We start from the raw sequence: 174,913 nt of genomic DNA, 5'->3' as shown, positions 1-174,913 counted from the left end.
TCCGCTCCAACGGAGGCCGGTTGGAGCGCACCTGGGCGCGATGCTTTTCGTGGGAAGTGGTCGCGACGCCGATCGCGGCCAGGTCCGCTCCAACGGAGGCCGGTTGGAGCGCACCTGGGCGCGATGCTTTTCGTGGGAAGTGGTCGCGACGCCGATCGCGGCCAGGTCCGCTCCAACGGAGGCCGGTTGGAGCGCACCTGGGCGCGATGCTTTTCGTGGGAAGTGGTCGCGACGCCGAATCGCGGCCAGGTCCGCTCCAACGGAGGCCGGTTGGAGCGCACCTGGGCGCGATGCTTTTCGTGGGAAGTGGTCGCGACGCCGATCGCGGCCAGGTCCGCTCCAACGGAGGCCGGTTGGAGCGCACCTGGGCGCGATGCTTTTCGTGGGAAGTGGTCGCGACGCCGATCGCGGCCAGGTCCGCTCCAACGAAGGCGGGTTGGAGCGCACCCGGGCGCGATCGCAGGATGGGGCAGCGATCACAGCCACACGGCGTTCCAGTACGGATAGTCGTTCACGGACGAGACCAGGCCCGCGCGCAGTGGATTGGCGACGATGTATCTCGCCGCCTTGATCACCGAGTCCTCCGATCGAAGCGCTTTCTCGTGGAACCCGCGCTGCCAGATGGGTCCTCGCCCGACGGCACGCGCTGACGACGCCTTGAACCGGCTCATCAGCGTCGAAAGCGACTGATCCTGGAGTCGCACGAGCCCATGCCAGTGGTCAGGCATCAGGACCCACGCGAGGCACTCCGCGTCGCCCCACGTCGCCGCGTCATGACAGACGCGACTCGCCGCCCGTGCGGATGCGATGCAAGCGAATAGCGGATATCGCCGGTTGACGGCGGTCGTAAGCAGGTAGACCTGGCCAGGTAGCGAGGTCCTGCCGAGGCGAAGTCGCGCGGTTCCTGATCGATGGGGCATATCGAACGATGTGCCAATGCGTGTACGGAGTTAAACGGAGGCTTGCCGTCGCTCGCTGAAGGCGCGGCCCGCGTCGTCCAGGTGGTCGTAGCGCCCAATCGCGGCCAGGTCCGCTCCAACGAAGGCGGGTTGGAGCGCAACTGGGCGCGATGCTTTTCGTGGGAGGTGGTCGCGACGCCGAATCGCGGCCAGGTCCGCTCCAACGAAGGCGGGTTGGGGCGCACCTGGGCGCGAAGCTTTCCGTGGAAGGTGGTCGCGACGCCGAATCGCGGCCAGGTCCGCTCCAACGAAGGCGGGTTGGAGCGCACCTGGGCGCGATGCTTTTCGTGGGAGGTGGTCGCGACGCCGAATCGCGGCCAGGTCCGCTCCAACGAAGGCGGGTTGGAGCGCACCTGGGCGCGATGCTTTTCGCGGGAGGTGGTCGCGACGCCGATCGCGGCCAGGTCCGCTCCAACGGGTTGCCGCGAGGGCCGAGTCGGTGGGCGTGCCTGCGAAATGCCACAGTCGGAGCAGGGAATACGCCTTCGCCGCCGCGATGATGGTCCGATCGCCAGGGGGTTACACGCCATGCCACGCACGCCAGGACTCGACACGCTGCGCGCGATCGCCATCGTCTGGGTGATGCTGTTCCACAGCTACCTGGTCGGCGGACTAGGCGATGGTTTGGGGTTCCTGGAGCGTTCCGGGTGGATGGGCGTCGACCTGTTCTTCGCGTTGAGCGGCTATCTGATCGGCTCGCAGGTGCTCGCGGCGCTGCGCGTTCGGGGGACGATCGACCTGTCCGCGTTCTACATGCGTCGGGCGACGCGTATTCTTCCGGCGTTCGTCGTCGTGCTGGCGCTCTACGCATGCTGGCCCGCCTGGCGTGAGACGCCGGGCATGCAGCCGTTGTGGCAGTTCCCGACCTTCACCTTCAACCTGCTCTTCGACAACGGCGACAACTACGCCTTCTCGCATGTCTGGTCGCTTTGCGTGGAGGAGCACTTCTACCTCCTGTTCCCTTTTCTCGCCATCCTTGGCAGCCGCGGATCGTCACCTGCGCGTTTCGTCGTCATGTGCACGGTGGTGATCGTGGGCGGCATGTGCCTGCGGGCATGGCTATGGCAGCACGAGATCGCGCCGCTGCGCGCGACCGGCGCGAACGTCGGCCTGGCGTACCTGCGCTACCTCTACTATCCGACCTGGTCGCGCCTCGACGGCCTGCTCGCGGGCGTGGTGCTGGCGGCGTGCCGCGTCTATCGGCCGGCGACCATGGCCTTTCTGCACGCACGGGCGGGCACCGTGCTGCTCGCCGCGGTGACACTCCTGGCGCTGGCACTCGTCCTCTTCGATGGTGCGCGGACGGACTTCTGGCCCTGCGTCGTGGGCTATCCGCTGCTTGCGCTCGCCATGGCGCTGTTCGTCGCGGCGGCCAGTGGCGACACCTGGCTGGCGCGCTTGCGGGTGCCTGGCACGGCGTGGCTCGCGGCGGCATCGTATAGCCTCTACCTGAGCCACAAGGGCGTCTTCACGCTCGTCGCGTCCGCTCTGGACGGCCATCTGGACGGCCATCGCTTCGCGCGTTTCGTCCTCTATGCCGTCGCGACGCTCGCCGGCGGCGCGGTGCTGCACTACGCGGTGGAACGCCCCGTGCTGCGCTGGCGTGACCGCCGTCGTCACGCTTCCGCTACAATGCCGCCTCCCAAGGTGATCCACGGCGCCAGCGCCACGGATTGAAACGGGAATCCGGTGACGCGCGTGGCCTTGAGGCCTCGCGCCATTCCGGAGCTGCCCCCGCAACGGTAGGCGAGCAACGAGGTCGGCATCGAAGCCACTGTGTCCGTGAGACATGGGAAGGCGCCGTCCGGCAGGGTTCCATCCCTGCGCTCGCGAGCCCGGAGACCGGCCATGGGTTCACCGGACAGGCGGAGGGCCATGTCGTGGGTGGCTGGCCGTCGGCCGGCAGTCCCGCGTCTTCCTGCGTCCGTCCCTCGCCATTCATGCCGCACGGGTCGGTGCGGTTCGCAGGGAGTCACCCAGTGTCGTTTCGTTCTTCCACCCTCGCGGTCGCCATCGCGTCGGGTCTCGTCGTTCCCGTCGCGGCGTTCGCCGCCGACGCCTCCTCCGACCTCGACGGTGTCGTGGTCACGGCCAGCCGCACCGAGCAGACCCAGAACCAGGTACTCGCCGCGTCCACCGTGATCGATCGCTCGGAGATCGAACGCCTGCAGCCGCGTTCCCTCGCCGACCTCCTCCGCGCCACGCCGGGCGTCTCCATCGCGAACAACGGCGGGCCCGGAAAGTCGACGTCCGTGTTCCTCCGCGGCACGGAATCGGATCACGTGCTCGTGCTCGTCGACGGCGTGAAGATCGGCTCCGCGACCTCCGGCACCGCGGCGTTCCAAGACATTCCCGTCGACCAGATCGAGCGCATCGAGATCGTGCGCGGTCCCTATTCGAGCCTGTACGGCTCGGACGCGCTCGGCGGCGTCATCCAGATCTTCACCCGCCATCCGCAGGGCGCTTTCGTACCCAATGTTTCCGTCGGCGTCGGCAGCTACGACACGCTGCGTGGCGCGGTGGGCTTCGCCGGCCGCGGCACGCAGGGCTGGTATTCGGTGGAGGCGAGCCATGAAAAGACCGACGGCATCAACGCGTGCCGCGGCAAGCCCAGTCCGCGCGGCGCGGGTTGCTACACGTACGAACCGGATCGCGACGGCTACCGCAACAACGCGCTGTCGCTGAAGGGCGGCTGGCGCTTCGACGAACAGTGGGACGCCGACGCGACCGCGACGCGCACCGAGGGTCGCAACCACTACGACGGCACCAGCAGCAACTTCGCGGAGTCGGCGACGCAGGTGCTTGGCGGTCGCGTGAGGTACAAGCCCGCGAAGGACGTGCTCGTGACGGCCAACGTCGGTCGCAGCGAAGACCTGTCCACCGACTACCTGTATGGCGACTATGCCGACACGTTCAACACGCACCGCGACCTCGCCTCGTTGCAGGCCGACATCGGCCGTGTGGGTGGCGCGGCCGGCCTCACGACCCTCGGCTTCGACTGGCAGCGCGACCGCGTCGTGGGCAGCACCGATTACTTCGTGGACGCCCGGCGCAACCACGCCCTGTTCGCGCAGTGGCAGCAGGAGTTCGGCGACAACTCGCTGCAGGCGAGCCTGCGCCGGGACGAGAACAGCCAGTTCGGCGGAAAGACGACGGGCAGCCTGCAATACGGCTACGCGCTCACGAAGTCGCTGCGCGTTACCGGCAGCTACGGCACGGCGTTCAAGGCGCCCACGTTCAACGACCTGTACTACCCGGATTACGGCAATCCGGACCTGCAGCCGGAAACCTCGCGGAACTGGGAGCTGGGGCTGCGTGGCACGCCGGGCTGGGGCAACTGGTCGTTCAGCGCGTTCCAGAACCGCATTGATCACCTCATCGTGTTCGACTCGAGCCTGACCGGCCCGCTGTTCCCGTTCGGCGGCGCCAACAACATCGACAAGTCGCGCATCCGCGGTGTCGAGCTGTCCGGCGACACCACCCTCGGCGACTGGCGTCTCGCCGGCAACGCCACGTGGCTGCAGCCGGAAGATCGCGGCGACGACGCCTGGCGCGGCAACCTCCTGCCGCGTCGCGCGCGCCGTACCGCGAACATCGACGTCGATCGCAGCTTCGGCGCCCTCAGCGTCGGCGCCAGCGTGTTCGGCTCCGGGTATCGCTACGACGACACGGCCAACCTGCATCGCCTGGGCGGCTATGCGTTGACCGACCTGCGCATGGCCTACGCGATCGACGCCGCGTGGAAGGTCGAGCTGGCCGCGAAGAACGTGTTCGACCGGCACTACGAGACCGCGCGCTGGTTCAACCAGCCCGGCCGCAACTGGATGCTCACGCTGCGTTACCAGTCGCGTTCGTAAACCACCTACCGAGGTCATGCGATGAAACCGTTGTCACGCCCGCTGTTCGCCGCCGTCGCCGCGCTGTTCGCGCTGCTCATGATCGGCACGCGCTTCCACCATTTCGGCGATGTCCTGCACCTGCCCGACGCGTCGATGGCGCTGTTCTTCCTCGGCGGCATCTACCTGCGCAAGCACCTGGCCTTCGTCGGCTTCGTCGTCCTGTCGGTGCTCGTCGACTGGTACTCGGTGAGTTACGCGGGCGTGAGCGACTTCTGCATCACCGTCGCGTACTCGTTCATGCCGCTGGCTTACGCCATGCTCTGGTACGCCGGCCGCCTGCTCGCGCCGCGCTACGACGGCTCGCTGAAGTCGCACCTGATCGTCTTCGGCGGGCTGCTCGTCAGCGCGACGCTGTCGTACGCCATCTCCAACGGCGCGTTCTACTGGCTCGGCGGGCGTTACACGGAGCCCAACGCGACGCAGTACGTCCAGCGCTTCCTGCAGTGGGCGCCGCTCTTCGTGCGCGCGGCGGCCGCGTACGTCCTCGCGGCGCAGGTCGTGCAGGCGCTGCTGTTCCGCTTCGCCCCGGGTGCGCGCGACGGCAGGGCCGCCCGCGCATGAACGATGCGACGCCATGGCGCGACATGGATGACGAGGCGCGTCACCGCGACCGCATGCGGCGGAAGAAGGAACTGGTCGATCGTCGCATCGCGAAAGCGACGATCGACCGCGGCGTGCTGGTGGTGAACACCGGCAACGGCAAGGGGAAGAGCTCGTCGGGCTTCGGTATGCTGGCGCGGTCGCTTGGCCACGGGTTCCGCTGTGGCGTCGTGCAGTTCATCAAGGGAAGTTTTTCCACCGGCGAAGAGGCGTTCTTCCGCATGTTCGAGGACGGTCCGCTCGACTACCACGTGATGGGCGAGGGATATACGTGGGAGACACAGGACAAGGCGCGTGACGTCGCCGCGGCGATGACCGCGTGGGAGGTCGCGGAGCGCATGCTTGGCGATCCGTCCTACGATTTCGTGTTGCTGGACGAACTCAACATCGCGCTGGTCAAGCACTACATCCCGCTGGAACGCGTGCTCGATGCCCTGAAGGCGAGACCGGCCTCGCAACACGTGGTCGTTACGGGGCGCGGCGCGCCGGACGCCCTGGTGGAGGCCGCGGACACCGTCACCGAGATGCGGGTGGTCAAGCACGCCTACCAGGCGGGCATCCGCGCGCAGAAAGGTATCGAGCTTTGACACGCCATTGCCCCGCGTTGCTGGTGTCCGCGCCCGCGTCGGGACAGGGCAAGACGAGCGTCACGGCGGCGATGGCGCGTGCGCATGCGCGCCTCGGTCGCCGCGTGCGGGTCTTCAAGACGGGGCCCGACTTCCTCGATCCGATGATCCTCGAGCGCGCGAGCGGCGCGCCGGTGTATCAGCTGGACGCCTGGATGGGCGGCGAGCAGGACGTCCGTCGTCGCCTGCACGACGCGGCTGGCGAGGCCGACCTCATTCTCGTCGAAGGCGTGATGGGACTGTTCGACGGTTCGCCATCGAGCGCCGACCTCGCCGTCTTGTTCGGCCTTCCGGTGCTCGCGGTGATCGACGGCAGCGCGATGGCGCAGACGTTCGGCGCGCTGGCCCATGGCCTGGCCACTTACCGCGACGACCTCGTCCTGCGTGGCGTGCTGGCCAATCGCGTCGGCAGCGCGTACCACGCGCAGCTGCTTCGCGAGAGCCTGCGTCCCGCCATCGACTGGTACGGCACGCTGCCACGCGACGCCGCGATGACCCTGCCCGAGCGCCATCTCGGGCTCGTCTCGGCGGAGGAGCTCACCGATCTGGACGCGCGTCTCGATGCGCTCGCCGACGCGTGGCTGGCGCAGGGCCCTGCCGACCTGCCTCCGTCCGTGCCGTTCGCGCCACCCGCACCGATCCAGACATCGGTGCGGCTCGACGGCGTGCGCATCGCGATCGCGCGCGACGCGGCGTTCGCCTTTCTCTATCCCGCCAACCTGGACGTGCTGCGAGCCGCGGGTGCGACACTGACGTTCTTCTCGCCCGTCGCGGGCGAGACGCTGCCGCCTTGCGACGCCGTGTGGCTGCCCGGCGGTTACCCCGAGCTGCATCTGGACGCGCTCGCCCGCAACGACGCCCTGCGCCAGGCCCTGCACGCGCATGTCGACGCGGGGCGCCCGTTGCTGGCCGAATGCGGCGGCCTGCTCTATGCGCTGGACCGCCTCGCCGATCGCGAGGGCCATGCCGCGCCCATGGCTGGCCTTCTCGCCGGCGACGCCGCGCTGCAGCCGCGACTCGCGGCGCTGGGCATGCAGGCTACGGCGTTGCCGGAGGGCACGCTGCGCGGGCACTCGTTCCACTACGCGCGCGCGTCGATCGACGCGACGCCGATCGCCGATGCGATCAACCCGAACGGCGGCCCGACGACGGAGAAGGTCTACCGCCGCGTGCGCATGACGGCGAGCTTCGTGCACTTCTACTTCCCGTCGAACGCCGACGCCGCGGCGCGACTGTTCCTGCCGTGAACATGGCGGTGGCGATGACGCTGGCACTGGCACTGGATGCGCTGCTGGGTGAAGCCAGGCGTTTCCATCCACTGGTCGGCTTCGGCCGGATCGCGACCGATGTGGAGCGGCGTCTGTACCGCGACGGCCGTGGCGCGGGCGTCGTCGCCTGGAGCGTCACTGTGGCGATACCTTTCGTGGCGTTGTACACGCTTCGCGCGAACGTCGGCGCGCCGCTCGCGTTCGCGATCGACGTGCTGGTCCTGTATCTCGCCATCGGCCGGCGAAGCCTGGGCGATCACGCGCGACCCATCGCGGAGGCGCTGCGCGCGAACGATCTCGCGGCGGCGCGCGTGGCCGTCGGGCGCATGGTGAGTCGCGATGTCGACGCGCTGGATGCCACGCGCGTCGCGGCGGCCGGCACGGAGTCCGTGCTCGAGAACGGCCACGACGCCGTGTTCGGCGCGCTCTTCTGGTTCGTCCTGCTGGGCGCGCCGGGGGCATTGCTCTTCCGGCTCGCGAACACCCTCGACGCGATGTGGGGATACCGCACGCCGCGTTACGAACGCTTCGGCTGGGCGGCCGCGCGTATCGACGACGTCCTCGGATTCGTCCCGGCGCGTCTCACTGCGCTGACGTACGCCGCCACGGGCGATACATCCGCCGCGCTGCGCTGCTGGCGCACCCAGGCCCCGGCGTGGGACAGCCCGAACGCCGGTCCCGTCATGGCGGCGGGCGCGGGCGCGCTGCGCGTTCGTCTTGGTGGCGCCGCGCCCTACCACGGCCGCTGGGAACCGCGGCCCGAGCTCGGCGAAGGGTCGCCGCCCGACGCGACGACGATCGTCCGCGCGCTGCGGCTCGTCGACCGCGGCGTCGTCGCGTGGCTTGTCGCGGCGTTGGTGGTGGGAGTCGCCTCGCATGCTTGAGCACGGTGGTCGTCTCGCCCGTGCGGCCCGTCGCTATGGCGTGCCCGTGGAGGCCTGGCTCGATCTCTCGACCGGCATCAGCCCGTTCGCCTGGCCCGTCACGTCGATGCCGGCGGCGGCGTGGCATCGCCTGCCTGAAGAGGATGACGGTCTCGCCGATGCCGCGCGCGCGTACTACGGCACCGCGCACCTGCTGCCCGTCGCCGGTTCGCAGGCCGCGATCGCCGCGCTGCCGCGACTGCGCGCACCGTCGCGCGTGGCGGTGATCGCGCCGGGCTATGCCGAACATGCGCACGCGTGGCGGCAGGCGGGGCACCCGGTGACGACGTTGCCATGGGCCGACCTGCGCGAACGCGCGGGCGAGTTCGACGTCGTCGTCCTGATCCGCCCGAACAATCCGACCGGCGAGTGGCTCGGCACCAGCGACATCCTCGCATTCCATGACGCTGTTGGAGCGCACCCGGGCGCGACGGGTGCTCGCGCCACGCCTGCGAGGGAACAGGAAATCCCCTGGCTCATCGTCGACGAAGCCTTCATCGACACGCGGCCCGACGACAGCGTCACGCCCCATGCCCGCGATGGGCTGATCGTGCTCCGCTCCGTGGGCAAGTTCTTCGGTCTCGCCGGCGCCCGCGCGGGCTTCGTCGCCGCGGCGCCGCCGATCCTCGATGCGCTCGTGGAGATGCTCGGTCCGTGGACGCTGAGCGGACCGACGCGCCACGTCGTGACGCGCGCGCTCAACGACCGGGTGTGGCAAGCTTCCGCGCGCGAGTGCCTGCGCCACGCGGCGACCCGGCTCGCGACGCTGCTCGGTAGGCACGGACTGACGCCGGATGGCGGCAGCGATTTCTTCCAGTACGTGCGGCGCCACGATGCCGCGGTGATCGCCGACCGCCTCGCACGCCATGCGATTCTCGTGCGCGCGTTCGACGACCCGTCCGCGCTGCGCTTCGGTCTTCCCGGCGACGACGCGGCGTTCGCTCGACTGGATCGCGCGCTGGCCGAGGTGACGCGATGAGCGCGCGCGTGCTGATGGTGCAGGGCTGTACGTCCGACGCGGGCAAGAGCACGGTGGTCGCCGCGCTCTGTCGCTGGCTGAGACGACGCGGCGTGGCGGTCGCGCCGTTCAAGCCGCAGAACATGGCGCTCAACTCGGCGGTCACCATCGACGGCGGCGAGATCGGCCGCGCGCAGGCCGTGCAGGCGCAAGCCGCCGGCGTCGCGCCGCATACCGATTTCAATCCCGTGCTGCTCAAGCCCAACAGCGACACCGGGGCCCAGGTCATCGTCCATGGCCACCCGGTCGGCAACATGGACGCCGTCGGCTACCACGCGTACAAGCGCGTGGCGATGCAGGCGGTGCTCGCCTCGCACGGGCGGCTGGTGGCGGCGTATGACGCCGTGGTGGTCGAGGGGGCGGGAAGTCCCGCGGAGATCAACCTGCGCGAGCGCGACATCGCGAACATGGGTTACGCCGAGGCGGTCGATTGCCCGGTGATCCTCGTCGCGGACATCGACCGGGGCGGCGTCTTCGCGCATCTCGTCGGCACGCTCGCGCTGCTGAGTCCGGGCGAGCGCGCGCGTGTCGAGGGGTTCGTGATCAACCGGTTCCGTGGCGACATGGCGCTGCTGAAACCGGGAGTGGACTGGCTCGAGCGTGAGACCGGCAAGCCCGTCCTCGGCGTGCTGCCCTACCTGCATGGACTCGTGCTGGAGGCCGAGGACGCGCTGCCGCGGGAGCGCGTGTCGCGATCCGCCGCACGCCTCCGCGTCGCCGTGCCCGCGCTGCCACGCATCAGCAACCACACCGACCTCGATGCGCTGCGCCTTCATCCCGAGGTCGACTGCGTGTTCGTCGGGCCGGGGGAGGCGTTCCCCGCGTGCGATCTCGTCGTGCTGCCTGGCTCGAAGTCGACGCGGGCCGATCTCGCATGGCTGCGCGCGCAGGGCTGGGACACGGCCATCCTTCGCCACGTCCGTTATGGCGGTCGCGTGATCGGCATCTGCGGCGGCCTGCAGATGCTCGGCCGTGCGGTCCACGATCCACGCGGCGTCGAAGGATCGCCGGGATCGACCGACGGCCTCGGTCTGCTCGACCTGGAAACGGTGCTGGCGCCGGAGAAGCAGCTGCGCAACGTGCGCGGCACGCTGGCCCTCGGTGGCGCCGCGGTGAGCGGCTACGAGATTCATTGCGGCATCAGCGAAGGCCCGGGGATGGCGCGCCACGCCGTGTCGCTGGACGATGGGCGCAAGGACGGCGCGCGGTCCGACGACGGGCGCGTCATGGGCTCGTACCTGCACGGCCTGTTCGATCATCCCGACGCGCTCGCGTTCCTGCTCGGCGATACCGGGTCGAGCCCACCCGCGTTCGACATCCGGGCCTTGCGCGAGGCGACGCTCGATCGTCTGGCCGACACCGTCGACGCGCACATGGACGTCGCGGCACTGACTCGACTTCTGGGAGGTACACCGTGCTGACGCTGATCCTCGGGGGCGCGCGCTCGGGCAAGAGCGCCCTGGCCGAACGCGTCGCATCGGACAGCGCGCAGGAAGTCGTGTACGTCGCGACGGCGCAGGCGTTCGACGAGGAGATGGCCTCGCGGATCGTACATCATCGGGCGCGACGACCGGCGTCCTGGCGATCGATCGAAGAACCCCTCGCACTCGCGGCGACCCTGCGCGCGCATGCCGCGACGGATCGTCTGCTGCTTGTGGACTGCCTCACGCTCTGGCTCTCCAACCTCCTCGGCGCCGACGACACCGGCGAGCGCCTCGTCGCGGAGCTCGCCGCGCTGTTCGACGTGCTTCCGGGCATACCGGGCGACGTCGTATTCGTCAGCAACGAGGTCGGCCTCGGCATCACGCCGCTCGGTGAGCTCACGCGACGCTTCGTCGACGAAGCCGGCCGCCTGCACCAGGCGCTGGCGGCGCGATGCGATCGCGTGATTTTCGTGGCCGCCGGCCTGCCCATGACATTGAAAGGAACACCGCCATGAACGACTGGCTCGCGGCACCCTGCCGCGTTCCCGACGAGGACGCCGCCGCCGCCGCGACACGACGCCAGGCGCGGCTGACCAAGCCCGCCGGTTCCCTCGGGCGGATGGAAGACCTCGCCGTCCAGCTGGCCGGCCTGCAGGGGCGCGAACGTCCCACCGCCGGGCGTGTGTGGATCGCCATCTTCGCGGCCGACCACGGCGTCGCGGCCGAGGGGGTGTCGGCGTACCCGCAGGCCGTGACGGGCGAGATGCTGCGCAACTTCGCTAGCGGCGGCGCCGCGATCGCCGTGCTCGCGCGCGAACTCGACGCGACGCTCGACGTGGTGAACCTCGGCACGGTGAACGATCCCGGCGACGTGCCCGGCGTGTACCGCCGGGTGATCGCGCCGTCCACGGCCAACATCGTCACGCACGACGCCATGACCCTGGAGCAGCTCGACGCCGCGCTCGCCGAGGGGAAGGCGAGCGTGCGGCGGTCGCTCGCCGCGGGTACCGACATCTTCATCGGCGGCGACATGGGCATCGGCAACACGACGTCGGCGAGCGCGCTGGCATGCGCGCTGCTGGGCGCCGCGCCGGACACGCTGGCGGGCGCCGGCACTGGACTCGACGCCGCCGGCATCGCGCGCAAGACCGACGTGATCGCTCGCGCGCTGCATCGCCATTCCGGCGCCGACACGCCCCTCGAATGGCTGCGCCGCCTCGGCGGTTTCGAGGTCGCGGCGCTGACCGGGGCATTCGTCGCCGCCGCGCAGCACGGCGTGCCGGTGCTCGTGGATGGTCATATCGCGAGCGTGGCGGCACTGGCGGCCGTCGCGTTGCGTCCCGACGCGCGGCCATGGCTCGTCTTCGCGCACCGGTCGCGCGAGCGCGGTCACGCGCGCGTGCTCGCGGCGCTGGACGCCGAGCCGCTGCTCGACCTGAGCCTGCGCCTCGGCGAGGCGAGCGGCGCGGCGATCGCGGTGCCGCTGCTCCGCCTCGCCTGCGCGCTACACGGCTCGATGGCCACCTTCGCCGAAGCCGGGGTGTCGGAAGCATGAGCATCGATCTCCTCCGTCATGGCGACACCGCTCAGCGCAGCTACCGCGGCCAGCTCGACGATCCGCTTTCGGCCCTGGGCTGGACGCAGCTGCGCGGCGCGGTACGCGGCCGGCGATGGGATCGGATCGTGTCGTCCTCACTGGCGCGCTGTGCGCGCTTCGCCGAGGAACTCGCCGCGGCCACGGACACGCCGCTGCGCATCGATCCGCGCCTCATGGAATACCACTTCGGCGAGTGGCAGGGCGTGCCCATCGAAACGCTCGCGGAACGCGACGCCGACGCGCTCGGCCGCTTCTGGTCCGATCCCGTGGCGCACCCGCCGCCCGGCGCCGAGACGTTCGAGGCCTTTCGCGAGCGGCTCTCGCTCGCGCTGGACGCCGTCGCCGTCGAAGCGGCGACGGCGAACGTGCTCGTCGTGACGCATGGCGGGGCGATCCGGCTCCTGCGTTGCGTCGCCGAGGCGCGGTCCTTCGGCGACATGGCCGGCATCGACGTCCCTCACGCGTCGCTGCATCCGCTGGCGTGGTCGCGCTGATGCGCGGTCTCGCGCTCGCGTTCGGATTCCTCACGCGCTTGCCCGTGCGCATCGCGCATGTCGACCGGTCCGCGCAGGCCGCGTCGCTGAAATGGTATCCACTCGTGGGCGCCGTGCTCGGCGTCCTCCTCGTCGGCGCGGCGGCGTTGCTGCATGGCATGCCCGCGTTGCCCGCCGCCGCGCTGCTCCTCGTCGCGTGGGTCGCGCTGACCGGCGCGTTGCACCTCGACGGCCTCGCCGACAGTGCCGACGCATGGATCGGCGGCATGGGCGACCGCGAGCGCACGTTGTCGATCATGAAGGACCCACGCAGCGGCCCCGCGGGTGTCGTCGCGCTCGTACTCGTGCTGCTGCTGAAGTTCGCTGCGCTCGCGACGCTGCCGAACGTCTGGTGGCTCCTGCTGCCACCCCTGCTGGGCCGCGCCGCCATCGTCGCATGGTTCCTCACCACGCCCTACGTGCGCGCGGCGGGCCTCGGCGATCCACTGCGGGGCGCGCCGGTGAGGGGCTGCCGCACCGCGCTCGGCATCGCCGTGGCGGCCTGCATCGCGTTCGGCCACGCAGGCGTCGTCGCGCTGGCCACCGCCGCGGCCGTGGCGTGGCTATGGCGTCGCGCCGTGGTGCGGAGGCTGGACGGTTTCACCGGTGACACGGCGGGCGCGCTTGTCGAACTGGTCGAGGCTGCGACGTCGATCGCACTGGTCGCCATGGCCTGAAACGAAGAACGGCGCCCGAAGGCGCCGTTCGCGTGTCGCCAGGAGACAGGCTTACTCGCCGATCTCGCGGATCCAGGCCTGCATGCCGCCGTCGACGCTGTAGACCTGCGTGAATCCGTGCGCGGCGAGGCGCTTGGCCGAGTCGACGCTGGAGACGCCGGAGTTGCAGATGAAGGCGATCGGCGTGTCCTTCGGCAGCTGGGCGAGGGCTTCGTAGCCTTCGTTCTCCAGGATGCGGGCCGAGGCGATCGGCGCGATCTGCGCACGGTAGACCGCGGGGCGGTTGTCGACGAGGACGATGTCGCCGGCGTCGACGCGCGCCTTCAGTTCCTGCACGGACATCGAGGCGATCTCGACGGCGCCCGGGAACTTGAGGCTCAGGCCTTCGCCCTGCACGGTCGACACCCAGTCGATCACGATGCCCTTCGCGCGCGCGGCGCTGCCCGGATCGAAGTGCACCTCGATGCCGTTCGCGACGACGACGATGTCGTGGTCGCCGGCGGGAGCGAGCTGGAAGCCGGCGCTGTGGTCGGGACCGATTTCCAGGTGCAGCGCCTGGCCCTGCGCGTTGGCCATGCCGCCGCGGATGGCCTCGGCGGCCTTGTCGGTGATCGTGATTTCCGGCGGCGTGCGATCGGGCGGGGTGGCACCGAACAGCGTGTGCAGCTCGCCGCTGGTGTACAGCTGGCGGATGATGTCCGAGCCGCCGACGAGCTCGCCCTTCACGTAGAGCTGCGGAATCGTGGGCCACTGGCCGAATTCCTTGATGCCCTCGCGGATCTCCGGATCTTCCAGCACGTTGACCGTGTGGTAGGCCGGGATCACGTCGTTGAGGGTGTTGATCGCCGCGGCGGAGAATCCGCACATCGGCTGCTGGCGCGTCCCCTTCATGAACAGCACGACGTCGTGCTGGCCGAGCAGGGATTCGATGCGCTCGCGCGTGGGTGTATCGAGGGCCATGGGGTCACCGCGGGAAGGAAAGGGGCCATTTTACCGGCATCCATCGCACATGGGCCCGATCCGGTCCGTTTCAACCCGCTATCGACACCCCGCGGAGGGCGGAAAGGTCCGCCCGGCAGTCTGCCAGGGGCGCGAACCCGCGCACCGCCTCGGGCGAGGGGAGCACCGTCTCACGGCTGGCGCGACCCAGGGGCGTCACCCGCTCGGTCCAGTGGATCAGTTCCATCGCGCCCGTGAAGTCCTCGATCAGGGCGGTGCAGTGCTCCACCCAATCGCCGTCGTTCAGGTAGAGCACGCCGTCCATGGGGCGTACGTGGCCGAAGTGGATGTGACCGCAGATGTGGCCGTCGAGGCCACGCTCGCGGGCGTCGTCGGCGACGCGCTTCTCGTAGCCGCGGATGTACTCGAGCGCCGCGCCCACGTGCGACTTCAGGATGATCGAAAGCGGCAGGTAGGGCAGCTCGAGGCGCAGGCGCACGGCATGCACGCGCCGGTTCGCCCAGCAGATGAAGCGGTGCAGGGTGTCGCCGAGCGCGTTGATCCAGCGGCGCCCCACGTGTTCCGGGTCGAACTCGTCGCCGTGGCTGACGCGGTAGCGGCGACCGTCGGCACCTTCGTGGATGGCGTCGAGTTCCACCCGGATGCCCGCGAGGGTGCTGCCGGCGAGCCCGCGCATCTGGAAGTCGTGGTTGCCCGGTATGTAGATCACCTCGACCCCGCGCGCGGCGAGCGCGACGAGTTCGGCGATCACGGCCGTGTGGTCGGAATGCCACCAGTGGCGCTTGCCGAGCGCCTCCAGGTCGACGATGTCGCCGACGAGGTAGAGCCGCTCGCAATCGACCTGGCGGAGGAAATCGAGGAGGTACGCCGCCTTGCAGTCGGGCGTGCCGAGGTGCACGTCGGAGATGAAGGCGCTGCGGCAGGTGAGCTTCGCCATGGCATCGGTTCCCGGGGTTGTCCCGGGTGCCCAGTCTCGGGCCGCGAGGTAACCGCGGCATGGCGGCCGTGTTTCAGCGCCGTGGCAGCTCGCGCAGCGCGGCGCTCGCCTCGGGGAGGATCGCGTCCACCCAGAGCGCGTACTGCGCGGCCGAAGGATGCAGCCCGTCGGCCACCAGCATGTCCGGCGCCGCCCCGGCCTTGCGCGAGGCGGGCGTCACGTCCACCCAGCGCGCGTGCAGGCGCAGCGTTTCGTCGCGGGCGATGGCGTTGAAGGTGTCGATGTCGCGCGCGATCGCCGCGCGGTCGCGGCCTTCCGCGAAGGCCGTCACGCCCCAATCGGGAATCGACACCACGACGACGCGGCGCGCGTCGCCGGCGAACGCCGCCGCGCGCTCCAGCAGCAGGCGGAACTGCTCGCGGTATTCGCTCGCGGCACGGCCGCGGTACTGGTTGTTCACGCCGATCAGCAGCGTCACGAGGCCCCAGCGCCCCTGCGGCGCGGCGGCATCGATCGCTGCGGAAAGTTCGTCCGTGGTCCAACCGGTCGTGGCGATGATGCGCGGCGGGTCGACGTCGATCCCGTCCGCGCGCAGCCGGACGGCGAGCTGCTCCGGCCAGCGTCCGGCCGCCGGCACGCCCTCGCCGATGGTGTACGAGTCGCCGAGGGCGAGGAACGTCGGCCGCGCCATCAGGCGACGGCGCTCGCCGAGGGGATCGCTTCGTCGGCCATGCGGGTCAGCACGCGGTCGACGCGCGTGAACACCTCGGCCAGCTGCGCGGGCTCCGGCAGAAGCGTCAGGCGCAGATGCCGGCTGGCGGAGAGATTGAAGCTGGTGCCCGGCACCACGAGCACGCTCTCCTCTTCGAGCAGGCGCAGCGCGAAGGCCGTGTCGTCGAAGTGGGGCATCGCGTCGGCGCGGATCTGCGGGAACGCATAGATCGCGCCGCCCGGCGCCACGACGTCGAGGAACGGGCTGGCGGCCACGTGCTCCAGAACGACGCGGCGCGCCTCGTGCAGGCGTCCGCCGGCGGCGGTGAGCGCGCCGATGGTCGGCTTGTCGAGCAGCGCGGGACGCACCGCCCACTGCGCGGTGACGTTCGCGCACAGACGCAGCGCGGCGAGCAGCTGCAGCGCGTCGCGATACTCGGCGGTTCGCGCCGGTGCGCCGGAAAGACTCATCCAGCCCACGCGATAGCCGCAGGCGCGGTGCACCTTCGACAGGCCGCCGAAGCTCACGCAGGGATGGTCCCCGGCGACGGCCGCGAGCGGCTGGAAAGGCGTGCCGTCGTAGAGGATCTCGTCGTAGATCTCGTCGCAGAGCAGCAGCAGGCCGTGCCGGCGGGCCACCTCGACGATGCGCTCGAGCAGCGCCTTCGGGTAGACCGCGCCCGTGGGGTTGTTCGGGTTGATCAGCACGAGCGCGCGCGTGCGCGGTCCGACCAGCGCGTCGATTTCGTCGGGGTCGGGCAGGTGGCCGTTCTCGGCGAGGCAGCGGTAATACCGCGGGCTGCCGTCGTTGAGGATCGTCGCGGCGCTCCACAGCGGGTAGTCGGGACTCGGCAGCAGCACCTCGTCGCCCGGCTGGAGCAGCGCGCGCAGCGAGATGTCGATGAGTTCGCTCACGCCGTTGCCGATGAACACGCGCTCGATGTCGACACCCGTGGCGCCACGGGCGCGCTGCTGGCCGACGATGGCTTCGCGGGCCTCTTCCAGGCCCTGCTCATGGCCGTAGGCTTCGCTGTCGACGAGGTGGGCGCCGATGGCTTCGCGCAGGTGAGGCGGGGTGGTGAACCCGTAGCGGCCGGGGTTGCCGATGTTCAGCTTGATGATCGGCTGGCCGGCCGCTTCCATGTCGCGGGCGCGCCGGGTGAGGGCGCCGCGGATTTCGTAGCGCACTTCCGCCAGGTGCGCGCTGGGCTTGATCGAGGACACGTCGGGCCTTCCATAACTCGCCGCCGGGCCCTTTCCCGGCGGTCGTCATCCGATCGTAACAGCGTCCCGATGGGCCCGCGAGGCGGAAAACGGCCGCGGAGCGGGCATAATCGCGCCCATGACCGACACCCCGGACCTGGCGCGCCTGCGCCGTATCGGCTGGCGCGACCCCGCGCTGCCGGACGATCCACGCCGCCTCGCGCGCGTGGTGGCGCAGCATCGTGCCGGTTACGAGGTGCACGACGGCTCGGTCGCGTTCAACGCGCAGCCCGCCGGCGTCTTCCTCAAGCGCGGCCTCGATCCTTCGCTACGGCCGGCCGTGGGCGACTTCGTGCTGCTCGACCACGCGAACCATCCGGTCATCGAGGCGATCCTGCCGCGCCGCTCCGTGCTCACCCGCGCGGCGGCCGGCGAGCGCTACGAGCGGCAGATCATCGCCACGAACATCGACCACGTACTGGTGCTCACCGGCCTGGACGGCGATTTCAACCCGTCGCGCATCGAGCGCTACCTCACGCTGGTGGAAGGCTCCGGCGCCCGTCCCGTCGTGCTGCTCGGCAAGGCCGATACCGGCGTCGACGTGCAGGCGGCGCTCGACGCGCTGGTGGCGCGCCTGCCCGCCGACGCCGCGGTGCACGCGATCAACGCGAAGGATCCGTCCACCGTCGCGCTGCTCGCGCCTTACCTCGGCCCGGGCATGAGCGCCGTGCTGGTGGGTTCGTCCGGCGCGGGCAAGTCCACGCTCACGAACACCCTGCTCGGCGAAGAACGCATGGCGACCGGCGCCGTCCGTTCCCACGACAGCCGGGGCCGGCACACCACGACGCACCGCGCGCTGCTCAGTCTGCCGACCGGTGGCTGCCTGATCGACACGCCCGGCATGCGCGAGCTGAAGCTCACGGGCGAGGAGAACCTCGACCTCTTCGCGGACATCGAAGCGCTCGCCGCGCAATGCCGGTTCGCGGACTGCAGCCACGGCAACGAGCCGGGCTGCGCGATCCAAGCCGCGCTCTCGTCGGGCGAGCTGTCGCCGCAGCGCTGGCGCAATTACCTGAAGCTGCACGACGAACGCGAGGAACAGGCGGCCACGCTCGAAGCGCGGCTCAAGCGCAAGGCGGGACCGAAGCATGGCGCGAAGCCGCGCCGTGGCGACTGGTCGCGCGATCCCGACTGACGCGAGCGCCACCTACGCGCATCGCGCCGGTGGCCGACATACGCCACGACGTCCCACGACTAACGTGCTCCGCCTCTATCGCGAAGCAGGGAGTCGTTCATGGCCATTCGTTCGCGCGGACGCAACGTACTCGCGCTCGCCATCCTGTGCGGCATTGCGCCGCCCGGGCACGCGGCGCAGTTCACGCGCGGCGTCGTGGTCGAACGCGGGCACGCGGAGCAGTTCCTGCCCGGCGACGTGATCGCGGTCGCCGATCCGGGGAGCATCGCGTTGCGCATCGGCGCACGCGCCACCGTCGACGGCGAGGGTCTTTCCATCCGCCACGGCGGGGCCGGTGACGCGACGCGTCGCTCCCACGGCATCGTCGCCGTCGACGGTGCCGAGCTCGCGCTGAGCACGAGCAGCGTCTCGATGCGGGCGCCACGGTCGACCGGCCTGCAGGTGCAACGCGATGCGAGCGCGTGGCTCGACACGGTGCGCATCGATATCGGCGCGGATCACGGCACCGCGCTCGCGCTCAGCGGTGGATCCGCGCGCCTGGACCGTAGCGTGCTCGATGCCGGGCGCGGCCACGCGATCGACACCCGGTTCTCGAACGGTGGCACCGCCACCGTGACGATGCGCGACAGCGCCGCGCACGGACACATCGAGACCGGCGACGTGGGATTCGTGCTTCGCGCCGTCGACAGCACGCTGGCCGGCGACATGATCCGGAGCGGAGCGGGCATGCTCGACGTGTCGCTGAGCGGAAGCACGTGGCGCGGCGCGGCGCACGGCCCCACCTCGTTCGCGCTCGAGCGGGGCACATGGACGATGACCGCGGACAGCGGCATCGACACGGTTCGCGTGGGCCCCGAGGGGCGGGTCGCGCTCGCTCGCCCGGGTGCCTTCGGCACGCTGCGCGCGGGCACCTGGCATGCGGACCCCGGCGCCGCGCTCGTCCTGCGTACACGCCTCGATGCCGGCGGCACGCTGGCACGCCAGGGCAGCGACCGCCTGCTCGTCACGGGCGACGTGGATGGCACGACCGCGGTCGAGATCGTGCACACGGGTGGCGCTGGCGCGAACACGGCCAGGCCACGGGGGCCGAACGGCGCGAGTGACGGCATCAGCATCGTGCAGGTCGGCGGGCATGCCACGGCCGACGCGTTCCGGCTCGCGGGCGACCACGTCGCCGTCGGCCCGTGGCGATACCAGCTGGACGCATACGCTCCCGACGTATCCGATCCATCGCAACGCCTCGTGGCCGGCGAAGGCGGGTTCTGGGATTTCCGTCTGCAAAGCACCCGCGTCGATCGCCACGGGAGGATGCCGGGACAGGACGCATTGCGCGGCGGCGTTCCCGATCGCGCGGCTCTGATGGCCCAGGTGCCGGCCTACCTCGTGCACGATCATGCGCTGATGGGATTCGGCCGCGCGGCGATCGACGCGTTGCAGGCGGAAGACACGGACGAGGCGCGCGAGCCGGCGCTGCGCGCCAGGGCGTTCGGCGGCGACAGCCGCTACCGGAGCAGCCTCGGATTCGTCGACTACGGCGTCGACTACGCACGAACCGATCGTGGATTGCAGCTTCTGATGGACACGCCGGTCGCTGGCACGGACGGCAATGTCCTACGAATGGGCGGCGGACTCCTCGCCGGAAAGTCCTTCGCGCGGACGGCCGCCGCCGAAGGGCGCGCCTCGGCATCCACCTCGGTCGCGGGACTCGCTCTTTTCACGCGCCTCTCGACCGACGGCGGCTGGCGCCTGGCCGGCGGACTCATGGCGACGCGATACGTCACGGCGGTGTCGGCGCCGGGCAGGGGCGAAACGCTGCCTGCGCGACGCGCGCACGGGCTGGACACCTCGCTGTCGCTCGCCTGGCGCTGGCAGCTGGGGACGCACGCGGTGCTGGAACCGGGTGCCGCATGGCTTTCGCAGTGGCTTTCGACGCACGGCGCCACCGATCGCGACGGCATCGTCGTCGCGCCGACCTCCGCGCGCCGCGCGGTGTCGCGCATCGGCGCACGCGCATCGATGCCGTTCGCCCCCGAAGGGCGGACGCTCTACGCATGGGAAACGTATCTCGACGTGCGCTACGAGGCAGCGTCCGATCGGGGCGCGAGTGCGACGCTCTCCGGTGAGCGCTTCGCCACGGGCCGCGCGGGCGCTGCCACCGTGGCGTCGCTCGGCCTGCGCGCCGAGCTGTGGTCGCGCACGAGCGTGTGGCTGGAGGCATCCCGTCGCACGCGATCCGGCCGTGCCGGCGAGGCGGGACTGCGCGCGGCCGCCGGTGTCTCGGTGGTGTTCTGACACCTCGACGGTCAGTACGTCACCGTGACGGTGACCGTATCGCTGTAGCCGCCCGCCGCGGCGGCCGGCTGCACGGGGACGCGGCCGTAGACGGTGAGGGTCTGCTCCGACCCCGAGCCGGTACCTGTCGCGGTGTCGCTGTTGATCGTGTTGCCCCAGCGCTGCGTGCGCTGGCTGTCGCGATACAGCTCGTAGGCGACGAAGCTCGATCCGGAGGCCATGCGTCGCGTCGAACCCGAAGCATTCTGGCCGTTGTCGAGTCCGACCTGGAACGGTGAGCGGTTCGTGCAGGTCATCCTCAGCAACGACGTCTGATCGGATGGCGTGCGAAGGAAACCCGGCACGTTGCCGAAGTCGAGTGCCGTGGCGGTCGTGATGGTGCATGCCTTCGCCACGGAGGACGTCACGGTCGACGATGGCCCCGCGGCCGTGCCACCGCCGCCGCCGCCGGTCTGGCACCCGGCGGGAAACGTGCCGAGGCTGAGCAGCGCCTCGTTGTACCGCCACGCGATACCGTTGGCCGCGGCGCCCCCCGCCAGCGTGGCGCTGTAGTTCCCCGGCGAGAGCGACGGCTGCGGTGTCAGGATTCGCCCGTATACGGTCGCCGAACCGGTCTGCGTCTGCGGATTCGACAGGATGGTGAACTGCAACTGGAAGGGCAGCGGTGCATAGGTCGCGTTACCGACGGGGCCGAGCACGCTGGTTCGCTGCGAGTCCTTGTAGATGTCGTAGCGCATGCGGTCGTTGCTGGCGTTGATCATCGTTCTCGGCGACACGGCGCCCTGGTCGTCCGGTGCCATGCCGAGACATCCGGTGAGGTACACGCCGTAGAGGCCGCCGAGCAACCCACCGGTATACGTGCAGCTGTAGTTGATCGTCGCTACCGTGTCGACGGCGGAGCCTGTCGGCTGCACGGCCGGGAAGGCGAGCGTGGTGATGCTCGTGACGCTGCATGTGGTGACCGCCTGCGCACGCCCCGCCACGAACAGGGAGGCGATGCCGATCAGCACGATCGCGAGCCACTTCATGGCTCGCTCCGACAGGTGAGCGGGCCGATCTCGGGCAGGTCGCGCGCGCCCTTCGGATACGTCAGCTGCGCCCGGCAACGCGTATGGTCGGGCAACTCGGCCTCGAGCGATGTGTCTCCCGGCAGGTCGTCGAGGTAGACGAGGCCGTCGTAGCCCACGAACGCCTCCTCGCCGGCTGATGTGACGACACGCGCGCCGACGGGGAGCGGCTGCCCGCGACCGTCGACGAGGATGACCGACGCGGCGCGCACGCGCCGGATCGGGAAACGCACGACGACGCCCGAGCGATCGGCGGGCGCGACGATGGTTTCCACGCGCGAGACGCGGTCGTCGGCGGGCAGGTCCAGCGGGTCGATGCCGAGGCGATTGTCCTGGTAGGCGTTGAGGCGCGACACGAGCAACAGGCCACGCGCATCCGTGACGCCGGTCCGGCGGTTTTCCAGCAGCACCGGAATGTCGGCGGCACCCTCCGTGGTGACCAGCGCGAACGCGTCGTCGATGCGGCGGGCGGCGAACGCATGCCCACCCATCAGCACGACCGCGCCGTTCGCGTCCGCGTAGCCGTAGGTCGACGCACCCATCGTGCTCGCGCCGATCGTGAGCTGCCCGCGATTGCCCAGCCAGCCCACTTCGCCGAGCCCGCCACCGTCGGCGCCGCCGCGGCCCTGCACGTGCCAGCCGAAGCCGCCGTCGCCGTCGATGGGGCGGCTGGCGTCGACGATCCCCGCCGTGTGCCCGCGGTCGCGCTGCACGGACGTGCTCCACGTCGTGCGCTGGTCGAGTGCCACGGTGACGCCGACGAAGATGCTGCGGTCCGCCGCGTCGTCGAGGTTCTGGTTGTAACTCGCGTTGAACGAGATGCCGCCGCCGAGCGTGCGCAGCAGGAAGAGGCCCGCGTAACGCGACGCCTCCTGGCCGGCGTAACGCAGGCGCACGAGGTTGGCACCGAAGCTCGTGTCGCGGACGTTGAAACCGATCAACGCGCGATCGCTCACCAGTGGCGGCGGCGATCCGTACCCGGCCGCCACGTCGCGATAGCGTGCGTCGCCGCGCACGGTGTCGAACGACGCGTTCACGTAGCGGCCGTTCCAGGCGTAGCCCAGTCCGTACTGCGCGCCGCCACCGCGCGAGACGGCGTACGACCCATTGACCAGGTGCGCGCCGCCGGGATTCCAGATCGCGCCAGCGCCGGCGGTGCCCCGCCCGTCGCCGGCCTCGACGTGCGATTCGAGTGTCAGGCGGTCGTCGACGCCACGGCGCCATGTGCCGCTGACGACGGGCGCGCTGGCGTAATCGAACGAGTCGATGCCGTAGCCCTGGCGAACCTTGCCGAGTTCCACCGACCAGTCGTTCAGCCCCGCCCGCAGCAGCTGGCGCGCCGAATAGAACGGAAAGGTCACCGTGCTGCTGCGCCCGAGCGCGTCGGTGAGGACGACCTGCGCCTGGCCCGCCTGGTCGACCCCGGGCACGGCGGTGAGCTGGAAGGGGCCCGCGGGCACCCGGCCGCTGTATTGCCGCACGCCGTCGACGTACAGCTCCACGGCAGACGGCGCCGTCGCCTGTCCGAAGAATTGCGGCAGCGGTGTCGTGACCGTGTAGGGCTGCAGGGCGAAATCGCTGCCGTACGCGATGCCGCCGATGCGCGTCGCGCGTGTCCAGGAAAGATAGCCGGTGAACGTGTCGCCGACCGTCAACGCCTGCGCGCGGTCGGGGAACGCGAGGCGCCACTGCGTGTCCAGGCGCACGGTACCGCCACGCCATCCGTCCTCGCGCGTTTGATAGCGACGGGTCAGCGACGTGTTGCTGAGCACGCCGAGGCCGTCGCTGAAGCCGCGCAGTTCGGCATAGCCGCTCACGTTGCCGAGGCCGTCGCCGTGCGCGGCGTACACGTCGTAGTTGAGCAGCAGGCCGGTGCCGCTGACCGCCTTCATGGCGCTGCGCTCCGGGCGGTTCAGCACGGTGGTGGGCAGCGACAGCCTCTCGGGCGGCACGTCGATCGTCACCTGCTGCCGTGCCACGTCGTAGCTGTAACGGAGGTCCGGGATCGACGCGAGGCACTGCTCGCGCTCGTCGGCGCCGCTGGCGAAGCCCAGGCCGCGCAGGTCCGCCGGCGTCGCGCAGAGCGTGCCGTCGCGGCGGACGAAATGGACGAGCCTGCCGGTGGCGCTGCCGTTGAGCACGACCTCCAGGTACAGGTCCTCGCCGACCGTGCGCACGCGCGGATCCACCGTCGGGGGCGGCGGCACGGCGAGTGCCTCGGTCGTCGTGGCGTGCGCGGCGCCCGCTTCGAACGCCAGCACGCTAGCGGCTGCCCGGGTCCACGACCAGGGTCGACTCCGCCGTCTCACCGTTGATCCTCGCGCGCAGGGCACCGCCGCCCGGTGGCGTCGCACCCGGCACGCGCCACTCCATCGTGGCGCCTGGCAGCGCGTAGCCGACGAGACCCGGCAGCAGCGACATCCGGTCCCCCTTCACATCCTGCCGCACCACGTCCGCGATCTGCGCGTGGCCGGTGCCGGTGTTGCGCACGCGCAGTACCGAACCGCCGGGCGTGGCATCCCAGCTCGCCTGCAGCGTCGCCTTGACGGTCGGATCGCCGCGTGGCGCGAGGAATACCGGCACCGAATACCGCAGCACGAACTTCAGTCCCTCCGTGTCCTTTCCGTCGACCGGCAATTCGTCGACCAGCACGCGATAGGCCCCTTCGTTCCCATCGCCCGGAGGATCGATCTGACGGATGACGCGCACCATCTGCCGATCGCCGGGAGCGATCGTCACCATGGGCGGGCTGACGACCAGATCGCGCGACGCTTCCAGGTAATCCTTGCCGTCCGCCTGCGTCCAGCGGAACACGCGCACCTGCGCGTGGATCGCGTCGTTGCCCGTGTTCGTCAGCCACAGCGCGTCGGCGCGGGTGACGGCGGCGAAGCGCATGCCGATCGGCGACACCTGGAGGCCGCTCGCACGGGTGGCGGGCGGCGACCCCGCGGCGGTGGCCATCGCGAGGGCCACCGCGATGGCTCTCGCAACGGGGAGCGAGCATCGACGCACCGTCAGTACGTGATGGTGGCGGTGATGACGTCGGTGTACGCGCCGGCCGGGAAGTTCGTGCTCGGCACGCGTCCGTAGACGGGAATGTTCTGCACGGTCCCCGTGCCGCTGCCGGCGAACACGTTGCCGCCGGTGCCCGTCGTGCTGCCCCAGATGTCCGCCGCGCCGCGCGACGGATTGCGGTAGAGCTGGTAGGGCACGAGCGCGGTCCCGTTGGTCATCGCGCGCGTCGTCGCGCTCGTCCCGTTCTGGCCGTTGTCGAGCGCGATCGTGTACGGCGCGCTGGGGGTGCAGTTCACGTTGAGCGCGCCCTGGTTGTCGACGTTCGTCGCCGTGGAGGGCTGGGTGCCGAAGTTCACGTCGGTCGGTGCGGTCGTGCTGATGTCGCACGCCGCCGTGATCGTGATCCGCACGTTGAACGTGGTCGTGGCGGTGGCGGCCCGCAGCTGTGGCGTGGCCACGGCGGCCGAGCCGAGCGCGGCGAAGACGAGGGGACGAACGAGGTGGCGCATGGCGATCTCCGAAGGTGGCGCACGCCGGAACACCGGCGTTGCGGGACGTGGTTCCTTCGGCTGCAAGAATCGGTGCGCGCGCGGTCGCCGCATGTGAAATTCCGGCCACGCTGCCGGATCGGCCTAGCGATGCCGAAAGTGCACAACGCCATGTCAAGGCTGCTTGACACGCCCCGCGAGAGCGCGCAGGATGATGTCAAGCGTGCTTGACACGTCTGACACCAGGGGCGGGACGATGCGAGCGGTGCACAAGCGGTACATGCGGGAGTTCGTCCCGGCGATGCTGGGTTACACGGTGCTGATCCTCGCTTCGACGATGTGGCTGAAGACCCTCGAGGGCACACTCCCGCGCGCCGTGGTGACGCTGCTTCCGGTCGTTCCCGTCGGCTTCCTCATCCGGGCGATGGTGCGCGTCATTCGTGACCAGGACGAGTTCGAACGACGGGTCGATCTCGTGTCCATCGCCATCGGCGGGAGCGTCGGCACCTTCGGCTTCTTCACCTACGGCATGCTGCTCAGCGCGGGAGTGCTTCCGTCACCGGCGGCCGAGACCGTCGCCATCTGGGTACTGCCGACGCTGCTGTTCTGCTTTGGCGTGGCGAAGTGCGCCGTCCTGCGGCACTACCGCGACCAATGATCAACCGCGTCCGCGAACTCCGCGGCGAGCTCGGCTGGTCGCAGGCGGACCTCGCCGAGCACCTCGACGTGTCGCGGCAGACCGTCAACGCGATCGAGACCGGCAAGTACGATCCGAGCCTGCCGCTGGCGTTCCGCATCGCGCGGCTGTTCGGCCTTTCCATCGAATCGATCTTCACTCCCGGGGAATGACCGTCATGAAGCGACCACCACGGATCGCCATCGTCGTCGCCATCGTGGCGGCCGTCCTCTCGGGACGCCAGTGGACGAAAGCGCACGGCGAGCCGTCCGCGAGCCCGTCGCCGCCCGCCGTCACGCGGCCGGCGCCACCGCGCGTGTGGCGCGTCGGGTCGGTCGAGCTGAAGCCGTGCGAATTGCCGCAGGCGCATTCGGGGCTGTCGACCGCCGCGTGGTGCGCACCCTTCGACGTGCCCGAGGACCGTGCGAATCCCAAGGGACGCCACATCGCCTTGCAGCTCGCGCTCGTGCGCAGCAGCGCGCAGGTGCCGGCGAGCGACATCGTGGCATTCATCGCGGGCGGACCCGGGCAGTCGGCCGCGGAAAGCTATCCCGCGATCGCCACCGCGATGGGGCCCGTGCTGCAGCATCGCAACGTGCTGCTGCTCGACCAGCGCGGCACCGGCGGCTCGCATCCCCTGAGCTGCCGGGACGCCGGGCCGGGCGCGCCGGCCGGGGCGGACGAGGCGCATGGCTTCGACGCGGAAGCGGTGCGGAAGGAAACGCGGGCCTGCCTCGGCCAGCTGTCGAAGGACGCCGACGTGCGCTTCTACACGACGACCGACGCCGTCGCCGATCTTGAAGACGTGCGCCGCGCGCTGGGCTCGCCGAAGCTGGATCTGCTCGGGGTTTCGTACGGGACGCGCGTGGCGCAGCAATACGCGATGCGTCACCCCGACGGGCTGCGCACGCTGATCCTCGACGGCGTCGCGCCGAACGGTCTGGTGCTGGGCGAGGATTTCGCGGTGAACCTCGACGCGGCGCTGAAGGCGCAGTTCGCGCGCTGCCACGCCGATGAAGCCTGCCGCAAGCGCTTCAACGATCCTTACCAGACGCTCTACCAGCTACGCGACGCGCTGCGCGCGAACCCGCACAAGGTGACGTTCCGCGATCCGCAGGACTATTCCTCGGTGCAGCGCGTGCTCAGCGAGTTCTCGCTCGCGACGGTGGTGCGCATGTTCGCCTATTCGCCCGAAACCGCCGCGCTGCTCCCGTTGTCGATCGACGCGGCGGCACACGGCGACGTCGGCCCGCTGCTCGGGCAGGCGAAGCTGCTCACCGGCGATCTCGGCGACACGATGGACGGCGGCATGCAGTACTCGGTCATCTGCACGGAGGACGCCGACCTTCTCCAGCCGCGGCCGCAGGACAGGGACACGATTCTTGGCGACACGCTCATCGAGGCCTTCCGCGCGGCCTGCTCGGTATGGCCGCACGGCGAGCGCCCGGAGAACTTCCACGCGCCGCTGAAGAGCGACGTGCCGGCCCTGCTGATGTCCGGCGAGTTCGATCCGGTGACCCCGCCCCGCTACGGCGACGACGTGGTGAAGGGACTGCCGAACGGCCGCCACCTCGTGCTGAAAGGGCAGGGCCACAACGTCGTGGCGCGAGGCTGCATGCCGCGCGTGCTCGAGCGCTTCATCGACAAGGCCGACGCGAAGGGGCTGGACGTGAGCTGTCTGGACCGCCTGAGGCCCTTGCCCGTATTCGTCGGATTCAACGGAGCCACGCCATGATCGAGGTGAGGGATCTGCACAAGTCGTTCGGCGAGGTGCGCGCGGTCAACGGTGTGAGTTTCGTCGCCCGCGACGGAGAGATCACCGGCCTGCTCGGTCCCAACGGCGCAGGCAAGACCACGACGCTGCGCATGCTCTACACGCTGATGAAGCCGGACGCCGGCCAGGTGCTCGTCGACGGCGTGGACGCGGCGGTGGATCCGGATGCCGTGCGCCGCCAGCTGGGCGTCCTTCCCGACGCGCGCGGCCTGTACAAGCGCCTGACGGCTTCGGAGAACATCGATTACTTCGGCCGGCTCCACGGGCTGCCGCCGGCCCTGCTGCGCGACCGTCGCGAGGCGCTGATCGACGCGCTGGAGATGCGCGACATCGCGACGCGCCGGACGGAGGGCTTCTCGCAGGGGCAGCGCGTGAAGACCGCCATCGCACGCGCGCTCGTCCACGATCCGCGCAACGTGCTGCTGGACGAGCCGACCAACGGGCTGGACGTCATGGCGACGCGCGCGATGCGCCGCTTCATGCGGCAACTGAAGGACGAGGGGCGCTGCGTGCTCTTCTCCAGCCACATCATGCAGGAGGTCGCGGCGCTCTGCGATCGCATCGTCGTGATCGCGCACGGGCGCGTCGTCGCCGACGAGGCGCCAGCGATGCTGCTCGAACAGACGGGCGAGGCGACGCTCGAGGACGCCTTCGTGAAGATCATCGGCACGGACGAGGGGCTCGCGGCATGACGGCTTTCTCCACGGTCTACTGGAAGGAAGTGCGGGAGAACCTGCGCGATCGCCGCACGTTGATCAGTGCGCTCGTCACCGGTCCGTTGCTCGGCCCCGTGATGTTCATCATGCTGATGAACGTGATGGTCACTCGCGAACTGGCGAAGACGGACCGGCCTCTGACCGTGCCGGTCATCGGCGCCGAACTCGCGCCCAACCTCGTCGCCGCGCTCAAGAGCGCGAGCATCGACGCCGGCCCGGCGATTCCCGACCCCGAGAACGCGGTACGCGAGCAGCGCACCGACGTCGTGGTCCGGATCTCGCCGCGTTATCCCGAGGCCTGGGCGAAGGGACAGCCCGTGCAGGTGGAGCTGATCTACGACTCGTCGCGACGCGACGCGTCCGCGCCCATCGTGCGCGTGCGCGGCCTCGTCGAAAGCTACGGCCGGCGCGAAGGCGCGATGCGGCTGATCGCACGCGGCATGTCGCCGAACACGGCGTGGCCCGTGCAGGTCGCGGACCGCGACCAGGCGACGTCCCAGTCGCGTTCCGCGCTCATGTTCTCCTTCCTGCCGTACTTCTTCGTGCTCACCGTGTTCCTGGGCGGCATGTACCTAGCGATCGACCTAACCGCCGGCGAACGCGAACGGCAGTCGCTCGAGCCGCTGTTCGTCAATCCGGTGCCACGCTGGCAGATCCTGGCCGGGAAGCTCGGCGCGATCTGCACGTTCGCCCTGGTCAGCCTGTTGCTCAGCGTCGCGGCCTTCGCGACCGCGCCCTGGTTCATCCCGACGGAGAAGATCGGCATCGCGCTGGATCTGGGCTGGCGCTTCGGCTCGCAGGTCGTGTTGCTCATGCTTCCCATGATCCTGCTGCTCGCCGCGTTGCAGTCGCTGGTCTCCGCGTTCGCCAGAAGCTACCGCGAAGCGCAGACCTACCTCTCGGTGCTGATGATCATCCCCGTGCTGCCGAGCCTGCTGCTGTCGGTCGTCGCCATCCGCGCCGAGCCCTGGATGTACGCGGTGCCGCTGCTCGGACAGAACCTCGGCATCGTGCAGCTCCTTCGCGGCGACGGCATGACGGCGTGGGAGATCGGCCTGTGCATGGCCGGTGGCTTCACCGCGGCGATCCTCGCCATCTGGGCCACGGCGACGATGTACCGCTCCGAACGCCTCGCGATCTCGGGATAGGAGGCCCCGAAAGCGTGGCTACCGGAGGGTGGGAGCCGATCGTATCGGCGATGGCGTCGCGACGGCGTCCCTTATCGCCAGCGCACGTCCACGCCCACCAGCAGCGTCCGCCCCGGTGCCGGCTCGTAGTAACGCCCGTTGCCGTCGTTGACGATCACGGAACCGACGACATGCCGGTCCGCGACGTTGTCCACGCGCGCGAACGTGTTCACGCGCCACGGTCCGTCGTCGAAGACGTAGCCACCCGACACGCCGAATAGCGCGTAGCCTGGCGCCGACTCCGTACCGAGGTCGTTGACGGACGTCGAACCCATCGCGCTCATGTCGACGCCGGCCTGCCAGCCGCGATCGGCGCCGTACTTCAGCGCGGCGTAGCCGCTCGAGCGCGGCACGCCGGGAATGCGCGTACCGGCGGCGACCGGCGTGTCGGGCGCGGCGCAGCCGGCCGACACGCAGGTGAGGAACGGCGAGCGGAAGCTGGCCTGGATCCGCGTATAGGCCGCGACCAGGTGCAGGTCGCGCGCGAGCTCGCCATCGAACGAGAGCTCCACGCCCTGCCGGCGCGAGCTGGCGATGTTCTGGTAAGTCGTGCGGCCGCCCAGGTTGGTCGCGACGGCGAGTTCGTCGTCGCTGTCCGCGCGGTAGACCGCGAGGCCCGCCTGGACGCGGTCGGTGGGTCGCAGCTTGATGCCGATCTCCTCGTTCCGCGAATGCGAGGGTTTCAGGTCGAACGCCAGGCCCGCGCCACGATCCGCGCGGTAGCCGAGTTCCGAGAACGTCGGCGTCTCGAAGCCGCGTCCCCAGTTCGCGTAGGCGTGCAGCCAGGGCGCCGCTCGCCAGAGCACGCCGAAGACCGGCGTGGTCGCCGAGTACGTCACGCTGCCGCTGTCGTCCGGGTTGCCGGCGGCGATGTAGCGGTCCGTCGAACGGAAGCGGACCTCGCTGTGGCGCGCGCCACCCATCAGCGTCCAGTCGTCGGCGACCCGCCAGGTGGCCTGGGCGTACTGGTCGAAGTCGAACACGCGGTCGATCTCGTCGCGCCGCTTCGCGCCACGCACGCCGAGCGAGCGGCCCACGAAATTCTCGTAACCCTGCCGATGCTGCGTCTGGTTGTCGTAGGCCACACCGGCGGCGATCTCGAACGGCCGGCCGGCGAGCGTGTCGCGCCACGTCCAGCGCGCGTCGCCGCCGCCGTATTCGTTGCCCAGATCCACCACGCCGCCCGAATTGCCCGGCTGCGATGACTGCGTCGCCACCGGGATCGACAGGTACTGCAACACGCTGCGCCTGCCGTAATAGCCCATCACGCGAAGGCTGTTCGCGTCGTCGAGGCGCTGATCGTAGATGAGGCCGGCCTGTTGCTGGTCCACCGACTTGCGCGTGTCGAACGTGTTCGCCACGGCGGCCACCTGGCGGGGATCGGCCTCGTACTGCGCGCGCGTCAGGCCCAGCGGATCCTGCGCGTCCGGCACGTCGAGGGCGTTGAGGACGAGGGTGAGCTTCGCGTCCTCGTCGATCTTCCAGCCGATCTTCGCGTTGCCCGATTCGCGTCGCGCGGCGCTGTGGTCGCGATAGCCGCTGGTGCGGAAGTGGGTGACGTCGACGTTGTAGTCGACCGGACCTTCGACGCCCCGCGCATTGACCGACGAACGGAAGTTCCCGTTGCTCCCGCCCGCGACGCCGAAGCGCAGCTCCGGCGGCTGCGTGCCGTCGGCGGTGAACAGCTGCACCACGCCGCCCGACGCGTTGCCGTAGAGCGCCGAGAACGGCCCGCGCAACACTTCGACGCGGTCGGCGGAGTCGAGGTTGAAATGCGACACCTGCCCCTGGCCGTCGGGCATCGTGGCAGGGATGCCGTCCGTGTAGAGCCGCACGCCCCGGATGCCGAAGGTCGAGCGCGCGCCGAAGCCGCGGATCGACACCTGGGCATCCTGCGCGTAGTTCTGCCGGTCGCGCGCCACGATGCCGGGGATCGCCTGGACGCGTTCCGAGAGGTTCACGTCGAGCGAGCCATCGGGCGGCGTCGCCGCGACATCGATGGCGGCCGGGATGTCGTAAGGCGACTGCTCGCTGCGGGTCGCCGTGACCACGACGGGAGCGAGACGAGCCTCCTGCGCGGCCGCGGCCGTGCAGAGCGCGAGCAGGATGCCGCCGGCGAGGGGACGAAGATGGGGCCGCATGGGGAGTCCTTCGGGGGAACGCGCATCATCCACGATCCCGCGTCGCGATTCCGTGGGAATGCACGCACGAACCGCGAATACCCTCTTTCGTGGGAGCGGACCTGGCCGCGACAGCTTTTCGCGACACGCTCAGGCCGTGTTCCGCCCGGCACGTAGCCGTCGCGGCCAGGTCCGCTCCTACCACCGCGGGGGGCATGCTAGCCTTCCCGCCCACCATCCCAACGCATCGGTACGCGCCATGAAGAAGTTCGTCATCGCCAGTGTGATCGGTCTCGCCGTGTCGGTCGGCGCGCAGGCCTTCCAGGCCGACCAGCCCGCCGCGCCCACGGCCCCGGCCAGCGCGGGCACGGCCAGCGCCGCCCTGATCGACAAGGCCGTCGCCGGCACCTGGCGCACGCCCGCGTTCGTGGCGCGCGACAAGTACCGCCATCCGGCGGAGACCCTGAAGTTCTTCGGCGTCCGTCCGGACATGACGGTGATCGAGATCTATCCGTCGGGCGGCTGGTACACCGAGATCCTCGCGCCGTACCTCAACCCCAACGGCCATTACGTCGCCGCCATCGAGAAGGGCTCGAAGGGCGTGACGGCGATGAAGAACAAGTTCGCGGACAAGCCGGCCCAGTACAAGCTGGCCGAGATCCGCGAGTTCGATCACAAGGCGCCGGACCTCGGCAAGCCCGGCTCGGCGGACATGGTGCTGACCTTCCGCAACGTGCACAACTGGGCCGCGGACGGCACGGCCGAGGCGATGTTCAAGGCGTTCTTCGCGGTGCTCAAGCCCGGCGGCGTCCTCGGTGTCGAAGACCATCGCGCCGACAAGGGCAAGAAGGTCGACGACGTGGTGAACTCGGGTTACCTGCCGACCGATTACGTGATCAAGCTCGCGACCGACGCCGGCTTCCGGCTGGACGGCCAGAGCGAGGTCAACGCCAATCCGAAGGACAACCACGATCATCCGAAGGGCGTGTGGACGCTTCCGCCGGTGCTCGAACTGGGCGAGACGGACAAGGCGAAGTACCAGGCGATCGGCGAGTCGGACCGCATGACCCTGCGCTTCGTGAAGCCTGCTTCCGCGAAATAAGTGCTGCTCGCGTTGAACAAGCCCTTCGGGGTGCTCTGCCAGTTCACCGACGAAGGCGGCCGGCGCACGCTGGCCGACTTCGTGACGCAGAAGGGCGTGTACGCCGCCGGACGGCTGGACCACGACAGCGAAGGCCTGCTGCTGCTGACCGACGACGGCAAGCTGCAGCACCGGCTGGCGGACCCGAAGCACAAGCAACCGAAGACGTATGTGGTGCAGGTCGAGGGGACGCCGACGGAGGAAGCACTCGAACGCCTCCGTCGCGGCGTCACCCTCAACGACGGGCCGACGCTCCCCGCGGGTGTCGAGGCCATCGACGAACCCGACTGGCTATGGCCCCGCGATCCGCCCGTGCGTTTCCGCAAGACGGTGCCGGATGCGTGGCTGCGCATCGTGCTGCGCGAGGGGCGCAACCGGCAGGTGCGGCGCATGACGGCGGCGGTGGGATTGCCGACGTTGCGGCTGATCCGTGAATCGATCGGAGAGTATCGGCTGGACGGGCTGGGCCTGGGCGAGACCCGGCTCATTCGCTAGCGTGGATCGCCGATCGCATCGGCGATTCCGGTTGGACGAACGGTTCACCACTCCGCGACCGACCCATCCGGGTGCCGCCACAGCGGATTGCGCCAGTCGGCGACGTCGCGGTTGCGTTCGATCACCAATGCCTCGTCGACCTCGATACCGAGGCCGGGTGCCGTGAACGGATGCGCGTAGCCGCCCTCGTCGAGCTTCAGGGCGTCCTTGTTCACGACGTAGTCGAGCACTTCGCCGCCGCGGTTGTAGTGGATGCCGATGCTCTGCTCCTGCAGCGTGGCGTTCCAGGCGACGAAGTCGACGTGGAGGCACGACGCGAGCGCGATGGGGCCGAGCGGGCAATGCGGCGCGAAGGCCACGTCGTAGGCTTCGGCCATCGCGGCGAGCTTCACGCATTCGGTGATGCCGCCGGCGTGCGAGAGGTCGGGCTGGATGATGGAGATGCCGCCACGCTCGAGCACGTGCTTGAACTCGAAGCGCGAATACATGCGCTCGCCGGCGGCGATCGGAATCGACGTCTGCGCGGCGATGCGCGGGTAGTACTCGGCCTGTTCCGCGAGCACCGGTTCTTCGATGAAGAGCGGGCGGAAGGGCTCCAGTTCCTTGACCAGCACCTTGGCCATGGGCGCGGACACGCGGCCATGGAAGTCCAGGCCGAACTCGATGGTGTTGCCGAAGGCTTCCCGGATTTCCGCGACGCGGCCCACCGCCGCGTCCACGGCCTTGCTCGATCCGATGATGCCCATCTCCTCGCAGCCGTTCATCTTGAACGTGTCGAAGCCGTGCGCGAGGCGTTCGCGGATCTGCGCGATGACGTCGGCGGGCCGGTCGCCGCCCACCCAGCAGTACGTCTTCATGCGATCGCGCACGCGGCCGCCGAGCAGTTCGTAGACGGGTGCGCCGAGCGCCTTGCCCTTGATGTCCCACAGCGCCTGGTCGATGCCGGCCATCGCGCTCATGAAGACCGCGCCGCCGCGATAGAAACCGCCGCGGTACATCGTCTGCCAGATGTCGTTGATGCGCGCCGGATCCTTGCCGATCACGAACTCGGAGAGCTCCTGGACGGCGGCCTCGACGGTGCGCGCCCGGCCTTCGACCACCGGCTCGCCCCAGCCGACGATGCCTTCGTCGGTCTCCATCTTGAGGAACATCCAGCGGGGAGGAACGCGGTACGTGGTGATCCGGGTGACTTTCATGTTCAGACCGAGCGGTAGGCTTTGACGAAGGCGGCGGCGCGCTCGCGCGTGCGCGAGACCGGCTGTCCGGGTTTGTACAGATCGCTGCCGAGTCCCGCGCCGATGCAGCCGGCGTCCAGGTACTGGCCCAGATTGTCGGGCGTGACGCCGCCGACCGCCAGCAGGGGCACGTCCGGCGGCAGCACCGCGCGGATCGAGCGGATGTACCCCGGGCCCAGGTTGGACGCCGGGAACAGCTTCAGCGACTGGGCTCCCGCGGCCAGGGCCACGAAGGCCTCGCTGGGCGTCGCGAAGCCGATGGACGCGTACATGCCGCGCTTGATGCCCTGGCGTACGACCGCCGCGTCCGTGTTCGGGGTCACCAGCAGATGGCCGCCCAGGTCGGCGACCTCGTCGACGAGTTCCGGGGTGAGCACCGTGCCCGCGCCTACCAGCGCGCGGTCACCCGCTGCCTGCACGGCCAGCGGGATGCTGCGCCGCCAGTCGGGCGAGTTCAGGGGGATCTCGATGGCGTCGAAGCCCTCGGCGATCAGCGCCTCGACGTGGTCGACGGCTTCGTCGGGCGTGATGCCGCGCAGGATCGCGACGAGAGGGAGGGCGGTGGGCCAGGCCATGGGGATCACTCGTGATAGAGCTGGGAACGGCCACCGTCGATGCGGATGTCGGCGGCATTGATGTAACGGGCTTCGTCGGAGGCGAGGAAGAGCGCGGTGTACGCGATTTCTTCCGGTGTCCCGATGCGCTTGTTGGGCAGGATCTCGGTCTGCTTGCGGCGCTCGGCCTCCGGGTCCGGCGCCGCGGCGAAGCCGGCCTCGGCGATGGCGGTGAGCACGAGCCCCGGCGAGATCGAATTCACCCGGATGCCGCGCGCGGCGTATTCGATGCCCAGCGCCTTGGTCAGGCCGATCAGGCCGTGCTTCGCCACGGGGTAGGGGAAGCAGTGCGGAATGATCTTGTGGCCGTGCACCGAGGCGATGTTGACGATGCTGCCGCGACCGAGGCCGAGCATGCCCGGCAGCACGGCCTTCGCGCAGTTCCAGGCGCCCTTGAGGTCGACCTCGAAGCAGCGCGTCCATTCCTCGTCGCTCAGGGACAGGGGATCGTTGAAGACGTTGATGCCCGCGTTGTTCACCAGCACGTCGGGCGCGCCGAAACGCTCGGTCGCGGCGTCGACCATCCGCTGGATGGCGTCGGGGTGCGTGACGTCGGCCTCGAAGAGCATGGCCTTGTCGGTGTTCAGTCCCGCGAGCGTCTCGCGTGACTGCGCGTTGTCCTCGAGCACGTTCAGGACGACCGACGCCCCATGCGCGGCGAAGAGCTTCGCGGTGGCGGCGCCGATGCCCTGCGTGGCACCGGTGACGATGGCGACCTTGCCGGCGAGGCGGGGCAGGGGCGTCGTGCGCGGATCGGGCTGCATGCCGGCGCTCATGCGCGCACCTCGTGGCCGTAGCGGGCTTCGGGAAGGCCGCGGCCACGCGGCGGCGTGCCGATGAAGATGGCGCCGTCGAACGGCTCCACTTCGGCGAGGTATTTGTTGGCTGACGTGATGACCATGCGGTCGAGATCCTTTCCTGCGAAGCTGACGCAGCTGGGCTGCCGCGCCGGAAGATCGATGGTGGCGTCGATGCGGCCGTCCGGCGCATAGCGCACGACGCGCGACGCGCCCCATTCCGCGTTCCAGACGTAGCCCTCGGCGTCGACGGTCGAGCCATCCGGCTCCATCCCCGCGCGCAGCCCGGCGAACACGCGGATGTTGGCGACGTCACCCGTGGCGGCATCGTAGTCGCACGCCATGATCTGCGCGGTGGGCGAATCGGTGAAGTACATCGTGCCGCCGTCGGGGCTGAAGCAGATGCTGTTGGTGATGGCGGCCTTGGGCAGCGCGAGGCGGTGGAGCCGGCCGTCGTGCGTGAAACGCCAGAACGAGGCGATCTTCGCGGGGCTTCCGTCGTCGTTGCGCGGGCCGGATTCGTTGAGCGTGCCGAAGACGAAGTTGCCGGCGCGGTCGCAGCGCCCGTCGTTGGCGCGCATGCCGGCCAGGTCGGGCTCGATGTCCGCCAGCACCTGCAGCCTGCCGTCCTGCGTATAGAAGCGCGCCACCTGCTTCTCCATGGCCAGCAGCAGCACGCCCGGCTCGTGCGTGAGCGCGAAGCAGCAGACACGTGCGGGTAGCGTGTGCTCGTCGATGTGACCCGTTTCCGGGTCGTAGGCGTACAGCGTCGACGTGGCGATGTCGGTCCAGCGGACGCGTTGGGTGAGGTCGTCCCAGATCACGCCTTCGGCATGGGCCTGGCGGTGGCCGGACAGCGGTTTGAAGGTATCGGTCATCAGCGGGCCTGTCTGCGGTTCTTGAGCTGGTCCACCAGCACCGCGATCAGCAGGATCGTGCCACGGACGAGGTACTGGTAGAAGGCGTCGATGTTCATGAGGCTCATCGCATTCTGCACGGTGCCCATGATGAGAACGCCAACGATCACGCCGCTGATGCTCGCCCGGCCGCCCATGAGCGACACGCCGCCCAGCACGCAGGCGGAGATCACGTTGAGTTCGAAGCCTTCGCCCGCGTTGGGCTGGCCGCTGGTCATGCGCGAGGCGAGGATGATGCCCGCGAGCGCGGCGATCACGCCCTGGATGAGGAAGATGGCGATGCGCACGCGGTCGACCGCGACGCCGGCGAGGCGCGAGGCATCCGGGTTGCCGCCGATCGCCAGCGTATTGCGGCCGTAGATGGTCTTGTTGAGCAGCACGCCGAAGACGACGAAGCAGGCCAGCGTGACCCAGACCGGCACCGGCAGGCCGAGCACCGAGGCGCTGCCGAGCGTGAAGAAGGCTTCGTTGCTGACGCCCACGGCCTGGCCGTGCGAGCTGATGAAGGCGAGGCCGCGCACGATTTCCATCGTCGCCAGCGTGGTGATCAGGGCGTTGATCTTGAGCTTGGCGATCACCGCGCCGTTGACGAATCCGACCAGCGCGCCCGCGGCGAGGCTCGCCGCGACGCCGATCGCGACGCTGCCGGTGGCATTGGCGACGATGGCGCAGAACACGCCCGCGAACGCGACGGTCGAGCCGACCGAGAGGTCGAAGTCGCGCGACGCGAGGCAGAACATCATGGTGCACGACACCATGCCGATCTGCGACACGGACAGCAGCAGGCCGACCATGTTGTCCCACGAGAAGAAGTACTGCACCGAGGCGCTGAGCACCGCGAACAGCGCGATGAAGATCAGGATCAGGCTGTAGTCGTCGACGACCTGCCAGAACAGGGCGCGGCGGCGCGTGGCCGGGGTGTCGCGGGTGGCGCCGATGGCGGCGGCGGAGGACTCGGTCATGGGCTGTCTTACCTGGCAGGCGTGGGGGTGGCGCTGGCGCCTTCGGGGAGGGCGGCGGCGAGGACGTTGGCCTCGTTCGCCTCGTCTCGGCTGAACTGGGCGACGATGCGTCCGCGGCACATGGCGATCACGCGATCGGACACGCCGAGCACTTCCGGCAGTTCGCTCGAGATCATCACCACCGCCACGCCGCGCCCGGCCAGCTCGTAGAGCACGTTGTAGATTTCGTTCTTGGCGCCGACGTCGATGCCGCGCGTGGGTTCGTCGACGATCAGCACGCGCAGGTCGCGCTCCGCCAGCCAGCGCGAGAGCACGGCCTTCTGCTGGTTGCCGCCGGAGAGCAGGCGGATTTCCTGCCGGCGGTGCGGCGTGCGGATGCGCAGGCGGTCGATGTAACCGTCGGCGGTCTTCGCCTCTACGCGGTCGTTGACGAAGAGTCCGGCGACGAGATGGTTGCGCCGCGCGCTGATGTTGATGTTCTCGGAGACGGAGCGGACGCCGATGATGCCGTCCTCCTTGCGATCCTCCGGGCACAGCACCAGGCCGTGGCGGATGGCGTCTCGGATCTGCGACGGCTTCACTGGCTGGCCGTCGACGGCGACGTCGCCGGTGAGGCGGCGGTCGGCGCCGTAGATGACGCGCATGATCTCCGAACGGCCCGCGCCGACGAGGCCGAAGAAGCCGACGATCTCGCCCGCCTTCACCTCGAAGCTCACCGGCTGCTGCACGGCGCGGCCCGAGACGTTCTTCACGGAGAGGCGGATGTCGCCATGCTCGCGGGACCGGTAGCCCCAGATGTCGCCGATGTCGCGGCCGACCATGCGCTGCACGAGGGTGTCGCGCGTGACGCCGTCGAGCGTGTCGAAGTCGGCCACCTTGCGGCCGTCGCGGAAGATCGTCGCGGCGTCGCACAGTTCGAAGATCTCGTCGAGGCGGTGCGAGATGTAGATCATCGCCTTGCCCTGCGCGCGGAGGTCGCGCACGAGGCGGAACAGCACCTCGGTCTCGCGATGCGACAGCGAGCTGGTGGGTTCGTCGAGCGCGAGGATCTTCGCGTCGCGGAGGATCGCCTTCACGATCTCGACCATCTGCCGCTGGCCGATCGAGAGCGCCTTGAGCTTCGCGCGCGGATCGAGGTCGACGCCGAGCGCGTCCAGGCGTTCGCGCGTCCACGCCAGCGCGCGGCGCCGGTCGACGAGGCCGAAGCGCGTCGGCAGGCGGCCGAGCAACAGGTTCTCCATCACCGAAAGTTCGGGTACGTACTGGAGTTCCTGGTGGATGACCGCGACGCCCGCGTCGATCGCGTCGGCGGCCTTGCGGAAGTCCATCGCGCGACCGTCGATCGCCACCTCGCCCTCGTCGGGGATGTATTCCCCGCCGAGGATCTTCATCATCGTCGACTTGCCCGCGCCGTTCTCGCCGAGCAGGCCGTGCACGCTGCCGGCGCGCACGCTGAAGCCGACGTCGGAGAGCGCGCGCACGCCCGGGAAGCTCTTCCCGATGTGGCGGAACTCGAGGCGCGGAGCATCCGTCATCGTCAGAGCCCCATTTCCTTGCGCACCTCGGCCGAGTTGGCCTTGGTGATCAGCTGGCCGGTGGTCAGCGTCAGCTGCGGCGGCGCCTTGTCGTTCTTGATCCACTCGTACATGTTCACCGAGGTCTCATAGCCGTGGCGCTTCGGGCTGATCAGCACGCTGCCGAAGAAGCCGGTCGGCTCGCCCTTGGCGAACTCGTTGAGCGCCGAGTTGCTGCCGCCGATGCCCACGCCGATCATGTTGTCGGCACGGAAACCGCGACCCTCGGCGGCACGCACGGCACCCAGCACGGCCTCGTCGTTGAGACCGAACGCGACCCAGTGCTTGTACTTCGGATTCTGCGTGATGGCGATGTTCGCGGCGTTGAACGCGTTCTCCGTGTCCGTCTTGGCTTCCGGGGCGTTGACGATGTTGGCGGTCGGGAAGCCCGCGGCGGTCAGCGCGGCGATCGCGCCGTCGGTACGCTCCTTCGCGGTCGGCAGCTGGTCGTAGGAGATGCGCAGGGCGCCGGTCTCTTCCGGATTCCAGCCGCGTTTCTTCATTTCGTCCGCGATCGCCTGGCCGACCTGCTCGCCGATCTTCGAGGCCGAGATGCCCATGTGCGGGACCGTGTCGATCGCGTTGCCCGAACCGTCGACGAGGCGGTCGTCGACCGTCATGAGCTTCAGGCCATCCGCCTTCGCCTTGGCGACGATGGAGGGGCCCAGCTTCACGTCGGGCGTGCAGATGATGAAGCCCTGCGCATGCTGCGACTTGAGATTGTCGATGGCGGTAAGCACCTGGCCGCCGTCCGGCGCGCCGATCTTAACCAGCGTGAAGCCTTTTTCCTTCGCCGCCTGTTCGGCGTACTTCCATTCGTCCTGGAACCACGGTTCCTCGGGCTGCTTCACGACGAAGCCGATCTTGACCTGGTCGTTGCCGCCCGACGAGCAGGCGGAAAGCGTCAGGGCCAGTGCGAGCACTTTGAGGCCAGTGGCGATCTTGTTCTTCATGCGGTCCCTCCTCTTGGATTCAGTCAGTCGACCAGGCCGCGTTCGCGCGCGACGGCGATGGCGCCGTAGCCCGCGAGGTCGCGTTGGTCGTCGTCGTCCAGCACCGTGACGGTGCCGGAGAAGAAGTCGTCGCCTTCGACCAGGCGGGCGATGGCTTCGCGCAGGATCGGCTTGCCGCTGATGACGAAGCGGGTGCCCGGGCTCATGCGGATGGCGCTGGAATTCTTCAGCGTCAGCAGATCGGAGCCGAGGACGGCACCGAGCAGGAAATTGGCGCGCGCGTTGGCGTCGTACACGGCGAACTGGTCGAGGATGCGCACGCTGAAGCAGGCGCGGCCGAGACCGATCTTCTTCGCCGAGTTCGCGCCCGCCAGCAGCATGTCCGTGTCGACCTGCTTCGCGAAACCTTCCTTCAGCGACCCCGCGAGGATCGTGTCGTGCGAGATCACGTGCAGCAGTTCGCCGGCGAGCGTGGTGACGCAGCCCTCGATGCGCCGCTTGCCGTCGATGCTGACGAACTTGGAATGCGAACCCGGCAGCACGATGACGGTGGGTTCGTCGATGCCGAGGCGCTCCACCAGCGCGAAGGATTCGACCTCCTCGCCGCGCATCATGTCCATCGCCTCGCAGTTGTGCAGGCCGATGTGATCGACGGCGTTGCGCACGCCGGGAACGAACCAGATCGGATCGCGCCACACGTTGGGCACGAGGCTTTCGCGCATCGCGCCGGCGAGGTCGCCGATGCCGGCGGCGGCGGGTACGTGCGGAATCTCGCAGAGACCCACGTTCGATGTGATCATGCCCGAGGCGATCACGCGGCCGATGTCGGCTTCGCCGAGCGACGCCGTCGCCAGCGCCTCGCCGATCGTCTCGCGCACGCCTTCTTCGAGCTTCGTCTTGCTGCCGGTGATCGCGGTGTCGCGCACGCCGACCTGGCGGGCGGCCTGACCGGCGACGTCGCCGTCCTTCCAGACGGTGACCCGCGTGTTGGTGGTGCCGGTGTCGATCGTGAGGATGTTCATCGATGGTCCGCTCGAAATCGCCCCGGATTCTTGGCGTTGCCTGACAAGGCAGGCAAACTAGAATTTCTTCGGGGTTTCCCCAAGTTTTTTTGAATGAGTCCGCAATGAAGCGCTCGCTACCCCTCCATGCCGTGCGCGTGTTCGAGCTTGCAGCGCAGCATATGAGCTTCACGAAGGCCGGCGAGGAACTCTCGCTGACGGCCGCGGCGGTCAGTGCGCAAGTCAAATTGCTGGAGTCGTACCTCGGCACGCCGCTGTTTGTGCGGAGCAACAATCGGCTCTCGCTGACGGCGGCCGGCGAGAACTATTTTCCCCGTATTCGCGACGCGTTTCGTGCGCTGCAACATGCCACGGATCAGCTGATGGGGCAGCGCGACGCCTCGTTGCGGGTCGCCGTTCCCCCGACGTTCGGTACGAAGTGGCTCGTGCCACGGCTCTTTCGGTTCTTCGCGCGGCACCCGGCGATCGCCGTCGAGGTCGTGACCGACGGTGGCGACGAGGGCACGTGGGACCTCTCCGTCGACGATCGCGTCGTCGAAGGTGTGGAGCAGTCCATCCTCGTGGTGAGCGGCTACACGCCGGTGTGCGCGCCATCGCTCGCGGGCGCGCTGCGCGGACCCGAGGATCTCGCCGCGCAGATGCTCCTCCACGAACGCCCGGGGCGTCGCGCGGCCGCGGCGGTCAGCTGGGACCAGTGGTTCGAGCGGGCTGGCGTGGAGCCGGGGCCGGTATCGCGGGAGATGGGGTTCGGCGACGGCACGATGATGCTGCAGGCCGCCATCGAGGGGCAGGGCGTGGCGCTGGCGCAGGAACTGCTGGTGGCCTACGACCTCGCGGCCGGACGCCTGGTGGAGCCGTTCCGCCTTCCGCTACCGCTCCAGCACACGTATTACCTTGCGGTGTCACGCGACGCGGCCGATCGCGAGGAGCTGGCGACGTTCCGCGCATGGCTCACCTCGGAGCTCGCGCCCGCGGCGTGACGATCGCCTACCGAAGGGTGGGGGTGGCGCTTCAGCCGCAGTCGCGGGCCGCGCGCTTGCGCCGCCACCAGATCACGCCGAGGGCCAGCAGCGCGCCGGCGATGGCCAGCCATACGCCCGTCTGGCCGCGGTGGATCCACATCGCCAGCCACTCGTGGTTGTGCGCGCCGAAATACCCGAGGTACACCCAGATCGGCACGCTGATGGCGGCCGCCAGTCCATCGAGGAGGAGGAAGCGGAAGAAGCCGACACGATGCGTGGCGCCGGCGGTGATGAATACCGCGGTGCGCATGCCGGGCAGGAACCGCGCGACGAACATCATGCGATTGCCGTAGCGCTCGAACTTCTCCTGCACCTTGGCATAGCGCTCGGGCGTCAGCAGTCGCGCCACGAACCGCCAGCTCATGATCCGGCCGCCAAAATGACGACCGAGCAGGAACATCGTGGAATCGCCCACCAGCACGCCCGCCATGCCGACGCCGACCATGGTGTGGACGTCGCCGTAGCCCAGGCCCGTGATGATGCCGCCGGCCACGAGCGTGATGTCCTCGGGCAGCGGCAGGCCCGCCCCGCAGAGCATCAGCGCGAAGAAGACGGCGAGGTAGCCGTTCCTTCCGAAGAAATCGACGAGGTCGTTGAGCAGGTCCATCAGTGGTGCGCGAAGCCGGCTGGGGCCGGTCCCCTGGAGGTACGAAGTCGGGATGATCCCACGGATCGCGTTACGGCTGCGGTGCGATGCATCATTCGCCATCCATGGGTGCGGGGGTCGCGCGGGCCGCCAGGAGCACGCGAAGTTCGGCTTTTTCGGTGTCGTCGAGCACGCCTTCGCGCGCGCGGGCGATCAGGTACTCGCGACGTTGCGTCGTGGCCTGGCGCTGCATCTGGGCCAGCGCGTCGAGGAATTCGACGCGCTGCATGTCCGCCTCGCCGATCACCTCGGCGGCCATGAGCTTCTGCAGCGACGCGTACTCGGGCCGATCCATGAAGTGCTCGACGAGCACGGCCGGGTTGATGCCGGGGCGCGCACGGGCCACGTCGACGAGTTCGGCGAGCAGGCCGACCCCCGGTCGGTCCAGGCGCAGGAAGGCGTAGGGCGGCTCGACCTCCTCGGCCAGCGCCGGCTGCGCGAGCAGCAGCGTGATGGCGCTGCGGACGAGGCTGCGCTGCACGTTAGCCGGACGGGCCTGGGCAAGACGGGCATTCGCCTCCGGCTCGGCCTCGAGCACGGCGCGGGCGCCGGTGCGCCGCTGCAGTTCCTGGCCCATCAGGTCGCGGAACGCGCCGTCCGGCAGGCGCGCGATAAGCGGTCGCGCCCGTTCGGCCAGGCGGGCCCGGCCATCGATCTTCGAGGTATCCACATCGCGGGCCAGTTCCTCGAAGAAGTACTCCGACATCGGCATCGCGTCGGTCATGCGCTTCTCGAAGCCCTCCTTGCCTTCCTTGCGGACCAGTGTGTCCGGATCCTCGCCATCGGGCAGGAAGAGGAAGTGCGCCTGGCGGCCGTCGCGCATGCGCGGGAGGATCGACTCCAGCGCACGCCACGCGGCCTGCCGGCCGGCGCGGTCGCCGTCGAAGCAGAAGTAGACGTCGGGAGCGGCGCGGAAGAGGACTTCGGCATGCTCCGGTGTGGTCGCGGTGCCGAGGGTGGCCACGGCGATGGGCAGGCCGGCCTGGTGCAGGGCGATGACGTCCATGTAGCCCTCGACCACCATGATCCGGGTGAGGGTCTGGTTCGCCTGCTTCACCTGCCACAGGGCGAACAGCTCGCGACCCTTGTGGAAAAGCGGGGTTTCCGGCGAATTGAGGTACTTCGGGCTCTGCTCGGACGACAGCACGCGGCCGCCGAAGGCGATCACGCGGCCACGGCGATCGAGGATCGGGAACATGACGCGCTCGCGGAAGCGGTCGTAGCGGTTGCCGCGCTCGTTGCTGGCCACCATGCCGGCCTCGTTGAGCAGCTGGCGCCGCCGGTCGGTGCTGCCGAGAGCCTTGAGCACGCCGTCGAAACCCGCCGGCGCCCAGCCGATGCGGAAGCGCTTCACGATCTCGTCGTCGAGTCCGCGCCGGTCGATGTACGACCGTGCCTCGGCGCTGTTGCCGAGCTCGCGTTGGTAGAAGCTGGCCGCCTCGTCGAGCAGCGTGTAGAGGTCGCTGCGGTCCTCGCGCGGCTTGTCGTCGCGAGCGCCCTCGTAGGGCACCTTCAGGCCGACCGACTGGGCGAGTTCCTCGATGGCGTCGGGGAATTCGAGGCGGTCGTAGTCCATGATGAACTTGATCGCGCTGCCGTGGGCGCCGCAGCCGAAGCAATGGAAGAACTGCTTCTGGGGGCTGACATAGAACGAGGGCGAGCGCTCGTTGTGGAACGGGCAGCAGGCCGTCCATTCGCGCCCCGCCTTCTTCAGCGGGACGCGCCGTTCGATCACGTCGACGATGTCGACGCGGGTCAGGAGCTCATCGATGAAATTGTCGGGGATACGGCCACGCATGAGCCCCCTAGGATGCCACGCATCCGCTTCCGTATGGAGTCTGGCGGACTCGTCAGAACGCCATGTGGAACACGCCGATGACGGCGAGGATCGCGAGCACGAAGAGGATCAGGAAGATGGCGAAGCAGACCTTGGCGATCGTCGCGGCGATCCCCGAGACCCGGCTGAAGCCGAGCGCGCCGGTGACCAGGGCGATGAGGCCGAAGATGATGGCGTACTTGAGCATGGGAGACCTCCGTCAGGCGCCGGAGGAACACCCGCCAGTCGCGTGGGGGAGGATGCGGACGTGAACGTGGGGGTGTCGTGAAAGGGGCAGGTTGCCCCCACCACGGCGAGCCGTCGGTAGGAGCGCGCCCTGCGCGCGACGGCTTTTCGCCGCTGCGCCGATGCTGGCGCGCCAGCTCGCGGGCACGGCTCCAAAACATGTCGCGCGCAGGGCGCGCTCCTACGGGCGGATCAGGCCAGCTTCGCCTTCACCTTGCCCGCCACGGCGGCCATGTCGGCGCGGCCGGCGGCCTTTTCCTTGATCAGGGCCACGACCTTGCCCATGTCGCGGGCCGAGGTGGCGCCCGATTCGGCAATGGCGGCGGCGATGATGGCGTCGAGCTCCGCCTCCGACAGCTTGGCGGGGAGGTAGCCGTCGATGATGCCCATCTCGTAGCGTTCGATCGATGCCAGGTCGTCGCGGCCGGCCTTGTCGTACTGCTCGATCGAGTCGCGGCGCTGTTTCTGCATCTTTTCGAGCACGGCGAGCACCTGGGTGTCGTCCAGTTCGATCCGTTCGTCGACTTCACGCTGCTTGATCTGGGCCTGGACCAGGCGGATCACGGCCAGGCGATCCTTTTCCCCGCCCTTCATGGCGGCCTTCATGTCTTCGGTGATCTTTGCCTTGAGGCTCATTTCTTTTCTCCAGGACGACGAAAAGCCGGCTTCACCTTTCGGCAAAGCCGGCTCGGGATTTCCGCCTGAACGCGGCAGCGGCATAAACGCGCCAACCGCGACACCAGCCCGGCCACGGGGGCCGGCGGGTGCATCAGTACATGCGGGTCCGGCGCGTCGTGTCGCGGGACAGACGGCGCAGGTGGCGCTTCACAGCAGCAGCGCGCTTGCGCTTACGCTCCTGGGTCGGCTTTTCGTAAAATTCGCGCTTGCGCGTTTCGGCCAGCACGCCAGCCTTCTCGCACGTACGCTTGAAGCGGCGAAGGGCAAGCTCAAACGGCTCGTTCTCGCGGACTTTAACGCTCGGCATGGAAACTCCACTTGTTTAAACTGACCCGTGAGACCGGGTGAGCCGTGGATTATAACGTGATCGAAATGAAAAATTCAAAGCCCGTGCTAGGGGTGGAAACGTCCTGTGACGAGACGGGCGTCGCGCTGCTGCGCTGGGACCCCGAAAACCCGGGCCGCGGGCTGCTCTCCCATGCCCTTTTCAGCCAGATCGCCCTCCATGCCGAATACGGCGGCGTCGTGCCGGAACTGGCCAGCCGCGACCACGTCCGCAAGCTGCTCCCGCTGGTCCGCGAGGCCCTTAAGAGCGCCGGGCTCACCCCCGCCGACCTTGGCGGCGTGGCCTACACGGCCGGTCCGGGTCTGGTCGGCGCCCTGCTGGTCGGGGCCTCCGCCGCCCGCGCCATGGCCTGGGCCCTCGGCGTGCCGGCGATAGGCGTCCACCACATGGAAGGACACCTGCTGGCCCCGCTGCTCGAGGACGATCCCCCGGAACCGCCGTTCGTGGCGCTCCTGGTCAGCGGCGGTCATTCGATGCTGGTCGAGGTCAAGGCCATCGGCGAATACCGGATCCTCGGCGACACCCTGGACGACGCCGCGGGCGAGGCGTTCGACAAGACGGCCAAGCTCATGGGCCTGCCGTACCCGGGCGGTCCCGCGCTGGCGAAGCTGGCGGAGCAGGGCACGCCGGGCAAGTTTCGCTTCTCCCGGCCCATGGTCGATCGCCCGGGGCTGGATTTCAGCTTCTCGGGCCTGAAGACCCAGGTGCTGCTGGCCTGGCAGGCCTCGGACAAGAGCGAGCAAACCCGGGCCGACATCGCGCGCGGCTTCGAGGAGGCCATCGTCGATACGCTGGCCATCAAGTGCCGCCGGGCGCTGGAGGCCACGGGCGCGAAGCGCCTCGTGATCGCCGGTGGCGTGGGTGCGAACAAGCGGCTGCGCGAGCAGCTGGCGCAGGCCGGGCAGGCGGACGGGTTCCGCGTGTACTTCCCGCGTCTCGCGTTCTGCACCGACAACGGCGCGATGATCGCGCTCGCCGGCGCCATCCGCCTCGCGTCGGGTCAGCATCAGGACGAAACCATCCAGGTTCATCCGCGCTGGAATCTCGAGAGCCTGCCGGCGGCGTGATCGCGCCGGGGCCGCGGCCATGCGGCTCCTCGCGAAAAGCGGTCGCGCCCGGGTGCGCTCCCACGACATCTGGGGTGTGGGAGCGGGCCAGGCCGACTTGCGAAATCGCCGCACCTCGCCGACCCTGTACGACCCCCTCCACGCCCTGATTCCATGGACATCGTCTTCATCGAGGACCTGCGCATCGACGCGGTCATCGGCATCTACGACTGGGAGCGCCGGATCCGGCAGACGCTGTCGTTCGATCTCGAGATGGCCTTCGACAACCGTCGTCCGGCCGCGAGCGACGACATCGAGCACACGCTGAACTACAAGGCGGTGTCGAAGCGGCTGCAGGCGTACGTGGAATCGACGAGCTTCGGCCTCGTCGAGACGCTCGCCGAGCGCTGCGCGGAGATCGTCCGCGAGGAGTTCGGCGTGAGCTGGGTGCGCCTGAAGCTTTCCAAGCCCGGCGCCGTGCGCGGCGCGCGCGCGGTGGGTGTGCGGATCGAGCGCGGCACGCGTCCGGCATGATCGACCTCGGCGCCATGCTGGGCATGCTCGAAGAGACGATCGCCTCGCCCGAACTGCGCCGCGTGGTCCTCGTGGGCGGCCTGTTCGTCGCGGCGTGGCTCGTGGGTCTGCTCGGCCGGTTGTTCCTGCATCGCGTCGTGCGCGCCGCGACCCGGCACACGGCCTGGCGCTGGGACGACGCCCTCTACGAGTTCGGCGCGTTCCGCTGGATGGCGCGCATGCTGCCGGCCATCGTCGTCTACTACGGCATCGGGGTGCTCCTGCATCGCGAAGACGACGGCATCGCCACCTTCGTGCGCAACCTCGCCGTCTGCTGGATCATCGTGTGCGTGATCGCCGCGATGGGCCGCGCGCTGCTGGCGTTCGAATCGCTGTACAGCGCGACGCCGGCCGGAAAACGCTCGATCAAGGGCGTGGTGCAGCTGCTCCAGCTGGCGCTGTGGATCGTCGCGCTGGTGCTCGTGATCACCAAGCTCACGCACCAGAGCATCGGCCTGCTGCTTTCCGGCATCGGCGCGATGTCGGCCGTGCTCCTACTCGTGTTCAAGGACACCATCCTCGGCTTCGTCGCCGGCATCCAGCTGAGCACGAACGACATGCTGCGCGTGGGCGACTGGATCACGATGGCCTCGGCGGGCGTCGACGGCGACGTCATCGACATCACGCTGCATACGGTGAAGGTGCGCAATTTCGATCGCACCATCGTCACCGTGCCCACCTGGAAACTGATCTCCGAATCGTTCCAGAACTGGCGTGGCATGTCCGAGTCGGGCGGCCGGCGCATCAAGCGCGAGCTCTACATCGACGCCGCCTGCATCCGTTTCCTCGAAGACGACGAGATCGAGGCCTTCGGCAACGTACACCTGCTCAAGGCCTATCTCGCACGCAAGCGCGACGACATCCGTCGCTGGAACGAGGCGCTCGGCGAGGCGGGCAAACTGCCCGTCAATCGTCGGCGGCAGACGAACATCGGCGCGTTCCGGGCCTATGCCGAGGCGTACCTCGCCGCGCACCCCGATGTGCACGACGCGATGACCCGCATGGTGCGCATGCGCGACCCGGGTCCCCAGGGCGTGCCGCTGGAGATCTACTGCTTCACCAACACCGTCGTGTGGCTCGAATACGAGCGCATCCAGGCCGACATCTTCGATCACCTCATCGCGATCCTGCCGGCTTTCGGGCTGCGACCGTTCCAGCAGCCGTCGGGCGGCGACGTCCGCGACGGCGTCGGCGCGTTGCGACAGTCGATCGCGGAGGTGGCCTGACATGGGTCGCGCCTGGCTCAGCCTCGGTTCCAACGTCGATGCCGAGCACTGGCTGGCCGTGGCGGTCGCGGAACTGCGCGAGCGGTTCGGCGCGCTCGACGTGTCCCCGGTCTACCGGAGCAAGGCGGTGGGCTTCGACGGTCCGGATTTCCTGAACCTCGCGGTCGGCCTCGACAGCGACCTCGGTCCGGAAGACCTCAACGACTGGCTGCACGCGCTGGAGGACCGCCACGGCCGCGTCCGCAGCGGCGACCGTTACGCCAGCCGCACGCTGGACGTCGACATCGTGCTGTACGACGACCTCGTGCTCAGCGGGGAAGGGCACCTCGAACTGCCCCGCGGCGAGCTCCGCCACGCGTTCGTCCTCAAGCCGATGGCCGACATCGCGCCCGATGTCCGCCACCCCGTCGACGGACGCAGCATGGCCGAGCTGTGGGCGGCCTTCCCCTGGGAAAGCGAGCCGCTCTCGCCGGTGGCCAACTTCTTCCCCTAGCGACGCCCCCACCAAGATGCTACAACGCGGTCCACATCGGACCGCCAGGGGAGCAGGGGAATGGGCAAGTTCACACGCAGTTGGGCGCTCATGAAAGCCAGCGCCAACATCCTTCGCCAGGACAAGGAGCTCATGCTCTTCCCGCTGCTCGCGGGCGTGGCGTCGCTCATCGTCATCGCGAGCTTCGCATGGCCGATCTTCTCGCTGGCCTCGCACGGCCAGGCGGGATTCGAGGGGCAGCGGCAGAGTCCTTCCACGTTGTTCCTGCTTGTCAGCTTCGCGTTCTACGTCGTGCAGTACGGCGTCGTGATCTTCTTCAACGTCGCCCTCGCCGCGGCGGCGCTGATCCGTCTCGGCGGCGGCAACCCCACGCTGGGGGACGGCATGCGCGCCGCCACGAGCAAGCTGCCGAACATCATTGGCTACGCGCTGATCGCCGCGACGGTCGGCATGATCCTGCGCGCGTTGCAGGAGCGTTTCGGCCTCATCGGCCGCATCGTCGTCGGCATGCTGGGCTTCGGCTGGACGGTCGCGACCTTCCTCGTGGTTCCGGTGCTCGCGGCGCAGGACATCGGCCCGGTCGACGCGGTGAAGCGCAGCGCCTCGCTGCTCAAGCGTACGTGGGGTGAGAACCTCATCGGCAACGCGGGCATCGGCCTCGCCGGCGGCATCCTCACCTTCTGCCTGATCTTCGTCAGCGCGATCCTGTTCTTCCTCGCCGCGAGCACGCAGTCGTTCGCACTGATGATCGCCGTGGGCGTCGCCGCCGTGATCGGCCTCGTCGCACTCAGCCTGTTCCAGACGGCGATGCACGGCGTGTATTCCGCCGCGCTCTATCGCTACACGGAAGAAGGCGATCCGGGCCGGGGCTTCGACGTCGCGCTGATCGAATCGGCGTTCCGCCCGAAGAACTGATCAGATGTTCAGGGCGCGTCCGCCGTCGACGCGGACGACCTGACCCGTCGTGTAGTGCGCGTCGAGCAGCAGCCAGCGCACGGCTTCCGCGACATCCGCTGGCTCGCCCTTGCGAGCCAGCGGCGTTTTCGCGATGAGCGCTTCGGCGGCTTCTTCGGGTTTACCGGACGCCGGCCATAGGATCGCTCCGGGTGCGACGGCGTTCACGCGGACCTCGGGCGCGAGATCCTTCGCCAGCGAGAGCGTGAGCATTCCCAGCGCGGCTTTCGCCATCGAGTAGATGGGGTGTTGCGCGAGGGGGCGTTCGGCGTAGATGTCGACGATGTTGACGATGCTTCCGCCGCTGGCGCGTAGCGCCGGGGCAGCTGCCTGCGAAAGGAAGAACGGCGCGCGCGCGTTGGCGGCGAAGAGATCGTCCCACTGCGCCGGCGTCGCGCTGCCGATGGGCGTGGGATAGAACGACGATGCGTTGTTGACGAGGCCATCGAGACGGCCGAATCGCGCCGTCACGTCGGCGACCAGCCGGGCAGGGACGTCCGCCTCGCCCAGGGCGCCGGCGAACGTCGCGGCGCTGCCCGCGCGAATGCCGTCGAGCTCGTCCGCGAGCGCGCGCGCCTCGTCGGCCGAGCGGTGATAGTGGATGGCGACGTCGCAGCCTGCTTCATGCAGGCGACGCACGATGACCGCACCGACACGGCGCGCGGCGCCGGTGACGAGAACGACCGGTGGTTTGCTCATCGTGACTTCCCTCGCTTTCCGTGGCGCGGGTAGCGTGCCGCAATCGCCTGGCCGTGGGAAGCGCGCTGTCGCGGAAGGTCCCGTTGGAGCGCACCTGGGCGCGATGGGTGCTCGCGCCAGACAGCGCCTTCGCGGCGGTTTCTAGCGGGTCGCCGACTTCGAACGGGACGCGGTCTTCTTCGGAGCTTTCGCCGTGTTCGCCGCCGCGACCTTCTTCGTCGTCGCGCGCTTGCGCACGGCAGCCTTCTTTACCGCCTTTACGGCAGGAGCCTTCGTTGTCCGCTGCGAGGCGGGCTTGGCGGCCGCTCCGTCGACCGAGCCCTTCGAGCGCGAGCGCACGCGCGTCTTCGTCGGGGGTGCCGAGTCGCGCGCGGCGCGTGCTCCACCGGTTTCCTTCGTATCCTCTGCGCCGGCAAGATCGGTGATGCTCTCGTCCCGATGATCCACGGTCGCCACCTTGCGCTTCGTCGCCTTGCCGCCCGGCGGCTCGTCGTCGATGTGCACCTCCCCGCTGAACAGATCGATGGCCGTTTTCGCGACCTGGCCGGTGTCGTAGTACGCGTATGCGCCGACACCCAGCGCACCGACGATCGGCAGCCAGCGGGAGATGCCCTTGCCGACGGCGCGTTTCGAGACGCTGACGCCGATGCGACTCGCCACGCGCTGGAGCACGCTCGTGGCGGCGGTGCGGAACACGAGTCGATCGCCGACGCGAATCGCGACATCGCGAAACGCCTGCGCGGCGGTATGGCGGAACAGGCACCAGAGCATCTGCTCGCGGCCAAGCTTCGCCGTCTTGCCGTAGGCGGCCGCGATGTCGCTGACCAGCTGGCCCTGGATGCGCCAGATCGCGACCAGCTCGGGCAGCACGGTCAACCAGCCGAGCGGCCCGGGCGGCAACGCCAGCGAGCCGGCGGTAAGGGCGGCCTTGTTCGCGGCCGCGCTCGCCAGCCGGCGGCACTCCTCTTCCGCCGTGCCCTTGCTGGCGCGGGGCACTTCGCTGTCGGGGATGCGGCTGACGAATTCGAGGATGGCCCGGGCGACGGGGCTGTCACCGCGGTCGGCGCCCGAGGCGGGCACGATTTCTTTCGATGTCGATGAAGGCTCACGGCTCGCCATCGTCGTCTCCACGTATGCGATGGCGCATCGTCGCGTCGGCGGCGTAAACGAACCGTGTCTGCAGGAGCGGACCCGGCCGCGACAGCATTTCGCCGCGGTCCCCAAGGTGGCGCGCCAGCAGGTCCCACAGACAGGGCCTCCGGCCGTTGTGGGAGCGGACCTGGCCGCGACGGCTCTTCGCCCCGGTCCCCAAGGTGGCGCGCCAGCGTCGGGGTCACGGCCTCAAAGATGTCCCACAGGTGCGGGCTCCTAGGCCGTTGGAGCGGACCTGGCCGCGACGGCTCTTCGCCCCGATCCCCAAGGTGGCGCGCCAGCTTCGGGGCGCGGCCTCAAAAGATGTCGCGCCCAGGTGCGCTCCCACAGGTGCGGGCTCCGAGGCTGTTGGAGCGGACCTGGCCGCGACGGCTCTTCGCCCCGGTCCCCAAGGTGGCGCGCCAGCGCGGGGTCACGGCCTCAAAGATGTCCCACAGGTGCGGGCTCCGAGGCTGTTGGAGCGGACCTGGCCGCGACGGCTCTTCGCCCCGGTTTCCAAGGTGGCGCGCCAGCGTCGGGGCACGGCCTCAAAAGATGTCGCGCCCAGGTCCGCTCCCACGACGGTGGCCGGCTTCCGAGGAAAGTGACCGGAAAGGTCCGGGGTACACACTGTGTTGAAACAATATAACGTTCCCCGGACACGCCCCCCATGACGCCTGCACGCCTCGCTTTCAGCATCGCCCTCGCCCTGTCCGTCGCCCCCGCCTTCGCGGACGACGCGGCACCTCAGAAAGCCACCACGCTCGGCGAGGTGGACGTGTCTGCCCGCCTCGACGAGGCCCGAAACAGCCTCTCGCCCGATACCGGCAGCAGTCAGTACGTGATCGATCGGCAGACCATCCAGGCCCTGCCGCTAGGCGACTCGACGCCGCTGAACCAGGTGCTGCTGCAGGCGCCGGGCGTCGTGCAGGATTCGTACGGGCAGCTGCATGTCCGTGGCGACCACGCCAACCTGCAGTACCGGGTGGACGGCGTGATCATCCCCGAAAGCATCGGCGGCTTCGGGCAGACGCTCGACGCCCGCACCATCCAGAGCGTGAAGCTGCTCACCGGTGCGTTGCCCGCCCAGTACGGCGACCGCACCGCCGCGGTGGTCGACATCACGACGCGCACGGCGGCGAAGGATAGTGTCGGCGGCAGCGTCGGCATCACGGGCGGCCAGTTCGGCACCGTGAATCCGAACGCCTCGCTGTTCGGGCGCAGCGGCCGGTGGAGCTGGTTCCTTACCGCGAACTATCTCGAGAACGATGTCGGTATCGAGAATCCCACCTCCAGCCGGAAGCCGGTCCACGACCACACGAACCAGGTGAAGGCCTTCGGCGACGTGTCGTACCTGATCGACAACGACACGCGCCTGAGCTTTCTCTTCGGCGCCACCAACAACCGTTTCGAGATTCCGAACAACCCGGGTCAGACGCCGCAGTTCGGTTACCTCGACGTGACCAACTTCGACTCGGCGCGGCTCGACGAGCGCCAGCGCGAGACGACGCGGTTCGGCGTGCTCAGCCTGCAGGGCAAGCTCGGCACGACGGCTTACCAGGTCTCCGCCGGCCAGCGTTACAGCGGCCTCGATTTCACGCCCGACGACATCGGCGACCTCATGTTCAACGGCGTCGCGTCCGACGTGCGTCGCGCCAACCGCGCGAGCACCCTTCAGGCCGACTTCTCCACGCCGCTGGGCGACGACCACACGCTGCGCTACGGCATGTACGCGTCGTTCGAGCGCGCCACGTCCACGAACGACGCGCTCGTGTTTCCCGCGGACGCCGCCGGTAACCAGACCTCCACGACACCGCTGAACATCGTGGACGCCAGCCGCGTCATCGCCCGGACCTACGCCCTGTACCTGCAGGACGAATGGAGCATCGGCGAAAAGTGGACGGTGAACTACGGCGTGCGAGCCGACCGCTACGACGCGTTCCGCCCCGAGAGCCAGCTCAGCCCGCGCGTGGGCCTCGTCTACCAGCCGACCGACAGCACGACGATCCACGCGGGGTATTCGCGTTACTTCACGCCGCCCGCCTCGGAGTCGATCAGCCCGACGTCGATCGCGAAGTTCGCGGGAACGACCAACGCCCTGCCAGGCGACGGCAACGACACGCCGCTCGCCGAGCGCTCGAGCTACTACGACGTCGGCATCTCGCAGAAGTTCGGCGACGCCTGGACGGTCGGCCTCGACAGCTACTACCGGCGCGTGTCGCGCCTGCAGGACGAAGGCCAGTTCGGCGCGGCGCTGGTGTATTCGACGTTCAACTACGACCAGGGCAAGGTCAAGGGCGACGAACTGACCGTGAACTACGACGGCGGCGCGCTCACCGCGTATTTCAACTTCGCGTACAACCGCGCCGTGGGCAAGCGCATCATCACGGGCCAGTACAACTTCGATCCGGACGACCTCGCCTACATCGCCGACCACTTCATCCATCTCGACCACGACCAGAAATACACCTCGTCGGGCGGTATCAGCTATGCCTTCGCGGACACCACGCGCATCGGCGCCGATTACCTGTTCGGCTCCGGCCTGCGTCGCGACGGCATCGTTCCGAACGGCGCGACGCTGCCGTCGTACTTCCAGCTGAACCTCAGTGTCGCGCACGACTTCAACCTCACGTCGGCGGGCACGACCCATGCGCAGCTGGCGCTGGTGAACGCACTGGATCGCACGTACGAGATCCGCGACGGTTCGGGCATCGGCGTCGGCGCGCCGCAATTCGGTCCGCGCCGCGGCGTCTTCCTGTCGATCCAGCAGGATTTCTGAGGTGTCCGGGGCGTCCCCATCCGCTATCCTGTCGGTTCGCTTCACGAACTGCCCGACGCATGACTTCCAGACTGCCCGAACCCGGCGCCGACGAGCGCGCGCACTCCGATCACCTTGCCGATCTCCTGCGTGAGGAGATCGCCTCGCACGGGCCCATGCCGTTCTCGCGGTTCATGGAGCGCTGCCTGTACACGCCGGGCCTGGGCTACTACAGCGCGGGCAAGGCGAAGTTCGGCGAAGAGGGCGATTTCATCACCGCGCCCGAGCTCGGCAGCCTGTTCGCTCGGTGCGTCGTCCGCGCGTTCGTGCCGGTCCTGGCGTCGCTGGGGCCCGAGGCCGATTTCATGGAGATCGGCGGCGGCAGCGGTGCGTTCGCGGAGGCCGCCCTGCTGGCGCTGGACGCCGCCGGCCAGGTGCCTCGCCGTTTCATGATCCTCGAGCCGAGCGCCGATCTGCGCGAGCGCCAGCGCGAGCGCCTGCATGCCAATCTTCCCGCGGCGCTCTTCGCGCGCGCGGTCTGGCTCGATGGCCCGCCGGAAGAGGACTGGGACGGCGTGCTCTTCGCGAACGAGGTGATCGACGCGCTGCCGACGACCCGCTTCGCGATGCGCGACGGCGAGGTCTACGAGGAGCACGTCGTGCTCGACGGCGACCGCCGCTTCGTGCGCAGCGACCGCCCCGCCGACGCGCTCGTGGGTGGCGCCGTGCGTCACGTCGAACGCGACCTCGGTCGCGATTTCGCGACCGGCTACCGCAGCGAGATCCTTCCGCAGCTTCCGTACTGGATCCAGGCGGTCGCCGGCAGCCTGCGCAGCGGCGCGATGCTTTTCGCCGACTACGGATACACCCGCGGCGAGTTCTACCTGCCCGAACGCGACGACGGCACATTGCGCGCGTTCTATCGCCATCGCGCGCATGGCGACGCGTTCCATCTTCCGGGCCTGCAGGACCTCACGGCCTCGGTCGATTTCACCGCGCTCGCGGAGGCCGGCAACAGCGCCGGCTTCGGTGTCGCCGCGTACATGCCGCAGGCGCAGTTCCTCATCGCCAGCGGGTTGCAGGAACTCTTCGAGGACGATTACCTCGCGCTCACCGACGAGGCGGCGCGGTATCGCCTGTCGCAGGAGGTGAAGAAGCTCACGCTGCCCGACCAGATGGGCGAGCGCTTCCAGGTGATGCTGTTCGCCAAGGGTATCGACGCCGCGGCGCTGCCGGAGGGCGTGATGGCGGCGGACCAGGGATCGCGGCTCTAGGCCGACTTCACGACGGCGGCGATGGCCTGCGCCTGCGCCTTCTTCATCGCCTCGCCGATCGCGGGGCCCTGCAGACCTTTCTCCACGAATGGCTGCGACGTGACCGCGGCGGCCGCGTCGCGGCACGCGCGCAGGTAATCCGCCTGCGGATACGCGGCATCTTCGCTGCCGAGGCGGCCTCGCTTGTCGGCCTCGCACGCGAGCAGGAACGTCTCGAGGCGCTGCGGACGGCGTAGCGCGCCAAGCGCTTCCAGCAGGCGCAGGATCGTCGTCGGCTTCAGCTCCAGCGCCATGTGCGCGTTTAGGTGGTGTCTGCACACCATCTCCGCCATGAACGCGTACTCGACCGGCACCTTCAGCCGCGCCGACATCGCGCGAACCGGCTCGATGCCGCGCTGCTCGTGCATGATGTGGCGTGGCAGGACATCCGCCGGCGTCAGCGCCTTGCCGAGATCGTGCGTGAGCGCGCACCAGCCGACCAGCGCGTCGCCCGGGGCGAGCCTCGCCGCGGCGTCGAGCACCATCTCCACGTGCACGCCGGTGTCGACCTCGGGATGGTATTCCGGCCGTTGCGGCACGCCGTAGAGCGCGTCGACTTCCGGGAACAGCACGCGCAGCGCGCCGCTTTCGCGAAGCACGCGCAGGAACGCCGACGGCATCGGTTCCGCGAGGGCCTTGCGGGTTTCCGCCCAGACGCGTTCGGGCACGAGATGGTCGACCTCGCCGTCTTCCACCATGCGCCGCATCAGCGCCATCGTTTCCTCGGCCACGCGGAAACCCAAGGGCGCGTAGCGCGCGGCGAAGCGCGCCACGCGAAGCAGGCGTACCGGATCTTCGGCGAAGGCATCGGAGACGTGCCGCAGGACACGAGCCTTGATGTCGCCCACGCCCCCGAAGGGATCGACCAGCGTGCCGTCGTCGCGCTCCGCGATCGCATTGATGGTGAGGTCGCGCCGCTCGAGGTCCTGTTCGACCGTGACGGACGGATCGGCATGGAACGCGAAGCCGTGATAACCGCGGCCGGTCTTACGCTCCGTACGCGCCAGCGCGTATTCCTCCTTCGTGTCGCCGTGGAGGAACACTGGAAAATCCTTGCCGACGGCGCGGTAGCCCGCGGCGAGCATCTCGTCCGGCGTGGCCCCGACCACGACCCAGTCGCGATCGACGACGGTGCGTCCGAGCAGTTTGTCGCGGACGGCGCCGCCGACGAGGTAGATGTCCATGGGTCCGTTCAGCGACGGTGGCGACCGCGCGCCTCGTCGAGGCGACGCTGGCGCGCGGACGGCCCGATCAGGCGGGGCAGCCATGCGCTCAGGCGTTGCGGGTGGATGCCGAGCTGCGCGAAACCGTCGGTCTGGCCGACCGAATCCGTGAGCAACGAGCGGAAATTGTCGGGCGTGAACGGCTTGCCCGGCGCGAACTGCGCGAGCTGCGCCTGCAGCCGGCCGAGGGCGTCCGGCAGTGGCAGCACCAGGCGCCGCCGTCCGCGTGCGTCGCGAATGGCCCTGACGAGGTCGAGCAGCGTCCACACTTCGGGACCGTAGAGTTCGTAGGTGCGCAGCACCGAGGTGTCGTCGGCGACGCAGCGCGCCACGGCCTCGGCGACGTCTCCCGCGTACGCGGGCGCCATCTTCGCTTCCGGTCGTGGCAGCGGCACCACCGGCGCGATGCGCAGGAGGCCGTCGAAACGTGTGACGAGGCCATCGCCGGGGCCGAACAGCGTGCTGGGTTCGTAGATCGTCCAGTCGAGCGTGGAGGCCTTCACCAGCGCTTCCGCTTCGCCGCGCGAGCGCAGGTACCCGGACGACCCGCGTCCCGCGTTGAGCGAACTCATCATGTGCAGGCGATGCACGCCCACGTCGCGGCACGCGTCGACCACCAGGCGCATCAGGCCGACGTGCACGCGTTCGAACGTCTGGCGTCCGCTTTCGTTGAGGATGCCCACCATCTGGATCACGGCGTCCGCGCCGGCGATGTGCCGGCGCAGGATGGCCGGGTCGTAGACATCGGCGCTGACCACGGTAACGCCGCGGCCCACCGCGCGTTGGCGATGGGCTTGCCGGTTGCGGGACAGCAGGAGCAGTTCGTGCCCGTCGGCGGCCAGTCGCGGCACGACATGGCCGCCCAGGAACCCGGTACCACCGAGGATGACGATGCGCTGGCGTTTCATGGCGAGCTCCCGGAAGGCGACGACCCGGGCAGCGTAGGCCGCTGGCGTACCGCCGCCAACCGGTTCACTGCTGCGGATCCTGTGGGGTCGGCGCCGACGTGGCGCTGGCGGGCGCGGGCTCCATGGCGGCGGGCGTCGACGCCGGCGCCGGCGTGGCGACCGCCGGTGCGGGGCAGCTCACCGGCTTCCGCACCGCGCCGCTGGTCGGCAGCGTGTACGTGCTGCCGAATGGGGTCATGCGCGTGGCGATCGGCAGGGCGTTGCCATTGAGGCGCCAGTCGTAGATCACGGCGAAGGCCATCACGCGCGCCACGTACTCGCGCGTCTCCTTATAGGGAATGCTGACCACGAAGAGGTCGGGCTCGAGGTTCCCGCGCGCCGCGACCCACTGGTCGACCTTGTTCGGGCCCGCGTTGTACGCCGCGCTGGCCAGCCACGGCGCACCGTTGAAGCGGGCGGCCATCTGCGCGAGGTAGCGCGTGCCGAGCACGATGTTGGTGGTGGGCTCGTAGAGGCTTTCGCCTCCGGCCCACGACAGGCCGTTGCGTTGTGCGACGAGCGCGGCCGTCGACGGCAGCAGCTGCATGAGGCCGCGCGCGTCCGCGCCGGAGCGCGCGTCGCTCATCCATGCGCTTTCCGCGCGAATGATCGCGTAGGCCCACGGCGCTTCGATGCCCGCCTGGCTCGACTGCTCCACGACGCCGTCCTGCCGCGCGAGCGGGAAGCGCTGCTCGTACAGCCGCAGCGCGTCGCCCGACGAGAGCCCGAAGACCGCGCGGTCGTACCAGCCCTTGCGGAAGGCGAGATCGGCGGCCAGGCGCTGCGTGTCGGCGTCGCGACCGGCCAGCGCGGCGGTCCATTCGCGCCGTGCCAGCTTCTGCAGCCCCACGGCATAGAGTTCGAAGGCCCGATCCAGCCCGGGATCGCCGAGCAGGGCGGCCTCGCGGGTTTCGTCCGTCGCCATGCGGGCGGGGCAGATCGCGTACGCGGCATCCACGCGATCGGCGGCGAGGAACCCGAAATAGGTCGCCTCCTGCGCGACGGACTGGTAGATCGCCTTCGCTTCGCCCTGGCGGCCGAGCTTCGCCAGCACGAACGCACGGAAATAACGCCACTCGCCATCGTCCTTCTGCGACGCGCCGAGCGCGTCGAGCGCGCTCAGCGCCGCGGGCCAGTCCTGGCGTGCGAGCGCGACGCGGACGCGCCATTCGCGCGTGGCATCGGTCTGCGCGCCGGCGGGCAGCGCGGCCAGCCGGTCGAGCGCGGAGGCGTCGAAGTCGGTGGCGTGGAACAGCGCGAGCGCATTCTCGATCGCGCCGGTCTGCTGCTCGCTCAGGGTGAAACGCGGGCGCAGCGTCGTCCAGGCGGTATCGGCCGCGGCCGACTGCTTGCGCGCCATGCGCTGCAGCGCGAGGGTGACCGCCTGTCGATGGCGTGGCGTGTCCGGCCAGTTCGCCGCGCCGGACAGCGCGGTGGCGGGATCGTTGAGCGCCTGGGCGATGCGTTGGGCTGCGATCGCGTCCTCGGGCGGCAGCCACGGCGCGAGCGACGCGACGGTGCCGCCCTTGCCCGCGTCGGCCGCGATCTGGATCCGGGACCAGAGGCGCTCCGGCGTCAGCAAGCCCTGGTCGTGCGCCGCCGCGATGACGGGATCGCAGGCGTTCGGCAGGCTCGCCTTCTTCCACAGGTCGGCGAGGTCGCGCTCGAAGACCAGGGGCTCGCCGCGCGACAGGCGCGCCTGCAATGCGAAACAACTCAGGCCGTCGCCGAGGCCGGGCTGGTACATCGCGGTGAAGGTCGCCCAGTCCTTGCGTCGCGCCAGTTCACCCAGGAAGTCGCGGCGGAGGTCGGCGGCGGGAATCATCCCCGGATAGCGCGACAGATAGGCGTCGACGCGCGCACGGTCGAGCGTGCGCAGGTCGTGGCTCAGCGCCGCCGCCTCCAGATAGGGGAACAGCACGTAGTTCTCGAGTCCGGCCGCCTGCGCGCGCCATGCATCGCCACCCTGCTGCGCGCTGGCATAGGCTTGGCGGAAGCGGAGCCGCTCTGCGGCCGACCCTTCGGCCTGCGCGGCGACGACCGTGCCGACGCCCATGGCGACGAGCGCGAGGCGGGCCAGGATGCGCAAGGGGCGGGCGGCACGGCGCGCGGCCGGGGCGTTCGTCATCATCGGGTTCCTTCACGAGTGCATACCGACCGGATTGTAAGGTAACCGTGCGCGCAGGCCGGATGAACGGACGCGATGGCGAACATCGCCCTTATCGACGCGGCCCGCTAAGCTTGTACCGTTCACCCCTGGACACGACTCGGAACGGCATGTCGCCCCCATCCTCCCTCGCGCGGCTTGCGCGACCGCTCGCATGGATCGTCCTCGTCATCGCCGCCGTGTTCGGCGTGGCGTACTGGTGGCTGCTGGGTCGCCCCGTCGATCTGCCGGATTCGCCCACGGCGAAGATCGCCTGCGTCTCCTATGCGCCCTATCGCCTCGACGGCGAAACCCCCTTCGATCCGAATGCCTTCATCTCACCCGAACGCATCGATGCCGACCTGAAGGCGCTGTCGACGCGATTCGATTGCGTCCGCACGTATTCGATGGGACAGGGCCTGGGCGCGGTGCCCGACATCGCCGGTCGCTACGGCATGAAGGTGCTGATGGGCATCTGGCTCGGGCGCGACACGATCGCCAACGAGCGCGAGATCAAGCTCGGCCTCGAGGCGGCGAAGCGCGACCACGCGAGCCTGCGCGGCATCGTCGTGGGCAACGAGGTGCTGCTGCGCGGCGAGCTTTCCGAGAAGGCGCTGGCGGCGTACATCGAGCGCGTCAACGCGGCCACCGACGTCCCGGTGACCTATGCCGACGTCTGGGAGTTCTGGCAGAAACATCCTGGTCTGGCCAAAGCGGTCGACTACGTGACGATCCACATCCTGCCCTACTGGGAGGACGAACCCGTCGCGCCGGAGAAGGCCGTGCGCCACGTGGCGGACGTCTACCAGCGCATGAAGGCGGAATTCGCCGGACGCCAGGTCATGATCGGCGAGACGGGCTGGCCGAGTCAGGGGCGCACGCGGCGCGAGGCGAGCGCCAGCCTCGTCAACGAGGCGCGCTACGTGCGCGAGTTCCTCAACTACGCCGCGACCGTCGACATGCCGTACAACGTCATCGAGGCGTTCGACCAGCCGTGGAAGCGCGATCTCGAAGGCACGGTCGGCGGCTTCTGGGGCATCTTCGACGTCCATGCCGAGCCGAAGTTCGCGATGGTGGGACCCGTGGTGGAGGAGCCGCGCTGGACGTGGGCCATCGCCGCGGGTGGTCTCGGCGCGCTGGTTTTCATCGTCGGCGGCGCGGTGCGCCGGCGTTGGCGGGGTGCGGCGGGCTGGAGCGCGCTCGCGCTCGCCGGCTTCGCTTCGGGCACGGCGCTCGCGGCGCATGCGCGCCTGCTCCTGTTCGCCTGCCGCGACACGACCGAATGGATCGTCGGCGCCGTCATCGGCGTGGCCGGTGGCGTCACCGCCTTCCTGCTGGCACGGGCCATCGCCGCACGCCTCGCCGCGCCGGTGAGCCCGGCGGCCGTCGCGCCGCGTCCCGCCGAGCGTCGTCGCTGGGGCATCCAGTGGGCGGACACGTTCACGCCGCAGCGCTTCTTCTGGATGTTCGTGCTGACGCTGTACGGCATCCTGATGGTGTTCAACGGTCGCTACCGCGACTTCCCCGTCGGTCTGTTCGCGCTGCCCTGCGTGGGCTTCTTCGTGCTGGCGCTGCTGCGCACGCGCGATGCGATCGCGAAGCCGCTGGTCGAAGAACGCCTGCTCGCGGTCTGGCTCGTGATCCTCGGTGCCGCTGTCGTGGTGCAGGAGCGGGGCATCAACGCCGTGTCGTGGGGCTGGCTGCTGCTCAACCTGCTGCTCGCCGTGCCGGTGCTGGTCGAGTGGCGCCGGGCGGCCGCCCGGGCGCCGTAGCAACCCGGCGGAGTCTGGGAGCCGACCGTATCGGCGATCGATGCGTCAGGCGACCGCGGGACGTGCGCGGTCGACCTGCACGCGCACCAGCCGAAGCGCGCCGATCAGCAGCGCGAACGCGCCGGCTTCGTAGCAATACAGCTGCAGGGCGACGACGCCCAGCGATGTGGCGACGACCGCGGCCACCGTGCTGCGCAGGAAAAGCGACACCAACGCGGCGACGGCGGCGGCATAGCCGTAACCGTAGCTCAGGAAGCCCAGGACGATCAGGTTGCGCGTGCCGCACCACCAGGGGCCGTGGCCGGCTTCGCATGCGTAAGCGATGTGCGGCGGCTCGATGAAACCGTAACGTACCCACGTGGCGACGATCGCCGCGATGACGATGACGACCCAGGGCAGGGCGGCGCGAAGACGGGAAGGCATGCGTGGGTTCAGTCCGATGTGGCCGCGCCCGCGGCCTGCGCGAGAGCGATGGGCAGGCGGATTTCGGCGGCGATGGGCAGATGATCGGAGAACGCGCGGGGCAATGTCCACGTCCGCTCGAGTGCGATGTCGGTGGACGTGAGGATATGGTCGAGCGCGCGCCGCGGTTTCCAGCTCGGGAACGTGGGCGTCGGCGTCGCGGGCGGCTGGAGTGCCGTCTTCGCGAAGAGGTGGCGCATCTCCGCGCTGGTCGGCTCGGTGTTGAGGTCGCCCATCAGCACGGCGTGCGGATACGGCGCGAGCAGTTCGGCGATGAAGGCGAGCTGTCCCATCCGGGCCGCCGCGCCGAGCGACAGGTGGGCGATGACCACCACCAGCGCGTCGTCGCCCTGGCCGAAGCGCACGAAAAGGGCACCGCGGCCCTTGATCCGGCCCGGCAGCGGGTAATCGATGACTTCCGAGGGTTCCAGACGGCTGAGCAGGCCGTTGGCCGAATGCGCCACGCGTGCCATCGGCCGGTTCGGCTGATGGCTCCAGTACGGCATGCCGGCGGCTTCGGCGATGTAGCGGGTCTGGTTGAGGAAGCCGGAGCGCAGGCTTCCCGCGTCGGCCTCCTGCAGGCCGACCACGTCGAACTCGTGAAGCAGCTCGGCGAGCGAATCGAGGTTGGCGAGTTTGGCCCGGCCGGGCAGCACCGCGTTGACGCTCCGCGTGACGTAGTCGCTGTAACGCTGCACGCTCGCACCGGCGAGGATGTTGCAGCTCAGCAGCCGCAACGTGCACTGCGGCGAGGCGGGCTGGAGTTTCGGCGAGGCGCGGGTCATGGGTGTCGCATCGTTCTCGACTGGCCTTGAGGGCCAGAGGATGCCCTCCGCCGTGTGAACGGAGGGCATCGGTGGGCGAGGGCTTACTTGCCGCCCTTCAGTTCCTTGTCGACCAGGTACTTCGCGACGCCGTTGAGTTCGTCGAAGCTCTTGATCGAGTTGCTGCGGTACTTGCCGTCGACGACGATCGTGGGCGTGCCGTCGATGCCCCAGCCCTGGATGAGTTTTCCGTCGGCGAGGATGCGCTTGCGGATGCCGTCGTCCTGGGTCGCGAGCTGGATGAATTTCTGCGTGTCCACGCCGTAGTTCTGCTTGTACCAGCCAGCCAGCTCCTCGATCGTGCGCAGCGGGTAGTGGTCCATGTGGATGGCCTTGAACAGCGCCGCGTGCGCCGCCGGAGGCACCTTCAGTGCCTGCGCGGCGTAGTACGCCTGCGCGTACGGCAGCCAGGCGTCGTTGAACGCGGCCGGCACGGCATGGAACACCACGCCCTTCGGCAATTCCTTCTGCAGCTTCTCGGCGTACTCCTCGTAGTGCGCGCAATGCACGCAGCCATACGAGAACACTTCCACGACCTCGACCTTGCCGTCCTTCGGATCGAGGCGGCCCGGCGTGGTCGTGGCGACGTATTCCGTGCCTTCGGTGTACGCCGGCTTGGCGGCGGCGTCTTCGGCGGGGCGGGCGCTGCACGCGGCGGTCAGCGCGAGGCCGACGAAGAGGATGGAAAGACGCTTGAACATCGGGATCTCCTGTAGGGGTCGAAGCGCGGTCACTTGCCCGCGGCTTCCTTGCTGACGAGCCACTGGACCAGCTCGACGGACTGCGGATAACCACCGGCGCTGCCCGGCGTGAGACGGTACTTGCCGTTCACGACGATCGTCGGCGTGCTATCGACCTCGTACGCACGGATCAGTTCATCGGCCCGCTTCATCTTGGTGTTGATGGTGAACGAGTTGGCCGTGGCCACGAAGTCTTCCGCCTTGATGCCGGACTTCGCGTAGAACTTCGCCACGTCGTCGATCGTCGGCCAGCCCGACGGCGCCTTCGGCTTGCCCGTCTTCTGGTCCATGATGCCGAGCTCGCCGCTCTTGAACACGGCGTCGAACATCGCGTCGTGCGTCTGCTTGTCGACGCCCAGCGCCTGCGCGGTGAGGTAGGCGCGCTGGAGCAGGGGCCAGTTCTCGTCCGGGCGGAACGAGGCCGGCGTATAGGTCATCACCGTGCCCTTCGGCAGGCTCTTCGCCAGCTCGTCCACCACGCCGTGGTACTGGAAGCAGGCGGGGCAGCCGTACGAGAACACCTCGGTGACTTCGATCTTGCCCGGGGTGCTGGTCGGCTGCGCCGGGTCGATGCGGAAGTAGTTCTTCCCCTCCACCCACTTGCCATCGTCGACGAACGGCTTCGGGTCCGGGCGCTTCGCGTCGTCGGCGTCGGTGGATGCCGCGGGCGTCGGCGCGGCCGCGGCCGTGCCCGTCGCCGCCGGAGCGGCGGTCGTGGCGGGTGCCGGCGTCGTCGCGGGGGCGGCGGGCGCCGCGGCCGCGGTCTGGGCCGGCGCGGGGGTGGAGCCGGCCGCTGGCGCGGCGGTGTCGCCGTTGCCGGAACCGCAGGCCGCGAGGCCGATCAGGGCCGCGCAGAGGAGGGGAAGGCGCATACGCATGGGGGGTCCTTTTCTTACCTTCTGAAACGAGAACGGGCCCGAGGGCCCGTTCGATCTTCACACTTTAACGCCATCAGGGCGTCGCGGGTGCGGCGGACGAGCCCGGCTCGTTCGTGTGCAGCCCCTCGATGAAGCTGGCGACGGCCGCCATGTCCTTGTCGCTGAGCTTCTGCGCGATCGTGATCATGATCTTCGCGTGGGGACCCGCCGCCGCTTCGTCGGCGTCGTGGAACGCCTTCAGCCGCGCCTCGACGTACGCGGCATGCTGGCTCGCGACCTGCGGGTAATGCGCGCCCGGGTTGCCGCGTCCATCGGGCCCGTGGCAGGCCATGCACGCGGGCACGCCGCGTGCCGCGTCGCCCATGCGGTAGAGGCTCTCGCCCTGCTTGACCAGCGCCTGGTCGGCGACGCCCGGCAGCGACGTCTTGCTCGCGAAATACGCGCCGATGTCGTGCATGTCCTGTTCGGACAGCGGGGCGGCGAACCCCGCCATGATCGGATTGCTGCGCTTGCCCGATTTGAAATCGGCGAGCTGCGCGGCGATGTACTGCTCGCTCTGGCCGGCGAGGCGCGGATACTGGGCGTCGGTCGAATTGCCATCCGGCCCGTGGCAGGCGCCGCAAGCCGCGGCCTTGCCCTGGCCGGCCGTGGCGTCGCCCGGCTTCAGCGCGGCGGTGGCGCCACCCGGTGCGGGCGTCGTGGCGGCATCGGCCGTCGGCATGCCCGGTGTGGCGGGATCGGTCGCGGGATTCGCGCCCGGTTTCGCGGCGGTGGCGGCCGGCGCCGGCGCGGTGGCCGGTTTGGCGGGAGCGGCGGTCTGGGCCGCGGCTGCATGCATGACGAGCAACGCGGTGATGGCAGCGACGGCGTGCCGAAACTTCATGAGTCTCTCCAAAAGGGGAACCTTCCAAGACCGGGCGCGCTCCCTGCCGCGCCGCATCCAATCGATTATGGGGGGCGTTGGAGAGCCCGGTCAAACCGTGCCGGTGCCCGGGCGGGCGGCCGAATCGCATACACTGCCGGGCCTTACGTTTCCGCTGCGCCGACGGCCTTTCCCATGTCTTCGAATCCCCTGAACGGTGCCCGCTTCGTGCTGGCCGCGAACGAAATCACACAGCTCCCGTACGACCAGGGCGCCGAGGTGGCCTTCGCCGGCCGTTCCAACGCGGGCAAGTCGAGCGCGCTCAATGCGCTGACGGGGCACAACGGGCTCGCGCGCACGTCGAAGACGCCGGGGCGCACCCAGCTGATGGTGGTGTTCGACCTGCCGCCGCTGAAGATCGAGGGCGCGGCGCCCATCGACACGCGCCTGGTCGACCTCCCGGGATACGGTTACGCGAAAGTGCCCGAGGCCATGCGCAAGCACTGGCGCGGCGAGATCGACGCGTACCTGAAGATGCGCCGCAGCCTGCGCGGCATCGTGCTCATCGTGGACATCCGCCATGAGCTGAAGGACTTCGACCGCACGATGCTGGAGTTCTGCGCGGCCACCGAGCTCCCCTGCCACGTGCTGATGACCAAGGCCGACAAGGTCTCGCGTGGGCAGGCCTCGGCGGCGCTGGAGGCCCTGCGTAAGGATTTCCGCAAGAACGGCGTGCCCGGCACCGCGCAGATCTTTTCCTCGCCCTCGAAGACCGGTGTGGAGGAGGCGAGGGCTCGCATCGTCGAGCTGCTGCAGACGCCGCGCCCGCACGAGCTCTGAGGCGGCGTGAATCGCCGATACGATCGGCTCCCACCCTTCGGTAGGTGGCTACCGGAGGGGTGGGAGCCGATCGTATCGGCGATGGCGCGCGCGCGTCGTCAGGCTTCCAGCGTGCGCATGAACACGGCGCAGAGCGCCTCCATGCCCTTGCGGTCCTCGTCGTCGAAGCGCGCGACCGACGGGCTGTCGACATCCCACACGCCGTACAGCGTGCCGTCGGCCTTGACCAGCGGCACCACGATCTCCGAGTTCGAGGCGGCGTCGCAGGCGATGTGTCCGGCGAATTCGTGGACGTCGCGCACGAGCTGCGTCTGCCGCGTCTGTGCCGCCGTACCGCACACGCCGCGGCCGATGGCGATGCGGATGCAGGCCGGCTTGCCCTGGAAGGGGCCGACGACGAGCTCGGTGCCGTCGAACAGGTAGAAGCCCGCCCAATTGAGATCCGGCACGACGTCGTAGACGAGCGCGGCGAAATTCGCCGCGTTGGCGATCGCGTTCGTCTCGCCGTGCATCAGGCCCTCGGCCTGCTGGACGAGGTCCGCGTAGAGGGCGGCCTTGTCGTCGGTGGCGATGGCCCTGGCTTCGTACATGACGGTTCCGGTGTTTCGATGGGGATGGGCCGTGTATGGTGCCACGTCCCCGTTCCCGCAAGGCCGCTCCCCGATGTCGCGACACCTCTTCGTCGCCGGTACCGATACCGGCATCGGCAAGACCCACGGCGCGCAGGCGCTGATCCACGCCCTGCGCCGGTCCGGCGCGCGCGTCGCGGGCATGAAGCCCGTCGCCAGCGGCTCCGCGCGTACCCCGGGCGGGCTGCGCAACGAGGACGCGCTCGCCCTGCAGGCCGCCAGTTCGCCCGTTCCTGCCTACGCGCTGGTGAATCCCATCGCGCTGGAGGAAGCCGTCGCCCCGCACCTCGCCGCGCTCCGCGAGGGCGTGGCGATCGGCTGGCCGCCGCTCGACGACGCCTTCCGCCGGCTCGGGCGGGACTACGACCGCGTCGTCGTCGAGGGGGTGGGTGGATGGCTGGTGCCGCTGGCGGAGGGGATGTCCGCGGAGGACCTGCCCCGGCGCTGGGACCTGCCCGTGGTCCTGGTCGTCGGCATCCGCCTCGGCTGCATCAGCCATGCGCGACTCACCGCCCGCGCGATCGAGGCGGACGGCTGTCGGCTCGTCGGCTGGATCGCCAACCGCGTCGATCGCGACATGTCGCTGGCCGATGAGAACATCGCGACGCTCCGCGAATGCCTGCCCGCGCCATGCCTCGGCGTCCTGCCGCATGGGCTCGCTCCGGCCGACGCCGCGCGTCTGCTGAACATCGAGGCGCTGGCCTGACGGCCCCTTCACGCCCGCGCGAATAACTAGGAAACCATGACGACCTACTTCCTTTCCGTAAAAGACATGGCGAAGGCCAAGGGCCCGGACCCGGACCTCTCGTTCGAAGGCATCGGTCCCGAAAAGCTCGCGTCGGACATCGCCGAGGCGATGCGAAGCGACGGCCTGTTCCAGCGCTGGCGCGCCAAACAGCCCGACCCCGACGAGGTCGATCCGAGCCTCGGCGTCACGGATCCCGGCGCCGCCGCGAAGGGTGAGCTGTCGAACGACCGGAACGACGTGCAGCTGACGACCAGCCTGCCGATGCGGATCGTGAAGCATCGCCTCAACCTGCTCATCGGCAGCAGCTGGGAACTGCGCGACACCAAATAAAACGCTAGAGTCGGGGCCTTTCACCCAGGGAACGCCCCCTCCATGCCGAAGGTCCGCACGCTCGTGATCGCCACTTCGATCGCCCTCACCGCCGCCTGCTCGTCCTCGAACGACGCCGAGAAGACCGCCCCGGCCGCCGCCGGCACCGCGCCTGCCGCCGCCGCGACGGCCGCGTCCGCACCGGTCGCGCACGAGAACCCGTTGCTGACGGCGAGCACGCTGCCCTTCCAGGCGCCGCCGTTCGACAAGATCACCGACGGCGACTACCAGCCGGCGATCGAAGAGGGGATGAAGCAGGAGATGGCGGAGATCGACGCCATCGCCAATTCGTCCGAAGAGCCGACGTTCGAGAACACGATCGTGGCGATGGAGAAGTCGGGCGCCCTGCTCAGGCGCGCACGCGCCGCGTTCGACACCCTCTCCGGGGCGTATACGAACGACACGCTGCAGAAGGTCGAGGAGGCGGTTTCGCCGCAGCTCGCCGCCCACAGCGATGCGATTTACCTCAACGACAAGCTCTTCAAGCGCGTCGAGGCGATCCACGACAAGCGCGATTCCCTCAACCTCGATCCGGAATCGGCTCGCCTCCTGCAGGTGACCTACGACAACTTCGTCCATGCCGGCGCCAGGCTCTCGGAGGCCGACAAGGCGAAGCTGAAGGACCTCAACAAGGAGGAGTCGACGCTCAGCACGAAGTTCACGCAGCAGCTGCTCGCCGCGACCAAGGCCGGCGCGCTCGTCGTGGACGATCGCAAGGCGCTCGATGGCCTCCCGGAGAGCGATATCGAGGCCGCGAGCGCGGCGGCCAAGGAGCGCAGCCTCGACGGCAAGTTCGTCATCCCGCTGCAGAACACCACGCAGCAGCCGTCGCTGCAGTCGATGAACGACCGCGCCACGCGCGAGAAGCTGTTCAAGGCGTCGTGGGAGCGCGCGGAGCATGGCGACGCCAACGACACCCGCGAACTCGTGTCGCGCATCGCCCAGCTGCGTGCCGACCGCGCCAAGTTGCTCGGCTTCGCGAACTACGCGGCCTGGAAACTCGACGACCAGATGGCGAAGACGCCGGAGGCGGCCGAGAAGTTCATGGAGCGCCTCGTGCCCGCCGCCGTCGCGCGCGCGAAAGCCGAGTCGGCCGATATCCAGAAGGTGATCGACCAGGAGAAGGGCGGCTTCGAAGTACAGGCGTGGGACTGGGACCACTACGCCGAAAAGGTCCGCAAGGCGAAGTACGATCTCGACGAGGCGCAGGTGCGTCCGTACTTCGAGCTCGACAACGTGCTGCAGAACGGCGTGTTCTACGCGGCCAACCAGCTGTACGGCATCACGTTCAAGGAGCGCAAGGACATCCCGGTCTGGCAGCCCGACGTGCGCGTCTTCGAGGTCTTCGACAAGGACGGCAGCTCGATGGCGCTGTTCTACGCCGACTTCTTCAAGCGCGACAACAAGAACGGCGGCGCATGGATGAGCAACCTCGTCGACCAGTCGAAGCTGCTCGGCAACAAGCCCGTGGTCTACAACGTCACGAACTTCACGAAGCCCGCGTCCGGACAGCCGGCACTGCTCTCGTTCGACGACGTGACCACCATGTTCCACGAGTTCGGCCATGCGCTGCACGGCATGTTCGCGAACAGCCAGTACCCCTCGCTGTCGGGCGCGAACACGGCGCGCGACTTCGTCGAGTTCCCGTCGCAGTTCAACGAGCAGTGGGCGTCCGACCCGAAGGTGTTCGCCAACTACGCCAAGCACTACCAGACGGGCGCGGCGATGCCTGCGGAGCTGGTGGCGAAGATCAAGAAGGCCGGTACGTTCAATCAGGGCTACGCGATGAGCGAGCTCATCTCGGCCGCGTTGCTCGACATGCGCTGGCACATGCTCCCCGCGGGCGGTGCGAAGCAGGATGTCGACGCGTTCGAGGCCACCGCGCTCAAGGATGCCGGCTTCACGCTCGCGCAGGTGCCACCCCGTTACCGTTCGAGCTATTTCCAGCACATCTGGGGTAACGGCTACGCCGCTGGCTACTACGCGTACCTGTGGACGCAGATGCTCGACTCGGACGCCTTCCAGTGGTTCAAGGAACACGGCGGCCTGACGCGCGAGAACGGTCAGATCTTCCGCGACAAGATCCTCTCGCGCGGCAACACGGAAGACCTCGGCAAGCTCTATCGCGACTTCCGCGGCAAGGATCCGAGCATCGAGCCGATGCTCAAGGATCGCGGCCTGAAGTGATCCGCCGGTGCGGTGTGGAGCGCAACGCTCCACACCGCCTGCCCGCTTAGCGGGTCTCGCAGATGCCCGTCGGCTGCGATCGCAGTTCGATCCTGCCGAACTTGAGATTGCCGCCCGTCCAACGCAGACCCTGAAGTTCGGGGCCCGTGACGCGGAAGCAGGCGCGGGTGTCGCCCTTCTTCACCTGCGTCGTGTGAACGGGCTCCATGACGCTGTTCTTCGTCTGCAGGAACGTCAGTGTGGCGTCGCTTTCGGCGGGCGCCGCGAGCGTGACCTCGACAGTGTCGCGTCGGCACCTGAAGACGAAGTGCGCGTCGTTGCCGTCGGCCTGGTCGCCGGTCAGCATCTGGAAACCGGTGGTCGGTTCGATGCCGACGAGCAGATGGCTGCTCGGTGCGATGATCGTGTCGCCGATGTCGCCACGGCCAGCCATGGAACCGAGAGGCAGCTGCGCGGGATCGACGATGGCGCACGCGTCGCCCTCGTCCGCCGTCTGTATCGACACGTTGTCGACATAGGCGCCGTCCCTGAGGTTCAGCAGAATGTCGTCGACCGTGCCGTGGCCGTTGCCATGCAGGCGCATGCGCACGCGCTGCTCGGTCGCGCGATGCTCCACACCGACGACGTCCCGTCGCGTCGCATCCCGCTCCAGGACGCTCGCCAGTGCGACGTCCGTCGGTGCGCCAGGCGGCAGCACCAGGGTGAAGGAAACCATCGGCTGCGGTCGCGCGAAGTGCAGGTTCAACGAGACCGACGAGCCATCGTCTGCCGCGCCGACCGCGAGTCCGGAGGCGTATTCGTCGGGGTTCGGCACCGCTTTGATGGCGCCCGTGGTGCCGTCGCGAGTGGACAGCGTGATGCCGGTGACGTTGACCACGTCGCCCGGAAGGACATGGCCCGGCCGGGCGTCGTCGAAAGTCTGGGTCGCGGCTGCCGCGAGGCTGTGAAGGGGAAAGAGTGCGAGCGCTGCGCACGGCAGGATCGCGAGGGGGCGGGGATGTCGCATGGGGTCATTCCTCCCTGGAATGGTAGTTCGGCCTCAATGGCCGCGCGCATGATATCAGCGCGGTCTGCCATTCCCGGGAGGTGTTGCGCGAATCGCGTCCGATTCCAACGCAGAAGCGGCGTTGGCGTCAGGTCACGGGATCAACGAGATCTTCGATATCTGCAGCATGCCGCCCCGCCAGGCGATGCCCTGCAATTCGTAGAGCGGCTCCGCTTGGAATTCGAACGTGGTGCACAGGCTTCCCGACGCGTCGTTGCGGCTCGAGCGCGGGCGCTGGATGTTGAAGGTCTGCATTTCCTGCAGCAGGCAGTTGAGGAACGCGAGATGCACGTCGGTCGCATCGCAGAGCGTTCGCACCGTGCAGCGGATCGTGGCGTACGCATGCCGGAAGATCAGCCGGCAGTCGTTTTCGCTGCGGTAGCAACCCGTGAGCACGTTGCCCTCGTCGGTCTGCTCGATGATGGCGTCACGCTCGCCCGTCGCGATGACGAGGTGTTCGAGCGGATGGATGGTCCGCGCGGGGATGATGCCGAGCTGGTCGTCGCCGAACAGCTGCTCGACCGGTTCGGGGCCGAGATCACGGCGACCGTGCAGCAGTTCGCGGATTTCCGGATGTTCCCAGCCGCGGCTCCGTCGCTGCATGTCCCGCGTCGTCGCGCGCCGCTGGCGCGGCAGGATCGGCGGCACCTTCGCTGGCACACGCGTCACCGGTAGTGGCGTCCTCACTGGTCATCCCTCCGTGGTGATGGGCGCCATGTCCGTCGGCGCCGCCACAGCAAACCAACGCATGCCGTGCCACGCAATAGGCCTTAAGTTGTAGGCGTGGGGCGAGCGCCTAGCGCATCTCGATGTTGTCGATCTGGGCGCCATCGCGGAGGAGGATCACCATTTTCTCGATCGGCGCGCCGTCGGGGGTGCTCAGTCCGATGCGCTGGCGCATGTCGTTGGCACCGTGCCGCAGGCCGACCGTCCACGCGTGCTCGTTGCCCCGTCCATACGCCATGACGACGGTTTCGGCGGACGACGATGCGGAACCAGGAAGGACGATGCCAAGATCGACGCGCTTCCACGTTTGCGGGTAGTGGAAATAGATGGCGACGGCGGCGACCGGTGCGTCTTCGGGCATGCCGATCGCCATGCCCGACGCGATGTCGTCGCCATCAGCGACGGCGACGATGGCGGCCGGCTTGCCGCCCAGCGGCGTTTCGATGCGGAAGTCCGGCAGCGTGATCTGTTCGCCGACGGCGATGGTCTGCGCGGTGAGGCTGTCGAAGCCTTCGATGGCCGCGGGCGAGACGCTGGGCGGGATGCCGGCGAAGGTCGCGGCGGCAAGAATGATGGGGTACATGGCGGTTCCTCCCTGGAAGCCGTGGGCATGGGGCGCCGGGCCGGCACCCGCCGAAGCGGGAACCGGCCCGGCCGACGGCGTTACTCGCCGATGGTCAGCAGCGACGCGTTGCCGCCCGCCGCGGTGGTGTTGATCGTGAGCGTGCGCTCGCCGGCGAAGCGAAGCAGGTAGTGCGGACCGCCGGCCTTCGGGCCGGTGCCCGAGAGGCCTTCGCCGCCGAAGGGCTGCACGCCGACGACCGCGCCGATCTGGTTGCGGTTGACGTAGCAGTTGCCGACGCGCGCGCGGCTCTGAATGAACTCGATCGTGTCGTCGATGCGGCTGTGGATGCCGAGCGTCAGGCCGAAGCCGGTGCCGTTGATCTGATCGACGACCTTCTCCAGCTCCGAACCCTTCCAGCGGATCACGTGCAGCACGGGGCCGAAGATCTCGCGCGTCAGCGTCTCGAGCGACGGGATCTCGTAGGCGCGCGGCGCGAAGAACGTCCCGTGCGCGGCGGCTTCCGGCACCGACACTTCGGCGATCTTCTTCGCCTCGCGGTCCATGCGCGCGACGTGGTCGACGAGAATCTTGCGGGCGTCTTCGTCGATCACCGGGCCCACGTCGGTCGAGAGCAGGCCGGGATCGCCGACCTTCAGTTCGGCCATGGCGCCGGCGAGCATCGAGATCACCTTGTCGGCGATGTCTTCCTGCACGAACAGGACGCGCGCGGCGGAGCAGCGCTGGCCGGCCGACTGGAACGCCGAGGCGATGACGTCCTTGACGATCTGCTCGGGCAGGGCCGAGGAGTCGGCGATCATCGCGTTCTGGCCGCCGGTTTCGGCCACCAGCGCCGCGATCGGCGCGTTACGCGCCGCGAGCGCGCGGTTGATCGCCCAGGCGGTCTCGGTCGAGCCGGTGAAGGCCACGCCCGCGACGCGCGGATCGCGCGTCAGCGCGGCGCCGACGGTGGCGCCGTCACCCGGCAGGTACTGGAGCACGTCCACCGGCACGCCGGCGGCGTGCAGCAGCTTCACCGCGACGTAGCCGACCAGCGAGGTCTGCTCGGCGGGCTTGGCGATCACCGAGTTGCCCGCGGCGAGCGCGGCGGCGACCTGGCCGAGGAAGATCGCGAGCGGGAAGTTCCACGGGCTGATGCAGACGAAGACGCCGCGGCCGTTTAGGAACAGCTGGTTGCTCTCGCCGGTGGGACCGGGCAGCTGTTCCGGCTGGCCGAACAGGCGGCGCGCCATGGTCGCGTAGTAGCGGAGGAAGTCGGCCGCCTCGCGGATCTCGGCGATGGCATCCGGCAGGCTCTTGCCCGCTTCGCGCACGCACAGCGCGATGAACTCGGCGCGGTTGTGCTCGAGCTGCTCGGCGGCGTGCTCGAGGATCGCGGCGCGGCTGGCGGCCGGCAGGCGGTCCCAGCCCGGCTGCGCCTTCACGGCGGCGGCCAGCGCGGTCTCGACGAGCGCCTGGTCGGCGTTCTGCACGGTGCCGATGATGCGGCGGCGATCGGCCGGATCGGTGACCTCGGTCTTGCCGCCGGTGGCGGTGGCGCCCGCGACGAGCGGCACGGCGTTCCACGGACCGCTGTGGCGGTTGACGGCGTCGGCGAGCTCGTTGAGCTCGTTGTCGTTAGCGAAGTTCATGCCCATGGAGTTCTTCCGGAGTTCGCCGTAGAGATTGACCGGCAGGGGGATACGAGGGTGGGGGATCGAAGCGAAGGAACGCACGATCTCGCAGGGATCGGCGACCAGGTCGCGCACCGGCACGGACTCGTCGACCACGCGGTTCACGAAGCTGGTGTTGGCGCCGTTCTCGAGCAGGCGGCGGACCAGGTACGGCAGGAGGTCTTCGTGGCTGCCGACCGGCGCGTAGACGCGGCAGGGCACGTTGAGCTTGTCCTTGCCGATCACTTCCGCGTAGAGATCGGCGCCCATGCCGTGCAGGCGCTGGTTCTCGTAGGGGCGGCCCTGCGCGATGTGGTGGATCGCGGCGATCGTGTGCGCGTTGTGCGTGGCGAACTGCGGATACACGGCGTCGCCGCCGGCGGCGAACAGGCGGCGGGCGCATGCCAGGTACGAGACGTCGGTGTTCGGCTTGCGCGTGTACACCGGGTAGCCGGCGAGGCCGCCTTCCTGCGAGCGCTTGATCTCGGCGTCCCAATAGGCGCCCTTGACCAGGCGCACGAACCAGCGGCGGCCGGTGGCGCGGGCCTTCTCGGTCACCCAGTCGATCACGAACGGCGCGCGCTTCTGGTACGCCTGGATCACGATGCCGAGGCCGTTCCAGCCCTCGAGCGACGGGTGCTCGAAGACGTCGCCGATGATGTCGAGCGAGAGCTCGAGGCGATCGGTTTCCTCCGCGTCGACGGACAGCGCGATGCCGTTCTTGTACGCCAGCTGCGAGAGCTCCAGCAGCTTGGCGCCCAGCTCGGCGCGCGCGCGGGCGCGGTTGGCCACTTCGTAGCGCGGATGCAGCGCCGAGAGCTTGACCGAGATCGACGGGGCTTCGAGGTTGTTCGGGAACGGGCCGCGCGCGCCCAGCGCGTTGATCGCGTCGCGGTAATCCTGCTGGTAACGCTCGGCCGTCGCCTGCGTCAGCGCGGACTCGCCGAGCATGTCGTACGAGTAGCGATAGACCGCGTGCTCCTTCTCGGCGGAGCGATCGAGCGCCTCCTTGATCGTGCGACCCATCACGAACTGGTGGCCCATGATGCGCATCGCCTGGCGCACCGCGAGGCGCACCACCGGCTCGCCGGCGCGGCCGACGAGGCGGCGCAGGGCGGAACTGAAGTCGTGGCGCGTCTCCTCGGCGAGGTTCACGAGGTGACCCGTGAGCATCAGGCCCCAGGTCGACGCGTTGACGAACAGCGACTCGCTCTGGCCCAGGTGCTTCTTCCAGTCGGCGTCGCCCAGCTTGTCGCGGATCAGCTTGTCGGCCGTGGCCTTGTCCGGAATGCGCAGCAGGGCCTCCGCCACGCACATCAGCAGCACGCCTTCCTCGGAGGAGAGGTCGTACTGGCGCATGAACGATTCGACGGCGCTCTGGTCCTTGGCCCGCGCGCGGACGCGCGTCACCAGGCCGGCGGCCACGTCGATCACGTGCTCGCGCTCGGTCGGCGGCAGCGTCGCCTGCGCCAGCAGGTCGTTCACGGCCTCGGTTTCGTCGCGCAGCCAGGCGGCCGTGATGCGCGCACGCGCCGGCTCGACGCCGGTCGGAAGTTCGGGACGAAGAATGGTGGGGTTCACTGGGGGCGTGTGGGGGCGGGGGAGACCGCCCATTGTAGGGTAGGTTGTGGGGGTGTGTGTGGAGCGCCTCGGGAGCGGGGATGGGGGATGGGAAGTGGGGGCGGCACAGCCGGCATGCGTATGAGGTGCGCCGGGACACCGCGCTGGCGTCGAGGCAAGCACGACGCTTCCGGTCCCTCGGGCCATCGCCGGGGTCGCGCCCCCACTTCCCATCCCCCATCCCCCGACTTCCAGCTCCCCTGCGACAACGCGCCACCTTCCAACCTTGCTGCATCTTGACCAGCGCCCTATCATCCCGAAGGTTCCAGGCACGCTTAGGCTCCCATGTTCGTGCTTCGACCGACCGTCGCGGGTCACCCGCGCGTGTTGTGGCTCCGGCCCAACCGTGCGCTGGACAAGCGCGGTCTGCGTCGGACGATCATCGGCCTTGCGGCGATAGCCCTGGCGACGGCCGCGCTCGGCGCATGGCAGGGGAACGTATTCGCCCCCGTCTTCGCACTGCTCGAAGCCTTCGCCGTGGGGTTCGCGCTTGGCGCGGCCTGGCGGGCCGGCGGCAGGGGTGAACGCATCGCGATCGGGCCGGATACGCTGGAGGTACGCGCCATACCGGGACACCGGACGGTCCGTTTCCAGACGTATTGGGTACGGGTCGGGCTGAAACAGGGGGATGGGCGCCAGCGCCTGTTGCTCACGTCGCACGGCAACGAGCTCGAAATCGGCGCCTTCCTTGGGGAAGAGGAACGGGCCGAGGTGTCAAGGAAACTCATGGTGCTGCTGTCCGAGGCTGGCCAGTCGCGCAGGTAGGTTCAATAAAGGTGCAAGACACATGACATCTGGCGGCATCGGACGATCGATATCGGCGTGGGCGGCGGGCGCCCTCGCGCTGTTCGGAGGGGCGGCGTGGGCCAATCCCGAACCGAACCAGCTGAACATGACCAAGGGCGCAGCCGAGTGGTCGCCGTACGCCATGCACATGGTGGCCCTGTGGGTCTGCGTCGTGATCGGCATCGTCGTGTTCGGCGCGATGTTCATCGCCATGTTCCGCTTCCGCAAATCGCGCGGCGCCGTCGCCGAGAAGTGGTCGCACAGCACCAAGCTCGAAGTGGTGTGGACGGTCATCCCCGTCATCATCCTCATCTTCCTGGCCCACCTCGCCACGGGTGGCCTGACCTCGTTCGCCGACACCACGAATTCCGAGATGACCATCAAGGTCACCGGCTACCAGTGGAAGTGGCGCTACGACTACGTCGATTACAAGGGCAAGGGCGTCGACCAGGTCGGCTTCATCTCGAAGCTCGAAGAAACCTCCGACCGCACCCGCCAGCTGAAGTCCAACCTCGACCCGGACAAGATCAAGGTCGATGGTTACAACACCTACTTGCTGGACGTGGACAAGCCGCTCGTGCTGCCCACGAACACCAAGATCCGCTTCGTGATCGTCGGCGGCGATGTCATCCACTCCTGGTGGGTGCCCGCGCTGGGCTGGAAGATGGACGCGATCCCGGGCATCGCCAACGCGGCCTGGACGAACATCAAGGAGCCCGGCGTCTACCGCGGCCAGTGCGCCGAGCTCTGCGGCCAGGACCACGGCTTCATGCCGATCGTGGTCAAGGCCGTGCCCCGCGCCGAATTCGAACAGTGGCTGGCGACGCAGGAAGACGAGGCCAAGGTACAGAAGGCCGCGCAGACCGCCCAGACCGTCCCCGCCCAGGCCCCCCAGGGCTAATCCGATCAAGTTAAGGTAGAGGTGCAAGGCCATGGCGCACGCAGCCACCCACGACCACCACGATCACCACGGGGCCCCGAAAGGGTTCTTCCAGCGATGGGTGATGTCCACGAACCACAAGGACATCGGCACGCTGTACCTGATCTTCTCGCTGACGATGTTCTTCATCGGCGGCGCCTTCGCGATGGTCATCCGCGCGGAGCTCTTTAAGCCGGGCATGCAGCTCGTGCAGCCGTATTTCTTCAACGAAATGACGACGATGCACGCGCTGGTGATGATCTTCGGCGCGATCATGCCGTCGTTCGTCGGCCTCGCGAACTGGATGATCCCGCTCATGGTCGGCGCGCCGGACATGGCGCTGCCGCGCATGAACAACCTGTCGTTCTGGATCATGCCGTTCGCGTTCATCCTGCTGCTCTCGACGCTGTTCATGCCGGGCGGCGGTCCCGCCGGCGGCTGGACGATGTACCCGCCGCTCTCGCTGCAGGGTGAGTCGATCGCGTACACGATCTTCGCCGTCCACCTGATGGGCATCAGCTCGATCATGGGCGCGATCAACATCATCGCCACCATCCTCAACATGCGCGCGCCGGGCATGGACCTGCTGAAGATGCCGGTGTTCGTGTGGAGCTGGCTGATCACGGCGTTCCTGCTGATCGCGGTGATGCCGGTGCTCGCCGGCGCGGTCACGATGCTGCTGACCGACAAGTACTTCCACACCAACTTCTTCAATGCCGCCGGCGGCGGCGACCCGGTGCTGTTCCAGCACATCTTCTGGTTCTTCGGGCATCCCGAGGTCTACATCATGATCCTGCCGGCGTTCGGGATCATCTCGGAGATCATCCCGACGTTCTCGCGCAAGCCGATCTTCGGCTACCGCGCGATGGTGTTCGCCATCGCCTCGATCGCCTTCCTCTCGTTCATCGTCTGGGCGCACCACATGTTCGCCGTGGGCCTGCCGATGGGCGCCGAGATCTTCTTCATGTACGCCACGATGCTCATCGCCGTGCCGACGGGCGTGAAGGTGTTCAACTGGGTGTCGACGATGTGGGGCGGCTCGATGACCTTCGAGACGCCGATGCTGTTCTCGATCGCCTTCGTGATCCTGTTCACCATCGGCGGGTTCTCGGGCCTGATGCTCGCGCTCGCGCCGGCCGACTTCCAGTACCACGACACGTACTTCGTGGTGGCGCACTTCCACTACGTGCTGGTGACCGGTGCCGCGTTCTCGATCATGGCGGCGGCGTACTACTGGCTGCCGAAGTGGTCGGGCAACATGTACAGCGAGACGTGGGGCAAGATCCATTTCTGGTCGAGCGTCATCTCGGTCAACGTGCTGTTCTTCCCGCAGCACTTCCTGGGCCTGGCGGGCATGCCGCGCCGCATCCCCGACTACAACGTCGCGTTCGCCAACTTCAACATGATCAGCTCGATCGGCGGCTTCTGGTTCGGCGCCTCGCAGCTGATCTTCCTCGGCGTCGTGATCCACTGCGTGTTCTTCTCGAAGAAGAAGGCCGCGGACCGTTCGTGGGAGGGGGCGAAGGGCCTCGAGTGGACCGTGCCGTCGCCGGCCCCGTTCCACACCTTCGACGTGCCGCCGGTCATCCACGACGACGAGCTCGCCCACGGCAACACGGAACACTGATCGATGCACGGCATGACGGATACCGACATCGAGGCGCGCCGCCGGCGCGCCCGCCGCACCGCGCTGATCGCGGGCGGTTTCGCGGTCGCGGTGTTCGTCATCTCGATCCTGCAGATGCTGAAGGTCTGACCGGCTAAACCAAGCGACATCCACGGGAAACCACCATGGGTCACCAGCAACACGACGTCTACTTCGTACCGAGCAAGAGCTACTGGCCGATCGTGGCCGCCGTCTCCATGTTCGTCACCGTCTTCGGTGCCGCGCACTGGCTGAACGCCGAGCCGGGCCAGACCGGGTTCGGCAAGCCGCTGTTCTGGGTCGGCATCGCCATGATCCTGGGCATGTTCTTCGGGTGGTTCCGCTCGGTGATCAACGAATCGCTGGCCGGCAACTACAACGGCCAGGTCGACCGCTCGTTCCGCATGGGGATGATGTGGTTCATCTTCTCCGAGGTCATGTTCTTCGGCGCGTTCTTCGGCGCGCTGTTCTACGCCCGCCTGTTCGCGGTGCCCTGGCTCGGCGGCGAAGGCCACGGCGTGCTGACCCACCAGTTCATCTGGGAAGGCTACAACGCCGCGTGGGGCGCTTCCGGTGGCGGCGGTCCCGAGAAGATCGGCGGCGCGTTCCAGACGATCCCGGCGTGGGGCCTGCCGCTGCTGAACACGCTGATCCTGCTCTCGTCCGGCGTCACGATCACCATCGCGCACCACGCGCTGAAGGCCGGCCACCGCACGACGCTGCTCGTCGGCCTCGGCGCCACCGTGCTGCTGGGCTGCCTGTTCCTGTGGTTCCAGGCGCACGAGTACGCCGAAGCGTACGAGCACTTCAACCTCACGCTCGGCAGCGGCGTCTACGGCGCCACGTTCTTCATGCTCACCGGCTTCCACGGCATGCACGTGACGCTCGGCACGATCATGCTGGCGATCATCTGGGTGCGCTGCGCGAAGGGCCACTTCTCGAAGGACGACCACTTCGGCTTCGAGGCCGTCGCCTGGTACTGGCACTTCGTCGACGTGGTCTGGCTGGCGCTATTCCTCTTCGTCTACGTGCTCTGAGCCAAAAAAAAGCCGCCGAAAGGCGGCTTTTTCATTTAGTCATTTCACGCGCGCCCGTGTCGGCGAGCCCTGGGCCATCGAACATCGCGCCGACGATTTTTGCCGTAAATCGGCAATGATTCGACACTCGGGATGACAGACAGCCGAATCGTCGTTCCCTAGTCTGCGTATCGGCGCTGCTGTCGGAATACGTCCCGATTCCCAGACGGCTCTGCCTGGAGTAAAGCGACAGTCTGCCTCCATGAAGCGTCGGACGTGGTGGCGTGTCCACGTGGTGGATCGCTTGCCATGCGGCTTTCAGCGTAATCGTCCCTTATACGAGAAAAGCCAGCTTCGCGATCATGAGCGAGGGGCCAACGCGCGTGCAGTTTCAATTCGGGAGGTTTGGTTTGAAGAATGGAAGGAAAGTGAAGGTTGTGCTTGCTCAATGGGTCATGGTGGGGTGTCTCGGAGCCATTATTGCGACGCCGGCTATGGCAAGGCCTAGCGCAGGCATGTCGGACGAGATGCAGACGAACGTGCCGACGCAGCGCCAACGCGACTCGATCGAGCAAGAACTCGCGGGTCGGATCCGGACGATCGTTGCCGCACAAGAACGTATGGAAGGACAGGGAATCATTCCGCATCCCATCGTCAGGTATGCCGATGACGGACGATCCATCATCGTCGACCTTGGCGCCGGGTACGTTCCCAAGGTCAATGGCGGAGAATTCGAGGACCACCTCATGGAGATCATGAACGAGGTGATTTCTCGCGCGGAGAGCGTTGCGCCGGTAAGCGGAGTCGAATTTCTGTTCGGAGGGCGCGATATCTACGACTACTTCCCCGAGGATCGCAGGCCTGATCCACGACAGAATCCCCCTCGCGCATCAGCAACTGGTGCGCCGATTCCCGTCACGAAGGTCATGGTCTCGGCGGGACATGGTCTCTACTTTCATCGGACGTACAAGGACTGGAGGCCGGCCCGCGCGGAGTCGAACGGCATCACCGAGGACTTTGTAACCCCGATCATGGCTTCCGACCTCGCCACCTACCTGAACGAGCGCAGCGATGCACAGACGGTGCAGGTACGATCTGAAAGTCAGTCTCTACATCTCGAGAGTGGACAGCCGTGGTGGAAGGTGGGCGCGCGCTATCATCTCAAGGAGCTTTACCCTGAAGAGACTGGCATATGGAACAGCAAAGGTGATCAGGACTATGCGCTGGTGGAGCGCGACGAGGACATCTATAGCCGCCCCTTCTACGCCAACTTCCTTGGGGTCGACGCAATGCTCCACGTCCATACCAACGCTGCGGATCCCGCGACGAGGGGAGCGCGTGTCTACTATCAAACCGGCCGATCGGAAGACGCCAAGCTTGCTGCAAGCATCCTGTTCTACATGAAGGAAAGCATTCACTCGCTCACAGCCTACGAGGGTTACTCGATTGCATCAAATCCTCATGCCGCGAACCTCGCGGAGAATCGCGAAGCGAAGATGATCAGTGTAATCGCCGAAGTGGGCTTCCATACGAATCCTGACGACGCCGCTGCCCTGGCGGATCCTGAGTTTCAGAAGGCTGCGATGAGGGGAATGGAAAAGGGCTACCGAATGTATCTCCAGCAGTCGGTTCCTGAACCATTTGAGATCGTCGACCATCCCGACATCACATTGAAGCGTGGTGAGTCAGGGAATCTGGAAGCGCCCTTCACGGGACACCCGACGTTTCCGGTCCTGCGAGTCACAAAGGCTATAGAGTGCCCGCCAGGTTGGAAGTGCACCGGGGGCACCCAATCGCTCCCTGAAACGTCGTCGCCGTTCGTTACTCGTGCAGGCTGTGCATCCAGTAACCCGGGTGCGGGTACCATTAGGTGGGAAGTCGAGTTCACCGACGCGTATGGACTGAAGTCCCGTGCGGAGTTCGACATGAATTGCACGCTCTAGACAGCGGTCGGGTCATCTTTCCGTCCGGCCTGATGCATGGGAGGCTCAGCGCAGCGCCTGCCGCTACCGGCAATGGCGAGCCGGCTACGCTATCCGGCCTTTTGGTCGATTGACGGACTGTGTCGGCCCGCTGCGCCGCCCGCTTCCAGGTGATTGTGGTGGGAGCCGATCAGATCGGCGATCCCGCGGCAGCGGGCCGCCTCGTCGCAACCCCCACGTGTCGGCGGCGCGCCTCCCCACACCGAACCGGCACCAAATGCCGCACCGCGCCTTGGCCCCCTGGCCAGGCGCGCTAGAATTGGCCGACCCCGTGGGGGTGCAGCCAACCCATGAAGATGCCCAGCGCCACCATGGCGATGAGCAGCAACGACAGGCCGATGCGACGGGTGAGCGCCCAGACGGTGCGCTTGCTCTGGCCCTTGTCGGTCATCATGAAGAACAGGGCCTGGCCGAGGTTGAACAGCACCACCAGCAGCAGGATCACCAGCGCGTATTTATAGATGGTTTCCACGTGACCCTTCCGCCCCATTGCGACAATCCGAGTATAGCGGTGGCGACGCGGGGTCTTGCATGACCTTTCTGCGCCGTCCGACGTGGTTCGCTGTCGCACTCACGGTGGCCGGTGTGCTCGTTTTCGTGCGCCTGGGCGTGTGGCAGCTCGATCGCGCCGGCGAAAAGGATGAGCTCCTGCGGCGCTTCGCCGCATCCGCCGCGGCGGGCGTCGAGGAATTCGGGATGATCGCGGACGCGCCGCCGGAGGATCGCTATCCGCGGCTCGACGTGCGTGGCAAGTTCGTGCCCGGCCACTACTACGTGCTCGACGACCAGACCCATGCCGGGCAGGTCGGCGTGCACGTCTATGCGCCGTTCTCGCCTGAAGGGCGCGATCCGTACCTCCTCGTCGATCTCGGCTTCCTGCCGAAGGAGCAGGGCGCCAACCCGAAACTGCCGCCGTTGCCCGCCGGGCCGACGCACGTCCACGGGCTTTACGCGCCCACGCCGGGCGTCGGCATGCGCATGGGCGGCAATCCGCTGCCGGGTCAGACGGGCGCGGAGAAGACCATGGTCTACGTCGATCTCGGCGAGATCGGGGCGGACCTCGGGCACTCGCTGTATCCTCGCGTGCTGCTGCTCGATCCCGATCCGGCGACGCTGTACGCGCGCGACTGGACACCGGGCTTCATGCCACCGGCGCGGCATCGCGCCTATGCCTTCCAATGGTTCACCTTCGCGCTGGCCGCGGTGGTGATCTTCGTCCTCCTGCATCGCAAGCGTCGCTAGGCCGCGTTCACGACCCATGACCGATCCGATCGCCTCTCCTGAAAAAGCACGTGCCGGCCGGCTGAAGCTGGTGCTGATCATGCTCGTGTTCCTCGCGCCGATCGTCGCCGCCGGCCTGCTCACGCTGTCCGGCTGGCAGCCGCAGGGCAAGGGCAACGGGCAGCCGATCGTGCCGCAGCGCAGCCTCGCCGACGTGCGTGTCGATGTCGGCGGTGCGCCCTGGGCATGGCGTGACAGCGAGCCGCGCCTCACGCTCGTCGCGCTGCCCGGGCCTGGCTGCGCTGCGCGGTGCCTCCAGACGCTCGCGCTCATGCGCAACGCGCGCATCGTACTCAACCGCAACGCCGACCGGCTGCGCCTGTTGTACATCGGCGCCGCGCCGGAAGGCGCCGATGCCGCGTCGGTGATGGGCGATTACGCCGTCGGCACCGATCCGTCGAACGCGTTCGATGCGTTCCGGCCGACGGAGCCGGACAGCGTTGCCACCGTCCTCGTCGAATCCAACGCCACGGCGCTCGCCTGGTATCCGGCCGGTTTCGATCCGAACGGCCTGCGCAAGGACCTGCAGAAGGTGATCCGCTGATGTCGCCCCGTGCCGTGAAGACGCTGCGCACCCTCGCGCTGCTTGCCGCGCTGTTCGCCTTCTGCGTCGTGATGTTCGGCGCCTTCGTGCGCCTGTCCAACGCCGGTCTTTCGTGCCCCGACTGGCCGACCTGCTACGGCAAGGCCACGTGGCCCGGACATGCGCAGGACATCGCGCGCGCGAATGAGGCGTTCCCCGATCGCCCGTACGAAACGCACAAGGCGTGGCGCGAGCAGGTGCATCGTTTCCTCGCGGGTAGCCTCGGCGTGATGGTGCTGGCCATCGCCGTGATCGCCGCGTGGCGACGTCGTTTCGCGACGGTCGCGGTCGTCGTGGCCGCCGTCTTCGCGGCGGTGGGCGTCGTGATGTACATACGTGGCGAACACGTCGTTTCGTCCTTCCTGTCCGCGCTGGCGATCGCGCTGCCGCTGGTCGCCGCCGCCACGCTCGACCGGCCTGGGGCATGGAAGGTCGGCGTCGCGGCGCTCGCCGTGATCATCTTCCAGGCGATGCTCGGCATGTGGACGGTGACGCTGCTGCTGAAGCCGATCGTCGTCATGGGGCACCTCCTCGGCGGTCTCGCCACTTTCGCGCTGCTCGCCTGGGCCGCGCTGCGCTGGTGGCGCGTCGGATCGCCCGACGACCGCTACGCCGCGCTCCGGGCGCCGGTGGCGATCGGCATCGTGGTGCTCGTCTGCCAGATCGCGCTCGGTGGCTGGACCAGCTCGAACTACGCCGCGCTCGCCTGCGGCACCGATTTTCCGAAGTGCCTGGGCCAGTGGTGGCCGCAGACCGATTTCCCGCAGGCGTTCGTGCTCTGGCGAGGCATCGGTGTGAACTACGAAGGCGGCGTGCTCGACATGGCCGCACGCAGCGCCATCCAGATCGCGCATCGCATCGGCGCGCTCATCACGTTCTGCTACCTCGCGTGGCTTTCGCACCGCCTCGCCCGTCATGGGCTGCGCAAGGTCGGCATCGCGGTCGCCGTGGTCCTCGTGGCGCAGGTGCTGCTCGGCATCGGCAACGTCCACCTCGGCCTGCCGCTGCCCGTCGCGACGGCGCACAATGGCGTCGCCGCGCTCCTGCTCTTCACCCTGCTGGTGGCCCTGGCGAACACGCAGCGCCTGCCCGCGTCGGAGTCCCCGTGAGCGTCCTCGGTCAATACCTCGAACTGACGAAGCCGCGCGTCGTCGCGCTGCTGGTCTTCTGCGCCGTCATCGGCATGTTCCTCGCCGTGGATCCGAACGGGCAGCGCGTCCTGCCGACGTGGCACGCCGTCGTCTTCGGCACGCTGGGCATCTGGCTCGCGTCCGCCTCCGCCGCCGCGTTCAACCACCTGATCGACCAGCGCATCGACAAGGTCATGGCGCGCACCTCGCACCGGCCGCTCGCCACGGGGCAGCTGACCTCGTTGCAGGTGTTCGTCTTCGCGCTGTCGCTGGGCATCGTGTCGATGCTCGTGCTCGTGTTCCTCGTGAACATGCTCACCGCGGTGCTGACGTTCTGCTCGCTCATCGGCTACGCGGTGATCTACACCGCGTACCTGAAGCGCGCGACGCCACAGAACATCGTGATCGGCGGCATCGCCGGCGCCGCGCCGCCGATGCTCGGGTGGACCGCGGTCACCGACTCGCTGCATCCGTACGCGTTGCAGCTGCTGCTGATCATCTTCGTGTGGACCCCGCCGCACTTCTGGGCGCTGGCGATCTTCCGCGTCGACGACTATTCCCGCGCGCAGGTGCCGATGCTTCCGGTGACGCATGGCGTCACCTACACCCGCTGGCACATCCTGTTCTATACGATCCTGCTCTTCGTCGTGACGCTGCTGCCGTTCTTCACGGGCATGAGCGGCCTGATCTACCTGTTCGGCGCGGTGGTGCTCGGCGCGGGCTTCCTCTGGTACGCGATCCGCCTGCTCAATCCGCCCGACGAACTCTTCGCGATGAAGACGTTCAACTACTCGATCGTCTACCTGATGGTGCTGTTCGCCTTCCTGCTCGCCGACCACTGGCTCGTCGATCCGGTCATCCAGACGGGCCTGCATTTCGACCCGGTAGCCTGATCCCCCCGTATCCAGCTGTGTGTGTGGGAGCGGCCCCGGCCGCGACGGCCTTTCGCCTCGGTCGTCAGGCTTGCGCGCCAGCTCGCAGGTTCGGCCTCAGAGGCTGTCGCGGCCAGGGCCGCTCCCACACCCGGCCGCGACGGCTTCTCGCCCCGGTCATTGGGCCCGCGCGCCAGCTCGCAGCTTCGGCCTCAAGAGCTGTCGCGGCCAGGTCCGCTCCCACACCCGGCCGCCACTGTGGGAGCGGCCCCGGCCGCGACGGCTTTTCGCCCCGGTCGTCAGGCTTGCGCGCCAGCTCGCAGGTTCGGCCTCAAAGGCTGTCGCGGCCAGGGCCGCTCCCACACTCACAGCCAGACGGCATTCCAGTAAGGGTAGTCCACTGCTCTTCTAACCAGCCCGGCTCTCACGGGATTCGCAACGATGTACCGTGCCGCTTCGATCAAAGACGCGCCCGAGCGAACCGCGCTGTCGTGATATCCGCTCTGCCAAATGGATCCCCGCCCCGTCGCGCGCGCGGAACACGCTTTGAATCGCGACATGCATTCGGGCAGCGAAGTGCAGCCCAACTCGAGGAGACCGTGCCAGTGATCCGGCATGAGAACCCACGCAAGCAGTGTCGCGTCGGACCAGGTCGTCGCATCGTGGACGACGCGACTTACGGCGCGCGCAACCTCGGTATCTTGGAATAGGGGAGTCCTGTCCCGGGTCGCTGTCGTCAGGAGGTAGGCATGTCCTGGAATCGATGATCGTCCTCGCCGGAGGACGGCTGTACCCGGTCGTATCGGCATCGGGACAGGATGTCGAATGTGCTTCGCATTGAGTGCAGGCCACTCCGATGCCGTGATGCGGGCTGCGCCCGGAACATCATGTGGGAGCGGCCCCGGCCGCGACGGCTTCTCGCCCCGGTCATCAGGCTTGCGCGCCAGCTCGCAGGTTCGGCCTCAAGAGCGGTCGCGGCCAGGTCCGCTCCCACACCCGGCCGCCGTTGTGGGAGCGACCCCGGCCGCGACGGCTTTTCGCCCCGGTCGTCAGGCTCGCGCGCCAGCTCGCAGGTTCGGCCTCGAGGTCCGTTCCCACCACCGATCGCCGTTGTGGGAGCGGCCCCGGCCGCGACGGCTTTTCGCCCCGGGCGTCAGGCTTGCGCGCCAGCTCGCAGGTTCGGCCTCAAAGGCTGTCGCGGCCAGGTCCGCTCCCACACCCGCCCGCCACTGTGGGAGCGGCCCCGGCCGCGACGGCTTTTCGCCCCGGTTGTCGCGCTTGCGCGCCAGCTCGCAGGCTCGCTGCTTGCAACTACAGCGCGGCGTGCAGCCAGTTCGCGACGGCTTCGGGATGTTCGAGGTGGAGGTGGTGGCCGCCATCCATGTGCGTGACGCGGATGTCGTCGACGCAGTCGATGCGGATCTGCAACGCTTCCGGTTCGAGGTAGGGCGGATGCGGGCGGGCGAGCAGGAGCGACGTGGGCGCCGCGAGGCCGAGCAGCAGCGCCATCACCTGGGTTTCGGCGAGCCGGATCGCGGTAGGACGGGACAACCGCGGATCGCTCCGCCAGCTGTACCCGCCCTCGACCTCACGGAGCCCTCGCGCGACGATGTGCGTCGCGAGGCCGGCGTCGAGGCCGCTGGCGAGCGCACGTGCGCGGGCAGCGTCGTCGATCGACGCGAACACGCGCAGGGGGCGGTTGCCCTCGGCTTTCGATGCCATCGCCTCGCGGAAGCGGTCGAGGGTGCGCGAGCCGTCGTCGCCGAGCGGGCCGAGGCCTTCGATCAGCGCGAGCGCACGAATGCGTTCCGGCGCGGCGATCGCCACCATCGTCGCGACGCCCGCGCCCAGCGAGTGGCCGAGCAGGTGGAAGCGCGGGAGGGCGAGCGCGTCGGCGGCGGCGAGTACCGCGCGCGCATAATCCACGTGCTGGTAGACGGTGCCCTCGGGCAGGTGCGCCGAGTGGCCGTGGCCGGGGAGATCGAGCGCGATCACATGGAAGCGGTCGGCCAGTCGTGGCGCCAGCAGCGCGAAACTCGCCGCGTTGTCGAGCCAGCCGTGCAACAGGATGAGGGGCGCCGCATCGGGTTCGCCCCAGCTCAGGCCGGCCAGTTCCAGGCCGGGAATCGCGACCTTCAATTCACGCATCGCTGCTCACCGCGCGGGCGCGCTCGCGGGCCGCGGCGAGGCGGACGGCCTCCGCCGCGGCGTCGTAATCCGGGGAGAACTCCGGCCAGCCCTGGCCATGGCGCAGCACGAGCGACGCCAGCGCGCGCACGTGCGACGGCGTCGCGTTGAGGCAGGGGATGTAGCTCAGGGTTTCGCCACCCGCTTCGCGGAAGAAATCGGCGTTCTGCATGGCGATCTCCTCGAGCGTCTCGAGGCAGTCGACCGCGAAGCCCGGACTGATCACGTCGATGCGCTTGAGGCCCTTCGCACCCAGCTGCTTCACGGTCTCGTCGGTGTAGGGATGGAGCCAGCGCTCGCGTCCCACACGAGACTGGAAGCTGATCAGCGCCTCGTCCTCGCCCATGCCCAGCGCCTCGCGCAACAGTCTCGCCGTGGCGTGACACTGGCAGAAATACGGGTCGCCGGCGCGCAGGTAGCGCTCGGGAATGCCGTGGAAGCTCAGCAGCAGCTTTTCCCCGCGGCCGTTGGCGGCCCAATGCGCCCGGACGCTCGCCGCCAGTGCCTCGATGTACGCCGCCTCGGCGTGGTAATCATTGATCTGGCGCAGTTCGGGTGGCCAGCGCAGGCCCTTGACGGTGTCGGCGACGGCGTCGAAGACGCTCCCCGTCGAGGTGGCGGAGTACTGCGGGTACAGCGGGAGCACGATCAGGCGACGCACGCCCTCGCGCTGGAGCTCGGCGACGCGGCTCGCGACGTCCGGTCGCCCATAGCGCATGGCCAGCGCCACCCGGACGGGCCCCGGCACGACGGCCGAGAGTTCCGCCTGCAGCGCCGCCGCCAGCGCCTCGCTGCCGGTCCGCAGGGGCGAGCCCTCGGGGGTCCAGATGCGGGCGTAGGCATGGGCGGAGCGCTTCGGGCGGATCCGCAGGATCACGCCGTGCAGGATCGCCTTCCAGAGCAGTCGCGGGTATTCGATGACGCGGGGATCGCCGAGGAACTGCGCCAGGTAGGGCCGGACCGCCGCGGCGGTGGGCGCGTCAGGTGTACCGAGGTTAACCAGGAGGACGCCGACGCGGGGCAGGACGTCATGGGAATGGCCGGCGAGGCCGGTATAGTTCGGGGTACCTGGCATGGGCGTATGGCGCTCGCGGGGATCCTTCCAGTCTGCCACAGGGCGGGCTGCCGGTTCCCGCGCCGATTGCCGCAGCCCGCGCCATCCCGTGCATGAAAGGAGCCCACACGATGACCCCACGCCCGTCCCGACTGCTCGCCCTCGGCCTTCTCGCCTTCGTTCCCGCGATGGCGGCCCAGGCGGCCGATCCGCCGAGAAAGCAGGCGACCGAGGCCGTCCGTGTGCTCAAGGAGATGATGAACGACGCTCCGGACAAGTCGATCCCGTCGGATCTTCTGAAGAACGCCTGCGCCGTCGCGATCATCCCCGGCATGGTCAAGGGTGGCTTCGTCTTCTCCGGCGCCAAGGGTGAGGGCCTCATCGCCCAGAAGCGCGACTGCTCCGGTGAATGGTCGAACCCCAACTTCATCTCCACCGCGGCGGCCGGCGTCGGCTTCCAGGCCGGCATCCAGTCGATCGACGTGATCCTCGTCTTCCGCACCCACAAGGGCGTCGACCAGATCATCGACGGCCAGTTCACCATGGGCGCCAGCGCCTCCGCGGCCGCCGGCCCGGTCGGCCGCTCCGCCATGGCCGCGACCAACGGCAAGATGAACGCGGAGATCTACACCTATTCCCGCGCCAAGGGCCTCTTCGCGGGCATTTCGCTCGACGGATCGCGCATCAGCATCGACGACGACTCCAACGAGGAGATCTACGGCCCCGGCATCACGGCCCGTCGCATTTTCGAGGGCGGTGTCACGAATGTTCCAAGCGAGGTCAACGCGTTCAGGGATACACTGGAGGAGTACACTCAGAAGTAATCCCCGTCCCAGACCGGCGCCCCGGCGGTGCCCCCGAGGTTTCCATGAGCATTACCCATATCGTCCTCCTGCTGCTTGTCGTCGTGCTGATCTTCGGCACGAAGAAGCTGCGCAACATCGGCTCGGACCTGGGCGGTGCCATGCGCGACTTCAAGAAGGGCATGGACGGCGACGACGACACCCGCCAGACCCGCCAGGGCGACGAGAAGCTCCGCGCCGATCCGCCGCCGGCCGCCCAGGTCCCGCCGGCCCACAGCGAAGCCGGCGAGCCGCGCGACCGCACCCCCTGATCCGGCCGCGCCATGATCGACATCAGCATCGGCAAGCTGCTGCTCCTGGCGGTGGTGGCGCTCATCGTCCTCGGACCCGAGCGCCTGCCGCACGCCGCCCGCACCGCGGGCGCGTTGCTGCGGCGCGTGCGTAACGGCTGGGACAGCGTCCGCGCCGAGGTCGAGCGCGAGATCCACGCCGAGGAGATCAAGCGCACCCTGCGCGAGACCGCCGACAACGCCCGCGCCACGCACGACAGTGTCCGCAAGGATTTCCGCGACGCGGGCGAGGGCTTCCGCGATGCCGGCGCCCGGCTGCGCGAGGCCGGCGACAGCATGCGCGACACCATCACGGAAACCCAGGCCGCACGCGTCGAGCCGCGCGACCCCGATCCGGCGGTCGACATGCTGCCATTGAACCGCGACGGCAAGGCGCCGTCGGGAACGGAACCGCATGACCGCACGTGAACCCGATCCGTCCCCGGAGGACGTGGTCGAAGAAGGGCTGTTCTCCCACCTGATGGAGCTCCGCTCCCGGCTGATGCGCGCGATCGTCGTGCTGCTGCTGGTGCTGCTGGCCCTCGTCCCGATCGCCAATTACCTCTACGCCGAACTGGCGCGCCCGCTCGTCGAGCGCATGCCGCACGGTGCGCACCTCATCGCCACCGAGGTCGCGAGCCCGTTCGTCACGCCGCTGAAGCTGGCCTTCTTCGTCGCGTTGTTCGTCAGCATGCCAATGATCCTCTACCAGCTCTGGGCGTTCGTCAGCCCGGGCCTGTACCGGCATGAGAAACGCCTTGCGCGACCGCTGCTGGTGGCGTCGCTGGTGCTGTTCTATTCCGGTTGCGCGTTCGCGTATTTCATCGTCCTGCCCGCGGCGTTCAAGTTCCTCAACGCCGTGACGCCCGAGGGCGTCGCGATGATGACCGACATCACGCATTACCTCGACTTCGTGATGTTGATGTTCTTCGCCTTCGGCCTCTGCTTCGAGGTGCCGGTCGCCGTGGTGATCCTCGCCGCGATCGGCGTCGTGGATGCCGAGAAGCTCAGCAAGGGCCGGGGTTACGCCATCGTCGGCGCGTTCGCGATCGCCGCCTTCATCACGCCGCCCGACCTGCTGTCGATGATCATGCTGGCGGTGCCCATGTGCATCCTTTACGAGCTGGGCCTGCTCGCCGTGAGGTTCCTGCTGAAGCCGGCGCCCGCGGAGTAACGCATGGGGGCCTCGATCGGCTGGTTCGCGGTCAAGGGAAAGCGCGGCGACGAGGTGCTCGCCGCGATGGACCTCGTGCGAAACGGCAAGGTCGCCACGCATCCCGGTCGGGGCTATTCGCTCGACCTGCCGAACGGCTGGTTCGTCGTCGTGTCGCGCTTCGCCGCGCCGCTGATCGCCGAGGCGGAGATGCGCCGCCTCTCGCGCGGCTGCACCGTGCTGGTATGCGAATACGACGATCAGGTCATGGTGAGTTCGTCCGCCTGCTACGTGAACGGCCTGCGCAACTGGCGCGCGGAGCACGACGGCCAGCAGGACGATTCACGGCACCTCTCCACCAGTGGTGGCCTGCCGCCGGCGTTCGACGCGATCCACGCGCGCATCGAGGCGATGCAGGACGCCGCGGACGCCGAAGGTGACGACGTCGACCATTACTACTCGCTGCCGGTCGAACTGGCGCAGAGTGTCACGACGTTCCATGCCGACCTGCCGGCCTCCGCCTACGGCGCCGCGGCGTGCGACGGTTGGTCGTTCGCCGATGCCACGCCATCCGCGCCGGTCGATCCGGATCTGCCGCGCAAGGCGCGCCGGGCGGTGGAGAAAGCCACCCGTCCGTGGTGGAAGCTCTGGTAAGACCCCCAGGCCCGACCGCTACGGTAGGAGCGGCCCTGGCCGCGACAGCTTCTCGCCCCGGCCTCCAGCCTCGCGCGCCAGCTCGCAGGTTCGGCCTCAAGAGCTGTCGCGGCCAGGGCCGCTCCCACAGCCACCGCCGTTGGAGCGGACCCGGCCGCGACTGCTCTTCGCCCCGGTCATCAGGCTCGCGCGCCAGCTCGCAGGTTCGGCCTCAAGAGCTGTCGCGGCCAGGTCCGCTCCCACAGCCACCGCCGTTGGAGCGGACCCGGCCGCGGCCGCTCTTCGCCCCGGTCATCAGGCTCGCGCGCCAGCTTGCAGGTTCGGCCTCAAGAGCGATCGCGGCCAGGTCCGCTCCAACAATAGCGGTGGCCCTTGTGGGAGCGGACCCGGCCGCGACAGCTTTCCGCCCCGGTCATCAGGCTCGCGCGCCACCTTTCGGCCGCTCGCCCAACGTCACCTGGCCCGGTTCAGCGCCAGGCCCTTGAGCACGTTCAGCGCCTGCGAGAGCGCGTAGTCCTCGAGTGCGAGCTTTCCGTCGTCGTCGCTCGTCGTCGCATCGCCCGTCGAGGCTTTCTCGTTCGCCAGGTGATTGCGCAGGTCGGCCTCGGAGCCGATCAGCTGGGGCGCGGCATCCGACTTGTTCACCGAAAGATCGGCCAGCGCGATGTCGGGCTTGATGCCCTCGGCCTGGATCGATGTGCCGTTGGGCGTGTAATAGCGCGCCGTGGTGATCTTAACGGCATGCGTTTCGTCGAGCGGGATCACCGTCTGCACGACGCCCTTGCCGAACGTGCGGCGGCCCATGATCAGCGCGCGATGGTTGTCCTTCAGCGCGCCGGACACGATCTCCGCCGCCGACGCGGTCCCGTTGTCGGCGAGGATCACGATGGGGGCGCCCTTGAGCAGGTCGCCCGGGTGCGCGTCGAAATGCAGGTTGGCGTCGGGCAGCCGGCCCTTCGTGGTCACGATGGTGCCGCTGTCGAGGAACGTGTCCGCGACGCCGACCGCCGTGGTGAGCAGGCCACCGGGATTGGAGCGCAGGTCGAGCACCGCGCCCTTCGGCGCGCCGTTCTTCTTGATGTAGTCGGAGAGCTTGCGGTCCAGGTCGGTGGAGGTGTCTTCCTGGAACTGGCTGAGGCGGATGTAGACGTACCCCGGCTCCAGCGGACGCACCTTCACGCTGGTGACGTTGATCCGCTCGCGCACCAGCGGCATGTCGATCGGCTTGTCCGACTTCTCGTGGAGGATCGTCAGCACGATCTTGCTGCCCGGATCGCCGCGCAGCTTCTTGAACGCGTCGTCGATGTTCTGCCCGTCGACGACCATGCCGTCGACCTTGAGGATCGTGTCGCCCGGCTTGATGCCCGCGCGCGAGGCCGGCGTATCGTCGATGGGCGCGACGATCTTCAGCATGCCGTCGACCTGGAGCACCTCGATGCCGAGCCCGCCGTACTGGCCGGTGGTGTCCTCGTCGAGTTCGTCGAGGCCCTCCTTGTCGAGGTATTCGCTGTGCGGATCGAGGTTCTGCAGCATGCCGCCGATCGCGGCGTTCATGATCTTCTTGTTGTCGAGCTTCTCGACATAGGCCTGCTGCACGATGTGATACACCCGCGTGAAATTGCGGATGTCCTCCAGGCTCACCGTGTCGTCGGCCTGCTGCACCACGGCCGCCGCGGTGGTGGACGACGCGGCGGGCGCGTCGGGCTGCCGTACCGGTTTCGCCTGCTGGGCCTCGCTGGCGGGAACCGCCAGCACGCCGAGGGCGAGCGCGAGGGCGAGGCGAAGGGGGTGCTGGCGCATGCCTGTCTCCGTGATCAATGCCGTTTGCCGAGCCATGCGCGCGCGTCGATGGGCTTGCCGCCCTGGCGCAGCTCGAAGTAAGCGCCGTTGTCGCCGGCGGGCGCCGCGGCGGTGCCGACGGCCTGGCCGGCCTCCACCGTGTCGCCCACGCCGTGCAGCAGCGTCTCGTTGTTGCCGTACATGCTCATGAAGCCGTTGCCGTGGTTGACGATGATCATCATGCCGTAGCCGCGCAGGAAGCTGGCGAACACGACGCGGCCGCGCGCGACCGCCTTCACCTCGCTGCCGCGCGGCGCGACGATGATCACGCCGTTGCCGTAAGCGTGCACGGGGCCACTCGCGGGCCAGGGCAGGTTGCCGCGCAGGTTGCCGACCGGCGCGCTCGGCGCGCCCTTCGCGGGGGGCGGCGCCTCGGCCGCCTTCGCGGCCTCGTCGATCACCTTCTGCAGGCGCGCGACGAGCGCGTTCATGTCCTGCTCGTTCTGCTTCAGGGCCGCCATGCGCTGGGCCTGGTCCTTGTACTTCGAGTCGGCTTCGGCGACGAGCTTCTGCTGCGACGCGCGCTGCTTCTCCAGCTCCGCCGCGCGCTGCTCGCGCTCCTTCCGGGTGGCCTCGAGCTTCTGCTGTTCGGCCGTGATGGCGGCTTCGACCTCCTGCAGGCGGGAAAGATCCGCGAGCAGCGCCCGAATCCGCTCGACGCGGTTCTCCTGGAAGTAACGGGAGTACGCCAGCGCGCGGGAAATGCGGTTCACGTCCTCGTCGCCCAGCAGCAGCTGGAGGTCGGAGCCCCGGCCGAGGGTGTACGTGGCACGCAGGAGGTCGCCCAGCGCCCCTTTCTGCGTATCGAGGCCGGCCTGGATGGCCGCACGCTGGGCGTTGAGCTGTTCCAGGTCGTGCCGGCGATGCTCGAGCTCGGTATCCGTGTCGCGGACCGCCCGGGCCGCCGCCGACACCTGCTCGGCCTGTTTCGCCAACGCCGCGTTGGCCGCGTCGCGGCTGTTCGCCGTCTCACGTTGCTCGCGCGTCAGCGCGTCGATGTCCTTGCGGACCCCCTCCAGCTTCTGCCGGGCGTCGTCCTGCTCGGCCCGGGCCTTGCCCTCCTGCGCGGCGCGGGCCGGCGGGACGGGTGCGAGAGCGGCGGTGGCGAGGGTCAGGAGGAGGGGCAGGCGGTGGAATGGGCGCATCGTCCGATTATTACCCATCGCGCCCCGACTGTAGGAGCGGACCCGGCCGCGACAGCTGTCGAGGCTGAACCTGCGAGCTGGCGCGCCAGCCCGATGACCGGGGCGAGAAGCAGTCGCGGCCAGGTCCGCTCCTACGCGCCCGCTCGTCGCGACCATACCCGTAAGAATTTCGTTTGGACGTCCAAAAACTTTGACGCAACGCCGCAAATATGTCTAAAGTGAGCCGCATGCCCTCCGCGTGTACGTGAAAGTCGACCGTTCCAGGTCGCGGGGCCACGTGCACGCAATGACCCAGCACCAACCCAATGCCCCAGGAGGCGGACGGTGAAGCAAGGCACTCCGCGCCTCTACGACGAGGCGTTCGAACACGACAGCTGCGGCTTCGGCATCGTGGCGCAGATCGACGGCCACGCCAGCGCGGCGCTGGTCGATACCGCGTTCGCCGCGCTGGCGAAACTTTCCCACCGTGGCGGCGTCAACGCCGATGGCGTCAGCGGCGACGGTTGCGGCGTGCTCGTGCGCCGCCCGGTCGAGTGGCTGCGCGCCCTCGCGGGCGAAGCGGGCATCGCGCTGGCGACGCATTTCGCCAGCGGCGTCGTCTTCCTCGATCCCGCGGGCGACGAGACCGCGGCGCACGTGCTCGAGGACGAACTGGCCAACGTCGGACTCCGCGTCGCCGGCTGGCGCGACGTGGCCGTGGACGCGTCGGCCTGCGGACCGCTCGCCGCGGCCTCGATGCCGCGCGTGCGCCAGGTATTCGTCGACGCGCCGAACGAATGGTCATCGGCCGCGTTCGAGGCCGCGCTCTTTCGTGCGCGCCGCCGCGCCGAACTCGCGCTGGCCGACGACGAGCATTTCTACGTGGTGTCGCTTTCCGGCGAAGTCGTCGGGTACAAGGCGATGGCCGCGCCGGGTCACCTCCGCGACGTCTATCCCGATCTGAAACATCCCGCGCTCGTGGCGGACGCCGTGGTGTTCCACCAGCGCTTCTCCACGAACACGTCGCCGCAGTGGCGGCTCGCGCAGCCGTTCCGCTTCCTCGCGCACAACGGCGAGATCAACACGATCCGCGCCAACCGTCGCTGGATGCAGGCACGCACTTCTGTCATGCGGTCGGAGCGCGTCGACCTCTCCGACATCGGTCCGCTCGTGCGGCAGAAGGGCTCCGACTCGGAAAGCCTCGACAACGCGCTCGAAGTGCTGCTGATGGGCGGCATGGATCTCCTGACGGCGATGCGCGTGCTCGTGCCGCCGGCGTACGCGGCGCGCGAGGACATCGACGAAGACCTCGCGGCCTTCTACGAGTACTACGCGCTGCACAGCGAACCGTGGGACGGGCCAGCCGGCCTCGTCATGTGCGACGGCCGCTACGCGGCGTGCACGCTCGACCGCAACGGCCTGCGTCCGGCGCGCTGGGCGCTGTCCGACGACAACCACCTGATCGTGGCGTCCGAGGCGGGCCTTTGGGACGTTCCGTCCTCGCGTATCGTCGCGAAGGGACGCCTGGCGCCGGGCGAGATGATCGCCGTCGACTTCCGCGAGCACCGCCTGCTGCGCGATGCCGACATCGACGCGATCAACCGCGCCCGCGCGCCGTTCCGCGACTGGCTGCGCGACGGCGTCACCTACCTCGAATCCGACCTGATCGATCCCAGCCTCGCCGCCGAGCCGCTGCCGGCCGACGAGCTCCGCCGTTACCAGAAGCTCTACGGCCTCTCGCGCGAAGAGAGCGAATCCGTGCTCAAGGTGCTGGCGGAGACGGAAGCCGAAGCAACCGGCTCGATGGGCGACGACACGCCGATGGCGGTGCTCTCGCGGCAGATCCGTCCGTTGTTCGACCGCTTCCGCCAGGGCTTCGCCCAGGTGACGAATCCGCCCATCGATCCGCTGCGCGAGCGCCTGGTCATGTCGCTCGTGACGCAGATCGGTCAGGAGCGGAACATCTTCGATCTCGGCCCCGAGAACGCGAAGCAGATCCTGCTCAACTCGCCGATCCTTTCCCAGCGCAAGCTGCGCCAGATCCTCGCGAACCCGGATTACGCCGACACCCCGCGTTTCGATCTCATGTACGGCGCCGGCGAGACGCTGGAGCAGGCGCTGCGTCGCATCTGCGACGATGTCGAGGCCGCCGTGCGCGGCGGCGTCAGGGTGGTGTTCCTGAGCGATCGTTACCCGCGACGCGACCTGCTGCCGATCCACTCGCTGCTGGCCACGGGCGCGGTGCATGCGCGCCTCGTCGACACGGGCCTGCGCTGCCAGTGCAACATCATGGTGGAGACCGCGACACCGCGCGATCCGCACCACTTCGCCTGCCTGATCGGTTTCGGCGCTACCGCGATCTATCCGTGGCTGGCGTACCAGAGCCTGTTCGACATGGGCCGCAGCGGGTACATCCGCAACGGCGAAGGTGCCCCGCGCGAGATCGGCCGCAACTACCGTCGCGGCATCCGCAAGGGCCTGCTGAAGATCCTGTCGAAGATGGGTATTTCCACCGTCGCGGGGTATCGCGGCGCGCAGCTGTTCGAGATCGTGGGCCTGGCGCCGGAAGTCGTGGCGCTGTGCTTCCCCGGCACGCCGTCGCGCATCGGCGGCTCCACGTTCGACGACCTCGAGCAGGAGCAGCGTCTGCTCGCGGCCGAGGCGTGGGACGAGGAGCAGTCGCTCCGCGCCGGCGGCCTGTTCAAGTACGTGCACGGCGGCGAATTCCACATGTACGGTCCGGACGTGATCGCGAGCCTGCAGGTGGCCGTGCGCACGGGCGATTACGCGGACTACGAGAAGTACGCGCGACATGTCGACACGCGTCCGCCTTCCGCGCTGCGCGACCTGCTCGTGCCGCGCGAGGGAACGCCCGTGCCGCTCGACGAGGTGGAGCCCGTCGAGGCCATCCTGCGGCGCTTCGATTCCGCGGGCATGTCGCTCGGCGCGTTGTCGCCGGAGGCCCACGAGGCGCTCGCGATCGCGATGAATCGCCTCGGCGCTCGCAGCAACTCGGGCGAAGGCGGCGAAGACCCGTCGCGCTACGGCACCGATCGCGCCTCCAAGATCAAGCAGGTGGCGTCGGGCCGCTTCGGCGTCACGCCGGCGTACCTCGTCAACGCCGAGGTATTGCAGATCAAGATCGCGCAGGGTGCCAAGCCTGGCGAAGGCGGTCAGCTCCCCGGCCACAAGGTCGACGCGACCATCGCGCGCCTGCGCTACGCGAAGCCCGGCATCGGCCTGATCTCGCCGCCGCCGCACCACGACATCTATTCGATCGAAGACCTCGCGCAGCTGATCCACGACCTGAAGGAAGTGAACCCGCAGGCGTTGGTCTCCGTGAAGCTCGTCTCGCACGCGGGTGTCGGCACGGTCGCCGCCGGCGTGGTCAAGGCCGGTGCCGATCTCATCACGGTGTCCGGCCACGACGGCGGCACCGGCGCGAGCCCGCTCACGTCGATCAAATACGCCGGCACGCCGTGGGAACTCGGCCTCGCCGAAACGCAGCAGACGCTGCGCCTGAACCACCTGCGCGGCCGCGTTCGCCTGCAGACCGACGGCGGCCTCAAGACGGGCCTCGACGTCATCAAGGCGGCGATGCTCGGCGCGGAGAGCTTCGGCTTCGGCACCGGTCCGATGGTGGCGCTCGGCTGCAAGTACCTGCGCATCTGTCATCTGAACAACTGCGCGACGGGCGTCGCCACGCAGCATCCCGTGCTGCGTCAGAAGCACTTCCTCGGCTTGCCCGACATGGTGATGAACTACTTCCGCTTCATCGCGGAAGACGTGCGTCGTCACCTCGCGCGCCTCGGCGTGCGGTCGCTGGCCGAACTCATCGGCCAGAGCGAACGCCTGGAGCAGCGCGACGGCGTGACGCCGGTACAGGAGCGCCTCGACCTCTCGCCGCTGATCGGTGAGGACGGCCTCGGCACGCAGGTGGATTTCGCCTGCACGTTCGCGCGCAATCCGATGCGCGATCCCGCGTCGCTGGCCAACCGTATCGCCGCCGACACGCGCGCGGCGGTCGCCGACGGTCTCGGCGGCACGTTCCATTACCCGATCGTCAACACCGATCGCGCGATCGGGGCGCGGTTGTCCGGCGACGTCGCGCGCCGCTGGGGGGATGCCGGCATGGGCGACAAGCCGGTCAACCTCCACCTCACCGGCGCGGCGGGCCAGAGCCTCGGCGCGTGGAACGCCGCCGGCGTGCACATCGAGCTCATCGGCGAGGCCAACGACGGCGTCGGCAAGGGCATGGCCGGTGGTCGTCTCGTCGTGCGCCCGCCCGCCGACTCGCCGTTCGCCAGCCAGGACGCGTCGATCATCGGCAACACCTGCCTCTATGGCGCGACGGGCGGCGAGTTGTTCGCCGCCGGCCAGGCGGGCGAGCGCTTCGCCGTGCGCAACTCGGGTGCGCTGGCCGTCGTCGAGGGCGCGGGCGACCACTGCTGCGAATACATGACGGGCGGCGTGGTCGCGGTGCTCGGTCGCACGGGACTGAACTTCGGCGCGGGCATGACGGGTGGCTTCGCCTACGTGCTCGACACCGAGCGTAACTTCGTCGACTGCTACAACCACGAACTCGTCGACATCGTGCGCATTTCGCACGAAGGCATGGAGCACTACATGCAGCACCTGCGCCAGCTCATCGCGCGCCACGCCGAACTCACCGGCAGCGCCTGGGGCCGTCGCGTCCTCGGCGATTTCCGCGGCCTGCTGCAGCGTTTCTGGCTGGTGAAACCCAAGGCGGCGAGTCTCGACGCGCTGGCCGAAGAACTGCGGAGTGCCGCATGAGCGCGAAGGACTTCCGATTCCTCGACATTCCGCGGCAGACGCCGCGGACGGTGCCCGTGGCGGTTCGCGTGCTCGGCTATGGCGAGATCTCCGGTGACTTCGCGTCGTCGGAAGCCGCCTCGCAGTCCGGCCGCTGCATCGATTGCGGCAATCCGTATTGCGAGCATGCCTGCCCGGTCCACAACTACATTCCGAACTGGCTGAAGCTCGTGCAGGACGGTCGGCTCTTCGAAGCCGCGACGCTGATGCACGAGACCAATCCGCTCCCGGAGATCTGCGGTCGCGTCTGTCCGCAGGATCGCCTGTGCGAAGGCGCGTGCACGCTCGAGCAGGGCGACTTCGGCGCCGTGACCATCGGCAGCGTTGAGCGCTGGGTCACCGACGAGGCGATCCGACAGGGCTGGCGTCCCGATCTCTCGCGCGTGCGCGAGACCGGCGCGCGCGTCGCCATCGTCGGTGCCGGCCCGGCGGGTCTCGCCTGCGCCGACCGCCTGCGTCGCGCGGGCATCGAGGCGCACGTGTTCGATCGCCAGCATGAGATCGGCGGCCTGCTCACCTTCGGCATTCCGCCGTTCAAGCTCGACAAATCGGTGGTGCGTACGCGCCGCATGGTGCTGGAAGGCATGGGCGTGCGCTTCCACCTCGGCGTCGAGATCGGGCGCGACATCGAGTTCGACGAACTCCTCGCGGATTACGACGCGGTCTTCGTCGGCACGGGCGCGTATACCTACGTGGATGGCCAGCTCGAAGGGCGCGACCTCCAGGGCGTGCACGACGCGCTGCCGTTCCTCATCGCGAACACGGAACGGCTGCTTCGCGACGAAGCGCCCGCTCCCGAATACGACCTCGCGGGCAAGCACGTCGTCGTGCTGGGCGGCGGCGACACCGGCATGGACTGCAACCGCACCGCGATCCGTCTCGGCGCCGCGTCGGTCACCTGCGTGTATCGCCGCGACGAGCCGAGCATGCCGGGTTCGCGTCGCGAAGTCGGCTACAGCCGGGAGGAGGGCGTCCGGTTCCTCTTCCAGCGGCAGCCCGTCGCGCTGGTGGGCGACGGACATCGCGTCACGGCGGTGCGCGTGGTCGAGACGCAGCTCGTCGAAGGCGCCGACGGCCGACCGCGCCCGCAGAACGTCGACGGCAGCGAGTCCGAGCTGCGGGCCGACGTCGTGATCCAGGCGTTCGGTTTCCAGCCGAGCCCGCCGGACTGGTGCGACGCCTTCGGCATCGAGCGCGACCGCGGCGGCCGCATCGTCGCTGGCGGCGAAGGCCGCCTGCCGCTGCAGACCAGCAACCCGCGGATCTTCGCCGGCGGCGACAACGTCCGCGGCGCCGACCTCGTGGTCCGCGCGGTCTACGACGGCCGGGAAGCGGCGGCATCCATCGCACGCATGCTGGCGGCGAAGCGCGCCAAGGCCACGGTCGCGGCTTGAGTCTGCTCTTGGAGGCTCACCGGCGCGGCGCCTGCCCTTGGCCCCGCCGCCGGTGGCAACCACAATAGGCGCATGTCCTCCCGGGTCACGCCCCCATGTGTCTGATCGCCTTCGCATGGCGCGCGCATCCGCGCTGGCGCCTCGTCCTCGTCGGCAATCGCGACGAATTTCACGCCCGACCCACCGCGCCCCTGGCCGCGTGGGACGAGGCGCCGCAGATCGTCGCGGGCCGCGATCTCGAAGCCGGCGGAACCTGGGCCGGCGCGAGCGCCCAGGGGCGTGTCAGCGTCATCACCAATGTGCGCGACCTCACCGCCGATCACGGCGGGCTCTCGCGGGGCCTGCTCGTCGCCGACTACCTCGGGTCCAACGTTCCGGCGCGCGAGCACGCCGTGGAATTGATGGCCTCCGCACGCGACTACCGGCCCTTCAACCTGCTGACGTTCGACGCGCACGACGCGTACTACCTCGGCAATCATCCGAGCGCGCGGGCGCAGCCGGTCGAACCGGGCGTGCATGGGCTCAGCAACGCCGACTTCAACGCGCCGTGGCCGAAGACCCGCGCGCTCACCCATCGCCTGGCCGACTGGCTGGCGGCCGGCGCGGAGGACGACACCGACGCGCTGTTCGCGATGCTTTCCGACCAGGGCCGCTGGCCCGACGACGTGCTTCCCGATACGGGCATCGGCATCGAGCGCGAGCGTTTCCTTTCCAGCGCCTTCATCGTCGGCGAGGCCTATGGCACCCGCGCCTCGACCGTGATCCTGGTGGACGACGCGAACCGCACCGTCGTCATGGAGCGCCGCTTCGGACCCAACGGCGTTCCGGCAGGCGAGACGCGCGTCGCGATCTGAGTTCCTCGCGCCCTGATCGAAACCGTCGTTCTTGGCCTGCGCGCCAGACTCTTTTGCCTTTGGAGCGATTGATTCCCGGGCGCCACGCCCCGAGCATGGAAAGGGTCATTCCATCCCCTCGCTCCCGGAGCACGCCATGAACATCGACCTCTCGACCCGCAGCGCCATCGTCACGGGTTCCACCGCGGGCATCGGCCTCGCCATCGCCACCGGCCTCGCGCAGTCCGGCGCCTCCGTGGTCATCACCGGTCGCACGCAGGCGCGCGTCGACGAAGCCATCGCCGCGGTGAAGAAGGCCGCGCCAGGCGCGAAGGTGACCGGTGTCGCCGCCGATCTCGGCACCGCCGAAGGCGCGGCCGCGCTGATCGAGGCGGTGCCCGATGCCGACATCCTCATCAACAACCTCGGCATCTTCGAGCCGAAGGACTTCTTCGACATCGACGATGCCGAGTGGTCGCGCTTCTTCGAAGTGAACGTGAACTCCGGCGTGCGTCTGTCGCGCCACTACGCGAAGGGCATGAAGGATCGCGGCTGGGGTCGCGTGCAGTTCATCTCCAGCGAGTCGGCCGTGCAGATCCCGGGCGAGATGGTCCACTACGGTGTCACGAAGACGGCGCAGCTCGGTGTGTCGCGCGGTCTGGCCGAGGTGCTGGCCGGCACGGGCGTGACGGTGAACGCGGTGCTTCCGGGGCCCACGCTGTCCGAAGGCGTCAGCGACTTCTTCGGCAAGATCGCGAAGGACCAGAACAAGTCGCAGGAGGACGTCGAGCGCGATTTCATCCAGACGCATCGTCCGACGTCGCTGATCAAGCGGCTCCTCAGCGTCGAGGAGGTCGCGAACGTCTCGGTGTACCTGGCCTCGGAGCAGGCCTCGGGCACCACGGGCGCCGCGGTCCGCGTCGACGGCGGCGTCACGCGTTCGATCATCTGACCGAACCACGTATCGCCGGGCTATCCGCCCACCTGGCAGAGGATCCGCAAGAAGGCTCCGTCGTTTCGCTGGAACTCCGGCCGCGGCGCATGGAAGCGCCGTTCGCTCAGCGCGACCGACGTCACGCGGTCCATCCGGAAGAACTTCCAACCGGTGGCCGCGCCGGACGCGCTGCCGCCGGTCACCTGCCAGGCACTCAGCAACCGGTCGCCCGCCTTATCGTCGCCGTACACATGCGGTTGCACCAGCCGCGTCGCACCCCCGTATTCGACGACGAGCAAACGCATGGACGCGATCGCTTCGCAGACGACGGTGTCGACACGGTTCACGACAGGTCGCCGTCCACGTAATACCAACGCCCGTCCTCGCGCACGAAACGGCTGACCTCGTGCATGCGCTCGGCGCGTCCGCCACCGACGCGCATGCGCGCGACGAATTCGACGATGGCGGTCTCCGGGGTCGGGTTGTCGTGTCGCTTCACCGACAGGCCGAGCCATGTCGGCTTCGGCGATTGCCTGGCAAGGTCCAGCGACACGGGGCGCGTGGTCGCGTGCCACGACGCGAGGAGATAGTCCTCGCGTCCGAGGACATAGGCGCTGTAGCGGGAGCGCATCAGCGCCTCGGCCGTGGGCGCGGCGAAACCATCGTGATACGGGCCGCAGCAGGCGGCGTACGGCTTGCCGGAGTCGCAGGGGCAGGGGGCGTCGGTCATGCCGCCGATTCTAGCGAGCCGGACCGCCGTCGTTCACTTGCCCGGAAACGATCAGCGGCGAAAGGTCGTAGCCCATAGCCGTCGCGCGCTGCTTCAGCGAGTCGAACGTCGCCTTGTCCATGGCCGGCGTTCTCGAGAGGATCCACAGATACTTCCGTCCCGGTTGCCCGACCATGGCCCAGCGGTAATCGTCGTCGAGCGCGATGACCCAGTAATCGGCCCAGACGAACGGAATCCACGAGAGCCACTTCGGCGCGAACCGCACTTCGAGCTTGCCGCGCGCATAGGGCTCGGGACGACGTGCCACGCCATCGCTGGCGATGCGCTCGCCGCTGCCGGTATCGCAGGCGTTGTGCACCGCGACCGTACCGTCGGGCAAGGGCTTGTAGGTGGCGGTGACGGCACCCGTGCACTTGCGCTGGAAGTACATCGGCAGCCGGGCGATCTCGTGCCAGGTCCCCGCATAGCGATCGAGGTCGAGGTTCGCGACGGCGGTGACTGGGGTGCTCGCGAGGGAGGCGGAGGCGACCATGGATGCCGCGATGAATGTGAAGACGTGGCGCATGACGGTCTGGATTCCGGCGGGACGACCTCCTACGATGCCCATCGGGAGTGAACGTCGTTTGAATCGAACCGTTCGGGGGCGGGCCGATCGCATGGGGAATCCTGTCGTTCCAGTACGCCGGCCGTTGTTGCGGCGATGGCGCGAGCGCCTCGTCGAAGGCGTGGGTGTGCGCTTCGATGCCGATACGCGGTGCATCGTGCATCGTCCGGCGCGCCTGCATGTGCGCGAGCTTTCCGTGGAACGCGTGACGTGCGTGGAGGCGGGTAATCGCGACATCGCCTACGACCGCGTTTTCCTATTCTTCCATGCCAAAGGAGAGGAAACGCTGGTGGTATCCGAGCTCGACAACGGATTCGACGCCTTCGTGCGCGACCTGCGCGACGTGTTCCCGGGGATCGAGGCGTGGCAACGCGCCGTTCCATCGGTGGCGTTCCAGCTCACGGCCGTCGATCTGTGGAGCCGGGCGGCACCGGGCGAGCCTGCCGGCTGACACCGGATCGCCGATACGATCGGCTCCCACCCTCCGGACTGGACGTGTGGATCAGGCGATGCGCACGACGAGCGCCACGGCACCTCCATCCAGCGCGATCCGCCCTGGCCGCAGCGCGCTGTCGCCGCGAGTGCATGTCACGCCGTCGATCACGCCGGTCCCGGCCGCGACGTGGACGAGCACGGCACCGGCCGCGTCGATCGCCCTGGCACCGCGCAGCACCTCGACGGCACCCGTCGCCGCGCCACGCCGCACCATCAGGTTAAAGTCGCGCGTCGCACCGCCGGCCAGCGCGACGGCCACGTGCGCCTCTCCCGGGAACGAGAAGGGCTCGCAAGGGACGGTCAGCGCATGCGTGCGCGTGCCGTCGAGCGTCATCGTGAAACCGTCGCCCTCCAGCAGCACGATGGTGCGATCGATGCCGGGGAATCGCGAGAAGGGCGACGCGGTGTCGACGTCCGCGATGCTCACGCGCCAGAGGAACGCGTCCATCGACGCGCCTGTCGGCGCCACCGCGATCGCGCGCGTGATGCCGAGGCCGTTCTTCCACGGCACGGCCTGGAGTTCGTCGAAGCGAACGATCGTCATGCGACGCGCTCGATGTCGCGCGCGAACGGCGGCAGCGCGCGCAACATGCCCGTGCCATAGCGTTTCGTGATCACGCGACGATCGAGCAGCACGATGCGTCCGGTATCGGTCTCCGTGCGGATCAGGCGGCCGCAGTACTGCGTGAGGATGCGCGTCGCGTCCGGCACGCTCACCTCGATGAACGGATTGCGTCCGCGCGATTCGAGCCACTCGGCATACGTGGCACCGACGGGGTCCGTCGGCACGGCGAACGGCAGCTGCGTGACGACGACCGTCTCGCATAGCTTGCCGGGGAGGTCGAGGCCCTCGCCGAAGGACGCCAGGCCGAACAGCGTGCTGCCCTTGCCGGCCTCGATGTCTTCCTTGTGTTCCGCGATCAGCTGCGCCTTCGACAGCGAGCCCTGCGCGCGCACCTTGCGCACGAACTCGATGGGCAGTATCTGCAGGACGCGGTCGAGCTTCGCGCGCGACGTGAACAGCACGAGGTTGCCGCTGTTCCAGTCGAGGTGCTTCGCCAGCCACTCGGATACCTCGCGCGCATGGCCCTCGCGATCGTCCGGCATCGTCTTCAGCGCGGGCACGCTGAGCGTGGCCTGGTTCTCCAGGTCGAAGGGCGAGGGCAGGCTGATCGTGACCGCCTCGTTCGGCAGCCCGACCGAATCGGCGAAGCCGCGGAAGTTGCCGCCGGCGCTCAGGGTGGCCGACGTCATCACCACCGCCGACGCGTTGTCCCACAGCACGCTGCGCAGCAGGCCACCGGCCGAGACGGCCGAGGCATGGCACACGAGCTGCTGCTCGGGCGTCATGCTGACCCAGCGCGCGAGCGGCGGCGCGTTCTCGCGATCGTCGGTCGACCATGCGTACCAGGTGCGCACCTGCCGGTCGAGGCGCTCGAGCGCCACGCCCAGTTCGCGCGACAGCGCTTCCTGCGTCGGGCCGCCGGCTTCCATCTCGACGACGGTACGGCGCACCGTGCGCAACCAGCGCTGGATGTCCTTCGTGATCAGGTGCAGGTGCTCGGCGTGCATCTTCCAGTTCTCCGGAAGTTGCCCCAGCGAGGCGCGGAAGACCGGCTCCGTCTCGCTGGACGACGGCGTCCACGACAGACGGATCTCGCGTTCGATCTCTTCCAGCGCGTTCGACATCAGCAGCAGTTTCTCGTCGCCCATTTCGAGCGTGAGGTTGCCGATGCTCTCCTTGTCCGTGAGCGAATAGGCGCCGTGGATCTGGTTCTGCAGGCGGCCGATGCGGCGCACGGCCGTGGCGAGGTGCACGTCGGCCGCGCCGCGGTCGATGGCCTTGCCGGGCACGTGGTGCGCCTCGTCGAAGATGTAGAGGGTGTCTTCCGGCTTAGGCAGGATCACGCCGCCGAAGGTGTCCTCGTCGCGTGGCATGGTGAGGTCGGCCAGCACGAGGTCCTGGTTGGCGACCACGATGTCGGCCTCGCCGATCGCGCGACGCGCCACGAAGAACGGGCACACGGCGAACGCGCCGCACTTGCGGCCGGTGCAGCCGCCCGCGCTCGTCGTCAGCATGCCGCGTACCAGGTCGGAGACCGGTTCCGGGCTGGTGTCCATGTCGCCGTTCCACTCGCGCGCCTCGAACGCCTTGCCGAGCTTCTCGACGGCCTTCGTGTCGCGTTCGGCGGGCGGGCGCGACCACAGCGCGAGGTCCGCGTCGAAATCGAAGCCCGTCTGGGCCGCGGGTTCCGAGCCCGCCATGCGCAGGTTGCGCACGCACAGGTAGCGAGCACGGCCCTTGGCCAGCGCGACCTTGGCCTCTACGCCGCACAACGAGAGGTACTGTGGGATGTCGCGCTGGACCAGCTGCTCCTGCAGCGCGACGGTCGCGGTGGCGATGACCAGCTTCTTCTTCTGCGCGCGCGCGACCTCGAGGCCACCGATGAGGTACGCCATGGATTTACCGGTACCGGTCGGAGCCTCGATCACCGCCGCGCCGGCCGGCTCGGACAGCGCCTTGGCGACCTCGGCGATCATCTTCAGCTGCGCCGCGCGCCCGCGGAAACCCGCAAGGCCGTCCTTCAGCCGCGCATAGGCGGCGCGGATCGCGGCTTTGGTGTCGTCGGTGAGCATCATGAATTACTGCGCGCGAATCACGAAATATTGCTAGCCTCTGGATCAGGCAGGGCTGGCTTGCCAGGGCGCCACGTCAAGGATGGGACATGGAAGGGGGGACTACGACAACTCATCGAGTGCGCATCCGTGCGCTTCTTTGGCACGTGACCGTGCTACTGATACTGTTTCTCGGAACGACTTCGTGGGCAATCGCCCAGACGGCGAGAACAGTCACATATTACTACACGGATCCGCAGGGTACCGTACTCGCAACAGCCGACGCCGCAGGCAATACCCTGTCAACGGGGGACTACCATGCCTATGGATCCGCAATCCCATCGGCGACGGAGTCTGGCCCGTCGTTCACCGGGCATGTCGTCGATCCAGAATCAAGTTTCCTCTACGCACAACAGCGTTACTACGATCCCGAAATCGGTCGGTTTCTCTCGGTCGACCCCATAGCGGTTTCGCCCGAACGTGGAGTTAATCGTTATTGGTACGCGAGCAACAATCCGTTCCGATATACCGATCCGGATGGTCGCGAAAGCGTCGGGGAGTTGCTTGACGCAAACGCAACGGCGGCGGCAAACAGGCGCAGCGACGCAGCTACCTACGGTTGGGCATTTTTGGCTGTTACCTGGAATGCGTCTGGCGCTGAAGGCACCAGCCGGCTTGCTTCCGAGGGTTGGTCGAATGCCACGTGACCCTTTGTAAGAAGGGTGGGGCAACGACGATTGACCATCTCGAAACCGCCTGTCCCTCCTGCAATTCAAGCAAGGGGGGCAAGGACCTTGGAACCGAGTGGATTCCACCCAATGCACGGGACTGACTAATGCGGATCGAAACGACGGCTATCGTATGTGGGCACGTGTTCCGGGATGAGCGCCCGGTGCGTGTTGTCATTCACCACAACGATGGTGTCTGGCAACTCGTCTGCGGAGAAGACGACCATCCGCAAGACTGCGGTGATTTCGAGACGGTCGGCTTAGAGCACATCTTGGATCGACAGCCGGATCTCGCCCTCTTGAGTGACATGAAACGAGGCGAGATAGCTGAGCAATTGGACGAGGGGTGGTCTAGAAGTCAGTTCGACGAGTAGAGCGCAACCAGTCGCCCAGAAGTCAGGCCTGAACTGGAGGGCGCGATTCGCCCTCGAACGGACGACCGCGGCCCACAAGGCCCGCCACCACGTAGGTGTGCTCTTCCCACGTCCCGTCGGCCTGCTGCACGTGGATTTCGACCGGGCGGCCCAGGCTGTCGGAGAGGCCGGGGGCCATGGCCTCGGCGGCCGTGATGGCCATGCGCTGCGAGGCGTAACGGCCGAGGGGTAGGGAAGCACGGCGTACGATCCACGGTCCCTGTGTCGATTCGCTGTACGGAATGAACAGTTGGGCGGAGCTGGAAGCCATGGAACCCTCGCTATCAAAGGTGGGCCAGACGGAGGGGGCCGCTGTCGCGACCCCTGACCGAACGCTACGCCGATCCGGCTAAAAAACCCGTTAACCCTTGTGCGACAAGGTTTTTCCGGCCTTTTCCGTGCGCCGGAAGCAGGTCGGGACATGGCTGTCGATCAGGCCGGTCGCCTCCAGCCAGGCGAAGACGATCGTGGGCCCGACGAAGGTGAAGCCCCGCTTCTTGAGGTCTTTCGACAGTCTGGCGGAGAGCGGGCTGTTGGGCGGCACCGGTCCCTCCCAGCGCACCGGCTGGCCCCCGACGTAGCTCCAGGCGAAGTCCGCGAAGTCCTCGCCGGCGTCGCGCATCGCCAGGAAGGCCTGGGCGTTGCGGATCGTCGCGGCGATCTTGGACGGCGACCGGATGATCCCGGAGTCGCCCAGCAGGCGTTCGGTGTCCGCCGGGCCGTAGCGGGCCACGACCTCCGGATCGAAGCCGTCGAAGGCTCGCCGGAAGCCGTCGCGACGGGCGAGGATCGTCCGCCACGACAGCCCTGCCTGGAAGCCGTCGAGGATCAGCTTCTCCCAGAGCCTGCGGCTGTCGCGCTCGGGAACGCCCCACTCCTGGTCGTGGTACGCGCGCATGAGGTCGTCCGCGTCGCCCCAGGCGCAGCGCGGCCGACCGTCGCTCACTTGTCGAGGCCGAGGTAGTCCAGCTTGCCGATCGCCACACCCTTGTGGCGCAGGATGTCGTACGCGGTGGTCACGTGGAAGAAGAAGTTCGGGATCGCGAAGGTGAGCAGGTAGGTGGTGCCGGTGAACGTGTACTCGCTGTCGCGGATCTTGCGGGAGAGGTCGCGGTTCGCACCGGCTTCGAGCGCCGCGCGGTCGACGGACCCGATCCAGGCCACGGTGTCGTCGATACGCTTGCGCAGGTCGTCGAAGGTGGCCTCGTTGTCCTCGAACGACGGCGGCTGCACGTCGGCGATGCGGGCGACGGCGAACTTCGCCGTGTCGCTGGCGCGCTGGATCTGCCCGGCGAGGTTGAGCATGTCCGGCGCGAGGCGCGCCTCGATCAGATCGGTGCCGCCGTGGGCCTCGGCCTTGGCGAGGAGGTCGGCCAGCACGCGGAAGCCGCGGGTGAAAACGGGGACGGAGGCGTCGTACGTCGAGATCGTCATGGGATGCCAGTCAGGTGAAGGATGTCGCCGATGGTGCCATACCGCGCTCCCGCGGGCATCGCGAGGTAGGCAGGCCAACGGCATGGGTCTACCATCGGACGCCTTACCCACGGCCATACGGGTTCCCATGTCGCCACTCGACGCATCGATCACCGCACCCGACGCCATCGTCGCGGTGCGTGGGCTGTCCAAGACGTACAAATCCGGCTTCCAGGCGCTCAAGCGCGTGGACCTCGACATCCGGCGCGGCGAGATCTTCGCGCTCCTCGGCCCCAACGGCGCCGGCAAGACCACGCTGATCAGCATCGTCTGCGGCATCGTCAACGGCAGCGAAGGCACGGTCACCGTCGACGGGCAGGACATCGTGCGCGACTACCGCGCCGCGCGCAGCCTGATCGGCCTGGTGCCGCAGGAGCTCTCGACCGACGCGTTCGAAAGCGTCTGGGCGACCGTGAAGTTCAGCCGCGGACTCTTCGGCAAGGCGCCGAACCCGGAATACCTCGAGAAGATCCTGCGCGAACTGTCGCTGTGGGAGAAGCGCGACTCGAAGATCATGACGCTCTCGGGCGGCATGAAGCGTCGCGTGCTGATCGCCAAGGCGCTCGCGCACGAACCGCGCGTGCTGTTCCTCGACGAACCGACGGCCGGCGTCGACGTCGAACTGCGCCACGACATGTGGCAGATGGTGCGCCGCCTGCGCGAGTCGGGCGTCACGATCATCCTGACCACGCACTACATCGAGGAAGCCGAGGAGATGGCCGATCGCATCGGTGTCATCAACCACGGCGAACTCGTGCTGGTGGAGGAAAAGACTACCCTGATGCGCAAGCTCGGCAAGAAGCAGCTCTCGCTGCAGCTGCAGACGCCCCTGCAGGCGGTCCCGGAAGGGCTCGGGCACTGGCCGCTCGAACTGTCGGCCGACGGCAGCTGCCTCACGTACACGTTCGACGCGCAGGGCGAGGACACCGGCATCGCCGAGTTGCTGCGCAAGCTCAACGCGCTCGGCATCGACTTCAAGGACCTGCATTCGAGCGAGAGCTCGCTGGAGGACATCTTCGTGAGCCTCGTGAGGACGCACGCATGAACATCCACGGCGTTCGCGCGATCTACCGCTTCGAGATGGCCCGCACCTTCCGCACGCTGATGCAGAGCATCGCCTCGCCGGTGCTCTCCACCTCGCTCTATTTCGTGGTGTTCGGCGCGGCGATCGGTTCGCGCATGGGCGACATCGGCGGCGTGAGCTACGGGGCCTTCATCATCCCTGGCCTGATCATGCTGTCGCTGCTCAACGAGAGCATCAGCAACGCGTCGTTCGGCATCTACATGCCGAAGTGGGCGGGCACGATCTACGAACTGCTCTCCGCGCCCGTGTCGTACGTGGAGGTGGTGCTCGGTTACGTGGGTGCCGCGGCCACGAAATCGGTGATCCTCGGACTGCTCATCCTCGCCACGGCGCGCATCTTCGTCGATTACGAGATCCTGCATCCGTTCTGGATGATCGGCTTCCTCATCCTCACCGCCGTCACCTTCAGCCTGTTCGGTTTCATCATCGGCCTGTGGGCCGACGACTTCCAGAAGCTGCAGGTCGTGCCGCTGATGGTGATCACGCCCCTGACGTTCCTGGGTGGCAGCTTTTACTCGATCTCGATGCTGCCGCCGGTATGGCAGAAGATCACGCTGTTCAATCCCGTCGTGTACCTGGTCAACGGCTTCCGCTGGAGCTTCTACGGGGAGGCCGACGTGAACATCGCGGTGAGCGTCGGCGCGACCGTCGGGTTCCTCGTGCTGTGCCTCGGCGTGGTCTGGTGGATCTTCCGTACCGGGTGGAAGCTGAAGGCCTGAGGGGCCCTCAACCGTCGTACCGGCGAAGGCCGGTACCCACGGCGAGGCGGTCGGTACCGCCTCGCCGCATCGCGCGCGATCAAGCCTTTCCGAGAAAATCCGCCTTGCCCAGCACGACGCCCACGCCGCGCAGGATCGCGTACGCCGTCGACGCGTGGAAATACACGTTGGGCAGCACGAAGCCCAGCAGGTAGTCCTGCCCGCGGAAGTGCATGTCGCCGCTGCGCAGCTTCAGCACGATCTCGCGATCCTCGCTGCCGTCGATCTGCGCCGGCGTGAAGCCTTCGATCATGCCGATCACGGTCGCGATGCGCGCCTGCAGCTCCTCGAACGAGGTCTCGTTGTCTTCCATCTTCGGCGGCTCGACGCCGGCGAGGCGGTAGACGGCGCCCTTGGCCATGTCGGTGGCAATCTGCACCTGGCGGATCAGCGGGAACATGTCGGGGGTGATGCGTGTGTTGAGCAGCACCTCCGGCGCGATCTTGCGATCGGCGGCGTGCTGGGCGCCCTTGGCGAGCACGCCGGACAGGTTCTTCAGCGCGCGGACGAGGACGGGCACGGAGGTCTGGTACATCGAGATGGACATGGGCCGGAATCTTCTTGGGGCAGGGGCGGCCGATGCGGCCGCGGCGGCGTATTGTGCGGTGTCGTTGGCAGCGCGTCGACGGCGTCGGTAGGATGGGCGCATGAGTCCACCGGACGCGCCTCTCTCCCGTGCCGAAGCCGCCCTGCGTGTCGTCCGGTTGCGGCGCGCGCAGCGGGTTTTCGAGCGTCTCTTCCGCGACCTGCCGTTCGGCAAGCGGCTGCGGACCGGCTCGTTCCTCGCGTTCAAGGGCGCGCTCGGTGCCAGCGTGGCGTTCGCGATCGGCCACGCGCTGCACACCGAACAGGCCTACTGGGCGGCCATCAGCGCCCTGGCGGTGACCCAGCCGCGCTATCTGGAATCGCGCGGCGCGAGCCGCGACCGCTGCCTGGGTACCGCATTGGGCGGTGCGGCGGGCTTCGCCGGCCTGTGGCTCGGGCATAGCGGCGACGTCCTCTCGTTCGCGCTGGCGCTCGCCGCGGTCACCCTGGTGTGCTGGGCGGCGAACGTCGCGCAGGCCGCGCGGATCGCGGGCATCACCACGGCCATCGTGCTGCTCGTGCCGGCCGAGGGGCCGCTCTGGGAGATTCCGCTGTTCCGGTTCGGCGAGGTGATCCTGGGCACGATCTGCGCGCTGCTCGTCGGCTGGATGGTGACGCGTCTGGAGGAGCGTGTCGAACACGACGAACAGGAGCCCGGCGCATGATCCCGCGCTTCCGCCATCGCGAGCAGCATCGACTGCAACGCATCGGCTGGCTACGCGCCGCGGTGCTCGGCGCGAACGACGGCATCCTGTCGACCGCCAGCCTGATGGTAGGCGTCGCGTCCGCCGCGCAGGCGAGCCGCTCCGACATCATGATCGCCGGTGTCGCCGGCCTGGTCGCCGGCGCGATGTCGATGGCGGCGGGCGAATACGTGTCCGTCAGTTCGCAGGCGGACAGCGAAGCGGCCGAGCTGGATCTCGAACAGCGCGAACTGCGCGACGACCCGACCGGCGAGCACAAGGAACTGGCGGAGATCTACGTGCAGCGCGGCCTCGACCGGGCGCTGGCGCGTACCGTCGCCGAACAGCTCATGGCGCACGACGCGCTGGAAGCGCATGCGCGCGACGAGCTCGGCCTCTCGGTGACCACCGCCGCCCGTCCCTGGCAGGCTGCCGGTGCGTCGGCCCTGAGCTTCTCGTGCGGGGCGATCCTGCCGATCGCGGCGGCCGCCCTGGCGTCGCGCGAACAGGTGGCGCCGGTCACCTTCGCGGTGTCGTTGCTCGCGCTGGCCCTGCTGGGTACCGCGTCTGCGTTCATGGGCGGCGGCAACATCCTGCGCGGCATCGCTCGCGTCGTGTTCTGGGGCGCGCTGGCGATGGCCGTGACGTCGGTGGTCGGTCACGTCTTCAACGTCGCGGCCTGAATTCGCCGCGGCGTCGGTCGGGTCGTCGTCCTCAGCCGACCACGCAGCGATTGCGGCCGCCGTTCTTCGCCGTGTACAGCGCGAGGTCGGCGCGGTCGAACACGGACTGCGGGGTGTCGCCGGGCTGGAACTGCGCGAGGCCGATGGAGGCGGTGACGCGCACCGACTGGCGGCTGGCGTGGAAGGCCAGGTGCTGGATCTTGCCGCGCAGGCGCTCGCACACCTGGAGGGACTCGTTCTCGTCGGCGCCGTCGAACACCACGATGAATTCCTCGCCGCCGTAGCGGGCGACGAAGTCGCACGGCCGTACGTGCTTGAGCAACGCCTGGCCGATGATGCGCAGAACGGCGTCGCCGGCGGTGTGGCCGTAGGTGTCGTTGATGCTCTTGAAATGATCGATGTCGATCGCCGCGATGCTCAGCGGGCGCGACGTCGTCTGCCAGCTCTCGAACGCCGCCTCGATGCGTTTCTCGTAGGCGAGGCGGTTGGGCATGCCGATCATCGTGTCGGTCTGAGCGAGCTCGTGCTCGCGCTCGAGCGAGCGCTGCAGCGTGTTGCGCTCGGTCTCGAGCTGCTCGATGCGCTGGCGCATCTTTTCCGCGCGGGCGCGGTACGCGGTGAGGCGCGCGCCCTCGCGGTCGCGGAAATCGCGGAAACAGTGCGTGATCGTTTCGAGGCTGGCGTTCACGCGTTCGCGCAACTCGTGCACGTCGTCGATCTCGAGGGCGGCTTCGCCGAGCAGGCGCATCTCGTGCGCCACCGAGGCGTCGAGGGCCTGACCGTTCGCTTCGCCGTTCGACTGGTCGACCAGCTCGCGCGACATGTACTGGCTCATCTCGTCGAGACGGCCGGTCACGTGCCGCAGCACGCCCTGCAGCGCGTCGATCTCGCGTTGCAGGCCGAGGCGCTGTTCGTTGACGAGGTCGGCGAGCCGGTCGCCGCAGGCCGCCAGCGCCACGAGGTCGCCGGCGTCCGCCACGTCGTGGCGAAGGTCGTTGGCGCGGTCGGTGAGGCGCGGCATCACCACGATGCGGTCGACCAGGCGGCTCAGGGCCGACTGCACCGACGAGCCGTGCTCCGTGCGCTGCGGCCGCGTGATGGCGACCGAGCGTTCTTCGCGCGCGCCACGCGGCCGGTCGCCCAGGCTGTGGATGGCCTGCGCGAGTTCGTTGACCAGGGGCTCGAGCGCGATGGGCTCCATGGGGCCACCGAGCGCCGCCGAGAGACGTTCGATGTGCGGATCGACCTGATCGTGCGCGCCGTGCGCCACGCGACCCAGGCATCCGACGAGCTGGCGCAGCAGGGACTCCGCGGAGCGCCATTGCGCCTCCTCACGGGTCAACCGCTCCACGGCTTCGTGATACTTGCTTTCCCAGAGCTGGTTGTCCAAACGCACGTCCCGACCGTCGCGTAAGAGTCGATTCCGTCACATCATACGATGAAGCTTGCGAATTAGCTCAGGTTTCCCGGCCCGCCGGCCGGGCGGTCACACGAGCCGTTTCAGGCCCGGCTTCACGAACGGCATGGTGAGCATGGTGCTCGCCACCGCCATCAGCAGCAGGGCGGTGAACGTCTCGCTGCTGATCACGCGGCGGTCGAGCAGGATGTTGACGAAGATGATCATGATCAGCGCCTTGGTCTGCAGCAGCCAGCCGATCGTCCACGCGTCGCCGCGCGCCCAGCCGAGGATCCGGCCCGCGAGACCGACACCCGCCAGCTTCCCCGCGATCGAAGCGACCAGGAGCAGCGCCGCCGCGCCGAAGACGGCGGCACCGCCGACGGACCAGTTCGTGCGCAGCCCGGTCGACAGGAAGAAGACCGGCATGATCACGAGCAGCACGTGGTGGCGCAGCTTGTCGAGGTTCTCCAGCGTGAACCAGTCGCGGTCCATGACGGTACCGGCGAGGAAGGCGCCCACCATGTAATGCAGCCCGGACCAGTCGGCGCCGTAGCCGCAGGCGGCCAGCCAGACGAGGCCGACGTACCAGCGATCGACTTCCCTGAGGTGCGCCATCAGGCGTCGGAACAGCCACGCCGCCACGGCGAAGCCGATCAGGAACGCCGCCTGGTGACCCACGCGCTTCCAGTCGAGCAGGATGATCGCCAGCACGGCCCAGATGGCGATGTCGTCGAGGCTCGCGTAGCGCAGCACGCGCTGGCCGAGCGGTTCGCGCAGGACGTCGAGCTTCTCCATCAGCAGGATGAGGATGGGCAAGGCGGTGACCGCGCAGGCCATCCCGATGCCCAGGACGAACTGCCACGTGGTCGCCGTCTCGCCGATCCAGCCTTCCCGCCAGGCGAGCATGCCCATGGCGGCGAGGCATCCCGTCGCGAGCGGCGCGCCGAGCGCGAGCGCCGCCGTCGTGCCGCACTCGCGGCGCTGGCGCCACACTTCGCGCAGGTCGAGCTCGATGCCGGCGATCCACACGAACACCATCACCGCCCACCACGCGATGCCGTTGAGCGCACCGATGACCGGTGGCGCGAACACCGTCGTGTAGTAATCGGGAAACACCTTGCCCAGCACTCCGGGCCCGAGCACGATGCCCGTGACGATCTGCACGACTACCAGCGGTGCCCAATGGTCGGTGCGGAAGACGCGCCAGATCAGGTACGGCACGCCCAGAATGATCGTCATCGCGATCAGGAACAGCTCGGTCGTATTCATCCATCCCTCCCCAGGGTCGGCAGAGGGTAACCGAATCCCGTGACGGCTACATCGGTGGCTGCGCGAGTTCCTTCGCGTCGAGATAGCCGTCGTGGTTGCGGTCCAGCTTGTGGAACTGGTGGATCAGGTCGCGCTGGAATGCGTCGAGGTGGACCGGGCGGGCGCCGGGGCGGGTGGGGCCGTCGTTCGCGTCGAGCACTCGGTCGCCGTTGACGTCCATGCGCAGGAAGCCCTGGCTCATGTAACGCACGTATTCCGTTTCGTCGATGCGTCCGTCGCCGTCGGCATCCATCCAGCGCAGGTACTCGGACGGCGTGCGCGGAAACTCCTGCGCGGGCGCGGTGGCGGTCGCGAACAGGCCGAGGACGAGCAGGGGGAGGCGGGTCATGGGCGGGCAGTCTGCCTCATGCCCCGGGGGTTTGTCGCCCCGCGCTCGCTGGGAGTAGATTGAAGGGCTCCTACCTTTCCGCGACGGGATCGACGCCATGATCTACGACAGCATCCTCGACACGATCGGCCGCACGCCCATCGTGCGCCTGCACCGTATCGCCCCGGCCCATGTCACGCTCTACGCGAAGGTCGAATCCTTCAACCCGGGCGGATCGGTCAAGGACCGCCTCGCGATCGCCGTGATCCTCGACGCGGAGCGCAAGGGGCTGCTCAAGCCCGGCGATACCGTCGTCGAGGCGACCTCCGGCAACACCGGCGTCGCGCTGGCGATGGTCTGCGCGGCGAAGGGTTACAAGTTCGTGGCGACGATGGCCGACAGCTTCTCGGTGGAGCGCCGCAAACTCATGCGCGCGTATGGCGCGAAGGTGATCCTCACCCCGGCCGCCGAGCGCGGTAGCGGCATGGTGCGCAAGGCCGAGGAGCTCGCAGCGAAGCACGGGTGGTTCCTGCCTCGGCAGTTCCAGAATCCCGCCAATCCGGCCTACCACCGCAACACCACCGCGGCGGAGATCATGCAGGACTTCGCGGGCCGCCGCCTCGACGCGTTCGTCACCGGGTGGGGCACCGGCGGCACGCTCACCGGCGTGGGCGAGGTGCTGAAGGTGGCCCGCCCCGACGTGAAGATCGTGGTGTCCGAACCGACGGCCGCGCCGTTGCTTTCGGGCAAGCCGTGGTCGCCGCACAAGATCCAGGGCTGGACGCCGGACTTCGTCCCCGACGTGCTCAATCGCGAGGTGTTCGACCGGAACGTCCCGATCGACGAGGTGGTCGCGCGCGACACGGCCCGACGGCTGGCGCAGGAGGAGGGCATCTTCGTGGGCGTGTCCGCCGGAGCCACCGTCGCCGCCGCGCTGGAAGTGGCGAAGGACGCGGAGAAGGACAGCGTCATCCTCGCCATGCTCCCGGATACGGGCGAGCGGTATCTGTCGACGTTCCTGTTCGAAGGTGTGGAAGAAGGGACGGACCAGGCGTGGCTGGATAGCCTGCCCTGACGCGATGGGCGCCATTCTGGCGTCGTCGTCATGCGCGGCGCACGTTCGCGTCACGTCGCGCACGGCACGTTGGTCGCCTCGAACGAAGGAGGCCAACTGTCATGACATTTTTCCGAAGCAAGAGCGTGGGCGAAGGAATCCTCGGCCGCGCGCACCGGATCGCCGGTGCGGCGACGGGTCATCATCCGCGTGAAGCGCTGGGCGCCGCGCGCGAGTACGCCGGCCGCGCCGGGGCCCTCGCCTCGGACGCCTTCGTGGGCGCCGGTCGCGGCGTGCGTCGTCATCCCGGCGTGAGTCTCGCCGTGGGCATCGGCATCGGCGCGGCGATCACGGCCCTGCTCGTCGCGCGCCATCGTGCGCAGGTGCACCTGCGCGACGACCACGACGAACACGATCCCACCCGCCAGCGCCCCACGAACAGCGCGGGCGACGCGCTGGACGGCTCCGGCGAGGACAACCCGATCCCCGGCGAGAGCGGATATTACTGAGGTCCCGCCGATCCACTGTGGAAGCGGACCCGGCCGCGACAGCTTTTCGCGAAAGTGCTCAGGCCCTGCTGTTCACGGCCTCAGAAGATGTCGCGGCCAGGGCCGCTCCCACATGTCATCGGACCGCCGACGCGGTGGGAGCGGACCCGGCCGCGACAGCTTTTCGCGGAAGCGCTCAGGCCCTGCTGTTCACGGCCTCAGAAGATGTCGCGGCCAAGGCCGCTCCCACATGTCATCGGACCGCCGACGCAGTGGGAGCGGACCCCGGCCGCGACAGCTTTTCGCGAAAGTGCTCAGGCCCTGGTGTTCACGGCCTCAGAAGATGTCGCGGCCAGGGCCGTTCCCACATGTCATCGGACCGCCGACGCGGTGGGAGCGGACCCGGCCGCGACAGCTTTTCGCGAAAGCGCTCAGGCGCCCTTGTTGCCCTCAGGCCGCCGTGGCGCGGCGGCGTAGCACCGCCAACGGCTGCGCCCACACCGCGCCCGGCCGCCGCTTGCTCGTCACCAGCGTGAGCTCCGATGGCTGGAACACGTTCACGTTGTGCGTGGCGGGCGTGGTTAGGATGTACTGCGCACGCGTGCTCTTGAGGAACGCGCCCACCTTGTCGATGTTGAAGATGTCGAGGTGGGCGAACGGCTCGTCGATGAAGACGAAACCGCCGGGGCGGTCCTCGTCGCGCATCAGCGCCACGAGCAGCAGCAGCGACTTCATCACCTGCTGTCCGCCGGATGCCTCGCCGTCGTCCATGCCGATCCAGCCCTTCTTGTCGAACTCGAAGCGGACGTGCAGCGCGGCCGACGCGAGTGCCAGATCGTCGTTGCTGAGTTCGGGAAGATCGACGTCGACGCCGATGCCCGCCAGTTCAGCAAGCACCTTGAGGTTCTTCGCGTAGCGGCGCACGGTGTTGCGCAGCACCTGGATGTAAGCACCACGCGCCTCGTGCGTGATGCGCGACGCGCGCTCCAGGTGGATGCGGCGCTTCTCCAGATCCAGCTTCAGGCCTTCGTGATCGGACGAGAACTTCTCGCGCAGCGCGAGCACGCTCGGATCCTGTTCCCAGTGACCTTCGTCGAGACGCCGCTCCACGCGATCGATCTCGCGACGCACGGCGGCGGGCGATTCGTAGCGTTCCCGCAGCGCGGCCATGGCCACGCGGCCGCGATGGGCGAGCGGCACGTGGGCACGCTTCGCGCGATAGGCGCGCAGGCGGTCCACCTGTTCCGCGCGCAGCGTGTGGTGCTGGCGTACGGCATCGGCGAGCTGGCGCTGAACGTCGCGCTGTTCGCGCGCCGCGTTGTCGCGCAGGTTCGACGTGCGCAGGCGCTTCTCGCGCACGGCTTCGTAGTACGCTTCCGCCGCGACGTGGCTGTCGGCCGTGCGCTGCACGTCTTTGCGCAGGCGCGGCTGCTGTTCGCGCGCTTCGGCGAATTCGTCCGCGCGGTCGGCCAGCTGGCTGCTGGCGCTGGCGCCGCGAAGCACCGCTTCGGCGTCGCTGGCGCGCGTCAGGGCGTCCTTGCGCTCGCTGGCGATGTCGCGCAGGCGGGCCTCGATGTCGCGCAGTTTCGCTTCGCCATCGCGGAGCTGTCGCTCGCGCGCGCCCGCGCCGAAGTACATGTCGTCGACGCCGAGGTGGCGGCCACCGCGACGCTCGCGAAAGTAGCCCTGCGGGGTGATCCAGTCCTGGTCGCGGCCGACCTTCGCGCCGTCCGCCACGTCTTCGACGCGACGGATGCGGTCGAGGTTGCGCAGGAGCCAGTCGGGCGGCGCCGCCGAGAACGACACCACCTCCAGCAGCGAACCCGGTGTCGCCTTGCCGGCCGGTGCGCGATCCGCCACGACGAAATGCTTGTAGCGATGCTGCTCGCCGAGGCTCCAGGCCCTCTCGCGATCGCGCGGATCGTCGAGCAGCACCACGTGCCTATATCCCGCGAGGATCGCTTCGACCGCCGGCTGCCAGCGCGGCCCGTCGATCTCGACGATCTCGCTGAGCATGCTGTGACGGATGCCGGCATCGTCCAGCGCGCGGCGGAACGACGCCTCGAAATCCGGGGTGTAGCGACGGCCGCTTCGCCAGGCCGACAACTGGCTGGTCAGCGTCGCGAGATCCTGGCGCAGCCGGCCTTCTTCGGCCTGCAGCTGGTTGATGCGGGCGCGCGCATCGCGCGCGACGTCGGCGAGGCGTTCGTGATCGGCGCCGCCCTGCGCGGCCACCATCTCGCGCAGGCGCGTCTCCTGCTTGATCAGGAGGTCGTTCTGCGCGAGCTCGGCGCGCGCGGCGTCGAGGCTCTTCTGCGTCTGCTGGCGCGCGAGGTCGGCTTCGTGCTGTTCGGCACGCAGGCTCTCGCCACCCGCGTCGAGCTCGCCCAGCTGGCGTGTGAGCTCCGCATCGCGACGTTCGAGTTCCGCCACGCGGCGTTTCACGCCCGTGAGCTGCGGACGCGCGCCGCGGATGCCCGCGCCGAGATCGGCGAGTTCCGTGCGCGGCAGGACGTCGGCGACGAGGTCGACGCGCTCGGTCTTCAGCGCGTTCCACTCCTGGTACGAGCGGGCGCGTGCTTCGGCTTCCTGCAGGCTCACGCCGATCAGCGAAAGCTGGTGTTCGAGGCCGTGCTGCTCGCGATCGGCTTCCATCTGCTCGTTGCGGGCGCGCTGGTAATCGTCGAGCACGGCCTTGTCGCCGAACACGTCGAAGACGAGGTCGAGCAGCGCCTTGGGTGGCAGCTGGCAGAGCTTGTCCGTGGCGCCCTGTTCGAGCGTGAGCACGCGACGGATCGCCTGCGACAGGCCAGCGCCTTCGAGGCGCACGCGGTATTCGCGCAGGCCGAGGAATTCGCCGCGCGCTTCGATCTCCTCCACGCCGACGTCGCCGCCGAGCACGGCGTACTGACGCGTCCACTCGCCGCCCTTCTTCTGGATGCGGCAGGCGAGGGTCACCTCGCGATCCATCAGCGGGAAGAACGGCCGCTCGCCGCTGGGGCCCGGGACGTTGCCCACGCGTGCGCGCAGCCAGGCGAACGGCTTGCCGTTGTGGCGCAGGTAGCTCTTGTAGTCGCGGTTGCCGGCGCAGTCGATGGTCAGCAGCGTGCGCAGGGCATCGAGCAATGTGGTCTTGCCCGAGCCGTTGGGTCCGACGACGGTGACGATGTTCGTGTCGAGCGGGAGGCTGAAGCGCTGCCAGTAATCCCAGTGCACGACTTCGAGGCTGCGGAAATCAAACATCGGTGCTTTCCTCGGTCTCGTCGAGCGGCAGGTCGTCTTCGTCGTCGGTCGCGGCTGGCGCCGGCCGCGACGCGGCCTCGGCGAGCAGGTCGCCCAGCGCGCCATCGAGGATGCGCCGCGCCGTTCGCTCGTAGTCGAACGCGAGGTCGAGCAGCGGGCCTTCGGCCACTTCGCCCTTGCGACGGATGATGAAACCGAGGCGATTGAGCGTGCCGAGGTTGAAGCCGACGCGCGTCTTGCCGCCGAGCTTGTCGCCGAAATCGGCGAGCAGCGTGCGCTCGGCGATGACGGGCGAGATCGTCGGATCGCGCGGAATGGGTTTCTCCTCGGCGAACATCTGGCCCTGCGACGCCGCGGCTTCCGCATCCTGGCGCTCGACCTGGCGCTGCCGCTTCGGCAGCACGATCAGGGCCCAGATGACCACCAGCAGCGCGACGCCGTCGCGATCCAGCTGCAACGTGTTCGAGATCCAGCTGTCGCTGCCGCCGAAGACGGCGCGCTCGCTCTTCCGCGCCACGGCGAGGCCGATGTACGCGGCGTAGGGGTGTTCGCGCAGTTCGAGGCCGACGGCGTCGAGGCGGCGGTCGAGTTCCTCGCGGAACGCTTCGTCGAGCAGCGCCTTGCGTGCCTGCGCGTCGTCGCGCGGGAGCCAGCGTTGCGCGAGCAGGCGGGTGACCAGGCTGGCGGTTTCGTCATGCATCGGCAGTGTTGTCCTTCGCGGCGTCGCGCGGACGCAGGCGTCCGGCGCTCACCAGGGCGATCTGGGGCAGGTCGGTCTCGATCAGGCGCGGCTCGATCTCCAGCGCGAGCGGCAGGCGCGCGAGGTCGGCGGTGCCGCCTTCCAGGGCGGCCGACTCGGGATCGCCGAGCAGGCCGAGCAGCGAGAGCCGATAGGCGGAGAGCGCATAGTCGTCGCCGACGAGCGTGGCTTCGAGTTCGCGCGGCGCGTCGATCGCCGCCAGTTCCGCGTGCCAGTCCTCGAGGAAGCGCAGGTCTTCCTCGTCCATCGGCAGGTCGGCGGTGTCCGGCGGTTCCTCCGCGCCGGGCAGCGCGGTGCTCTCCGCGGCGAGGCGCTCGCGTTCGAGCAGTTCGAACTCGGCGACATCGAGCGCGATCTGGTCGTGGATGAAGGGCGCGGGCAGGGGCAGCAGCAACTGGCCGTCCTCGAACGACGCCAGCGTGTCGATGTCCTGCGCGCGGAGCCAGCCGACCAGGTCGGACGACGACAGGCCGGTGCGACCGAGGTGCACGCGGTGCTGGTCGATCTTGTTGAGTTCGCGCTGGAACGTGCCGGCCTGGCGCAGCAGCGCGCTCTGGGCGCGGCCGACCGCCTGGGCGAGCCGATGGGCCGCCGGTTCCAGGTCGTCCTTCTCCGTGATCGCCGCGACGACCTCGGTGCCTTTCTCGACCCAGGTCCAGACGGCGTCGAGGCGCTCGGCTGCGCGGCGGATGCGGTACTCGGACCCCGAGAGCACCGCGCGATCGAAGTCTTCCTTCAGCTCGGTGAGGCGGGACAGCAGATGGCCGAGCTCGTCGACCGACACGCGCCCCACGGCCTGCCCGGCGGCGAGCTGGGCGGTGAGGTAGCCGAGGCCGTCATCGTCGTCGTTCTCGAACTCGAGCATCGCCGCGATCGCGGCCAGCGCCTTGCGGCCCAGCGGACCGACGCGGTAGCGCATGGTCTCGCCGTCGTACACCAGCATGTCGTGGTCCTTCAGGCGCTGGACCACGGTCTCGAGCTTCACCGCGTCGACGAAGGCGAGGTGGTCGCGGATCTCCTGCGGTGTCCATTCGGTGGCATGCGGTCGCCCGCCGAGGGTGCGCAGCACGAGCAGGCGCAGCAGCACCTGCGCCTCGCCGCCGTGGAACAGCGCGGAGAACGCGCGCAGCAGCCCGCGCCCGCGCAACAGCGGGAAGACGGCGGGAATGTCCTCGGCGACGATGCCGTCGCGGAAAAGATCCTGCAGGCGCTCGTCGTGGACGGTGGTGTCGGTCGGTCCGCTCAAGGTCAGCGACGATCGACGCCGACGAAGCGGAGGAACTCGCTCCGTGTGCGCGGGTCTTCGCGGAAGCTGCCGAGCATCTGGCTCGTGACCATGGAGACGCCGCGCTTGTGCACGCCGCGCGTCGTCATGCATTCGTGGCTGGCGTCGATCACCACGCCGACGCCGCGCGGACGCAGCGTGTCCTCGATGCAGTGCGCGATCTGCGCGGTGAGTTTTTCCTGCACCTGGAAGCGGCGGGCGAAACCGTCGACGACGCGCGCCAGCTTGCTGATGCCCACGACGCGATCCTTCGGCACGTAGCCGACGTGCGCGCGACCGATGATCGGCGCCATGTGGTGTTCGCAGTGGCTTTCGAACTCGATGTCGCGCAGGACGATCATCTCGTCGTAACCGGCGACCTCTTCGAACGTGCGGCGCAGGTATTCGGCCGGATCCTCGTCGTAGCCCTTGAACCAGTCCGAATACGCCTTGACCACGCGCTTGGGCGTGTCGAGCAAGCCTTCGCGGGTGGGATCCTCACCCGACCAGAGCAGCAGCGTGCGCACGGCCTCCTCGGCCTGTTCGCGGGTGACCGGGCGGGACTTGGCGTCGTCGCTCATCGGGGTGCGTTCCTAAGCAGGTGCAAACGGTCATTGTACCGTTCTTCCCGCCGGTCAGTCCTCGGATGGCTCGGCCGGGGTGTCGGTGTCGTCCAGCCCCGGCACCAGGTCGAGCAGGGCCTGGCTCTCGTCGGAACCCAGCGACTCGACGCCACGGAGCTTGCGCTCGATGGCGCGGGTGCGGACGCCGGCGGTGTCGATGCTGTTGCGGACAGTGTCGAGCTGTTTGCGCGTCTTTTCCAGCACCGTGGCGAACTTGCCGAATTCATTCTTGACCGCCGCCAGCACATGCCAGACCTCGGACGAGCGCTTCTCGATCGCCAGGGTGCGGAAGCCCATCTGCAGGCTGTTCAGCAGCGCCGTCAGGGTGGTGGGACCGGCGACCGTCACCCGGTACTCGCGCTGGAGCTGGTCGGACAGCCCCGGTCGACGGATGACCTCGGCGTAGAGGCCCTCGGTCGGCAGGAAGAGGATCGCGAAATCGGTGGTGTGCGGCGGGGCCACGTACTTGCTGCGGATCCGCTTGGCCTCCTCGCGCACCCGCAGTTCGAGCGCCTTGCCGGCCGCATGCGCCGCATCGGCATCGGCGGCGTCCTGGGCGTCGAGCAGGCGCTGGTAATCCTCCACCGGGTACTTGGCGTCGATCGGCAGCCAGACGGGGGTTCCGTCGTCGGCGCCCGGGAGACGGATGGCGAACTCGACGCGCTCGGTCGAGGACGGGATGGTGGCGACGTTGGCGGCGTACTGCTCGGCGATGAGGATCTGCTCGAGCAGCGCGCCGAGCTGGACCTCGCCGAAGGTGCCGCGCGTCTTCACGTTGGTCAGCACGCGCTTGAGGTCGCCGACGCCGGCCGCGAGCGCCTGCATCTCGCCCAGGCCGCGCTGCACCGCTTCGAGCCGCTCGGAAACGAGCTGGAACGATTGCCCGAGGCGGGTTTCCAGCGTCGCCTGCAGTTTCTCGTCGACCGTGGCCCGCATCTGTTCGAGCTTGGCGGCGTTGTCCTGCTGGATCGCACCGAGGCGGGTTTCGAGCGTGGCGCGTACTTCGCCGAGCCGCTTCTCGTTCTCGGCCGTGAGCGCGGCGAAGCGCTGGTCGATGCCCTCGCCGAAGCGCTTCAGGGTGAGCGCGGATTCCTCGCGCGTCTTGCGTGAATCGTCGGCCAGCCCCTGGCGCAGCGACTGCAGGCCGGTGTCCGTGCGTTCGGTGAGCTGGTCGAGCCGCCGGCCGAAACCTTCGATGCGCTCGTGCTGGCGCTCGGCGGCGGCCGCGAGCTGATCCTGCACGTGCCCGCGGAACTGACCGAAGCTCTCGCCGAGCTCGCCGCGGCCCGCCCGCTGTTCTTCGCGGATCAGGCTTTCGAGACGGCGGTTGTCGTCACGCAGGGCGTCGAGGCGCGCGGCGCTTCCGTCGTCCTGTCGACCGCGGGACAGCAGGGCGAAGAGCAGGCCGAGGCATGCGAGCCCGACGACGAGCAGGGCGATGAGGAGCAGGGTTTCGAGCGTCATGGGGCGAGAGGATACAGCCCCTCGTCTCAGATCTCGCGATTGCCGACGATGACGACGTCCGCGGCGCGCTTCGCGAAGAGGCCGACGGTGACGATGCCGACGATCTGGTTGAGCTGGGCTTCCAGCTCGACCGGATTGGTGATGCGCCAGCCGTGCACGTCGATGATCCAGTTGCCGTTGTCGGTGACGACGCCGTCGCGCCAGACCGGCTGTCCGCCGAGCGCGACGATCTCGCGCGCCACCAGGCTGCGGGCCATCGGGATGACCTCGATCGGCAGCGGGAACGTGCCGAGCACGTCCACCTGCTTGCTCGCGTCGATGATGCAGACGAATTTGTCGGACGCCGCCGCGACGATCTTCTCGCGGGTGAGTGCGGCGCCGCCGCCCTTGATCAGGCGCTTGTGCGGATCGCACTCGTCCGCGCCGTCCACGTAAAGGTCGAGACGGCCGGCGGCGTTGAGATCGATGACGTCGATGCCGAGTTTGCGCAGGCGCTCGCTGGAGGCCTCGGAGCTGGACACGGCGGCCTTGATCCGGTCGCGGTACTGGGAGAGTTCGTCGATGAAGAAATTCACCGTCGACCCGGTACCCACGCCGATGATGCCGCCCTTGAAGACGCCGTTGCCGACGTAACGGAAGGCGGCGGTTTCGGCGGCGAGGCGCTTCTCGTTGTCCTGGCTCATGCTTTTTCCAGCTTGAGGATGAAATCCCAGTCGCTCTTGGCCACCGGCATCACGGACAGGCGGCTGCCTTTCTGCACCAGCGGCATGTCGGCGAGCTCGTCGTGGCCCTTCAGTTCTTCCAGCGAGATGGTGCGCGCGAGCTTGCGCTCGAACTTGACGTCGACCAGCATCCAGCGCGGTTCCTCGCGCTTCGCCTTGGCGTCGTAATACTTGGATTTCGGGTTGAACTGGCTCTCGTCCGGATACGCCGCGGAGGCGACCGAAGCGATGCCGACGATGCCCGGGACATCGGTGTTCGAGTGGTAGAAGAAGATCTTGTCGCCGACCTTCATGCCGTCGCGCATGAAGTTGCGCGCCTGGTAATTGCGCACGCCGTCCCAGGCTTCGACGCCCTTGCGCTTGAGATCGTCGATGGAAAACGCGTCCGGCTCGGACTTCATGAGCCAGTACTTCATGCCTCGCCGCCCGTGCAGTCGATCAGTTCCTTGTCCGTCGCGATGTAGTCGAGCGAGATGTCCCACTCGGCCGTCTCGATCGCGTCCAATTCCTGGAACGCGTAGCCGACACCGACGAGCAGCGGCTGCGCCGGACGCGGCTTGCCGCGCAGGAACTCGAAGCTGCGGTCGTAATAGCCGCCGCCGAAACCCAGCCGGTTGCCGCGGCGATCGAAGCCGAGGAGGGGCACCAGCACGAGATCGAGCTTGTCCGCCTCGACCACGTGTTCCGACGCCTTCGGTTCGGGGATGCCGAGCTCGTTGGAGTCGACGTCCTCGCCGGTGGTCCAGGGCGCGAACGTCAGGCGGCGCTTGCCGCCGGATTTGGTGACGATCGGCAGGTAGAAGGTCTGGCCGCGCTCGGCGAGCGGCGCGATGGCCAGGTTGAGCGGCAGTTCGCCGCCCGTGGCCCAGTAGCCGGCCACGTGCTTGTCGGTCAGGAATTCGGGCAACTGCTCCAGCGAATGGCGCAGGCCCTGGGCGGCGGCGACGCGCTCGGCCGGCTTGAGCTGCCGGCGTCGCTGCACGAGGTCGGCTCGGAGTTCACGTCTCTCGGGAAGCTTTGACATGGGTCGTTCAACGGAACGGCACAGGCAAGGTCGCCGTCGAGCCGCCACATCCGGTGCCGCGGATGGGACGCTGACCGGCCCCCCTGGGACCGATCGGCTGGAATGGAGAGGCGTTCTCCGCGATGCCGCTGCGCACCAAACGACCTTGATCCAAAGGATCAGGTGGGAGGGCTACGCGACTTCGAGGCTTTCCGTACGAGGCGGACATGCACAACAGTCACGAAAAGCCGACCCGGGGTCGTATGTAGGAACAAGGCAAATGTAAAGTGCGCTGGCGAACACCGCAGGGAACGCCTGAGCGCTATTTTACAGAGGCGTCGAGCAGACCATCAAGCTTTCTGCGCAGGGAGGCCAGCCCGTCGGTCAGCACCTGTTCCTGCGAGTCGTGCTCCTTCCGCAGCGTGAGCAGCTCGTGGGCGATGCTCACGGCCGCCAGCACGGCGATCCGGTCGAATCCGGGTACCTTGGCGTTGGATTTCAGCTCGCGCATCTTGCCGTCCAGGAACTGGGCGGCGGCGACGAGGCCGGGGCGCTCTTCCGGCGCGCACGCGATGTGAAATTCGCGGTCGAGCAGGCGCAGGGATACCGGTTCGCTGGCGGTGGCGTTCATGTCGTTGCGATCAGCCCGTGTTCTCGAGCGCCTTGAGGCGCTGGATCATCGCTTCCACACGGCTGCGCGCCTGTTCGTTGCGTGCCATGAGTCCCGCGCGTTCGTTCGCCAGCTGTTCCTGGCTGTGCCGCAGGCTGCGGTTTTCCTCGGTGAGGCGGCGAACGGTGTCGACGAGCCGGTCGAGCGTCGCGCTCAGGGCTTCCAGTTCGGTCTTGAAGGCATCCGGGTTCGTCATGGAGCGGACTATAACAGGAGGTCCGGCCCTGTCGGCATCCCGTGAAGGCGAACGCGTCGGCAGCGTGAAGGCCGGTGCATTAGACTTGGGTCTGAAATCCCTGGAGCACGTGCCATGTCGGCCAACCTGACCGTCGACCCCGAAGACATCGCCGAGCTGATCGGACGCTGCAAACTGTCCGTCTCGGTCAGCGAGTTCCATGGCTCGCTCGTCGGGTACATCGCCGGGGGCGGCCGGTTTCCCGGCGATTCGGTACTCGCCGCGCTCAGCCTCGAACCCGATCCGGCGCCCACCGCCGACGAAGAGGCGATGCTCAACCGCCTGCGGCACCAGACCGACGAATGGCTGGCCGACCCGGAACTGACGTTCTCCCCGTGGCTTCCCGACGACGACGCGCCCATTCCAGAGCGCGCCGAGGGCCTGGTCGACTGGATCCACGGCTTCCTGGGCGGTCTCGGGCTCGGCGGGTCGGTGGAGCGCAACCAGGGGATGAGCGACGACGCGCGCGAAGTCCTCAAGGACATGGCGTCGATCGCCGCGACCGAGTTCGAGTTCGACGCGGACGACGACGTGAACGACGAGAGCCTGACCGAGCTCGAGGAATTCGTGCGCGCCGGCGCGATGCTGCTCCATGCCGAGCTCAGCCGCGGCATGCCACCGGCGAACGACACCCTGCATTGATCGCGCCCGCCGAGTACGCCCGGCGGCGCCGGGAACTGATGCGCATGGCGGGCGAGGACGCGGCCCTGATCCTCGCCGCCGCCCCCGAGCGCATGCGCAACGCCGACGCGCCCTGGCCGTACCGCCAGGATTCCGATTTTCACTATCTGACCGGCTTCGACGAACCCGAAGCCGTGCTGGCGCTGCTGCCCGGCCGCGCGCACGGCGAGACGGTGCTGTTCTGCCGCGAGCGCGACGCCGAGCGTGAACGCTGGGACGGCGAGCGCATGGGCACGGACCGGGCGGCGCGCGAGCTTCGCCTCGACGACGCGTTCCCCATCGACGACATCGACGACATCCTCCCGGGGATGATCGAGGGAAGGGCGCGCGTTTATTGCCACTTCGGGCAGGAGCCCGATTTCGACGCCCGCCTGCTGGCCTGGATGCGCCGCCTGCGCACGGCGCGCGGTGGCGGTGTCGTGCCGAAGGACCTCGTGGCGCTGGGGCACCTGCTGCACGACCTGCGCCTGTTCAAGTCGAAGGACGAGCTGGCGCTCATGCGCCGGTCGGCCGAGGTCGCCGGCGCCGCGCACCTCGCCGCCATGGCCATCGCACGCCCCGGTGTCGCCGAATATGAGGTCGAAGGCGAGATCCTGCGCACCATCCGCAGCCGCGGCGCGGTGCCCGCGTTTCCGCCCACCGTCGCCGGCGGCGCCAACGCCTGCGTCATGCACTACCAGGCCAACCGCGCCACGCTGAAGGACGGCGACCTGCTGCTCGTCGACGCCGGCGCGGAAGTGGACTGCTACGCCTCGGACATCACGCGCACGTTTCCCGTGGGCGGGCGTTTCACGAGGGAGCAGCGCGCGCTGTACGAGATCGTGCACGAGGCGCAGCTGGCGGCCATCGACGCGGTCCGTCCCGGTCGCTCGTTCGGCGACGCGCACGACGCGGCGGTCCGGATCATCGCGGAGGGCCTCTGCGCCGTCGGCATCCTGCGCGGCGGCGCCGATCGCGTGATCGCCGAGGGCAGCTACAAGACGTACTTCCCGAGCAAGACCGGCCACTGGCTCGGCCTCGACGTCCACGACGTCGGCGACTACCGCATCGATGGCGAGCCGCGCGTCCTGGAAGAGGGCATGGTCGTCACCGTCGAACCGGGCATCTACGTTCCGCCGAACGACAAGCGCGTCGACGAACGCTGGCGCGGCATCGGCATCCGCATCGAAGACGACGTCGCGGTGACGAAGGGCGCCCCCGATGTGATGACCTCCGCGGTGCCGAAAGCCCCCGACGCCCTCGAACGCTGACACGTTGCCGCTGGCCGGTGGGCGCCGATCGCATCGGCGATCCCGCGGCAGCGGCAACGATCCGGGAACGCCGTATCCCTCAGGTCCCCTCGTGCTTCGGCATCGGATCGTTCTTCCGGCTCGCTTCGTCGTCGGAGTGCACCTCGTACCACACCGCGTTGAGGATGCCGAAGGCGCAGGCGAGGCCGAGGCCGAGTATCCAGGCGAAATACCACATGGCTTGCTCCTTCAGTACGTGCCGTGCGACTTGCGCACGTGTTCGAGGGTGACGCGGCCGCGCATCACGCGGTAGACCCAGCTGGTGTAGAGGAGGATCAGCGGGATGAACACGATGGTGACCGCGAGCATCAGCAGCAGCGTGCCGCGGCTGGACGAGGCGTCCCATACGGTGAGGCTCGATGTCGGATCGAGCGCGGACGGCAGCAGGAACGGGAAGAGCGCGAAGCCGGCGGAGAGGATCGTGCCGGCGACCGCCAGGCTGCTGCAGAAGAAGCCCGCGAAGCCGCGACGGCCCACGAAGAGCTGAAGACCCAGCGCGCCCGCGAAGGCGAGGACCGGCGCGGCCCAGAACCAGGGATGCTTCATGTAGCTGGCGAACCACGACGCGCCGATGGCCACCTGCTTGCCCAGCGGATTCGAGATCGCGTCGGTGGTCGCGGGTCCGGAGATCGCGAAGCCCGGGATGCCGTAGGCGAGCCAGATGCCGGCGACCACGAACAGCACGATGTACACGAGCGAAGCGATGCGCGCGACCTTCGCCGCGCGATTCGCGATGAGCACGTCGGCCTTCATCGCGGCCCAACTCGCCCCATGCGCCAGCAGCATGCTCAGGCTGACGAGTCCGGAGAGCAGCGCGAACGGACGGAACAGCTGGAAGAACGAACCATCCCACGTCATGCGCAGGTCGCCGTCGTAGCGGAACGGAAGGCCGAGGAAGAGGTTGCCGAAGGCGACTCCGCAGACCAGCATGACGATGGTCCCCGAGGCGATCAGGCAATAATCCCAGACGGTCTTCCAGCGTGGATCCTGCACCTTCTCGCGGAAGTTGAAGCCCACCGGCCGGATGATGAAGGCGACCAGCAGCACGAACATCGCGACATAGAGGCCGGAGAACGATGCCGCGTAGAGCAGTGGCCACGCCGCGAACACCGCGCCGCCGCCGAGGACGAACCAGACCTGGTTGCCCTCCCAGGTCGGCTCGATGGTCTCCAGCAACACGAGCCGCTCGTGGTCGTCCTTGCCCAGCACGCGCAGCAGCGCCGCGACGCCGAAGTCGAAGCCGTCCATGATGGCGAAGCCGATCAGCAGCACGCCGATCAGCGCCCACCAGATCACCCGCAGGGTTTCGTAATCGAACATGATGTCGTCCTCAGGCCGTCTGCGCGTGGGCGGGAATGGCATCCGGCCGCTTCGGCCACAGGCCGAGTCCGTCCGGACCCTTGCGGGCGAACTTCACCATCAGATAGCCGTCGATCACGGCGAGCGCGGTGTAGAACAGCACGAAGCCACCGAGCGAGATCCACACCTGTCCGGGCGTGAGCGACGATGCGCCCAGCGCCGTCGGCAGCACGCCTTCGATCGCCCACGGCTGGCGCCCGTATTCGGCGACGATCCAGCCCAGCTCCGCGGCGACCCAGGGCAACGGCAGGCTCCACAGCGCGACATTGAGGAACCGGCGTCCCTGCAGGCGCCGCTTGCTGGCGAGCCAGAACGCGTACGCGAACAGGCCGATGAAGTACAAGCCGCACGCGACCATGACGCGGAACGACCAGAACAGCACGGGCACGTTCGGGATCGTGCTGTCCGCGGCCTTCTGGATGTCCTCGGGCGTCGCCTTGCGCGGATCGTCCATGAAGCGCTTCAGCAGCAGCGCGTAGCCCATGTCCTTGTCGTGCGCGGCGAGGATCGCGGCGGCCTGCGCGTCGTTCCGGTTCTCGCGCAGCACGAGCATCGCGTCGTACGCCTTGATGCCGTCGGCGATGCGGCCCTTGGCGTCGTCGACGAGCTGGGCGATGCCGAGAATCGGTTCGTCGACCGAGCGCGTGCCGATCAGGCCCATGATCCAGGGCACGCGGATCGCACCGTGCGTCGTGCGCTCCTTCACGTCGGGCAGGCCCACCAGGGTGAACGACGCGGGCGCGGGCTCGGTCTCCCACATGGCCTCGATGGCCGCCATCTTCATCTTCTGGTTTTCCGAAACCGTGTATCCGGACTCGTCGCCGAGCACGACCACGGAAAGGGAGGCGGCAAGACCGAAGCTCGCGGCGACCGTCATCGAGCGTTTGGCGAAGTCGACGTTGCGGCCGCGCAGCAGGTACCACGCGCTGATCGAGAGCACGAACATCGCACCCATCGTGTAACCGGCGCTCACCGTGTGCACGAACTTCGACTGCGCGACGGGATTGAAGAACACCTCCTTGAACGAGGTGACCTCCATGCGCATCGTCTGCGCGTTGAACGCCGCTCCGACGGGGTTCTGCATCCATGCGTTCGCGATGAGGATCCACAGCGCGGACAGGCTGGTGGCGAGCGCCATGAACCAGGTCGCCAACATGTGCTTCAGCGGCGTGATGCGCTCCCAGCCGAAGAAGAAGATGCCGACGAGCGTGGATTCGAGGAAGAACGCCATCATGCCTTCGATGGCCAGCGGCGCGCCGAAGATGTCGCCGACGTAGTGCGAGTAATAGGCCCAGTTCGTGCCGAACTGGAATTCCATGGTGACGCCGGTGGCGACGCCCATGGCGAAGTTGATGCCGAAGAGCACGCCCCAGAACTGGGTCATGCGTTTCCACACCTCGCGGCGGGTCATCACGTACACGCTCTCCATGATGGCGAGCATGAACGCGAGGCCGAGGGTGAGGGGCACGAAGAGGAAGTGGTAGAGCGCGGTCAGCGCGAACTGAAGGCGCGACAGGCCGACGACATCGGGGTCGACGATCATGGCGGGTTTCCCTGGCTGGAGGCGGAGGCCGGTGCGAGGACACGGTCCATGCCCGCGGGCGAGACATCCGCGCGGGGCAGGGGCCGGATGGCCACGTACCAGATGAGCATGAGTACGGCGATCTTGGCGACGACGATGAAGGAGAGCTCCAGCGCGAGCCTCCCCAGCGGCTTGTCGCGCCAGCGACGGCGCGCGGGTGGACTGTCGACGACCATCGGTGCGACTCCATCGTTCGATACGAACGTGACCCCGGCATCGTACGGCCGGGCAGCCCCATGCGATCCATGACCGATTGTCGCAACCGGCTGACCGCGTATCCTTCGAACCTGCCCCTTTCGCCTGAAAATAGTCCCCGGATGACTCACCGTAAAGTGCGCCTTGCCTCCGTCGATGTCCTGCGCGGAGCGACCGTCGCGGCGATGCTGCTGGTCAACGATCCCGGCGACTGGGGCCACGTCTGGTGGCCCCTCGAACATGCGGCGTGGAACGGGTGCACCCCGACCGACCTCGTCTTTCCCCTGTTCCTTTTCATCGTTGGCGTATCCGTTTCGCTGGCGATCGGAGCGCGCGTCGCGACCGGTGCACCGAAAGCGCCCTTGCGCCGTGCGGCGATCGGTCGCGCGGCGCGGATCGTCGGCCTTGGCCTGTTGTTGAACGTCGTCGCGTGGCTCGCCATACCGGAAGCGCATCTGCGAATTCCCGGTGTCCTGCAGCGGATCGGCGTGTGTTTCGCCCTGGCCGCGCTGCTCGCCGTCGACACGGGGCCGCGCCTGCGCGACGCCGTGCTCGTCGTCCTGCTGGCGGGTTACGGGGCGCTGCTCCTGGCCGGCGGCATGGAGCCGTGGACCAATTCCGTCAGCCGCGCCGACTCGGCGATCTTCGGCGCCTTCGTCTACGCGATCGATCCGGCCACCGGGCGCGGGCATGATCCGGAGGGCCTGCTGGCCACGCTACCCGCCCTGGCGACGACGCTGCTGGGCATGCGCGCGGGCACCTGGCTCGCCGCTGGCGACACGCGACGGCTCGTCGTCGCCGCGATCGCCTGCCTCGTGCTGGGCTGGATGGCGCAGTGGCTGTGGCCGTTCAACAAGAACCTGTGGACGCCGAGCTACGTGCTCTGGACCGGCGGCTGGTCGTTCGCGCTGCTCGCGCTCGTGCACGTGCTCGTCGACGAACGCGGCTGGCGCCTGCCGGGCAGGGCGTTCGGTGTGAACGCGATCGCCGCGTATGCCGGGTCGGGGCTGATGGTCTACCTGCTCATCGCGCTCGGCATCGCCCCGTGGCTTTACCGCGTCGCGTTCGCCTCGTGGATGACGCCGCTCTTCGGACCGTATGTTCCGTCGGCGGCGTGGGGCGTGGCGTTCGTCGCCGTGTGGTGGCTGATCGTGCGATGGATGGAGCGGCGGGCGATCTACCTGAAGATATGATGCCCGTGGGAGCGGACCTGGCCGCGACGGCTTTTCGCGGAAGAGCGCAGGTCGTGCCGCTCCTCGCGAAAGGCTGTCGCGGCCAGGGCCGCTCCCACAGGGCCGGGCTTATAACGACGCGAACGCGTCGCGCGTCAGGTTCTCGGGTTCGCCCGCGGTGCACACCACGTCATCCTCGATGCGGATGCCGCCGTACTTGCGGAAGGCGTCGACCTTCGCCCAGTCGATGTCGTTCGAGAACGGCTTGCCCTTGAGTTCGGCCAGCAGCATGTCGATGAAGTAGATGCCCGGCTCGATGGTCACCACCATGCCCGCCTCGAGCTGGCGCGTGAGGCGCAGGTAGGGATGGCCGTCGGGCTTGGCGATCGTGCCACCCGTTTCCGAGGCCTGGAAACCGCCCACGTCGTGCACCTGCAGCCCGATGCCGTGGCCGAGGCCATGCGGGAAGAACGCGGACGAGACACCGGATTCGACGGCGCTTTCCGGGCTCATGCGGATGAAACCATGGTCGCGGAGCACGCCGGCGAGCACGTGGTGGGCGTGCACGTGGAGCTCCGGATAACTCTGCCCGGCGCGCACCTTCGCCGCGAACGAACGCTCGGCGTCGTCGACCGCGTCGATCAGCGCCTGGAACTCGCCGGCATCGCTGCTGGCGTAGGTGCGCGTGATGTCGCTGGCATAGCCAGAGGCGCTCGCGCCCGCGTCGATCAGGAACGAGCGGCTCTTCGCCGGGGCGCTGCGGTCGAAGTTCGTGTAGTGCAGCACCGCACCGTGCTCGTTGAGGCCGACGATGCTCGCGTACGGCAGCTCGGCGTCGATCTGGCCCACGGCGGTGAGGTAGGCGAGGTGGATGCCGAACTCGCTCTCGCCGTTGCGGAACGCGTGCTCGGCCGCGCGGTGGCCGCGCACGCCGCGACGGCTCGCCTCGCGCATCAGTTCCAGTTCGTAAGGCGTCTTGTACGCGCGGTGGTAATGCAGGTGGTCGATGACGGCGGGCGGGTTGTTCGCGCAGACGTCCTGCAGGTCGCAGTACTGGTCGCCGATGATCGCGCAGCGCGAGAGCATGGCCGGCAGCTCGGCGACCGCGTCCGCGGGCTTGCGCACGATGACGATGTCGAAGTGGTCGACCCAGTAGCCGGTCGGGGCTTCCGGCACCACGTGCCAGTAATCGCGCGGCTGCAGGAACACCAGCTTCGGCTTCTCGCCCGGCGTGTAGACGAGCCAGCTGCCCGGGGCATCGGTCAGCGGCAGCCAGTGCCTGAAATGCGGGTTCGTGACGAACGGGTAATCCTGGTCGTCGAGGAACTTCGTGATCGGGCGGCCCGCCGGCACCACGAGGTGATCGAACCCGCCGCGCGCCAGCGCGGTGTCGGTGCGCTCGCGCAGCGTGGCGAGGTGCTGGGGATAAAGCGCGGCCAGCGCGTCGTTCATGGGGGACTCCGGGGACGTGGGGCAAACCGCAATGGTGCGCCTGTCGGGACGCGGAGCCAAGTCCGGGCGGGCCTCAGGATCGTGCGAAGACCACCGTGTAATCGCCGGCCAGGTCGCCGAGGCGGTGGCGCAGCGCGGTGGCGGCATGCGCGTTGCCCTTGCCGAGCAGGCCCTGCAGGTGGGCCCCGTAGAGCGTGATCGCGTAGTGGCCCACCGCGAAGTCGTGATCCGGCGAGCGCCACAGGTGGAGCGGCGTCCACGTGGCGCAGGACGGGCAGGCGACGTATGCGGAATCGGGCGCGTCGCACCACACCGCGAGGGCTTCCTCCAGCGCCTCGCTGCCGTCGTCGCCCGGCGCCAGGCGCTCGCCGCATTCGGGACAGCGGATGGAGAAGCTGCCGTCGTAGCGGCAGAAGATGCCGTTCTCGCGGCCGCCGTCGATGAGCTCCGCGCCGCCGCGACCGTCGCCGCGCCAGCGGTGTCCGCTCGCGTGCAGTCCGATCGCCTGGATGCCGGTGTCGGCGACGAAGCGTTCGTCGAGCACGCGGAACCGGGCTTCCTCGTCGTCGCTCGGCTGCGCGGCGATCGTGCCGTCGCCGACCAGGTGCAGGTACAGGTCCATCGCGGCCGCGGCCGCGTCGTCGCGCTCGAGGTCCGTGTCGACCAGAATGGTGGTGGCATCGCTCATGGTGAGCGATGGTGACGCCCCGCGTGGTTCGTCGTAAAGCATGGTCCGCGCCTTTCGTTCAGTCCGCCGGTGGGCCGATCCACTCGTCGATGGCGCGCACGTCGTCGTCGCTGGCGGCGACGATGCGATAGCCGGCCCAGAACTGGCCGTTGGACGCCGCCGGCTCGTGCCACTGTTCCTGGATGCCTATCTCGACCCGATGTTGCCGGTGGTGGGCGTCATGCAGCGTGAAGACGATCTGGTAGACGGCGCCGTCCCGCGGCTTCGCCTTCACGAGCAGCATCACGCCGGTCGCGGAGAGGTTGCCGAGCTGGCCGATGTCCTGCTCGGTGAACCAGTTCTTCACCGCGATGGGCGCGGTGGCGCGCTTGCGCGGCGCGCGGCGCTGTTCGGCTTCGCGGATCATGCGTGGCCCGCCATGCGTTCGCGCACGCCTTCGCGGCGCAGGTTGCGCGCGACGGCCCGCCAGGCGCGGTCGACGATCGACAGCCGCTGTTCCTTCCATTCCCGCGCCTCGCCGTTCGCCATGAGGCGCGCCAGGCGGGTGAGGTCGACGTCCTCGGTGCGCGCGCCGCGCTGGTTCACGAACAGGCAGCGGCCCGTCGTCGGCGAGAACCAGGCGAGCTTGCGCAGCACGATGCCGCCGTCCGGCTGGACGAACTCGAACCACGTGCCGAAGCGCAGGCTGGCGAAGCCGTCGTGGATGGCCCTGGCCGCGGGGTCTAGCGGCGTGGGCACGACGGGCGCGGCGGGCTCGCCATGCGCGGTGCCTTCGCCCAGGCGCGGGCGCTGCTTGAGGCGCACGGCGACGTCGGTCGGCGTCAGGCCATCGTCGTTCTGCCGTTCGGCGGGCTCGAAGACACCCGCCGCGACCTGGGCCGCTTCCGACGGATGCATGCCTAGGTGTTCGAGGCCGCGCTCGACGTCCGAGCGGAGCTTGTTCGCATCGGCGATCGGACGGCGACCGAGCAGCTGGTCGGTGACGCCGAGGCAATGCAGGAACGCCTCGCCGTTCTCGCCGCCGCGCAGGATGTGCAGCGCGAGCACGTCGGCCCACGTGCGCTCCAGCAGGATGCGCAGCACGCCGCGTGGTGCCGCGCCGCGCACCATGCGTTCGGCCATGATCTCGGCGGCGCGCTGGCGAGCGCGCTCGAGCCGGTCGCGACCTTCCATCGCCTCGATCTGGCGACGTTCCGCCACGTGCGCCTTGCGCGAGAGCATGGCGATCTGCTGTTCGATCTCGGCGCGCCACTCGGGATCGATCACCTGCGCGCTGCTGGCTTCCACGACGAGGCGCTCGAGGCGATCCACGAGCGCGGCGTCCGGCTCGCCTTCCGACGGATCGAGCCAGTGATGCGCCGCCTCGCTCACGGTGTCGAGCAGCTGGCGCGCGGGATGTTCGGCCTGGTCGAAGAAACCGCGATCGTTCACGGCCGCCCGCAGCATCGGCCATTGCAGGCCGCCGAGCACGGCGCGGCCGGGGCTGGTCACGGCGATCTGTTCGCCCAGGCTTTCGAAGAGCCGCGCGGTCAGCTCGACCGTGTCGCCCTGCTCGATCGTGAGTTCGGCGGGCGGCGAGCCCGCCGGCCGGCCACGATTGAGCTGGTTGAGAAGTTCGTCGCGCAGCGCCTGCGCGCTGCGGATCTCGCGCTGCGCGGCATCGGTGACGTCGGTGACGTGACCCTGCAGGGCGAACAGCGCCGTCTGCAGCTCGTCGTCGGAGGCGAGCCGGCCCGGCGCGAACCCCGCTCCGCGGCTGGTCTCGACCCGCGAGGCGAGCAAGGCCCGCAGCCCCTCGAGCACGCCGATGTTGCCGTCCACGGCCGCGCCACCCCCGCTGCCGCCGCCCGCGCCGGTGCCCCCGCCCGCGGCGACGGTTTCGCCGGCTTTATGGCGTTCGGACGCCGGCGTCGTGGCGACGCGCACGTTCGGGTAGACGCGGAATCCGGGAAGGATGCCGCGGGTGCGGTAATGCTCGTTCAGTGCGCCGTAGAAGGCCTCGCCGTGGGCGAGCACGTGGGCGTCGATCGCCTGGAAGAGCAGCAGCCGGTGCGCGCTCGACAGCGGCATCGGCTCGACGGCCGCCTGCAGCGCCGCCGTGAGCGCGCGGGGTCCGGCGGGCAACGCCTCGCCCTCGAGCGGCGGCGTGCCGGCGAGCACCGCCAGGCGATAGCCGAGCTCGAACAGGCTGCTGGCACTGCGCGCTTCGCCCCGCGACGCCATGCTGGACAGCGCATCCGCCTGTTCCTGCTCCTCGGGATCCACGAGGCTGAGGGTCAGGTGCTCGCTCGCGGTGGCGGGCTTCGCGTCCACGACGTCGCCCAGGCGACGGAAGCGTTCCGACAGGTGCGAGGCGAAGCGGTTGCGGAAGCCGGGACCGTCGCGCTCGACGATGTGACGGCTCTCGAAGCACGCCTGCTGTTCGAGATGGTTGCGGCTGCCTTCCGCGGCGGCGAACAGTCGATGGTCGAAGTCGCGCAGCGCTTCGCGCAGCGGCGAATCGAGCCAGGTCAGGCACAGCGACAGACCCTGCTGCGCTTCGCGTTCCGCACGCGGCGACAGGGCGACGGGATGCGGTCCCGTCCGGCCGTACGGCGGCTGCGTGCCTGCGCTCATGCGAATGCGGTCCTCCCCGACCTTCGCCGTAAGTTTAGGTGGCGACGCCACGGGCGCGCCAGCGGCGTGGCGGCCCGCTTATGGCTTATGGCGATAGGAATAGGGCGACGCCGCCCCGCCGACCGTGGACGCCCCGCTTCGCCCGTCTACCGCGACATTCCCCGGGACATCTGCGCCTGCTGCGCCTGGATCTCCGCCAGCACCTGCGCCTGCTGAAGGTCGAACTGCGCCATCCGCTCGACGCTCTGTTCCGGGGCGGGCGACGGATGGTTGAGGTCCACGCGGGCCGGCAGGGTCATCGGCCCGTGGCCGAAGACATGTAGCGTCATCGTCTCTTCGTTGATGTGCACCATCGAGAGATTCTCCGCCGTGATACGGCTGCGGTGGCACGCCGCCGTCGTCTGCAACAGCCGATTCTCGGAGGCATCCGGAAGTTGCGTCTTCAGCAGTTGGTAGAGATCGTTCTGGGGGTGGTCCGCGTGGCGTGGGTCGAACGGCGCCCGCGTCGGTGCGAGCGACGCGTCGGCCGCCGGCGCCTCGCGGTCCGCCGGGATGGCCACGGGCTCGCGGGCCACGGGTGACTCGATCGGCGCGATCGGCGGTGCGGCCGTACGCGTCACCGGCTCCAGGCTCTGATAGGTGCTCATGGCCTCGCTCGTCGCCCGCGCGTCCACGCGGGCCTCCACGGGTGTCGACCGGCCGGCCGCCGCGCCCATGACGGGATCGATCGCACGGTAAGCCGCCATGACCTCGTCGTGTGGCCGGTGCGCCGCGGCGATCGACGCGTCCCGATCGTGGACCGCTTGCCGCACGCTCGCCAGCGTCTGCCGACCGCTCAGCCCATCCGCGACGAGGTCGTGCTCCCGCTGGAAGGCGCGTACCGCCGCCTGCGTTCCCGGACCGTAGTCGCCATCCGCGCGCAACGGGCGTCCCTGCGCGTCGGAGTAACCCAATCGCATGAGCTGTTCCTGCAACTGCCGCACGTCGTCGCCCCGGACACCCGGTCGCAGCGCCCGCTCCACGGCCGCCGCCGCGACACTGCGCACGGCAGGCTCGACATGCAGCAACGGCTGCCCCTCACCGTCGACCACCCTCGCGAGATCGACCGAACCGTCCCGCGCGCGCGTCAGGCCGAGCTCATCGCGAGAGACTGTCGCCCATTGACCTTCGACGAAGGTCACGCCCTTGCCGTCGGCGTTCCACTGCACGATCTGGGTTCCGTCGGTATGGAACCCGGCTTGCGCGAGCTTGCCGTCGCTGTGCGCGCGACCCTGCTCAAGCGCATCGATGAACCGGATGGCCTTGCCCGGATCGAGGAAAAGGTTCCTGACCAGGGTGTAGTGCGCCGCCAGATCGGGACGTTGGGGGTCCTTACCGATCAGCGACGGTGTCATCAACGGATCACGAAGCACTTCGTGCCATGCCGTGTGCAGCGGGCTTCCTTCAGGCGCGTTGTGCAGGCGGGTGAAGACTTTGGCGGCGGCGAGCGCATGGGTCTGGCCGACTTCCAAGGCCCCCTCGAACTTGCTATCGAGGTATGCCATGACCTTGGCGTGCGACGCGATGGCGTCGGGTGCTTCGACGGGGCGTGCCATCGCGCTCAGCAGCTTCTTAGCGGCTCTTGGATTCTGATTGATCGCCTTCGCGATCGCGGTTGCCATGACGATCTGATCGTCGGTGGAGGCGGAACGATAGGCTGGCGTCGAGACGAGCTTGTTCATGCCCTTCCTATTGAGATTGCTGACCTGAATCAGATCTCGCTGATGGACGAAATCGCGTCCCGCATCCGACGCGAGAAAGCGGTTGATCTCCGCGCGCTTCGCCGGATCGATCGCGCGACCGCCATCGTCTCTGATCGCTTTCCCGTCTCGCGAGAAGTCGTGTACGAGCTTGGCGTGATCAGTTTCATTGAACACGACCCGATCGCTACCTTCGGCAGCCCAGCGTCGATAGGCGTCCATCATCGCGGCTGCAGTGATCCCTCCATCCTGTCCAAGGTCGTTCTGCAGGGTGCCAATCGACTCGCCGCTTCTTTCGATAGGCGCCATCCTGCCGTCGGGCAGCCACCGTCCTGCGAAAGACAGTCGATTTGATACGTCTTTTCCTGCCAGGCTGCCTTCGGTACTGACACCGACCGCGAAATAGGCAATGGCCTTGAGCTCATGCTCGCTAAGCGACTGTCGGTCCATCATCATCCCTCCATGGGGCACTCCGCCCATCCGTGAACTACTTGAGGTTCAACTTTTCGGTTAACCAGGCATCGCCATCCTCGATGTCCTTCCCCTTGGCTTCGTCAAGTACGCGCAGGAGCTCCGCTTCATCCACGATGTGGAGCGCGGGCGCGCGGCCGACGGGGGAGAAGTCATCCTGACGCAGCCGGAAGATGTACTTTCCCGCCGACACCAGCATGGTTCCATCGTTAAGATCGAGCGCGGTCCCGAAGAGCGTATCCCAGTGCTTCTGACCAGAATCGTTGCACTCATAGAAGGGGACCTTGCTCCAGATGACAGTCGCGCCGTCATCTGCCATCCGCTGATAGGTGTCGAACCAGATGGGTCCCGACCGAAAAGTTTCAGGCCGATCGACGGATCGGTCGGCGAACCGAATGTCGCCTAAGACGCCTCCCGGACGAGGATCCTTGTAGTGGAATCCCGAGTGCGTAGTCTCTTCGTGCTTGATGCCCTTCGCATCGGAAAACGATCCCGTATATCCCAATTGCGTCTCCGCCGTTACCTCGACGATTTGCCCGGTGAAGAAGTCGACGGCCTTGGTCGGTCCATCCTTCGTCGCAATGAGCGCCCAGGCGAACCACTTGTCACCGACATGCTCCACAAACAGACGCTCCGGCGAATCCTCACCATCTCCCAGTTCACGCTGCGCGATGCCGTTGTCGGGCCACACAGGATTGGGCTCGCCTTCGCTTTTCGAGCGCGAGGCCAGGACGGTTGGCGATGTCGGCGCACGTGACTCCGCGATGTCCTCTGCCAGAGACGATGAGGTAGTCACCGCTATCGCCACGGCCAACGCTGCTTTCGTGAGCTTCATGTCGCCTTCCTCGTGTTCTGCATGTGTTGGTTCCCGGGCTGCGTTATCTGTTCCGTGCATCGACGATGAAGCCGGCTTTCGTCGCAACCCGGTCCCGAAGTCGTACCCAGGCTCCGGCCACTCGTGCACGTCCTCATCCTTCTTCTCGCGCAACTGCTCGGCCGTGGCGCGCAGGTACAGTTCCTGCCCCGGATCGACGTACGTGCATTTATGGATCGGCCGCAGTTGCGACGGCCTCAAGCCATCTTCCGGATCGATCTCGTCGTTCTCGGGGTGGCAGACGTAGCAGCGCACGAAGGCAGGACGCTCCTTTGCCCAGGGAGACCTCATGGCCTCCCAGGCCCGCATGCTGGCCACCCATCGGTCGTCGGGTTCGGTCGAGCGGTCGTCGTCTTGCTTCTCTTGGTTCATCGACTGCTTTCCATGCAGATGTGGAGGGCATTCGCCCGGGTGCTGTGCGGCGGATCTTCAGTTCGCATCGTCGAGATGCAGTGCTTTCAGCACGTCCGCGAAGACATCGTCGACGTGCCCTGTGTCGCATCTATGCCGCGAGTGCGTCTTTCAGCTTGCCTGTCGCGCTGGGCGCAGCTGGCGGCGGTGCTGCCGCGATCGCGGCTGGCTTCGCCGACACGGTCGTCGGCGGCAGGGCCGCTAGCGCCTTGAAGCCCTTGTCCTTGAAGAACCAGTTCTTGCGGGCGCGGATGGGTTTGCAGCCTTCGTAGAAGATCAGCTCCTCGTCGGCGGGCAGTTCCTTGATCTCCTGGGGCAGCATCAGGGCGCGGCGTTCGTCCTGGTGGCTGGTCGATACCTGGTGGCCGCTACCGCCGCGGCTGACGTTTCGTTGCGTCTGGCGCTGCGTTCGGTAGCCGAGCATCTCGCTGTATTCGTTCGCGTCGCTCTGCTCGCGGGGCGCGAAGACGACCTGCGCGCCGTGGTTGGTGATGAAGTTCTGCGCGTCGTGGTCGCCATAGGTCGAGCGAAGCTGCGCCCGGCTCTGCACGATGCAGAGGTCGCGCACGCCGTAGCTCGCCGAAATCGAGATGCGCTTCGACCACACGTCGACACGGCCCATGGCGGTGAACTCGTCCATGAGCATCAGCATCTGGTACTTCAGGTCGGGCTCCTCGCCCAGCTGCTTGCCGAGGTTGCGGCCGATGAGCGCGCTGAAGAAGATGTTGAGCAGCCTGGCGCTCTCGTCGAGCTTATGCGTCGGGATGACGACGTACAGCGTCGTGGGCTCGCGCCGGAAGCGGTCCACGTCGAAGTCGGTGGCGTTGGTGGCTGCGGCGAGAATGGGGCTGAGGAACTGCTGCAACGGCGCCTGCATGGTCGCGATCACCGACGAGAACGTGTCCTCGGCGAGGCCTGCGAGGTTGGTGAATACCGTCCTGGTTTGCCTGCTGACCCACGAGAGCGACGCGTCGCCGACGATGGATTTCAGCAGCGCCTGCGTGCTCATCGCCTGCGTGCCGCTGGAGAACCCGAGGATGCGCTCGAAGCTCGGGAAGTCGGTCGAGGTGTTGGGTTGCGGCCTTGCCTCGGCGGGTAGGCCGGCCTGCGTCATCTCCCGGAGGCCGTGGTCCCACGCCTCGAACAGGTAAGAGCCGAAGGCCACGAATGCCGCGCGGCTCTGTGCGCTCCAGAACGGATCGCGACCGCCGTCGTCGGGATAGAGGATGGTGGCGATGGTCTGCAGTTCGCCGATGCGTTTCGCCGGGTCCATGGAGGCGAGCGGGGTCATGGGATTGAAGCGATCCGTGCGGCCGGCCTCGTCGTAGGGGGCCCACACGAACACCTTCTGGCCGAGCGCCTTGCGGCATCCGCTCGTGGTCCGGTGGAGTTCGCCCTTCACGTCGAGGACGACCATCGAATGCTCGTAGGTCATCAGCACGGGGATCGCGATGCTGGTGGTCTTGCCCGAGCGCGTCGGGCTGATGACGATGACGTGCTGCGCGCCGCTCAGCCAGAGGCGGTGCCTGCCGGAGGTGCCGATGAGGATGCTTTCGGGCCGTCGCGTGAGCAGGCCCGCGCGGCGCAGTTCGGCAAGCGTGGCGAATCGCGCGTCGCCGTGGGCGGCTTCGGGCGGGCGCCGGAACATGCGCAGCACCACGGCGCCCCAGCCGAGGATGGGTACGGCGAACCCGGTGAAGACAGATCCCTTGATCCGCAACGTGTACGGCGCGAAGGACGGATCGTCGAGCGCCTTGAGGCAGCGCCACCACAGGTCGATCGTCAGCGGTGTCGCAAGGTCCACCAGCTTGATCGCGATCGTGCCCGACAGGTACGCGCCGCCGACGAGCGTCGGTACCGCGAGCATCAGTGCCGATGCCAACTTTGTCTTGCTTTCCATGCCTCTGCGCTCCGTGCAGAAAAGGCGCGGAGTGTCGCCACAAGGCGATGAACGGCCGATGTATTCAGCACGTCATACGTGACGTGGCGCGATCTTCCGGACGCCGCCGGACGGCGGCTTGCTTTGGGGTGCTTCGCAGTCCCTGAGAATTTCCGCAGCCGACCGCGCCGCTCAGGCCATGAAGGCTTCGATGACGTCGTTGAGGAAGCGCTGGCCGAGCGGGGTGGTCTTCAGCAGGGTCTCGTCGTCCACCAGCCAGCCGCGCTCGATGCAGGCCGCGCGCGCCGCGGCGATCGATCCGGCGGGCAGGCCGGTGCGCTCCGCGAAATCGGTCGCGGGCACGCCGTCGATGAGGCGCAGGGCGTTGAGCATGTATTCGAAGGGCAGGTCGGCGGCCGCGACAAGACCATCGCCACCGATGCGCGCCGGCTGTCCGGCGCTGGCGAGATACGCGGCGGGGAGGCGGGTCTTCCAGCGCCGGCGCACGCCGGTGGCGTCGCTGATCTTGCCGTGCGCGCCCGCGCCGATGCCGAGGTAGTCGCCGAACCGCCAGTAGTTGAGGTTGTGTTCGCAGCGGCGTCCCGGCCGGGCATAGGCGGAGACTTCGTACTGCCCGTAACCCGCCTCGGCGAGACGGGCCTCGCAGGCCTCCTGGATCGCCCACGCCGCGTCGTCGTCCGGCAGTGGCGGCGGGTTCGCGGCGAACGCGGTGTTCGGCTCGAGCGTCAGCTGATAGTGCGATACATGGGTGGGTGACAGCGCGACGGCGCGATCGACGTCGTCGAGGGCGCCGTCGAGCGTCTGCTCCGGCAGGGCGTACATCAGGTCGATGTTGATGTTGCCGATGCCCGCGTCCTGCGCCTGCAGGACGGCGTCCGCCGCCTCGTTCGACGAGTGGATGCGACCGAGCCGGCGCAGCTTGTCGTCGTCGAAGCTCTGCACTCCGAAGGAAATGCGGTTCACGCCGGCCGCGAGGTAGCCGTCGAAACGACCGTGCTCGACGGTGCCCGGGTTCGTTTCGAGCGTGACTTCGGCATCCGTCGCGAAGGCCAGCCGCTCCCGCGCGCCGTCGAGGAATCGTCCCACCAGTTCCGGCGAGAAGAGGCTCGGCGTGCCGCCGCCGAAGAACACCGTCTCGATTCGCCGGCCGTGCACCGCGGCGCCGAAGTCGCGGAGATCGGCGTCGAGATCGGCCAGCAGGACGTCCACGTAGGACGCGTAGTCGGGCGTGCCGCCCCGCACGCCGTGCGAATTGAAATCGCAGTACGGACACTTGCGCACGCACCACGGCATGTGGACGTACAGGGACAGCGGCGGCGGGACGAGAGTCATACGGATCCGACGAGGCGCGCCTTGAGCCGGTCGAGCGCCTGGCCCCGGTGGCTGAGGCGGTTCTTCAACGCGAAGTCGAGTTCCGCCGCCGAGACGTCGTGCCCGTCGGGCAGGAACAGCGGGTCGTAGCCGAAGCCACCTTCGCCCCGCGGCGCTTCGAGGATGCGGCCGTACCAGCGGCCTTCCGCGATCAGCGGCGCCGGATCGTCGGCATGACGCAGCAGGACGAGCACCGCGATGAAGTACGCGCCGCGCTTTTCGGGCGGCACGCCGTCGAGTTCGCGGAGGAGCTTCGCGTTGTTGGCGGCGCTGTCTCCGTGCGTGCCGGCGTAGCGGGCGGCATAGAGTCCGGGCGCGCCATCGAGCGCGTCCACGCAGATGCCCGAGTCGTCCGCCAGCGCGGGCAGACCCGTGGCGCGTGCCGCGTGGCGCGCCTTGATCAGGGCGTTCTCCACGAACGTCAGACCCGTCTCGTCGGCGTCCGTGACGCCGAGCGACGTCTGCGCGACCAGTTGCACGCCGGTGCCTTCGAGCAGTTGCTCGAGTTCGATCACTTTGCCGGCGTTGCCGGAGGCGAGGACGATGCGCATGGCGTTCTAGGGATTCCCGGTCGCGAATTCGGGCGCGTAACGCACGCAGCCCTTGTAACCGGCAAGTCCGTCGACGGTGAGGGGCAGCACCTGGAAGGCGTTGCCGCCGTCGTAGGTGTCGAACAGGCCGTGCGCCGAGGCCTTGGTGAAGCCGAACTGCGTGTAGTACGCCGGCGAACCGAGCACGAAGATCGCCTTCGCGTCGCGCACGAAGCACGCGCCGATGCCTTCTTCGATCAACGCGTGGCCGATGCCCAGGCGCTGGTGCTCGGGCAGGACGGCGACGGGCGCGAGGCCGAGCGCGTTGCCGTCGTCGCCTTCTTCGATGCTGACGGGCGAGAACAGGACGTGACCGATCACCGCGTCGCCGTCGTCCACGGCCACGAGCGAGATCGCGTCACGACCCGCGGCGACGAGCCGCCGCACCAGGTCGGCCTCGGCATCGCGACCGAACGCGGCCTTGTGGACGGCGACGATGGCCTCGAGGTCGTCGGCGCTGGCGGCACGGATCTCGCTCACGGCGTGGCCTCCAGCGCGGCGCGCTGCGCATGCACCAGGTCGGCGATGCCCTTCGCGGCGAGATCGAGCATCGCGTTCATCTCCTCGCGGCGGAACGCGTGGCCCTCTGCCGTTCCCTGCACCTCGATGAAGCCGCCGCCGTCGTTCATGACGACGTTCATGTCGGTATCGCAGTTGGAGTCTTCGGCGTAGTCGAGGTCGAGAACCGGCACGCCGTTGTAGACGCCGACGGACACCGCGGCGATCGCGCCGAGGATCGGGTTGCGCTTGACGGCGTTACGCTTCGTCAGCGTCGCGACGGCGTCGACCAGCGCGACATAGGCGCCGGTGATGGCCGCTGTGCGCGTGCCGCCGTCGGCCTGGATCACGTCGCAGTCGAGGGTGATCACGCGCTCGCCGAGGGCGGCGCGATCGACGCAGGCGCGCAGCGAGCGGCCGATCAGTCGCTGGATCTCCATGGTGCGACCGCCCTGGCCGCCGCGCGCGGCTTCGCGCTGCGTGCGATCGGTGGTCGCGCGGGGCAGCATGCCGTACTCGGCCGTGACCCAGCCCTCGCCCTTGCCGCGCAGCCACGGCGGGACGCGCTCCTCGATCGAGGCGGTGCACAGCACCTTCGTGTCGCCGAAGGACACGAGCACGGAGCCTTCCGCATGGCGGGTGTAGTGGCGTTCGATGCTGACGGGGCGCAGCTGGTCGGCGGCGCGGCCGCTCGGACGGGAAAAGGTCATGTGGGGGCCTGAGTTGGGCACGGGCGGTGGGTCAGTTTACCATTGCGACCTTTCCTCAACGCGCCACCGGGGCCAACGATGATCCGCAGCATGACCGCCTACGCTTCCGCCGACAGCGCGGGCCCGTCCGGCACGCTGACCTGCGAGGTGCGCACGGTCAACCACCGCTACCTCGAGATCAGCCCCCGGCTGCCCGAGGAAATGCGCGGCTTCGAGAGTGCGCTGCGCGAGCGGATCGCCCAGCGTCTTTCGCGCGGCAAGGTCGACGTCACCGTCCGCCTCCGCGCCGACGCGGGCGCCGGCGAAGGTCTGCGCATAAACGGCAGCGTGCTCTCCCGCCTCTCCGAACTGGCGCTGGACCTCGAGCAGCGCTTCCCGCGCATGCGCATCGAGTTCACGGAACTGCTGCGCTTCCCAGGCGTCATGCAGCAGCCCGAGACCGACGCGGACGCCCTCCAGGGCGCGCTGCTCGACGTCCTCGATCGCGCGCTGGCCGTCCTCGGCGACACGCGCGGCCGCGAAGGCGAGAAGCTCGGCGAAATCCTGCGCGACCGCCTGGACGGCATCGAGAAGATCGTGGGCGACGTGCGCGGCTGGCTCCCCGAGATCCGGACGGCCCTGCGCGCCCGCCTCGAAGCCCGCCTGGCCGACGTGCGTCAGCCGGTGGAACCGGGTCGCCTGGAACAGGAACTGGTGCTGCAGATCACGCGCATCGACGTCGACGAGGAACTCGATCGCCTGAGCACCCACATCGCCGAGGCCCGCCGCGTCCTCGCCCTGAAGGAACCGATCGGTCGCCGCCTCGACTTCCTCATGCAGGAATTCAATCGCGAGGCGAACACGCTCGGTTCCAAATCGGTCGACTCGCGCACCACCAACGCCGCGGTCGAACTGAAGGTGCTGATCGAACAGATGCGCGAGCAGGTGCAGAACATCGAGTGACGGGAGACGGCATCCGGCGCACCCGTCGGAATCGGCATCTATCGGGATGATGCGGAATCGGCGCCGGCGATGGTCTTCTGCACTTTGCCATTCCCGTCGAGGAAGTTGATGACCGGCGTCCCATCGGCTGGCACCTTCACCTGGATTCTCTCTCTTCCGGCGCCATCCTTCATCGACAAGGTGGCGGTGCCATCGTCGTCACGCCCCACCCAGATACGTTGCTTGTTTCGCGCGTGCTCGACGCTGTCGGTGACCGAGAGCCCGGCGAAGTGGCTGTCCTTATCGTCCACGCCGATGAGCTGGACGACCTGATTCGCGTTGTAGCGATCGAACGAAAGGCTGCCGCCCGCGTCGACCACCTCGCCCTTGTCGTTGCGCTTTCCGCCGAAGATGAGGCCGCCGTTCTCGGAGCCCTCGTCGTTGAGGAAGATCATGCCGGCCTGGGGCCGGTCCACCTTGGGCTGTTCGGTGCCCTTGACGATGACGCCCGGGAGGCGTGCGCTGTTCGCCACCACCATCCGGAGCGTGCCATCGGGCTCGCGAATGTTGATTCGCTGCACATCGATTTCGTCGAAGGAGGTGCTGGCGTGCTTCGTGAAACCGGAGAGCAGCACGACCGCGATGGCCGCGGTCAGAACGCCGGAATAGACGACGAGAATGCGGTTAACGGACATGCGTTTCCTCCCTGGGCTGCCGAAGGGTGGCAGCCTAGTCAAGCCTGCGAGTCGGTGTCCACCATGACTCCCGGCACGGCGTGGCTCGGGTCCGTGTTGGTTCCGCGGTCCCAAATGCTTTGGCGTCGGGCTTCCCAGTACCGAATGGATGGTGCTTAATGCCTCAGTTTTCACGACCGGAGCGACGTGATGGTCCCTGCAGCATGGCGACGTTCAACCCGCATGGCGATGATCGGCTTCGCCTGCAGCGTCGTCGCATCATGGCCGCTCCATGCGGCTGAGCCCGCACAAGGCACCTACAGCGGTACGTTGAACGGAGCGTCCTACCGCATCGATGTGCCGCCGAACTGGAACGGCGACCTCGTCATGCTGATGCATGGCTACCAGCCCGTGGGGGCTCCGGTCTCGACGCCGATGGCGGCCGCGGATGCGACGCCGGTGTTCCTGGGGAAGGGTTTCGCGGTGGCCCAGAGCCAGTACGCGTCGCAGGGCTGGGCGGTGAGCGACGCCGTCGCCGATACGGAGCGTCTTCGCCAGTACTTCGCGAAGACATACGTGCGTCCGGCGCATACCTATCTCTACGGGTTCTCGCTGGGTGGGCTCGCGGTCGCCGCGAGCATCGAGCGCCATCCGCACGCTTACACGGGCGCGATGATCACCTGCGGGTTGACGGTGTCGACGCCGGAATTTCTTGCGAAGGGGATCGTGGAGCCGCTGGTCGCGTTCGACGCATTGATTCCGGGCGTGATCCCCGACCTCGCCGCACCCGGTTCGCCGCCGGCGATCGATCCGGGCGTCATCGCCAGCGCGCTGGAAAAGCATCCGAACGAGGCCGCCGTGCTCGCGAAGCGTCTCGAGGAGCGGCCGGAAACGCTGCCGACGCTGGCCCTGTACTACCTCGGGCTGCGCGAGATCGAACGACGCGCGGGCGGCATGCCCGTCGACAATCGCAAGGATGTGTACGAAGGCTTCGGCGACGACGCGGCGGTCAATCGCAAGGCGCGCCGCTATGCCGCCTCGCCGAAGGCGGCGGCCTATGCGAAGGACAACGTCGCCCTCACGGGCCGCATCGATACCCCGCTCGTGATGCAGTGGAACACGTTCGATCCGACCATCCCGGCACGATTCCACGGCGTGTATCCGGCGCAGGTCAAGGCCGCGGGGAGCGGACGGTGGCTGACCGTGCTCGATCCGGTGGGCGACGGGCACTGCGACTTCAGTGACGAGCAGACGGCCGCGGCGTTCGACACGCTCGTGCGCAAGTCAGTCATCCGCTAATCGCGGCAATTCGCTCCAATGGCGTATCCTTGTTTCCGGTGCAGACTACCGCCTGACCCTTGGCCCGGCCACGCGCCGGGTTTCTTACGAACGGGAACACGTTGCCTCATGCCATCTTCCTTCATCGGCGCGCATCGCGACGCCGCAGCGGCCGCCATGGCCGATCGTCACCTCGCCCTGGGGGTTCTCTGATGCGCCGCGCACTCATCGCGACGGCCTTGCTCGCCGGCGTCGTGGCGGGCGCGCATGCCGACGACTTCTTCCGCGACGCGAAGGTCAACGGCGAGGTCAGGCTGTACCGCTTCGATCGCGACTACGACAACCCGTCGACCAAGGACCAGTTCGCCAACTCGCTGACGGGCCTGCTCACCGTGCGTAGCGGAAGCGTCGGCGGATTCAGCGCGGTCGCCACCGGGTTCTCCGCGCATTCGTTCGGCACCCAGTCGCACGACACCGGGCGTATCGATACGTCGCTGATGGGGCCGGGCAACACCATCGACGGCTTCACGCAGGCCTTCGTCGAATACGCGAATCCATGGGTGACGGTGCGCGCGGGCGACCAGTACCTCAACACGCCGTGGATGGGGCAGTCCGATTCGCGCGTGGTCCCCGCGTCGTATCAGGGCGCGATGGTGGACTTCCGGCCGGCGAAGGGCTGGGACATCTATGCGATCCGCACGCTGCGCTGGAAGAGCCGCACGTCGGAGGGCTACAACGACGATAACGTCTATTACCCGTCGACGTACCACGGCGACAGCATGTACGGAAACAACGGGGCCCTTCCGCGGTCCGCACGCTCGCAGGACGGCACCACGGCACTCGGTGGCACCTACACGTCGAAGGCGTTGAAGGCGCAGGCCTGGTACTACGACTTCGAGCATTTCGGTCGGATGGGCTACGTGGATGGCACGTACACGTTCGCCGCCGTGGGCGCGTTCAAGCCGTTCCTCGGTGCGCAGGTCGTACGCGAGACCAGCGGCTCGGGCAACGTCCTCGTCGGCACGCACACGCCGATCACCGGCGTGGCGGGCGAGCGCGTCGACGCGTCCGCCTGGGGCGTCGACGCCGGCGTGGGCGTGGGCAAGGCGAAGTTCGACGTCGCGTACAACAAGCTCGACAGCGACCGCAACGCGACCGGTGCCGGCGCGATCATCTCGCCCTATACGAACAGCTATGCGACGGACCCGCTCTACACGACATCCATGCTGCGCGGTCTCGTGGAACTGGGCCCGGGCACCGCATGGAAGGCGAGGGCGCAGTACGCGATGCTGCACGACGATCTCGTGGTCGCGGCGGCCTACGCGCGCTACGACACCGTGCTGCGCGGCGTCAGCCACAACCTGTACATGGACGTCATCTGGAAGCTCGACAACGTGCTGAAGGGGCTCCAGCTGCGCGACCGCTGGGAGCACACCGTCGGCGGCACCAACAACCTCAACCCGGGCAACCGGTCGTGGACGAACAACCGGCTGATGATCAGTTACGCGTTCTGATCCACTGGGGCCGCTGGGGCGCGGATGCTAAAGTGCGTGGCGATCCCGAATCCCAGCGAGCCGCCATGACCCCGCACGCCCCGTACCCGATCGGCACACCCGGAAAGCCCTGGAGCCCCGCGGACATCGCGGCGTGGCGGGCGCTGCAACGCAAGCGGCGCAGCCACGCCGACGACGTGGTGGCCGCCATCGAGCCGATGCGGCGCGACTTCGACGTCGTGGAGTACGGCTCGGTGACCTACGACGGCACGCGCTACCCGTTCCTCGCGGTGCGCAGCCGCGGCTGGAACGACGCGCTGCCGACGATGGTGGTGACCGGTGGCGTGCACGGCTACGAAACCAGCGGCGTGCATGGCGCGCTGCAGTTCCTTGCCGATCATGGCCGTGACTACGACGGCCGCGCGAACGTGCTGGTGGTGCCGTGCGTGAGCCCCTGGGCGTACGAGCGCATCCATCGCTGGAACCCCGACGCCATCGACCCCAACCGCAATTTTCGCGAGGGAAGCCCGTCGCAGGAGTCGGCCGCGCTGGTCGCGTTGCTGGCACCGTTGCGCGACGTCGCGCTGATGCACATCGACCTGCACGAAACCACCGATTCCGACGAGTCGGAATTTCGACCGGCGCTCGCCGCGCGCGACGGCAAGGCGTACGAGCCGGGCGAGATTCCGGACGGCTTCTACCTCGTCGACGACACCGCGAACCCGCAGCCCGCGTTTCAGAAGGCGGTGATCGAGGCGGTGGCGCAGGTGACGCACATCGCGCCTGCCGACGCGAACGGCGAGATCATCGGTTCGCCGGTGGTCGCGCCGGGCGTGATCGAGTACGACCTGAAAGCGCTCGGGCTGTGTGCGGGCATCACGAACGCGCGCTACACGACGACGACCGAGGTCTATCCCGACAGCCTGCGTGCGACGCCGCGGCAGTGCAACGACGCGCAGGTGGCGGCGGTGCGCGCGGCGATCGACTACGCGCTGACGCATCCGGGCGGTTGACCGTACCCCGCCGCGCGCACCGGCAAACGGTGCGGGCGTTGAGTAGGATAGGAGGCTGACGCCAACGGGGGATGTCGATGCGTACGACCGTGCTTGTCACCGCCGCGGCCTTCGGGTTGTTCACCGCGCATGTCGCGAACGCCGAGGACGATACCGCGCGGCTGAAGCGCGAGGCGCAGGCGGTGACCATCGTGCGCGACGACTGGGGCATCGCGCACGTCCATGGCCGAACGGATGCGGACGCGGTCTTCGGCATGGCGTACGCGCAGGCCGAAGATGACTTCAACCGCGTCGAGACCAACTATCTCGTCGCGCTCGGCCGGCTGGCGGAGGCGGAAGGCGAATCCGCTCTCTGGCAGGACCTGCGCCAGCGGATCTTCATCGATCCCGACGATCTCAAGCGCGACTACGCGCGCAGCCCGGCATGGCTGAAGCGTCTGATGGACGCGTGGGCCGACGGGCTCAACCACTACCTCGCCACGCATCCTGAAACGCATCCGCGTGTCATTCGCCGTTTCGAACCCTGGATGGCGCTCAGTTTCAGCGAAGGCAGCATCGGCGGAGACATCGAGCGCGTGTCCACCGCGAAGCTGCAGGCCTTCTACGGCAAGGACCCGGCCGGTGCGCTCGCGCAGTTCGTGCCGCCGTCGAGCTGGGCGGAGCCGACCGGTTCGAACGGCATCGCCATCGCACCGAAGCTGACCGTGGATGGGCATGCGCTGCTGCTCATCAATCCGCACACGTCGTTCTTCTTCCGCTCCGAGCTGCAGATGTCGAGTGACGAGGGGCTCGACGCCTATGGCGCGGTGACGTGGGGGCAGTTCTTCATCTACCAGGGCTTCAATCGCCACATCGGGTGGATGCATACGTCGACGACGCTCGATGCCGTGGACGAGTTCGCCGAAACCGTCGAGCGCCGCGACGGTCGCCTCGTCTATCGCCATGGGGATCGCTGGCGTCCCGTCACGTCGCGGGAGGTCGCCCTGATCGTGCGCGCCGACGACGGCACCCGTGCCGAGCGGCGCTTCACCGTGTACGGCACGCACCATGGCCCGGTGATCCGCGACGAGGGCGGCAAGTGGATCGCCATCGCCCTCATGAACAGGCCGCTGGCGGCACTGCAGCAGAGCTGGCTGCGCACGAAAGCGAACGATTACGCGGCGTACATGAAGGTCGCAGCGCTCAAGGCGAACTCGTCGAACAACACCATCTACGCGGACGACAAGGGGAACATCGCGTACCTGCATCCACAGTTCATTCCGAAGCGCGACGACCGCTTCGACTATACGAAGCCGGTCGACGGCAGCGATCCCGCGGCCGACTGGCAAGGACTGCTGCCACTGGACGCGGCGCCGCGCCTGTTCAATCCACCGACCGGCTGGATCTTCAACACCAACGACGGCCCATGGTGGGCGGCGGGCCCCGATAGCCCGAAGGCATCGGACTATCCGCGTTACATGGACGCGGTGGGCGAGAATCCGCGCGGTCTGCACGCGACGCGCGTCCTCACGGGGCGCCGCGACTTCACGCTGGCGTCGCTGATCGACGCGGCGTTCGATCCGTTCCTGCCGGCGTTCGCACGCCAGTTGCCGATCCTCATCGCCGACTACGACGCGCTGCCCGCGTCCGATCCGCTGAAGGCCAGGCTCGCCGGCCCCGTCGGCCTGCTGCGCCACTGGGACTACCGCTGGGGCATCGCGTCGATGCCCACGTCGCTCGCCGTCTTCTGGGGCGACATCCTGTGGGACAAGGCGAGCAAGCTCGACAACGAGGAAGGTCTGTCGGTCTACGACGTCATGGCCGGGAAGGCCGGGCCGAAGGCGCGGCTCGACGCGCTTGCCGAAGCGGCCGACCGGCTGGAGAAGGACTTCGGCGGCTGGGGCGTACCGTGGGGTGAGGTCAACCGCTTCCAGCGCGTCGACGGTGCCATCAGGCAGCGCTTCGACGATGCGAAGCCGAGCATCCCCGTGCCGTTCACGTCGTCGCGCTGGGGCTCGCTGGCCTCGTTCGGCGCGCATCGCTGGCCCGGAACGAAGCGCTACTACGGCATCAGCGGCAACAGCTTCGTCGCGGTGGTCGAATTCGGCGACCGGGTGCGCGCCCGCGCGATCACCGCGGGTGGCGAAAGCGGCGACCCGGCATCGAAGCATTTCAACGACGAAGCCGAGCGCTATACGACGGGCCATCTGCGCCCGGTCTACTTCTGGCCGGACGAGCTCGAAGGGCACGTCGAGCGGACGTACCATCCGGGGGAGTGATGGCGTGTGTCTGCCGGACGTGTCGATCTTCGATGGCCGGCATGCATGACTTATCGAGGGGAGAACGATGATGGGTTGGCGGAAACTGTTCGCGGCCTGTGCCATGGCGTTCTGCGCGTCGGCCATGGCCGAGGACGCGGCGACGTATCTGCTCAAGGCCGACCGCGTGTTCGACGCCCGCAGCGAAGAAGCGCACGACGGCTGGGTGGTGCTCGTGCGAGGCGGGAAGATCGTCGATGTCGGACCGGCGGCGAAGGTCGCCGTGCCGTCGGGCGTGCAGACGGTGGACCTGCCGGGCACGACGTTGCTGCCGGGCCTGATCGACGCGCACTCGCACCTCTTCCTGCATCCGTACAACGAGACGCTCTGGAACGACCAGGTGCTGAAGGAGACGCTCGCGTTCCGCACCGTGCAGGCGGTGAAGCACGCGCGCGACACCCTGATGAGCGGATTCACGACACTGCGCGATCTCGGCACGGAAGGCGCGGGATACGCGGATGTCGACGTGCAGCATGCGATCGACACGGGGCTGATTCCCGGGCCGCGTCTCTTCGTCGCCACACGTGCGATCGTCGCGGGCCATTGCTACGGACCCGGTCCACTGGGCTTTCGCGACGACATCGACCTTCCGCAGGGCGCGGCGCCGGTCAGCGGCACCGCGCAGATGATCGACGCGGTGCGCGATCAGGCGGCCCACGGCGCGGACTGGATCAAGCTTTACGCCGACTATCACTGCGGCAAGGCGAAGGGATCGTCTCCGACGTTGAGCCAGGAGGAACTGAACGTCGCCGTCGAGACGGCCCACGCGCTGGGCCTGCCCGTGGCCGTGCATTCGAGCACGCCCGAGGGCATGCGGCGCGCCGTCATGGCGGGCGTGGACACGATCGAGCACGGCTACGACGGCACCGCCGAGGTGTTCGCGCTCATGAAGAAACACGGCGTGGCCTTCATGCCCACGCTCGAGGCCAGCGCCGCGTACGCGGAATACTTCGGTGGCTGGAAACCCGGCCAGCCGCCGACGGAGGCGATGCAGAAGGCCGCGCGTGCGTTCCGGCTCGCGATGGAGGCGGGCGTCACCATCGGCAACGGCAGCGACGTCGGCGTGTTCACGCACGGCAGCAACTACAAGGAACTGGAGTGGATGGTGCGCGACGGCATGTCGCCGGCGCGGGCGCTGCTCGCCGCGACCGCGGTCGACGCGAAGGTGCTGCGCCAGCAGGAGCGCATCGGCCAGCTGAAGCCTGGGCTCGAGGCGGACATCATCGCCGTGCAGGGCGACCCGACCAGGGACGTGGGGTCGCTGGCGCGGGTCGCGTTCGTGATGAAGGGTGGGGTGGTTTATCGGGGGCCGGGAGTTCGCGCCTCGCCGTAACGGCTGCGGCGCCGTGGCCCCGCTTACGCGGGAACGGCGTCGAGCTCGCCGTCGATGGACTGTCCCTTCTCCATCGCTTCGAGCGGCGGCGCGGTGGCCGCCACGCCGGCCGCGCTGCCGACGCGATGCTCGAGAGAGATGTCAGGGTCCTCGTAATAGCCCGGCGACCAGTTGTGCCGGCGGGCGTTGTCCGCGTCGCGCACGGTTTCGAAGTGCACCTGGTGCGGGAAGAACGTTAGTGCGTTGAGTGAATCGGCGACGTACATGACCATGCCTCGATCGCACGAAAGGCGTGCGCAAAGCCGGTGGGGCGAGCCGGTACTCGCGTCCTCACGGAAAGCGGGGGAAGTACCTCCGTGAGCGTAGATCGATGGGCCGGGTGGACTCCGCGGCGTCCGCGCCACGGAGCGGATACCACGATGCTCCCGATCGTATTAAGCCGTCGTTTTCGCGTGATGATGCTTTCACTTGTATCTATGCGATCTCGCGGTGAGGTGAGAGGAACGTCACGCCGCTGAGCGCCTCGCTCAGCGTCCAGAGCCGCTCCGCGCTGTCGGGATCGATCGCCCAGGGCCGCACCCCGACGTCCTCGCTGAGATTGCCGATCGTGGCGTCGGCGTCGGTCAGGATCGGCGAGATGTCGTTGTCCTCGCAGTACACGCCGCCCATCCCGTCGAGGCGCGGACTCGTGGCCGTCCATACGCTCGTCGACGCGCCCTGCTGCACGCTCTTCAGGCCGCGCGCGAGATCGACGACCGGCCGGCCTTCGTCATCGATGGCGCCGCGTGCGCGCAGGTCGTCCTGGCTCATGTGCCGCGCGAGGTCGGTGACGATGGCGCCCGGATGCAGCGCGAACGCGCGCACGCCGTGATCGCGTCCGCGCGTGTCGAGCGCGACGGCGAACAGCACGTTGGCGGTCTTCGACTGGCCGTACGCGACCCAGGGATCGTACGCGCGACGCTCGAAGTGCGGATCGTCGAAGTCGACGGCCGCGAAGCGGTGGCCGCGCGACGAGACCGAGACGACGCGTGCGCCGCGCGCGCGGGCCAGGGCGGGCCAGAGACGGGCGGTCAGCTGGAAGTGGCCGAGGTGGTTCGTCGCGAACTGCATTTCGTAGCCGCGGCGGTCGCGCGTCAGCGGGGGCGCCATGATGCCGGCGCCGTTGATCAGGATGTGCAGCGGTTCGTCCCGGGCGACGAAGCGTGCCGCGAAGGCGTCGATGGAGGCGGGGTCCGCGAGGTCCATCGGGTGGACCTCGGCGTCGATACCGGCGAGGGTGCGGGCCGCCTTGTCGAGATCGCGGGCGGGCACGATGACGCGCGCGCCGGCCGCGCGAAGTGCGCGCGTCGTTTCGACGCCGATGCCGGAGTAACCGCCCGTGACGATCGCGGTCCTGCCGGAAAGGTCGATGCCCGCGAGCACGTCGCTGGCGGTGGAGGCGGCGGTGAAGCCGGAATGGATGGGGCTTTGCGGGGTGCGCATGTGAATCTCCTCGGGGATGGCGATTCCAGCGTACGTGCGTCGCGTCGAACGATGAATGCTTGAAAGTGCGTCTTACATGCCCGATCGTCCGGAAATGGCCTTCGATCCCATCTCGGACATCCTCCGGCTGGCGAGCGTCGAATCGGTCGTCTCGGGCGGTTTCACCGCCGGCGGCGACTGGGCGATCCGCTTTCCCGCCCCGGACAAGCTCAAGTTCTTCGCCGCGGTCCGCGGTGACCTCTGGCTACGCCTGGCCGATAGCGGCGAGACCGTGCGGATCGAATCCGGTGACGTGCTCCTCCTCGTCGCGCCCGAGGCCTTCGTCATGGCCAGCGACGTGTCGATCGCGCCGGTCGAGGCGCACGTCCTGTTCTCGGGCCGGGCGACGCCCATCGTGGCCGCCGGCAGGGGCGACGACGTGCTCATGATCGGAGGGCACGTCCGCGTGGACCGCGCCTATGCGGCGATGCTCGCGGAGGCCTTGCCGCCGCTGGTCCACGTGCGCGGAAACGCCCCGGAAGCGCAGGCGATGCGCTGGATCGTCGACAGGATGGTGGACGAGAGCGCGGGCGATCTCCCGGGCGCCGGTCTCGCCTCCACGCAGCTGGCGCAGTTGCTCTTCGTCCACCTGCTGCGGGCCCATCTCGCCTCGGGCGCGCCGATACGCGCGGGCTGGCTCGGCCTCGCCGCGGATCCCCGGCTCGCACCCGCGCTCCGGCTGATGCACGAGCGCCCCGACCAGCCGTGGCGGCTGGAACAGCTGGCCCGGGCCGCCGCCATGTCGCGGACCGTCTTCGCCTCGCGTTTCCGCGCGGCCGCTGGGGTCGCGCCGCTGACCTACCTCGCGCAGTGGCGGATGCGTCTGGCCGTCCACGCGCTTCGCCGGGGCGGCGTGCCCGTCGCGACGCTGGCGAGGGAACTCGGTTACGCGTCCGAAAGCGCCTTCAGCCATGCGTTCAAACGCATCGTGGGCGTCTCGCCGGGGCGGTACGTGGCGGCGCCGGACGGCGCAGCGGAGCCGTTCCCCATCGATCTGGCGTCGTAGCCGACGGGCGCGACGGAAAGGCGGCCGATAGGCGAAACCCGGTACAATCCCCCTTTGCACAAACAGGACGCGTGCCGATGCCGACCCGTCGGCGCGCCGGTGCCACCGGGAGCGAGCCATGAACCCCCAACGAGATACCCGCGGATGATCGAAGGCACCCTGTTCGTGGTGGCCGCGCCTTCCGGTGCGGGAAAGTCCACGTTGGTCAATGCGCTGCTCGAACGCGAACCGGCCATTTCCCTGTCGATCTCCCACACCACGCGGCCGCCGCGTGTCGGCGAGCAGTACGGCCGCCATTATTTCTTCGTCGAGCGCCCGGATTTCGAGCGCGAGATCGCCGACGGCATCTTCCTCGAGCACGCCGAAGTCCACGGCAACCTCTACGGCACGTCGCGCACGGTCGTGGAGGAAAAGCTGGCGACGGGCTCCGACGTCCTGCTGGAAATCGACTGGCAGGGCGCGCGCCAGGTGCGCAAGGGCAAGCCGGACTGCGTCAGCGTGTTCATCCTGCCGCCGTCCCGCGTCGAGCTGGAACGCCGCCTTCGTGGCCGCGGCTCGGACGCGCCGGACGTGATCGAGCGCCGCCTGTTCAACTCGCGCGAGGAAATCGCCCACGCGCACGAGTTCGACTACATCATCGTCAACGACCGCTTCGAGGACGCCCTGGGCGACCTCCAGGCGATCGTGCGCGCCGTGCGCCAGCGCACGCCGTGGTCGGCGCACCGCCACGCCACGCTGATCGAGGAGCTCCTCGCACCATGACCGACGACGCCATCGTCCGCATCCGCGGCCTGACCACCGTCCTCAACGGCAAGACGATCTTCGACAACCTCGACCTCGACATCCCGCGAGGCAAGGTCACGGCCATCATGGGCCCCAGCGGCACCGGCAAGACCACGCTGCTGAAGCACATCACGGGGCAGATGCGCGGCGACGCGGGCAGCGTGGAACTCGACGGCCAGAACGTCCCGGCGCTGTCGCGCGAGCGCCTGTTCGAGCTGCGCGAGCGCATCGGATACCTGTTCCAGAATTCGGCGCTGCTCACCGACTTCGACGTCTTCGAGAATGTCGCGTTCCCGCTGCGCCAGCACACGCGCCTGCCGGAAGAGCTGATCCGCAACATCGTGCTCACCAAGCTGCAGGCCGTGGGCCTGCGCGGCGCCGCGCGCCTCATGCCCACCGAGCTCTCGGGCGGCATGGCGCGTCGCGTGGCGCTCGCGCGCGCGATCGTCTTCGACCCGGCGCTGATCCTCTACGACGAACCGTTCGTCGGACTCGATCCCATCGCGCTGAACCAGGTGCTGCTGCTGATCCGCACGCTCAACCAGACGCTGGGCATCACCAGCGTGCTCGTCGCGCACGAGCTGGCCGCCGTGCAGAAGGTGGCCGACCACGTGTACCTCATCGCCAACGGCAAGGTCGTGGCGCAGGGCGCGCCGGCCACGCTGGCGACCGACGGCTCGCCGTGGACCGCGCAGTTCTTCGGTGGCGAGGCCGACGGCCCGGTGCCGTTCCAGTATCCCGCGGGCGACTACGCCACCGCGCTCGGTTTCCCCGGAGGCAAGGCATGAGCAACGGGAACGACAACGTCGTCGTTCGCAGCCTGGCGCAGATCGGCGCCTGCGGGCTGTTCCTGCTGACGATCCTGGCGGCGATCCCGCGCAGCTTCCGCCACGGTCGCGAGACGGTGCGGCAGATCTGGTTCGTCGGCGCGATGAGCCTCACCATCGTCATGACCTGCGGCCTGTTCGTCGGCATGGTGCTGGGGCTGCAGCTTTACGACGTGCTCTCGATCTTCGGCGGCACGTCGGCCACCGGCACGGTCGTAGCCATCGCCATCTATCGCGAACTCGGTCCGGTCGTGACCGCGCTGCTCTTCGCCGGGCGCGCCGGCACGTCGGTCACCGCGGAGATCGGCCTGATGCGCGCGACGGACCAGCTCGACGCCATGGAGATGATGGCGGTCGACCCCATCGCGTACGTGGCCGCGCCGCGCTTCCTCGCCGGCGTCATCGCGCTGCCGCTGCTCGCGATCGTGTTCTGCGCGATGGGCGTGTTCGGTGGCCACCTGGTCGGCGTCACCTGGCTCGGCATCGACAACGGCACGTTCTGGTCGAACATGACCGCCTCCGTCGATGTCCACAAGGACATCGTCGACGGCGTCCTGCTGAAATCCATCGCCTTCGGCATCGTGGTCTCCCTGATCGCGGTGTTCCAGGGCTACACCACGCCGCCCACCAGCGAAGGCGTCGCCTATGCGACGACGCGCACGGTGGTCGCCTCGTCCATCGCCATCCTGGCGCTGGACTTCGTCCTCACCTCGTTCCTGATCTGAGGTACCGGAGACCCGCCATGACCACTCCTTCCCTTTCCAAGCATTCGAGGATCGTGCCGTGACCCAGAGACGTTCCTATGCCGTCGGCACCGGTCTGTTCATCGTGCTCGGCTTCGCCGCGCTGGCGTACCTCGCCACGCAGACCACGTCGGTCGCCAATTCGCACAGCGGTTCCACGTACACGGTGGACACGCGCTTCGCCAACGTCGGGCAGCTCAAGGTGCGGGCGCCGGTGAAGATCGCCGGCGTGCGCGTCGGTTCGGTCCAGGCCATCGACCTGGTGCCCGGCAAGGAAGAGGCCAAGGTCACGCTCGCCATCGACGATGGCCACAAGGACATCCCCGACGACTCCGTGGCCACCATCTACACGAGCGGCCTGCTGGGCGACCAGTACGTCGGCATCCAGTTCGGCCAGTCGAAGACGCCGGTCAAGGAAGGTGGCGAAATCGGCCTGACCCGTCCGGCCCAGCAGCTGGAAGAAATGCTCGGCAAGTTCTTCGGTGGCGGCAGCGCCCCGGATCGCCTGGGCGGCACCTATCACGTGACCGGCGACTTCACCAACATCGGCGGCCTGCAGCCGGGCGCGGCGGTGAAGATGGCGGGCGTGCCGATCGGCAGCGTGGATTCCGTCGTGGTGAAGCCGGGCGCCGTCCAGGCCACGGTGACCCTTGCGATCGACAAGCGCTACTCCCAGATACCCGATGACTCGTCCGCGGCGGTGTTCACAAGCGGTTTGATCGGCAGCCAGTATGTTGCGATCCAGCCCGGCGGGTCGCCGGAGTTCCTGGCGGAGGGCGACAGCTTCGTGCTGACGCAGTCCGCGCTCCAGCTGGAAGACCTGATCGGCAAGTTCCTCGTGAACGGATCGCCGAGCGATAACAAGTCCGGCGCCCAGGGCGCTGCCCAACCCGATAACGCCGGCAAGAAGTAAGGCCGGTCAGGAGACAACCCGCATGTTGCGTCAGATTTCACTCGCCATCGCCCTGGCCATGACCACCGCCGCCGCCGCGCCCGTCTTCGCGCAGGCCGCGGCTCCGGCCGCCGCCACGCAGGGGCAGCCGCCCCAGCAGGTCGTGCAGCAGATCTCCGACGACCTCGCCAAGGCCATCGAAGGTCACCAGGCCGAACTGAAGAACGACAAGGAAAAGCTGATCGCCATCATCGACGACACGTTCCTGCCGCACTTCGACATCGACTACGCGTCGATCCTCGTGCTGGGCCAGAACGCGACGAAGGCGACGCCCCAGCAGCGCGAGCGGTTCGCGAAGGCGTTCTACAACTCCATCACGCACCGTTACGCGGAAGGCCTGCTCAACTACACGCGTGGCCGCGTGAAGGTGCTGCCGTTCAGCGGCGACCTCAACAAGAAGCGCACGGTCGTGCGCACCCAGGTCATGCTCGACGACGGCAAGTCGGTCTCGGTCGATTACGCGTTCCGCCAGTCGTCGAGCGGCGACTGGAAGGCCTACGACGTGATCATCGAAGGCATCTCGTACATCACCAACTACCGCAACCAGGTCGATGCCGAGATCAAGAAGGAAGGCCTCGACAAGCTCACCGCCGATCTCGAGCAGAAGGGTTCCGCGGCGATCGACGAGCTCCAGCAGGCCGGTGGCGCGAAGCAGTGACCGCCGCCGCGTTCGCACTGAGCACGCCCGCACCGGAGACCCTCGCGGTCTCCGGTGCGCTGACGTTCGCCACGGCGTCCGAGGCGCTGTCGAGCGTGCGCGGCGCGCTCGACCAGGGGCGGCAGTCGCGCCTCGATCTCGGTGGCCTGACCACGTCCGATAGCGCCGGGCTCGCCACCGTACTGGCCGTGCTGGCGCACAGCCGGACGCAGGGCAGGGTGCTGACGGTCGAGAACATCCCCGCCGGCATGCACGCGCTGGCCCGCGTATCGGGTGTCGACTCGTTCCTTTGACGGGCCGACCCACCGTTCCAGTCAAAAAAAATCCCGCCGAGGCGGGATTTTTTTCGTGCGCCATCAACCGGCCGGTGGCGTTTCCTTCTGCTCCGCCATGCGCTTTTCCAGATAGTGGATGTTCTGTCCGCCCTGCTGGAAGCCGACGTCGGCCATGATCCGCTGCTGCAGCGGGATGTTGCACTTCACGCCTTCGATCACCGTCTCGGCCAGGGCCATGCGCATGCGCGCGATGGCGGTGGCGCGATCCGGGCCGTGCACGATGATCTTGCCGATCATCGAATCGTAGTTCGGCGGGATGCGGTAGCCGTCGTACAGGTGGGTGTCCACGCGGACACCCGGGCCGCCCGGCGCCTCGAAGCGCTTCACCGTGCCGGGACTCGGCATGAAGGTGTCGGGATCCTCGGCGTTCACGCGGCACTCGATGGCGTGACCGGTGAGGACGATGTCTTCCTGGCGGATCGAGAGCTTCTGGCCGCTGGCGATGAGCAGCTGCTCGCGGACGAGGTCGATGCCCGTCACCAGCTCCGTCACCGGATGCTCCACCTGGATGCGGGTGTTCATCTCGATGAAGTAGAACCGGCCGTTCTCGAACAGGAACTCGAACGTGCCCGCGCCGCGGTAACCGATGCGGATGCAGGCGTCGACGCAGACCTTGCCGATCTGCTCGCGCAGTTCCGGCGTGATGCCCGGCGCCGGCGCTTCCTCGACGACCTTCTGGTGGCGGCGCTGCATGGAGCAGTCGCGCTCGCCGAGGTGGATCGCGTTGCCCTGGCCGTCGGCCAGCACCTGGATCTCCACGTGGCGCGGATTCTCCAGGAACTTCTCCATGTACACCTGATCGTTGCTGAAAGCCGCCTTGGCTTCCTGCTTGGTCATGACGATGGAGTTGGCGAGGTGGGCCTCGGTGCGCACGACGCGCATGCCGCGACCGCCGCCGCCGCCGGCCGCCTTGATGATGACCGGATAGCCGATCTCGCGGGCGATGCGGATGTTCTCGTCCACGTCGTCGCCGAGCGGACCGCCGGAACCCGGCACGCAGGGCACGCCGGCCGCCTTCATCGCGCGGATGGCCTCGACCTTGTCGCCCATCAGGCGGATGACGTCGGCGGTGGGGCCGATGAACACGAAGCCGGACTTCTCGACCTGCTCGGCGAAGTTCGCGTTCTCTGAAAGGAAGCCGTACCCCGGATGGATCGCGCCCGCGTCGGTGATTTCCGCCGCGGCGATGATCGCCGGAATGTTGAGGTAGCTCTCGGCCGACGGACCCGGACCGATGCAGACGGATTCGTCGGCGAGGCCGACGTGCTTCAGGTTGCGATCGACGGTGGAGTGCACCGCGACCGTCTTGATGCCGAGCGCGTGGCACGCGCGCAGCACCCGCAGCGCGATCTCGCCGCGATTGGCAATGACGACCTTCTCAAGCATGGGTCGGGCCTCAGGCGATGACGAACATCGGTTCGTCGAATTCCACCGGCTGGCCGTTCTCGACCAGCACGGCGACGACGGTACCGGACACGTCGGCCTCGATCTGGTTGAACATCTTCATCGCTTCGATGATGCCCAGCGTCTCGCCGGCCTTGACCTGCTGGCCGACCGCGGCGAACGCCGGGGCACCAGGGGTCGAGGCGGCGTAGAACGTGCCGACCATCGGCGCCTTGACCACGTGGCCGGCCGGGAGGCCGGCGTCCGCGGCCGGAGCGGCCGGCGCGGCGGCGACCGGCGCCGCGGCCACGGGGGCGGCGGCGGGCGCGGCCATCACCTGCGGCGCGGCGACCGTGACGGCGCCCTTCGGCACGCGGGACAGGCGGACCACCTCTTCGCCTTCCTTGATTTCCAGCTCGGCGAGGTTCGATTCCTCGAGCAGGTCGATGAGCTTCTTGATCTTGCGCAGGTCCATGGGACAAACCTTCTTGGTGGTGGGGCGGGCGCGCGCGGCGCACCCGCGAAAGGGAATCAGGCGGCCGGAACGGCCAGGCGCAACAGCGCGGCTTCGAGCGCCAGCCGGTAGCTGTCGCCGCCGAAACCGCAGATCACGCCCGCCGCGATGTCCGACAGGTACGAGTGGTGGCGGAACGGCTCGCGCGCATGCGGGTTGGACAGGTGGATCTCGATGAACGGGATCGCCACGCCCGCCAGCGCGTCGCGCAGGGCCACCGACGTATGCGTGAAGGCGGCCGGGTTGATCAGGATCCAGGCGGTGCCCTCGTCGCGCGCCTGATGGATGCGGCCGATGAGGTCGGCTTCGGCGTTCGACTGGTAATAGCCGAGGTCGTGTCCCGCCCTCTGGGCGCGGGTGAGCAGCGACGCATTGATGTCGGCGAGGGTTTCGCTGCCGTAGACCGCGGGCTCGCGCACGCCAAGCAGATTGAGGTTGGGTCCGTGCAGGACAAGGATCCTGGCCACTGTTCACCTGTACCGTAGGGTCCGGAGCACCGGAACGCCGCGAAGTGTGCGCCTGTCGCCCGGCGTTGTCCAGTTCGGTGGAGTTCGGCGCAGTTCGCTGGAGATCGCGACTTTCCACACGCCGCCGTATGGTCTTGCAGGAGCCGCCATGCGGCGGGATAGCGCTTGTAGGAGCGCACCTGGGCGCGATGGGGTGCTCGCCGCAAGCACCCATCGCGCCCAGGTGCGCTCCTACAAGCCGCTCGTGTCGTCGCTGTCGTGTACGAACAGCCGCTTCCACCCCTCGTGCCCCAGCTTGTCGAGCGTCTGCATGTTCGTCTCGAAGATCGCCGAGGCGTCAGGGAAGGCGGCCACCGCTCGGTCGATACTGGCTTCGCGCAGGAGATGCAGGGTCGGGAAGGGCGAGCGGTTCGTGTAATTGGTGATGTCGTCCGCCGCCGTCCCCTCGAACTGGAAGTCGGGGTGGAAGCTGGCGACCTGGATCTCGCCTTCGAGGTCGAGGTCGGCGACGGTGTCGTCCGCCACCTCGAGGAACTCGTTGAAGTCGAGGAAATCGCCGAGGACGTAGGGGTGGATCAGCAGCGTGGTGTCCGTGGTTTCCGGATCGGTGTCGCGCAGGAGTTCCAGTTCCCGCACGAGGTCCTCGTGCAGCTGCAGCGGCTGCGTCGCCTCGCTGACGACATAGCGGACCTGTCCCTTGCGCTGCACGGCCTTGGCGAACGGGCAGAGGTTGAGGCCGATGACGGCGCGTTCCAGCCACGTGCGGGTGGCGTCGATGGCCTCGTCTTGGGAGGGTGGGGGCGTTTGCATGGGTGCGTCGTTCATCGTCCGAGCCAGTCGTCGAGTTCCGCCTGGCTAAAGGTGCCGAGCTTGCGCCGCAGGATACGCCCGTCCTCGCCGATCAGGACGCTATAGGGCAACACGCGGCGCATGTTGCCGAAGGAGAGCGAGCCGCCGGGTGCGTCGTTGTCCGCCAGCACGATCGGGTAGTCGACCGGACGTTCGGCGAGGTACGAACGCACCGCGTTCGCGGAGTCCTCGGCCACGCCGAGGATCGCCACGTTGCGTTCGCGGTAGCGTCCCGCGTTCTCGCTCAGCAGCGGCATTTCGCGGCGGCACGGCGCGCACCACGTGGCCCAGAAGTTGATCAGCACGCGCTTGCCCCGCCAGTCCGAGAGCAGGCGCGGCTTGCCCTCGACGCTGACGAACGTCGCGTCCGGCGGCAGGTCGCCGACGTCCGCGACCGTGACGCCGGCGGGCGGCGGCGGATGCGCGCGCCGGTGCTCGAGGTAGAGGCCGGTCGCCGCCGCCGCGATGGCGAGCAGGACGATCCAGGCGGTCGGTCGCCGCGTCATGGATGGGCGGCGGCCTCTAGCGCCTTCTCGACGCCGTCGTAGGTCAGCACCGTCGACAGCTTGCGGCCGTCGCCACCGTTCTTCGGATACACGACGTACAGCGGCACGCCGACCGAGTGGTACTGCTCCAGGAACGCCGCGATGGTCGCGTTGACGTCGGTCCAGTCACCCTTCATGTAGACCGTGCCGGTGCGCTTGAGCAGCGCCTTGAAGGCGTCCGTGTCGAGCACCGCCTTCTCGTTGGCCTTGCAGGTGATGCACCAGTCGGCCGTCATGTCGACGAGCACCGGGGTGCCCGCGGCGCGCAGCTCGGCGAGCTTCGCGGGGGAATACGGCACGGAGCCGTCCTGCGCCGTGACCGTCGCGCCCGAGGCCGCAGGTAGCCCGTGCACGGTCCACAGCGCGGCGGCGGCGCCGATCGCCAGCACGCCGGTGAACACCCAGGCGAGCGGGCGACCGCCGCGGCTGCGGCCGTACCACCACAGGGCCATGGCCAGCAGCACGCCGCCACCGAGCACGAGGGCGGCGGCATCCGCGCCGCGCTGCTTCGTCAGCACCCAGAGCAGCCAGACGGCCGTCAGGTACATCGGGAAGGCGAGCGCCTGCTTGAGGGTCTCCATCCAGCGACCCGGACGTGGGAGCAGGCGGGCGACGGCGGGGACGAAGCCCATCAGGAGAAACGGCAGCGCCAGGCCCAGGCCGAGCGCCAGGAAGATCAGGAAGGCCACGGGTAACGAGGCCGCGAACGCGAATGCGATCGCGGAACCCATGAACGGCGCGGTGCAGGGGCTCGCCACCACGACCGCGAGCACGCCGGTGAAGAAGTCCCCCGACGGGCCCGAGCGCGAGGCCAGGCCACCGCCGAGGTTGCCGAGCGAGCCGCCGATCTCGAACACCCCGGACATCGACAGGCCGACCGCCAGCATCACGTAGACGAGCAGGCCGATGGCCAGGGGCTGCTGGAACTGGGCGCCCCACTGCAGGCCGTGCCCGGCCGCGCGAATGCCCACGATGACCAGGCCGAGCGCGGCGAACGCGACGAGCACGCCCGCCGTGTACCAGAGCGCGTGCCGGCGCGCGGCGGCGGGGCTCTCGCCGCTTTCGAGCACCGTGATCGCCTTGAGCGAGAGCACCGGCAGCACGCAGGGCATGAGGTTGAGGACGAGACCGCCCAGCAGCGCGAGGCCGATGGCCGCGAGGATGCCGACCGGAGCGTCGCCGCCCGGCGTGAGGCCGGGAGGCGGCGGCGTCGGAGCGACCTCGGCCGGCGTGGTCGCCTGATCGTCGGTCTTGCCGCCGCCGATCGTCGCGGTCCCCGCCGCCAGGTCGACCTTCACCTGGCGCTTCATGACGGGATAGCAGACGCCGTTCTCCAGGCAGCCCTGGTAGGCGACGTCGAGCACGACGTCCTTCGCGTTGCCGGCGCCCGTGAGCGGAACCGGGAGTTCCACCTGGTCGTAGTAGACGATGGTGTCGCCGAAGTGTTCGTCGTGATGCGCCGTGCCGCTCGGCCAGTCGGGCTCGCCCGCGGCGACGCCGGCCGGCGAGGTCACCTTGATCTCCGTCTTGTCGCGATAGAGGTAGTAGTCCTTCGGCATCGTCCAGCGCAGCAGGAGGCTGGCGTGATCCTTCACGAGCGCCTCGAACCGGAAGGCCTGATCGGCCGGCAGCGGCTCGGCGTCGGTGCCGGGAACGGCCTTGGGCGGGCCGAGCAGCGAGGCCGCGCTGGCGGCCGGCGCCACGGGCGTGTCGGCGGGAATCGTCGACGGGCCGCCGATCGCGAGCTTCAGGTGCTCGGTGTGCGGCGGATAGCAGATCTTCGGCTCGACCTCGTGGCAGCCCTGGTACTGGACGTCGAGCGCGAGGGTCTTCGTCGCGGCGTCGACGAGCGTGTAAGGCACCGTGGCGGCGATGTCGCCGTGGTAGATCTCGACGTCGCCAAGGTACTCGTCGTGTTTCTTCAGGCCGTCGGGCAGGGTCGGCTCGCCGAGCTTCACGGCCGCGGGTTCCGCCGCCACGATCTTGATACGTCCGCGATAGAGGTAATAGTCGGGCGCGATCGTCCAGTGCAGCTTCACGGTGCCGGGCTGGCTCGCGTCGGACGTCAGCCGGAACGCCTGGGTGACGGGGAGCAGGTCGTCTTCGCCCTGCGCGAACGCGGGCAGGGCGGCAAGCAGGCCGAGGCCGGCGATCAGGTTCCGCGCGAAGCGGGCAAACGACGTCATGGCGACTCCGTGGATCGGTGCGGTGACGAACCGCGATGGGCGTCGGACATTATGACCGGCGCTACCCTGATTAGCTTGCATCGACGCTGGCTTCGAGCCAGGCCATGTAAGGCGCGTGGCCCTCCACGAACGGCAGCGCGACGATCTCGGGCACGTCGTACGGATGGTTCGCCACGACCCAGGCCTCGACGGCCGGGAACGCCTCGCGCAGCGTCTTCACCAGCAGCAGGTCTTCGGACTCGGTGACGATCTCGCCCTTCCAGCGGTAGGTGGACCGCACGCCGGGCAGGTGGTTCACGCAGGCGGCGAGGCCGGCTTCGACCAGGCCACGGGCGAGGGTGGCGGCGGGTTCGCCGGGCGGGCAGGCGATGAGGATGGCGACGGGTTCGGACATGCGTCGCATTGTGGACACCTGTCGCACCTTTTTTGAACCCGGGACCTTGAACGGTTGGCCCAAGGCGCCATCTCTCGCGCATCCCGAGGCCCTTCCGATCCAGGGCGGCTTCTGGCTAAAATTCTGGCACTCACCCTGGCCAAGTGCTAACAGGGTGGACGAATTTCCTTATCCGTCAAACACATGCTTGGAGAAGTCATGAGCAAACTGCGCCCGTTGCACGATCGCGTCATCGTCAAGCGTCTCGAAGAAGAGCGCGTCTCGGCCGGTGGCATCGTCATCCCCGACAGCGCGACCGAGAAGCCGACCCGCGGCAAGGTCATCGCCGCCGGCACCGGTCTGCTGCTCGCCAGCGGCCAGCTGCGCCCGATGGGTGTGAAGGAAGGCGACGTGGTCCTGTTCGGCAAGTACGCCGGCCAGGAGATCAAGGTCGACGGCGAAGAGCTGGTCTTCCTGAAGGAAGACGACATCGTGGCGATTCTCGAAGGCTGATTCCTCAGCGTCTTCGGATGGCGAGTCGCAAGACTCCATAGCCCTTTCATCCTTATTCAAGAATTTTCGAGGCAAGAATTTTTATGGCTGCTAAAGAAGTCCGCTTCGGCGAAGACGTCCGCGCTCGCATGCTGAAGGGTGTCAACACCCTCGCCAATGCCGTCAAGGTCACCCTCGGCCCGAAGGGCCGCAACGTCGTGCTCGAGAAGAGCTTCGGCGCCCCGACCGTCACCAAGGACGGCGTCTCGGTCGCGAAGGAAATCGAACTCGCCGACAAGTACGAGAACATCGGCGCCCAGATCGTGAAGGAAGCCGCCTCGAAGACCTCCGACGTGGCCGGTGACGGCACCACGACGGCCACCGTCCTCGCCCAGGCGTTCATCCAGGAAGGCCTCAAGGCCGTCGCCGCCGGCATCAACCCGATGGACCTCAAGCGCGGTATCGACCAGGCCGTCACGGCCGCCGTCGCCGAGCTGAAGAGCCTGTCCAAGCCGACGGCCGACGACAAGGCCATCGCGCAGGTCGGTACGATCTCCGCCAACTCCGATTCGAACATCGGCGACATCATCGCGACCGCGATGGGCAAGGTCGGCAAGGAAGGCGTGATCACGGTCGAGGAAGGCTCGGGCCTCGAGAACGAACTCGACGTCGTCGAAGGCATGCAGTTCGACCGCGGCTACCTCTCGCCGTACTTCATCAACAACCAGCAGTCGCAGCAGGTCGAGCTGGACGACCCGTTCATCCTCATCCACGACAAGAAGATCTCGAACGTCCGTGAGCTCCTGCCGGTGCTCGAGGCCGTCGCCAAGGCCGCCAAGCCGCTGCTGATCGTCGCCGAGGAAGTCGAGGGCGAAGCCCTGGCGACCCTCGTCGTCAACACGATCCGTGGCATCGTCAAGGTCGCCGCCGTCAAGGCGCCGGGCTTCGGCGATCGTCGCAAGGCCATCCTGGAAGACATCGCCATCCTCACCAACGGCGTGGTCATCTCCGAGGAAGTGGGCCTGCAGCTCGACAAGGCCACGATCAACGATCTGGGCCGCGCCAAGCGCGTCGTGATCACCAAGGAAAACACCACGATCATCGACGGTGCCGGCGAAGCCGAGCGCATCCAGTCGCGCATCGGTCAGATCAAGGCGCAGATCGAAGAGACCTCGTCCGACTACGACCGCGAGAAGCTGCAGGAGCGCGTCGCCAAGCTCGCCGGTGGCGTGGCCGTGATCAAGGTCGGTGCCGCGACGGAAGTCGAGATGAAGGAAAAGAAGGCCCGCGTCGAAGACGCCCTGCACGCCACGCGTGCGGCCGTCGAGGAAGGCGTGGTCCCGGGCGGCGGCGTCGCCCTGATCCGTGCGCTCAAGGCTCTGGAAGGCCTCAAGGGCAAGAACACGGACCAGGACCTCGGCATCGCGATCACCCGTCGCACGCTGGAAGCTCCGCTGCGCGCCATCGTCACGAACGCCGGCGACGAAGCTTCGGTCATCGTCAACAAGGTCAAGGACGGCTCGGGTAACTTCGGTTACAACGCCGCCAATGGCGAGTTCGGCGACATGATCGAGTTCGGCATCCTGGACCCGACCAAGGTCACGCGTTCGGCCCTGCAGTTCGCCGCCTCGGTGGCCGGTTCGATCATCACGACCGAAGCGGCCGTGAGCGAGCTGCCGAAGAAGGACGAAGGCCACGGCCATGGCGCCCCGGGCGGCATGGGTGGCATGGGCGGCATGGACTTCTAAGTCCCGCTTCCCGACGCAGTCGCTTCAACGAAAAGGGCCTCGCGCAAGCGAGGCCCTTTTTTTGTACGGGCGGCAACGTCGATCAGTTCTCGGCGCCCGCGGCGGCCTGCGCTTCCTCGTCGCCGGGCTGATGCGCGACGGTGCTCGCGCCGACCGTCATGTACTGCGCCACGAGCGGATCCAGCTTCCGCTTCATGCGCAGCATCGCGATGTTCCCCATCGAGATGTCCGCGTACTTCAGCATCGGGTCTTCGATGGCGGGTTGCTCGCCGAGCGAGTTGGTCAGCGTGGCGAGCCGGGGCGCCATCACCTGCGTCAGCGCGAAATAGGCGTCGTCGTGCACGCCGGCCTGCTCGAGCAGTCGGCCCGGCAGCATCCACGAGGCGAGATCGCCGTGCGTCGGCGCCGGACCGTCGGCATGCGCATCGATCAGGAGGTAGGGCACCGTCTGGGTCAGCATGTCGCCGCCGTCGACGAAGCCGAGCGTATCGAACGCCTCGGTGAGTGCGGGAAGGTGATCGCCGTAGAACAGCAGCAGCGTCGGCCGCTCACGTTGCTTCAGCAGCTCCGCGAGACGGCCCAGTTCCGCGTCGGCATGGCGCATGTGGTAGATGTAATTGCGGACCTGGAGCTTCGCGCTGGCGCTGAGCCTGTCGGGTACGTCGATCGCGTCGCGCTCCTTTTCGTCGATGTTGATCGACTTGTCGTAAGGGCCGTGCGCTTCCATGCTGATCGCGAAGACGAGCCGCGGCGGGCCCGAGTCCTTCAGCTGCGCCATGATCTCGTCGGTCATCGCGCTGTCCGCCATGTATTCGCCGTCCCGGCGGAAGCCCTTCGGGAAGTCGGGCTGGGAAACGAAGCGGTCGAAGCCCAGCGTCCGGAAGGCGGTCGTGCGGTTCCAGAACGCGGCGTCGTTGCCGTGCACGGCGATCGTCTCGTAACCGTGCGAGCGCAGCGTGCGAACCATGCCCGGCACGACGCCCGCGTGCATCTGCAGGTACGGGAACTGCATCGTCGGGAAGTAACGGAGCGAGAGTCCGGTGAGCACCTCGAACTCGGTACGGATGGTGCCGCCGCCGTACGTCGGCACGTGCAGTCGGCCGGCACTCCCCTCCTTGGCGAGGCGATGGAGATTCGGGGCGAACACCTGATCGTCGAGACCCTTGACGATCGCCGGATCGAAGAACGATTCGCTCTGCACCACGACGATGTCGGGAGTCTGTCGCGCGTTCGTGGCGGCGGACGCCATATGCGCACGCAGGTCGCCGTCGGCGTCGGCGATGAACCGCGTCGCTTCGGCGGCGTCGGGTTTGCGGGCCTTGCCGGCGCCCATGAGCCGGAACTGCATGATGTTGGTGACGACGCCATTGAGGTCGGCGTTGCTC

At 68.4% G+C, this 174,913-nt stretch carries 169 protein-coding genes, 1 other RNA gene, 1 pseudogene and 1 riboswitch (1 of these 172 only partly in view); of the genes and pseudogenes, 78 read left to right on the top strand and 93 right to left on the bottom strand.

The window, feature by feature from the left end; genetic code table 11:
• Nucleotides 1–476: 476 nt before the first annotated feature.
• The gene (locus J2X58_RS12995; RefSeq protein WP_310048660.1) at nt 477–920 is read right to left on the bottom strand and encodes a transposase; all 444 of its coding nucleotides are present in this window, start codon (nt 918–920) and stop codon (nt 477–479) included.
• A 567-nt stretch (nt 921–1,487) separates the two neighbouring features.
• On the opposite strand from J2X58_RS12995, the pseudogene J2X58_RS12990 reads away from it, so the two are divergent.
• From J2X58_RS12990 to J2X58_RS12935, 12 genes and pseudogenes are all read left to right on the top strand, one after another.
• Nucleotides 1,488–2,576: pseudogene (locus J2X58_RS12990) on the top strand (acyltransferase); the annotation flags it as partial.
• An 11-nt stretch (nt 2,577–2,587) separates the two neighbouring features.
• Nucleotides 2,588–2,825: riboswitch (cobalamin riboswitch) on the top strand.
• A 113-nt stretch (nt 2,826–2,938) separates the two neighbouring features.
• The gene (gene btuB, locus J2X58_RS12985) at nt 2,939–4,816 is read left to right on the top strand and encodes a TonB-dependent vitamin B12 receptor (protein WP_310048659.1); all 1,878 of its coding nucleotides are present in this window, start codon (nt 2,939–2,941) and stop codon (nt 4,814–4,816) included.
• Between the two features lie 21 nt (nt 4,817–4,837).
• Nucleotides 4,838–5,419: a hypothetical protein gene (locus tag J2X58_RS12980; RefSeq protein ID WP_310048657.1), complete on the top strand. Its 582-nt coding sequence runs from the start codon at nt 4,838–4,840 to the stop codon at nt 5,417–5,419.
• Between the two features lie 23 nt (nt 5,420–5,442).
• The gene (gene cobO, locus J2X58_RS12975) at nt 5,443–6,045 is read left to right on the top strand and encodes a cob(I)yrinic acid a,c-diamide adenosyltransferase (RefSeq protein ID WP_345784563.1); all 603 of its coding nucleotides are present in this window, start codon (nt 5,443–5,445) and stop codon (nt 6,043–6,045) included.
• Nucleotides 6,042–7,331 carry a cobyrinate a,c-diamide synthase gene (locus tag J2X58_RS12970; protein ID WP_310048653.1) on the top strand — a complete coding sequence of 430 codons (1,290 nt, stop codon included), beginning with the start codon at nt 6,042–6,044 and terminating at the stop codon, nt 7,329–7,331. Before cobO ends, J2X58_RS12970 begins: the two co-directional genes overlap by 4 nt.
• 14 nt (nt 7,332–7,345) lie before the next feature.
• A complete protein-coding gene (gene cbiB / locus J2X58_RS12965; RefSeq protein ID WP_310048651.1) occupies nt 7,346–8,236 on the top strand; it encodes an adenosylcobinamide-phosphate synthase CbiB in 891 nt (296 codons plus the stop codon).
• Complete coding sequence (cobD, locus tag J2X58_RS12960; RefSeq protein ID WP_310048650.1) at nt 8,229–9,254, top strand: threonine-phosphate decarboxylase CobD; 1,026 nt, start codon at nt 8,229–8,231, stop codon at nt 9,252–9,254. Before cbiB ends, cobD begins: the two co-directional genes overlap by 8 nt.
• Nucleotides 9,251–10,714, top strand: coding sequence for a cobyric acid synthase (locus J2X58_RS12955; protein ID WP_310048648.1), 1,464 nt, complete (start codon nt 9,251–9,253; stop codon nt 10,712–10,714). The genes cobD and J2X58_RS12955 overlap by 4 nt, the downstream gene beginning before the upstream one ends.
• Nucleotides 10,708–11,232 (top strand): bifunctional adenosylcobinamide kinase/adenosylcobinamide-phosphate guanylyltransferase, encoded by a 525-nt coding sequence (cobU, locus tag J2X58_RS12950; protein WP_310048646.1) that lies wholly within the window; start codon nt 10,708–10,710, stop codon nt 11,230–11,232. The genes J2X58_RS12955 and cobU overlap by 7 nt, the downstream gene beginning before the upstream one ends.
• Nucleotides 11,229–12,272, top strand: a complete 1,044-nt coding sequence (cobT, locus tag J2X58_RS12945; protein WP_310048644.1) for a nicotinate-nucleotide--dimethylbenzimidazole phosphoribosyltransferase — start codon at nt 11,229–11,231, stop codon at nt 12,270–12,272. The genes cobU and cobT overlap by 4 nt, the downstream gene beginning before the upstream one ends.
• A complete protein-coding gene (locus tag J2X58_RS12940; RefSeq protein ID WP_310048642.1) occupies nt 12,269–12,808 on the top strand; it encodes a histidine phosphatase family protein in 540 nt (179 codons plus the stop codon). The genes cobT and J2X58_RS12940 overlap by 4 nt, the downstream gene beginning before the upstream one ends.
• The gene (locus tag J2X58_RS12935) at nt 12,805–13,524 is read left to right on the top strand and encodes an adenosylcobinamide-GDP ribazoletransferase (protein ID WP_310048673.1); all 720 of its coding nucleotides are present in this window, start codon (nt 12,805–12,807) and stop codon (nt 13,522–13,524) included. The genes J2X58_RS12940 and J2X58_RS12935 overlap by 4 nt, the downstream gene beginning before the upstream one ends.
• Before the next feature lie 51 nt (nt 13,525–13,575).
• On the opposite strand, the gene grxD is transcribed toward J2X58_RS12935, so the two are convergent.
• The 4 genes from grxD to J2X58_RS12915 form a co-directional block, all read right to left on the bottom strand.
• Nucleotides 13,576–14,484 carry a Grx4 family monothiol glutaredoxin gene (gene grxD / locus J2X58_RS12930; RefSeq protein WP_090055998.1) on the bottom strand — a complete coding sequence of 303 codons (909 nt, stop codon included), beginning with the start codon at nt 14,482–14,484 and terminating at the stop codon, nt 13,576–13,578.
• A gap of 70 nt (nt 14,485–14,554) precedes the next feature.
• Complete coding sequence (locus tag J2X58_RS12925; protein ID WP_090056001.1) at nt 14,555–15,421, bottom strand: UDP-2,3-diacylglucosamine diphosphatase; 867 nt, start codon at nt 15,419–15,421, stop codon at nt 14,555–14,557.
• 73 nt (nt 15,422–15,494) lie between these two features.
• Entirely contained in the window at nt 15,495–16,112 is a 618-nt protein-coding gene (locus tag J2X58_RS12920; RefSeq protein WP_310048640.1) for a GDSL-type esterase/lipase family protein, read from the bottom strand.
• A complete protein-coding gene (locus J2X58_RS12915; protein ID WP_090175264.1) occupies nt 16,112–17,356 on the bottom strand; it encodes an aminotransferase class I/II-fold pyridoxal phosphate-dependent enzyme in 1,245 nt (414 codons plus the stop codon). The genes J2X58_RS12920 and J2X58_RS12915 overlap by 1 nt, the downstream gene beginning before the upstream one ends.
• 118 nt (nt 17,357–17,474) lie before the next feature.
• Between J2X58_RS12915 and rsgA the strand changes: the two genes are divergently transcribed.
• Both rsgA and J2X58_RS12905 read left to right on the top strand, forming a co-directional pair.
• A complete protein-coding gene (gene rsgA, locus J2X58_RS12910; protein ID WP_090056008.1) occupies nt 17,475–18,530 on the top strand; it encodes a ribosome small subunit-dependent GTPase A in 1,056 nt (351 codons plus the stop codon).
• Nucleotides 18,531–18,629: 99 nt separating this feature from the next.
• A complete protein-coding gene (locus tag J2X58_RS12905) occupies nt 18,630–20,822 on the top strand; it encodes an autotransporter outer membrane beta-barrel domain-containing protein (RefSeq protein WP_310048638.1) in 2,193 nt (730 codons plus the stop codon).
• A gap of 11 nt (nt 20,823–20,833) precedes the next feature.
• On the opposite strand, the gene J2X58_RS12900 is transcribed toward J2X58_RS12905, so the two are convergent.
• From J2X58_RS12900 to J2X58_RS12885, 4 genes are read right to left on the bottom strand one after another with little or no spacing between them, the layout of a single operon-like run.
• Nucleotides 20,834–21,850 carry a spore coat U domain-containing protein gene (locus tag J2X58_RS12900; RefSeq protein WP_310048637.1) on the bottom strand — a complete coding sequence of 339 codons (1,017 nt, stop codon included), beginning with the start codon at nt 21,848–21,850 and terminating at the stop codon, nt 20,834–20,836.
• A complete protein-coding gene (locus J2X58_RS12895) occupies nt 21,847–24,150 on the bottom strand; it encodes a fimbria/pilus outer membrane usher protein (RefSeq protein WP_310048636.1) in 2,304 nt (767 codons plus the stop codon). The genes J2X58_RS12900 and J2X58_RS12895 overlap by 4 nt, the downstream gene beginning before the upstream one ends.
• A 1-nt stretch (nt 24,151) precedes the next feature.
• Nucleotides 24,152–24,850, bottom strand: a complete 699-nt coding sequence (locus J2X58_RS12890; RefSeq protein ID WP_310048635.1) for a molecular chaperone — start codon at nt 24,848–24,850, stop codon at nt 24,152–24,154.
• A gap of 53 nt (nt 24,851–24,903) precedes the next feature.
• A complete protein-coding gene (locus J2X58_RS12885; RefSeq protein WP_090056021.1) occupies nt 24,904–25,413 on the bottom strand; it encodes a spore coat U domain-containing protein in 510 nt (169 codons plus the stop codon).
• A 259-nt stretch (nt 25,414–25,672) separates the two neighbouring features.
• Between J2X58_RS12885 and J2X58_RS12880 the strand changes: the two genes are divergently transcribed.
• The 5 genes from J2X58_RS12880 to J2X58_RS12860 are packed head-to-tail and all read left to right on the top strand — an operon-like array spanning nt 25,673 to nt 29,706.
• The gene (locus J2X58_RS12880) at nt 25,673–26,050 is read left to right on the top strand and encodes a hypothetical protein (protein WP_310048634.1); all 378 of its coding nucleotides are present in this window, start codon (nt 25,673–25,675) and stop codon (nt 26,048–26,050) included.
• Nucleotides 26,047–26,241: a helix-turn-helix transcriptional regulator gene (locus J2X58_RS12875; RefSeq protein ID WP_310048633.1), complete on the top strand. Its 195-nt coding sequence runs from the start codon at nt 26,047–26,049 to the stop codon at nt 26,239–26,241. The genes J2X58_RS12880 and J2X58_RS12875 overlap by 4 nt, the downstream gene beginning before the upstream one ends.
• 5 nt (nt 26,242–26,246) lie before the next feature.
• A complete protein-coding gene (locus J2X58_RS12870) occupies nt 26,247–27,803 on the top strand; it encodes an alpha/beta fold hydrolase (RefSeq protein ID WP_310048632.1) in 1,557 nt (518 codons plus the stop codon).
• A complete protein-coding gene (locus tag J2X58_RS12865) occupies nt 27,800–28,534 on the top strand; it encodes an ATP-binding cassette domain-containing protein (RefSeq protein WP_310048630.1) in 735 nt (244 codons plus the stop codon). The genes J2X58_RS12870 and J2X58_RS12865 overlap by 4 nt, the downstream gene beginning before the upstream one ends.
• On the top strand, nt 28,531–29,706 hold the full coding sequence (locus J2X58_RS12860) for an ABC transporter permease (RefSeq protein ID WP_310048629.1): 1,176 nt from the start codon (nt 28,531–28,533) through the stop codon (nt 29,704–29,706). The genes J2X58_RS12865 and J2X58_RS12860 overlap by 4 nt, the downstream gene beginning before the upstream one ends.
• Nucleotides 29,707–29,777: 71 nt before the next feature.
• Here J2X58_RS12860 and J2X58_RS12855 read toward each other — a convergent pair whose 3' ends face one another.
• Nucleotides 29,778–31,886 (bottom strand): TonB-dependent receptor, encoded by a 2,109-nt coding sequence (locus tag J2X58_RS12855; protein ID WP_310048627.1) that lies wholly within the window; start codon nt 31,884–31,886, stop codon nt 29,778–29,780.
• 238 nt (nt 31,887–32,124) lie between these two features.
• Between J2X58_RS12855 and J2X58_RS12850 the strand changes: the two genes are divergently transcribed.
• Complete coding sequence (locus tag J2X58_RS12850) at nt 32,125–32,967, top strand: class I SAM-dependent methyltransferase (RefSeq protein WP_090175273.1); 843 nt, start codon at nt 32,125–32,127, stop codon at nt 32,965–32,967.
• A complete protein-coding gene (locus J2X58_RS12845) occupies nt 32,968–33,501 on the top strand; it encodes a pseudouridine synthase (protein ID WP_090175274.1) in 534 nt (177 codons plus the stop codon).
• Nucleotides 33,502–33,545: 44 nt separating this feature from the next.
• Here J2X58_RS12845 and dgoD read toward each other — a convergent pair whose 3' ends face one another.
• The 8 genes from dgoD to J2X58_RS12805 are packed head-to-tail and all read right to left on the bottom strand — an operon-like array spanning nt 33,546 to nt 41,575.
• The gene (gene dgoD / locus J2X58_RS12840) at nt 33,546–34,697 is read right to left on the bottom strand and encodes a galactonate dehydratase (RefSeq protein WP_310048625.1); all 1,152 of its coding nucleotides are present in this window, start codon (nt 34,695–34,697) and stop codon (nt 33,546–33,548) included.
• Nucleotides 34,698–34,699: 2 nt separating this feature from the next.
• On the bottom strand, nt 34,700–35,311 hold the full coding sequence (locus J2X58_RS12835) for a 2-dehydro-3-deoxy-6-phosphogalactonate aldolase (RefSeq protein ID WP_310048624.1): 612 nt from the start codon (nt 35,309–35,311) through the stop codon (nt 34,700–34,702).
• Between the two features lie 5 nt (nt 35,312–35,316).
• Entirely contained in the window at nt 35,317–36,126 is an 810-nt protein-coding gene (locus J2X58_RS12830; protein WP_310048622.1) for an SDR family oxidoreductase, read from the bottom strand.
• Nucleotides 36,123–37,025: an SMP-30/gluconolactonase/LRE family protein gene (locus J2X58_RS12825; protein ID WP_310048620.1), complete on the bottom strand. Its 903-nt coding sequence runs from the start codon at nt 37,023–37,025 to the stop codon at nt 36,123–36,125. The genes J2X58_RS12830 and J2X58_RS12825 overlap by 4 nt, the downstream gene beginning before the upstream one ends.
• Entirely contained in the window at nt 37,025–38,026 is a 1,002-nt protein-coding gene (araH, locus tag J2X58_RS12820; protein ID WP_090056051.1) for an L-arabinose ABC transporter permease AraH, read from the bottom strand. Before araH ends, J2X58_RS12825 begins: the two co-directional genes overlap by 1 nt.
• Nucleotides 38,027–38,034: 8 nt before the next feature.
• Nucleotides 38,035–39,561, bottom strand: a complete 1,527-nt coding sequence (gene araG / locus J2X58_RS12815; protein WP_310048619.1) for an L-arabinose ABC transporter ATP-binding protein AraG — start codon at nt 39,559–39,561, stop codon at nt 38,035–38,037.
• A 2-nt stretch (nt 39,562–39,563) separates the two neighbouring features.
• Nucleotides 39,564–40,553 carry an arabinose ABC transporter substrate-binding protein gene (locus J2X58_RS12810; RefSeq protein ID WP_090056055.1) on the bottom strand — a complete coding sequence of 330 codons (990 nt, stop codon included), beginning with the start codon at nt 40,551–40,553 and terminating at the stop codon, nt 39,564–39,566.
• 23 nt (nt 40,554–40,576) lie between these two features.
• Nucleotides 40,577–41,575 (bottom strand): 2-dehydro-3-deoxygalactonokinase, encoded by a 999-nt coding sequence (locus tag J2X58_RS12805; protein ID WP_090175278.1) that lies wholly within the window; start codon nt 41,573–41,575, stop codon nt 40,577–40,579.
• Between the two features lie 104 nt (nt 41,576–41,679).
• On the opposite strand from J2X58_RS12805, the gene J2X58_RS12800 reads away from it, so the two are divergent.
• Entirely contained in the window at nt 41,680–42,555 is an 876-nt protein-coding gene (locus tag J2X58_RS12800) for a LysR substrate-binding domain-containing protein (RefSeq protein WP_090056059.1), read from the top strand.
• 31 nt (nt 42,556–42,586) lie between these two features.
• Here J2X58_RS12800 and J2X58_RS12795 read toward each other — a convergent pair whose 3' ends face one another.
• From J2X58_RS12795 to rpsU, 5 genes are all read right to left on the bottom strand, one after another.
• Nucleotides 42,587–43,204: a DedA family protein gene (locus J2X58_RS12795; protein WP_090056061.1), complete on the bottom strand. Its 618-nt coding sequence runs from the start codon at nt 43,202–43,204 to the stop codon at nt 42,587–42,589.
• A 91-nt stretch (nt 43,205–43,295) separates the two neighbouring features.
• On the bottom strand, nt 43,296–45,041 hold the full coding sequence (gene dnaG / locus J2X58_RS12790) for a DNA primase (RefSeq protein WP_310048615.1): 1,746 nt from the start codon (nt 45,039–45,041) through the stop codon (nt 43,296–43,298).
• Between the two features lie 52 nt (nt 45,042–45,093).
• Nucleotides 45,094–45,267, bottom strand: coding sequence for a DUF1328 domain-containing protein (locus J2X58_RS12785; RefSeq protein WP_090056066.1), 174 nt, complete (start codon nt 45,265–45,267; stop codon nt 45,094–45,096).
• A gap of 230 nt (nt 45,268–45,497) precedes the next feature.
• Entirely contained in the window at nt 45,498–45,941 is a 444-nt protein-coding gene (locus J2X58_RS12780; protein WP_090056068.1) for a GatB/YqeY domain-containing protein, read from the bottom strand.
• 133 nt (nt 45,942–46,074) lie between these two features.
• The gene (rpsU, locus tag J2X58_RS12775) at nt 46,075–46,290 is read right to left on the bottom strand and encodes a 30S ribosomal protein S21 (RefSeq protein WP_029213735.1); all 216 of its coding nucleotides are present in this window, start codon (nt 46,288–46,290) and stop codon (nt 46,075–46,077) included.
• Nucleotides 46,291–46,355: 65 nt separating this feature from the next.
• Between rpsU and tsaD the strand changes: the two genes are divergently transcribed.
• The 5 genes from tsaD to J2X58_RS12750 all read left to right on the top strand — a co-directional run bounded on the left by tsaD (nt 46,356) and on the right by J2X58_RS12750 (nt 50,582).
• Nucleotides 46,356–47,396: a tRNA (adenosine(37)-N6)-threonylcarbamoyltransferase complex transferase subunit TsaD gene (gene tsaD / locus J2X58_RS12770; RefSeq protein ID WP_090057057.1), complete on the top strand. Its 1,041-nt coding sequence runs from the start codon at nt 46,356–46,358 to the stop codon at nt 47,394–47,396.
• A 153-nt stretch (nt 47,397–47,549) separates the two neighbouring features.
• A complete protein-coding gene (gene folB / locus J2X58_RS12765; protein WP_090056070.1) occupies nt 47,550–47,909 on the top strand; it encodes a dihydroneopterin aldolase in 360 nt (119 codons plus the stop codon).
• Nucleotides 47,906–49,174, top strand: a complete 1,269-nt coding sequence (locus J2X58_RS12760) for a mechanosensitive ion channel domain-containing protein (RefSeq protein WP_310048612.1) — start codon at nt 47,906–47,908, stop codon at nt 49,172–49,174. Before folB ends, J2X58_RS12760 begins: the two co-directional genes overlap by 4 nt.
• Nucleotide 49,175: 1 nt before the next feature.
• Nucleotides 49,176–49,667 (top strand): 2-amino-4-hydroxy-6-hydroxymethyldihydropteridine diphosphokinase, encoded by a 492-nt coding sequence (folK, locus tag J2X58_RS12755; RefSeq protein ID WP_310048609.1) that lies wholly within the window; start codon nt 49,176–49,178, stop codon nt 49,665–49,667.
• 60 nt (nt 49,668–49,727) lie between these two features.
• Nucleotides 49,728–50,582, top strand: a complete 855-nt coding sequence (locus J2X58_RS12750; protein WP_310048607.1) for a DUF6159 family protein — start codon at nt 49,728–49,730, stop codon at nt 50,580–50,582.
• Here J2X58_RS12750 and J2X58_RS12745 read toward each other — a convergent pair whose 3' ends face one another.
• The gene (locus J2X58_RS12745; RefSeq protein ID WP_310048606.1) at nt 50,583–51,320 is read right to left on the bottom strand and encodes a pteridine reductase; all 738 of its coding nucleotides are present in this window, start codon (nt 51,318–51,320) and stop codon (nt 50,583–50,585) included. It lies immediately after the preceding gene.
• A 141-nt stretch (nt 51,321–51,461) separates the two neighbouring features.
• Nucleotides 51,462–52,400, bottom strand: coding sequence for a hypothetical protein (locus tag J2X58_RS12740; RefSeq protein WP_310048604.1), 939 nt, complete (start codon nt 52,398–52,400; stop codon nt 51,462–51,464).
• Nucleotides 52,401–53,121: 721 nt separating this feature from the next.
• On the opposite strand from J2X58_RS12740, the gene J2X58_RS12735 reads away from it, so the two are divergent.
• Nucleotides 53,122–55,230, top strand: coding sequence for a TonB-dependent receptor (locus J2X58_RS12735; protein ID WP_310048603.1), 2,109 nt, complete (start codon nt 53,122–53,124; stop codon nt 55,228–55,230).
• A 59-nt stretch (nt 55,231–55,289) separates the two neighbouring features.
• Nucleotides 55,290–56,483, top strand: a complete 1,194-nt coding sequence (locus J2X58_RS12730) for an SAM-dependent methyltransferase (protein WP_310048601.1) — start codon at nt 55,290–55,292, stop codon at nt 56,481–56,483.
• Here the strand turns inward: J2X58_RS12730 and J2X58_RS12725 are convergent.
• The 3 genes from J2X58_RS12725 to J2X58_RS12715 all read right to left on the bottom strand — a co-directional run bounded on the left by J2X58_RS12725 (nt 56,480) and on the right by J2X58_RS12715 (nt 60,820).
• Entirely contained in the window at nt 56,480–57,706 is a 1,227-nt protein-coding gene (locus J2X58_RS12725) for a multifunctional CCA addition/repair protein (RefSeq protein WP_310048599.1), read from the bottom strand. The two genes, J2X58_RS12730 and J2X58_RS12725, sit on opposite strands and share 4 nt — an antisense overlap.
• Before the next feature lie 8 nt (nt 57,707–57,714).
• On the bottom strand, nt 57,715–58,653 hold the full coding sequence (locus J2X58_RS12720; RefSeq protein ID WP_310048598.1) for a complex I NDUFA9 subunit family protein: 939 nt from the start codon (nt 58,651–58,653) through the stop codon (nt 57,715–57,717).
• 64 nt (nt 58,654–58,717) lie between these two features.
• A complete protein-coding gene (locus J2X58_RS12715; protein WP_310048596.1) occupies nt 58,718–60,820 on the bottom strand; it encodes a transglycosylase SLT domain-containing protein in 2,103 nt (700 codons plus the stop codon).
• A 149-nt stretch (nt 60,821–60,969) separates the two neighbouring features.
• Between J2X58_RS12715 and J2X58_RS12710 the strand changes: the two genes are divergently transcribed.
• Nucleotides 60,970–62,610 (top strand): glycoside hydrolase family 17, encoded by a 1,641-nt coding sequence (locus J2X58_RS12710; RefSeq protein ID WP_310048595.1) that lies wholly within the window; start codon nt 60,970–60,972, stop codon nt 62,608–62,610.
• A 45-nt stretch (nt 62,611–62,655) separates the two neighbouring features.
• Here J2X58_RS12710 and J2X58_RS12705 read toward each other — a convergent pair whose 3' ends face one another.
• From J2X58_RS12705 to J2X58_RS12685, 5 genes are all read right to left on the bottom strand, one after another.
• The gene (locus tag J2X58_RS12705; protein WP_310048594.1) at nt 62,656–63,033 is read right to left on the bottom strand and encodes a hypothetical protein; all 378 of its coding nucleotides are present in this window, start codon (nt 63,031–63,033) and stop codon (nt 62,656–62,658) included.
• Between the two features lie 8 nt (nt 63,034–63,041).
• Nucleotides 63,042–63,857 (bottom strand): endonuclease/exonuclease/phosphatase family protein, encoded by an 816-nt coding sequence (locus J2X58_RS12700; protein WP_090056092.1) that lies wholly within the window; start codon nt 63,855–63,857, stop codon nt 63,042–63,044.
• Nucleotides 63,858–63,940: 83 nt separating this feature from the next.
• Nucleotides 63,941–64,597 (bottom strand): thiol:disulfide interchange protein DsbA/DsbL, encoded by a 657-nt coding sequence (locus J2X58_RS12695; RefSeq protein ID WP_310048593.1) that lies wholly within the window; start codon nt 64,595–64,597, stop codon nt 63,941–63,943.
• 29 nt (nt 64,598–64,626) lie between these two features.
• Nucleotides 64,627–65,508 (bottom strand): thiol:disulfide interchange protein DsbA/DsbL, encoded by an 882-nt coding sequence (locus tag J2X58_RS12690; protein WP_310048592.1) that lies wholly within the window; start codon nt 65,506–65,508, stop codon nt 64,627–64,629.
• 79 nt (nt 65,509–65,587) lie between these two features.
• Nucleotides 65,588–66,397 carry a c-type cytochrome gene (locus J2X58_RS12685; RefSeq protein WP_310048591.1) on the bottom strand — a complete coding sequence of 270 codons (810 nt, stop codon included), beginning with the start codon at nt 66,395–66,397 and terminating at the stop codon, nt 65,588–65,590.
• Nucleotides 66,398–66,571: 174 nt separating this feature from the next.
• Between J2X58_RS12685 and yihA the strand changes: the two genes are divergently transcribed.
• The gene (yihA, locus tag J2X58_RS12680) at nt 66,572–67,216 is read left to right on the top strand and encodes a ribosome biogenesis GTP-binding protein YihA/YsxC (RefSeq protein ID WP_310048590.1); all 645 of its coding nucleotides are present in this window, start codon (nt 66,572–66,574) and stop codon (nt 67,214–67,216) included.
• A 98-nt stretch (nt 67,217–67,314) separates the two neighbouring features.
• On the opposite strand, the gene J2X58_RS12675 is transcribed toward yihA, so the two are convergent.
• The gene (locus J2X58_RS12675) at nt 67,315–67,806 is read right to left on the bottom strand and encodes a GAF domain-containing protein (RefSeq protein WP_090056104.1); all 492 of its coding nucleotides are present in this window, start codon (nt 67,804–67,806) and stop codon (nt 67,315–67,317) included.
• 73 nt (nt 67,807–67,879) lie between these two features.
• Here J2X58_RS12675 and bioD point away from each other — a divergent pair, with 73 nt between their 5' ends.
• The 3 genes from bioD to dcp are packed head-to-tail and all read left to right on the top strand — an operon-like array spanning nt 67,880 to nt 71,149.
• Nucleotides 67,880–68,551 (top strand): dethiobiotin synthase, encoded by a 672-nt coding sequence (bioD, locus tag J2X58_RS12670; RefSeq protein ID WP_310048589.1) that lies wholly within the window; start codon nt 67,880–67,882, stop codon nt 68,549–68,551.
• 36 nt (nt 68,552–68,587) lie between these two features.
• Nucleotides 68,588–68,923 carry a hypothetical protein gene (locus tag J2X58_RS12665; protein ID WP_310048588.1) on the top strand — a complete coding sequence of 112 codons (336 nt, stop codon included), beginning with the start codon at nt 68,588–68,590 and terminating at the stop codon, nt 68,921–68,923.
• Between the two features lie 42 nt (nt 68,924–68,965).
• A complete protein-coding gene (dcp, locus tag J2X58_RS12660; RefSeq protein WP_310048587.1) occupies nt 68,966–71,149 on the top strand; it encodes a peptidyl-dipeptidase Dcp in 2,184 nt (727 codons plus the stop codon).
• Nucleotides 71,150–71,195: 46 nt separating this feature from the next.
• Here dcp and J2X58_RS12655 read toward each other — a convergent pair whose 3' ends face one another.
• The 4 genes from J2X58_RS12655 to putA form a co-directional block, all read right to left on the bottom strand.
• Nucleotides 71,196–72,155 (bottom strand): hypothetical protein, encoded by a 960-nt coding sequence (locus J2X58_RS12655; protein WP_310048586.1) that lies wholly within the window; start codon nt 72,153–72,155, stop codon nt 71,196–71,198.
• A 132-nt stretch (nt 72,156–72,287) separates the two neighbouring features.
• Entirely contained in the window at nt 72,288–72,863 is a 576-nt protein-coding gene (locus tag J2X58_RS12650; RefSeq protein ID WP_310048585.1) for a hypothetical protein, read from the bottom strand.
• Between the two features lie 127 nt (nt 72,864–72,990).
• Nucleotides 72,991–73,503: a hypothetical protein gene (locus J2X58_RS12645; protein WP_310048584.1), complete on the bottom strand. Its 513-nt coding sequence runs from the start codon at nt 73,501–73,503 to the stop codon at nt 72,991–72,993.
• A gap of 80 nt (nt 73,504–73,583) precedes the next feature.
• The gene (gene putA / locus J2X58_RS12640; protein ID WP_310048583.1) at nt 73,584–76,769 is read right to left on the bottom strand and encodes a bifunctional proline dehydrogenase/L-glutamate gamma-semialdehyde dehydrogenase PutA; all 3,186 of its coding nucleotides are present in this window, start codon (nt 76,767–76,769) and stop codon (nt 73,584–73,586) included.
• 291 nt (nt 76,770–77,060) lie between these two features.
• Between putA and J2X58_RS12635 the strand changes: the two genes are divergently transcribed.
• The 5 genes from J2X58_RS12635 to J2X58_RS12615 all read left to right on the top strand — a co-directional run bounded on the left by J2X58_RS12635 (nt 77,061) and on the right by J2X58_RS12615 (nt 83,084).
• Nucleotides 77,061–77,540 carry a DUF2244 domain-containing protein gene (locus J2X58_RS12635; protein ID WP_175472843.1) on the top strand — a complete coding sequence of 160 codons (480 nt, stop codon included), beginning with the start codon at nt 77,061–77,063 and terminating at the stop codon, nt 77,538–77,540.
• 22 nt (nt 77,541–77,562) lie between these two features.
• Nucleotides 77,563–78,462, top strand: coding sequence for a cytochrome c oxidase subunit II (gene coxB / locus J2X58_RS12630; protein WP_090056121.1), 900 nt, complete (start codon nt 77,563–77,565; stop codon nt 78,460–78,462).
• A gap of 31 nt (nt 78,463–78,493) precedes the next feature.
• Complete coding sequence (gene ctaD, locus J2X58_RS12625) at nt 78,494–80,107, top strand: cytochrome c oxidase subunit I (RefSeq protein ID WP_090056123.1); 1,614 nt, start codon at nt 78,494–78,496, stop codon at nt 80,105–80,107.
• A gap of 164 nt (nt 80,108–80,271) precedes the next feature.
• Nucleotides 80,272–81,162, top strand: coding sequence for a cytochrome c oxidase subunit 3 (locus J2X58_RS12620; protein WP_090056125.1), 891 nt, complete (start codon nt 80,272–80,274; stop codon nt 81,160–81,162).
• A 263-nt stretch (nt 81,163–81,425) separates the two neighbouring features.
• Nucleotides 81,426–83,084, top strand: a complete 1,659-nt coding sequence (locus J2X58_RS12615) for an N-acetylmuramoyl-L-alanine amidase (RefSeq protein ID WP_310048579.1) — start codon at nt 81,426–81,428, stop codon at nt 83,082–83,084.
• 292 nt (nt 83,085–83,376) lie between these two features.
• Here the strand turns inward: J2X58_RS12615 and J2X58_RS12610 are convergent, their stop codons facing one another.
• Nucleotides 83,377–83,613: a twin transmembrane helix small protein gene (locus J2X58_RS12610; protein ID WP_175472844.1), complete on the bottom strand. Its 237-nt coding sequence runs from the start codon at nt 83,611–83,613 to the stop codon at nt 83,377–83,379.
• A gap of 41 nt (nt 83,614–83,654) precedes the next feature.
• On the opposite strand from J2X58_RS12610, the gene J2X58_RS12605 reads away from it, so the two are divergent.
• From J2X58_RS12605 to cyoE, 4 genes are read left to right on the top strand one after another with little or no spacing between them, the layout of a single operon-like run.
• Complete coding sequence (locus J2X58_RS12605; protein WP_310048577.1) at nt 83,655–84,365, top strand: SURF1 family protein; 711 nt, start codon at nt 83,655–83,657, stop codon at nt 84,363–84,365.
• 16 nt (nt 84,366–84,381) lie between these two features.
• Nucleotides 84,382–84,948 carry a hypothetical protein gene (locus J2X58_RS12600; RefSeq protein ID WP_310048576.1) on the top strand — a complete coding sequence of 189 codons (567 nt, stop codon included), beginning with the start codon at nt 84,382–84,384 and terminating at the stop codon, nt 84,946–84,948.
• Nucleotides 84,948–86,096: a COX15/CtaA family protein gene (locus tag J2X58_RS12595; protein ID WP_310048574.1), complete on the top strand. Its 1,149-nt coding sequence runs from the start codon at nt 84,948–84,950 to the stop codon at nt 86,094–86,096. Before J2X58_RS12600 ends, J2X58_RS12595 begins: the two co-directional genes overlap by 1 nt.
• On the top strand, nt 86,093–87,010 hold the full coding sequence (gene cyoE, locus J2X58_RS12590; protein WP_090175304.1) for a heme o synthase: 918 nt from the start codon (nt 86,093–86,095) through the stop codon (nt 87,008–87,010). Before J2X58_RS12595 ends, cyoE begins: the two co-directional genes overlap by 4 nt.
• Nucleotides 87,011–87,354: 344 nt before the next feature.
• Here the strand turns inward: cyoE and J2X58_RS12585 are convergent, their stop codons facing one another.
• From J2X58_RS12585 to hemH, 3 genes are all read right to left on the bottom strand, one after another.
• Entirely contained in the window at nt 87,355–87,798 is a 444-nt protein-coding gene (locus J2X58_RS12585; RefSeq protein ID WP_310048572.1) for a transposase, read from the bottom strand.
• A gap of 502 nt (nt 87,799–88,300) precedes the next feature.
• Entirely contained in the window at nt 88,301–89,137 is an 837-nt protein-coding gene (locus tag J2X58_RS12580) for an alpha/beta hydrolase (RefSeq protein WP_310048571.1), read from the bottom strand.
• Nucleotides 89,130–90,251, bottom strand: a complete 1,122-nt coding sequence (gene hemH, locus J2X58_RS12575; RefSeq protein ID WP_310048570.1) for a ferrochelatase — start codon at nt 90,249–90,251, stop codon at nt 89,130–89,132. The genes J2X58_RS12580 and hemH overlap by 8 nt, the downstream gene beginning before the upstream one ends.
• A 110-nt stretch (nt 90,252–90,361) precedes the next feature.
• On the opposite strand from hemH, the gene J2X58_RS12570 reads away from it, so the two are divergent.
• From J2X58_RS12570 to J2X58_RS12550, 5 genes are read left to right on the top strand one after another with little or no spacing between them, the layout of a single operon-like run.
• On the top strand, nt 90,362–91,054 hold the full coding sequence (locus tag J2X58_RS12570) for a lipid-binding SYLF domain-containing protein (protein ID WP_090056142.1): 693 nt from the start codon (nt 90,362–90,364) through the stop codon (nt 91,052–91,054).
• Nucleotides 91,055–91,098: 44 nt separating this feature from the next.
• Nucleotides 91,099–91,344, top strand: a complete 246-nt coding sequence (tatA, locus tag J2X58_RS12565) for a twin-arginine translocase TatA/TatE family subunit (protein WP_090056144.1) — start codon at nt 91,099–91,101, stop codon at nt 91,342–91,344.
• Between the two features lie 12 nt (nt 91,345–91,356).
• Nucleotides 91,357–91,791, top strand: a complete 435-nt coding sequence (gene tatB / locus J2X58_RS12560; RefSeq protein WP_254779307.1) for a Sec-independent protein translocase protein TatB — start codon at nt 91,357–91,359, stop codon at nt 91,789–91,791.
• Nucleotides 91,778–92,536, top strand: coding sequence for a twin-arginine translocase subunit TatC (tatC, locus tag J2X58_RS12555; RefSeq protein WP_090056146.1), 759 nt, complete (start codon nt 91,778–91,780; stop codon nt 92,534–92,536). The genes tatB and tatC overlap by 14 nt, the downstream gene beginning before the upstream one ends.
• 3 nt (nt 92,537–92,539) lie before the next feature.
• Nucleotides 92,540–93,169 carry a hypothetical protein gene (locus J2X58_RS12550; protein ID WP_310048569.1) on the top strand — a complete coding sequence of 210 codons (630 nt, stop codon included), beginning with the start codon at nt 92,540–92,542 and terminating at the stop codon, nt 93,167–93,169.
• Nucleotides 93,170–93,622: 453 nt separating this feature from the next.
• Here the strand turns inward: J2X58_RS12550 and J2X58_RS12545 are convergent, their stop codons facing one another.
• A complete protein-coding gene (locus tag J2X58_RS12545; protein WP_310048567.1) occupies nt 93,623–94,969 on the bottom strand; it encodes a S41 family peptidase in 1,347 nt (448 codons plus the stop codon).
• A 14-nt stretch (nt 94,970–94,983) separates the two neighbouring features.
• Nucleotides 94,984–96,153, bottom strand: coding sequence for a peptidoglycan DD-metalloendopeptidase family protein (locus J2X58_RS12540; RefSeq protein ID WP_090175309.1), 1,170 nt, complete (start codon nt 96,151–96,153; stop codon nt 94,984–94,986).
• 324 nt (nt 96,154–96,477) lie between these two features.
• On the opposite strand from J2X58_RS12540, the gene gltB reads away from it, so the two are divergent.
• The 4 genes from gltB to J2X58_RS12520 all read left to right on the top strand — a co-directional run bounded on the left by gltB (nt 96,478) and on the right by J2X58_RS12520 (nt 104,144).
• Entirely contained in the window at nt 96,478–100,926 is a 4,449-nt protein-coding gene (gene gltB, locus J2X58_RS12535; protein ID WP_310048565.1) for a glutamate synthase large subunit, read from the top strand.
• Nucleotides 100,923–102,359, top strand: a complete 1,437-nt coding sequence (locus tag J2X58_RS12530; protein ID WP_090056157.1) for an FAD-dependent oxidoreductase — start codon at nt 100,923–100,925, stop codon at nt 102,357–102,359. Before gltB ends, J2X58_RS12530 begins: the two co-directional genes overlap by 4 nt.
• A gap of 95 nt (nt 102,360–102,454) precedes the next feature.
• Entirely contained in the window at nt 102,455–103,213 is a 759-nt protein-coding gene (locus J2X58_RS12525) for an NRDE family protein (protein ID WP_310048563.1), read from the top strand.
• Nucleotides 103,214–103,349: 136 nt separating this feature from the next.
• Complete coding sequence (locus tag J2X58_RS12520; protein WP_310048562.1) at nt 103,350–104,144, top strand: SDR family oxidoreductase; 795 nt, start codon at nt 103,350–103,352, stop codon at nt 104,142–104,144.
• Nucleotides 104,145–104,164: 20 nt separating this feature from the next.
• Here the strand turns inward: J2X58_RS12520 and J2X58_RS12515 are convergent, their stop codons facing one another.
• Genes J2X58_RS12515 through J2X58_RS12505 form a run of 3 tightly spaced genes read right to left on the bottom strand, consistent with a single transcriptional unit; the run spans nt 104,165 to nt 105,421 of the window.
• Entirely contained in the window at nt 104,165–104,473 is a 309-nt protein-coding gene (locus J2X58_RS12515) for a hypothetical protein (protein ID WP_310048561.1), read from the bottom strand.
• Nucleotides 104,470–104,856: a YchJ family metal-binding protein gene (locus J2X58_RS12510; protein WP_310048559.1), complete on the bottom strand. Its 387-nt coding sequence runs from the start codon at nt 104,854–104,856 to the stop codon at nt 104,470–104,472. Before J2X58_RS12510 ends, J2X58_RS12515 begins: the two co-directional genes overlap by 4 nt.
• 10 nt (nt 104,857–104,866) lie before the next feature.
• Nucleotides 104,867–105,421 (bottom strand): lipocalin family protein, encoded by a 555-nt coding sequence (locus J2X58_RS12505; protein WP_090175315.1) that lies wholly within the window; start codon nt 105,419–105,421, stop codon nt 104,867–104,869.
• On the opposite strand from J2X58_RS12505, the gene J2X58_RS12500 reads away from it, so the two are divergent.
• Complete coding sequence (locus tag J2X58_RS12500) at nt 105,399–105,911, top strand: hypothetical protein (protein ID WP_310048558.1); 513 nt, start codon at nt 105,399–105,401, stop codon at nt 105,909–105,911. The two genes, J2X58_RS12505 and J2X58_RS12500, sit on opposite strands and share 23 nt — an antisense overlap.
• Nucleotides 105,912–105,962: 51 nt before the next feature.
• Here J2X58_RS12500 and J2X58_RS12495 read toward each other — a convergent pair whose 3' ends face one another.
• On the bottom strand, nt 105,963–106,499 hold the full coding sequence (locus J2X58_RS12495; protein WP_310048556.1) for a HutD family protein: 537 nt from the start codon (nt 106,497–106,499) through the stop codon (nt 105,963–105,965).
• The gene (gene dinG / locus J2X58_RS12490; RefSeq protein ID WP_090056175.1) at nt 106,496–108,592 is read right to left on the bottom strand and encodes an ATP-dependent DNA helicase DinG; all 2,097 of its coding nucleotides are present in this window, start codon (nt 108,590–108,592) and stop codon (nt 106,496–106,498) included. The genes J2X58_RS12495 and dinG overlap by 4 nt, the downstream gene beginning before the upstream one ends.
• An 89-nt stretch (nt 108,593–108,681) precedes the next feature.
• On the opposite strand from dinG, the gene J2X58_RS12485 reads away from it, so the two are divergent.
• Nucleotides 108,682–109,278: an RHS repeat-associated core domain-containing protein gene (locus J2X58_RS12485; protein ID WP_310048555.1), complete on the top strand. Its 597-nt coding sequence runs from the start codon at nt 108,682–108,684 to the stop codon at nt 109,276–109,278.
• Nucleotides 109,279–109,695: 417 nt separating this feature from the next.
• On the opposite strand, the gene J2X58_RS12480 is transcribed toward J2X58_RS12485, so the two are convergent.
• The 3 genes from J2X58_RS12480 to J2X58_RS12470 all read right to left on the bottom strand — a co-directional run bounded on the left by J2X58_RS12480 (nt 109,696) and on the right by J2X58_RS12470 (nt 111,146).
• Nucleotides 109,696–109,983, bottom strand: coding sequence for a DUF2188 domain-containing protein (locus J2X58_RS12480; protein WP_310048552.1), 288 nt, complete (start codon nt 109,981–109,983; stop codon nt 109,696–109,698).
• A gap of 90 nt (nt 109,984–110,073) precedes the next feature.
• Nucleotides 110,074–110,658 (bottom strand): DNA-3-methyladenine glycosylase I, encoded by a 585-nt coding sequence (locus J2X58_RS12475; protein WP_310048551.1) that lies wholly within the window; start codon nt 110,656–110,658, stop codon nt 110,074–110,076.
• Nucleotides 110,655–111,146 carry a DUF1993 domain-containing protein gene (locus tag J2X58_RS12470; RefSeq protein WP_090056180.1) on the bottom strand — a complete coding sequence of 164 codons (492 nt, stop codon included), beginning with the start codon at nt 111,144–111,146 and terminating at the stop codon, nt 110,655–110,657. The genes J2X58_RS12475 and J2X58_RS12470 overlap by 4 nt, the downstream gene beginning before the upstream one ends.
• Nucleotides 111,147–111,273: 127 nt before the next feature.
• Between J2X58_RS12470 and J2X58_RS12465 the strand changes: the two genes are divergently transcribed.
• The gene (locus tag J2X58_RS12465; protein WP_090056181.1) at nt 111,274–112,230 is read left to right on the top strand and encodes an ABC transporter ATP-binding protein; all 957 of its coding nucleotides are present in this window, start codon (nt 111,274–111,276) and stop codon (nt 112,228–112,230) included.
• Nucleotides 112,227–112,988, top strand: a complete 762-nt coding sequence (locus J2X58_RS12460; RefSeq protein WP_090175319.1) for an ABC transporter permease — start codon at nt 112,227–112,229, stop codon at nt 112,986–112,988. The genes J2X58_RS12465 and J2X58_RS12460 overlap by 4 nt, the downstream gene beginning before the upstream one ends.
• 79 nt (nt 112,989–113,067) lie before the next feature.
• Here the strand turns inward: J2X58_RS12460 and J2X58_RS12455 are convergent, their stop codons facing one another.
• Entirely contained in the window at nt 113,068–113,574 is a 507-nt protein-coding gene (locus J2X58_RS12455; protein ID WP_090056183.1) for a DUF1993 domain-containing protein, read from the bottom strand.
• A 100-nt stretch (nt 113,575–113,674) separates the two neighbouring features.
• Here J2X58_RS12455 and J2X58_RS12450 point away from each other — a divergent pair, with 100 nt between their 5' ends.
• The gene (locus J2X58_RS12450; protein WP_090056185.1) at nt 113,675–114,277 is read left to right on the top strand and encodes an FUSC family protein; all 603 of its coding nucleotides are present in this window, start codon (nt 113,675–113,677) and stop codon (nt 114,275–114,277) included.
• Nucleotides 114,274–114,978 (top strand): VIT family protein, encoded by a 705-nt coding sequence (locus tag J2X58_RS12445; protein WP_310048549.1) that lies wholly within the window; start codon nt 114,274–114,276, stop codon nt 114,976–114,978. Before J2X58_RS12450 ends, J2X58_RS12445 begins: the two co-directional genes overlap by 4 nt.
• A gap of 31 nt (nt 114,979–115,009) precedes the next feature.
• Here J2X58_RS12445 and J2X58_RS12440 read toward each other — a convergent pair whose 3' ends face one another.
• The 3 genes from J2X58_RS12440 to J2X58_RS12430 all read right to left on the bottom strand — a co-directional run bounded on the left by J2X58_RS12440 (nt 115,010) and on the right by J2X58_RS12430 (nt 118,034).
• Nucleotides 115,010–116,374: a diguanylate cyclase gene (locus J2X58_RS12440; RefSeq protein WP_143070374.1), complete on the bottom strand. Its 1,365-nt coding sequence runs from the start codon at nt 116,372–116,374 to the stop codon at nt 115,010–115,012.
• A 90-nt stretch (nt 116,375–116,464) separates the two neighbouring features.
• The gene (locus J2X58_RS12435; protein WP_310048547.1) at nt 116,465–117,646 is read right to left on the bottom strand and encodes a cation:proton antiporter; all 1,182 of its coding nucleotides are present in this window, start codon (nt 117,644–117,646) and stop codon (nt 116,465–116,467) included.
• 46 nt (nt 117,647–117,692) lie between these two features.
• Nucleotides 117,693–118,034 (bottom strand): hypothetical protein, encoded by a 342-nt coding sequence (locus tag J2X58_RS12430; protein WP_310048545.1) that lies wholly within the window; start codon nt 118,032–118,034, stop codon nt 117,693–117,695.
• Nucleotides 118,035–118,131: 97 nt separating this feature from the next.
• Between J2X58_RS12430 and cysK the strand changes: the two genes are divergently transcribed.
• The gene (gene cysK / locus J2X58_RS12425; RefSeq protein ID WP_090175324.1) at nt 118,132–119,088 is read left to right on the top strand and encodes a cysteine synthase A; all 957 of its coding nucleotides are present in this window, start codon (nt 118,132–118,134) and stop codon (nt 119,086–119,088) included.
• A 101-nt stretch (nt 119,089–119,189) separates the two neighbouring features.
• A complete protein-coding gene (locus tag J2X58_RS12420) occupies nt 119,190–119,576 on the top strand; it encodes a hypothetical protein (protein WP_310048542.1) in 387 nt (128 codons plus the stop codon).
• A gap of 429 nt (nt 119,577–120,005) precedes the next feature.
• Here the strand turns inward: J2X58_RS12420 and J2X58_RS12415 are convergent, their stop codons facing one another.
• From J2X58_RS12415 to J2X58_RS12365, 11 genes are all read right to left on the bottom strand, one after another.
• Entirely contained in the window at nt 120,006–122,798 is a 2,793-nt protein-coding gene (locus tag J2X58_RS12415) for an AAA family ATPase (RefSeq protein WP_310048541.1), read from the bottom strand.
• A complete protein-coding gene (locus J2X58_RS12410; RefSeq protein ID WP_090056198.1) occupies nt 122,791–123,498 on the bottom strand; it encodes a hypothetical protein in 708 nt (235 codons plus the stop codon). The genes J2X58_RS12415 and J2X58_RS12410 overlap by 8 nt, the downstream gene beginning before the upstream one ends.
• The gene (locus tag J2X58_RS12405) at nt 123,491–124,804 is read right to left on the bottom strand and encodes a hypothetical protein (protein WP_310048540.1); all 1,314 of its coding nucleotides are present in this window, start codon (nt 124,802–124,804) and stop codon (nt 123,491–123,493) included. Before J2X58_RS12405 ends, J2X58_RS12410 begins: the two co-directional genes overlap by 8 nt.
• A 2-nt stretch (nt 124,805–124,806) precedes the next feature.
• Nucleotides 124,807–125,403, bottom strand: a complete 597-nt coding sequence (folE, locus tag J2X58_RS12400) for a GTP cyclohydrolase I FolE (protein WP_090056204.1) — start codon at nt 125,401–125,403, stop codon at nt 124,807–124,809.
• 54 nt (nt 125,404–125,457) lie between these two features.
• Nucleotides 125,458–126,909, bottom strand: coding sequence for a DNA recombination protein RmuC (rmuC, locus tag J2X58_RS12395; RefSeq protein ID WP_310048539.1), 1,452 nt, complete (start codon nt 126,907–126,909; stop codon nt 125,458–125,460).
• A 26-nt stretch (nt 126,910–126,935) separates the two neighbouring features.
• Nucleotides 126,936–127,592, bottom strand: a complete 657-nt coding sequence (gene rpiA, locus J2X58_RS12390; RefSeq protein WP_310048538.1) for a ribose-5-phosphate isomerase RpiA — start codon at nt 127,590–127,592, stop codon at nt 126,936–126,938.
• Entirely contained in the window at nt 127,589–128,047 is a 459-nt protein-coding gene (locus J2X58_RS12385; RefSeq protein WP_090056210.1) for an EVE domain-containing protein, read from the bottom strand. Before J2X58_RS12385 ends, rpiA begins: the two co-directional genes overlap by 4 nt.
• Entirely contained in the window at nt 128,044–128,655 is a 612-nt protein-coding gene (locus tag J2X58_RS12380; RefSeq protein ID WP_090056212.1) for a 5-formyltetrahydrofolate cyclo-ligase, read from the bottom strand. Before J2X58_RS12380 ends, J2X58_RS12385 begins: the two co-directional genes overlap by 4 nt.
• Before the next feature lie 110 nt (nt 128,656–128,765).
• Nucleotides 128,766–128,948: non-coding RNA, 6S RNA (ssrS, locus tag J2X58_RS12375), on the bottom strand.
• A gap of 8 nt (nt 128,949–128,956) precedes the next feature.
• On the bottom strand, nt 128,957–129,265 hold the full coding sequence (locus J2X58_RS12370; protein ID WP_090056214.1) for a cell division protein ZapA: 309 nt from the start codon (nt 129,263–129,265) through the stop codon (nt 128,957–128,959).
• Nucleotides 129,266–129,275: 10 nt separating this feature from the next.
• Entirely contained in the window at nt 129,276–129,500 is a 225-nt protein-coding gene (locus J2X58_RS12365; protein WP_036116258.1) for a TIGR02449 family protein, read from the bottom strand.
• A gap of 114 nt (nt 129,501–129,614) precedes the next feature.
• On the opposite strand from J2X58_RS12365, the gene J2X58_RS12360 reads away from it, so the two are divergent.
• The gene (locus tag J2X58_RS12360) at nt 129,615–130,181 is read left to right on the top strand and encodes a UPF0149 family protein (RefSeq protein WP_090175331.1); all 567 of its coding nucleotides are present in this window, start codon (nt 129,615–129,617) and stop codon (nt 130,179–130,181) included.
• Nucleotides 130,178–131,470: an aminopeptidase P N-terminal domain-containing protein gene (locus J2X58_RS12355; protein WP_090056218.1), complete on the top strand. Its 1,293-nt coding sequence runs from the start codon at nt 130,178–130,180 to the stop codon at nt 131,468–131,470. The genes J2X58_RS12360 and J2X58_RS12355 overlap by 4 nt, the downstream gene beginning before the upstream one ends.
• Before the next feature lie 79 nt (nt 131,471–131,549).
• Here J2X58_RS12355 and cydX read toward each other — a convergent pair whose 3' ends face one another.
• From cydX to cydP, 4 genes are read right to left on the bottom strand one after another with little or no spacing between them, the layout of a single operon-like run.
• The gene (cydX, locus tag J2X58_RS12350; protein WP_310048534.1) at nt 131,550–131,687 is read right to left on the bottom strand and encodes a cytochrome bd-I oxidase subunit CydX; all 138 of its coding nucleotides are present in this window, start codon (nt 131,685–131,687) and stop codon (nt 131,550–131,552) included.
• An 11-nt stretch (nt 131,688–131,698) separates the two neighbouring features.
• Complete coding sequence (gene cydB / locus J2X58_RS12345; protein WP_310048533.1) at nt 131,699–132,829, bottom strand: cytochrome d ubiquinol oxidase subunit II; 1,131 nt, start codon at nt 132,827–132,829, stop codon at nt 131,699–131,701.
• Nucleotides 132,830–132,839: 10 nt separating this feature from the next.
• A complete protein-coding gene (locus J2X58_RS12340) occupies nt 132,840–134,411 on the bottom strand; it encodes a cytochrome ubiquinol oxidase subunit I (RefSeq protein WP_310048532.1) in 1,572 nt (523 codons plus the stop codon).
• Nucleotides 134,408–134,626: a cytochrome oxidase putative small subunit CydP gene (gene cydP / locus J2X58_RS12335; protein WP_090056227.1), complete on the bottom strand. Its 219-nt coding sequence runs from the start codon at nt 134,624–134,626 to the stop codon at nt 134,408–134,410. Before cydP ends, J2X58_RS12340 begins: the two co-directional genes overlap by 4 nt.
• A gap of 141 nt (nt 134,627–134,767) precedes the next feature.
• Here cydP and J2X58_RS12330 point away from each other — a divergent pair, with 141 nt between their 5' ends.
• Nucleotides 134,768–135,838, top strand: a complete 1,071-nt coding sequence (locus J2X58_RS12330; protein WP_310048530.1) for a heparan-alpha-glucosaminide N-acetyltransferase domain-containing protein — start codon at nt 134,768–134,770, stop codon at nt 135,836–135,838.
• A gap of 108 nt (nt 135,839–135,946) precedes the next feature.
• Here J2X58_RS12330 and pepQ read toward each other — a convergent pair whose 3' ends face one another.
• From pepQ to rph, 11 genes are all read right to left on the bottom strand, one after another.
• On the bottom strand, nt 135,947–137,269 hold the full coding sequence (pepQ, locus tag J2X58_RS12325) for a Xaa-Pro dipeptidase (RefSeq protein WP_310048527.1): 1,323 nt from the start codon (nt 137,267–137,269) through the stop codon (nt 135,947–135,949).
• Nucleotides 137,270–137,342: 73 nt separating this feature from the next.
• Nucleotides 137,343–137,999, bottom strand: coding sequence for a hypothetical protein (locus J2X58_RS12320; protein ID WP_310048525.1), 657 nt, complete (start codon nt 137,997–137,999; stop codon nt 137,343–137,345).
• Nucleotides 138,000–138,015: 16 nt separating this feature from the next.
• A complete protein-coding gene (locus J2X58_RS12315; protein ID WP_090056236.1) occupies nt 138,016–138,363 on the bottom strand; it encodes a PilZ domain-containing protein in 348 nt (115 codons plus the stop codon).
• Nucleotides 138,360–140,573: a DUF1631 family protein gene (locus J2X58_RS12310; protein WP_310048524.1), complete on the bottom strand. Its 2,214-nt coding sequence runs from the start codon at nt 140,571–140,573 to the stop codon at nt 138,360–138,362. Before J2X58_RS12310 ends, J2X58_RS12315 begins: the two co-directional genes overlap by 4 nt.
• A gap of 146 nt (nt 140,574–140,719) precedes the next feature.
• Nucleotides 140,720–142,765 (bottom strand): peptidoglycan-binding protein, encoded by a 2,046-nt coding sequence (locus J2X58_RS12305; protein ID WP_310048523.1) that lies wholly within the window; start codon nt 142,763–142,765, stop codon nt 140,720–140,722.
• A gap of 34 nt (nt 142,766–142,799) precedes the next feature.
• The gene (locus J2X58_RS12300; RefSeq protein ID WP_310048522.1) at nt 142,800–144,029 is read right to left on the bottom strand and encodes a hypothetical protein; all 1,230 of its coding nucleotides are present in this window, start codon (nt 144,027–144,029) and stop codon (nt 142,800–142,802) included.
• A 130-nt stretch (nt 144,030–144,159) separates the two neighbouring features.
• Nucleotides 144,160–145,968: a type IV secretory system conjugative DNA transfer family protein gene (locus tag J2X58_RS12295; protein ID WP_310048521.1), complete on the bottom strand. Its 1,809-nt coding sequence runs from the start codon at nt 145,966–145,968 to the stop codon at nt 144,160–144,162.
• A gap of 171 nt (nt 145,969–146,139) precedes the next feature.
• Nucleotides 146,140–147,300 (bottom strand): radical SAM family heme chaperone HemW, encoded by a 1,161-nt coding sequence (gene hemW / locus J2X58_RS12290; protein WP_310048520.1) that lies wholly within the window; start codon nt 147,298–147,300, stop codon nt 146,140–146,142.
• Entirely contained in the window at nt 147,297–147,890 is a 594-nt protein-coding gene (rdgB, locus tag J2X58_RS12285) for an RdgB/HAM1 family non-canonical purine NTP pyrophosphatase (protein WP_310048518.1), read from the bottom strand. Before rdgB ends, hemW begins: the two co-directional genes overlap by 4 nt.
• Before the next feature lie 6 nt (nt 147,891–147,896).
• Nucleotides 147,897–148,409: an N-acetyltransferase gene (locus J2X58_RS12280; protein WP_090056250.1), complete on the bottom strand. Its 513-nt coding sequence runs from the start codon at nt 148,407–148,409 to the stop codon at nt 147,897–147,899.
• Complete coding sequence (gene rph / locus J2X58_RS12275; protein ID WP_090056251.1) at nt 148,406–149,137, bottom strand: ribonuclease PH; 732 nt, start codon at nt 149,135–149,137, stop codon at nt 148,406–148,408. Before rph ends, J2X58_RS12280 begins: the two co-directional genes overlap by 4 nt.
• Nucleotides 149,138–149,215: 78 nt before the next feature.
• Here rph and J2X58_RS12270 point away from each other — a divergent pair, with 78 nt between their 5' ends.
• A complete protein-coding gene (locus tag J2X58_RS12270; protein WP_090056254.1) occupies nt 149,216–150,079 on the top strand; it encodes a YicC/YloC family endoribonuclease in 864 nt (287 codons plus the stop codon).
• Nucleotides 150,080–150,117: 38 nt separating this feature from the next.
• Here the strand turns inward: J2X58_RS12270 and J2X58_RS12265 are convergent, their stop codons facing one another.
• Nucleotides 150,118–150,693, bottom strand: a complete 576-nt coding sequence (locus tag J2X58_RS12265; RefSeq protein ID WP_310048516.1) for a hypothetical protein — start codon at nt 150,691–150,693, stop codon at nt 150,118–150,120.
• Nucleotides 150,694–151,062: 369 nt separating this feature from the next.
• Here J2X58_RS12265 and J2X58_RS12260 point away from each other — a divergent pair, with 369 nt between their 5' ends.
• From J2X58_RS12260 to J2X58_RS12240, 5 genes are all read left to right on the top strand, one after another.
• Entirely contained in the window at nt 151,063–152,031 is a 969-nt protein-coding gene (locus J2X58_RS12260; protein ID WP_310048514.1) for a hypothetical protein, read from the top strand.
• A 191-nt stretch (nt 152,032–152,222) separates the two neighbouring features.
• Nucleotides 152,223–153,524: an OprD family outer membrane porin gene (locus J2X58_RS12255; protein ID WP_310048511.1), complete on the top strand. Its 1,302-nt coding sequence runs from the start codon at nt 152,223–152,225 to the stop codon at nt 153,522–153,524.
• A 65-nt stretch (nt 153,525–153,589) separates the two neighbouring features.
• The gene (locus tag J2X58_RS12250) at nt 153,590–154,516 is read left to right on the top strand and encodes a M14 family metallocarboxypeptidase (RefSeq protein WP_310048509.1); all 927 of its coding nucleotides are present in this window, start codon (nt 153,590–153,592) and stop codon (nt 154,514–154,516) included.
• A 77-nt stretch (nt 154,517–154,593) separates the two neighbouring features.
• A complete protein-coding gene (locus tag J2X58_RS12245) occupies nt 154,594–156,774 on the top strand; it encodes a penicillin acylase family protein (RefSeq protein WP_310048508.1) in 2,181 nt (726 codons plus the stop codon).
• 70 nt (nt 156,775–156,844) lie between these two features.
• Nucleotides 156,845–158,146, top strand: coding sequence for an amidohydrolase family protein (locus J2X58_RS12240; protein ID WP_310048507.1), 1,302 nt, complete (start codon nt 156,845–156,847; stop codon nt 158,144–158,146).
• Nucleotides 158,147–158,169: 23 nt separating this feature from the next.
• Here the strand turns inward: J2X58_RS12240 and J2X58_RS12235 are convergent, their stop codons facing one another.
• Nucleotides 158,170–158,418, bottom strand: a complete 249-nt coding sequence (locus J2X58_RS12235; RefSeq protein ID WP_310048506.1) for a hypothetical protein — start codon at nt 158,416–158,418, stop codon at nt 158,170–158,172.
• Between the two features lie 202 nt (nt 158,419–158,620).
• Entirely contained in the window at nt 158,621–159,628 is a 1,008-nt protein-coding gene (locus J2X58_RS12230) for an oxidoreductase (protein WP_310048504.1), read from the bottom strand.
• 76 nt (nt 159,629–159,704) lie between these two features.
• Here J2X58_RS12230 and J2X58_RS12225 point away from each other — a divergent pair, with 76 nt between their 5' ends.
• The 7 genes from J2X58_RS12225 (at nt 159,705) to J2X58_RS12195 (ending at nt 164,929) form a co-directional block, all read left to right on the top strand.
• Nucleotides 159,705–160,673 carry an AraC family transcriptional regulator gene (locus J2X58_RS12225; RefSeq protein ID WP_217642656.1) on the top strand — a complete coding sequence of 323 codons (969 nt, stop codon included), beginning with the start codon at nt 159,705–159,707 and terminating at the stop codon, nt 160,671–160,673.
• Between the two features lie 144 nt (nt 160,674–160,817).
• Complete coding sequence (gene gmk, locus J2X58_RS12220) at nt 160,818–161,435, top strand: guanylate kinase (protein ID WP_310048501.1); 618 nt, start codon at nt 160,818–160,820, stop codon at nt 161,433–161,435.
• Nucleotides 161,432–162,244: an ABC transporter ATP-binding protein gene (locus J2X58_RS12215; protein ID WP_090056274.1), complete on the top strand. Its 813-nt coding sequence runs from the start codon at nt 161,432–161,434 to the stop codon at nt 162,242–162,244. The genes gmk and J2X58_RS12215 overlap by 4 nt, the downstream gene beginning before the upstream one ends.
• Nucleotides 162,241–163,008 carry a lipid asymmetry maintenance ABC transporter permease subunit MlaE gene (gene mlaE / locus J2X58_RS12210; RefSeq protein ID WP_310048498.1) on the top strand — a complete coding sequence of 256 codons (768 nt, stop codon included), beginning with the start codon at nt 162,241–162,243 and terminating at the stop codon, nt 163,006–163,008. The genes J2X58_RS12215 and mlaE overlap by 4 nt, the downstream gene beginning before the upstream one ends.
• Before the next feature lie 58 nt (nt 163,009–163,066).
• Complete coding sequence (gene mlaD, locus J2X58_RS12205) at nt 163,067–163,939, top strand: outer membrane lipid asymmetry maintenance protein MlaD (RefSeq protein ID WP_090056278.1); 873 nt, start codon at nt 163,067–163,069, stop codon at nt 163,937–163,939.
• Nucleotides 163,940–163,961: 22 nt separating this feature from the next.
• Nucleotides 163,962–164,636, top strand: coding sequence for an ABC transporter substrate-binding protein (locus J2X58_RS12200; RefSeq protein ID WP_090056280.1), 675 nt, complete (start codon nt 163,962–163,964; stop codon nt 164,634–164,636).
• Nucleotides 164,633–164,929 (top strand): STAS domain-containing protein, encoded by a 297-nt coding sequence (locus J2X58_RS12195; protein ID WP_090175354.1) that lies wholly within the window; start codon nt 164,633–164,635, stop codon nt 164,927–164,929. Before J2X58_RS12200 ends, J2X58_RS12195 begins: the two co-directional genes overlap by 4 nt.
• A 63-nt stretch (nt 164,930–164,992) precedes the next feature.
• Here J2X58_RS12195 and accC read toward each other — a convergent pair whose 3' ends face one another.
• From accC to cutA, 7 genes are all read right to left on the bottom strand, one after another.
• Nucleotides 164,993–166,357, bottom strand: a complete 1,365-nt coding sequence (gene accC / locus J2X58_RS12190) for an acetyl-CoA carboxylase biotin carboxylase subunit (protein ID WP_090056284.1) — start codon at nt 166,355–166,357, stop codon at nt 164,993–164,995.
• Between the two features lie 10 nt (nt 166,358–166,367).
• Nucleotides 166,368–166,829, bottom strand: coding sequence for an acetyl-CoA carboxylase biotin carboxyl carrier protein (accB, locus tag J2X58_RS12185; protein WP_090056287.1), 462 nt, complete (start codon nt 166,827–166,829; stop codon nt 166,368–166,370).
• A 56-nt stretch (nt 166,830–166,885) separates the two neighbouring features.
• Nucleotides 166,886–167,335 (bottom strand): type II 3-dehydroquinate dehydratase, encoded by a 450-nt coding sequence (aroQ, locus tag J2X58_RS12180; protein ID WP_090056289.1) that lies wholly within the window; start codon nt 167,333–167,335, stop codon nt 166,886–166,888.
• 231 nt (nt 167,336–167,566) lie between these two features.
• A complete protein-coding gene (locus J2X58_RS12175) occupies nt 167,567–168,145 on the bottom strand; it encodes a DUF1415 domain-containing protein (protein WP_310048493.1) in 579 nt (192 codons plus the stop codon).
• Nucleotides 168,146–168,156: 11 nt separating this feature from the next.
• A complete protein-coding gene (locus J2X58_RS12170) occupies nt 168,157–168,690 on the bottom strand; it encodes a TlpA disulfide reductase family protein (protein ID WP_090175355.1) in 534 nt (177 codons plus the stop codon).
• Entirely contained in the window at nt 168,687–170,915 is a 2,229-nt protein-coding gene (locus tag J2X58_RS12165; protein ID WP_310048490.1) for a protein-disulfide reductase DsbD, read from the bottom strand. The genes J2X58_RS12170 and J2X58_RS12165 overlap by 4 nt, the downstream gene beginning before the upstream one ends.
• Before the next feature lie 70 nt (nt 170,916–170,985).
• A complete protein-coding gene (cutA, locus tag J2X58_RS12160) occupies nt 170,986–171,309 on the bottom strand; it encodes a divalent-cation tolerance protein CutA (RefSeq protein ID WP_310048488.1) in 324 nt (107 codons plus the stop codon).
• A gap of 198 nt (nt 171,310–171,507) precedes the next feature.
• Between cutA and J2X58_RS12155 the strand changes: the two genes are divergently transcribed.
• Nucleotides 171,508–171,801 carry a co-chaperone GroES gene (locus J2X58_RS12155; RefSeq protein WP_029213271.1) on the top strand — a complete coding sequence of 98 codons (294 nt, stop codon included), beginning with the start codon at nt 171,508–171,510 and terminating at the stop codon, nt 171,799–171,801.
• A gap of 83 nt (nt 171,802–171,884) precedes the next feature.
• The gene (gene groL / locus J2X58_RS12150; RefSeq protein WP_090056300.1) at nt 171,885–173,528 is read left to right on the top strand and encodes a chaperonin GroEL; all 1,644 of its coding nucleotides are present in this window, start codon (nt 171,885–171,887) and stop codon (nt 173,526–173,528) included.
• 82 nt (nt 173,529–173,610) lie between these two features.
• Here the strand turns inward: groL and J2X58_RS12145 are convergent, their stop codons facing one another.
• On the bottom strand, nt 173,611–174,913 hold the 3' portion of the coding sequence (locus J2X58_RS12145; RefSeq protein WP_310048487.1) for an LTA synthase family protein. It continues 590 nt past the right edge of the window; 1,303 of the gene's 1,893 nt are visible here — the last part of the coding sequence; the start codon falls outside the window, past its right edge; it ends in the stop codon at nt 173,611–173,613.

It is taken from the genome of Luteibacter sp. 3190, from assembly GCF_031456385.1.
Taxonomy (GTDB): Bacteria; Pseudomonadota; Gammaproteobacteria; order Xanthomonadales; family Rhodanobacteraceae; genus Luteibacter.
The sequence above is the reverse complement of the archived record's forward strand: the minus strand, read 5'-3'. Positions and strand labels throughout refer to the sequence as shown.

Bases quoted from the DNA above. Each gene is read 5' to 3' on its own strand.
- J2X58_RS12995 (WP_310048660.1), bottom strand. From the start codon at position 920: ATGCCCCATCGATCAGGAACCGCGCGACTTCGCCTCGGCAGGACCTCG.
- J2X58_RS12980 (WP_310048657.1), top strand. From the start codon at position 4,838: ATGAAACCGTTGTCACGCCCGCTGTTCGCCGCCGTCGCCGCGCTGTTC.
- cobO (WP_345784563.1), top strand. From the start codon at position 5,443: ATGGATGACGAGGCGCGTCACCGCGACCGCATGCGGCGGAAGAAGGAA.
- cbiB (WP_310048651.1), top strand. From the start codon at position 7,346: ATGACGCTGGCACTGGCACTGGATGCGCTGCTGGGTGAAGCCAGGCGT.
- cobD (WP_310048650.1), top strand. From the start codon at position 8,229: ATGCTTGAGCACGGTGGTCGTCTCGCCCGTGCGGCCCGTCGCTATGGC.
- J2X58_RS12955 (WP_310048648.1), top strand. From the start codon at position 9,251: ATGAGCGCGCGCGTGCTGATGGTGCAGGGCTGTACGTCCGACGCGGGC.
- cobT (WP_310048644.1), top strand. From the start codon at position 11,229: ATGAACGACTGGCTCGCGGCACCCTGCCGCGTTCCCGACGAGGACGCC.
- J2X58_RS12940 (WP_310048642.1), top strand. From the start codon at position 12,269: ATGAGCATCGATCTCCTCCGTCATGGCGACACCGCTCAGCGCAGCTAC.
- grxD (WP_090055998.1), bottom strand. From the start codon at position 14,484: ATGGCCCTCGATACACCCACGCGCGAGCGCATCGAATCCCTGCTCGGC.
- J2X58_RS12925 (WP_090056001.1), bottom strand. From the start codon at position 15,421: ATGGCGAAGCTCACCTGCCGCAGCGCCTTCATCTCCGACGTGCACCTC.
- J2X58_RS12920 (WP_310048640.1), bottom strand. From the start codon at position 16,112: ATGGCGCGGCCGACGTTCCTCGCCCTCGGCGACTCGTACACCATCGGC.
- rsgA (WP_090056008.1), top strand. From the start codon at position 17,475: ATGACCGACACCCCGGACCTGGCGCGCCTGCGCCGTATCGGCTGGCGC.
- J2X58_RS12905 (WP_310048638.1), top strand. From the start codon at position 18,630: ATGGCCATTCGTTCGCGCGGACGCAACGTACTCGCGCTCGCCATCCTG.
- J2X58_RS12900 (WP_310048637.1), bottom strand. From the start codon at position 21,850: ATGAAGTGGCTCGCGATCGTGCTGATCGGCATCGCCTCCCTGTTCGTG.
- J2X58_RS12890 (WP_310048635.1), bottom strand. From the start codon at position 24,850: ATGGCCACCGCCGCGGGGTCGCCGCCCGCCACCCGTGCGAGCGGCCTC.
- J2X58_RS12885 (WP_090056021.1), bottom strand. From the start codon at position 25,413: ATGCGCCACCTCGTTCGTCCCCTCGTCTTCGCCGCGCTCGGCTCGGCC.
- J2X58_RS12880 (WP_310048634.1), top strand. From the start codon at position 25,673: ATGCGGGAGTTCGTCCCGGCGATGCTGGGTTACACGGTGCTGATCCTC.
- J2X58_RS12875 (WP_310048633.1), top strand. From the start codon at position 26,047: ATGATCAACCGCGTCCGCGAACTCCGCGGCGAGCTCGGCTGGTCGCAG.
- J2X58_RS12870 (WP_310048632.1), top strand. From the start codon at position 26,247: ATGAAGCGACCACCACGGATCGCCATCGTCGTCGCCATCGTGGCGGCC.
- J2X58_RS12865 (WP_310048630.1), top strand. From the start codon at position 27,800: ATGATCGAGGTGAGGGATCTGCACAAGTCGTTCGGCGAGGTGCGCGCG.
- J2X58_RS12860 (WP_310048629.1), top strand. From the start codon at position 28,531: ATGACGGCTTTCTCCACGGTCTACTGGAAGGAAGTGCGGGAGAACCTG.
- J2X58_RS12855 (WP_310048627.1), bottom strand. From the start codon at position 31,886: ATGCGGCCCCATCTTCGTCCCCTCGCCGGCGGCATCCTGCTCGCGCTC.
- J2X58_RS12850 (WP_090175273.1), top strand. From the start codon at position 32,125: ATGAAGAAGTTCGTCATCGCCAGTGTGATCGGTCTCGCCGTGTCGGTC.
- dgoD (WP_310048625.1), bottom strand. From the start codon at position 34,697: ATGAAAGTCACCCGGATCACCACGTACCGCGTTCCTCCCCGCTGGATG.
- J2X58_RS12835 (WP_310048624.1), bottom strand. From the start codon at position 35,311: ATGGCCTGGCCCACCGCCCTCCCTCTCGTCGCGATCCTGCGCGGCATC.
- J2X58_RS12830 (WP_310048622.1), bottom strand. From the start codon at position 36,126: ATGAGCGCCGGCATGCAGCCCGATCCGCGCACGACGCCCCTGCCCCGC.
- J2X58_RS12825 (WP_310048620.1), bottom strand. From the start codon at position 37,025: ATGACCGATACCTTCAAACCGCTGTCCGGCCACCGCCAGGCCCATGCC.
- araH (WP_090056051.1), bottom strand. From the start codon at position 38,026: ATGACCGAGTCCTCCGCCGCCGCCATCGGCGCCACCCGCGACACCCCG.
- araG (WP_310048619.1), bottom strand. From the start codon at position 39,561: ATGACGGATGCTCCGCGCCTCGAGTTCCGCCACATCGGGAAGAGCTTC.
- J2X58_RS12810 (WP_090056055.1), bottom strand. From the start codon at position 40,553: ATGAAGAACAAGATCGCCACTGGCCTCAAAGTGCTCGCACTGGCCCTG.
- J2X58_RS12805 (WP_090175278.1), bottom strand. From the start codon at position 41,575: ATGAACATCCTCACGATCGACACCGGCACCACCAACACGCGGGTCACC.
- J2X58_RS12800 (WP_090056059.1), top strand. From the start codon at position 41,680: ATGAAGCGCTCGCTACCCCTCCATGCCGTGCGCGTGTTCGAGCTTGCA.
- J2X58_RS12795 (WP_090056061.1), bottom strand. From the start codon at position 43,204: ATGGACCTGCTCAACGACCTCGTCGATTTCTTCGGAAGGAACGGCTAC.
- dnaG (WP_310048615.1), bottom strand. From the start codon at position 45,041: ATGCGTGGCCGTATCCCCGACAATTTCATCGATGAGCTCCTGACCCGC.
- J2X58_RS12785 (WP_090056066.1), bottom strand. From the start codon at position 45,267: ATGCTCAAGTACGCCATCATCTTCGGCCTCATCGCCCTGGTCACCGGC.
- J2X58_RS12780 (WP_090056068.1), bottom strand. From the start codon at position 45,941: ATGAGCCTCAAGGCAAAGATCACCGAAGACATGAAGGCCGCCATGAAG.
- rpsU (WP_029213735.1), bottom strand. From the start codon at position 46,290: ATGCCGAGCGTTAAAGTCCGCGAGAACGAGCCGTTTGAGCTTGCCCTT.
- tsaD (WP_090057057.1), top strand. From the start codon at position 46,356: ATGAAAAATTCAAAGCCCGTGCTAGGGGTGGAAACGTCCTGTGACGAG.
- folB (WP_090056070.1), top strand. From the start codon at position 47,550: ATGGACATCGTCTTCATCGAGGACCTGCGCATCGACGCGGTCATCGGC.
- J2X58_RS12760 (WP_310048612.1), top strand. From the start codon at position 47,906: ATGATCGACCTCGGCGCCATGCTGGGCATGCTCGAAGAGACGATCGCC.
- folK (WP_310048609.1), top strand. From the start codon at position 49,176: ATGGGTCGCGCCTGGCTCAGCCTCGGTTCCAACGTCGATGCCGAGCAC.
- J2X58_RS12750 (WP_310048607.1), top strand. From the start codon at position 49,728: ATGGGCAAGTTCACACGCAGTTGGGCGCTCATGAAAGCCAGCGCCAAC.
- J2X58_RS12745 (WP_310048606.1), bottom strand. From the start codon at position 51,320: ATGAGCAAACCACCGGTCGTTCTCGTCACCGGCGCCGCGCGCCGTGTC.
- J2X58_RS12735 (WP_310048603.1), top strand. From the start codon at position 53,122: ATGACGCCTGCACGCCTCGCTTTCAGCATCGCCCTCGCCCTGTCCGTC.
- J2X58_RS12730 (WP_310048601.1), top strand. From the start codon at position 55,290: ATGACTTCCAGACTGCCCGAACCCGGCGCCGACGAGCGCGCGCACTCC.
- J2X58_RS12725 (WP_310048599.1), bottom strand. From the start codon at position 57,706: ATGGACATCTACCTCGTCGGCGGCGCCGTCCGCGACAAACTGCTCGGA.
- J2X58_RS12720 (WP_310048598.1), bottom strand. From the start codon at position 58,653: ATGAAACGCCAGCGCATCGTCATCCTCGGTGGTACCGGGTTCCTGGGC.
- J2X58_RS12715 (WP_310048596.1), bottom strand. From the start codon at position 60,820: ATGACGAACGCCCCGGCCGCGCGCCGTGCCGCCCGCCCCTTGCGCATC.
- J2X58_RS12710 (WP_310048595.1), top strand. From the start codon at position 60,970: ATGTCGCCCCCATCCTCCCTCGCGCGGCTTGCGCGACCGCTCGCATGG.
- J2X58_RS12705 (WP_310048594.1), bottom strand. From the start codon at position 63,033: ATGCCTTCCCGTCTTCGCGCCGCCCTGCCCTGGGTCGTCATCGTCATC.
- J2X58_RS12700 (WP_090056092.1), bottom strand. From the start codon at position 63,857: ATGACCCGCGCCTCGCCGAAACTCCAGCCCGCCTCGCCGCAGTGCACG.
- J2X58_RS12695 (WP_310048593.1), bottom strand. From the start codon at position 64,597: ATGTTCAAGCGTCTTTCCATCCTCTTCGTCGGCCTCGCGCTGACCGCC.
- J2X58_RS12690 (WP_310048592.1), bottom strand. From the start codon at position 65,508: ATGCGCCTTCCCCTCCTCTGCGCGGCCCTGATCGGCCTCGCGGCCTGC.
- J2X58_RS12685 (WP_310048591.1), bottom strand. From the start codon at position 66,397: ATGAAGTTTCGGCACGCCGTCGCTGCCATCACCGCGTTGCTCGTCATG.
- yihA (WP_310048590.1), top strand. From the start codon at position 66,572: ATGTCTTCGAATCCCCTGAACGGTGCCCGCTTCGTGCTGGCCGCGAAC.
- J2X58_RS12675 (WP_090056104.1), bottom strand. From the start codon at position 67,806: ATGTACGAAGCCAGGGCCATCGCCACCGACGACAAGGCCGCCCTCTAC.
- bioD (WP_310048589.1), top strand. From the start codon at position 67,880: ATGTCGCGACACCTCTTCGTCGCCGGTACCGATACCGGCATCGGCAAG.
- J2X58_RS12665 (WP_310048588.1), top strand. From the start codon at position 68,588: ATGACGACCTACTTCCTTTCCGTAAAAGACATGGCGAAGGCCAAGGGC.
- dcp (WP_310048587.1), top strand. From the start codon at position 68,966: ATGCCGAAGGTCCGCACGCTCGTGATCGCCACTTCGATCGCCCTCACC.
- J2X58_RS12655 (WP_310048586.1), bottom strand. From the start codon at position 72,155: ATGCGACATCCCCGCCCCCTCGCGATCCTGCCGTGCGCAGCGCTCGCA.
- J2X58_RS12645 (WP_310048584.1), bottom strand. From the start codon at position 73,503: ATGTACCCCATCATTCTTGCCGCCGCGACCTTCGCCGGCATCCCGCCC.
- putA (WP_310048583.1), bottom strand. From the start codon at position 76,769: ATGGGCGGTCTCCCCCGCCCCCACACGCCCCCAGTGAACCCCACCATT.
- J2X58_RS12635 (WP_175472843.1), top strand. From the start codon at position 77,061: ATGTTCGTGCTTCGACCGACCGTCGCGGGTCACCCGCGCGTGTTGTGG.
- coxB (WP_090056121.1), top strand. From the start codon at position 77,563: ATGACATCTGGCGGCATCGGACGATCGATATCGGCGTGGGCGGCGGGC.
- ctaD (WP_090056123.1), top strand. From the start codon at position 78,494: ATGGCGCACGCAGCCACCCACGACCACCACGATCACCACGGGGCCCCG.
- J2X58_RS12620 (WP_090056125.1), top strand. From the start codon at position 80,272: ATGGGTCACCAGCAACACGACGTCTACTTCGTACCGAGCAAGAGCTAC.
- J2X58_RS12610 (WP_175472844.1), bottom strand. From the start codon at position 83,613: ATGGGGCGGAAGGGTCACGTGGAAACCATCTATAAATACGCGCTGGTG.
- J2X58_RS12605 (WP_310048577.1), top strand. From the start codon at position 83,655: ATGACCTTTCTGCGCCGTCCGACGTGGTTCGCTGTCGCACTCACGGTG.
- J2X58_RS12600 (WP_310048576.1), top strand. From the start codon at position 84,382: ATGACCGATCCGATCGCCTCTCCTGAAAAAGCACGTGCCGGCCGGCTG.
- J2X58_RS12595 (WP_310048574.1), top strand. From the start codon at position 84,948: ATGTCGCCCCGTGCCGTGAAGACGCTGCGCACCCTCGCGCTGCTTGCC.
- J2X58_RS12585 (WP_310048572.1), bottom strand. From the start codon at position 87,798: ATGCCGATACGACCGGGTACAGCCGTCCTCCGGCGAGGACGATCATCG.
- J2X58_RS12580 (WP_310048571.1), bottom strand. From the start codon at position 89,137: ATGCGTGAATTGAAGGTCGCGATTCCCGGCCTGGAACTGGCCGGCCTG.
- hemH (WP_310048570.1), bottom strand. From the start codon at position 90,251: ATGCCAGGTACCCCGAACTATACCGGCCTCGCCGGCCATTCCCATGAC.
- J2X58_RS12570 (WP_090056142.1), top strand. From the start codon at position 90,362: ATGACCCCACGCCCGTCCCGACTGCTCGCCCTCGGCCTTCTCGCCTTC.
- tatA (WP_090056144.1), top strand. From the start codon at position 91,099: ATGAGCATTACCCATATCGTCCTCCTGCTGCTTGTCGTCGTGCTGATC.
- tatB (WP_254779307.1), top strand. From the start codon at position 91,357: ATGATCGACATCAGCATCGGCAAGCTGCTGCTCCTGGCGGTGGTGGCG.
- tatC (WP_090056146.1), top strand. From the start codon at position 91,778: ATGACCGCACGTGAACCCGATCCGTCCCCGGAGGACGTGGTCGAAGAA.
- J2X58_RS12550 (WP_310048569.1), top strand. From the start codon at position 92,540: ATGGGGGCCTCGATCGGCTGGTTCGCGGTCAAGGGAAAGCGCGGCGAC.
- J2X58_RS12545 (WP_310048567.1), bottom strand. From the start codon at position 94,969: ATGCGCCAGCACCCCCTTCGCCTCGCCCTCGCGCTCGCCCTCGGCGTG.
- J2X58_RS12540 (WP_090175309.1), bottom strand. From the start codon at position 96,153: ATGCGCCCATTCCACCGCCTGCCCCTCCTCCTGACCCTCGCCACCGCC.
- J2X58_RS12530 (WP_090056157.1), top strand. From the start codon at position 100,923: ATGAGCGCGAAGGACTTCCGATTCCTCGACATTCCGCGGCAGACGCCG.
- J2X58_RS12525 (WP_310048563.1), top strand. From the start codon at position 102,455: ATGTGTCTGATCGCCTTCGCATGGCGCGCGCATCCGCGCTGGCGCCTC.
- J2X58_RS12520 (WP_310048562.1), top strand. From the start codon at position 103,350: ATGAACATCGACCTCTCGACCCGCAGCGCCATCGTCACGGGTTCCACC.
- J2X58_RS12510 (WP_310048559.1), bottom strand. From the start codon at position 104,856: ATGACCGACGCCCCCTGCCCCTGCGACTCCGGCAAGCCGTACGCCGCC.
- J2X58_RS12500 (WP_310048558.1), top strand. From the start codon at position 105,399: ATGAATGTGAAGACGTGGCGCATGACGGTCTGGATTCCGGCGGGACGA.
- J2X58_RS12505 (WP_090175315.1), bottom strand. From the start codon at position 105,421: ATGCGCCACGTCTTCACATTCATCGCGGCATCCATGGTCGCCTCCGCC.
- J2X58_RS12495 (WP_310048556.1), bottom strand. From the start codon at position 106,499: ATGACGATCGTTCGCTTCGACGAACTCCAGGCCGTGCCGTGGAAGAAC.
- dinG (WP_090056175.1), bottom strand. From the start codon at position 108,592: ATGCTCACCGACGACACCAAAGCCGCGATCCGCGCCGCCTATGCGCGG.
- J2X58_RS12485 (WP_310048555.1), top strand. From the start codon at position 108,682: ATGGAAGGGGGGACTACGACAACTCATCGAGTGCGCATCCGTGCGCTT.
- J2X58_RS12480 (WP_310048552.1), bottom strand. From the start codon at position 109,983: ATGGCTTCCAGCTCCGCCCAACTGTTCATTCCGTACAGCGAATCGACA.
- J2X58_RS12470 (WP_090056180.1), bottom strand. From the start codon at position 111,146: ATGACGATCTCGACGTACGACGCCTCCGTCCCCGTTTTCACCCGCGGC.
- J2X58_RS12465 (WP_090056181.1), top strand. From the start codon at position 111,274: ATGTCGCCACTCGACGCATCGATCACCGCACCCGACGCCATCGTCGCG.
- J2X58_RS12460 (WP_090175319.1), top strand. From the start codon at position 112,227: ATGAACATCCACGGCGTTCGCGCGATCTACCGCTTCGAGATGGCCCGC.
- J2X58_RS12455 (WP_090056183.1), bottom strand. From the start codon at position 113,574: ATGTCCATCTCGATGTACCAGACCTCCGTGCCCGTCCTCGTCCGCGCG.
- J2X58_RS12450 (WP_090056185.1), top strand. From the start codon at position 113,675: ATGAGTCCACCGGACGCGCCTCTCTCCCGTGCCGAAGCCGCCCTGCGT.
- J2X58_RS12445 (WP_310048549.1), top strand. From the start codon at position 114,274: ATGATCCCGCGCTTCCGCCATCGCGAGCAGCATCGACTGCAACGCATC.
- J2X58_RS12435 (WP_310048547.1), bottom strand. From the start codon at position 117,646: ATGAATACGACCGAGCTGTTCCTGATCGCGATGACGATCATTCTGGGC.
- J2X58_RS12430 (WP_310048545.1), bottom strand. From the start codon at position 118,034: ATGACCCGCCTCCCCCTGCTCGTCCTCGGCCTGTTCGCGACCGCCACC.
- cysK (WP_090175324.1), top strand. From the start codon at position 118,132: ATGATCTACGACAGCATCCTCGACACGATCGGCCGCACGCCCATCGTG.
- J2X58_RS12420 (WP_310048542.1), top strand. From the start codon at position 119,190: ATGACATTTTTCCGAAGCAAGAGCGTGGGCGAAGGAATCCTCGGCCGC.
- J2X58_RS12415 (WP_310048541.1), bottom strand. From the start codon at position 122,798: ATGTTTGATTTCCGCAGCCTCGAAGTCGTGCACTGGGATTACTGGCAG.
- J2X58_RS12410 (WP_090056198.1), bottom strand. From the start codon at position 123,498: ATGCATGACGAAACCGCCAGCCTGGTCACCCGCCTGCTCGCGCAACGC.
- folE (WP_090056204.1), bottom strand. From the start codon at position 125,403: ATGAGCGACGACGCCAAGTCCCGCCCGGTCACCCGCGAACAGGCCGAG.
- rmuC (WP_310048539.1), bottom strand. From the start codon at position 126,909: ATGACGCTCGAAACCCTGCTCCTCATCGCCCTGCTCGTCGTCGGGCTC.
- rpiA (WP_310048538.1), bottom strand. From the start codon at position 127,592: ATGAGCCAGGACAACGAGAAGCGCCTCGCCGCCGAAACCGCCGCCTTC.
- J2X58_RS12385 (WP_090056210.1), bottom strand. From the start codon at position 128,047: ATGAAGTACTGGCTCATGAAGTCCGAGCCGGACGCGTTTTCCATCGAC.
- J2X58_RS12380 (WP_090056212.1), bottom strand. From the start codon at position 128,655: ATGTCAAAGCTTCCCGAGAGACGTGAACTCCGAGCCGACCTCGTGCAG.
- J2X58_RS12370 (WP_090056214.1), bottom strand. From the start codon at position 129,265: ATGAACGCCACCGCCAGCGAACCGGTATCCCTGCGCCTGCTCGACCGC.
- J2X58_RS12365 (WP_036116258.1), bottom strand. From the start codon at position 129,500: ATGACGAACCCGGATGCCTTCAAGACCGAACTGGAAGCCCTGAGCGCG.
- J2X58_RS12360 (WP_090175331.1), top strand. From the start codon at position 129,615: ATGTCGGCCAACCTGACCGTCGACCCCGAAGACATCGCCGAGCTGATC.
- cydX (WP_310048534.1), bottom strand. From the start codon at position 131,687: ATGTGGTATTTCGCCTGGATACTCGGCCTCGGCCTCGCCTGCGCCTTC.
- cydB (WP_310048533.1), bottom strand. From the start codon at position 132,829: ATGTTCGATTACGAAACCCTGCGGGTGATCTGGTGGGCGCTGATCGGC.
- J2X58_RS12340 (WP_310048532.1), bottom strand. From the start codon at position 134,411: ATGATCGTCGACCCCGATGTCGTCGGCCTGTCGCGCCTTCAGTTCGCG.
- cydP (WP_090056227.1), bottom strand. From the start codon at position 134,626: ATGGTCGTCGACAGTCCACCCGCGCGCCGTCGCTGGCGCGACAAGCCG.
- J2X58_RS12330 (WP_310048530.1), top strand. From the start codon at position 134,768: ATGACTCACCGTAAAGTGCGCCTTGCCTCCGTCGATGTCCTGCGCGGA.
- pepQ (WP_310048527.1), bottom strand. From the start codon at position 137,269: ATGAACGACGCGCTGGCCGCGCTTTATCCCCAGCACCTCGCCACGCTG.
- J2X58_RS12320 (WP_310048525.1), bottom strand. From the start codon at position 137,999: ATGCTTTACGACGAACCACGCGGGGCGTCACCATCGCTCACCATGAGC.
- J2X58_RS12315 (WP_090056236.1), bottom strand. From the start codon at position 138,363: ATGATCCGCGAAGCCGAACAGCGCCGCGCGCCGCGCAAGCGCGCCACC.
- J2X58_RS12310 (WP_310048524.1), bottom strand. From the start codon at position 140,573: ATGAGCGCAGGCACGCAGCCGCCGTACGGCCGGACGGGACCGCATCCC.
- J2X58_RS12305 (WP_310048523.1), bottom strand. From the start codon at position 142,765: ATGATGGACCGACAGTCGCTTAGCGAGCATGAGCTCAAGGCCATTGCC.
- J2X58_RS12300 (WP_310048522.1), bottom strand. From the start codon at position 144,029: ATGAACCAAGAGAAGCAAGACGACGACCGCTCGACCGAACCCGACGAC.
- J2X58_RS12295 (WP_310048521.1), bottom strand. From the start codon at position 145,968: ATGGAAAGCAAGACAAAGTTGGCATCGGCACTGATGCTCGCGGTACCG.
- hemW (WP_310048520.1), bottom strand. From the start codon at position 147,300: ATGACTCTCGTCCCGCCGCCGCTGTCCCTGTACGTCCACATGCCGTGG.
- rdgB (WP_310048518.1), bottom strand. From the start codon at position 147,890: ATGCGCATCGTCCTCGCCTCCGGCAACGCCGGCAAAGTGATCGAACTC.
- rph (WP_090056251.1), bottom strand. From the start codon at position 149,137: ATGACCTTTTCCCGTCCGAGCGGCCGCGCCGCCGACCAGCTGCGCCCC.
- J2X58_RS12270 (WP_090056254.1), top strand. From the start codon at position 149,216: ATGATCCGCAGCATGACCGCCTACGCTTCCGCCGACAGCGCGGGCCCG.
- J2X58_RS12255 (WP_310048511.1), top strand. From the start codon at position 152,223: ATGCGCCGCGCACTCATCGCGACGGCCTTGCTCGCCGGCGTCGTGGCG.
- J2X58_RS12250 (WP_310048509.1), top strand. From the start codon at position 153,590: ATGACCCCGCACGCCCCGTACCCGATCGGCACACCCGGAAAGCCCTGG.
- J2X58_RS12245 (WP_310048508.1), top strand. From the start codon at position 154,594: ATGCGTACGACCGTGCTTGTCACCGCCGCGGCCTTCGGGTTGTTCACC.
- J2X58_RS12240 (WP_310048507.1), top strand. From the start codon at position 156,845: ATGGGTTGGCGGAAACTGTTCGCGGCCTGTGCCATGGCGTTCTGCGCG.
- J2X58_RS12235 (WP_310048506.1), bottom strand. From the start codon at position 158,418: ATGGTCATGTACGTCGCCGATTCACTCAACGCACTAACGTTCTTCCCG.
- J2X58_RS12230 (WP_310048504.1), bottom strand. From the start codon at position 159,628: ATGCGCACCCCGCAAAGCCCCATCCATTCCGGCTTCACCGCCGCCTCC.
- J2X58_RS12225 (WP_217642656.1), top strand. From the start codon at position 159,705: ATGCCCGATCGTCCGGAAATGGCCTTCGATCCCATCTCGGACATCCTC.
- gmk (WP_310048501.1), top strand. From the start codon at position 160,818: ATGATCGAAGGCACCCTGTTCGTGGTGGCCGCGCCTTCCGGTGCGGGA.
- J2X58_RS12215 (WP_090056274.1), top strand. From the start codon at position 161,432: ATGACCGACGACGCCATCGTCCGCATCCGCGGCCTGACCACCGTCCTC.
- mlaE (WP_310048498.1), top strand. From the start codon at position 162,241: ATGAGCAACGGGAACGACAACGTCGTCGTTCGCAGCCTGGCGCAGATC.
- J2X58_RS12200 (WP_090056280.1), top strand. From the start codon at position 163,962: ATGTTGCGTCAGATTTCACTCGCCATCGCCCTGGCCATGACCACCGCC.
- accC (WP_090056284.1), bottom strand. From the start codon at position 166,357: ATGCTTGAGAAGGTCGTCATTGCCAATCGCGGCGAGATCGCGCTGCGG.
- accB (WP_090056287.1), bottom strand. From the start codon at position 166,829: ATGGACCTGCGCAAGATCAAGAAGCTCATCGACCTGCTCGAGGAATCG.
- J2X58_RS12175 (WP_310048493.1), bottom strand. From the start codon at position 168,145: ATGCAAACGCCCCCACCCTCCCAAGACGAGGCCATCGACGCCACCCGC.
- J2X58_RS12170 (WP_090175355.1), bottom strand. From the start codon at position 168,690: ATGACGCGGCGACCGACCGCCTGGATCGTCCTGCTCGCCATCGCGGCG.
- J2X58_RS12165 (WP_310048490.1), bottom strand. From the start codon at position 170,915: ATGACGTCGTTTGCCCGCTTCGCGCGGAACCTGATCGCCGGCCTCGGC.
- cutA (WP_310048488.1), bottom strand. From the start codon at position 171,309: ATGTCCGAACCCGTCGCCATCCTCATCGCCTGCCCGCCCGGCGAACCC.
- J2X58_RS12155 (WP_029213271.1), top strand. From the start codon at position 171,508: ATGAGCAAACTGCGCCCGTTGCACGATCGCGTCATCGTCAAGCGTCTC.
- groL (WP_090056300.1), top strand. From the start codon at position 171,885: ATGGCTGCTAAAGAAGTCCGCTTCGGCGAAGACGTCCGCGCTCGCATG.